Genomic DNA, 230,686 nt, shown 5'->3' with positions numbered 1-230,686 from the left:
TGCACTTTATAAAGGGGAAATGACCGGTCAGGGCAGTGACTTAACTTGGCTTGGTGAGGACCCTTCCCTCTATACCGGATTAGTAATGAAGTCGGATAAATCTAACGATGATATTCTGATCGATATGCTGAATGAGCTTAATAACGGCACCGATTATGAAAAATACATCAACGTAGAGGAATCGCTGAAGTATATCGCTCTAAATGCGGTCACGGCAAATATGGACAGTTATTTAGGTGGTAATAAACAAAATTATTACTTATATGAAGACGAAGGCGTCTTCTCGATCCTGCCGTGGGATTATAATATGGCTTTTGGCGGCATGGGCAGCGCAGACGTACTGATTGACGAGCCTACACAAGGCGCGCTGGCTGAACGTCCTCTGATTGCGAAGCTACTTGCTAACGACGAATACAAAGCGAAATATCACGAGATCGTCAGCGAAATGATTAATGGCTATCTAGCGGATGATACGTTCCAAACTAGAATGGATCAGCTGGACATGATGATTTCCAGCTATGTCAAAGCAGATCCTTCTGCTTTCTACACCTTCGAGCAATATGAAGAAGGGATTAAATCTGTTAAGACCTTCATGTCGAACATGGCTAAAAATATCCAGCAGCAGCTCGACGGAACCATCCCTTCCTCCGGTGACGGATCGGGAAGCGGTATGGGTGGTGGCATGGGCGGCGGCTTTGGTGGTGGTGCTAGGAATGGCGCTGGTGCTGGTGCTGGTGCTGGACAAGGCGCGAACGGCGCGGGTAACGGACAGACTGGCGCGGGGGCGGATCAGAGCGCGGGTGGTGCTGACGCGGGGACCGCTAAGAGTACAGGTGCTGGCGCTGCAGCTGCGAATGCCGAAATTGGGCAAGCTGCCACGGATGGGCAGGCTCCTCAGGGCGGCGCAGGCGGTGAGCCCGGTGCCATGGGCGGTCCGGCTATCCCTGATGCCGGCGCGGGTCCCGGCAGTAACACGCAAGCAACAGCTGGCGGGCAAGTTGCTCAAGGTGGTCAAACCAACACCGACGGGCAAGCCGCTCAAGGTGGATTCACTGGAGGGCCTGGCGGTGGCGGAATGGGTGGCGGTATGCCTGGTGGCATGGGTGGTAACTTTGGCGGCGGTGCTGGCGCTATGCAGCAAAAAGGCAGCACGAGTGAAGCCATCACTACTGGGATCGCGATACTTCTCTTACTGCTGACTGCAGTCTTTGTGACCTTCTATAAGCGGAAACGGCTGTAGACAAGTAAAAGTAATTCACAACAAAAAAACATAAAAGAAGCTCCCGTCGTTTATCGGCTGGGGCTTCTTTCATGTCCTAAAGATCATATTGCCAAATTTCCACAAAAAAAACCGTGAACAGTCTCAAACTTCACTCGAGACTGTTCACAGTTATAAATTCAAACTTTTCTCTTATCAAAGTATCCAACTCAGATCACGGAATCCAACGATCTCCGCTTACTCTTTCCGCCCGCGCAATATACTTATAGCCGCTATTAAAAAGGCAAGTAAAGATATCCCGACTGCGATGTAGACCATTGGATTGACACTGTTTGATTTTTCCTCATCTTTCATAATAGCATTATGCTCTTCCATGCTCATGGAATCGCTCTTCACATTGGAACCGTGAGAATGTTCATCCCCACCGGAAGCTTGTACAATTGTAGTAATGGAATGCGGATTCTCTGTTCCAGCCTCACCGGACCATTGCACCAAGCTTCCATCGGCATAGTGCTGATAAGCATCCCATGCAATGTCGCCAGCGGCATCAGGGTTCTTGGCCGTAAAGTAGAAGCGTTGGAATTGCCCTTTCTGAATGCCCTCACCATTAGCTATCCAGCTAACCTTATTCCCCTCAATGGTAACATCCCATCCGGGTGTAGCCTCATATTGTTTAAACTCGGCACCTGCTGGAACTCGTAGATCAACTTGTACAGTTGCCACGTCTTTTTCCGAAGGAACCTTTAATGTATAAGTCTCCCATGCCCCCGTACTAGATTGTGCTGGTGCCACTGTTACGTGCGCGCTAGCCACTGCTGCGAACAATAACAGTGTTGCTGCAGCTGGTGCGAATAACGTCATTATTTTGCGAGATAATCTGTTCATAGTTAGCCTCTTCTCATCAATAATTATATATCTTCGTCCTTAACTTCCTGCTATACATCTTTCGAAAAATCTCGTTTACGCGAAGCAAGCCCTTGCTCCAAGGCATAACGCGTCAGCTGCGTTCGGTTTTGGAGTTGCAGCTTTTGGAGGATGTTCTTCAAATGGTTTTTTACGGTATGCTCCGAAATCCCCAAGCTCACTGCAATCTCCTTGTTTTTTGATCCAGAAGATACACAGCTTAAAATTTCTTTCTCTCTAGCCGTCAACGACTCCCCTTCATCCGTAACAGAGGGTACGGTGAACTCCTTCAAGATTTGAAAAGCCAGCTCCCGACTAAGCGGTGCTTCTTCATTAACAATGGCCTGCAAATATTGAATCCAGGTGGAAGGTGCCAGATTCTTTAGCAAATACCCCTGTGCTCCTTGCTTTAGCGCTTCGAGGAGGTGGGAAATTTCGTCCGATACGGTAACGATAACGATTTTGACATAAGGATATTCCTGCTTGATCCGGCGAGTAGTCTCCAGCCCGTCCATTTCCGGCATCTGAATATCGATTAGGATGAGATCAGGCATCCACTGGGCTGTGAAAGCGATCGCTTCAGCACCACTCTCCACTACTCCAATGACCTCAAAACTATCATCCATGGACAAAATCTCGCACATCGCCTCACGTGCATGCGCATGGTCATCTACAACTAAAACCCGGTATCGGCTCATGGACTGACTTCCCCTTTCGTAATTTCAACCTGGGTGCCTGTGTCACCAGAAGTCAGCCTAAGCTTCCAGCCCATCCCCTCGACACGTTCCTTCATGATCTGAAGTCCGTAGCTGCCACTCACTTCAAATGGATCATACTGAAATCCTTCTCCATTGTCTGTAACAACTACCCTCCAGTTCTTCTCATCGCCAGCGCCAGTAATTGAAACCAGTCCAGCTCGTGTATGCTTACGAACATTAATGATCGCTTCGCGAATACAGGATAACAATTCTGATTTTTCCGAAGGGGAGAGCGCATCATCTTGCAGGCTCCATTCGAGAGAGGCTTCGATCATAATCTCGTTCGCCATCTGGGCTAGCTGATCTTTTACCGACTGTTCCAATGAAAAAGAACTCTGCTCTGAGACCGGAATCTTCAGATTGGCAATGGCCTGCCGCACATAACGGTTCACCTCATGGACCGTCTTTTTGATCTGATCCACATTTTCCTCACTGACCTCACCATTCTTGCGGCTTGCTTCTAGCCGGTCGATTTTGACAGATAAGAGAAATAAAGATTGCGCCATTCCATCATGCAGTTCTTTGGCAAGTCCTTCCCGAGCCTTCATTGCATCTTTAAGCGCACGTTCCTGCTCCAGCTCCCGCTGATTCCGCTCCATAAGAGAGAACAAAGGGACGAGCAACACAAGACTGACTAAAAACACCAGGACTGGCGTCAAATAGTTCCCCAAATCCATAGAAATATAAGGCATTAGAAACTGGTGACGCACAATCTCCCAGATCCCCACCATTAGCGTTGGCAATAACAGGATCATATACTTTATTTGTTTATACGTTGCCGTCCCCTCCTGCACATCTTATGCTTAACAATATCACCGTCTCATCTAAGCGACATGACTCGATCGGGCTATATAGACCCATTAATGTTACAAATTTAAGTATTTTAAAAGGTGATTGCTGACATTTATAATATCATAAGCAGGCTTTCTTATATTGTAGCAAAAAAAAGATACATCTCACGATGCACCCAATCATTTCTACTTTTACTGCGAAATCCTACCTAAAGTGGTGAAGTATAACGTCCATATTGGATATCCATTTCTTTAAACGAATCTCCCTCTTTTTTCAGAAAAAACGTATTTACTCCCTCTGAGCCCCACCAATTCAGGCCGAGTAATGGGCCCTCTGAGGTTTCAGCAGCAAAAAGGATGGAGAACATTTCAGGCATAACCTCTCCGCCATCATCCACCCGCCAGACCGAATATTCATCTCCTTGAATCACCGCTGGATAGTCCATGAAGGTAAATTCATCTTTTTCTTTCCAAACGAGACTAAATAACATATCCTGATCCAGCCTTACGAATTGAACGAGATACAGCTGTCGATCTGTAGATAAGTCTGCCAGCTTCCATATTTTCTGAATTTCACGTTTTTTCGTATCTACAATACGCTGTCGAACACTTTCCTCCACAGTAGATAAAGCTTCTTGACCCTCTAAGGATTCAATAGGCAAAAGCGCATCAACCTTAAAGTCCGTTTGATCCGTCAAATAGTAGGTTTCATCTGGGGTCGCACTTGCTTCTTCCACCGTAAAAAGATAACCCGCCAGATTTACAAAATTATGTGCCATCTCCCGGCCATTGCTGTTCTCTGTTCCATCCTGCCATTTATTAAATTTAACCTTTAACACATTCCCCTGATCACCAATAGCCTCATTTAATTGTGCCATCTCCTGATCCAGCCCTTTTTCATGCCCGGTAACTAGAATATTCCGCCCCTCTGCATCCGCAAAGCCAAAATTCGTCTTCAGCTTCTCAGTATCTAGATATGCTTCAGTCTTCTGCTTGCTTGGAGTTAGTAATGGCTCTGCGCTTGGAGGAAGAGTTGATGAAGGCAGTACAGTTTCCGCACTTTTTTCCGGTGTAGACTCAACATGATCGCCATCACTGGTCAAAGAGTTGTTGCTGGAACAACCCACCAACATAAGAACAATAAAGAAACTTGCCATAAGCTTATTCATTCTTTTTCCTCCAAACGAAGTTAGAATATTCCCATGCTCAGGTAACGTTCCCCCGCATCAGGTGCAATACATAGCACTCGCTTGCCGGCCCCGAGGCGCCGTGCTTCCTGCAATGCTGTCCATACTGCGGCTCCACCTGATGGGCCAAGCAGAATCCCTTCCTGTGCTGCCAGCATTCTCACGGTATTCAGTGCATCTTCATCCGAAACTTGAACAATTTCATCGTAGACCTTTGTATTCAGAATGACGGGTATAAAGCCCGGACTGGTTCCAACCAGCTTATGCGGTCCAGGCTTTCCACCAGATAACACTGGTGAGCCCTGCGGCTCAACAACTAGAATACGAATACCTGGAATCTGCTCACGCAACACTTCCCCAGTTCCAGTTATCGTACCACCTGTTCCCGAAGAAGCAACGAACACGTCCAGCTTCCCTTCCATTTGCTCCATAATTTCAAGAGCTGTCGTAGTGCGGTGAATGTCAGGGTTCGCTTTGTTCTCAAATTGCTGTGGAATAAAGCTATTCGCCACTTCTTTCCCCAGCTCGATTGCTTTTGCAATTGCTCCCGGCATCCGCTCCACTGCAGGAGTCAGCACAACTTCAGCGCCATAAGCCTTTAGAATATTGATTCGTTCCTTCGTCATATTGTCAGGCATGACAAGAATCGCTTTATAGCCTTTTGCAGCGGCATTCATAGCCAATCCAATGCCTGTATTTCCGCTTGTCGGCTCTATAATGGTCCCTCCGGGCTTCAGCAGCCCGGCTAGTTCTGCTTGCAGGATCAGATTATAAGCTGCTCTATCCTTTACACTGCCACTGGGATTGAAGCGTTCCAGCTTCACATATAGTTCTGCATCTTGGGGGGTGGTCAACCGATTTAGTCGCACAACCGGTGTATTCCCAATCAGCTCAGTTATATTGTTAACAACTAGTGGTGTCATATATAGCGCCTCCTTCATTACTTTACATACCCTTCATTGTAACTTGAGTGGCATCTCCTGTCGATTCTGGAGCTTGCAAGCTCCCTAAGTTAAAAACCGCCTCCCAAATTTATGGGTAGGCGGCTTCATTATAACTGACTACTGATCTACAATTTACGGATTCACGTTAATGGTAAAAGTAGATGTATTATTCTTAATATTTGTTACCGTGTTCGTAATCTTCAGATTGTTGAAGGTTGCTGAGCCTCTGGCTGGACCTTGACCAGCCTCAGCAGCTTCATTCACCCAGATACCCACTCCGGATTTACTATCAAAAGCATCGCCGCTCTTCTGCGCACCGGTAATTGTAACATTATTAAAGATGGTATCTGTTACTGGGAATTGTGGAGTGGAACCTACATAGTTGGTCTGGAACATGATTCCATGATAGGTCGGATCAATGATATCCACATCATTGACTCGGATACCTTGGAAGACCTTGGAGGCCGAGAATACCCAGATCGCCGGGAAAGTCTGTGCCCCCCAGAAATGCCCACCTGCACGAACAATAGAAATATTCTCAAAATTCGTAGTCGGTGAAGCTCCGAAGCCATTCATCGGATATCCAAAGTCTAAAGAGCTGATTGTAATTCCGGAGTAGCAAAGTGTATCCGCAATATAAATGTTACGGAAGGTATTTGCGTATCCACCATAGACAGCTACACCAGCAGCACGCCAAGTCAAGATTGAAGTGAGGTTCTCATAGATGTTATCCTTCATATCTGCACCACCGGAATCAATCGCCGAGAACAATGCAAAGCTATCATCACCTGTTGCCCGTGCTTCAATATTAGACACGAGGTTATTCGTGCTTCCATTTGTCATATTGATGCCGTCAGCGAAGGTGTTACGGATACGAGAGTTTTTAATCACCATGTTATCGGTATTGGCTCCCCAGTACATACATACCTGATGTTCAGTCCAGATGTTGTCGATCGTAATGTTCGCCACATTGGAGAAATCAAATACTTTACCAGGACCGTCGATACGAGAAGTATAGTTTCCGAAATAAGCGAAATTCGCAAAGGTAGATCCATTCGCAGTATCACTGGCTCGGAATCCTACATCGGTATTCTCTTGGTTAGTTGGAGTAATGAACTTTGTATACCAAGGACCCGCACCGATAACCTTCACTGCCTTGCCGTAGACCTGGAACTTGTTAGAGGTCTGATAGTTTCCTGGTGGCAAATATACACCTACGAGATTTCCTGTGGTGTCCATCCGCACTTTATCAAGCGCATTTTGAACATCCTGATGCGTAAAGCCTGCAGGAACAGTGTATTTAGCCGGATCTGGATTAGCAATCGGTGAAACCTGCTCCAGACTGATGAAGTCTATGGCGTATTGAGAAGTGTTAGCGGTATCCTTTTGTAAACGGATCGTACTTCCTGCCGGAATGGTACTATCAAACATAATGTTAGCTTCATCATAAATATGCCGTGGAGAACCTGCGCTTGGCGAATTTCCAGGACTTGTCTCAGAACCGTACAACCATGCATATTTAGAGGTTAAGTTAATAGCTTTGCTAAAGACACCATTAACATAGATGTTAAGCGTAGCATTTGTGCCGTCACCACTCGCTGAATCTGGAATCGAGAAACGAGTAACCAGAGTGTTCGTGCTGGCTTTTGTCGTGAATTCAACATAGCTACCTGTGGTGTTCAGAGTGACTGCTCTTCTGCCTGAAGCCTCACCTGCAGGATCGCCGATGGTCCGGTTGGCTGAAAGCTTCACGGCCCCACCGCCAATAACTCCATCCTCAGCCTCATACATGTCGTAAGGCATGTTCGCACCTCGACCGATGAACAGTGACTGCGTCTGAATATTATTAGCCCGTTTTACAGGCAGCTCATTAGCATCTACTGCAATTTCACTCTTCACAGTATATTTGCCATTTCCTGCAGTCCAATTACCAAGAGCTACAGGCGCTGTGGTCACCCCACTTGCGATCACGCCGTTATAGGAGCCTGTTAGAGTCTTAACCACCGCATTCGTAGTAGCATCTAAAACCGTCAGAGTTATGTTATGCGCACCACTCGCGGAAGCTGCTGTACCTTGATTCTTAATGGCAACTGAGAAGCTTACAGTGTTGCCGCCTGCTGGATTGCCAGGTGTCCAACTGACGGAGGAAGCAACCAGATCAGAACTGGACACTGGAGCAATAATAAGGGAAGCCGGACTAGTAAAACTATTATTCCCCTCATTTGATTCAATCACTGTATTATTCTCATCGACCTTTGCACTTAATGAGTAGGTTGCTGCATCTTTTGCGCCCAAGTTAAGAGATACGCTAGTTGATGCGCCAGCAGCTAGAGCACCTACTGGACTAGTACCTACAAGGGTAGTGCCCAAATAAAAATTCACATTAGTTGCAGCAGATGCTAGAGATCCTATATTCTTAACTGTTGCATTAAGTGTAATGGCATCCGTCTCAATTGGAGAGGTTGGAGTCCATGTAAGAGCAGTCACCGTCAAATCTGGATTCGCAGATGGTGTACCAATTACCTGAAATTCAGCAATTTGTCCAGCACTTGAACCAGAGTTGGTAGTGATCTTTAGCTGCAATTCACTAGCCGTAGCCGTGACCGGAATCGTCACTGTATTGCCGGTTGCCGGATTAAAGGTATACACGGTCGCAGGTACAAGACTCGTAAAAGCCGTTGTATTCTGATTATGCCCAAGCACTTGAATGGTCTGAGTACGTGTCGACCACGCCGATGCAGGATTCAGTTTGAGAACAACCGATGTAACATCAGCATTGCTGCCCAAATTAACAGTTAATGTGTTCGGATAACTTCCCCCTGCCCCCTCCCAATAAGTAGTTACATCACCGTCATTCGCATTCGTCTGCACAAAGGTAAAGACCGAGGACGACGCAGTTATACTTTTGTTCAAAGCCAAATTTGAACCCGTCCCAGGTGTTGGAGTTACCGTTGGTGTCGGTGTTACTGTCGGTGTTGGGGTTGGTGTTGGTGTCGGCGTTGCCGTTGGTGTTGGGGTTACTGTCGGTGTTGGCGTTGCCGTTGGTGATGGTGTTGCTGTCGGTGCTGAAGATGGAGTAAGGATCAGGTTGTCCAGATTCACGTTTCCAGTATCACCTGCATCATATTTATAAGTAATCGTATTAGCACCAGCACTCAAGGCTAACGTTTCAACCTTTGTGGACCATGTATTCCAGTTGGCCAGATTTAAAAGAGAAGATTGCTTTATTTTCGTCCCATTTACATAAATGCTTATTGTTTTTGTGCTGCCTGAAGCATTTGCATATTTTAATGCGGCATCATAGTTTCCAGCAGAGGCAACATTAACACTAAAGGCAGTCGTTGCTCCTTGTGTCAAATAGCCATCTACAAATCCGGTTCCGGTATAACCGGTATGATCTGTATTGACTTTTGCTCCACCGGATAAAGCAGCATTCTCCGCTTCATATCCTGTTGTTGGAAGTGTCGTTGTGCTGCCATAAATCTCAAATTCCGATAACTGTGCTGCTGGCCATCCTGTATTTGCCGTGAAGTTCAATTTAACATATCTAGCACTCGCAGCTGTAAAATTAATGGTCACAGTATTAGATCCGCTTGCTGGATTAAAGGTGTAATTGGCAGAGGCTGCTAAATTAGTGTAAGTAGAATCATCAGAGCTTCCCTCCACCGACAACGTTTGGGTTCTTGTTTCCCAGTTCGTCGGCAGTTTTAGAACAACCTGATTGACACTGCTTACGTCGCCTAAGTCCACTTTAATCCATTGCGGGAATGCGTTACTTACACTCTCCCAATACGTTCCTTGATTGCTGTCATTGGCATTAGTTGCTACATAAACATCGCCAAATGAGCTTGAAGTAATGCTTTTACCTTGGGCTAAATTCCCCGCAGCTAAACTCACCGAGGGGTACAACGCTAATTGACCTACAAACAATATTACAATCAAAAAATACATTACTGCCGACTTACCCGTAATTTTTTTAGAAGCTGCTATCATTAGAGAACCACCTCCCAAAGTTTTGTGAAGCTATGCAGCCAATAAGAATACGCTTTCAAAATAGTATTGTTATAGACATTCGCCTCCTAAAATGGACCTGATAGTTTTCAACGAGACTTAACAATCGCTTTATTATTAGCTGCCTGTCCTCCCGTATCCTTGACTCTGACTTCAATAAGTCACTGATCTATACCCAGAGGTTGACCACAAACTAACTAATAATGGTAATAATATAAGTTATAGGCAGGTGGACGTCGATGGCAATTTCTATGCTTAGTATGTGGGATATTACGTTCAACCAAATAAAAAAAGAAAGCTCCAGAGAGCACTGGGATTCCCCCTCAACTCTCCGAAGCTCGCCTTATATATTAAATCTAGCTACCAGCCCCTGTAGTCCATGAGCCATTAAGTTTAGTTCACTTGCAGAGGAAGCAATTTGTTCCACCGAAGCCCTTTGCTCTTGTGAGGCTGCCGACACATGTTGTGTACTCGCTGCAGTCGTTTCTGCAATTGTCGTAACACTTCGAAGCGATTCCACAATCTCTTCCGTAGCCGCTGTGATCTCTTCCACAGCTCCGGATACTTCCTGAACCTGCTCGGCTAGTGAATCTATAGATAACCGAATCTCACCAAAGGAACGTCCAGCCTGCTGAATAATCTCCGTGCCTCCCCTTACTTCACTCATACTACTCATCATGACTTTCATCGCATTATCTGCTTCACTTTGAATCCCGCTCGCCATTTCCGCAATTTGATTAGCGGATTCTGCGGATTGCTCTGCCAGCTTACGAACCTGGTCGGCAACTACAGCGAAGCCTCTCCCTTGCTTACCCGCGCGGGCTGCCTCAATTGTCGCATTTAACGCCAGCATATTTGTCTGCGAAGCAATCCCTTTTATAACTCCTACAACACTGCCAATTTCCTGTGATCGATTCACAAAGCCTTGGACTTGCTGTGACAAAGAATGTATAGATCGATTAATGGATTCCACCTGCTGCCCTGCTGCCTGAAGTGATTCATCTCCGGCAATAGCAAATGACGCAGAGCGATGCGAGGCTTCAGAAATATCCTGAACACTAGAGGCAATTTGACCGATTCCAATCGATATTTCTGAAATTGTTATTGTATTGGTCTGTAGATCATTCATCTGTTTAGCAGTTCCCGAAGCTACTTCACCCATAATATCCGATATTCGTTCTGTCGCACCTGCTGTCACTCCACTATCCGAGGTAAGATTTGTAGAGGAATTCGCGAGACTATTCGCCGATAGCTTCACTTGTTCAATCATCAAGCCCAAATTTTCTGTCATTTTATTAAAATTAAACGCCAGTTCACCAATCTCATCTTTTGACCGGACGTTTAGCTTGCGAGTAAGATCGGCATCTCCATCTGCAATCTCCTTCAGCTGTGTGTTCACATCACGAAGTGGTTTAATAATTCGTCCAGATATTAATAGTGCAAGAATTAGGGCAAGAACAACCGATAATCCGGTCACACCAAAGCTAGTAATCATAGCGTTATTACGATGGGCTTCTGCTTGACTCTGCCCGTTCTGTATTTCCTCCATGAGCATGCTCTGGAATACAATCAGAGATTCAATCATTGAATCTAAAGATAAATTGGTAAACTTCTTCTGCGCTTCCGGGAAGTTTCCGTCCTTGGCTATGGCGAAGGCTTCCTTCAAAACGATCAAATAATCATTCCATTTCCCCTTCAGCTCCGTTACACCCTTTAGTTCTTCTTCACTTAATCTAACACTCTCCAGCTCCTTGATGGCATTCTCAATCAATGGGAGCGTCTCTTCGTACTTAGAAAGATATGATTTCCGCTCAGCCTCTGTGTTGCTCATCACATAACGAGCCCCTAGCTCATCTGCCGTACGAATTTTATCCGTTAATCCCTGTACAAGCGACAGTTTGTTCCAATTGCGATTGACCTGATCCGTCAGCATCGTAGCCTTTCCTTGAAACCATGTGTTTCCTGCTATTGCCACTAGAAAGACCACAATCACAGCAGTAAATCCCAATATCATTTTTCCGCGGATATTTCTGAACATCGTTGTTCCTCATCTCTATATGTATAGTAGGTTTCTAATTGGTACTTTTATCCTACTATTGTTCCCTTAAGCTTCTCTGAAATTGAACTGAATGTTCGCTTAAAAAAACAAAAAGACCTCTACGTCCGGCCCAAGGCTGGAACTAATGGTCTTTAGAGATCTTTTTATTCGTATAAATTTCCGTTTGCCAGCTCCGCCAGCTTCCCTTCATCCAGTACGCTTAAGCGTCCACGATTTCTTGCAATAATTCCTTCATCAATAAAACGACGCACGATCCGGTTAAGATGCCGATAACTTGTACCTAACAACTCTGCTGTCTCTATAAGGCTAGAGGTCCGAATCTCCTCCACACGTCGGTCACCGTTTTTATCGGCGAATAAAGACATCAAATAGCTGGCAAATCGATTCTCGACCGGATACAACAGGTTAAGTGCGGAGGCTTGACCGAGCGTATGCAATTTGTGACTAAGTTCCCCTACGAGAAAACGTAACAAAGCTGTATTTTCCTCAAGCTCTCTCAGCAGTAATCTTCTCCCGGCAAAAAGAATTAAGCTCTCACCCACAGACTCCACTTGATTCTTGACAGGAAAGCGATGAAGCAGCTCCACATCCCCAATCACTGATATCGGATTTGTAAACCGCACCAGCATAGATTTGCCGTTCGGCAGCAGTGTCTGAATTTTGAGCTTGCCCTCAACCAATATGAACATCCCATCCAACTGATCGCCAACCAAACACAGCTTCTCTTCATCCGTATAACGTCTCAATTCCATTTTATATGTGACTAGCGGGCTAAAAATTCCGTCCAGACCGTTCTTCACTGCCAAGGCACGGACAGCTTCACGGTCATTTATCGTTTGCATGTGGTGCCCCCCTCTATTGTTTGCTCAAATAAGTGTAATTTAGAATACCCCACAAAAAAAGGACATATGTCCTTTTTAATAATATAAGAAAGTATAAGTTTCACACAATACTATATTTCTTATATTTCTCGCTTAACCGCTTACCGACCTTGTAAAGGAAGCCGAAGGCGTTTATGCTTGTAAGGAAATCCCAAAACATCTTACATCACAACAGAGTCCACACTATATCGGATCATATTCACTTTCTGATCTTGTAACCAAAATTCTAAATTCCGATGATTGATTTTATCCACATACCCGATAATATCAGCCCCTTGTTCCCCTCTTTTATAATAAGAAGAGCCATAAGCTTCAATCACATCATCTGTAGAAGACCCCACGTGAATACCTCTGGCAGTACTCATCTTCAGATCGGAATAGACGCTAATTAGAATGATTTTATCGTCACCACGCGCTGTGGCTACTGTTGTTTCGTTGTCCAAATGATAATATTGATACCGTTCAATATCGTCACGTGGTTTAGGTGCCTGGATGAGCGATTCGAGACTCTGAAGCAGCTGGATGTCTCCAAGACGTTCCTGCTCTAAATTGCTGCTGGATACATGAGAGTAATGACTTTGTCTTGGGGCATTGTATAAATAAATATGATAGATCCCATAACTTAAACCTACCGTAATAAAAATGATGATAAATAACCAGCCGTTACTAAATGGCTTTTTTCTCACTTTCCTCACACCTTCTTCTAACCTTTACTGTGCAAAATACTTCTCCAGCTCACGCTGCGCCTGATATTCCGGGAAATTAAAGGACTGCCACTTCCGCTCTCGCTGAGCACCGTCCCACCATTTGTTTTTCAAAAATTGATCTAGCATCCCGTCTTCCTTACGACTGAACTTAATCAGAGAAGGGATGACTTCCGGTGACAGACCAACCAAATAATCTGCATCCAGCTTACCACTCACCTCATAACGCTCCATATTCTTATTAGCTATAATGACATCCATACCTATATAGTTCATAACAACATAAGAGGTCAGACCTAGCACAATATAACATTTAGCCAACGGCAAACGGGGCACTACAATCCGTACAGCTGCAAGAATCAACAGCAAACCCATAAATATCATAAATGCATGAACTAGGAAACGAATCGTAGTATATCCATACGCCTCTTCATATAGGGTTAGTCTAGTATAGGCAGAATACAACATGACAGTTGAACAGCCAACTAAGATATACAGCATAATATTAATGACTTTTTGGAGCAGTCCGCCCCTCTTTCCTTCTGATCCCAATGCCAGCATTAGAATCACGAAATTAATCGCGGTCACCATAATTAACTCGAAGAATCCACTACGAGCGTAATCAGCATAGGAACTACCCTCTGGTAACATCCCTTCCCAAGCTCCAAACAAGTAAGAAAATTGGACGATTACGAACAGAACATATACCGTGTTAATAGCTATAAGAATTGTCGTCATAATTACTGGATCAACCTTAAAGGTCACAGGCGCCTGTACAGGTCCATACTCCCTTGGTTGCACATTCCAGTCATAGACCTTCGAATCTACAAAGCCCCATACTAAGCCGAACAATCCCATGCCTATCAGGAGTACCCATAACGTCCGCACAATAATTTCACCAAATGAAATTCGATCCAGCATATTTGGCAGCCATATTAGCACATGATGAAACACACCATCGGCCGAGGCCAGCAGGGTAATCACAACAAGCAGTATCGGTAAAGAGATCGCAAGTCCTGTAAACACTTTCCCCAGCACTTGCTTGCGTCCATCCTTCACCTTACTATCACTGCTACTTTTGACGTCCTTGAACACAGTACCCCAGTGGCGAAAGTTCTGGGGAAGCAAATGCTCTAGTGTATCCCAAAGTATTCTGAATTGACTCCAAGAGGGGCGTTTATCACTTAGCAAATAAGTCATATGTAATAAAATCAGCACAGGGATTACTAATAGGTTCAACCCAAAGTAGAAAAGATTATGAAACAACACATAGGTCATCGAGAGTAGAAAAATCGCTCCAAACCAGAAATAACTGAGTTTGGTCAGTTTGCGCATTTTAGACTTAGCGTAATAAAGCATATAAACATAAAACAGACAAACGAAGATAGGATAAGAAACACCTGGCAACTTTCCGTAGAACAACAACTGATGAACAATCGCCAGTAAGAAGGCAACAATTAAAGCGGCAAGTGATCGATTAAGCTTAAGCTCCGTTTCATCGGTCATGGTAAACACCCCCATATTCTTACTTTCTTATCCTTATTCTAAGTGATAAAATAAGAAAAAAAAGAGAAAGAATTTTTTAATAATTTCCTATTTTCTGAAAGGGACTTAAACCATGAAGCTGCATAGCCAATATTTAAAGCTGCACTCACAGTTTGGGGGAGTCACAGAAATCTCAGTTACGATGGATGAGCTAGCCTTGACCTTCGGATGTACACACCGCAATGCCATGCATATTGTGAATAAAATGATGCAGCTGGAATGGGTCCAATGGACGCCGAAGCGCGGACGTGGAAGTCGTTCCTTATTACAGTTCCTTGTCCCTTCCGAAGAAATTGCGCTTCAATCCATGATGCAGGCTATCAGCCGTAAAGATGTTCACAAAGCTATTGATGGCATCAAAACCCATGCCAGCTCTTCCTCGCTGCAAAATACCTTACAAGGCTGGCTGCTGACCTATTTTGGTCATCATTCCGAAATCCGTAGTGACAAACAGATTGATACCCTGCGGCTTCCCATCACCCAGCAGCTACATACCTTCGACCCGCTTCATATGAATCTATTGGCAGAGTCTTTTGTTTCCAGTCATGTCTTCGACGGATTAGTGAGACGCAGCGGGGAACGGGATAAGATTGTGCCTAGTCTAGCTCATGCCTGGGAAGTGGATGAGAGCCGTACGATTTGGACTTTTTTTCTTCGCAAAGAAGTGCTGTTCCATCATGGAAAAGTACTGACGGCAAAAGATGTAGTCTATTCCTTGGGACGGCTGATACAAACCTCAAAGCGGACACTCTATAGCTATATTTTCAAAGAAATCCAGCAAGTTACCGCACTAAACCCATCCACCGTTCAAATTACACTTAAACAGCCCAATGAGCTATTCCTCCCTTTCTTGTGTACGAGTAGAGCGGCAATTGTTCCGCGTGATTTAGAAGGAATGGACGAACCTAGCTTTGGCCGCAGACCTGTGGGGACAGGACCATTTAAGGTTGTGGACATGAATGAGGACACTTGTGTGCTGGAGGTTTTTCCTTATTATTTTCTAGGAAGAGCTCATTTAGATCGAGTCGAAATAATGTATGTTCCGTGGGATACTGCGTCCGATTCCTCAGATACTGGGTCGGCTTTTCATGTGATTCAGAATCCTTCATCCAACAATTCTTCTTCTTGGAGTCGGATTCATTCAGAGTCCTACATCCGTAAATTTGTTACCTGCAACACACAAAAAAAAGGACCGCTTAGCGACCCCCTTCTTCGGGCAAAGATCGTATCCTGTTTAAAAGAAGAGTCATCATCTGTAACGCATAAGTCAATGGAAGACTATGAGGTCACCTTGCAAATAACTACCATTCCGCAATATGCTAACGATGCTGAATGTATTGCTGCTAAACTAGAGCGTCAAGGTTATCCGTGTACGGTTGTTTCCGTGTCTCCAGAGGAGTTCAAGGGCCCAATTCGACTGGAGTCCGACCTGATTGTTTTTTCATTATTTCGTGACGAGGATGAACAGCTTCGTTTATTTGATCTATATCTCACGCTTTCCCAGCATATAGAACCGCATACTCGTGCGGATATTGAAGGCTGGCTCTATACCATTGCACGAGAACCTAACCCTGAGGCTAGATCTGAGAGCTTTAGTATGATCGAAAACCGTCTTCTTGAGGAACATCATCTGCACATCTTGTATGAAAAACCCACCCAAACTGCTTATCTCCCCTCGGTCCGAGGTGTAAGCTTCAATAGTCAGGGCTGGGTTGATCTTCGTCATTTGTGGTTCCCGCCGCTGATCTCCAGCGACAGTACTTCATGATATACGCAATGCCCAGTCGATTGCAGAATCATTGGAGCCCTTTTCCAATCAAATTGGCAGAAACCGGCTCCTTCCCGATTTCCCTTGCCCAAACGGACAACTGTCCGACATGATGAATTTCATGAGCGATCACATGGCGCATCACTTCACCCCAAGTATCTGTCACGATCCGGCCATCCGCCAGGTGATCCTCAAACATATTCTGCTCCAAACCCGCATGCCAAGAAAGTACAAAGGGCTCTACATCGGGCCGGAATTTCGCATCCAGTTCTCTTACCTGCTGCAAAGACTTGTAATGTTCGAAATCCTCCTGAAAATCCGGTTTACCTTGCAACACTTGAATCCAGCTCCACTCCACATCAACAATATGAAAGAGAGTCTTCAATATGCTGCCTACACCACCAGTACGTACCCCAAGCAACTCTTCTTCAGAAATACTCTCACACCATTCGTACCATTGTTCACGAACCATCCAGTTATATTGAAAGAATGTTTGCAGATCAAGGCCTCCTTTTAATGGGAACTTAGATATTTTCGGTATCCTTCTACCTTCTCATCTCTATACCCTAACGATTCATAAAAAATATGCGCTTCCTTACGTTTCTCTCCAGAGACTAAAATGATATAAAAGCAGTCTTTCTCCTGAGCTATTTCTTCAATGGCGAGCATCAGTTTTTTGCCCACACCTTGACGACGGGCACGCGATGAAACTACCACATTCTCAATCACCATAAACGGTTTGCAATCTCCTATTAGATCATGACAAATGATACCCATCAAAGACCCCATCAACTCCCCGTCCACAAAAGCGCCCAACAATATGTACCGACGATCTGTCTTAATTACTTTAAATACTTGTTCCATTTTATTAAGATCAGAAGGTTGATTCATCAGCTCCTGATATAAATCACCAAGTTCATGGAGAGACTCCAATTCTATTTCTTTAATAACGACCATAAATGTTCAACCTGCTTTCTTTAATTTAAGAATCTTTCTCATACATGCTCCACTATTTACGAACCTTCAGTTCAAATTCATCCTTCTGCCCATCCCACTCTACAACAACCTTAATAATCGAGTCCTCGTGTTCAAACGCCCCGCTTCCAGCTCTTTCGGACTTCAGCTCACTTTTTCTTACTCCCTCGACATCTTCTAAGGTTTTACTTCCTCCACCTGATCTTCCCTTGAAGCTATATTTAAAAGAATTAATCTTATCAAGATCCGTTTGTTCACCTTTATATTTAAGCTCAAATGTAGATTGCTGCGAGGTTTCATAATCTGGTCTCTCACCCTTTTTATCGATGAACTTCTCCGTTGCCTTTTGAACATATTCAGCCGACCATACTTTTCCTTCACCTGTAAATGTGTAATTGTGTTTATAGGTAGTTGTATTGCAGGCAGCAAGAAGAACTATGATTATTCCAGACAGCATCAGTGCGGATAGCCTCTTAATCATTATAGATCCCTCCCGATTCTGATAAAAAGCGAATAGTAACTGTTGTCCCCTTACCTTTAGAGCTATTATAATAAATTTCCCCACCATATTTTTCTACAATATTAAAGCAAATCATTAACCCTAAACCGGTTCCATTACTTTTTAATGAATAAAAGGGCGTGCCCAGCGACTTAACCTCAGCCTCGGACATCCCACTTCCTTCATCGGTGATCATGATCTCGATAAAATTATTATTTCTATTTGCTATGACTGAGACGGATTTCCCTACATCCGAGGCTTCTAGCGCATTTTTTATAATATTAATGAGTAACTGTTTAAACTCAATTTTATTAATGGAAATAAAACAATCTTCCTCTACCTTTATATCGATTTGGTTATCAGATAGCATGGCATAGGAATGAAGCAGACCCGTAACACTTTGAAGGACATCCTTCACATCCACTTTCTCTAGTCTTTGATCTCCATTTGGTTTGGATAGGGTTAGAAATTGAGAGATAATCTGTTCTACTGTGTTTAATTCATCAATCATTAAGTTGAACTTACTTTTTTTAGAATCATCAAATGAATCGTCCTCTTTGAACAATTGCAAAAAACCTCTAACCACGGTTATAGGATTTCGAATTTCATGTGCAACAGCAGCTGTTAATTGTCCAACCATCTTTAACCGCTCGGATTGCTGTAATTGTTCATAATACAGTTGCTGCTTTTTCATCCGTTTAAATGATAGATGGAAAATGAAAAATAATAATGCTTGAACAGCTATTATATTTATAATGTTGCCTATAATGTCATGATGTAAGTAACTATATAATGCACCTTTATCAATGAAGATGACATAACTAAAAGTAATTACCATCAATATTCCATTTATAATAAAGGAAAAGTAGAACAATTTTAAATCGAAAAATAGTATAGAAAGTGCAGGAATTAGGCAAATCAAAATATAGGTGGTCCAAGTTTGAGGATATAAAAAGAAAAGCGTATAGAAGTAAGCAAATCCAAAAAGAATGATGATCTTTCTAAAGGTATATGTCTCATACTTAGGATAGATCCATAAACTAATGGATAGAATCATCACGCACAAAAATTGTACAATGTATCCAAAATTAATCCCTTTCAACTCTGTTGTAGACAGTATTAATCCAGATATCATAAGGGTAATGTTTAATAACATTACAATGTAATAGATTTTTCGATTCACCTGACTGTAAAACTCTTTCATGAATTCACCACTTCTATATTAATTTAACCCTTTTTTGGATACTACCCTCTCTAGAGGCAAAATTTAAGGGCACCCACTTGGATGCCCTTTCTACATCTCATACATTATTGTAATTATATCAGCCACTTTACTAAAATGGGAATAAATACTTTTAGCCCTAATTATGATACGCCTCTCAGTTATGTGTCAATGTATAAAAAAATAGACTGCTCTCTCACTAAGCAAAGCAGTCCATTTATAGTATCGCTTTTATTCCATATCCTTATCAATATCCTTAGGGATCCGGCGGGCTACGTCCGTTGCAATAGCTGCATGGATCACTGCCAGACGCACTAACTCTACCACTTTTTCGTTAAAAATACTTGGGATTACGTATTGCTCATTAACCTCATCCGGATGAACGACTGAAGCAATCGCTTTTGCCGCGGCCAGCTTCATTTCAAGGTTCACTGTTTTTGCTCTGCAATCCAGTGCGCCACGGAAAATACCCGGAAAACACAGCACATTGTTGATCTGATTCGGATAGTCACTTCTACCTGTCGCTAACACGCGAACAAAAGGCTCGGCCAATTCTGGTTCAATCTCCGGTGTCGGATTAGCCATTGCAAACACAATGTTATCGCTGGCCATACTCTTGAGATGATCGACGGATAGAATCCCACCACGTGACACCCCAATAAAGACATCTGCTCCCTGCATAACCTCCGTCAGTCCACCTTCAATACCTTCCGGGTTAGTTGCATCAGCAAGCTTCCGCCATTCCTGATTATCATACTGAAGATCTTTTCTAAGAACACCTTCACGATCTACCGCGTAGATTTTGCGAGCTCCTGCCGCCAGAAGCATATTACAGATGGACACACCAGCCGCACCTATACCCACAACGACAATTCGAACATCTTCGATAGATTTATTTACTACTTTAAGCGCATTCAAAAGACCTGCCAAAACTACAACAGATGTACCGTGCTGATCATCATGAAATACCGGAATATCCAGCTCTTCGGCAAGCCGACGTTCAATCTCGAAACAGCGCGGAGAACTGATATCTTCTAAGTTGATTCCCCCAAATCCAGGAGATACTGCTTTAACGATATTAATGATTTCATCTGAATCTTTAGTATTTAAGCATAGTGGAAAAGCATCGATGTTCGCTAATTGCTTAAACAGCATAGCCTTACCTTCCATAACAGGCATAGCCGCTTCCGGTCCAATATCCCCTAGTCCAAGCACAGCCGTTCCGTCTGTAACGACGGCTACTGTATTCCGCTTCATCGTCAAAGAATAGGCTTTGTTCGGATCTTCGGCAATCGCCGTACACACTCGGGCAACTCCCGGTGTATACACCAGCGATAAATCCTCCCGATTTTTGATAGGCATTTTAGGTGTGATTTCAATTTTTCCGCCAAGATGAGCTAGAAAAGTTCGATCTGATACATTAATTACTTTGACTCCTGGCATCTTCGATAGTATAGACATCATTTCTCCATTCGAGGCATCTTGCACGTTTATTGTTATATCTCGAGTTGTTACATCCTTACCTGCACGAATCACGTCAATAGCAACGATATCTCCACCTGCAGTGGCAATTCCTGAAGCAACATCACCAAAAGAAGCAACCGATTTCCGAATTTCGAGCCTGACAATCATCGTTGTTGCAATAGCCATGAATTAGCCTCTCTTTCTTCAACCCTAAGATTTCAAATACACTATACTATACCATTTAAACAAACTTTCTTCCTATTGAATAGATCACCTTAGTATTTTTCTTAAGATAGTATTCCCTTCGGCACCCGGACCAAATACATCAGGGATTGTAGCGACGGGCACAAAGCCGTTTTTACCGTAAAAAGCAATCACATCATAATCTTCTGCATAGGTCAGCATAAGTAAACAGTAAGCTCCCCTGCTCTTAACAACTTCTTCTACATGCTGTAGTAAAATACCTCCTATTCCTTTTCTGCGATGATCTTTACATACTCCAATATCTAGGACTTCGGCTCTTGCTCCAAGCGCGGGAATGCCAATCGGTGCCTCCTCATGCAGAACGGCAACAATACCAAAAGCATCGTCTTGTTCATTCTCATGATAGGCATAAAACAACGCCCCCCGCTGAAAATGTGATTGTATGCGACGTCTCAGCCACTGCTCATGGTTAGGATTGTTTCTATCCAGATGGATATGTTCAACCTCAGCTAAGAGTTCCAAATACGGTTCGATCTCATGTTCACGAATTAACTTTATAATAGACATTTCAACAATTCTCCCTTAAAAACAAGTTGTATACCAGCAGTCTGAACTTAACACGTCCACTGTACAAATAACATGGATAGTTCGATTATAATGTTACAATACACAACCAAAGAGTCCTACACTACGTCTAACTTGCGTTATATCATAGACAATGACGAGTTGACTGATCAGAATAAATATTATATACATGTCTTACCTATAACGTAGTTGAAGGAGCTTACACTTATGACAGAATCATTTCAAGCATTAGTTGTCGACAAAACAGAATCATTATTCTCCGTCGCTGTTAAGCCGGTTGCCTTAGAAGAACTACCCGCAGGAGAAGTTGTAATTAAGGTTGCATACTCCAGTGTGAATTATAAAGACGGATTAGCCAGTATCCCTAACGGAAAAATTGTAAGATCATACCCTTTTATTCCAGGCATCGACTTATCCGGTACTGTGGTGTCTTCTACAGACGAGCGGTTTCATGAAGGACAGCAAGTTATCGCTACAGGGTATGGTATGGGTGTATCTCACTTTGGAGGATATAGCGAATATACACGAATTCCTGCCGCTTGGATCACCCCACTTCCGGAAGGACTTACACTAAGAGAAGCTATGATTTATGGTACAGCTGGACTAACTGCAGCCTTGTCCATTCAAGCTCTGGAAGACAATGACTTAGCACCAGACAAAGGCAAAGTACTCGTAACGGGAGCGACCGGTGGTGTGGGTGGATCGGCTATCGCTATGCTAAGCACAAAAGGCTATAGCGTAGTGGCCAGCACAGGTAATACAGAAGCTAACGAATATTTGAAAACTCTTGGCGCGGAAGAAGTCATTTCACGCGAAGAGGTTACGGGCGGATCTAGCAAACCATTAGAAAAGCAACTATGGCAAGGTGCTGTAGATTCCGTTGGCGGAAACTCACTTGCGTCGATTTTGAGTAAAATCTCCTACAGAGGTTCTGTTGCTGCAAGCGGCCTGACCGGTGGCACTTCTGTTCCAACTACCGTCCTTCCCTTTATTCTTCGGGGGGTTAACCTGCTCGGTATTGATTCCGTAGAGTGTCCTGCTGAGCTACGCGAAAAGGTGTGGACACGGATGGCGACTGATTTGAAGCCTGCACAGCTTGAGAACCTTGTAGATCGTGAAGTAACCTTGAATGAACTGCCACAAGCATTGGAAGATATTCTGCAAGGAAACACACGAGGCAGAGTGCTTGTCCGTTTATCTTAAGCCCTAACAAGAAAACCTCCCGGGAGACTTAATCTCGGGAGGTTTTCTTGTTAGGACTCTTGATTATTTGAATATTGATAATTCGGCTGTTGTTGTACATAAGGCTGTTGGCGATAGTGCTGTTCATAGCCTTGAGTGTAGTATCCTTGCATTGGGTAAGGCTGATAATTAAATGCTTGCGTCGCTGGAGGCATTTGTGAAGCTATAGGAATGGGCTGAGCTTGCATATGAGCATATGGCTGCATGTTTGGATGCATGTTAGGTTGCATATTTGGTTTCATATTTGCATGCATATTCATATTAGGAGCCATATTTGGTGCCATATTTGGTGCCATATTCGGGGCCATATTATTGACTCCCTTTACTTTATCTTCCTCACAGCAGTCGGCAGGTGGGCCGATAAAGGTGCCAGGTTTAATAGGAGCTAACGCTTCCTTTACCAATGCTTCATTCAAACAGTAAGTATGGGCCAATACATTTGCCGGAGTTTTGCTCAAAATATCCGAGCCTAAGATAACCTCAGGAATAGGTGCGTCAAAAATGGCAAGCAGATGTGTATTATCGACAGTAGCTACTTCATAATGCCACCAGCCTTGCGGCACATTCGCCACTTGACCTGGACATATTGGGAAATGAAGAAGTTCATTTGTAAACGGATTGAGTATAGACACTACTGCTGAACCGCAGATACAATAGACAAGCTCTGCCGCATTTTGATGATAATGAGGCTCCACCACATTCGATTTGCTAAGAAAAATATCAAGGAGTGAGGTATTCTCCAGTGTGTTCAACTGCTTAACCGACAGTAAATTAATGTAGTTGTTGGCATCCTTTTTAAAGAGAGTATTAGTGTTCACATCAAAAGTAAATTGTGTATTAGGGGATGTATAATCCATGTATGAAGTCACTGTTTATTCCTACCCTTCTGTTCCCGTAAATTTTTGATTTCCTAGAACAACATATGCGTTTGCCTATGCCTAGGTGCCGGAGATTCACTGACTCCAATAAAAATTCATCTTTCTCTGTCAATCGGGGCATCCTCTATAATGTTAAATTCTCACACTATACAGGAGGCAAAGTATGAAATCGATTCACATTAAAATAGTATTAGCGTTATGTATCTCTATCTTCACCATTATGGGGTTGCAGCCTTTGAATCAACACTCCACGGTTGCAGCCGCTAACCACAAATCCTCTTCTAAACAGACTCCATTAACCTTTGTTCTGATTCATGGGTCTTGGGCTACTGCAGGTTTTTGGGATGAAACAGCCGCTGAGCTTCGTAAGTTAGGGCACACCGTCTACACACCGGAATATGCAGGACATGGCGCGGATAAGAATAATAATGTAACACATGAGCAAATCACAAAGTCCGTTGTCGACTATATTAAACAAAAAGACTTGAAGGATTTTATTCTGCTCGGACATAGCTTCGGCGGATCAGTCATTCAAACAGTTTCCCAGCAAGTACCTGATCGGATCAAACGGATCGTGTTCTTTGATGCCTTCGCGCCGCTTGACGGGCAAAGTGTGGCAGATCAATTTCCTGCTGAGTCACTTAAATCCTTTGAACAGCTAAGAGACGCTTCCGGTAATAACACCATCACGCTCCCTTTCCCGCTCTTCCGGGATACCTTCGTCAACACTGCCAGTCTTGCGCAAGCACAAGCCTTTTATAAACAAGCTCCGCCTGAACCAGCTACCCCACTGTTTGAAAAGCTGGATCTCAAGAAATTCTACAGTCTCCAAATCCCTAAAAGTTATCTTTATCTGACGGAAGACACGGCTATCCCACAAGGTCCATATGGGTTTCACCCGACTCAATCCAGTCATTTGGGCGTTTTCCGCTTCATCGAGGGCAAAGGTGATCATATGACCACTGTCCGAACCGAGCCAAAAATGATGGCGGAATTGATGGTCAAGGCGGGTAGAGATTAGTCGCGTAATAGCGAAAAATGCATTCAGTCAGTAAAAAAGAGCAAGCGTACGGGAATGTTCCCTACTATGCTTGCTCTTTTTACAATTCTCCGCATGTCATTTAAGGATTCGGCTTCACTCCGGTAATCACCCAGCTATTATGATCTTTAACAAGTGAGATCGTCAGTAGCATGGATGGTTCCGGACCATTTGAAGTCGCGGAATCTATGCGCATTTCTATGACCTCTGAATTCGGGTTAATTACTGTTTCTTTAGTAACCTCGTACTTTGTAATCCACGGACTGGATACGCCCGTTACCCAATTCAGTTCAACAAACTGCGGATACATAACCTTTTTGAGTTCCTTGGAAAAGATCGAATATTGAATTGACGCATTCCGGTGCTGCAAACCGAACCCGTATAGCTCAGCCGCTTGAAACGCAGAAGGCAATATGATTCGTTTAGACTCGGGAGCTGGCAAAGGCATGGCTGAGAGCAGCTTTCCATTAGACTGAATCACCGTTCCGTTATCAGGTGCACCTATTGCGATTCCTGGCAGAAGCAATACGCCTGCGATCAGAGTAGCCGCCAATTTCTTTTTACTAATCAGAATCACCTCATAGAAAGCTTTTTCACCTCATGTGAATTGAATTCTAATTATTCCCCGTTATCGCTAACTTTTATGTAACCAAAATGCCAACAAAAAAAGCGACCGTGACAATAACGGAATCGCTTGTGAGAAATAGAAATCTATTATCGTTCTACCGATTGTTTAAGCCGTTGATCAGGCGTGAAAAAGAGTCGGTAGCTCAGTACACTTAGCAGTATACTTGTTATGGCCGCAGAGGCGGTGAATGAGAACACAATCAGAATCTGGTAGCGAACAGCGATTACCGGATCAGCGCCTGCTATAATCATCCCCGTCATCATACCTGGAAGCTGGACAAGTCCTACTGTCTTCATTCCGTCGATGGTAGGGATCATGCTGAATTTCACAGATCTTTTTCTAACTTCATGGATCGCTTGTGGAACCGTTGCACCGAGTGACAGCAGGGTCTCGATTTCACCTTTGCTCTGCTGTATTTCGTGCTTGATATGGTTAATGAACAAACCCGAGACAACCATAGCGCTACCAATGGTCATGCCACTAATGGGAATGATATATTGTGGGGTCGCCTCAATAATATGTAAGCCGAGCAGAATCCCCATCATAAGGAGCTCCATAGTAGCGATCGCAAGTCCAATTCTCCAGACTAATCCACGTAGACCTAATCCTCTTTTCGCTGCATTCCATGCGGCTACACTTATCATGAAGATTATTATCAAAATAACATAGATCATCTGATCGGTTTTAAAAATAAATTGCAATACATATCCGACCGCAAGCAATTGAATTGCCGACCTTATCGTGCCTACAATAATATCTTTTTCTAGTCCGAGCTTTTGCCATACCGAGACCAACATCGTCCCTAGCACAAACAGAAGCGTGAAACTCAGTGCAGTATAACTCATAAGAATAACGCTCCTTCTAACGGTCGAATAAATCTTTTTGCCAAGTCTTCCGCAGATTCAGCAAAAAAAGATTCACTCAAGTGTTGTTCCAGCTTACCATTCCCCATAAACCATGTAGTAGTGCTTATTCGGCTAGCCTGCTTAAGGTCATGGGTCACCCAAATCATTGAAGTCCCTTCTTCTTTATGCCACTGTTCTAGTAGATCCTCTACCCTTTGAGTGCTGTCAATGTCTAGTGATGCAGTGATTTCATCGAGCAGTAGAACAATAGGTCGTAGCAGCAATGACCGAATCAGGGATATCCGCTGCTTTTCACCGCCAGAGCAATCTGCTGCTTTTTTACTTAAATCCAATTGTTCCAACCCTAGTTGTTCCAATAACCGCTGAACTAATTTATGGTCATATGGTCTGTCATGCAGCTTGCTGACGGTTCTTAGGTTATCCTCCACACTGCCAGGCAACATAACCGCTTGTTGAGCCACAAACCCGATTTTCATTCTCCACAGCCTTGAATCCATATTTTTGAATGAAGTGCCCTTGATAAGCATATCCCCTTCATCTGGAGCATCCAGCAGAGCCATTATTCTAAGTAGTGTGCTTTTACCTTGACCCGAGGCACCGATCAGAGCGATTCGGTCCGATTCAGATATTTCAGCGGAGATGTCAGAGAATAGATATTTCAAAGCTTGTTCGCTGCTTTTCCAGTTCAATTTTGCAAGTCTTTGAATTTCAAAAATACTGCTCAATGCTTTACCTCCTATTGCCAATCGAAAAAATATCATACCATTTCGTATTATAGCATTTTAGCTGCATAAAAAAAGAGAAAGGCATCTCCCCCCATGAGACATGCCTCTCCCTTATATTAATTAATTTATTGATTAAACCGAGCTGTAACGAACACCGCAGGTGAATTCCAGTAGATCGTTACCTCATTCGTAGAATAACTAAGTTCATGATCGGCAAAGCACTGAGCGGCTGGTTTTCCTTGTAAATGTTCTACTACATATTCATCATGAAGCCCACGATCTGGCCCCCCAGATACAAGACCCGGCACAGGATCAACCACATGGTCACCAACAGATGGACGATGATGCGGATGCATCACTGGATGATCACCAAATCCGGTAACATAACTGATATCCAGTACGTTACGACCCATCAGATAGTGCAAATGATCTAGCGCACAGTCCGCAAAGCTCGAATCTCCACTAAAATATTCAGCCACTAGCAGCAGCATAGCATTGTTCATTACTAGCATATTGCTACCCCAAATATAGTCTTCCTCTTTCAAAGAGATCCTATAGCCATCCTCGCGACTCTGTTCAGATAAACGTCCAGCTTCAGCTAGAAGTCCTTCTATTAAGGAAGCATACAAAGCACGGTCTGCTAGATCTTCACCATTTAATAGATATGCAAGTGTGCCGTAGCCCCCCATATCTGCCCAGCCTAGACTGTATTTTGAAAAAGACAACTGCACCAGTTGCAGAACAGCTTGATGGTATTCTTCTTTCCCCGTCGTACGATAGAGCTCCGCAGCTGCCCAATACCGCTCATCCTTGTCGTTCCCATCTCCATATTCACCGGTGCTAATTTCTGGCGGATTTATAAACCCTGGTGCATCTGGATGTTGAACAAGCCATTTCCAAGCTAGTGTTGCGGCATCCAGACATTTCTTCGCATAGGCTGAGTCAAAGGGCTCATATATCCGCGCTGCCATGGCCATGACTCCAGCAAAATCTCCAGTGGCGGTTGCTGACACCGGTGAGAAATATAGATCTGCTGTATCAGCCTCTGGCATCACATCCAAATCTGGAAAGCTCAGCGTAGTCAGCTTATGATACACTCCACCTGTTCTATAGTCTTGCATTTTGAATAACCAATCCAGCTCCACTTTGCATTCCAGCAGTATATCTGGAGTTATCCCCCCACTTTCAGGAATCGGGATAGCGCTTACAAAAGCAGATGGATATAACTCATAGGCTAGTAATAGATCAGCGATGGCCTTGGCTCCAGGTCCGCTATATTTACCATAATCACCTGCATCATGCCAGCCTCCAGAACAATCTAGACGACGCTCCGTTTCACCATATACAATTCCCTCTGCTGTATGACATGCCTTATGCTTCCAATCTCCAGCATACTCTTCAGTCAACTCAACCCCGCAACGATAATAATAAAAGGCCTTCAACAAGCCCTGTTGAAGCTCGTGATAAGGTTTATCTGAGATTATAAATGATGCCGAAGCTATCCCCTCACCTTGCTCAATCCGGTATCTGCCCACTGCATGAACCTCAGAAAATTCACCTGTATGTACAGTTACTCCGCTTGCCTCATCAAATCTGGGAGCACCTGTCTGCCCTTCGAATACAACATTTCCATGATCAACATCAACAACCTGAAAGTCATGTCCAGCACCAGTAAACACTGCAATCTTTTCTCCACCCACCGGATATCCGATTTGATTTACAGTAATGGTTCGGAGTCTACGCTCACTCATCTTCATTCTCCTTCATATCAATTTGATGAAGCCAATGATTACAAGTCTCTCTTTCAAGTTGAGAATACTCTATTCTAGTTGTACGTGGCAATGATAACTACAATATAAAAAACCTAGAGTTAACCTGAAACGGTAACTCTAGGTGATATAATCAGATTATTTGTCTCCAAGCAGCTTAATAAAGTTAGCTGGAAGTGTGAATTGCTGATTGTGAATCACTATACGGCGAAGCTCCTCAAAGGAACTAAGATCATCATCTTCATCGTCGTCTTTGATTTCCTTAATGTCCCGATGCAGTCGCTCCATTTGCAGATCAAGTGCATGAGCGGCATCCGCTGCATTTTTCAATTCACGCGTCATACTCTCTGGTACTGACTTATTATATTTATAGAAAATTTTATGTTCGAGACTTGCCCAGAAATCCATAGCAATGGTACGAATTTGTACCTCAACGCACACTAACTCCTGACGATCTGACATAAATACAGGTACCTGAATCAGCAAATGCAAACTTTGATAACCGTTAGGCTTGGGATTCTTAATATAATCCTTCACTTCAAGAACCGTTAAGTCGTCCTGCTTCTGAAGCATTTCACTTACATGATAAATATCTGAGATAAAAGAACAGGTAATTCGTAGACCTGCAATGTCTTTAATACAATTTCTCACAGAATCTAGAGATAATTCTCCATTTTTGCGGAGCATTTTGTTCATAATACTCTCGGGAGACTTGATTCTCGATTTGGTATGTTCAATAGGACTGTAATCGTGAAGAGACTGAAACTCCTGTTTGAGGATCTCAATCTTCGTCTCCATCTCATCAAGCGCAAATTTATAAATCAACATAAATCGGGTGATCTCGTGCTTAAGCTTCTTAAATTGTTCGATTTGATTCTCGGGGGTCATTATCCATTTCTCCTCTTGTAGCTTTTCTCTATATTTATCATAGCCAATCCACTAGTGAAATTCAAATTCAGCGAGCGAATGTGAGGTTATTCAAAGTTAATTTGATTCAAATCCCATATTTCAAATGGGGTATTAGACAAGGGTTTAGTATAACAAGCCATTCGTACTTTAAAAGGCTTATCATTAATTTCAACCATTGCATCGCGAAAATAATCAGGTCTTGGTGCTACTTCAGGAGTTGTAGAAAGGACCTTTATGTTCAAAGGATGCTTCATTAGGCTTATTTCTTTCACTGCATCAGCATCGGAATTATAATTTACTTGATTTATGGTTTGGAGTCCCTGTAGTTCCGCATTTAACTGACGTTCAAAATTCCATTTGGAATGCCCAACTTCTATAGTGATCCATCCAATAATAGCTACGATTACAACTAAACATAAAATGAATAGTACATTCTTTTTTACGTTCATTCGCACACCTCCTTGAACTACACCCATATTCTACCACATCTAATGATTAGCAGAAAAAGAGCTCCCTCTCGGCAGCCCTTTCATCTGTTACAGTAACTGTTCTTTAGTTAAGCTGTTTCCACTTTTGCTCCAACGTTTGAGGGACATAGCTTTCTAATTTTTTTAATAGTTCCAAGGGTTCTTGATCTATATTTAACAAACTAAGATGCGAAGCGTTAGAAAATCCCTCGTTAATGCTATGTTGAATTAGATTCATCAGAGGATCAAAATAATTCCTGATATTTAAAACCCCTACCGGTTTCTTATGAATACCGATTTGTGACCAGCACAAAACCTCAAACAGCTCTTCATACGTCCCAAAACCGCCGGGTAAAGCAATAAAGCCATCCGCCAGCTCCCCCATTTTTGCTTTTCGTCCATGCATATCGTCCACTTCTATCAGCTGCGTTAATTCTCTATGTACCATCTCTCCATTAAACAATCCCCTAGGCATAACTCCGATCACCTCACCTCCACCGTTCAAAACAGCATTGGCGACCTCACCCATTAATCCAATTCTTGATCCCCCGTAAACTAAGCGATATTGGTTCATAGCCATGTAGTTTCCAAGTTCAACAGCTTTGACTTTATATTCCTCATGCACCCCTAAATTCGATCCTGCAAAAACACAAATTGATTTCAAATCCTCATCTCCAAACTATATATTGATAATATCCGACATCTAATATACTATATGTTGGAGAATAAATCATATAAAAGATTAAGGAGTGCTACATAATATGGAGATCAATGAAGTGCAGAAATGGATTAAAAGTTATTATGGACAAAGAGGCTGGACCGATTATGGTCCTTTTATACGGGTTGGATTTCTTATGGAAGAGACCGGTGAGGTTGCACGGGCAGTACGCTCCTATGAAATCGGAAGAGATCGCCCAGATGAATCTACCCTTCCACCAGAGCAACTGAAACACGACTTGATTGAGGAAATTGGTGATGTGCTAGGAAATATAGCCTTGTTAGCCGATTTGTATGGTATCACTTTAGAAGAGGCATTTACTGCACATAAGGAAAAATTAGTTAAACGCTTTAATTCCTAAGGAGAAGTAGAAAAAGGGCTACAATCGGCATCACCGTATTGTAACCCTTCTTTATCTAACTATTTAAGCCTCGTTAACTATTACTGCCTAATGTATGATTCGAAATAGCATTAATTATTGTTTCCCAATCATCAGGGTGAACTTCGTGACCCGTTCCTTCTAGGGTTAGTAGCGACGCATTAGGAATTTCATCGGCAAGCGCCAGACCATGCTCCAATGGAAGTACGCTGTCTTCTGTACCGTGGATAACTAAGGTAGAAACCATGGTATTTTTCGCCTTCCCCTCGTAGTCATCCACTCCTGTAAGAAGCGAATGATTAAACATGCTGAGCAAGTTGTTTGCACGTTTTATTTCCATCCTAACTTGTTTATACGCTCTTTTCTCATCGAATTTATGTTTTGATCCACAGAGTATGCTGGAACCGGAAACCAAGTAATCTGCGACCGCTTCTTCATCTGACCAATCCAGACTAGCTCCATTGGCATGAAAAGCGAGGATCCTCTCATCCATTGGAGGTAAGTTCCGGTCATTATCATCAGATTCAAAAATGCTAGATGCGATCAATGTTAAGGTTAGAACTTTTTGGGGATGACGTATAGCAAGGACTTGTGCAATCATTCCACCTAAGGACATCCCAACGATATTTGCCTGTTCTATATTATAAGCGTCAAGTAACCCAGCAGCATCATCGGCCATATCAATTACCGTATAATTAGAACTCCCAGGCTCATATACAACAGAACGTCCCACATCCCGGTTATCATACCTTATAACATATCGTCCTGTATCTGCTAATCGTTGACAAAACTCCTCATCCCAATAAACCATTGAACAAGTGGCACCCATAATTAGTAATACTGCAGGATTGCTGGGTTCTCCAAAACTATCCGAACATATATCAATACCGTTTACTTTAAATATCTTTTCGCTCATTGTTTATTCCTCATTTCATTCGAATTTGGTAATCAAAGAATGCACACTTAAATAAGACCCGTCACATTTTGAAATAAATGGATGTTGGTATCATTGAATTGTACCTCGAATTAACGCAAACGAATGAACTTGATGATCACGATAAGCACTCTCCTACTTCATATTAATGGGTTGTTAACCCAATTTCGATTATAACATAAAAAGACTATCCTCTGATTTTGAATCAGGAGATAGCCTTTCCATTTATCCAGACAAAACTATTCGTTAAATAAATACTTCCTCAACGGTCAAATTTCGCTCCTTGGATAAATCCCTAAACGTAGTTTCATCTACTTTCACTAACGGTTTAAAAATATCCAAAGGGTTGTTCATAATAATCGTACCTTGCTCTCCGTTGCTAAGCTGAACACTTTTACCTACGAAGTTCGGCAGTAAATGTCCAATCAAAGCTTGTACCGCATTTCCATTCAGCTTGCCAAATCCCAGCTCATGCACCTTGCGCAGAACGGTAATCAGCCCTTGTTTGGGTTGATTCACTCTTGCAGAGGTCATCCCAACATAGGCATTAGCAACAGCCACAATCAGTGTATACGGGTGCAGGTCCGCCTTACGAAGCATATTAGGATAACCAGTCCCATCCTCGAATTCATGATGCTGAAGCGCCACCAGAGCGGTCTTCTCGTCATTCATAGATTTAAGAATAATATCGTATCCATACGAAGTGTGACGCTTTAGTTCTTCAGTTTCCTCAGGGGTTAAGATCCCCGTCTTATTTAAGATAGATGGGTCGATCTGACTTTTTCCTATGTCGTGTAAATACCCTGCCCGGCTAATCTCGTAGCGTTCTTCTTTGGTATAACCTAACCAAGTCGCTATGTAAAATGATAGCAGTCCGACCTGTAATGAATGATTGTATGTACCAACATCTTCTCGTTCAAGCAACAGCAATAAGGAAACTACATCCTTATGTTCATCCATTTTTTCCAGCAAGGGCTGCAACGTAAGATCAACATCTGACTGCGTGAAACTGCCCTTGCTGAGTGCTTCTAGAAAAATAGATTCATAGTTTTGGATCGCTAGATCAAAGTTTCCATTAAGGCTTTGCTCCAGATTCGTTCCCTCATTATCCATCGCAATGCTGCGAGGTTCAATATCGACATAATCGATACGATGTCTCATCAGGAGGGTGATTTCTTCTTGGTAAACAATTGTCCCTTTTGGGAGCACGTGTAAACCAACACTATTAAAAGTGTCCAACATAAGACAATCGCCATGTTTGAGATCCGTGACATGAGCTTTCAAAATTCTGCACCCTTCCTATCAATAGGTATATTTTACCTTAAGGATAGCTAAATTATTCCAAAGTCACAATATGGTTAAAGTCTCATTAACACTCTCAATTAGTTCAAAAGACCCCCGCAACATCACCTAAAAAGGAATACTAAAGTCCGCTATCACTTTTCCAATCAACTGATCCTTCGCTACAAAAGGAGTAGCCCAGAGATGAGCATCATAGCTTATATTCCGGTTATCTCCGAGAAAAAAGTAATGATCCGCCGGAACCGTAACGGGTCCAAAAGTATAATTCATCCGCTCATTAAGATAGGGTTCATTGATCTCCGTTCCATTTCTGTAAAGGGCTCCATCTTTAATTTCAATGGTATCACCTGGCAACCCTATCAACCGCTTTACATATCTTTTATTCTCATCACCTGCTACCGGAGGCGTAAACACGACGATATCTCCATGATCGAGTGTCGTCATCCATAACATTTTTTCAACGATTAGACGGTCATTAATTTCAATTGTAGGAATCATAGAGCCAGTAGGAACCCTCATGGCTTCAGCAACATAAGTTCTTACAAACAAAGATAGGACCACTGCGATAGCAACACTAGGCAAATATTGTTTGATAAATTTCAACATAATTGCTCACCTCATATTCATTTTATAAACTCTTTGATTGGTGCAGAAGCTTTTTTCGCTCGTTCATATTCAGTTCATATTGTCGTCATGTAGGGTTCACCTTCATCGGATATGCTTTCTTTGGTAAGTCGATAAGATAGCCAGAATAACTGATGAGGACAGGTGAAGAGACGAGTGAAACCAGAAGAAGAGATTATTAAAAAAAGGATGAATAAACCGCTTAAAATTATACTTATTTCCTTAGGGGCTTTAGCTACTGCAATAGTGCTTTTTCTAGTGACTGTTTTTGTCGCTAATATTTTTCTCAATAAATCGGACCAAGCTAAAATAAAACCCTATGGTCAGTCTGTAAGCGTCGATGGTAAAAATATGAACGTTTTGATTCAAGGAAAGGGTGAAGAGACAGTCGTGCTCTTACCTGGTTATGGAACGGTGGCACCGGGACTTGATTTTAAGCTGTTAATAGATGAACTATCACCATTTTACAAAGTTGTTGTGATTGAGCCTTTCGGTTATGGATTAAGTGATAGAACTGAAAAAGAGCGAACCACAGAAAACATTGTGAGTGAAATTCATGAAGCTGTAAAGCAGCTTAATATTGACCGTTATATTCTAATGGCACACTCTATTTCCGGTATGTACAGTTTGAATTATGTGAACAAATATCCAAACGAAGTGAGTGCATTTGTCGGGATTGATAATAGTATTGCAACGGAAGACAGAATAGGTGTTAAAATACCAACAGGAAAATTAAAACTACTTAGAAAATCAGGCTTGGGCAGATTGTTATTTAAATCAAGTGGAAATCCCTATGCTGAATTGCCGTTTGATGATGAAACTAAAGAACAATTGAGATTGCTTACGCTTAGAAACACTTATAATTACACTAACTTAAATGAAGTGGAACATATGTCTTCTAATTATAAAGGGGCTCTAAATTCAACTTTTCCAAAGGATATTCCCCTTTTGCTCTTTGTACAAGGGGATGATACTCTCTTAAAAGATTGGATATCATTGCATGAAGAGCAAGTCAAAAATTCCGTACAAGGAAAATTGGTAAAACTTGATGCAGGACATTATCTGCACCATACCAAATCAAAAGAAATCGCCGAAAATTTTAAGACATTTATGAAAGAAATAAAATAAGTATAGATTGTATCGCTCAGATTGTCTAAACCGTTTCACCTATTCTCCATGCTGCTGCATCATGTGCAAGCTTCCTTGCATTTCATGCCGCAGCATTTTTTTTCTTATTCATACTCGTTAATATTTACGTACCCACACTTCTAAAACCGCTCAATAATGCGATTCATTTCCCCATCTACGTCCATCATAGTATTCTTAGGAATATGAATAACCAACAAACCGCCAAAGATCTGTTCACATTTCCCATCATTCTCTGTGATCCGTTGTTTAAAAGCAGAAATGGCTGCTGAATCAACAGCCTCTTTACTGAGGAGCCAAGCGTACCTTTTGAAATGAGATTTCTGTACAGTTTCCTGATAGTAATAGATCCCTAGCTCTTCTTTCACCCGTATAATATCACCCATTGTAACATTTGGATTAAAGATCGGCGTCTCTTCGATGCGGTATTTATCTTTACCGACTGGAGTAACATCAAGGATTTCAATTTCACGGCCTGCTGGATCGAAGCAAATATGTAGTCCTGACGAATCTAGCATCAGCACACCTCAATTCTATTCAAAATCTGATCTTGATGATTCTAAATAACACAAAACACAATAAATACATTAAGCTTGTAATCCCGAACAACCTGAAGATTCCCGGCGTTAATAACATATATAAACTGTATGGAAAACTCCAAATAAAGGCGAGAAGCATGAGAAGGCTTCTGTTTAAAGAGACACCTATCGCAAGTAATCCGGCAGGCAACACCAACATTACCATACTTATTATAATACTGGATTGATTCGTAACCTCAGCATACGGATTAATGAATATAAATATAAACCATAAAAAAACGGTCATCAAACTGGATACATATCCAATGAGTTTAATGATTGTTAAGTTTATGGATTGCTCCATTCCATCACCTCAATTCTTTCGCAATAATTCTCTCCAGCCATTTCCACGGGAGCAGCGTTTTGCCTAAGATCAAGATCCGGGTGCCTTTGCCGATAGGATACCGAAGCCTCGGTGACTTCATTTCAGTAATACGACCGATGAGATCTGCCACTTGCTTTGGATCAGGTGCAGTTTCAGCGGTATGCTTGGAATATCGTAGCACAGCGTCCAGACGGTCTCTATAAGGAGAATCCTCGACTTGACGAATTAGTGCCATTCCTTTTCCCCAAATCGAAGTACGGAAGGAGCCAGGTTCAATTAATACTACACGTATTCCATAAGGAGACATTTCATGACGCAGACTTTCACTGAATCCTTCTACTGCAAATTTGGAAGCTGCATATGGAGCGTACCCTGGAAACCCGGACAACCCGCTTATACTCCCCACGTTAATAATCGTACCACTTTTCTGTTCTCGCATAACTGGCAGCACAGCTTTTGTCACCGCGACTAATCCGAAAAAATTCGTCTCCATTTGCTGACGCCATTCTTCCATGGATATCTCTTCTATGAAGCCGCCTATAGCAAAGCCTGCATTATTTACCAAAACATCAATTCTTCCGAATGTTTCGTGTACTGAGGTTATAGTCGCCTGTATAGAATCACTATCGGTAACATCCATGGTCATAAAATGAAGCTGCTTCAAGAGTCCTGCTTGCTCTGCCTGCTGTTCAAGCTCGCCTTTACGACTCAAATCGCGCATGGTTGCTACAACTTTGAATCCCTGTCCTGCTAGTTTAAGGGCTGTGAGCAGTCCAAATCCACTAGAGGTTCCGGTTATTAAGGCCACTCGATCATGCATTCGATCTAGATGTGAATTCATCTTTGACTCTCCTTATGTTTCATTATTTCAAAAAGCAAACAAATGTTCTTTTTCGGATTGACTATCCATTAATTTCAAGTTATAGTAAGTGTATCATTTATATTTCTGCGGGAGAAGCACCTCGCAAGATAGGCTTTCATGCCTATCTTGGAGGTGCTTTTTTTTGCGCACATAGACTAATTAAGGAGCTGAAATGAATGTTTATTCACAATTTTAGTTATTTAAAGAGGTTTGTCCAATTAATCCTAGTAGTAGCTCTCCTCAACATCAACCTTACATTAGCTTCTGCAGGTACAGACTGGGATTCAGCCTTAGATGACATTAACGGTCTCCATGGTAATTATACCTCGCTTCAAGTAGCCCTCAAGTCCGATAGCTCAAAAATTCAAATGCTACGTAAGCAGAACAATGAAACACTGAAATCTATTCACTCTGTCATAGAGTCAACAGATAAGGTTCTGCTGAGTCGTTTATCATCTGAAGCAACGTCGGCTCAGAAGAAACATGCTCCTCTACTGGACCAATACAGCACACTCAGTAAGCAGTCTACCGCAGCCAAGAAAGCTAAGGACTTTAAGACAGCCACTCTCCTGGATCTAAGACGCAATAAGCTCAAAGCTGCGGTAACACTCGCTCGAACTGAAATTAAGGCCAAGACAGACGCTTTTGCAACTGCCCGCAAGCAAACAGCTGCCAAGATCAAGCCTATCAAAGATGCTCTGGCACCAGTCACAGCTCTGAAGAAGCAAATCACCGCCGAGAACAAGAATATCGCTGTAGCACAGAAAGTTCGTTCAGAAGCAGATAAACAATATAAATCGGCTGTAAAACAAGGGGATGCGATTAAGGCAGTATCAGAAATGAGAATATCCTATGAGCAAATGAAACGAATTCATGACATGCATCAGAATATTTACAGCTGGGAGCAGAAGATCTCCCTAGCTCTACGATCTGCAGAGTCTAAGCTTCCATAAGGATTCGCTCCCACCAGCTCATATCAGCTTCACTAACATACTAATTAGTTGGGCTGCGGGCACAATTAGGAGCTGAGCAAATATAGTACCTATAAATCGTGAACCCATCAATACCACATATATTTTTCCTAGCTGATCACGGTATTCTACATTTTCAGTGGCTTTATGGGTAATAAGACCAAGCTGTGGGTCGATAAATATGGTCAGCAGTATAGTCGCCATTCCGTTAATCAATCCTGAGGCTTGAGAAGCAGTCGTGCTATATTGAGGCATTAGATGAGCAGCATACAAAGATGATATGACCCCTACGGTGTAAAAGGCTGTAACAAAAACATTCATAACAATAAAACGTTTAGGAATCCCCAGGTATCTGAAGTTATATAGATTCACTTTTGGTTTTCTCATGTATTTTCTAGTATTTTTTAACTGCCCGATCGTTACGCTCGTAAGCAGCTTGGGAATAGAACCTTCGATTTCAAGCTTTGAGATGATTCTCCCAAACAAACCTACAAAAGTAGGGAAAATAGCAATGGCAATTAATGTCCCTAATGAAGAAGCTAACAATATAATTCTCAAGTAATTAAGAAGTGGGAAATCAGAATGTATTTTGGCATAATCTACGAATTTAGCCGTCAGTGGAGCTTGAATCATGTTTGCAGTTCTTGACACGAGAACAATAATGCCTGTCAGAGACAAAGCAATAGCTATCTTGTTCAGCTTCACCCCGGCGTATCTTACCGAATAAGATAAGGTTTCTGCTGTATGAATAATCATTGTAAGCAAGCATACTACAATCAAACTATTTACCATTTTTAGGTTCATCTCCATTGAAAGCTATTTATCTATTCGGTGCAGTTTTGGGCGAAAGTATTGATCCAGTCCGTAAGAAAGCGTAATTCCAACGGTATATCGAACAAGGTCAATCCATAGGAATCCCTTTCCGAGAATCAACCCACCGAGTATGGTAGCACGGATGCTGTTGATCCACTCTGCTTGATACAGTTGGCTAAATTCTATGCCGAAGCTAAACATCAGGCTCCACATAAAAGCGATCCACAGCTTCCGGTTCACTAGCAGTACACGAAACATAAAGTAAACCATGCTACCCCAAAGCGCATCTCCAAAATGTCTCGTTACAAACAAAGGTAGCTGTTCCGAGAATGCTCTAGAGCATAACCCCAGTACAATAACAATTAAGCAGATGCATCCATAAATAACCCTTTCTTTTAAAGCATTGACTCTCATTTCCATCCTCTATCCTGCGTCTGACTTGAAATTTATGCTTGATATAATATTAATCATCACGATATAAAACGGATAAATAATCATGGTCCCTATTATGATTAACCCCGTTACCGGAACTGGTTTATCCGCAGCTTCTGTAATTGGGAACCATGCTGCGAATAAATTAATAAACAGAACCAAATAGGGAAACCACAGGATCGTAGTGAAATATATGGATTTTTTACCGCTCAAATATTTTTTTGTCATCCAAACAAACCCTAAGTACTTCGGGGTTCCACATTCGTTCCACACTAGTGAGCTCTAATTCGTCAAATTCCAGCCTATAAATATCTGGTTTCGAAGTCTGTTCAAAGAACTCATAACCATACTTTTTATTGAAGTAATTCAGGATAATGGTCATGATATTCCCGTGGGTACCTAGTGCTATTTTGCCGCCTTTATTTTGCTGGATCAATTGCTTCATGATGGGGATCGCACGCTCTTGCGCTTCCTGAGTACTCTCACCATTTGGCATTTTATATTGTAAGTCTGTGAATGATGTCTGGATACCCTGAAGAAATTCTTGTTCACTGATCTCGATTTCAACGTTTGCGATGGCTCTTTCTCTAAGTTCCTCATACAGCTCAATTTCTTGATCCGATGCCTCAGCCAAATACTTAATCGTATCTATGGCTCGTCTATAAGGACTAGAAACAAAATGTGTGATCTCTTCCTCCGCCAACAGTTCTTTAATTCTATATGCGTCCTCATGCCCTTTATCAGATAATCCTCGTTCTCTCTCATCCCCAAGCACAAAAGGTGATACTGCGTGTCTAATCATATAAATAAAAGTCTTCATGAGTTACTCCTCTCCAGCTCATTCAAATATCGTTTTTGCCACTTCGCGGTCTTTCTTGAAAATCTCCACTGGATAGGGAATGGCCATCTCGGGCAGCTCACTCTCTTTAAAGAACTTAAATTCTTCGACTTCTCCATCCATTGCTCTCAGCGTTCCACGGATGATAGAACACTCAAATACGATGACTGTATATTCCACCTGGTCTCCATTGTTATATTCGTATCTATATTTCCCTCCACCAAAAACCCCAAGAATGGAAGTAGGATGCACCATTAATCCAGTCTCTTCATATACTTCTCTGCGCAAAGTTCTTCCCGGCCGTTCCCCTGGCTCGATAGCGCCTGCTGGCAATCCCCACAAGGACTCTTCAGGTTTTCGAATAAATAGAATTTCATCTTCTTTATTTCTTATTACTGCAGCTACGGAAGGCATCATTAATAACTCTGAACCCACTTTTCCTCGGATCTCCTGATAATACTCAGACATCGGCACGCTATTCATCCATCCTCTCACACCGTTTTGTAGAACATCATCCTATTTTCCTCCGGCTTCCCAAAAACCCACATTATGTATATATTAGACATCTCTGTGATGGAATCCTTTAGAATCAGCAATATGCTTAGCGTGGAACAAAAAAAGCTTCCGAACGGCTCAATACTTTCTGAGGTCCGGAAGCAGTTACAATGAGGTGAGACTTTGAACTTAATGTTTCCCTTTGTAGCCGGCAAGCTGTACGATCATGATGACAAGAACAAGCAATGAAATGAGCTGATCAATACTCATCTGCGTCCGCCTCCAATCCCAAATGAAGGATGGCTCTTCGGACGGCATTTCCTCTCCCAAGGACACTGCTTCGTTCCCCTTATACACACTATGTAACGTGAGTTCGATTTATTACTTTAAGAATGACTTACCCCTCCATACGAGCAAGTTCTTTCTCCACTTCATCTAGTTGATCTTCGCCGAACACTTTAAAGCCATTTTGCCGTAATAACTCCGTAGTTGTACCTTCTCCTGACATCTTCGTATCCCTAAAAGTACCATCATAAATATAAAGACTACCACAAGAAGGACTATCCTGTTTTAATATCGCTAATGTAACTTGATGTTCTGTAGCCAGCTTCAGCGTTGCTTGAGCACCTTTCATAAAAGGTTCCGTAACATCCACACCTGCACCTGTTACCACCCGCTCACCTTGCCGTTGGGCATCAGGACGAGGCGTTGATAACCCTCCGACTACCTCAGGACAAATGTGGACAAAACGCCCTTCCTCATACCACTTCAAGAAACGAGCATCGAGACACGGCACATCACCATTATCATAACGCACTTTATGTCCTAACAGACATGCGCTTACTAGAATCTTCCCTGTCATCGTAATCTCCACCAGTCCGTCTAGTATTTAATATATGGCTATATTATTTACGACACAAAACTGATATGCAAGATCGAAATGCTTGTCACTGAAATCTTTGTGCTTCATATACAAAAGAATGCTTATTATGTCCATATAGGCATCATTAATCTTGATATTGGGGGGTCTTCTCACTTCTATACCGACTCCAGCAAGTCCACAATAAATCAGCCATAAGATAGAGTCCCACGAAAGGAAAAATAATTCCCCAAACATTATAGAATAGTGAATACAAACGCTCCATAAACGGCTGAATCCCATATACACAAGCTACCGATAGCGCCCACCAATATAGGGAGAATCGAAGGCAAATATGCCCTTGCAGTTGATAAGACATCCCTGAATAATCCCACCATTGCTTTTGAAACACAGTTTTTAGCACCCAACCACTTACGTATTCAACAGCTGAAGGAACGACTAACGCAAGCAGGAGGAAAATTGGGAAAGGCAGGGTTAAGTCTCTGGCAATCAATAGAAGCAGTGGTGCAAATCCATACATTGGCTTAAAAGGGCCTTTTAGAAAGCCTTCTTTGCGAAAGCTTCCATTACTATATAAGTTATATGTACCTTCCAATACCCAGCCTAAAAAAGAGTAGATCATAAAATAAAAGAAATATTGGCCAGCCACTGCCATCGTAGAATCTCCGCTTGAAGAAAATATAGAAGTCATCATGTTTATACACCGCTCCTAGTTGTCATTATTTTCTTGAATATCCATCCGGACCTATTATGCCTTAATCCTTCAGGAGATATGCGCAACAAAAAAGACATAACCCAAAGGTTATGTCTTCATTACAAATTATAAAAAGTGAAGCGGATTCTCTATCCATCCACGCTTATGGTTTAAGCCGTTCTTCGTGATTCTGAGCCGATATTAGCGACTGATCGTCGTCTTGTTTCTTTAACGTATCCGTTGTAAGTTCACTACGTACGCCAAAGTTTGAACCATACTTTTTCTCAAAGTTGCCTACAAGAGCCTCACCACGTTTTTGCCGATATCGGCTGTTCTCATTCCGACTACGCATTTCATTTCCTCCCTGCTACAAGAATGGCTGAGATCTGTGAAATTTGCGAAAAGCTACTAAGAATTTGGAGAAAACTCTCTGATGAGGTTGTACCTGAATTCATTATACAATAATTGCTAAAATCATCTCAAGAAAAACAGACTGCCCAATAAAGGACAGCCTGTCTTCCGAATCATTTAGTCCAAATCGTTAGGAAGCGGATCAGGATGCGAGGACTCTGCAGGCTTGGCTACCCAATCGTCTGCTTCTGGCTCGATGTCCACACCATTCTCCATCTTCTTAATTTCAGCTAATGAATCGCCGTCTTTATTTTCCTTGTTGCGGATTTCCGCTTCATCTTGAGAATAATCTGACATGTGAAATCCTCCTCAGGTGCTTTGCTTTATTTGTTCCTTAGTTATAGTTACCCGATGGAGTGTTTTGCAAACATAGTTACGATGAATGAATTTAAGGGTACATGATCCAAGCTACCACCGGACCGATACATGAACCGACAATAGCACAAACGGTCATCGCTACGGAGCTCATTGAAACTGACTGTTCACCGTATTCCAGTGCCTTTGCAGTTCCAAGTGCATGAGAACCCGTTCCTAACCCGATCCCAATCCCAACTTCGCTTCGAATCTTAAACAGTTTAATAATGAGAGGACCGCCAATCGCACCTGTAAATCCGGCAATCATTACAAATACGGAGGTTAGCGAGGAGTCCCCACCTAAACCATTTGAGATTTGTATCGCCACAGGTGTTGTGATCGATTTTGGCAAAATGGACAGAACATACAATTTAGAGAATCCTAGACCAGCCGCCAAAAGCAGACCACTAAACATCCCTAATAACAGTCCTGCAATCGCTCCCCCCAGGATGGCTGGAAGATTCTCGACTAACACATTACGTTGTTTATACAATGGGTAGGCTAGCGCCACTACAGCAGGACCGAGTAACTGATTGATCCACTGACCGCCTATCATATATGTATCATACGGAATATGAAAAAATAGAAGTATTGCTACAACAAGGACTGTTGCTGTTAACGCGGGAATCAGTACAGGAAACCGAAAACGTCTATAAATTACGGACATCATCAAATAAATAGCAACATTAAGCAGGACAATTCCTGTCGCGATAAAAAACATTATAATTCCTTCCCCTTTTCGCTTAAGCTCTTGCTGCTCCAGCCCGCCTTGCTCTTTCCTTTCAAGGTTGAAAGCCATTGACTCGTATGTGCTGCTGCTGCAATTGTGAGGACGCTGCTAACGATAAGAATCAAGATTAAGAGCAAACCTCTTCCACTAAAAATATCCATATGCTTCACGATCCCAGCCGTCGCTGGAATAAAAAATAACGGAAGATAAGCTAATATTGTTGTTGCACCATCTTCAATCCACTTCACTGGTACAACCTTGAATAGCAATAAAACAAAGAGCAAAAGTAATCCGACGATACTCCCGGAAACGGGAAGATGCAGCTGCTTTTGCAGGAAGTCTCCAGCCAAGTAGAACAAATAAAGCAGGAACACTTGGATAATTATGCGAATGATTTTCATGATGCAGGATCCCTTCATTATTAAATTAACTCGATAAAGCTTAAAATGGGTCACCTCAATAAGAGTATCAGAGTTTTCATGAAAATTTCAATTACTTTTCGAATCTTGTAAGAATTAAACAAAAATAACCTGCATGATCTCCAAGACACTGGAGACTTTGCAGGTTTCATTATTTTCGTTATGCAGCTCAAAAATGAAATTCCAGCTTAGTTAAACCCACTGAACGACTTGCTCTGCGCTTTGTCTTGTTTTTCCACGTGGTTCATTCAAACGATACCCAAAGGCTACCATGCAGGAGATTCCAAAATGTTCGGCATCCATAATCCCCTCTTCGGTAAGAACTTGCTCTATCTTCGCTTTATCGAAACCTTCCATTGGGCAAGAATCGATTCCGATTAAAGCGGCTGATGTCATCATATTACCAAGGGCTATATAAGTCTGACGGCAGCTCCATTCGAACATTGCACGCTCATTCTCCATCAATCCAAAATCAACCTTCAAGAACTTATCGAACATATTACCTTTCCCTTCCATCACTTCTGGAGGTAGCTCCTGCACATGCTCCATGATCCCTTTAATATAATCTGAATCAGCAGCCATATCTTTAGGAAGACGTGAGAGAATCATTACAAAATGACTTGCGGTTGGCAATTGCTTTTGTGCTCCCCAGGCATGAGCACGTAATTTCTCACGTATTTCCGGACTTTGTACTACGACAAAACGCCAAGGCTCGAATCCGAATGAACTTGGTGACAGACGTCCTGTTTCCAGAATAAACTGAAAGTCTGACTCACTAATTTTTTTATGACTATCAAATTCTTTAGTTGCATGTCTGAACTGGTAAGCAGACAGGATTTCATTCTTGTTTAATGATAAAGTATCCATATTTAACACTCCTTTTATTTGCTTAGAATCAACGGCCCATTTGACTGTTTGCCGTTCTCATGCTTAATATTAGAATATATATCACTTCTTTAAAAGTACGCACATTAATGTTATGTAGTATACAAAATGATACTATGGGAGTTGAACGGCTATGCGTGATCGAAAAGGTGGATTCGGAGATTTCCCAGGGGGAAATAAGGAAGCTTGCCCTGTGGAATTTACGCTCGATGTTATAGGAGGAAAATGGAAGGGGATTCTCATCTATCACTTGATGGATGGAACGAAACGCTTTAACGAATTTCGCCGGATATGCCCAGGAATCACTCAACGCATGTTAACCTTGCAGCTTAGAGAGCTGGAAGAAGATGGAGTTGTTCACCGCGAGGTCTACCATCAGGTTCCCCCGAAAGTCGAATACTCGTTAACTGAATTTGGCAAGACACTGACCCCTATTATTAAACTCATGAAAGACTGGGGCGAGGTTTACAAAACAAAACAGCTTTCCGCAGAAAGCTGTCCAGAAGGTACAAATATTACGGTGTAGCTCAAAGCTGCACCTTTTATTTTTCAAAAAATGCTTCGGCCTTTTCCTTATGTTCGTTGGTTACCTGACCAGATATCGCTTTAATGCCTGCTGCAATGATCGCTGCATCATCTGTAAATCCAAGGCCGAGAATCGCATCGGGTATCGCATCAATCGGGGAGATGAAATAAGCCAACGCTCCGAAGGCAATTCCTTTTGCCCATAAAGGGGTCTTTGCGTCGACTGCGCAATAATACATCGCAATAGCATCTTTAGTAAATGGGATCTTGCCTGCGAACTTTTTAGTTTTAGTCCAAAAATTCCGCGTCACCATCTCCTCGTTCTCTTTACTGTATGGAAACTTCTCTGCTGTGAGTTCCGCAGTGATCTTATCATCATCTTTCTTCATTAGATTTTCCCTCCGCAAGGTTCATATGAAGTACATACAGTCAGTATACCCTCAGCTATTATTTATATCTTTAAGATAAACTATAGCTCGTTCTATGAAACTTACACAATATCATTTAATTTCTTTGATTTTATTCAAATCACTGCTGCATAACGCTTCAAGATTCTTAAAGATACGCTCGGCATCCCAATCCCACCACTTAAGCGCTTCTAGATGTTCGATCAATTCATCATCAAAACGTTGTCTAATTACTTTACATGGATTTCCTCCAGCTACACTATAAGCCGGGATATCTTTGACAACTGTTGAATTGGCCGCGATGACGGCTCCATTACCAATATGTACACCCGGCATAACCGTAACATTCTGCCCAATCCACACATCGTTGCCGATCACCGTATCTCCTTTTAAGGGTAAATCTGATAGTTCTGGAACCGCATGCTCCCAGCCATTAGACATGATATTAAAAGGGTAGGTCGTAACAGAATTCATTCGATGGTTCGCACCATTCATGACAAATTCAATACCTTTGGCAATCGCGCAGAATTTCCCAATAATAAGCTTGTCACCAATAAAATCATAATGATGAGTTACATGCTCCTCAAACTTTTCGGCACCGTCTATATCATCATAATACGTATAATCGCCAATCGTAATATTTTTTCTTGTAATCACATTTTTGATATAACAGATGCTTTTGATCTGTTCATTCGGATAGAGCACATTCGGATTCGGTCCATATTTCTCCATAATAACGCCTCTCTCTCTTTTTGATAAAACATAGCAGAGATCACATATCTTTTCAAATAAGTACGAATCATGAACATAAAAAGCGGCTACCGTGTGGTAACCGCCATAACAAGTACTTTATCGCTTTGATAAAACATCTACTTCGTATTGCTTCACATCACTCAGCCAACTTTCTCGGACAGGTACACCATTCGTCGCACAATAATAATCCCAAATAGCTCCGAACGGATAAGATTTCAATTCCTCTACCAGTGCAAGTCTAGTAGTATAATCCCCATCCAGTTCAATTTGCTTCAATAGCTCTATCGGTTCCAGCATCGCACGTAGCAGAGCTTTGATTGTGTTACGTGTTCCGATCACCCAAGCGGCAATGTGATTAATACTTCCGTCAAAGAAATCGAGTCCAATATGAGTTCTTTCTAGGAATTGACCTCTAACTAGTTCACGAGCAATCTCCAGCAGTTCATCATCCATAGTCACCACATGATCACTATCCCAGCGTACTGGACGGCTAACATGCAGCAACAATTGATCACCAAACAGCAGCCAAGAGGATAGTTTATTCGAGATGGTCTCGGTCGGATGGAAATGCCCAGCATCGAAGCAAACCGCTTTGCCCCGACTTAGTGCATAACCCATATAAAATTCATGCGAACCTACCACATAACTTTCTGAACCAATTCCGAACAACTTGCTTTCTACAGCATCAATGTTATATCGCTCATCGATCTCCTCGCTGAAGATCTCGTCCAGTGATTGCTGAAGTCGCACTCTCGGTGACAGACGGTCGATCGGTGTATCTTTATATCCATCTGGAACCCAGAAGTTGGTTACACAAGGCTGACCTAGTGCCTGACCGAAAGATTCGGAGATTCGGCGTGAAGCCTTGCAATGAGCAATCCAGAAGTTGCGGATTTCAGGATCCGAGTGGCTTAGTGTGAAGCCATCATTAGCTTTTTCATGAGAGAAGCAAGTGGGATTGAAATCCAATCCAAGCCCCTGCTCCTTAGCCCAGTGCACCCATCTTTCAAAATGCTTAGGCTCTAGCGCATCAAGATCTACAGTTTCTTCCGTATCGGCATAAATAGCATGTAAATTAACTTTATGACGTCCGGGGATAAGTGCTAGTGCTTGCTCCAAATCACGGCGCAGCTCCTCCGGATTTCTAGCTCGCCCCGGGTAACTGCCCGTGACCGCGATTCCGCCACTTAGTTCCTTTTCCTTATTCAGGAAGCCCTTTACATCGTCTCCTTGCCAGCAGTGCAATGAAATTTTGATTGCTGCAAGCTGCTCTAATACTTTATCTACGTCAATGCCATGCTGTGCGTAGAGCTTTTTCGCCTCATTATAGCTCGTCTGAATGTTCTTTAAGCTTTCTGTATTCTGCACCATGCTTGAGCCTCCTGAATTTTTCTTAGTGATTCCATTTAGGGGTATTTATACCCTTCTTTTGCTCGTTTTCCGCTTTTTACGCTCAATGAGAGGGATTTATACCCTTCTTTTGCTCGTTTTCCGCTATTTACGCTCAATGTGGGGGATTTATACCCCTATTTTGCTCGTTTTCCGCTTTTTGCGCTCAATGAGGGGGATTTATACCCTTCTTTTACTCGTATTTCACTTTTTGCGCTCTATGAGGGGGATTTATAACTTTCTTTTACTCGTTTTCTGCTTTTTCCGCTCAATGTGGGGGATTTATACCCTTCTTTTGCTCGTTTTCCGCTTTTTACGCTCAATGTAGGGGATTTTTGTACCTCTTTTGCTCATCCATAGCTATCTATTAATAGACATCCCATATATTCTAGGTTACTTTATTAGTTACTCTTATACGACCTGCAGTCGAGCAAACTCAGCCAATGCCGCGGTTTTTAGGGAAGAGTCCATCTCTTGTGGAATATAGATTGTTACATCAAATGAACGAAATATAATTTCTCTTGCTTCTTTAATATCTGTGACTGTACCCACGCTGATCATTTGCATAACTACATTACCTAATGCGGTGGATTCCGTTGGACCAGCGTAAATCTCCATCTCTAGTAAATCCGCCGCAATTTGGCATAGCAATCCATTATTCGCCCCTCCGCCTACGATGTGCAGCCGCTCCCACTTCTCGCCGGTCAATAGCTGAAGATCCTGAACATAGAAATAGTAAGAAAGAGCAAGACTGTCAAACACACATCTGGAGATCTCCCCTGGTGTCTTTGGTACCCACTGTCCGACTTCCGCACAATAGCTCTGTATCTCGCTGATCATGTTGGATGGATTCATGAATCGTTCATCATTGCAGTAGATGATGGATCTGAAAGGAATCTCTTGCTCTGCTAGCTCCACCAGTTCGCCGAAGCTGTATTGACCACCATATTCCTCACAAACCTTTTGGATCAGCCACATCCCCATAATGTTCTTAAGAAAACGGAACGAGCCGAAGGCGCCCCATTCGTTCGTATAGTTACGTTCCATCGCCTCGGGACATGTAATGGCTGAAGCTCGTTCCACCCCGATGAGGGACCAAGTACCACTACTGAGAAATCCCCATTTGTCGCTACTTGCAGGAACGCCTAGTACAGCTGATGCTGTATCATGTGTGGCAACTGCTATGAACTCACAATCTGGAAGATCACTCCGTGCCACCAAGTCATCAGTCAATCCGCCAATTCGTTCCCCAGGTTCCGTTAAGGGAGGAAATTGCTCTTTTGAAAGACCAAGCAGTGCCAGTAAATCAGTATCATAATCCCGAGTTTGCAGATTCAGCAGACCCGTGGTTGAAGCATTCGTGACTTCACTAATTCTTCGTCCCGTAAGCCGATAGTAGAGATAATCAGGGACTAACAGGATTGAATGTGCTGCTTCAAGATCTGCCTGATCATGCACAAACAGCTGGTATAACGTATTAATCGGGAGAACTTGTATCCCCGTCTTTCGGTAAACGCTTTCAGTTGATATATTGCGATGTAGGCTTTGTACCGCTCCATCTGTTCGGGAATCACGATAAGAAAAAACTTCATGAATTCGTGTACCCTTCTGATCTAGAAGTACGTAATCCACGGCCCAAGTATCAATTCCGACGGTACAATGCTCAATTCCTTTTGACTTCGCCTTCTGCAAACCTTTTACAATTTCAGCAAATAAATAATCGACGTCCCAATAAAGATTACCATTCTTCTCAGAGAACCCATTACTAAAACGGTGAATTTCTGTTAATGATAAGGTTCCTTCCAGTTCTTGCAAGGTTCCGCAAACGACTCTCCCACTAGAGGCTCCAATATCAATAGCAATATGATTCTGACCCTGTTTATGTGCCCCAGCATTCACTCTTAAACAACACTCCTTATCTCCTCATCAGTCTACCAGCAAGGCGAATACGATTCCAGGGCCATGCACACCTATCGTCAGATCATTCTCAATATCCGCTGAACGGCTAGGTCCAGAGATAAAGTGAATACCTGCGGGGAGACCCGATTGTCCCGCTTCATCAAAATCAATAAGCACCTCACCCAGACGAGTCTTCAGCCGCTCCAGCGGAACGATGGCAATTAATGCGGTTGGCAACAGGCTGACAGAGCGCCCTTTATCCGCAGAAGATAACACTGTAATAGAGCCTGTATAAGCAACTGCATAATCCGCGATCACAATCCCAATATCGGCTTCCGCCGCCCTAGCTTTCCATGCTTCTTGCATATCCGTATTCCAGACAGATACCTGCGTATCTACAAGTTCTTCTTCTAGACAAAGTGCCTCAAGCTCAGCTACATTTTGCCGAAGAATATAACGGGCGAGCATATCACTCGCTTTATTGACGATAAAAGCTTTAGCTTCATCCATCGTTGCCATACGAAACACATGTCCACCTGCACTTTGAAAATTCGCAGTAAATTGATCGATGCGTTCTTCTGGACTCCACTGGAATTCTTGCCAATAATCTGGAGCACCGCGAAAAGGATGTACCGGAGCCGCAGTCGTTCTTGGCCGCTTCAGGCGACGAGCGATATCGTTCATGAATGCCTGCTGTTTCTCACGAGAATCATGGTCCATACGCTCCAGCCATTCTCTGTGCGTTTCCTCAGTCATATCCGGGCTCTCCTTTCAGTTCTTCCGCCTTCCGCTTCGCTAATAAATCTTCCATCCGTTTCTGTATCGACGGGTCCATCTCGCGACTATTTTTGTCTAACTCCTCCTGCAGCTCTTTCCAGCTCTCGCGGAAGGATTCATCCGCCAGCTTCGGAGCGATCCGGTAGTTATTCCAGCCTTTCAGCGGCCCAAGCTTTGACGGAATTCCGCCGTCTCTCACAAGTAGCTTTTGTCCGATTCTGCCTACTTTCATCACACTACTGAATCGCTGGGACTTCGCCATAATCGCACCAAAACCTTTCATGCCAAGACCTTCCGCTTTGTCTCCATAACCTCTCTCTACCTTACGTCGCCGTAAATAGATAAGCATATCATGCAGAGGGATTTTGACTGGACAAGCTTCATAACACGCACCGCATAGACTCGATGCACCTGCGATATCATCCCATTGATCTACATTTTTGTTCAGCGCCGGGGTCAACACTGCTCCGATCGGTCCGCTATAAGTCCCACCATAGGCATGACCGCCAATATGACGATAGACAGGGCAGGCATTCAGACAAGCTCCACAGCGGATGCAGTTCAGTAGCTCCTGAAATTCTGGATCACCGAGCTGCTCAGATCGACCATTATCAAGGATAATAATATGCTGCTCTTCCGGCCCGTCCCCATCATCCTTTCTACGGGGTCCTGAAATACCGGACATATACACTGTTAGCTTCTGGCCAGTTGCTGAACGAGGTAATAACGTAGCCATCACCTCAAGGTCGCTCCAAGAAGGAATAATCCGCTCCATCCCCATCAAAGTGATTTGCGTCTTTGGCAAGGTGGTGACCATGCGAGCATTGCCCTCATTCTCGAATAGAACCATGGAACCTGTCTCTGCAATCGCAAAATTGCATCCCGTCATCCCAATATCCGCTTCTAGGAATTTCTCCCGCAGCTTGCGCCGTACAAATCCTGCAAGGATTGTAGTCTCAGGCAAAAGCTCCTCCCCTGCCTCCTTGGACAACAGCTCAGCAATCTGATAGCGGTTCTTATGGATGGCTGGGATAATGATATGAGACGGAGTTTCTCCGGCAAGCTGGATAATATATTCGCCAAGATCTGTCTCAATCGTCTCTACGTCAATGGATTCAAGAGCCGTATTCAAATGCAGCTCCTCAGTCACCATCGATTTTGATTTGACCACGGAAGCCGCTTGTTTTCGCTGTGCAATCTCTAAAGCAATCTTCACTGCCTCTTCACCCGTTGCCGCAAAATGAATATGCGTGCCGTTCGCTCTTGCATTGTCCGCAAATAGATTTAAGTAATAATCCAGATGAGCGATTGTATGCAGGCGAATTTGCCGCCCACGTTCGCGCCATTCTTCCCAGTGTCCATGATCGTTCGCCGCTTTCTGTTTCCCGTCACGCAGCCTTTCCGTAGTAAAGCGAACCGCCTTGCGCAAAAAGTCATTATTCAGCGCCAAGTCGGCACGCTCTTTTACCGTAGCTGGCTTCACATTAATCGATTCCGATTTAGTCTGAGCGGCATTCTGACTCATTGTCCACACACCCCCTCATACAGTAGCTCTGCTAAATGCATGACTCGGACTGGTTTGTGGCGATAACGCAAATTCCCAGCAATATTCATGAGACAGCCCATATCCAAACCCGTTAAGACTTCTGCTTCCGACTCCAGCACATGATCTGACTTCTCGGTGACCATCGCCCCGGAGATATCTGACATCTTCACGGCAAAGGTTCCACCAAACCCACAACAGTCCTCAGCAAAAGGTAATGGCACTAGCTCCATCGCCTTCACATTCTGCATAAGTAACATAGGCTCATCACGAATCCCCAGAATCCGAGTGCCATGACAGGAAGGATGATAGGTAACTTTATGCGGAAATACTGCCCCTAGATCCGTTACGCCAAGCACCTGTACCATGAACTGGCTGAACTCATAGGATTTACGCTGCAAATTCTGCGCCTTGACCAAATTAATCGGATCATCCTGAAACAGTTTCGGGTAATGATGAAGCATCCCGGTGCAAGACCCGGAAGGAGCAATGACAAAGTCACTGTCTTCGAAAGCCTGCAAAATCGTAAGTGCAGCTTGACGTGCCTCATTCCAATAGCCACTATTGTACGCAGGCTGTCCGCAGCAGGTCTGCACTTCGGGAAAATCCAGCTGCACGCCATATCTGGCAAGCAGACGTGCCATCGCTTCTCCGACCTTCGGGTACACAGCATCACTGATGCAAGTAATAAACATCGATACCTTCATGTCTTCACCTCCTGCAACACTATTTTCTACACGGTTGTTATTGCGATGTTCAGCTCCTGTAGCTGCTTTAGCTGTTCTGTGGCAGGGCTGTAATCCGTTATCACAACATCCAATTCACTAGTCGTGGCAACATGTGTGAACGCTTGAATTCCGAATTTGCTGGAGTCACAAAGTAGGATCACCTGCTCCGCGATAGAAATCATCTTTCGCTTCACCATCGCTTGCAGCTCATTCGTTTCACTGGCGCCGCGTTCGAGATGAAATCCTTTGCAGGAAAAAAACATCTTATCCACGTGATACAACTCAAGCGAACGCTCGGCTAAATGACCAACAAAGGACATCGATCTGCGGCTCAGTTGACCGCCAGTTGAGATCACATCTATTCGTTCCTTCCCACTTAACTCCGCAGCTACCCTAATAGAATTAGTCAGTACAGTTAGTGGCATATCCGGCAAATGTGAGGCCATATACCATGCAGTTGTGCTAGCATCCAGCAAAATCCGATCTCCCGGCTTTATCATCATCACTGCTTCACGAGCAATCTGCTGCTTCTCCGCTGCGTTCATAATTTCACGTTCAGCATATGGCGTCTCTGGCTGACGATCACGTAGACTGACTGCACCGCCGTGCGAGCGTAGCAGCCTCCCCGCCTTTTCCAAGCGATCAAGATCCCGGCGGATGGTCTCCTCCGTCACTTGGCATAATGTACTCAGTTCCGAGACACGAATGCTGCCACGTTCATTCACTAGTTCTACGATTCTTTCATATCTGTCTGCAATCAGCATGGCTTCCCTCCGTTATATTTATCTATATTCCATCTTCCACTTATCTAGTAAAAGCTGCCGGCACTCCACCGTCAATCGTCAGCATGCAGCCCGTAGTCTTCTCTGACTTGGATGAAGCGAAAAAGGCCACCCCTTCAGCAATATCACGTGGATAAATATTTACAAGCAGTGTTGTACGTTTACGATAATGTTCCTCCAGTTGATCCGGCTCAATCCCGTAAGCAGCAGCCCGTTCATTCCGCCAGTTCGAATTCCAAATCGCTGAGCCTTGTAGAATGGCATCCGGCAAAATTGTATTGGCGCGAATACCGAACTCTCCACCTTCAGCTGCAATACAGCGAGCCAAATGTGCTTCGAGTGCTTTGGCAGAACTGTAAGCCGATACGCTTTTTCCAGCAAATATAGAGTTCTTAGAGCCAATAAATACCATGCTACCGCCGATCTTTTGCTCCTTCATTACCTTGAAGGCTTCACGTGCAACGAGGAAATATCCAGTTCCTAGCACGGAAATGTTCAAGTTCCACTCTTTTAATGAAGTCTCATCAAAAGGACTGGAAGTCGCAAGCCCAGCATTGTTCACAATAATATCTACTCCGCCATAAAAAAGTGCTGTATCTGCATAAGCTGCGGTAACTTGCTCCTCCTGCGTTACATCCATTTTAACAGCGAACGCACGATTCTCACCGTATTTATCGTTAATCTCCTCGGCAATTTTCTGTGCGCCCTCCAGATTGAGATCTGCCAGCACAACATGCGCCCCTTCGGACACTAGACGACGAGCGGTTTCGCTCCCGATTCCTCCTGCGCCACCAGTAATGAACGCAACCTTACGCGAGAATTCTGCTTCTGCTGGTGCCAGCGATAACTTATATAATTCCAAAGGCCAATATTCCACATTGTACGATTCATTTTCACTTAGAGAGACGAAATCTCCCAATGTGGTAGCTCCGCGCATAACAGCAATCGCCCGGTGATACAAGGCACCGCTAATTTTAGAGTTGCTCCAGCTTTTGCCTGTGTTGATCATTCCCACTCCAGGAATTAGAATCACACGCGGTGCGGCTTCGAACATTACATCTCCCTCATGCTTATTGCGATCGAAGTACGCTTTGTACTGCTCTTTGTATGCGGTAATCGCTTCATTCAGCTTCGTCTTCAAACCATCAATATCACTGGCATTTGGTTCCCAATTCACAAATAGTGGCAGCATTTTGGTATGTACCAAATGATCCGGACAAGCTGCACCTACACTGGATAATTTCTCCGAGTTAACTCCACCTACAAAACGCAGCACATCCTCTGCATCATCAAAGGTCAGTATCATTTTGCGCTCATCACTGACTGCGCCTCTAATCAATGGCATTACTGCAGCTGCTACAGCCCGCCGCTCTTCTTCCGGAAGCGCTTCCGATTTGCGACCTCCGAACAGATTCTCATCTTCAATTCTATCTTGGATGTAACGCTCTGCTTCATTAATAATAGAGATCGTCTTCGCGTAACAAGCTTCCGGCGTATCCCCCCAAGTCACGAGGCCATGCTTCTCCATCAACACCAATTCTGCTTGAGGATTAGCAAGTACGCCTTCAGCGATCATTTTGGATAAAGTGAACCCAGGACGAATGTAAGGCACCCATACGAAACGATCCCCATAGATTTCCCGCGCAATATCTTTACCGTTATGAGCACAGCATAAGCTGATAATCGCATCTGGATGCGTATGATCTACATGTTTGAATGGTAAAAAAGCATGCAGCAGCGTCTCAATTGAAGCACGCGGATGCTTAGGATCAATCATACAATTCGCGAGGTAAGCCACCATTTCCTCATCAGGCATTTCCTCCCGATCAAACAAAGGCGCAATATCCTCAAGCCGCAATCCGGTAAAATTGCCTGCTTTCATCGTAGCTAGGTCAGAGCCGCTACCCTTCACCCACATGACTTCAACCTCACGACCACGGAAATCTAATTCTATAGTTTTACTAGAGGTATTCCCTCCTCCAAAATTACAGACTCTACGATCTTCACCCAACAGATTGGAGCGATAGACCAGTGCATCCAGACCTCCGTTGATGACTTTTCCCCGTGCAGAATCCCATAAACTTTGTACCATTTGTGAATACCTCCGTTTTTGAATGTTTATTTTTTTGTTTATTTTTGTTTGTTTTGATTTTAATCTATTTGTTTGTGTTTGAATAGAGCGTTTTCAACAAAATTTAAAATTTATTTCACAAGTTAGACGAATCCTCCTTGGATGAACTGAAATTCCATTGCGAAAAAACAAAAAAAGAGTTGCCAATTAGCAACTCCTTCACCCCCACTATTCAGCACCGACTCGACTCATAAACTAATCCAGTAGTTACATTTTCCATCCTCGATACCGCTAAGTATTCCTCTGTTCGCTTCAATAACCTTTCTCGAAGATACATTGTTCGGCTCACAAGTCAGCATGACCTTATCAATCCCCAGATCCGCAGTTTTTTTTAACAACTCTGCTAAAAAAATCTTGCCAAAGCCCTTTCCTCGCTCACTAGGCCTGATGCTATATCCGATGTGTCCACCTGATTTTCTTAATTGATCATTTAAGGAATGTCTTAGCTTTCCAACACCAACAGGATAAGAGTCAATCAGTAACCAATAGTTGGTTTGCGGGACATAGTTTGGTAGGAGATTATCGCCTTTTGAGAGTGCTATCCGATCTCTGATGAAATCAGGAAATTCACTGTAAGCCAAATTAAACCCATTGTTAACGAATCCATTCTCCCCAGGGCCGATCTCCATAATCATTTCAAAAATATCGCGTCCATCTGACAAACTAGCTTCCTTTAGCTCAATCAACATCATAATCCCCCCTAGAACACAAAGTTGCTTACCATATCAAAAAATTTTACTGCAAAAAAGAGCCCTCTGCATTATTTAATTGCACTTTCTACAACTAAAATTAACTTCAGCACGCCTGTCTATCGTTAAGTGTACTTTGTGCAACTAAATTCCCCCAATTAAGCTGTATCCGCTGATTTCCAGAGATATAGTTGTACAAAGTACATCTATATCACAATAACCGGAGTACATTAGCTGTTTAGTTGTATTAAATACACTTATCTGCTCCCGCCCTCTTTTTCACAGTAATGTTTCTATTTCTATCTCTTCCTTGCGAACTCTCGTAGTATACTAGTTGGAATAAGATACAGATGTTTTATTTTGGCTAAGGAGGTTTGAGATGGTAAATAGCTTTAAGAATGCCAAGGCGCAAGAACGAGTGTGGCACTCCTATGAGCAGATGATTGAGCAGTGGCCCATTCCAATTGAGGAGATTGATGTTCCAACCACATATGGACTGACGCATTGTATCCTTGCTGGTCAAAAGAATAATCCACCTTTACTACTGTTTCATGGTGTTGGTGATAACTCGGCGGTCATGTGGATCTTAAATATCGAGGAGTTATCGAAGCATTTTTATTGCATCGCGATTGATACTTTGGGCGGACCCGGAAAAAGCATCCCTAACGAGCATTTTAACAAACAGAAGTTTGAGCAAATAGAATGGATTAATGAAATAGCGATGCATTTGAGTATAGACGTCTTTCATATCGCGGGAGTGTCCAACGGCGCCTATATTGCTTTTAATTATGCGACCAAGCAACCGGACAAAGTGAACCGTGTCGTTTGTTTGGAGGGCGGGATGGTCACTGCACCGATTAAAGCCATGATCCAAACTTTAATGATGATGTTCCCGGAGATTCTGATTCCAACGGATCGCAATTTACTGAAAGTTCTGAAGAAGTTAAGCGCACCTCACTCCCCTTTATTTGACAACCATCCAGCATTAGCTGCTCATCTGATCCTTTTAATGCGCACTCATAATCAGCAAGCTATGTTTGTGCATAAGCTTCATCCATACGATAAAAACACTGCAGTCGCAGTTAGAGACAAGCTCTATTTTCTTGTTGGAGAACACGCACTAAAACAATCGAAGGATTTCATAAATATTTTAGAAGATGGAAAGTTCTATTACCAAGTCATCCCCCATGCGGGACACGGGATTAATCATGAGCAACCGGATAGAGTAAACACTGAGATCATCAATTTCCTGACAGACGATAATGATAAATCGCTTGCATCCAGATGAAAGCGCTACTATTATGTTTGTAATTACACATACCCATCCTAGATAAGGAGATGATTACCATCAGATACGGAACATTAGCGCATACATTTGGTTGTTTACCCCTCAAATCGTTGACAGCAACGCTTCAGAATTATGATATCGATTTTGTTCAACTTGCTTTATCCAAAGCTATTCAGGACATCGATACCTCCACAGGTAAATTAAGTCCAGGCCTCGCAAACTATATTGGCGAACAATTTGACAGAGCAGGTATACGCATCGGAGTGTTAGGCTGTTATATCAATCCCATTCACCCGGATCCTGTTATTCGGAGATTAGAAATAGATCGCTTTAAAGAACATCTACGGCATGCCCGCCAATTCGGCGCCCCTATGGTGGCTACGGAGACGGGCGCACTGACTACTTTCCAAGCACAAGATCCGCTCCATTACGAAGAGATCGGCTGGGATATATTAAAGGCAACTGTACAAGAGCTTGCAGAGGAAGCTGAAAAATGGGGTGTTTTTCTGGGATTGGAGGGGGTCTGCACACATACTCTTTCTACACCAGACAAGATGCGCCGCATCTTAGATGAAATTCCCTCTGGCAATATTGGGGTTGTCCTGGATCCATGCAATTTTATTGGTGACGCTGTAGATATGCAGGATCAAATTGTTGATGACGCCTTCAGGTTGTTCGGGGATCGGATCATTTTGGCGCATTTAAAAGACATCTATCAAGATGGAGAGAGAATTTACCACGGTAAGGCTGGTGGAGGGCATTTTCATACCGAAGCATTCCTGAGCAAACTCCAAAAATATAAGCCCATGATCGACCTATCTTTAGAAGATATAACGAACCTCGAGATTAATGAGACCGTTGCTTTACTGAAGAATATTGCTCATATGGAAAAATAACGCTTTTCAAAATTAGCTAAATGGTACCTTTCTATGCGAGTTGAATAAAATAAGAAACAGAACGATTGAGTAACATCGTTTGACGATTAAGCCCTAACTTGGAAGGGACGGGATTACCGATGAGATTCACATTCCCTATTCTGACCTTATCTCATGGTGGAGCTCAACGCATGCTGGTAGAACTCACCAATGGGCTAACAGCTATGGGGCATCAGGTTACTATCCTCATGCCTGTGGATGGGGTTGTTTCCTATGATGTCCGCTCCATCTTAATCCGTTCCACACATATGGAGCTTCAAGAACAGGACTATCCCTCAGGCGATGTTATTGTTTCTAATTTTCATACGACAGTCCCTACCTCTCAAGCAGCTAGCAATCAAGGAAAAGGAATTCATGTAAGATTGTCATTATGTTATGAACCCCCCTTTTTACCAGATAGTTCACTGTCGTTCCCTTCTTATCATGTCACAGAGCATCTAATTGTTTTATCGTATTGGCAGCAGGAGCTGATTCGTTTAAATCATGGGATCACAGGAAAAATCGTGCCCATTGGCATAAGCTCCTCCTTCAAGAATATGAATATCCGTTACAGTCTTCAGGAGCCTTTAAACATAACAGCTATATTAAGAAAAGCAGAACGTGGTTTCTCATGGCACCGTGAGCAAGACTATCTTATAGAGCAGCTGGATCACGTGAAAAATCAATTTCCCAATGTAAATATTAACTTTATCAGTCCGCCCGACGAGTTCAACACTTCAGAAGATCTCCAAAGAATGAAAGCTACTGGCAAATATCGATTCTTCACGCCAGCGAATGATGAAGAGCTCTGTTACCATTACAACGGTGCAGATATCTTTGTTAGTTCTAGTATTTTTGATACGGGTTCTTTGCCGGGGCTTGAAGCCATGCGGTGTGGCGCAGCACTCGTCTGTGTTTATTCAGGTGGAAATATAGAATACGCAAATCACGAGAAGAACTGCCTGCTCTCCTATCGGTACGAGAATCGGCTTGGTGAAGATGTCATCCGCCTAATCCGAGACCCAAACTTAAGAACTAAATTGGCTGCACAAGGTGAAAGATCTTCCCACAAATGGACATGGGCAAATAGTGTCAGGTTATTTGAGCAAGCGGTTAGGGACTTCTTGTTAAAAACTAGACGATCTTAAAAATAGTGAAGGCTACTCTCTCTTACGATAGTTGCCTGGCGAGACGCCATAACGTTCCCGAAATACCCTGTGGAAATAGGTGTAGCTTCCAAACCCCGTCTCCTCTGCTATTCGCTCTAAGGTATAATTGGTGTTGTCCATTAATCGAAGTGCCATAGCAAGCCGAATTTGCCCAGCATATTGCATAATAGAGTAGCCGAATTGAATTTTGAATACATGCACAGCCCTCGTTACACTAATTCCGGCATGGGCAGCTACATCCTTTAGCCTGATTTCTGATGTAGCATGCTCCTCTACATAACTCTTCATCTTAAGCCCGTGTAGCAGTGAGGCTGATGATGATGCAGGTGCTTCTTCCATTGCCCGATCTAACAGCAGACATAGCGCTTTAAACAGCGCCTCAAGTATTTCAGGGCTACCCCCATCTAGTCTTCTATTCTCCAGATCAAGCTGTTGCCATATACTTTGCAGCTTGCCATCATCCGCAATTCTAACCTTCTTCGGTCTTTCGCGCAGGTTCCACCATTGATCCACCCATTCCCCTGTACACATTACAAAATAGTCCACACTATGTCCCAGCGGACTCTTCTTTTCCCCGATTCTCAGATCATATATATCTTGAGGCTTAAATAATAACAGATCACCAGGCACCACGGTTACCATGTCCCCATCGATCAGTACTTCACACTCCCCTTCTGCTTGCAGCCTGATGATATAGGTATCCAGCCCACTGCGATATAATTGCCGAAAAGGCTGAGTATGGCAAATAAAGCCGCATAGGCTTATTTGGACACAATTAGTTTCCATTGCATTCACTCCTCTTCACTAAGTAGTCGATGACCAGATCGTTGAGGTTCTTAGCCATATTGTTTCTTCAAAGAGCAGTTAATCTCCTTCTATAATAAAGACAGAATTTATATGTACAGGAGGTTACCAACCACTATGAGTAAAATTGTTCGCGTCATTCAAACAGCAAAAGAAACTACCGACCGTCTGACAGAAAAAGACCCTCTGATCTTCCTCCCTGACACATCAGGCGTCGAATCAGAGCTCATCAATATTTATGATGATCTGGAGTATCAGGAAATGGAAGGTTTCGGTGGTGCACTTACTGAGGCTTCTGCTGTTACCATCGCTAAACTAAGTGAAGCTAAACAAAAAGAAATCATCGACGCTTATTTTGATCCTGAGCACGGAATTGGGTATACCCTTTGCCGCTCGCATATCCAGAGCTGTGACTTCTCACTGGGCAACTATGCTTATGTAGAAGAAGGCGATGCAGAGCTCCGTTCGTTCGATATTTCCAGAGATCAAGAGTCAATTATCCCCCTAATCAAAAATGCTGCAACAGCTGTTGGTGAAGATTTCCGTTTGTTCTCCTCTCCTTGGAGTCCGCCTGCTTTTATGAAAACGAACGGTCAAATGAACGGTGGTGGAGCTCTTAAGCCTGAATACCGTGAGGCTTGGGCCAACATGTTCGTAAAATATATTCAGGCTTACGCAGCTGAAGGCATCGATATTTGGGCTGTTAGTGTTCAGAATGAAGCAAAGGCTGTTCAAATCTGGGATTCTTGCCTTTATACTGCCGAAGAAGAAAAAGATTTTGTTCGTGATTACTTGGGACCAGCCTTGGAACAAGCCGGTTTGGCTCATGTAAAGGTTATGATCTGGGATCATAACAAGGAGCGCGTGTACGACCGTGCCAAGGTTGCTTTTGAAGATCAAGAAGCTTCCAAATACATTTGGGGAATTTGCTTCCACTGGTACTCCGGAGATCACTTCGAAGCCCTATCGTCCGTTCATGATCGCTTCCCAGACAAGAAGCTGTTCTTCAGCGAAGGTTGCCAAGAAGGTGGCGTTCATCTCGGCTCATGGAATACAGGCGAACGTTACGGCCATGATATCATTGGTAACCTGAATAACTGGATGTCAAGCTGGACGGACTGGAATATTGTCTTGGACGAGCAAGGGGGCCCTAACCATGTAGGTAACTACTGCGATGCTCCAATCATTGGAGATACGAAAAACGATGAAATAATATTTGAGAGCTCCTTCTATTACATCGGGCATTTCAGTAAATACATTCGCCCAGGTGCTAAACGAATTGGGCACTCTAAATATACTGATAAGCTTGAAACAACGGCTTTCCGTAACCCAGATGGCACCATTGCTGTTATCGTTATGAACCGCACGGAACAAGAGCTTCCTTTCACCCTGCGCTTCCATAACAACTTGGCTGAGAACATGATTCCGGCTCATGCCATTCAAACCCTGCTAATAAAGTAAAAAGAATAAGGAGGTTCTCTTTATGCCACTCGCATAGAGAGAACCTCCTTTGTTAAATAAGTGAAATAGGATGTTACAGCCTAGCCGTCAGTATTTCACATAATGCTCTATTCTACATTCACATAACGACTGTAAGCATCGGTACGAATTTTAACCAGCTTCTCCAGTCCCATTCCCCGCAGCTGTTTCACATAATCAGCCCAGCCCTCGTCAATTTTACCTGTAATTATAAACTGAGCACGCATTGTATTGACATAACTATCGATGTCCGTAGTCAAAGTCAGCAGCAGCTGAAACTCTTCAGCGGTATACATTACATCAGGGAAAGGTGGCGTTGTATAATCACTTCCCAGCTTATCGAGCTGCAGCTTCAGTCCATCTCCGGTTTTTGGGTTTAGAAAGATGGATTTTTCAAACACTGGACTGACATATTTCGGCCCGAAATCCCGGAGTGATTGATCCCAATACCAGGCATCAGCACTGGTACCCATCGGTGGGTCCATCAATGTATAAGAACCGTTGATATTTTTCTTAATAACGGTGTCTATCGCTCCCCAGAAATTTTGAATGCTTGCTTCATTGGTATAGAACTGGTCAGCCCAGCGGGCAGCAATCTCTGGATATTTGCAAGAAGTGGAAATTAGCAGCTCGTTACGCTCCAGATTCATTCCATACGGATTTCCTATGGTGTAGCGCTTACCATCAGGTCCTGCAATCGGAGGAATCGTGATATATTGATCACTCCATTTGCCAAACACGGCATCCGGCGTCCACTGATACGAGAATCCTACGATAGGAGCATCCGGATTAAGAAACTTGGCTGATCTCATCGTTTCATCTTGCGTGAATAACTCTTTATCAAGCAAACCTTCGACAAATAATTTATGCTCCCATTTGAGCCCTTCTTTGTACGCCTCTGAAACAGGGTAATATACCGCATTTCCGTCCTGGACGACCATAAAGTTATTGTTCAGATCCGTGATTCCGAAGGGACTGATGAGATCATTACTTACTTCGATAACAGGTATCTCATCCAGCCTTCCATTCCCATTAGGGTCACGTTCTTTAAATGCTTTTAGCACGTTGTATAAATCATCAATCGTATCGGGAATCTTCAATCCCAATTTATCCAGCCAGGTTTTGTTAATCACGGGTTGGCGTGAGCTTTTAGGACGTAAAGGTAATCTTGCAGGCAAAGAGTAGATTTTCCCATCAGGAAAAGTACTGATTTTTTTCAATTCAGGCTCTTCCTGCATGGCTGCTTTGAGGTTAGGCATATAGCTTTCGATATAGTCATCAAGCGGCCTGAATAAGCTTAAATTATTGACGATATCCGAATCTCCGAAGGTCTCACTCCCTAAAATGATATCTGGAAGTGTACCGCTTGCCAGCATAATGGACTTCCGCTCACTCCAATCATTAGCAGACATCACCTGCCATTCGATTTTGACATTCGTATTTTTTTCCAAATCCTTCAGCCATTGATTCTGGATAAAGTTATCTCCCATGCTTCCCCACCGAACCGTTAGAACCTTCAGCGTCATGGGCTTATCCACGATTGGCAAACCTTCTTTATGAAATTGACCCGGATCAGATTCAACAGAGTTTACCCCTTTATCCCCTTTACAGGCTGTAAGGCCAGCAAGCAACGTTGTCACTAGAAGAATGACGGTGATTGTTCTATTGATACTGTTTTTGGGTTGCTTTTTCATTACGGTCTTGCTCCCTCACAAATGTTAGTTGAAAAGTAGAAGAGCTTATTCCTTCACTGCGCCGATCATTACCCCTTGGTTAAAGTATTTTTGCACAAATGGGTATACACACATAATTGGAACAGTTGCTACGATAATAACCGAATACCGCATCATATTTGCGAGCCGTAACGCGATTTGTGCGGCTTCTCCGGTCCCCATACCAGACTGCATCTGATTGGTAATCAGAATATTTCGCAGGATCAGCTGCAAAGGATACATATTAGGATTTTTCAAATAAATCAAGGCATTAAAATATGAATTCCAATAACCTACAGCGATCCATAAACCTAACACTGCAATAATAGCCTTCGACAACGGTAGAACTATCTGTGCAAAATAACGGAGATTGCCACATCCATCAATTTGCGCTGCTTCCCATAAATCGCCAGGAATACTAGTCTGGAAAAAAGTTCGTGCCACTATGATATTAAAAACTCCAACTGCGAAAGGCAATACCATAACCAAGAAAGTATCATAGAGATGGAAATCACGAACCGTTAAAAAAGTAGGAATCAACCCCCCGTTAAAGAACATTGTAAATATGAAAAACAGCGAAATGTATTTCCGCCCCACAAGGTCCTTTCTTGACAACGCATAGGCAGCTGAAATATTAACTACTAAACCGATTGCAGTCCCAACCACCGTGTACAGAATGGTATTCCAATACCCGATCCAAATATTCTCATGACGAAGCAGCTCTTTATAACCATCAAAGGTAAACCCTTTAGGAAATAGCCAAACTTGACCTCCAGCAACCGCGGAAGGATCACTAAACGAAGCAATGACGATAAAATACAGCGGATAGATCAGGATGATTAGAAAAATTGCCGATATAACGTACATCACAATTTCCATTATAGTATCTGAGGAGCGATTCTTCTTTATTTTTCCTACATTTCCTTTAGTCGCTGTCTCTAAACCTCCCATTTCAATGCTCCTCCCTTCTACCACAAGCTATTTTCGCTTAATTTTTTAGAAATCTGATTGACCATGATCAATAAAATAAAATTAATGACCGTGTTGAACAGGTTGATCGCCGACGAAAAGCTATACTGACTGCTGAGCAGACCAATTTTGTAGACATAAGTAGACAGAATTTCACTTGAAGTAATGTTCAAGTCATTTTGCATTAAGTACACCTTTTCAAATCCAACCCCAAGCAGTCCCCCGACCCGCAGGATAAGCAATGTTATCGCTGTTGGCATCAGCATCGGAATATCGATGTAACGAATTTTATGCATCCGACTTGCGCCGTCTACGGTTGCAGCCTCATACAAACTAGGATCAACAGCAGAGAGAGCAGCGATAAAGATAATGCTGTCCCAGCCGACATGCTGCCACACATCCGACCAGACGTACACACTGCTGAATAATCCGGCAGAGCCCATTAGATCAGGAGCTTCTTTTCCAAAAAGACTATATACATTGCCCAGTAGTCCGGTGCTAGGTGAGAACAGAATCATCATTAAGCCCACCATAACTACGGTTGAGATAAAATGTGGCATATAGGATACCGTCTGAAAAAACCGTCTAAAACGGTTTGGTCTCATCTGGTTAACCATCAGCGCAAGTATAATCGGAATCGGAAACGTAATCAGACTGTACACACTGATGATTAGCGTATTTTTGATCGTTGCAGAAAATTGATAGGAATTAAAGAACTTCTCGAAGTATTTGAATCCGGCCCATGGACTTCCGCCTATTCCTAACGCCGGGCTATAATCCTTAAAGGCAATGAGCACCCCATACATGGGTTTATATGCGAATAATAACGTAAGGACTACTGCAGGAAAAAGCAACGTATATAAACCCCAGTTTTGTTTGATTTGTCCGAGTTTCCGACTCAAATGAATTGGATCAGATTTCATAACATCCCCTCCTTATTAAAAATAGAGAATGCTACCCCACAAATTTATGTAGGGCAGCACCTTTTTCGAAAGACGAATAGGTTATTTCACACTCATATAACGACTGTAAGCATCTGTGCGAATCTTAACTAATTTTTCAAGCCCCATTTTATTAAGCTGTTTGACATAATCATCCCAGCCTTCGTCAATTCCGCCTTTGCTAATAAATTGAGCGCGCATTGTATTCACATAACCGTCGATATCCGTGGTCAAGGTTGGCAGCTCCTCGAACTCATCGGAGGTGTACATAACGTTAGGGAAAGGTTCTGTTACATATTCACTACCCAGCTTATCCAGCTGCAGCTTCAGTCCATCTCCACTTTCAGGATTAAGAACGATTTTCTGTTCAAAGGACGGGCTCACATATTTCGGTCCGAAATCTCGAAGAGACTGATCCCAGTACCAGGCATCTGCGCTGGTTCCAGCTGGTGGATCCATCAATGTATAGGTGCTGTCATCATTCTTCTTAATTACAGTTCCAATTGCACCCCAAAAATTCTGAATGCTCGCTTCGTTCGTGTAGAACTGATCTGCCCAACGCGCAGCAACCTCTGGATACTTACTCGAAGTAGTAATCAGCAGTTCATTACGGTTAAGACTCATCCCAATTGGATTACCGATTGTATAACGCTTACCATCCGGTCCGGCAATCGGTGGAATCGTCACATATTGATCGCTCCATTTACCAAACACAGCGTCCGGGGTCCACTGATACGTAAAGCCTACGATTGGAGCATCCGGATTTTGGAACTTCGCCGATCTCATCGTATCATCCTGAGTGAATACCTCTTTATCTAATAAACCTTCCGCATACAATTTATTTTCCCATTTGAGGCCTTCTTTGAACTCCTCCGAAACAGGGAAATAGATCGCTTTTCCGTCCTTGATGATCATATTGTTGTTATTCAAGTCGGCAATTCCGAAAGGACTGATCAAGTCATTCCCAATTTCAATAAACGGAATCTCATCTTGTTTGCCATTTCCGTTTGGATCTTGTTCTTTGAAAGCTTTAAGTACGTTGTATAACTCATCAATCGTTTCAGGAGCCTTCAGGCCCAATTTATCGAGCCAAGTTTTGTTAATCACAGGCTGACGAGAGCTTTTTGGACGCGATGGAAGTCTTGTTGGCAGTGAATAGATTTTCCCGTCAGGAAAAGTGCTGATTTTTTTCAACTCAGGCGTTTCTTCCATGGCCGCTTTAAGATTTGGCATATTTTTTTCAATATAATCATCTAACGGCCGGAAAAAGCTTAGATTATTAACGATATCAGAATCTCCGAAGGTTTGATTTCCGAGGATAATGTCTGGAAGTGTACCGCTAGCCAGCAGAATGGACTTCTGTTCGGCCCAGTCATTGGAGGACATCACTTGCCATTCGATTTTGACATTTGTATTTTTCTCCAGATCCTTCAGCCATTGGTTCTGCGTAAACGTGTCTCCCATGCTTCCCCAACGTACGGTCAGCACCTTGAGTGTTACAGGCTCATTAACAATTGGCAGACCTTCTTTGTTGTAACTGCTCGTCTCACTAGTCGCAGCATTATTCCCGTCTTTTCCGCCGCAGCCAGCAATACCAAATACCATAGCCGCCGCCAGCAGACCCACAGTCCATTTCTTTGCCGTCTTTTTCTTACTGTGTTGACTCATCCTCTTAATCCCCCATTTCAATTAATCAAAGATTATCTGAATAGCTTAATCATAACGTCTTATTTTTTCGTATTCCGGACCCTTTAAGACGGTTATCCAGACCTTTGAATCCGCTTACAAAAAACACGAAATCAAAAGCCTTCGCTTGAAGGGACTTAATAACAGTATCCCGACTTCTGTATGTGCTTTCCGGACTTTGCGGTAAATCGCTAGCGAGTTCTCCTGTATTTTTCCTGCAGAGGTCTTATAATGATTTTATGAACAAAAAAACAGCGAAGCACAAAACCTACCCCATTCGTCATTATATAAAAGTCATGATGGCAGTCTCGTTCACAGTCCTCATTCTGGATTTAGCGATCAGCATTACTTCCATTTCTATCGTTAAGCAGCAGTCCACTCGAAATTTACAGGATACTGCGGCACTCTACATTAATCGTATCAATCATGATTTCGCTTACATTAATCACTATATGGGCTGGACGCTTGGGAACGATGAGAGCTTGCTTGCGATGAATACTTACGGGGTCAACAGTATCGAGTTCTTGAAGGCAAATGATAATCTGCATAAACGCTTTACCGAGCTGCAAAAAAACTACGGACATGAGTACAACTTTTTCTACTATTTGAAAAATGAGAACTACTTTTTAAATTGTGCACCGATCAGTGTGACCTATACGGATTACAGGCAGCTCAAAACGAAGATTATTTCTTATATTGATGATAAGGAGATGTATGAGAAGTTTTATTCCAAATGGACGCCAATCCTTGTTAACAACCACTACTACGTGATTAATATCGTTCCCTATTACAATCGTTATTTAATTGGACTGATCTCCGCCGATAATCTGATCCGTCCTCTACGCCAAATTAATCTGGGTGCCAATGGTTATGTTTCTCTCGTAGATGAGAATGAACAGCCTTTATCGAGTCCCATATCGAACAGCGGAAAGCTGATAACGGAAGAGGGAGGCTTCTCAAATCTTTTGCAATCGCGTACAACAATCAACAGCGCCTTCTCAGACACCACCTTTAGCACTAAAATGGTCATTAAATATGGCATATTCGAAAAAATCATCATTGCTCAGCTGCTTATAATGTTACTCTTCTTCATTGTCACTTCCACTTTATGCATCGTCCTGCTGTTTTTCAAGAAAAGAGTACTAGGCCCGATTCAAAGCTTCTCTGAGAACCTTGCTTTCATTAATGAGGCTGGGCAACCCGCAGATTTCAAAAGCAGTGAGATTATAGAGCTGGAACAAGCAAACACACAGTTTAAAGATTTAGTTGATCAAATCAAAACCTTCAAAATCGCTATGTACGAGCAGGAACTGGAGAAGCAGCGGATACAACTGGATTATATGAAGCTACAGATCAAGCCCCACTTTTTCTTAAATTGCCTGACTAGCATCTATAGCATGGCCCAAATTGAAATGTATAAAGAAATTGAGAATATGACGTTATCTACGTCGAAATATTTCCGTTATATTTTTCAAAATGGAGAGAATTTTGTCCGGCTGGAGGATGAAATTGAACATGTCCGAACCTATCTAGAGATTCAAAAGCAACGATATCAGGATGCATTTATTTACAATATTGAGCAAGAGGATCAGGCAAGCTGTGTGGAAATTCCGCCATTAGTGCTGCAAACCTTCATTGAAAATTCTATTAAATATGCGATTTCACGAGAACATGAAGTAGAGATCAGGCTTACAGTCCAGCGATTACGGATTGAAGAGGAAGACATGCTCGTTATCCAGCTCACCGACACCGGTCCCGGTTTTCCACCGCAAGTGTTAGAGAAGCTTAATCTTGGTGAGCCCTTGGATCAAAGCAACGGTATGCAGATCGGTATTATGAATACGCTTAAACGGCTGGAATATCTCTATTTAAAAAGAGCAACTATCACCTTTTCCAATTTGGAGAGCGGCGGCGCTAGTGTAATCTTATCTCTCCCGGAGCTTCCTAAATAAATCTAAATGAATGGAGAGCTAACTATGAATGTACTGCTTGTTGATGATGACTTTTATGTTATTGCTGCATTGCAAAAGAGAATAGATTGGGAATCGTTACACATTGATACTGTCTATACAGCAAATAATGTCGCTCAGGCACGTGAAATAATAGAAAAGCATTCTATTCAAATTCTAATTTCGGATATTGAAATGCCTCAGGGCAGCGGATTGGAATTACTGGCCTGGATTCGCGAAGGGAATTATAGTATTCAGACTATACTTCTTACTAATTATGCGGATTTCAACTATGCCCAGAAAGCGATTGAATTGCAAAGCTTTGAATATTTTCTTAAGCCCATCGAATTTGATAAGCTGATGCTGATTATCCACAAGGCTGTCACACAGGCAAAAGAGCAGCAAAGAAATGAAAAAGCCATTCAAGGCGGTTACTTTTGGCAAAAAAACCAGGCGAAGATTCTCGAGCATTTTTGGCGTAAGTTGGTTAGTGGAAGCACATCATTTCCGATTAAATTAGCGGACATCACCCTTGCCATTGAGGAACAGAACCTCTCCTATCAAATGAGTGACAACCTGCAGCCTTTAATCTTTAACCTATTTCCTTACAACGGCAGTATGGGAAAAGAAGAGAAGGATCTTTTTGATTTTGCTCTGCTGAACGTATTATATGAATTATTACAGAGTCCTTGCTTTACCATCGAGAGCATTCTGGAATATAAAGATTATAATTGGATCGCCATATTAAAATGGAATCAGACACCAGACACGCCCTTACTTGAAGAATTATGCTCTTCCTTTATTCAAAAGGCGATTCCTTATTTAAAATGCGACGTCTGCTGCAATATTGGTTTATACGATAAACTGAATCATGTGGGGAATGTTCTGAAACAATCGCTTCGCATGGATGAGGAAATTACGAGATGCAGAAATCAGACTTTTTTAGTGGAAGCCTATCTCTATCAAAATAAAACTGGCTATACGCCACCGGATCTTGTCTATTTGGAAGAGCTGCTGAACCAGAATCAATTCACTACTTTTCTTGAGGAAGTTACGAAATCTCTAAGGGTTATGCTTAACAATAGAACTCTGGAGACCTCTGTCCTTAGCTTGTTCCGCTTAGATATTGTTCAGCTAGTCTATTCCTTTCTCAACCTCAAAGGGATACGGTCACATAAACTATACTCCGGCAAAACTAACGATAAACTATCCTTGCACTCTCTGAACTCGATCGAGGATATGGAAGAATATCTTAAATATCTAGTGACTACAGCGATGAAATACCGTGAGTTTGCCGCACAGACCAAATCCGTCGCGGAGGAAATCAAACAATACATTCATTCGCATTACGGTGATGATCTGACACGAAATGATTTGGCCGAAATTGTCTACCTCAATCCTGATTATCTGGCAAGAATATTCAAACGAGAAACTGGTGTTTCATTAGGCAGCTACGTCATCCAAGTTAGAATCGCGGCTGCAAAGCATCTATTGGAAACCACAAATATGTCTGTTTATACTGTCGCAAACAAGGTTGGCTATAACAACTACTCCTATTTCTCTAAGCTGTTCAAACAAGAGGTTGGACTCCCTCCCAACGATTACAAAAAAGAACAACAATACAATCCAGCATATTAAAAAGAGGGTGGCTTAACGACGAAAACCCCCAGAGTCAAAATCATGACTACTGGGGGCAATTTTGTTAAGCTTGAAACGCTACATATTTGTCGCCAAGCAAATTTTTAAAATAAGTGCGGTTATATAACATGCTAGGATGGGACGGATAAAAGTTCAGCGCCGTTTCATTATGATGATTCGCTAACTCGTGTTGGCCAAGGCGATCATAACAGAGTGCCAATTGGAGATGCGGCAGCCAGGTATAAAAAATCCCATTTTTCATCCCCATCGAATCGTTATCCCTTGGCAGCTGTATCGCAAGCTCATACCAGTATGTTGCTGGGTGCAATTGACTCTTTTCCAATAGAAGGGCCCCAAGTCGGCAGCAGAACTCTGAACGTGGTTTATCGTACTGTAACGTTCTGCATAATGCTTCATATGCACCGTCTTTATCCCCCAGCCGTTCCCGGCATTCGGCAAGCCTTAAGCAAGCTTGAAAATTATCTTCTATCCAGCCCTGTCCACCCGCCAAAAACAGCTCGTAGTATTTGCAAGCCTCTTCATTTATAGCATGATCCCTTAATTCATTTGCATAATAATACTGATCCCTTGGAGAGAATGCTTCACCCTCAGCCACTCTTTTTTGGTAAATCCGCAAATTACGGTCTGTATATTCCTTATCCTTCTCATGGGTAATACAGACATCACTACTAAAGGAAGGGCCACTTACCTCTAGATACTCATGTACTGGGCCAATCCATTGAAAATTGCAGCTCCGGCGAACTAGCCGATTCCGACGCAAGCTAGCTGTGACATTCCCCGCCTCGTCAAAAGCCAAATTATACTGCATGTTCACGCTGTGAAAATGCCCTGGCAGAGTCTCCTTTAGCTTTTTAAACAGAATCTGATCCGCTTCCTTTATATAGTCATCCGCATCCAGCCACAAAATATACTCCTGAGTAGCTTTACTGAAGGCAAAATTACGTGCGGCACTAAAGTTATCGATCCATTCAAAATCGTAAATCACAGCTCCGTAGGACATTGCGATCTCTTTCGTCTTATCCGTCGAGCCTGTATCCACGATAACCACTTCATCTACAAGATTTGCAACGCTAGACAAACATTTATGCAGGCTTTTTTCTTCATTTCGTACAATCATACATAAACTAATCGTGACCATACTCACCCTCCTAAGCGTTTTGTTTAAAATTTCTTTCTATATTGATATGCAGGGTTAGTGAAATGGAATCCTACACTTGCTTTTTAGAAAGACTTAGGTGCTATTTTTTGTTATAATCAATGCAATGCGTTGTTTATAAATTCAGACATATATAAAGGGGACGTTACCATGACTCAAATTATTAAAACTCTAACTATTGCAGGCAGCGACTCCAGTGGTGGCGCAGGCATCCAAGCGGATCTAAAAACATTTGAAGAGTATGGTACCTACGGCTTTAGTGCCTTGACAACTATCGTTACAATGGACCCGGACAACGGCTGGCACCATAATGTTTATCCAATTGACGCCTCCATTGTTGCTGAGCAGCTAAAAACTATTTTCGCAGGTGGTCCAGTAAATGCCATGAAGACAGGTATGCTGGGAAGTGTTGAAATTGTGCGTGTTGCTGAGCAAGCGATCAAAGAAAATCTACAGACCAATGTAGTGATTGATCCGGTCATGGTCTGCAAGGGTGAAGATGAAGTCTTGAACCCAGACAGCGCGGAGGCTATTCGTGATTTACTGCTGCCACTTGCCACTGTGGTTACACCAAATCTGTTTGAAGCTGGCGTTCTTTCAGGTCTTGGCAAACTTTCTACCCTAGAGGATATGAAAGAAGCTGCTCGTCTGATTCATAAGCTCGGAGCAAGTAATGTCGTGGTTAAAGGCGGCAAAGCACTCGGGGGCGATCAAGCGATTGATGTCTTCTTCGACGGTGCTGAGTACACCGTATTTCAAACAGCCAAAATCGAGCCTGCTCACAATCATGGGGCTGGATGTACCTTTGCCGCTGCCATTACAGGCGGTTTAGCTAACGGTCTGTCCGTTCATGAAGCTGTAGCAAAAGCTAAAGATTTTGTCTCCGCTGCCATTCGCAATGGCTTTGCGTTCAATGAATATGTGGGTCCTGTATTTCATGGTGGCTATCGTTTAGAACGTTAGAACCCTAAGCTACAGATCCTGAAACAAAAATGGCAGTCCAGATGCTGTATTTCAGCACTGAACTGCCATTTTTTTATTGGGTGAGTATAATTACTTAAACCCTGGAAAATCAGCCAGATCGGTAAGACGGATGAAAAATACAATAATTGCTAACACGCCAAGCAGGATAATCGGAAACGTCTCTTTGAACGAATCTTTTTCGCGTATATGAACCAGAATTCCGCCGATAGCTGTAACGCCAAGTATAAGTGCGCCTGCTGCTGCCCAGCTAGGCTCCCAGTAGCCAACAACCAATACTGCCGCTGCCACAATCTCAACTAGACCCGTTACTACTCGAAACCATTGTGGTAAACGCCATTTTTTAAAGTTATCCACGTGCATTTTTGAACCCGCTACTTTTCCCGACCCTGCCATAACGAAAGCAAGTATCAACAAGCTTTGTAATACGATGGATACAATATTCATGATCATCACTCCCTAAAATAATTTGCAACTATAATAAGCACATATTAAAGTACATGAACCCACTGCTAAACAATAGATGTTACTTACGCTACTCCGCTTTGTTTATTCCCCCTTGCTATTATATGTGCTCACCTAAAGCACAATACCTACAAAATAAAATTGCAGTGCCGACTGCAACTCACTTTATTATAGTAGCTTAATAAATATTTTACCAGTACCTTTTTTATTGAAAATTAAAATATTAAGAAAAAAACTCTACCCGCTCCATCACATTAGTAATCGTATATTGGCGTAAATATTCAATGGTCCGTTGTTCTGTCTCCTGGAGAATTTTTTCAAGCTCTACATCGAGCAAAGCACTTGCTCCACAGGCCATATCCACTTCTAACTCCTCCGTCGTTGTACTAACTGCTTCATAAATCTCTCCCAGTGTAATCTCATCGGCAGATTTCAGAAGAACGTACCCGCCTTCTCTTCCACCTTTGGACTCCACGATTCCCGCAGTTGCCAAAGACTGCATCACTCTACGCATAAAGGTTGCGTGTGAATTGACTTGGCTTGCAATCATTGCACTAGATAGGATGCTCCCGCTTTTAGCCAGCCAAACGATCGAATGTACCGCTATTTTAAAACGGGGAGGTCCGATGTTCACTCCACGATTAGCTGTACTCATGCCCCATCTCCCCTTTCAACTGCAATTATATAAAGCACATTATAGAGTAAAACAAGGGATGGAGCAAACCAACAAGGGTATATTCCATAGGAATATACCCTGTAATATTTAGCGTTTCTATGATTGATTATTCAAAATTCGCAAACTTAATACTTTGCTTATGCTTACGTCTATTCTGATCATTCCACGAGAGAACGACTTCCAGTTCTTTTGCCCCACTCTTTATAAAAAATTGACTAAAGCTAACCGTCTCATTCGGTCTCATATCATAGCTAAATGGATCAGCTAAGATGATTTGTTCCTGATTAGCGTCTTGTACTGGTCGATACAACTCAAAGGTTACATCTATCGTATCTTCACTCAAATTTGTGACTAATAGCTCGTAGCTCTTATATTTTTCCGGCTGTGGCGAAGGCAGTTTACTTTTATGGAGCTCCACTGCCCATTTGGTTGTTTCACTCTTTACAGGTAGCATACTTTTAACCGCATAAATACTAGAGCCACCAGTAATCATCAAACACAGAACTAGCAGCGTCAGCACAAACCTTCTATTCAATGCTCATATCTCCTCGCTATAGGTATGCGTTTAAGATTCACGAACACTGATTTTTTATGCATTTTTCGGCAAAAAAAAGTACTCGAATCTAAATTCGAGCACTTCATACACATATTATTTAATTAAAATAGATAAAGCACTTTTAGAGCCTAAACGGAACGATAAATCATCCTTACCCTGCAATTTCACAGCTACATTCTCAGCCTTTTCACTATCGTTGAACAGAACAACCGCAATAGAGTGATCTGTATTCTTAAAAGCTACGGAACGAATCACTTCTTGATTAGTGGAAGCGTCAATACGTACAGCCTTAGGGCGAATGAATTTGCTGAAGTGTGCCAGTGCATAGTAGTCCAGTGTATACGTAAGTTCCTTAGTCTCTTGGTTGACCGTCACAATACCGCGACAAGTACTTTTACCGAATCCCGGGACAGTTGGACCGTTCTTCTCATCTAAGGCCATATTCCACAAGACAAAGGATTTACTATGGTTTCTAAGAATATCAATCCCTGTTCTCATTACATTCGAGAAAGCTTGTTCAAACGGAGGAATCCATTCGCCACCAGAACCTTCTGTAAAATGTACTTCTTTATCTGCAAAAGCCTTCAGAACCTCTGATTGTGCTGACGCATTCCCGCCATACCAGTGCCAAGCTACACCGTCTACTTCATCTTTTGCATAATCCAGCACGGTTAGTGGATAATCCGGACGATCCCAGTTGTGGTCATAGCAGAGAATTTTTGTGTTAATGTTATGTTTCACGAAGCTGGACTTCAGATAGTTTTTAATAAAATCTCTTTGCGCCTCTGGCAACATTAACATACTAGGATAGTGCTTTGGTTCAAAAAGAGGCTCGTTCTGCGGGGTTACCGCATAAGTTGGCAGACCATGCTTTTCAAATGCTTGAATGTATCGTACAAAATAATCGGCATAAGCCTGGTAATATTCTTGTTTAAGTTCACCGGCGATCATCGATCCGCTAGTCTTCATCCAGCCTGGTGCACTCCAAGGTGAAGCCATCAGCTTGATCTCAGGGTTAAGTTCCAGTGCTTGTTGTAACAAAGGGATAATATCAGCTTCATCATGTGCGATGGAGAAATGAGTTAATTCTGTATCGGTTTCCTGAGCAGGCATATCGTCATAGCTATAAATATCTCTAGCATAATCCGATGCTCCCATTGGATTTCTTAATACGGACAAGCCAATTCCATCTTGGGAATCAAAAAGCTTGCTCATGACTTCTTTTTTCTGTTCATTATTCAGGACTTGGTTAATCAAGTAGGCGGATGAATCCGTAAAGGATGCCCCAAAGCCATCCATTTCCTGAAAGGTTTGATTCTCATCGAGGTTTACAGTAGTGACCGGCTCATCTGAAGCCATTGGAGTCAATTGTTCTAGCGTTTGCTCTACGAACAATTCATTTTCCCCTGTAGATTGATAAATTTTAAGTTTTGTCATGTTGTTTCCCTCCACTTTTCTATATATTTTGCTATGTTTCTGTATGATAAGGCCCCGGTAAAGGGGCCCCATCCAGCCTTTTACTTATTTAAGACCTAATTTTTCTTTGTTGCTCTTCATTTTTTCAGTGCGAATTTCTGCGATCTTATCCCAGTTGTTATCCTTCAAGAATGATTTGTAAGCAGCCAAGGTGCTATCAAATGTTGCTTCATCCTTAGCACGAATCATACTCACAAGCGTAGTGTTCCAATTTGTATCGATTGCAGATAGGCTACGAGCTTCAGGCGTTCCTTGAGCCGGGTTGATATTTTCAAGAATAAAGTGTGGTTTCAGCTTTCCTTTACCCCACTCTTGCATTTGTTTAATAGAATCTGCGAATGCGTCATTACTTAGAGCTTTATCGCGGTCATGTCCAAAGAACATAAATTCGCCCATCCGGTAATCCTTTTTAAATTTATCGGCATTATTCAATTGAAGATCTTTGATTTCAGGTAAAAATTCAATTTTACCCGCTTCGTTAACCTTATAGGTTTCCCCTTCAATACCATAGTTCATAAGCTTTTGTCCTTCTTCACTCAATAGATAAGTGTAGATCTGAATCGCTTTGGCAGGGTCTTTAGCCTTTTTAGTGACATAGGTAATCATCCAGCCTGTAATTCCTGACTGATTCAACGTTGGCTCATGTCCAACTGTGCTTTGCGGTCCATCAATAGCGATATATTCTTTGTCTGGATTTTCTGTCATGAAGATTTGCAGGTTACCACTTTGTTGAGGTGTTCCATCGAGCATCAGCGTTGCATATTTACCGGATTTCAATTTTTCTTCAAAAGCCGTCCCGTCATCTGCAAAGCTGTCATCGCTGATGTCACCATTTCTGTAGACTTCATTTAGTGTTTTCAACCAAGTCAGATAATCCTCATCTAGGTTACGGTTGTAGAATTCACCATTTTCGGTTTCCATCGGTACGCCGATGAAATCCTGAAGAACATCTCCCAAAGAACCAGTGCCTGTGCCAATAGAGTTAAAACCAAAAGGAATCATTGCCGGGAATTGCTTTTTGATTTGCTGCATAACACTCTTGAATTCTTCAGGAGTTCCAATGGTTGGTTTTCCAATCGCTTCATAAACATCCTTACGGATGACGAATGCCGTTTTAGCAGGAATGTTACCGCTGTCAAAATCGTTTTGCGTATTAGAATAGTTAGGATAGCCATAAGTCTTACCGTCTGCTAATTGGAACCAGTTCATCGTATCTTTTGCTGCTACTTTATTGAAATAAGGATCATATTTATCCGCCAGGTCATTCAAAGGCAATGCCCAAGTTGCGGCCTTTTGTACCACTGGTGAGTTCGAATCAAAGATAGTCAACATATCCGGCATTTCGCCACCGGCAAAAATAGTATTTAACTTCGTGTCGTCCCCAGTAATGAATTTAATATTGATGTTCAGGTCCTCTTTAATCTTTTTAGTAACGAGGTCCTTACCAAAGTCTGTGTTCCACCAATCCGCATTTACATACCAAGTGAGATCCGTAGTTTCTTCTTTTTTATCAAGCTTCCAAGCTGGTGTTTCTGGGTCAATTGTATATCGCCCTTCAATGGAACTTAATTCTTTGCTGGAGTTATCAGAACTACCCTTCGATCCACAACCCGTAAATACCAATACAACAGCCATAAGCGCAGTACAAAGTTTGAGTCCTTTTTTCCCAAATGCTTTGTTCATCCCTTGTTTCCCCCTAAAAAAGTTTTGGTAGTAACGGAAGTGTAGATCTGATAGTACAAGCTACACTTCCGATGGATCATTTCGTACATAAGTGTTTGCTATAAAACCCCTCCAATCTTTCTATTCTTTCACCGCCCCCATCATCATTCCTGAAATAAAGTACCTCTGTAATATTGGATACATCACAACAATCGGCAAAGTTGTAATGACAATTGTTGCTAGTTGAACCCCTTTAGTAGTAGTTTCGATAATCGCAGATCCGCCGACATTTTGCATGGATTGCGTTTGCGACTGAACGATAATTTCATAGAGCTTCATCTGCAGCGGATAGAGTGCTTGATCGGTAATGTATAATTTGGTGGTCATAAAGTCATTCCACTGCCCAACCCCGTTAAATAACGCGATCGTAGCCATAGCCGGCATGGAAAGAGGGATAAAAATCTTCAGGAATATACGCCAGTCACCTGCACCATCGATTTTGGCTGACTCTTCAAGTGAATCCGGTACGTTTCTAAAGAAGTTCATTAGAATAACTACGTCATAATAACTGAACAAAGCCGGGATAATATAAACCCAAAAGCTGTTCAATAGACCGAGTGATTTAATCAATAAATACGTTGGAATCATACCACCTGAGAAGAACATGGTGATTACACCCATGGCAACGTATAGCTTGCGGCCACGTATGTATTTTTTACTCAAGCCATAACCGATCATCGCGCAAAAGAATACGTGGGTAATGACACCGATGAACGTTTTGGCAATGGAGACTAGAAAGGCTAATCCTATCGTCTCGTCATTAAATACTGCGCGGTAATTCTCTAAGGAGAAATCAGTAGACCAGAATATAAATCCACCTTCCGCGAGCGCCTTACCTGAGCTTAAGGAGGATATGACCACATTCCATAAAGGAACAACGATAATTACAGTACAGATACAGAGTAAAATAATATTTATAGTGTTAAAGATTCGACTGTCGAGATCTTCTTTAGCTACCGTACGATTCACAAAAATGCCTCCTTCTACAGAACTGATTGATTATCATTTAATTTGCTGGACACTTTGTTGGCACTAATCAGTAGGATCACAGAAACAATGGAGACACCTAAACCAACAGCAGTAGCATAAGAGAAGTCACCTTGCGTCATACCCATACGATACACATAAGAATTGATTACCTCTGCTTTGGCACGGTTCTGAGAATTCATCAAGACCAATGTTTGATCCAGATTGGATCCTAATAAACCGCTTACAGTCAGAATCAGATTTAAACTGATAATTGGCTTCATATTAGGTAGGGTAATATTCCAAATTTGTCTCATACGACTTGCCCCATCTATTTTGGCAGCTTCATAATAAGTAGGATCAATTTTGGACATGATGGCTAAGTATAAAATTGTTCCCCAACCTGCCTCTTTCCAAATATCCGATAACGTTGCAATCCACCAATACTTGTTCGCATCAAGCAAGATATTTACCGGTTTCGAAATGATCCCCAAATTGAGCAGGATTTCGTTAAACATACCGGAGGAAGAGAACCAAGCAATCAACATCCCGCCCAGAACGATCCAGGACAAAAAGTGTGGTAAATAAGAGATTGTTTGTACTATTTTCTTAAAGCGTCCACCGCTTAATTCATAAATCATGACGGATAGAATAATTGGAATAACAAAACCTATAGCTAATTTCAGAAAGCTGATCCCCAAGGTATTGACTACAGCATCCCAAAAATATTTGTCTGATAAAATAATTCTGAAATTATCAAGCCCCACCCATGGTGCAGAATCGAGCGTGTCTATTACGGTGTAGCTCTTAAAAGCAATCGTTAATCCGTAAATAGGAATGAAACAAAAGATAATCATAAAAATGATTCCCGGGATGACCATGGACTGAATCTCCCATTGCCTCTTATAATCAATCACAAATTCTTTGACCCTCTGTCCCATAGGTTTCTTACTGTTCATTGGATTCTTCCCGTTCACTGGCACTACGGCTAATTTATCCACGTTTTTCTTCTCCCCTCCAAATCATGATCCCCATAACAATAAAAACGTTTTTATTTCTTTTTAAAAAAAACCTCCTAAAAGCAATAAAATTATCAAGCATAAACGCCTTCAGTGTCCTTATCAGGACGATATGCGTTTAAGCGAGAAATATAAGATATAAAGTATAGGTGCAAACTTATACTTTCTTATATTTAAAAAATGATCGGATACTATCTTGTTGCCCTTCTTGAAAGCGTTAGTACCGATCAATCTTCACTTGAGTAGAACCACGTACAATTAGTTCACCTGGCAATTTCATCATTTCGCCCTGTTCCTTCTTCTGAATCATGCGAACCAGGTGATTTATGGATAGAATACCTTGTCTCGCAATTTGATTTCTTACCGTCGTTAATGGCGGTGAGAAATACTGCGCGATATCAATATCGTCAAACCCCATAACGCTTATATCCAACGGGACTTCATATCCATTCGATTTCAAAGCTTGAATACATCCAATGGCACTCAAATCATTCCCCGCTAAAAAAGCATCAGGCATTTTTTCAGGACTTAAATGAACTAGAGACTTTATAGCGTTATAGGTGCTCTCTTCCTCAAAATATCCTTGGATAATATACTCTTCGTTCGTCGGAAGCTGATATTGACGCAAGGCGGCCAAGTATCCTTCTTTCCGCTGAACACTGTCATACATCTCATCTACACCAGATATGTAAGCAATTTTCTTGTGTCCCAGACTGATTAAATATTTAGTTGCTTCGTAAGCAGATTCAAACGAATTAAAGATTACGCTTCCCATCGTTTCATTCTTAAGTGGTCGATCCAGAAACACAGCCTTGATCTTGTCTTTCACCATTGCGGCAATTTCTTCTTCATCTATTCTCAGCTCTTCGTAGATAATGACACCATCCACACGTCGGCCTAGAATATTGCTCATAATTACTTGTTTATCCTTTGTAACAAATACATTTAAACCATAACCTAACCGATCACATTCACGAGACATGGACTCCACCAGCTTATAGAAGTACGGGCCCGCTACACTTGTCGTGAAAAAACCTAGCATTTTAGTTTTTCCGTTCCTTAGGAGCTTGCCATTTAGGTTTGGAACATAATTTAATTGCTTCGCAACCTTAAGCACATGTGATTTGGTCTCCGGATTTAATACATCAACGTCATTTAGTGCGTTGGAAACTGTAGAAATGGACACTCCAGCCTCTCTAGCAACGTCTTTGATAGTTACCTTTTCCATAACGATTCAATCTTCCTTTACAAATAAAAACGTTTTTATAAATTTAAATTATCATAAAAACGTTTTCATTACAATATGTTTTTTTTATTTTTATTAATTCTCTATTTCGTATCATTCACAATATCTGATTAGCAGATTCCCCGAGATCCTGATAATTTAATCTGCAGGCAGTTCGTAGACAGTGAGCAATACTTATATGTCCCTCCATCCACACGTCTCATTTTAGAGTTAATCAGGCCTGCTTTTTGTAGCTTGGCAACATGGGTGCTAACCATCGCACTACTTATATAGAGCTCGGCAGCCAGTTCTTTAATATGCATCTCTTTTCGGTCTAGTAGTTCGATAATCCTTAACCTGACTTCACTTGCAAGTGCTTCATAGACTCGAAGCGATTCTGTATCTGTAGTTAAGTGCATTTTATTGTCTCCTATGCCTTTGAATTAGTATTTTTATGTATTCACAAATCAATTTCTTAGTTAACAATAATATTAATCATTAATTTAACATAAGCGAGATAAGTATGGATGCAGTGTAGCTACTACCTGTGATTATATTCAAGCTAAGAAAAAGAGCAAGAAGAAAATTAGAGTTCGAAGATGTATACCCACTAGAAGAACACTGGTCGTGGCTGCTGTCTCATTACATTACTAAAACATGTGAACCGTGTAAAGATGGTCTGCGTCGGCCAGCTATTAATGATATTGCACCTATCATAACCGAGAATACCCTAGAATGTGATCGTCTGTGGGTGAACAGCTATACAACCGGACATAAACGCCCCTTTGAACCTTTTTAACACTAAGGATTCAGAGGGGCGTTTTTAGTTTTTATTTATTCTAAAAATCGTTACGGATTGTTTAGGGAACTCATAAGAAAAACTGCTGCCCATCGTCGTAAAATTGGTTTGCTTAGGGGAGACAAACTCTTTATTCTCGAAGTTATTTTCATCCTCAAGCTGGTATCCCGACAGTTCATATACTTCGATGGACAAATTCTTTTCTGCCAACTCTTCTAAAATAATTTCAGCAGAAACGCTGTTCTCTTGTACATTCACTGTCTTTAGAATGATATCTCCTGTGGAATCCTCCACACTTGCTGTGTAATACAGCGGTTCGATGACCGGAAGTTTGTCCTCCGTCTCATTGATCAGCTCTCCGTTAATATAAGTACGAATATGTCTGTCTGATACTTCTAGCTTCAGATCGTATTCTACGTCTGTTTCAACTGTAAACATAGAATGTGTAAGCACAGAGTTTCTCCCGTTAATAATTGATGCCACAATGGAATCCTGATTCTGCCAGCCACCTAGTTCCCAATACAAATGATTCTGATCATCTGCTTTACCAAAATAGAACACAAACCCTTTATTCCCTGCGGTTCTAGTAGCCTTAAAATTCAAGGTATAGCTCTCCCACTCCGTCTCTCCAAGCTCTAGTGTTCGTTTGGCCGTTCCGTTCTGAGCAGGATCAGGCAGGTTTGATACTTCTTCTGACAACTCAGAATACGTCTTCACTTCTCCCGTAACATTGTTGACCAGTGTGATTTCTGAATATCGAGCAGCGGATGCATCCACACCCAAGCTAATCGCTCCTGTGATCGCTTCAGCTTTGCGTTCCTCAGGTACTGTGAAGCCGTTCGCTTTTATCTCCAGTAGCTGATCTCCCTGATGGTTCATGAATAGCTTTTGAACATAGTAGTTCGCAGTTCCGTACACTTCATGATTATTAAACCAGATTAGATCCGGCTTCCAGTTGATATAATCCACATTGCAGAGCATAGGAGCATAACATGCCAAACCAACCGCATGAGCGTTGTTCTGAAGTCCCGTCATAAAAGCCGCTTCCACTAATGCGTTATAATAGGTATTGCCCCATGAAGCATATTCACCTAAGAACACTTTCGGTTCGTCGGCCTTAAAGTCATCATAACGATGATGATTCGCCAGGAACCATTCAGGTGTACATTAATAATGCTCGTCTACAAGATCAGACTTATTCTCTTTTGCAGATGTCCAGCCCCGCTCATATTCCTTACCAGCAGAGAATGGACCGCTCGAATTAATGACCTTAATATCCGGATATTTCTCTTTAATGGCTTGATGAAAGTATGGATATCTCTCGAAAAAGGGTGCACCTACCTCTTCATTGCCGATGCCGATATACTCTAGCCCAAAAGGTTCCGGGTGACCAAGGTTCGCACGTATCCTTCCCCACTTCGATGAAATGTCCCCATTAGCAAATTCAATCAAATCCAGTGCATCCTCAACCCAGGGCATTAATTCATCCAGTGGCACCATACGTTTATGATGCGGATCGTAGCCGCCCGGAAGAACGGGAATCGGCTTAGCTCCAATATCCTCACAGAATTGAAAATATTCAAAGTATCCTAACCCAAGCGTCTGATTGTAGGACCAGTTATTCCGCCTTGCCGGCCTTTGTGCCACATCCCCAATTGTATTCTTCCATCTGTACATAGAATCTCTGTCATCTTGATTTAAGGAACCGTCATGTACCAGACAACCTCCCGGAAACCGCATGAATTTAGGCTTTAAGTCGGCGAGCAACAGTGAAATATCTTCACGCATGCCCCCAGGTCTATTCATAAAGGTCTTCTCCGGAAACAGAGAAACCATGTCCAGATATACCCTGCCGCTGCCTTTGGTAACGATTACAAGACGTGAACTAGTATCTGTAGCCTTAGACTTAATAACTGCTTCGTATCGAGTCCATTCGGAGTGATTCACAGCGATTTCCGCTTCACCATGAATGATACCATTTGTACTTTCAATGGATACGATAAGGGGTACGTCAAAGCTTGTCTCCCGACGAGCATATACCGAGAACTTATAATTCTCGCCCTCTTTTACCGGAATACCACTATTGAATCCCAGATTCATCAACCCAACGCCGTCACCTTCAGCCACAATATCAATGGCAACATAATGTGGATTACGATCATTCAAAGGCTCGTTATCCTCCACGGTGATTACGGTTTTCCCATCTCCACGTTCTACAGGCTCCCAAGCCATTAACGCATGATAATCGGCCCGATCTATCGGATCAAATTCAAAGGATCGATTCTGAACTAGCTCAGCATAAAGTCCACCATCTGCCGCATGATTTAAATCCTCAAAGAAGATTCCAAATAAATCACCTAATGCTGCACCACGCTTCTGTGTATGTATTGTCAGGTTTCCTTCTGTCTTCATTCTTTCATCACTCCCTTGTCAAATTCAGTTTAGTTTATATTTATATTACTTAGTTCACATCTATATGAATCATTATAGTGAGTTCACTTCACATTCGTCAATTCAGATGCTTCGAATGTACAACAAAAAAGCCGATATCGTATGAGAATCCATACAACATCGGCCTTTATAACACAGGTCCATTTATACCTACTCATTTATTTGGCAGTCATTTGCCCTACTAAGAACTCAACAAAATCAGTTGATTTGTTCTTATCTTCATCTTCTCCAAACACCCCAATGATCATCTTCCGTGAATGAATTGGAAGGTCTGTAGCAAATTTCGTATCTGTGATATCTACGCCTGTGATCCATTCTTCACCGTTCTCCGTATTTTTTATACGTTTCAAACGAATATCATCTAGAGGAAGTCCCGCTGATTTAACAAACGGCTCTAGATTCTTAAGTCCCTGCTGTTGTCCAATCCAATCAAAAGTAGCATCATCCAAAATAAGAATATTCGGACGATCCGCCGCCAACATCGCCATCGCGCGCTGGATATAAGTCATATCTAACGCGCCTCCACCTTCTCCACCTGTTGAGGGAAGGTATACGACTTCCGTCTTTACCCGCTTCCAAGCTGGATAACGATTGACGATCTCTTGTTTAAGCTCTTCATCCTTACCTGATGGATCTTGAGATTCATAGTTTCCTAGGAACATGATAGTTACATCCACTGGCGGGAGAGAAGCTTCATATTTTTTGGCTTGATATTGATTATAAAGAGCGTTACCTCCAAAGATTAGCACTAACAGCACAACGATAGATACAAATGTATGGACTTTGTATAGCCTAAAAAAATTCTCCGATTTACGCGCTATGCCGGAAAATGCTCCCCATTTCTCTAGCCGCTTGTCCTCTGCCTCCTGAATTTCCTGCTGATCTAAGCCGTCTAAGATCGTTTTGTAAGCCAGAAATTCTTCTTCATAGGCTGCAGCCTCAGTTTCTGAGGAATTTGATTTACGGCGTTTCAAGTGCAAATCAAACTTTTTATTCAGTTCCTCCCGGGTAATGTCTACAGGCAAGTCCAAACGTTCGTATGCCTCTTTTAACTTCTCATTCAAATTGATGACTCCTTCCTGATGCTTAACTAGATATCTTATCGAAAATTTGGTTCTATGTATTGATTTCAGGTGAACATACTAATTATGCAAGAGAATGAGCGAATTCGTGAAATAAACAACATATGAACTCAATTAAACTATATCATGGAGTGCTAGACGCTAACAAGTAAGCGTTTATCATAAGTCCAAGAGGCGACTCTATCTCTCTAGTCCAAACCATGCAGCTGTTTAAATTGCTCTGGACTCATTCCAGTCAACCGCTTAAACACTAGACAAAAGTAGCTGGCATTTTCGAAGCCCACTAACTGAGCAATTTCATACATTTTTTTATCTCGTTCATTGAACATTAGCTGTTTACTCAAGTTTATACGTTGCTTGTTGATATAGGTTACAGGTCGATCATGAATTGTTTTTTGAAAAAGCCTGCATAAATACTGTGGCGACACTGCAATAACCTCCGCAAGTTCCTTTAATGGGAGGGTCCTATGAAGGTTCCTTTCTATATGTCGCAACACCGGTTTAATTCGCTCCAATTCAAGAGCCTCGTTTAGAGGAGAAACTAGGTTGCTTTTTAAATCCAGCAGCAGCGCGTATAGTTGTTTGGATCGTTCCAGATTCGTTTCCAGTTCATTACTATCTGACAAGTTGAGCATGTCTTTTAAAGGATTTAGCCACTTATCCTCCTTCAACCTTGCAGGGCCTGATTCGCGGATTCCTGCGTACAGCAGCATTTGACCGGCTTCTCTACCATTGAATGAAATCCATGACAGCTTCCACTTACTGCTGATTGGGGCATACGAATGCGTAATATTCGGGAACAAAAAGAATACATCCCCTGAACCCACAATATATCGCTTCTCCTGAATGACAAGTTCGCCTTTGCCTTCGTGAATATGATGTATTTGATAATCTGGAAATCCGGTAGGACGTAAGGTTTCTGCCTGATGCTCCCAAAATCCAATGGTTGTAGCATACAGCGGCAGCATATTCGTATCTTCCGTTTGGCAAAAGATTATTTTACTCTCCATCTGATCACTCGTTTCATATTTTGTTATACTGGATGAAAAATCTTTTATATCTCTTACCATTACTCCAATTTATAATATGAATATAATAACATCACTATTATAAAGGAGATTTACTCATGCGAGCAAAATTTGTTTACCAGCCTCCTGCAAACGGTTATCCAGAATGGAATAATAATCCGGAAATCTTCGAACTAAATCGCTTGGATGCACATGCTTCCATGATCCCTTATAGCAATCTAACGCAAGCCCTGGTGGGAGATAAAGAAACCTCGCCATACTACAAAACGCTTAATGGTATTTGGAAGTTCTCTTTTTCCGAAACACCTGATCTACGGGTCGTGGATTTCTATAAAGCTGATTTCGATTCCAGCAATTGGGCTACGATTCCTGTACCTTCGCACTGGCAATTCCATGGGTATGATTACCCGCAATATACGAATGTCCGATATCCTTGGGCGGAATCTGAACCTGATCTCAAGCCCCCCTTTGCTCCGACAAAATATAATCCCGTAGGCTCGTACATCCGAACCTTTACTGTACCTGAATCTTGGAACGGTCAGCCTGTATACCTTAGCTTTCAGGGGGTTGAATCCGCTTTCTATGTATGGGTAAACGGAGAACGGGTCGGTTACTGTGAAGACACCTTTACACCTTCCGAGTTCGATATTACCCCTTATTTAATTGCTGGTGATAATAAACTAGCTGTCGAGGTCTATCGTTGGTGTGATGCCAGTTGGCTGGAGGATCAAGATTTTTGGCGGCTTAGCGGTATTTTTCGGGAGGTCTATCTGTACACGGCCCCTTCCGTTCATGTTGCTGATTTTTTCGTTAAAACCGAGCTAGATGAAGCTTTCGTACATGCGGATTTAAACGTAGACATCAAAGTAGAGAATTATTTTAACGAGAAACTAAACCCTTATACACTCCATATGCAGCTATACAATAAAGAGGATCAACCTCTATGGGAGTCACCAGTATCTACAGTCACTTCCATTGATCAAGAGGGCGTTCAGCATTTCAAGCTTTCTGAGCATGTAGAAGATCCTTATAAGTGGAGTGCTGAGACACCGTATCTGTATACATTGGTTCTCTCCATGATTGACGATAAAGGAAACACTACTGAAACGGTCAGCTGTAAGGTCGGATTCCGTACCTTTGAGATCAAAGACGGACTTATGAAGATCAACGGCAAAAGAATCGTACTTAAAGGCGTTAACCGGCACGAGTTCTCTTGTGACACAGGACGTGCGCTATCCAAAGACGACATGATCCGAGATATCAAACTGATGAAAACACATAATATTAATGCGGTTCGGACCTCTCACTACCCGAATCAGTCTGTTTGGTATGAGCTTTGTGATGAATACGGACTTTACGTAATCGATGAAACCAATCTGGAAACGCACGGTACTTGGCAGTATGGGCAACAAGGTATACATGAGGGAAATGTACCTGCTAGCAAACCGGAATGGCGGGCCAATGTGATTGACCGTTGCAACTCCATGATGCAAAGAGACAAGAACCATCCTTCGGTTATCATCTGGTCACTGGGGAATGAGTCCTACGGTGGTGATAATTTTATCGCCATGCATGACTATCTCAGAGAAGCTGACCCAACACGACCTGTTCATTATGAAGGGATCTTCCATTGCAGAGAATCAGAAGCAGCTAGTGATATAGAGTCGACTATGTATGCTAAACCGCACGATGTTGAAAAATATGCGCTAAGTCATCCTCAGAAGCCTTACATCATCTGCGAATACAGCCATGCTATGGGGAATTCTTGCGGTGGATTACACCTATACACCGATATGTTTGACAAGTACGATGTATTTCAAGGTGCTTTTATTTGGGATTGGGTGGATCAGGCCATCCGAACCAAAACATCCGAAGGTGTCTCATATTTAGCATATGGAGGTGACTTTGGTGAGTCGCCACATGATGGAAACTTTAGCGGAAACGGATTACTTTTTGCCGATCGTTCGGTTACTCCAAAGCTATTTAAGGTCAAAAAATGCTATCAAAATATTAAAGTAACTGCTTTAAATATCCGTGAAGGTCTCTTTCAGATTCGTAATAACTTTTTATTTACCGACATTGAACAATACGAACTTAAATGGGAAGTTGCTTTAGACGGAGTAACTGCGCAAGAAGGTTTGCTGCAAATCTCTGCTGCACCAGGAGAAATCGTTGAATGCACTATCCCTTATGAACTGATTTCACATAGAGGTGATCATGAAGCTATTCTGAATCTCTCCTTTATTCAGCGTTCAGAAACTTCTTGGGCTGATGCTGACCACGAAATCGCTTGGGAACAGTTCATTCTGTCCCCGCGTATCGTGACAAAGGCTCCAAAGACAACGGATGGAACGTTACATGTGCAGGAACATGAAGGTGCATTGACCGTACAGGGTGGGAATTTCACTCTAAACTTTAATACAACAACTGGTGAGCTAAACTCATACCATGCTGCCGGTAAAGAACATCTGCTTGAGCCCGTAAGACCTAACTTCTGGAGAGCGGTCACGGATAATGATCTTGGCAATGGATTGCCAAAGCGCTGTGCAGTGTGGAAGCAGGCTTCTAATGAGCGGAATCTGTTGAGCATGGTATATAGAACTGAAGGAAATCTCTGTTTCGTTTCCACCACTTACCTTCTGCCAACGAATCCGTATTCCACCCTTCTTGTTCAGTATGAGATTCGCCCTGACGGATCTTTAGAGATCCTGCAAGAACTGAATCCGGGTAGTAACGATCTACCAGAAATTCCTGAGTTCGGAATGATGTTCGTGCTTGCTGGAAGACTCGATACCCTTACATGGTACGGCCGCGGACCCCATGAGAATTATTGGGATAGACAGACTGGAGCACCACTTGGCCGCTATACGGGCAAAGTCAGTGACCAGTTCACCCCTTATCTTAGACCGCAGGAGTGCGGCAATAAGACGGATGTCAGATTTGCTTCGATTACAGATGGCAACGACGGATCAGGACTTTATTTTGATAGTGCAATCCCTATGGAGATTAATGCTCTGCCTTGGAAACCCGAGGAATTGGAAGCACATGATCACGTATATAAATTGCCAGTCTCGAACAAAAGCGTACTGAGAGTCAACTACAAGCAAATGGGAGTTGGGGGTGACGATAGCTGGGGTGCACCAACCCACGAAGAGTTCACTCTACCGGCTAATCGCCCATATGCATTCCGTTTCACCCTTTCTCTTCTCTAATTTCATCTATTAAAAAAGGCCGTCTCTGGTTGGTTTCTACCAAACAAGACGGCCTTGTTCTATTTATTTCAGCACTACTGTTCCTTGTCTGAATTCCGAAGGACTCAGTCCAACATTTTTTTTGAACTGTTTGGAGAAATAATAAAGATCACTAAAACCGAGATCATGGGCAATCTCACCGACAGAACGTTGCGTGCTCCTCAATAGCTCCTTGGCCTTAGTTATCTTTTTTCTGGTTATATACTGAATGGGTGGAACTCCGATTTGCTGTTTAAATAGCCGGATAAAATAGTTGGGATGCATGTACGCAATCTCTGCAAGCTCATGTATGGTGATATTACGCTCGATATGAGCGTCTATGTAAGTTAATATTTTCATTAATTTTTCGATCGAGCTTGGATTCTTAAAGGTGATTTCGTCTACATCTATGTTCATAATAAAATAAGAAAATAACTCCATTAACTTACTTTTGGCTAACAAATGAGCATACACCTTATCAGATTTCATATGACTCGTTAGGCTGCTGAATATCTCTTGGATTACATGAGGATCTACTTCTCTACATGAGTGATTTAACTCTAACATATTGAATAGATTTATATCTCCGACTTTTGCACTGAAATGGCACCAATACTTCTCAAAGGGTTGATCACTTATGCAAGAATAAGATTGCTTAGCTCCCTCAGGCATTAAAAAAAGCTGACCAGGCTTCGGATAATATTCCTGATCTCCGATCTTTAACCAACCCTCCCCCGCGCAAATAAAATAAAATTTACTATAATCAGGTGTATAGTCGAGATCTCTCCAGTCACGCCCACAAAGATTGTAATCAGCCATAAATAAATCAACCTTCAAATTGGATAAATAATTTGTAAGCAAAACATGGTTATCCATCCCTTACTCCGCCTTATCAAGTTAGTTTTGTACATCTAAAAGTTAATGTCCTACATTTTGTTTCCTACATCTAATCACTACAATGAAGGTAAGAAATAAGCCTTTGAAAGGATGAGCACAACATGATGGATAAAAGCAAGTATTTAAAAGTGATCGACGATACCATTTCAAATGGAAGATTCAAAGACGATTGGGATTCACTAAGTCAATTTCAAGTACCGACGTGGTATGAGAAAGCCAAGTTTGGCATTTTCATTCATTGGGGTCTTTATTCGATTCCGGCCTTCGCTAGTGAATGGTATTCCCGAAACATGTATATACAGGGATCAAACGAATATGAGCATCACATTGCTACTTATGGTGAACATAAAGATTTTGGCTATAAAGATTTCATCCCCTTGTTCAAGACTGAGCAGTTCAACGCTGAGGAATGGGCTAATCTCTTCAAATTATCTGGTGCCAAATACGTGATGCCTGTAGCAGAGCATCATGACGGCTTTCAAATGTATAAAAGCGAATATTCCCATTATAACACATATGAGATGGGCCCTAAACGGGATTTCATACGTGAAATGAAGACTGCTTTCGAGCAGCAAGAGTTAGAGTTTTGTGTGTCTTCCCATAGAGCAGAGCACTGGTTCTTCCTATCACATGGAAAGGAATTTGATTCCGATATTCAAGAACCGCTTGTATGCGGAGATTTCTATTGGCCATCTATGCCCGAGCCCGATCATCAAGATTTATTCGGCTCTCCGCCGAATCAAGAATTTCTGGAGGATTGGTTAATTCGCTGCTGTGAGCTGGTGGACAATTATCAGCCGAAGGTCTTTTACTTTGATTGGTGGATTCATACAGCTGCCTTCAAACCCTATCTCAAAAAGTTCGCCGCTTATTATTACAATAAGGGAGATGAATGGGGGACTCCGGTTGCAATCAATTATAAGCATGATGCATTTATGTTCGGCTCAGCTGTACCAGATATTGAAAGAGGACTTTTCTCCGAGCTTAAGCCTTATTTCTGGCAGACGGATACAGCTGTAGCCAAAAATTCATGGTGTTATACAGCGGATAATGATTATAAGTCTGCCATGGAGATCATCAGAGATTTAGTAGATATCGTAAGTAAAAACGGCAATCTCCTGCTCAATATAGGACCTAAGGCAGACGGAAGCATCCCCGCTCAGGATCGGGAGATTCTTCTTACCATTGGTGATTGGCTAAAAGTAAATGGTGAAGCGATCTATGATACGACCTACTGGCGCACCTTCGGTGAAGGCCCTACTAAGATCATCGAAGGTCAGTTTACGGATGGAACCACAAAGATTTTCACTAGTGAAGATATCCGTTTTACAGTTAAAGGAAGTTGTCTTTATGCAACCGTTCTTGTATATCCAGAGAATGGGATCGTTCATATCCAATCTCTTAAAGAAAAGTCCACCCACTTCCATGGGATAATAAAAGATATCCATATCTTAGGATTTGATGAACGGCCTACTTGGGAAAGAACAGATGAGGCATTAACCATTTATACGTCCACTGTCCACAGTGAGGCTCCGGTTGTTTTACGGATTGAGTTAGATTAAGATAAAAAAGTTTTCTCAGCAGTCCTAATGTAGTTACTCTACATTAGGACTTTTTTGAGCCACGTCAGAACAATAGGCTTGTACAAATCAAATAGCCTTAATGTGTTTTGTCCATTGAGTAAAAGGAGACTTTAATTTATGATAGTTTTCGTCGAGAATGATTATCATTATTGGTGATCGCTACATATTTTAGGGAGGCAATATTATATGAATAAGGTAAGACAACCGTTCGCCGTATTATGTGTACTCTTTCTGATGACCACATTACTACTCGCCTGCGGAAACTCAGGAGAACAACCAGCCAAGAACAATGCGTCGAACGCAGCCGGAAATAATACTTCAGCTACCACTGTACCTTCTCCAGAAACATCCGACAAGGGCACTAATGAAACTGCGGCAACTACTCGCTCCTACACGGATTACATAGGCCATACCGTAGAAATACCTGTTAACCCGAAGCGCGTGATTTATTCAGGAGAAACCTATGGTGATCTACTCGCACTTGGTGTGCAAGCGGTAGGATATCCACTTTCCATGGGTGAGGGTCAGGTTTTTGAAGATCAGCTACAAGGTGTCGAAGATGTAGGGTTCCCTATCAATCTGGAAAAGACGCTGGAACTTCAGCCTGATTTGATTATCTATGCAGGAACTGATGAAGCTGATTTCGAGCAGCTGTCCAAAATCGCACCCACGATAATATTTGATACCTTTGCCCCACTAAATGAACGGATGCTTGATATTGGTGGAATTCTTGGGAAAACGACCGAAGCAGAGGCATGGCTGGCTAAGTATAAAACGAGTGAAGATGCCATGTGGGAACAATTAAAGGCAGCGGGCATAAAAGAAGGAGAAACAGCTACGGTCTTTACTTATTATCCTGGTGACAGACTATTTGTTATGGCGACGACCGGACTTTCGCAAGTCCTTTATGGAGAGAATGGCTTCAAGCCAACCCCAGCGATTCAGAAGGTTCTCGATGAAGGCATGGGATTTCAGGAAGTATCCATGGAAGTGCTTAAAGAATATGCCGGAGATCGGATTTTCATTCTAACTCCTGTGGCCGATGAAGCCAAGCAATCCACAGCTACGCTATTAAAGAGTCCGATCTGGAAAGGTCTCCCTGCCGTCAAGAACGGATATGTCTATACACAAGATATTATGAAGACTTCAAGTGATGCAACAACAAGAGAATGGCTGCTCGGTGAACTCCCACAGCTTTTGAATATGAAATAATTTTCACCTTCATGAAGCGTTTGGCACTTAGCTGATAGAAAACTGCAAGAAGCATGTCAACAGCTGTTGATATGCTTCTTTATTTTATATACAATGAATTAATTGATAATGATTCTCACCAAATGAACGGAGGCTTCCTCTTGCTGCAAACATTACCCGTCGCTGCACCGCTCCGCTCGTTGCTGTTTCAGCTGACTGATGCGGAACTAAATATTCAACCGGCAGGCTCTTGCGCTAAGACTCTTACAACTCACTTTTATAGACTTCTAATATTCACTGGCGGAAGTGGACAGCTGATCCTTAGCGATCAAACCATAACACTGACTACAGATACATGTTATCTCCTATCTCCTGGAACTTCCTATAGCACGGACAATCAAGAGACGACTCTTTATTATTATCTCATCACTTTTACAGCAATTAATAACGCCGAGTTTCCCGAATATTATTCAGAGGAACTCCTTCCAGGTAGGCAGGAGCTAATTGTCCACCCGTTCACTAGGGTAATCCGCCTTGCTGAAGATCTGCTTATGAGCAAAAAAAATGCCGATGATGTGCATTTTTTTAAGCGCCAATTAAAATTCCAAGAATTGCTGCTCTTACTCTTTGAGCATAATTATCCTTCCGAGCAGGTGCCAAGTCCCGCGGATTCCGTGGAAAAGACCATCCAATATATGCAAGATCACTATACGGAGAGTATCACCGTGAAGCAACTGGCAGAGCTCGCAGGGATAACATTGTGGCAATATACTCCAATCTTTCAAAAGCTTACCGGAAAAAGACCGCTCGATTACCTGACCGAACTGCGCATTAACCATTCGAAGCGTTTCCTTCTGGAATCCGCTGAACCGCTGCGTGAGATTGCTCGTCTGGTTGGCTTCTCCGATGAATATTATTTTAGTCGCCGGTTTCGTCAAAAGACTGGAATTACACCCGGACAATATGCGCATCAGCAAGGTCGGAAGCTTACTGTGAAAGACTGGACTGGCCATGAGGTGAATATTCCGGAGCGTCCAAAGCGCATTGTCTACCATGGTGAGACGCTTGGCGATCTGCTCGCATTAGGTATAAAGCCTATCGGAGGAGATGAAGTCTTTGCATGGAACAGAGTCTATAAACATCGACTTAAAAAGCTCTCTAACGTTGGCTTTCCTCTGGATCCGAAGCTTACCGCTTCATTAAATCCTGACCTAATTATTATAGCTAATTCAGATGATAAGGCCTATCGAGCAGTCGTCGACATCGCCCCGACACTTACCTTTGATTCATTTGCTCCACTTGAACACCGTATGCGGACACTTGGAAGCTGGTTGGGGAAGCAGCACGAAGCAGAAGTATGGCTGGATTCATTCGCAGCAAAAAATGCTGCCATGTGGCAGCAGCTTTATATGAATACTCTTCGACCTGGAGAAACAGCTTCTGCATTGATTTATGACCATGGAAATCATCTATATGCTATGGGAATGTCCGGTTTGTCTACTGCTCTCTATGCCCCTAACGGTTTACAGCCCACAGATGAGATCAAAGCGATTCTCGATGGAGAGTTAGGATTTGCAGAGGTCGATCCAGCAAGGCTGCCTTTCTACGCCGGAGATCATATCTTTATGCTTATTCCGGAACGTCAAGACTCGCGAGTTGCTATGGAGAAACTACTAGACAGCTCACTATGGAAGAATATACCCGCTGTACGTAAGGGGCAAGCTTATCTGCTTGACGGAAGCAAATGGAACTATGGAGATGCTTTAACACGTGAAAAGCTTCTAACCCTGTTGCCTAAGCTGCTTGGAGGAGGTTAATCAATCAGCTCTTTTAATAAAAATCCTGATCATGATGCTCAGAAGACTCAAGTGAAATAGAAGTCCCACCATAAAGTATGCAAGCACAATAAAACCACTAGAAGCTTCTATAACAAAAAATAACTTAGCAGGCCAATAGGTAGGAATCCACGCCCCGATAAATTGCCATGGTGATGGAACAAAATAAGCTACGATTGGTCCTACTATAAACAGACCACCGATCTTTGATAAAGCTAATCCTTCTACCTTATTTGCAGCGAAAGAAGCTAGGAATAATGCAAAACAAGGGGCTTCAAATGCTAGTAGTATAAGGATGTATATATGCTCTAATTGGAAGCTAGATAAGCCGGAGACTATAAAAAATAGCGATGAAAGAAATGTACAGAGAAGAGATGGAAGAACTAGACGATACACCATGTACCCTCTGCGCATTAATGGTGTAACCGCGTAATAAGAGATGACATTCTCATCTCTTTCATCAAGCATTAAAAGACCTGTCATCATACCGGTTAGCATGGGAAAGGTCATGACTAAGAAAATCGCAGCAAAGCTACTATATTTATATAAATCGAAAGCATAACCGTTCGTAAGCCAATCGGCTATCATTGGAAATCCAAATCTTGAGACGACTAGAAGTGCTAAAGGAGCAAAGATGCCGACCATGAGCACTGGGTCCAAACCAGTATGCCGGATATCGCTTATAAAAAGCATACGATACTTCTTCATTTTCTTGCTCCTCCCTTACCTATGCGCATCATTACATGATTTTCGAAGGACATTTTTGCCCATACGTATATCACAACATTCCATAGCAGTAATATCGATATGGAGTAGATGTAATTGCCAAATGACATAGCCGAGGTTCCCGAACTCAACAAGCGAAGTGTTCCTTCCGTAGGAAGCCATAAAAAAAGTTTGGAGTTCCACACCTTAAAATAACCAAGCAATGGAAGTATAAAAGGCAATGCGAATACTTGTGATAGTAGAATGAAACCATTAATTGTCTGGCAACGAGCCACAACTCCAATCGACAATAGCGTCATAAAGCTTGACGTTAGAATGATTCCAGTAGAAAAGCCAAACGGGGATTGCGGAATCCCGCTTGCTATTACATGAATAACCCAAGCGGCTAACAGGGAGAGTACAGATAATGAGCCTGCTTTTGAAAGCAAATATTCCCTAACACGAATCGGAGTAACAAATAAAGGATCATGGATGCCCTGGTCTCTTTCCAGCAGCACAATCCCCCCTGCGAGAATAAGCCCCAAAGCACTCGGATCGCTAAAGGTCAATAACAACATCGTTTGTTCTCGATAATGATCAGGAATAAGATGCAGCAATACCAAATAAAACGCACAGATAATGACGTAGATCCAATAAAACCCATGCCGCCATTGAAACCGGATGTCAAAGGCAAACGCAGATCTGAATCTCATGTTAACTGCCTCCCAGTTACGTCAATAAATATTTGTTCCAAAGACGCCTCCTGCGAATGAATGGTTTCTATTGGATGTTCACGAACAAGCTTTAAGAAATATTCGTTCTCCCCTATATCATCAAGTGAGAATTCCTCATTTCTAACTTCATTATGATGGCGGTATTCTAGCCGCACTCGTTTTTTTCCATTTAGAAGCTTAAGCTCCCGAGGAGAATCAATCAACTTAATCTGACCGTCTACAATAAAAGCGACCCTGTCGCAGAGCTCCTCCGCGGCTTGCATATTATGTGTTGTAATAATTACAGTTGTCCCATTTGCCTTTTTTTCCAGGATTAAATCCTTCATTCGTTTCGCATTAACAGGGTCGAGCCCGGAAGTGGGTTCATCCAGAAATAGAATTTGTGGGTTATTTAAGAGTGCTCTACAGAAATTCAGCCGCATCTTCATCCCCTTCGATAACTGGGAGACCTTCAAATTTGCAGCTTCAGTGAGATTTACTTGCTCCAGGAGAAACCTCGGTTCCGCTGTTCTCCCTGAATACAGAGAGCGAAATAGCTGCAAATTTTCCAGCGCAGTAAACTTCGAATAGAAATTTGGAAACTCAAAAGCTACCCCTATTCGCTCAAAATACTCCGGTCCGGTATTTCTTATTTCCTTGCCCATTACGTTAACGCTGCCGAGATAATTTTTTAAGACTCCAATTAGTATTTTTTGTGTTGTGCTTTTACCCGCTCCCGAAGGACCGAGAAAACCAAACACTTCTCCTTGAGGTATGGAAAAGTTAAGTCCACTAAGGGTTGGCTCTTTTATTTTTGGGTAGGTAAAATGAAGCTCCTTCACTTCGATCATTTCATACTCCCCCAGTCATATTATCTTTCAAAGAAGTCATCCCCTCAGCCAGAACCCCTATCAAAAGCTCTATAGTTGCCTGATAGCGTTCATCACCGATCTCTTCCTTATGCAAAGACAGAAGGACTACAGAGCGAATCATGCTTACGATTAATTCCGGGTCAATCCCAACCATGATACCTTCGGCTTGCCATGATTGAATGAAAGGAATAAAAAAGTCTTTATCCTCTGTAAAATTTTGTTCCAACAACTCATTAGGTAACTTTCTTAATAGCTGCTCCATTTCGCTTCTTACGAACATCTGGCGGACGATCGGACTCTCTTCCATCATGCGGAAAGATTTCAGTAAAAATAATCTGATTTCTTCCTTATTTACAGGCACGCCTACGCTAAATGAATCGAACATTGTACTACGAATTCGTTGTTCCTCTTCAAGCAATATGTGATAGAACAATTCCTCTTTCGATCCAAAGAACATGTAAAACGAACCTTGCGCAATCCCGGCAGCTTTTGTTAATTCTTCAACACTAGTTTTTTTAATGCCATGTACTTCAAAACAGCGGCGACCTTCTGTCAACAATTTATGTTTAATCCATTCTCTTTCTTGTTCTGTGAATTTCTTAGGCATACATCTCAACTCGCTTTTATGGTTTTATGAATAATTTTATTTTATATTCACAAGTTAACCCACCAACCATATTTTGTCAATCTTTTTTCTCTGTGAGGTACAATTAGTACTTTCCTGTGCAACACCACCAAAATCCTCCCCCAAATTAGCTTGAAAAATCTATGCTATAATCATGCAGTAACACGAAATGGACTAATGGGTGGGAATACAAAAATGAAATTGGAACGTTTGATTTCTATGATCTACAAGCTGTTGAACCACGAAGTTTTATCTGCCTCCAAGCTGGCTGAAGAGTTTCAGGTTTCCCAGAGAACTATCTATAGGGATATCGATGTCATTTGTGCCGCAGGCATCCCGGTCGTATCGTATCAGGGAACTAAAGGCGGATATGGCATCATGGACGGATATAAAATGGATAAAAGCCTGCTCCGTTCTTATGATGTCACTTCTTTGATTACCGTGCTGAACAGTCTCTCTTCCGTGTTTGAAGACGAACAAGCGCAAGGAACCATTGAACGGCTGCAAACGATTGGAACAGAACAACAGACTTCTAGTCTAGCGGTGGATTTTGAAACTCGTCGTATGGATCCCGATGCACTTTCTCTTTTACGTACGGCTATTACGGAACGAAATATTGTCCGTTTTGATTACATCAATGTAAAAAACGAACGCACAACCCGTAATATGGAACCAGTAAAGCTTCATTTTAAATATAGCAACTGGTATATCTATGGTTATTGCCAGGAACGACAGGATTATCGAGAGTTCCGGCTATCCCGGATGATGAATTTGCTTCTGACACAGAATACCTTTCATTCCCAACATGAGGTACCCATAGAGGCCGGTTGTTCAAACAGGGCCGATCAGGTTGAGGAAGTCGTGATCCGGGTGGGACCTGAGGCTTTGGCAGAAGCGCTGGATCAATTTCACCAGGTAGATAAGGAATTTCATACCGATGAGAGCATGACGATGCGAATTCCTGTGTATAAACCATTGGAAGCCCGCTGGCTATGGTCAATTCTACTAAGTTTCGGCAGCGGCGCTGAAGTCCTCGAACCTCTTGCACTGCGAGGTATCTTAAAAAAGCAGCTGCAAAATACCCTAAATCTTTATGAAGAAGTATGACAGTCTGCTGTCATACTTCTTCTTTTATATTAACAACAGCTACAAAATAATCTATCACAACTCAAAAGGAGATCATACAATGACCAATCATCCAGTAGAAATGTTTAATTACCACATTTGGGCGAACCAAACGATCTTGGGAAGAATCAAGGAACTCTCTCCCTCTGTGCTAAATCAAGAAGTGAATAGCTCTTTTCCCACCATCGCTCATGCCCTTAGCCATATCTATGCGGTGGATACGATGTGGTATCTGGTTTTAACAGGCACTGGTATGCCTGAGGCTTTTCAAAAAAGCATCCCGCTAAATATGAGCATTCTAGATTCGGTTGATGAATACGCTAATCTTTTTGCCCAGCTATCTGAACAATACAAAGAATGGATACAAAACCAACCCGATTTGGAGCAGACTATTCTACTTGATAACCCATTCGCTGGAATCCGGCAAACACGCCTATCAGAAATTGTGCTGCATGCCGCCAATCACGGGACTTATCATAGAGGTAATATATCAACTATGTTACGCCAGTTAGGACACGCTTCCACCATGAATGACTATTCCCTTTTTTGGTATCAGATGCCTGCGGAAGCTATTTAATTTATGCAGATTGAAAATCTAATTACAGTGAAATCGAGAGAACATTTAAGAGCTTGGCTTCAGGAAAATTGTAAGACTGAAAAATCTTGTTGGGTACTCGTAAGTATGACGCCAAACCCAGAAACATTGCTATATTTGGATGTGGTTGAGGAATGTTTGTGCTTTGGATGGATCGATGGAGTGAAAAAGAAAGTTTCTGAAACGGAGCTGGCGCAGCGACTGTCTCCCAGAAGCAAACGAAGCTCTTGGACAGAATTAAATAAAGAACGTGTCCGCCGCCTCGATAAACTGGGGTTAATGAGTGACGAAGGAAGAAAGGTACTTCCCGATATGAATCTCGCTTCTTTTAAAGTCGATAGGGTTATAGAACAAAGGCTAAAAGAGGAACAGCAGATATATGAGAATTTCTTAGCCTTTCCCGCTCTTTATAAAAGAGTCAGGATCGACACGATACAAAGTAATAAACATCAACCAGAATTATTTAAGAGTAAATTAGATAAATTTATAACAAACACTAAAGAAAATAAAATGTATGGTCAATGGCATGATCATGGACGCCTTCTAGATTATTAAGCTGCTAGATCATTAGATTGCTTTGTAACTCTTGCAGATTGATTAAAAAGATGAGAAACCCAGTCATTCTCATGACCTTGGGTTTCTCTTTTTGTATTTAAATATGAAAAAATAGCATAATGAACGACCACCAGCTTACTTGAGCTCAGCGTTCAGCCTCTCAATCAACTCTAGCAATTGCAGCGGCTCACTAACTGTATACGTCGGACGCTCAGACTCATCTGCCGGCTCATGGGAATAACGGGGCGTCCAGCTCTGAAAAATGCTGGTGATGCCTAGCGCATTGGCCCCTTTCATGTCACGGCTAAGATTGTTGCCAATCATAACGGTACGGGAGAAATCCGCTTCAGACAAATCAAGCGCACCAATAGCTGCCTTGAACATGCGCGGGCTTGGCTTGACTGCTTTGATATTCTCGGAAATAATCATGGCGCTGAAATAATCGTTTAGTCCATGCTGCTTAAATACATTTTTGAAGGATTGCGCATCACCGTCTGCAACCAGAGCAAGCGTGTATCCTCTCTCATGCAAGGTTTGAATCGTGATATCTGCTCCCGGAATCAGATCCGCACTCCGTACGATTCCTTCTTCATCCCTAATTTCAGTCGATTCATCAACAATGGTATCTCCGCTGTCAAAAAAGATAATTAACCTTTTCTCGTCCATGTTCTCAATAACCGTCCTCTTTATTTAATGGGTGAGTTGCAATGATAGAGAGATGGATTGTAGTCATTGCATCCTCCCTTCACATAAGTTAAGCGCTTAACCTAATGTTACTATGACGACAGCAATAAATTCAATTCATTTTTCTTGGAGGTTTAGATGCTTCGTCTTCTGCCGCTCAATGCTAGGGTTGGTGAATACGCCGGAACACACAAAGAATTGCCCCGAAGCCATGAATTCTATGGCTTCGGGGCACTCTCTTTTTTCCAAATGGATATCTGATTTAAAGTGGATTAAAGCCCTCAGCCAGAATCCGTTTCAAGAACATCCCTGTATAAGATTCCTGTACTTCAGCGACCTGCTCCGGTGTGCCTTCAGCTACAAGCTTACCTCCAACTGTGCCCCCTTCAGGGCCAATGTCGATCACCCAGTCAGACTCCCGAATCAGTTCTAAGCTGTGCTCCACAACAACAACCGTATTTCCCGTATCTACCAATTTGCTCAATAAGGTATGAAGTTGCTTGATGTCTGACGGATGTAGACCTGTCGTTGGTTCATCCAGCAAATAGAGCGTATGATTTTTAGATGGCTTGCTCAGCTCTTTGGCCAGCCTGATCCGCTGTCCCTCGCCGCCTGATAAGGTTTTGACAGATTGTCCCCATTTAAGGTATCCAAGACCCACCTCACACAACGTCTCAATAATACCGGCCATTTTGGCCTCCGACTTAAGAATCGGCAAGCTTTCCTGTATAGACATGTCCAACAGATCTGAGATAGAGAAGCCATCATACTTCACCTGTAAGACCTCATCCGTAAACCGTCTTCCTTTGCAGGCGTGACACTTTACTTCTAGATCAGGCAGAAAGTTCATGTCTACGGACAATACACCAAGTCCCTGACAGGTTTCGCACCGTCCCCCCGGTGTGTTAAAAGAGAAATGCTTGGAGGTCAGTTTTCTTTTCTTCGCCTCTGGCAAAGCCGCAAATAACTGACGCAGATGTGTAAATACATCGGTATAGGTCGCTACATTAGAACGCTGCATTCTACCCATGGGTGATTGGTCAAAGATCACAATGCTCCCGACTTCACCTAAACCCGTAATCTCCTTACAGCCTGTTTGTTCATGACCATTAGAGCTTCCTTGCGCAAGGATATCAAATATAAGCGTGGACTTACCCGAACCCGAAACCCCTGTTACAGATACAAGACAACCAAGTGGAATGGAGACTTCTTGAATATCAATATTCCGGTACTGTGCCTGCCGGATAGTGATCTGCTTTCCGTTCCCTTTTCGGCGAATACGTGTGGGAACTTCGAGACGCTCTTCTCTGAGATAAGCTCCTGTAACCGAAAGCTCGCTTGCCATCAAATCTTCTAAACTACCTTCACCAACAACGATTCCACCATGCAATCCAGCACCTGGACCCATATCAATAATATGATCCGCAGCACGCATCATCTCAATATCATGTTCAATAACGAGCACAGTATTCCCAAGATCACGCAGCTCCTGAAGCACACGAATAAGGCCAACTGTATCCCGAGGATGTAGTCCCGTCGTCGGTTCATCCAGAATGTATAACACACCGGTCAACCCTGAACCCAGCAGTGATGCTAGACGCAGGCGCTGTGCTTCCCCGCCAGATAAAGAGACTGTCTGCCGGTTCATGGAAAGATAACCTAGGCCAACATCGATAATCCGCTTTAGTCTAGTAGGCATATCATGAAGGATCGGTTCAAGTAGATGTAGACCTTCGGCAGGCAGTGCCGCCTCCAGTCCTTTCGTCCACTCATATACCTCACTAAGCGACCAGTCGGATACATCTATGATCGATGCGTCAGCTACTCGAACTAGACGAACTTCTTTTTTCAGGCGAGCTCCTAGGCATTCCGGGCATTGCTGCTCATGAAAAAATCCGCCATCTTTCTCCTGCGTACCAGCCTCCCCTTCCTTCTTCTTATACCGCCGCCACAAACCGGGTATAACACCTTCAAACTTCGTCCCTTGGATTGGCTTAATATTAGGGAAATGGCGTTTAAAAGCTTCACTCTCCACACCGTAGTAGAGCAAATCACGCTGAATCTCACCGTAATCCTTCAACGGTTGATCCGGGTCAAACACAAATCCGAAATGTTTTCCCGCCGCTACTAATATCCGCATCTGTATATCCCGATGAACGCCATTCAGAGAAGCTACTCCCCCCTCTTTCATGCTAAGCTCTGGATTAAATACCGCTGCTTCATTTATAGTCGCCACAGACCCAAGTCCACCACAAGCTTCACAAGCCCCTTCCGGCTTATTGAAGGAAAAATGTGACATGCCAAGTTTCTCAAGCTCAGCTCCGCAATGCGGACAGCCCATCGACTGACCTTCCATTTCCTCGTCTTCTTCTATTAGTAGCCCCCTCGCTTCAAAAGAAGGTGGTATGCTACCATTGCAAGAAGGGCAAATCCGCTCCCCTAATCTAGAAAAAATAAACCTGACAAAGGTATAGATGTCAGTTACAGTCCCTACTGTCGAGCGTGGATTACGATTCGTAACATGCTGTCCAACGCTAATGGATGGAGACAGTCCAACAATGGACTCGACCTTTGGTTTACTGATCGTATCTGAAGTCATGCCCATGGAATCTAAATACTGTCTTTGGCATTCCCGCTGAAGTGTATCCATAGCTAACGTCGATTTTCCTGATCCCGAAGGTCCCGTCAGAACAACAAGCTTATACTTAGGAATCGTGAGCGAGACATTCTTCAGATTGTTCTCTCGTGCACCTTTAATAACAATAGCTTCTTTCACCATGATTCCCCTCTCAATTAAAGCAATCACACCTAGATATATCTCTTATCCATAACCATTTACGAATGCTGTCATACTACTTTTTTTGCAAAAGTATGCTTAATTCGATAGAATGTATTTGTAAAATAACACATTTTAAAATAACTTCATAATCAAATATCTTGATTAACGAGATATAAAGATTTTAAAAGGGGCGTTATCCTTTGTCAAGCCATGAACAAGCACAACCTACACCAGAGCAAGAACAATTTACCTTACTCATGCGTGGTCTGGGAACCCGAACGGTGGTATACCAGCAAAACGTAGCCGCCTCTCTTGGGTTATACAATAATGATTTTTTGTCTGTGGATATCCTGCGTGAAAAAGGCCCCATTACCGCTGGAGAGCTGTCCAAACTAACTGGACTTGCCACAGGTAGCGTTACTGCATTAATAGATCGTCTCGAAAAAAACGGATACGTTCGCAGACAAAATGACCCTAATGATCGCCGTAAAGTAATTATTGTCCCGTTGTATGAAAATAAAGAAGATGTCATTGACACGTACATGCCACTTCATACCGCTATGGTTAAATTGGCTGCTTCCTATACGGATGAAGAACTGGCCCTCATTTCACAATTTTTAGGCAAAGCCAGCACCGTTCTAGACGAGCAGATTGATCATATCAGTTCCCCAACGCGTAGTAAGTCTTCTTCTTGACTCAAATGCTAAAAACAACAAACCCCGCTTATTGCATATAACATGCATAAAGCGGGGTTTGTTGTTCATGTTCCGAATTTACGGACTGGAAAGACTGTATAGCAGTCAAGCACTTATGAGCGTAGGCTTAAAGCATCATTTAAAAGACGATAATCAAAGCAAGATTGTTCGGATACAGAAGATTCACTAAAAAGAAAGAGGTCGATGCGATTGCTCGCATAGGCCTCTTCTTTTTGTGAAGCATCACTTCATTATCTCACGCGATACTGCTCAAACAGCGTTGGTATAATCTCCGTTGATGCACCCGGCATTTGAGGTAGTATGTAGTGCCCATTAACAACCGTAGCCGGCTCCACAAAAATATGGCGGATCCAAGGAATGTATTCCAGCATGATCGCACCTGGTGTTGCTGCAACCAAATGCTGATGAATTTGCCCCATATCACCAACATGCGGACAAATCGGAATATCGTATGAAGCGGCTAAACCTGCAACCTGTTGCCATTCCGTAATCCCACCAACACGTGTTACATCTACTTGGCAATATTCGAGTGCCCCTTGATGGATATAATCCCGGAATGCATATTTCGTATAGACATGTTCACCTAACGCAATAGGTACATTTAATGCATCGGCCAGTTTCTTATGTCCCATGATGTCATCTGGATTTAAGGGTTCTTCTAACCAGAACAAATCAAACTCCTCTAACTTCTTCCCCCATGTCATCGCTGTATTGATATTCCACTGTTGGTTCACATCGATCATGAAGATGGTTTGATCTCCTATCGCCTTACGAACAGCTTTGCAACGATCATAGTCCTCATGTGAATCTGCTTTACCCACTTTAATTTTGACTCCAGTGAAGCCCTGCTCTACAATTTCAGTAACGTCCTTAATCAAACGTTCTTTGGACCAGTTCAACCAGCCGCCGTTTGTATTATAAGCTTTTATTTGTTTGGATTTATGTCCTCCAAGATACTGCCACAAAGGTTTATTGGAAGCCTTCGCCATAATATCCCAAAGTGCAATATCTACTGCTGCCAACGCCATATGAGTAACTCCCGCTCTACCAATCCAATGCATTTTTCCAAAACGCAGCTCATCCCAAATCTCTTTCACCATAAACGGATCTTTGCCAATTAATAAAGGAGCGTAATAACGATCAATCGTATCAACGATCATATCATCACCATGTGCACAAGTTCCTGTATACCCATACCCCACAAAACCCTCATCTGTAAAAATCCGAACGCCTGCAAGTCCCCAATGCGTAGCAACATTAATTGCATCCGTTATTGGTGGTGTAATCGGTACGTGTAAGACGAAGCTTTCTACGTTAGTAATTTTCATATTTTTCATCTCCCTAGCTTTAAATGAAATGAATACTCAATCCAAATGGAAAACCTCATCCATACTCGCCCACCATTCACCCTCTAATGCAGACTTCACAGGATACTGACAAGGATCTGTTAAACTCCACCATTCTTGTGTACGAGGATCTTCAGCCATGATGGCCAAATCAGCCGTATAGTCATCCCCTGTATATTCAAAATAACTGAACAAGTAGCCGTCTCTATAAAAAATGGAATAGTTCTTAATGTTGCATTTCCTTAATCTATCCAACACTTCTGGCCATACAGATGCATGTAACGATTTGTATTCTTCTAGCTTCTCATCCTTGACATGAATAACACTCCCATATCGAGTCATTCCGCCCCTCCCTTTCCAATAACTCATTAATAACCTAAGGCTGCTCCACCATCAACAGGGAGCGCTACACCCGTAACAAATCCGGATAAATCACTCGCTAAATACAACACGGCTCTAGCTATCTCTTCCGTTGAAGCACATCTTCCCAATGGATGCATATCGATCAAATCTTGTACTGTAGTTGCCGGATTGGGCTGTTGACCGATCCACTCTTCTAATAAAGGCGTCATTACACCTGCTGGACATATGCAATTGACACGAACTCCATCGTTCGCATAATCCAACGCTAATGCTTTAGTCATTGCAATAATTGCGCCTTTTGAAGCCGAGTATACCGGATTTTGCTTTTGGCCTACCATTCCGCTTAATGAAGCCATATTCACGATGCAGCCACGGTTTTCTCTAATCGAAGGAATGCAGAATTTAATCATCAAATAGACACTCTTCAAATTGATATCCAAGGTACGAGTCCATTCTGTTTCAGAAATATCCTCCAAGCACTTCGGCAATACAACAGCTGCGTTATTGAATAGAATGTCAATCTTGCCAAACTTATTTAGGACCCATTCTACCAATTGTTTAACCTCTAGCTCCGATGAAACATCTGTTTTCACAGCATAAGCAACAGAATCCCCACAATGAACTGAATGAATTTCCTCGACTACTCTTTTAGCTTCAGCTTCATTCCAGTCCGCAATGACCACCTTAGCACCCTCACTGGCAAATAATTTGGCAGTCGCTTCGCCAATCCCGGAGCCACCGCCTGTAACAATAACGACTTTCCCTTGTAATTGCATAGGCTACACTCCAGTTTCAATAAAATGTGATGTCTCCAATTGATAAAAGCGGATCGCATTATTGCCAAAAACATCGTCTAATTCTTGCTCTGTAAGCGCTTCAGGTAAATTGTTTAACAAAATGCTTACTGTTTGATCATAGCTTGCTGCAAGCAGGCACACTGGCCAGTCACTACCGAATATGACTCGGTTTAGTCCAAATGCATGTATGACGTGTTTGATATAAAAGTTAAAGTCAGATTCTACCCAGGTCGCCATATTTGCTTCGGTAACCATACCTGAAAGCTTGCAATACATTTGCGGATATTGCGCGACCTCCGTAACCCACTCTTGCCAAGGTGAGGATTCTTGCTGGGAAATTTGTGGCTTACCTATATGGTCAATGACCGCATGTAAATTTGGCACAAGCTTGAGCAATTTCAATACGGCTGGAAATTGTGCAGCATGGATCAATAAATCAACAGGGAATCCCATCGTCTCTAACCATTTTAAATGATGAATAACATGAGGACGTTGCAAATATTCATCAGCATCAATACTTTGAAGCATCAATCGGAGGCCAATAAAATGAGGATATTTATGCAAAAGTTCAAAGGTTTCCGCAAAATTGTCCTGCTCTAAATCCAACCAGCCCACAACACCAGCTATTGAATCATGGGTCTCGCATAAACTTAGTAGAAATTCAGTTTCTTCAACAGTAGCCGCTGCTTGAACAACAATAGTTTTCGTGATTCCATGTCGTAATAATGATTCTGTCAGGTCATCAGGCATAAAATCTCGATATAGTAATGGAACTTCTGGTGTAGGCCATCCGTAATCTCCTCGACTTAATTGCCAATAATGCTGATGCGCATCAATTCTCATGCTTTCACCTCACAAATTGAGTACATTGTCAGTCTTCCTTAACGAGCCGGTTCGTCAGCTTGCCGAGCTTCTCAATCTCAATCGTGACTATATCACCATCCTTCAGGTAAATCTGCTGATCTACCGGATAACCGAGGACGACGCCTTCTGGTGTTCCAGTCAGAATGATGTCTCCAGGAACAAGCGTCATATGTTGCGAAATATAACTTACGATCTCATCGCATTGGAAAATCATATCTGACGTATTGGAGTGCTGGCGGATTTCTCCGTTGACTGTACATTTAATCTCTAAATCATTCGGGTTTTCGATTTCATCCGCTGTAACTAGATAAGGTCCAAGAGGAGAGAATTTATCACATGACTTGCCTAACAGCCATTGCTGAGTCCTTAGCTGCAAGTCCCGTGCAGATAAATCATTTACGTTGCAATAACCAAATACGTGGTTAAGCGCGTCCTCTTTCGTAACGTACTTAGCTGATTTACCGATAACGATAACAAGCTCTGCTTCGTAATCAACTTTTTTCGTCACTCTTGGAAGGGGAATATCGTCGCCATGTCCCGTCAACGTGTTATTGAATTTATTGAACAATATCGGGAACTCAGGAATTGCTGCGTTCGTTTCCACCGCATGCTTGCGATAGTTAAGACCGACGCAGATGATTTTATTTGGATGAGTCACGCATGGACCGAGCGTCAACTTCGCTTCATCTAATAGGTATGAACAGTCTTCTCCAGCCATATCCAGTGCTTGAGTTGTGAATTGATCCAACCTCGAAGCCGCTGCCTCACCACCGTCAATGACTTCGTGAACGGTCATAGGTACGGAATATCCATGCTGTGTAGGCAAATCTATTAAAGCGCTTGCAACATCCAGTATCCCTTTTTCTGTTACGACCCCCAATTGGTAATCACCATTGTTAACGAATGTTAATAACTTCATTATTAATTCCCCTTCCTTTTATCGTTTTAATGCTATTCAGGCATTTTTCCCAAAAGTTGCGCCTCCATCAATATAGAGAGGAGAACCCATCATAAATTTTGATTCATCCGAAGCGAGAAATAAGGCGGCTTGGGCAACATCCTCAGGTAAGCCGAGCTCTTCACTAAGCTGACGCTTCTTAATTGACGCAATCGCAGTTTCCGGATTATCGTAAGAGGTTTTTAAGTAATTCTCAACGAACGGTGTTAGGATTGTACCTGGTAAAAGGGCATTTACACGAATATTGTATGCTGCGTAATCTACTTGCATGGATTTCGTCAGGGCCAATACCGCTCCTTTGGTAGCTGAATAAGAAGCTCTTCTGGCGAGCCCGATTTCTGCGACGCAAGAGGACATATTAATGATGTTGCCAGATTTTCGTTTCATCATATGAGGAAGCACATATTTGGAGGGCAAATATACCCCCCGAATATTAACCTGAATTACCCGTTCCCATGCATCCGGTTCAACTTCATGCAAAGCGCCTACTCCGCTAATCCCTGCATTGTTAAAAAGCACATCTATATGACCATATTGTTCAATGATTTGATCTACCATCTGCTCTACAGATTCAGCATGGGTCACATCCGCATGGATGAAATGACCTTTTCCTCCATCTGCATGAATATCCTTCAAAGTCTCTATACCTCTAGCTTCATCTAAATCGTTCACAATTACAGTTGCACCTTCACGAGCAAATAGCAATGCCGTGCTTCTCCCGATCCCTGAACCTGATCCCGTAATTAAGATGACTTTATTGGCTAATCTCATTAATGATTGCCTCCTTGGTATAGCGATAACCGATTCGCCAAATGACGAATTTCAGCCTCCGCAACATCCTTCTTTTTCTCCCAGATATGCTGCTGCATGGTACAGCTTACTGCTGCGATAGCCTCACCTGTTTTAGATAGGATCGGGGCTGAAACACAGCTGAACCCAACGATAACTTCCTGCTCATCGAAAGCAATCCCCTCATCACGGATGATTCGCAGTTGCTTAACCAGATCCGCCTTCGTTTTCAATGAATACTCTGTAGCGCTCGTTAATTCTTGAATCGGGTACAATGAATCCAGATCTTTATCATCAATGAACGACAGGAGCAATTTTCCAAGTGCAGTCACATGAGCAGGGAACTTCATACCGGGGCCGGATGCTAGCCTGACCATAGTCGGCGCTTCCTCCTTAGCTAGATACAACACTTTATTACCTTCAAGTCTGGCCAACTGAACTGTCTCTTGCAGACGATCTCTTGTGGCGGTAGCTTCTCGGTGAAATGATGAGATTAAATCCTGACCTTGCAAGTAGGAATCTCCCCACCTTCCCGCAGCGGAGCCAACGGCATAAGTATCGTTAGTATCTCTATTCACCCAATCAAGTACTTCCATAGTCTGCAAAATAGAGTACATAGAACTCTTATGGATACCAAGCTGATTGGATAAATCAATTAATCGATGCTTATAGGGTTCCTCTGATACAAGGCGTAGAATCCCGTCTGCTTTCTCCAAAGCAGGCACCCAATATTTTTTGTCCATGTGAGCACCTCTTTCAAACATTATACAAAACCAAGTTTTCTATACAAACTAATTTTAATTTTATTAGTTATATTTGGCAATCTTTTTTTCAAAAAAAAGACGATAGCTCCTAAGCTGATACCTAGGTTAACTATCGTCTTTATATTCATATTATCTCCGAATACCAATCGTTACAATTTCGCATGGACCGATCTGTAAGGCCGAACTACCTTTCTCTTCGCTAGAGAGTGGGTGGCTCTCCTCTTCCAGGATCGACGTCTTATAGAAATACTGCTGCGGTATCGTTGAACGGATGGTCAGGTCGGTACTCTGCTGACTCATGTTGTACCAGCGAAGCAGTAGGTCTCCAGTCTGCTCGTTCATTTTTAGAGAGGAAAATGCGAGCTCCTGACTCTCCCATTCGAATGGAGTATACACCGGAGCAATCGCTCCTTCATGTACATCAGTCTGACATACGACCCAAGGAATTTGGAATTGATAAGCTTCAGCAAAAGCACCTGAGGTTATACCATCTCCTGTGTGTGGGATGAGCTCCATACGTACAACGTGCTCTCCGAGACATTGCGCTTCTGGAGTTGGGAACAAACCCCAGTCTCCCAATTCACCCACGCTACGGAGTAGTGTAATCGCAATGGTGTTACGACCATCTCTTAACACTTCATATTCATTTAATCCAAAGTTAGCGACGGTTAGACCGGCTGTTTCATTACTGATATCAACAAAGGCCTGCTGATGCTGCGTGTTACTCGGATTCATCCATTCTGTAGCTGGCTCAATATTCCGCTCCACAACCTCAAACATCGAATCCACATGATGTGTGGCGGTGTTCAAATCTGTCGGAAATAGCGCACGAATCCGGTGATCTTTGGCTTTATTGTCTATCGTCGTTTCGATATGCAGCCCCTTCCCGCCCCGCTCCAAGCTAATTACGGTACGAAGTTTAAGAATGACTGTGTCACTACTGCGCTGCGCTTTCCGCTCCGGGTAGTACACAAGGGCACGCTGTTCCTCGTCCAGCTTATTATCTGCTGAGGCTGGAATCTCCCAGTCATGCTTAATTTCCACAGATGCTCGATAAGGTGTATTTTCCAGAACGCAAATATTCGCCTGTAGTCCCTTGGTCGTTAAAGCTTGTTCACCCTCTGGCTGTTTATACATGTATTCATTCCCGATATCACCTGTGTTCTCATACACACCAAGATCCCGGTAGGTCATGCCACTGGCTTTGTCACTTAGCGTAAATGAACCATTATCATGGATCACTACTTTGATGGTCTCATTCTCCAACACCCGATCCCCTTGAAGCAAAGATTCAGGAGCTATAGGCAACCCTGCGTTAGCACGACGAACCCACGCATATGCACGAAGACCCAGCGCCGGAACTTGCCCAGCTTCAAAGGTAAGTCTTACTCGGCGGCACATATAGGGCTGGCGGAATTTATCGTCAGGCAAATCATAACCAAACTGAAGACCCAAATCCTCCATCTGGCATGTAATGGCATTCCCTTGATCGTCTACTAATTCACGACCGTTTAAGTCAATATCTTTCATACGGCTGGCCGTTTCTTCTAGAGAGAAACCCTCTCGCAAATATAGACGTGCCGCATCAATTTCTATGCTCACTGTACCCGTGCGTCTCCACCCTGTCATATTCATGACTACTAACGGAAGCACTTCTTCACCATATGCTGCAAAACCGGACGTATCCACAGCTTCAGCGATCATGCGCTTACTATCATCAACAATGGTCTCTGCTACATGACGGCTTTTATCAAACCGGGTTACCATTTCGCGATGTACCTCATCCACGCTGCAGCCACAAATGCTGTCGTGAGGGTGATTCTGCATTAGCGTCTTCCAGGCGTAGGTGAACAGATGATGAGGGTAATCTTTGCCCAATACATGTGCGAATGAAGCGAGTGGCTCGGCCACCTTTTCAAGCAAGACTTGCCCTTCCTGATTCATCTGTTTCAAATAGACACGAGCAGATGCGGTATTCACTAACGTCCCCCATCCGTCAGTGTGCTGGCTCCGCAGTTCGCCCTTTACGGTCGACAAATTGTTGTGATCCATTACATCCTCTACAGCTTTAAGGTAATCAGGGAAGTTGGAATGGATAAACTCCATATCTGGATATAGCCGCTTCGCAGTTTCAATAGCCTCCGGCAAATCCAGTTGAGCCGGTTGATGATCGCAGCCGTTCATGAATAATAACTCGCCTGTAGAGGCAAATTTCCGAGCATCTGCTAACTTCTTCTCCCAGAACTCTTTTGCCTCTGTTTCATTCACTGGCACTTCGTTTCCGTTCGAATACCAATTCGCAAATAGAATTCCAAGCACTTTCGATCCATCCGGACCTTCCCATATCAGCTCGGAGAACGAAGATTCATATCCACCGTCCGATACTGTATTGTTGAATCCAGTCGGCTTTACACCTCTTCCAAAAAAGGCATTATTGATGCCTGATTGCTTCATTAATTGTGGAGTCTGACCCACTAGACCAAAGGTGTCCGGAAAATAACCGATCTTAGAAGGTTCACCGTAACGCTTCGAATCCTGATGACCAATCTGCATATTACGTACATTTGCCTCTCCGCTGGTAAGGAAAGCATCTTGCAGAATATACCAAGGTCCAATCAGAAGACGACCCTCCGTAATATGTTTTTGTAGACGATCTTGATTCTCGGGACGAACTTGAAGATAATCTTCCAGAATGATTGTCTGTCCGTCAAGATAAAAACTCTTAAATTCACCATCCTCATCCAATCGATCCAGCAATTCATCGACCAGTTTAATAAGGCGTACATGATGCTTTTCATATGGAAGATACCATTCCCGGTCCCAGTGAGTATGAGAAATAATATGGGCAGTCTGAGGTTTAATAGATTTATCTGAACGTTCCAATGTAAAGACCTCCTTATATGCAATACGTACTCTCTACTAAGATGCTTAATGTAGTAGATGTGGATAAGTTATATGGATTTCGACTTCCTGCTGGCGATACACGCCAAGAAGATCACCTTTATAGTCCGTAGCAAACAGGACTGAACGTTCCTGTTCCAACAAGAACGCGTAGGTTCGGCCAGTGGCTGAATCCTTCACCTCGATTTTCGCATCCTGAGCATATTCCGATACGAAGGTGAAGAGAGCCCCCGTAGCAAAGCTCAATTTTCGTCCGTAGATACCTACTAAGTCCCCTCCGCTAATCCACTCCAAGTCACACTCCACATGAGCAGCATGGAGCGCGTAGCGATACAGTGCAGAAGTAGTATCACTTCGGTCGCTCAATTCAACAGGCAGTGGACTCCATAGGAGTCGACCCTTGCCAAGCGGGATGTTTATGACTGAGTCTATAGTAGAGCTTCCGCTTCCGCCGGATTCGTGAATCATCGTTTCCTTCGATACCTCAGCAATCCTTCGGTGACCGAAGGAGACGGGGAGTTGTTGGCCTTGAAGGCTAAGCACTTCTTCACGGCGTACATTACGCAATTCACGCTTGCCAAGAATATCACTTAAGCGCTCTGAAGAACGCCAGTAAGCATCAATGTCGAGCGGGCCTGTAGCAAGCAATACCGCACCTGTCTCTTCAACGATGTGTAACAACCTTTCCATCGCCGCATCATCGAAGTTATGCGCGCTTGGCAGTATAATAAGCTTCACAGGATGGTTCTCCAAATCTTCTAGGTGGTATTCAGAAGCCCCTCTAAAAGGCATCTTTAGATCATATGAAAGAATGCGGGTAAGCTCTGTTGTAGCAGCGAAAGCCAGCTTCCGGTTAGAGAAATCATTCGAATACGGAAACACCACAGCGATCTCTTCCAGTTTCCGATCTCCAAATACGTCACGAATGCCTTCTATAAATTTCCCGAAGTCATAAGAGACATCCGCCTCTGGCTTTTCGGTTCCATCTGCTCTCAATGCTCCGATATGGGACTCATTCGCATTATCCATATAGAAGTTCGTATTCCAAATCCAGTGTATGGCCCCCGCACCAGCAGTTCCAAACGCATAGGCATATTTGCGTTCGAGTAGATTTCGCAGCTCTAGCTCCGAACGTTTGGCTCGTCCATCAGGAGTTTCTACATACATGACGCCAGTCTCTTGAATTAGGTTTGGCTTATTAGGCGTCTTGGCAAAGATGCCATCCCACACCAGATAATCATTAAACCACCAGGAATGTACATTGGTGTAATCCACCGTCTCCTCGTAGAAGAACGGTGAAGGTCGCTGAGCCCCTAGCCCTTCATCCTGCCCAACCGTAACCATCTGATCTGGACATTGCTCCTTAATGGTGTCATATAACTGCCTCACCCACCGGTTATGCATATCCATGGAGAACAAGCAATAATCAAGCCAACGCGTCCCTCTTTTAGCACTGTGCATATCCTGAACATCGAAGTTCATCTCTTTCGCTTCTGGCAGCCCTGCCGATGCAAAGTCCGGAAGCTGTGCGGGTGTCATATTCCAACGTTCCTGTAGTACTTCGATTTCCCCATGTCTATGTCGAAGCCATTCTATGAAAGCTTGTTGCTCGAAGCGATCATGACATGAACTCGGACCATCCGAGAAAATACGTGCCGGATCAAACATCGACGGTTCATTAATAAGATCCCAATCTACATTCGAAGACGCTTTATGACGAGATACAATAGAACGAATGAAACGCTTCTGAGCCTCAACACTTTGTGGGTCCAAATAAGGATTTACCCCACCCCACGTTTCCGGTGTGAAGGAGAAGAACGTGAAAGTCACCTGAAGATCATGCTTCTTCGCCGTCATGATAAAGGCATCAATCGCTCGCAGTACCTCTTCTGAAACATGACCATCGTCTTGCATCACATTACGATAAGCAGTCCAGATTCCTGTTCGGATCCAGTTAATCCCTGCCTTCCGCATTTGACCCATATCGCGATCCCATACCCCAACGTTCGGCAGAAATAGAAATTTTCGTGCCACATCACTCGTCATATAAGTCATTCCCACAACAGGTAGCGGACGCCCATCTTTTATGAAATAATCTCTTCCACTCGTTACCGGTTCACCTGCTGCCAGAAGTTCAGGGGCATGCCCCCAGAACCCTTGACGTAGAATGCGGACCTCACCATCACTGGCTTCCGCTTCGCAGACCACTTGGAACAGACCACTCCTAATTTCCAGAGGAATAGGCACCCGAACGATGTTAAGCTCAGCATTAGCCTTCATCTCTAAACAATGGGACCAATGTAAGGAGGGATCGGATTCATGCTCAACATGCATTGTAAACTTCCATTTGTCTTCATTTCGCAAAGAAGGTTTTACCCGCTCAAGCTGCTGAATCTGAAGTGTCAGAGAAGCCCGTTCTCCTGACTCATATGAAGCGTAATTTGGCTTAACCCACATTTCCGTTACACCCTTACTACAGAAACGAACCCACTCAGACATCGCGGACAGCCCTTTTTCCTTCCATAAAGAAGCCGTTGCAGCCGTATTTACGAACAGCCAGCGTGAGCCTGCAAATAAACCAATCGTATTCTCCCAAAGAACTACTGGAGCAGCAGTTTCCCGCCCCTCATGCGTAATTCCCTTCAAAAGCGGGTAAATCCGTGTGCTCATCGGACCTGCTGACCCCATTTGATGGGGTAAATCACTCGTCTTCGTCGTATGTGGCACAAGGTTCCATGTCTCTTCACTCGCTATAAAAAGAGCTTCTTGCCCCTTAAGCAGAGGAATCACATCTGATGCAAGCAAGGACTGGTTGCGAGAACAATCAACACGCAGTACCTCATGAATAGACAGCTCTTGATGATAAGAGGTCTGTTCCACTTCCACATGCCATTGTTCATTTTTCCAGCGAACGGGTTGTTTGAAGGGGGCACCTCCAATGCTGATCAGTCCACCACCTCTTTGCAAATATCCAAGAATGTCTATCCATGCCGCTTTTGGGAAATAGGGTGCATGCAGATTAATGAAACATCCACCTTCGATTTCCTTAAGCGTTGCCGAAAGCTGATTCGCATTCACGATCGTACCGAACTCACGCATGGATTTAATCGCGTCACTAGGAATCGAATTGGAAATTGGGAAATCAGAATCATAGAATATGATTACAGGTCTGCTCATAGTAGTCCTTCCTTCATCGATTTATAGACTAGTTGGGAGAACAGACTATTGGACCAGGCAAACCATTTTCTAGTGAACATATTCGGGTCATCGACATGAAATCCTTCATGCATAAAACCAGTCCCCGCATCCGTTGACTCTAGCATCGCAAGCATGTCCAGCTTCTCTTCCTTCGTGGAAGCCGTCAAACCTTGCATAGACAATGCCATATGCCAGATATAATCTTTCGGAGTATGTGGACTGCCAATCCCTTTCGCTGCTGTTCCTTCGAAGTAAAAAGGATTCTCCTTGCTCAGCGCAAATCGGCGTGTATTCTGATAAATCTCATCATCTGCTGTAACATAGCCTAGATAAGGAATCGACATGAGTCCCGGTGTTCCCGCATCATCCATCAAGCAGTAGTTGCCGTAGCCGTCGGTCTCATAGGCGTATATTGGGCCAAATTTCGGATGACGATAAATACCATACAGCTTGATTCCATGATCAATGTCCGCTTCTAATGCTTTAAGCTCTTTTAGAAATTCAAGATCACGGAATACCCATTCTGCGAATTCCTGCATATGACGTAATGCAACAACGGCGAACATATTCCCTGGGATATTGTAATGGAAGTCGCAAGCATCATCGCTTGATCGGAACCCGGACCAGACCATCCCCGTGTAATTTACAGGCATACCAAGACCGTTGCTGCGTAACGTATCTTCAGGTATTCCATTATTACGCATAAAGCGGTAAGGAGATAATTCAGCATGGCGTTGCTCTGTTCTAAATAAATTGTATATTTTGACCATTGCTGCCTTAAATCCGGCGTCGAATATATCAGTTTTCCCCGTTTCTTTCCAATAGGCATAAGCCAGACGCATAGAAAAACAGAGAGAATCGATCTCGAATTTACGTTCCCACACCCAAGGGGACATTTCCGTAATATCGCTAGTGCTCCAATGCCAGTCATTCGCTGTTTCGTTAAACGCATTGGCATACGGATCAATATGTATATACTGAATATGTCGTTTAATTAAACCGCTAATGATACGTTGAAGATCCGGATCATTCTTCGCAAATGGCACATAGTGCATAACCTGCTCCACAGAATCTCGCAACCAGGAAGCTGGGATATCACCAGTAATGATGAATGTTGTTCCATCATCCATGAGCTTAGTCGTAGTCTCAAGTGTATTCGGAAAGCAGTTCTTGAAAAGCTGCAATAGTTTAGGCCGATGAGCTAACTTCTCCTCTGCTTCGTTCAATACTTCTTGAATCGCTTGTGGAAGCGGAAGCTTCGGCATTGAGATGGTTGGCAGTCTGAATTGTTCCATATTTCCACTCCTCTTGATAAAAATGAGTATAGATAGAGAGACGGGCAGCATGGCTGCCCGTCTCCACTAATCCTATTTGCGTTACCTTTAGATTAATCGTAGGCGTTTTGTTACGTTCAAAGCTTATTTCTTTGTCTGGTTCCACTCATCAAGCTGCTTTTGAACTTCAGCAATGACTTTATCCAGTCCAGCTTCTTTAAATTTCTTGGTTGCTTTTGGCAGATATGTTTTAGGATCAACAGAACCTGTGTATAGCGCTGGCATAAATTCTTTAGTTACGTTGTTGATGGCCGCTACTTCTGTTTTTACAGGTGTAGGATCAAATGCAAAACCGAAGGTAGGGGCTTCTTTTGATGAATCATTAAACTTCTTGAAAGCATCCCATTTATCAGCAGGGTCATCAGCATGCAGATAAGTCAGTAACATATTTCCAAGCGTGAAGCCTGGCATTGCATAGCTATCTTGCATAGCTGGCAGATCTTCAATGACATTCTCGGAAATTTTCTTATAATGAGTGCCTTCGATACCATAGTTGAGCAAATTGCGTAAGTACTTATCTGTATTCAAAAGATTCAAGAACATCATAGCCCGTTCAGGATCACCTGAGGTTACGGAAATAGCGTGCATCGAACCTGCAGCGGACTGTGTATACACATAAGGCTCATGCATAGGCGAAGTTACAATTTCATAACCTGCTGAACGAGACCAACCTTTTTCTGCATAAGGCTGTGTGATTTCGCGATCGGCAAACCATTTACCTGTCTTAATGTTATCAATACCTTCAAGTGTTGCAACGTCTGGGCGTAAGTAACCTGCTGTGTAAAGTCTGCGCATCGTATCTAACGATGTTGCAAGTTCAGGTGTCTCCAGAATATTAACAACCTTGCCATCTGTGGAATCCATATAGACCCCAATAGGTAACTCATCACCTAATACATAGTCAAATGGCATGAATGGTTTAAAGCCTTTAGGAACAGCTAGCGGTGTAATATCCGCAGGCTCATTCTCTTTAATCGTTTTAAGAAGTGGCTCTAGATCATCCAATGTACGAATGTTGGAAATGTCCATGTTATATTTATCTACATATTTCTTATTGAAGCGCCATACCCATTGCTGTCCAAGCTCCTTATTTACAGGAACACCATAGATCTCACCTTTAATCTTAGTTCCTTCTAAGAAACGTGGGTCCAAAACTTCTTTCGTTTCCTTTCCATACTTATCTAGCAGATCGTTCAGACCCAAGAAGGTACCGTTAGCTGCATTACGGCGGAAATCATTTGTCCAAGAAGAGGTAAAGGCAATGTCATAAGGCTCACCAGAAGCGGTAATGACTTGCATCTTCTTATCGTAATCACCCCAATCGAACATCGTAATGTTCAACGTCGCATTAATTTTTTCTTGGGTATATTTATTAACTTCTTTTAATACAAGATCCAAATCCTTTTGAGGTCCACCAATTAAATACATCTTCAGCTCATATGGCTTTAATTCCGATGTACTCCCTGCTGAATTCCCTGCTGCCGCTGAATTGTTTGTTTCTTTAGCAGCATTTGTATTATTATTCGAACCACATCCAGCAAGAAGGCCAGAGAAAAGCATTGTTCCAGCAAGAGCGAGCGTTAAACTTTTTTTCACTTTCATTTCTATTTTCCCCCTTTAGTTTAATTAACTCTTTATTTATATCGACTCCTGTTCTAGCGATTCGAATAAATACATCTTAGTAGTGTTACTCTTTTAAAGAGCCAACAGTTAAGCCTTTTACAAAATACTTTTGGAAGAAGGGATACGCTAGTGCTATAGGCAAGGTCGCCAGTACAACCATCGCCATACGAACGGTTTCTGTCGGCAATGTCGCAGCAATCTCAAAGCTTGATCCCATCTGCATGCTGTTCTGGATAACAAACTCCATATTATTCTGAATTCGCATCAGCATCGCTTGGAGCGGTACAAGACTCGCATCATCTATATACAGCAGCGCATTAAACCAATCATTCCAATAGCCCAGCGTACAGAACAATCCAATCGTTGCAATCCCCGGTAATGAGATCGGAAGTACAATTTGCAGGAATGTCCGAAACTCCCCTGAACCGTCGATTTTGGCTGCCTCAATGAGTGCATCAGGCACTGAAGTCTGGAAGAAGGTCCGCATCACTAGGATGAAAAAGGCATTCATCGCTATTGGCAATATTAAAGCCCATATCGTGTTGTACAAATGTAAAAACTGTGTGGCCACAATATAGTTTGGAACCATTCCGCCTGAGAATAACATCGTGAAGAAGGCGAAGAAGCTGAAAAAATTACGATAGCGAAATGATCTTCGAGAAAGAACATAGGCGTAAGTTGTAATTAGAAATAAGCTAATGAGCGTACCTAGTACAGTAACAAGTAAGGTAACTCCAAAGGAACGAAATAACTGATCACCTGTGTTAAAAATAAACTGATACGCCGCCATACTAAATTTTTCTGGAATTAAGCTAAATCCATTTAAAGCGAGTACTTTCTCATCTGTAAAAGAAATGGCTATGACAAACAAGAACGGAAACACACAGGTAAAGGCGAAAACTCCAATCACAATATTGAGTACCACATTCCAAAAAGGAGTAATGGCGTTGTTGTCGACTTCTTTCGGCTTACGTTTGAATACTTCCATAACGTCAATTGACTCCTTTCTAGAATATCGCGTTTTCTTTGCTGATCTTTTTCACAATAGAATTCGTTACAATTACCATGATAAATCCAACGATCGATTGATATAGACCCGCTGCTGTACTCATCCCTAGGTTTCCTGTCGTACTCATGCTTCGATAGATATAAGTATCGATAACATTCGTTACGGAGTATAGAACACCGGAATCCCGAGGTATTTGATAGAATAGACCGAAGTCAGATCTAAAAATACCACCAATCGCTAGAATAGTTAGCGTTACCATTAAAGGTTTAAGCAAAGGAAGTGTAATAAACTTAATTTGCTGCCATTTGCTGGCCCCATCAATCATTGCCGCTTCATAGTAGGACTTGTCGATACCCGCTATAGCCGCTAAGTAAACAACACTTGAATAACCAATTGATTTCCAAATTCCCATGAAAATTAGGATATATGGCCAAAAGCGAGTATCACCATACCAGGAAACAGGATCGCCTCCGAAGTAAACAATCACTTGATTCAAGATCCCTTTATCTACACTTAGGAAGCTGAATGTAAAGAAACTAATAATAACCCAAGAAAGAAAATAAGGCATAAACATCGCCGTTTGATAAACTTTGGCCATCCGTTTGTTCACAAGTTCGTTCAAGGTGATTGCAATGCCCACCGCAAGAACTAAACCGAGAGAGATCAACGCCACGTTATACAGTATCGTATTTCTTGTAATAATATAGGCGTCCTCTGTCGAGAACAAAAAGTTGAAATTTTCAAGGCCAACCCACTTACTATTTAAAACGCTTGCAAAGAATCCGTCCCGATGAATCTTGAAATCCTTAAATGCAATAATGGTTCCGAACATCGGTAAGTAACAAAAGATTAGGAACCATATTGTCCCTGGTAATACCATAAACCACAGTACTTTATCCTTATTTAAGCTTTTGAAAAATGCAGACACTATTCCACATCCCCCTTCTCTATCCCCAAACAATCCCCGTAATACCCTTTCGATCTTATTTCCTTGCCCCTTTAACTATCTTTAATTCTGCGCTATAAAAGCGGTTTCATAAAGTTGAAAAACTCCAGAATGATATGTAAAAATTAAAGATCGCAAGAAAAAATGACCTCCGTGAGGCTTGAAATCCCTTAAGATTTGAACAAAAAAAAGGAAACATTCTCGTGACCAACGTTCGTGAACCCTCCACTTGAACGTGATACCCGGGAACATTTCCTAAATCCTACGCCTTTTCTTTTTTATACATATTTCGAAGTTCTGTTGGAGATATGCCTGCTGATTTTTTGAACTGGCGATAAAAATACGCTGGATCTAGATACCCTACTTCAGCTGCTATTTCATTGGTTAATAACGTAGTTTGAAGCAGCAGTTGTCTTGCTTTTTCAATTCGGAATTGATTCACATAATCAGAGAAGCTTCGCCCCATCTCCTTCTGAAATAGCTGTCCCAAGTAAGTAGGATGCATATTCATTCGCTGACTGAGCGTCTTCAGAGATAGTTCTTCTCTATAATGTTTGCTCACTTGATCCACCATATATCTCATATTCGGACTGAGCTCATCACTCACTAACGATAATTGGTCCAGCGTTTCATTCACACTTTCCTGCACATGATGAAGCAACTGCTCAATGGTATGGATGCGTAGCAAAGGATTAAACACAGCACTGAAATTACAGTTTTTCTCCATATTCTTAGCGATCAACATTAATTCAATCGCTACGTTGTAATTATCAATGCGTGTAATCACGCCACATCCGAACAGCTTTTGGAATGTTTCTGCGATAAATTGATTTGCCGCCTCACGCTCTCCAGATAATAATAGTTTAGTAAATGCTTCATAATCAATTTCGAGCTTTTCCTCGTGTAACACCATCTTCGATAGTTGGTCCACATCTATAATCGGGTAGCCCGGCAGCATCAGATGATCCACATATAAACTTTTCGCTTTTTTATAACTTTGTGGTACTTCTTGAAAAGTATATTCCTTACTTCCTATCGTAATCCAGACAGACTTTCCTAATTCATGCATAATCTCACATTGCACTTGTTGCAGCATGCAATACATTTCTTCTTTGTTCTCATCTTCAGCCGACTCCGCAACAATAAGAACAAGATCACCTTCCATATCTATAAATACAATAACTGTTCCGCGCTCTGCTACGGACTGCACTGCGATACGATAACATTCTTCCATAAGTTGATTAGGGTGCAGTTGACTCTCGTCCTCTTCATGTTCCGTAATAAGCCGAATCGCAGCCACCGTAAAACATGAACAGTCCAAGGAAATATTTAAGACTTTTGAACGATGCAATAGCTCCTGTCGATCTATATTTCCAGTGACCCAACGATTTAGAATATTGTTACGTAAAACTTGCTGATCCTCCTTCGCATGAAATTGTTCAACATCCTCTTGATTGAGGACCTCAACAATTTGCTCAATGGTCGATTCCAATTCTTTTATGTTAATGGGTTTAAGAATATAATTCTCAATGCCTAGACTCATTCCAGCTTTTAAATACTCAAATTGTTCATAGCCGCTTAAGATAATAAATCTCATTTTTGAATCAAAAGACTTAATTTGTTGAATGAGTTCAAGTCCCGTTAGCTTCGGCATCGTAATATCTGTAATTAATATGTCAATGGCTTCGTTATGGCTATGCAAAAATTCTAAAGCTTCTTCCCCATTACTCGCTTGCCCTGCGATTCTTAGTCCATAATCTTCCCATTCGATCACTGAACGTAATCCTTCGAGAATAAGAGGTTCATCATCCACAATAAGTATGTTGTGCATTATTTAATACTCTCCCTTACCACTGGTATATTCATGATGACTGTTGTTCCTACACCGATCTCACTAGCAATCGATAATCCATATTCAATCCCATAATAAAGCTTAATTCGCTCATTCACATTACATAGTCCAAGCGAGGAAGGTGGTGCATCCATTCGCATACTGACTTGAAGTGTTTTTTGAAGTTCCGTTAGCTTGCTGGGAATAATCCCATTTCCGTTATCTCTAATAGCAATTTGAATGCTACCGTCTGATTCAGTTACTTCAATGCGGATTAAGTTATCGGAGCGTTCGGGCCTGAATCCGTGAACAATATAATTTTCAATGACCGGCTGAATCAGCAGTTTAACGATAGAACAATTCATAGCCACTGGACTTATTCGCGACTCGATTTGAAGCTTATCTTTATGCCTAATCTGAAACAGCTCAAGATATAGATTGCAATATTCAATCTCATCAGCGATGGTAACAACCATACTTTTCTTAATCATCGTTCGGAATAACGTAGATAAAATGTAAATCATCTGACCTACATCCTTCGCACCTTGCGAAATAGCCCGCATCCTTATAGCTTCAAGCGTATTATATAAAAAATGCGGATTAATCTGCGATTGAAGAGCAACGAGTTCTGCATTTTTTTGCGTAATTTCTGAAATGTAAACTTTATTAATATACAGCTCTAGTCTTTCACACATATAGTTAAAATTGTTGGCAATAAGCTGCAATTCATCCTCCCGGTTAAGATGAATGCGCGTGCTTAAGTCGCCTTCCTGTAAGCGCTTCATAGATTTGACAATGATCTTCACTTTTTTAGAGAAACGTAAAATTATTCCGTATGTAATGGACATTGCCGCAACAATTAGTGCTGCCGTAATCCCGATAATCCAATTTCGTACTACCACCATTTCTTTATTGACCTGCGACTTCTGAATGATTCCTGCCACAATAAGACCTGAGCTATTCGTTGTATTTAAGTTAACTTTGGATAGTCCATCCAGTGCAGTCCAGTTGTCTGAATAAAGACCAGCGATATGCGGATACTGCTGTCCCATATACCTTCCTAAGGAATCATATATGACGTCACCGCTTGGTGTTAGAACCAATACTTGACCATTATTCTCTGTACCTTTCGTACCAAGCCATTTTGAAATAAGTTCAGCATCAAAATCTATAATGAGCATACCGATCGTTTTCAATGAAATCGGATCTTTAAGCTCCCTAGTCATCGTATACAAATTGTTATTGTCTTCCCTTATTTCCTTAAGTAATAATTTTTTTTCATGCGAAACCCAACCATTCTTGGGTATGGGTGATTTTTGCTCCGAAATATCTATATCTCTTTTGTAGAGCTGTCGTGTATTATTTTTATATAAATAATAAAATTCTTTCTCAGTGCTGTATAAGATAACGTCAGAGATACCACTTTTCTGATTCAAATACGTTTTGAAGTAAGTATCGAATGTATGGGGTACAAAGCTCCCAATTTCAGCAAACTGATCTAAACGATATTTAAGATAATCTCCATAATCATGTTGCAAAAAGTAGGACAAATCCTCACTTACAGAAGCATCACTATAAATTTGCTGGATGGCCAATTGAATCCCTTCGTACTGCTGATTCATATATAAACTCACGTAATCCAGTACCTCTCGATTAGCATCAACATGTTGACGCGTGATCGTCTGTTCATAGTATTTATAAACGGTAATGGAAGAGGCAATGAGCGTAATAATGATGATGGATGAATATATAGCTAAAATTTTATTAAACAGTTTTTTTCGTAAATGATTTTGATAAAATTTCTTTATATTCAACAAATTCACCTTCCTTTAAAATCTAGCCTTTAGGATTAGAAGCTTAACACCACCTTTCTTTTTGTGCAATGGGAGCGCATTCATTTTTAGATGTAAATCTTTCCTCCTTACAACCTTTTTCTTTATCATGAGTTTACATCTCGCTAAAAATCGTCTATAGTTGGTTTCTACCCCCCAAACAAACCTGTAATCACCCTATAAGTCTTATAATCCTCGTCCCCCATCAAGATAATGGAGGGCTATTACTCATGTTTCTAACCAAACGTAAACTCAACTCCCAACTAAACGAGATTTCCGAATATCGTTACCGGGATCGAATACACATTCCTTTTTTCAATTCTATGATTGACGAACAAGGTGAAATTGCAGCGGAACCACCCGTGGATGGAGAATGGTCTAAGCTACAAGTTGGCGATACCTGGAAAGGCCGCGATTTGTATTTATGGCTAACGACACAGATAGACGTACCCGCCTCTTGGACAGGACGCAGGGTACTGGGTCGATTTGATTTTGGCGAGACAGGTGCCGGAAACAATTCCGGCTTTGAATCTTTATTCTTTTACAATGGTAAACCCTATCAAGGTGTAGATTCCAATCATACAGAAGTGTTCTTGCCGGATGAAACGGTAGGTACGCAGCTTCCACTTACTTTCCGTTTATGGTCGGGACTAGAAGGTGGCGGTCCTAAAAAAGATCAAACACATGGCATTCGTATGGCAGAAATTTGTTGGCTTGACGATGCAACGGATGATTTCTACTTTACTGCACTTGCTGTAGTTGAGACGCTGAACGTACTCGATTCAAAAACACCAGAATATACACAGCTGCTAAGTACAGTAGACCGCTCGTTTCTTCTGATTGACTGGTCTCGTCCAGGTTCAGAGGTCTTCTACGATTCGATCGAGGAAGCTCGTAATTATTTGCGTGATGAAATTAATAAAATGGAAAAGTCTTCGCCAGTTACTGTTACCTGTATTGGTCATACCCATATTGATGTAGCTTGGTTATGGCAATTGAAGCATACCCGTGAGAAATGTGCGCGCTCCTTCTCGACCGTACTCCGTCTGATGGAAATGTTCCCTGACTATACTTTTTTACAGACTCAACCTCAGCTCTATGAATATATCAAAAACGATTATCCAGAAATCTACGAGAAGATTCGTGAACGTGTTGCTGAAGGACGCTGGGAAGCTGGCGGTGGCATGTGGCTCGAGGCAGATTGTAACTTGACCTCAGGTGAGTCTCTTGTCCGTCAATTGCTATATGGTACTCGCTTCTTGCGTAATGAATTTGGTGTTGAATGTGATTATTTATGGCTGCCGGACGTATTTGGCTACAGCTGGTCCTTGCCACAAATTCTAAAAAAATCAGGAATTAATACGTTTATGACCACGAAAATTAGCTGGAATCAATACAACCGCATGCCACATGATACCTTCCAATGGCGCGGTATTGATGGCACTGAAGTATTAACACACTTCATTACAACACCAGAGCCTTGGTCTGAAGAAGATTCTTGGTTCTACACCTATAATGGCCGCATCATTCCTAAGACTGTAAAAGGAATTTGGGATACGTACCGGGATAAAGAAGTGAATCGCAATTTATTACTTTCTTACGGATATGGTGATGGCGGCGGCGGGGTTAACCGCGAAATGCTCGAGATGCGCCGCAGACTCAACGATCTCCCAGGACTACCGAAGATTGAAACAGGAACAGCAGGAGATTACTTCCGTAATCTGCAAGAAACCGTTGCTAATACAGATCGTTATGTCCATGTATGGGATGGTGAGCTTTACTTAGAATATCACCGTGGCACGTACACTAGCCAAGCCTACAATAAGCGGATGAACCGCAAGCTTGAACTGCTATACCGCGAGGCGGAATGGCTAAACGCACTGCAAAGTGTGGTGTCTGAAGATTGGTCGAACTATCGTCAGACCGATTTAGACGAGGGTTGGAGAATTATTTTGCGTAACCAATTCCATGATATTATTCCTGGTTCTTCAATTCGTGAAGTGTACGAAGACAGTACGATTGAATATGCTCAAGCCGAAGCCATTGGTCAATCTGTATGGGAACAATCTACGAAGGCACTAGTGAACGGAAGTGAAGCCGGTAAATATACCATCTGGAACAATGCTTCTTGGGAATTAACTGAGCTCGTAGAAATTACTATAGAGCCTGGCATGGAAACAGGACATTGGATAAACACAGAAGGTAAACCATTACAAGCTCAGCGTGAAGGTGACCGTTGGATCATTGAAGTGTCCGACATTCCTTCTCTCGGATACACCACCATCTCCTTCGTGGCAGATGTGAATTCTGAGCCACTAAGCACTCCATTCAAGCTGAATGAATCAGGAATTTCAACGCCTCACCTTGAAATAGCGTGGAACGAGCAAGGTCAATTGTCATCCATCTATGATAAACACGAACAGCGTCAAGTATTAGCTAATGGAAGTCACGGTAATGTGTTCCAAGTGTTTGAGGATAAACCATTAGCACATGAAGCTTGGGACATTGACATCTACTATCAGCAAAAAATGCGCGAAGTGATCGACTGCACTAGCATTGAAGTCATAGAAAATGGTTCATTGCGTTGTATAGTGCAATTCACATGGAGCTATATGGATTCCACGATTAAACAGCAAATGATCTTACACGCTGGGCATCGTCGTATCGACTTCGTGACGAACGTAGACTGGCATGAGAAAAAACAGCTAATGAAAGTAGCCTTCCCTGTTGCGATACGAGCTACCGAAGCCACTTATGATATCCAGTTCGGTAATGTTAAGCGTCCAACACACTGGAACACTAGCTGGGATTACGCTAGATTCGAGACTGTGGGTCATCAGTGGGCAGATTTATCAGATCGTGGTTATGGCGTTAGCTTGCTGAATGACTGCAAATATGGCTACGACATCAAGGATAATGTGATGCGTCTATCCCTAATCAAATCGGCAACACACCCTGACCCTGATGCGGATCAAGGCGAACATTCATTCACCTACTCTATCCTGCCTCATACTGGGGATTGGCTACAAGGTGATACCGTCCGTCAAGCCTGGTCCATCAACAATCCACTGCGGAGCACCATGGGGCAAGCTGAAGTAGAAACAAAGTCCATGATTCGTCTTTCTACGAATACGGTTATGGTATCTGCCCTTAAGAAATCTGAAGATGGTCAAAAATTAGTTGTACGTGTTCACGACTATTCCGGAAGCCGCCAGCAGATTGATATGACGAGCGACTTGAACATTATTTCGTGGCAAGAGTGTAATCTAATGGAACGTCCTGGAGGTGAGGTTCACACTGAACCTGTCATTACCTTTGTACTTGAACCTTACGAAATTAGAACATTTGAAATCGAAGTGTAGAATCTAATTAAATGGAGTAACATACAAAATCGGGGTGTCCCTGTAGCCATGTATAAAAGGCTGCGAGGACACCCCGTTTTTCGATTATGATTGTTTATTTTGAATTTAAGTATACACATTGCGCAATGAGTTACCGTAGCGTATACTCCAATTAAGGGAGAGATGTATATGAGAAGAATGGGGAAAATTACGATATTCACATGCGTTGGATTATTGAGCCTTGCTTTGATTGCTATTCTTGCGATTAGCGCTTTTGTGATCAAGAGACCGGCCACCGCCACCCCCGTAATCACGGAAGTGAAGCCTTATGAGTGGAATAAAGTCAAGCTGGACGGAAATGTCATTTCAAGTGATGGATCAGAGTATTTTATCTGGAATAAAAAGGGGGAGACTAATAACTGGATCATCTTCTTTTCCGGGGGAGGGGCCAGTTGGGATGCCCAAAGCGCCGCGCACCCAATCAAGCTAATGAACTTCATTAAAGGTGGAGATACGGGCAACTATTTCCAGAACATCCCCTTCTATATGCTGACATTGCTGAGAGGCATGATGGATACGGATAACCCTGCCAATCCTTTTCATGGATGGAATGTGGTCTACCTTCCCTATTCGACGGGTGATTTCCATATCGGTAACCGTACGGCTGAATATAAAAAAGAGGACGGCAGCACCTTTACAATGCGTTATAACGGCAGCAATAATGTGCGAAGCAGCCTTGATTGGATATATGCCAACGTGGAAAAGCCCGGCAAACTGCTAATTGCAGGTGAAAGTGCTGGTGGATTCGGGTCCGCCTTCTGGGCTCCGGAGATCGCCTCTCATTACAAAGACTCCGAGATCTTCCAATATTCAGATAGTTCATTCCTGAAATCAGACAAGTGGCCAAATGTTGTGAATAAGGAATGGCAGGCAGACTTCGTTAAGAACTTTGGGTATACCCCTGAAGCGGATATCATCGGGGCAGCATTTAAAGCGAACGGTCATCTACTGCCTGCGAATGCGGTAATATTGCAATCCTACTCGGTATTTGACGAGATTCTGATCCACTTTCAGAACAACATCAATGATTACAAGGGGCCCAGAGATCAACGCATTATTAATGAATGGTCACAGGAAATGCGGCAATCTGTATCTTCTTTGGCTGCCACTTTACCTAATTATTATTACTATCTGACCGACTATGGGCTAAATGCTAAGACGGGTACAACCCCGCACACTTTTGCAACCAGAGAGACCTTCTTTCAGGCTGAACAAGATGGTGTGAAGCTTCTGAAATGGCTAGGTGATGCAGTCAACCATCAGAAACCCTATTCAGTGGGCAGCAAGTTCCTCATGACGTCGAAGCCAGCTCAGAAATAGCACAGAATTAGCGAAATACTCGCACAAGGCAGGAGAGAAAATTAATGAATTTGCGTGAAAAGCAGATGCAAATGACGAGGGAGATCATTAAGGATACAGCGCTAAGCTTGTTCTGTGCTCAAGGTATTGAGCGCACGGATATGGCTCAAATTGCAGAACAAGCCGGGGTCTCCCGGCGCACTTTGTATCATCATTATAAGGACAAAGAAGAATTAGCCGCTCAAATCTATGTCCTTAACCTGGAGCGGATGTTTGGACAGCTGCTGTTTGATTTTGATTTTGAACAGCCGGTACAATCACTGGAGAACATTCTGGATAAATATTTGGCTTTAAGAGATCATCAGGAATCACTGATCTACTATGATGCCATTTTTGGAGTTTACTACAGCACACTTTCTAAAAATCCTGCAGAACTGCCTGACTTTAAGAAGGCTATGGAAGGCTGGTATTCGCGACTTATACTGCTTGACACAATAGCAGTGGCTCCGGAGGAAAAAAATAAGTGGTTGAACATTCTGCAGAAGTCCACCCACCTGTATTTCATGTATTTACAAAAAGCCGTTATTATTACGCATCAGCGGGGCGGTGTGGTTACGGAGGAAGACCGGGCAACAGACCGACAATTCAAGGATTTCATTATGCATGGCGTACGGCATTCCCGATGATTAAAAGAGTCTTTTCGTAATAGGTTTCATTTCGGTATAATATACCAATCGGTATTCGTACGGCTCTAGTTATATGGAAGGAGCAATGGCTGAAATGGACATTGGCAAATATGAGAATCTAGTTCCGAACGTTTTTTTGTTCGTCGACCGCAGATCCTTCCCGGATTGGGAGATAACGAGGAGCAAAATTGATTTCCATGACCTTACCTTCATTGTGGAAGGGAAATCAAACTATTTTATTAATGGGGAGAAATTTACGGTTGAAGCTGGTGATATGCTCTATGCACCTTCCGGAAGTATTCGGGAAGCGCAGACTTTTAAGGAGGCACCCATGCGTTCTTTTGCGTTTAATTTCTTCTGGGAAGGGGAGGACAATCATGTGCAGCTCCCTTTTGAGACCGTAACCAAAAACTGGAGAACTAAAGAGATCCTAGCGGACATCAAAGATTTCTCGCATGTATGGATGGGCAAACAGCCTTTTTATAAAATGAAGGCCAGAGCCATTTTTCAACTCATTGTGTATCGCCTGTTAAGCATAACCCACCATCAAGAGACACCTCTGATCGATCTGAGAATCCAAAAAGTAATGACCTATATTATGGATCATTATTCGGAGGAAGTTACGATCAAGGAACTAGCTGATTTGGTTGCCTTAAATCCTGTATATCTTGGCAAGCTGTTCAAGCAAAACACCGGTTCCACCTATAAGGAATTCATAAATAAAGTACGAGTGAACAATGCTGAGATGATTCTGTCCGCAGGTGGCTTCAATGTGTCCGAAGTAGCAGCGCACTGTGGTTATCAAGATGTCGCCTACTTCAGTAATGTTTTCAAAAATATCAAGGGTTATCCTCCGTCATCTGCCTTGAAATAACGGAGGCCCCTGAACCATTCGGGGATTCAGCCCTTCAATTAGCTCTAACTATGAATTAGTGCGTCCCCCTAGTATAGAAGCTCTCCTTTGGGCCCAAATAGGAATAAGGCAGCTCCGCAGCGGACAACACAAGCTTTTGCAGGACCAGGCCTGCATCCAATCCGTAAAAGCGGAGGGTATGAATCCCCTTTGTTAACGCATGACTTGTGGTCACGGTATGAATATTATCCATAACCGCGCGGCACCACGGTTCATTATCATGATTGCCGCCCGCAAAATCCGTAGGTAAAGCATCAGTAATCACTGGCGTCTGTGCATCGAAACCTACCGCATATTTTAATCCACTGAACTGTGACAGGTTGTTTGTCGGAGCAATATACGCGGTTAAGCTGTAATCTGCATTCTGCTGTACTAAAACCTGATATTCCAGATAAGGCGCATTCTCCGGCTGTTCAAAAGATACCGTATCCGGAAACATTTTAACCGAGGATAAATAACGCCCATAGTTAGCAATGGTCTTCCAGTCCACCCCTGATTGTGCAACACGACTTGAGGTATGCTCCGCTTCAATGGACACTCTATTATGCGTCTCGATAAAGGTCATCGCTGGCACATCCTGAATGTCAGTCCAGTCCGCAGCTACATTCACCTTAACGATGCCCCCGGCACCAGAGAGTGTAATTTCACCCGTCGATATCTCGTGAACCTTTTCCCAATCTACAGAAACCTGTAAGGTCTCCCCAGCCTTGATCCACCCCGATGTTTTCTCAAGCTTGATCCAAGCTGCACTGCTACTTGCCTGATATTCAAAGCCCGCTTCTCCACCGTTGCTGATAGTAATGCAATAGTTTTCTTTTTGCAGATTTGTAAATACAGGAAGCTTTGCCGTACCCGAAATATACGCTTGCTCCGTACCTTCCACATCAATAATCATTATAGAACCTTTGTCATGAATCAAAGTGCTCACCTCTGGATATTTCCACCCCTCTGCATTCCAGTGAACATACCCGACATGAGGGGAACTCATCATTCCTTGCCATTTTCCTTCTGAAATTTCGTTATTATAAACCTGCTCCAGGTGTTTATCCCTATCGATGGCTTCATGAGTCAGGGTAGCGTAGGTATTGGCCAATACACTGCCTCGTCCAGCATATAGCTCGTTAAGTCCAGCATATATTTGCATTTTGAGCACATTGGCTGATGCAGCAGCAGGGAAATATACAAGCTGGTAGTACGCATCTTTTAATGATTCAGGAATAAGAGCATAGTATTGGTCAGCGGCATTCTCCATCCTAATCGCCTGCTTCAGCACTCTCTGTGCCTCATTGTAATGGATTGGACTGAAGGTTGACGGATAAATAATCTCCGGCTTGCGGCGGCCGTTCATTCGGGTATACTCACTCAGCAATTGCGCGATGCCCAGGCATGTCTCATGTTCCAGTGCATATCCGAACTGCTGCTCTACCCAACGATTGGTATATTCCTCAGTCCGATTAATCGCTCCAGTACCCCAAGCTTCAAAGTCATAGGCCAATTCCATAAAGTAGGAAATAGGCAATTCCATAGGCTTCAAATCCCCGACGTTCACAATCCATACATCACGGATGCCATAGTCGAATGCCATACACATTTGCTCCCAAACCTTCTCCAGCGGAATCGTGTTTAACCATTCATAGGAATGTGGACCCCCATGATAGTCAAAATGATAATACATCCCCCATCCTGCACTTCGATCGCGTTCGTGTTCCGTTGGGATTTTGCGGAGATTGCCAAAGTTATCATCTGCCAGCAGGATCGTAACCTCATTCAGGACTTCCCAGTCCTTCAAGCCTTCAACCTCAGCAGTGCCATACCAATACTTCTCCACTTCCTTGTATACGGCTAGAATTTGGGGCGAGTGCTCAAGATTATATTTCTTTAATAATTCTTTTTGCGTAAGGATGATGTCCTTCAGCAGGTCAATATTCTCCTGGTCGGAGCCCTCCAGCGCAGAATCACTTTCTCCCCGCATCCCTAATGTAATTAAATTGTCAAAATCCTGATTCCGTTTGATTCCATCTTCCCAGAAATCCGTAATAGCCTGTTTGTTTCGGGCAAAGTCCCATAAGTTACTTGTTCCATATTGGTTGTATACCTTCTGCCATTCACTGCCTGCCCGAAATAAAGGTTCATGATGGGAGGTTCCCATTATAATGCCGTATTCCTGTGCGTGCTGGGCGTTGGCGATTGGATTGTTTTTACCGTTAAGGCTGAATTCGGCACTCCACATCGCTGGCCATAAATAATTCCCCTTTAATCGAAGAATTAGTTCAAACACCTTGTCATAGAAATCTTCATTAAAATCACCAAATCTTTGAGTTACCCAAGAGCCCAAGGACGGCCAGTCGTCATTCAAAAAAATCCCTCTGTATTTAACCGAAGGTTCTTTGGAAATCATATGTAGCTGGCTATCAGGTAAGATCAAATCTGCTTTTTTCTCTGGTATAACATCTGCCCAATATTTCCACGGACTAACACCAATTTTTTCAGAGATAGAATAAATCCCGTACATCGTCCCGCGTTTATCGCTTCCCACAATGACGAGCGCCTTGTCCACTCCTGCTGTCGGTTCTTCAACTACCTGAATCCTATAACATTCCCTTTTCCCTTGGATCGCAGACACATCCAATGTCCCCTCTGCAATTAAACGATCAATAAGCTCATTACTGCCGATCGATCCAGCGATTACAACGGTTCCATCCAATGTCTTCAATTGTGTATGTATTTCAGGTTCAACCTCTGTTACCTGTTTAACATCTGCTGCAAAAGACTGAGCCACGCGGCGCAAACCGGCATAATCCTTCCCTTTGGGATCCACGTAAATCTTAGCAGCTTTGCCCTGCTTCACAAGGTTTAATTCCTGCGTAGGCATGATTATTCTCCCCTTAAGCATCCTATTTTCGTATGGCTAGGCACATTATATAAGTAAGCGATTTCAACTTCCATGTGTAAACTAGCAAGTTTTTGTAATTATTAAATGAAACTTTGTTTATTGGTTGAACAATCTAGATATTTGGTGTTACTGTTAACAGGTATTCCCTTGTAGCAGAATCATTTCTTTTGCAAGCGCATCCATAACAAGAGAACCTTATAAAGCGAGGATGATCCATATGGAAAAGAATAACGAACTCATTGCAGGCGAACAGATTGAAGGTCCGAAGGCTCCAAAGGACCCGGCTGATCGTAGAAACGGCTTTTTTGTGCTGTATGAAACAGCAATTGAAGCAACAGCAAGAGCCGAAGGCAAACCGTCACAGGAAGTTTATCTGGAAGGTAACTATCTGATCGACAAGACCAGATTTATAGGCGGTGTTACAGACGAGGCGATTCTGGAGCTTCTGGGGAGCAGCACTGGATTTCGCAAATTGGTCCATAGTATCGGAGTATCCGTGAGAAGGACTAACGCGCAGGAAGATCCAGTCACTTTTTTATTGCAGCACTGGGGCAAAACTAGTAAATATGAAACCGGCAGTTATTTACGTGTACCCTGCCCCGCCGATGGTTCAGAGGTTATTTTGAGGTTAGCAGATTGTCCGGGTTCTGAAGAAGATGATGTGCTCGGAAAATTTGCTTTTGAATTTAATCACGCAGGCGAAATGGCGATTGCGAGTGTTATTTTTTATTTGCATGACGGTTATTCTGTTCCAGAGCTAATCCTTGAACCACCAGTTGCTTTTGAATCGAATGAGTACCAAAAGATCATTACACAATCCTTGCTGCACGCTGGTAATAATAAAAGATTAAAAGCTGCCATAAATAAGGCTATAAAGGGCGAGGAAGTCACGATCGCTTATATTGGAGGTTCCATTACTCAAGGAGCCGGTGCTAAGCCGATACACACGGAATGTTATGCCTATCAGTCGTATTTAAGATTTAAAGACTTATTCGGCACAAAGGGTGGCGAGAACATCCATTTTGTGAAGGCTGGGGTCGGCGGAACACCCTCCGAGCTTGGCGTCATCCGTTATGAAAGAGATATTCTTAGAGACGGTTCCGTAACACCAGATATCGTGGTAGTGGAATTTGCGGTAAACGACGAAGGAGATGAAACGAAAGGCAATTGTTTTGAAAGCTTATGCTTAAAAATACTTTCCGCCGATCATCAGCCAGCCGTAATCCTTCTGTTCAGTGTGTTTATGAATGACTGGAACCTGCAGGATCGGCTCTCCCCCATTGGCCGCCATTATAATCTTCCTATGGTTAGTGTAAAGGATGCCGTATCCGAGCAGTTCCGCCTGAGTAAAGCTGAAGGCAACATCATCTCTAAACGGCAATTTTTCTATGATATCTATCATCCGACAAATGAGGGGCACCGGGTAATGGCTGATTGTCTCGCTTATTTATTCACCGAAACCCATAAATCACTAATGAATGAAGATGAGATCTTATTGGATCAACGACCAGTTATCGGGAATGATTTTGCAGGAACCCTCCTGCTGGATCGAAAAAACTATTTTGACGCAGGTAAGATCGAAGTAGGCGGATTTTCGGGGATCGATACCGATTTGCAGCGGGTAGAAATGGATGCTGACTCTCACGGTACTCCGGAATTCCCTCATAATTGGATGCATTCAAGAGCGTCTGGAGAAGAAAGCTTCAAGCTGACAATAACGAGTAAAAATCTCATCCTCGTATACAAGGATTCCGGCAGCAGCGAATTCGGCAAGGCGGATATCTTCGTAGACGGCAGCCTTGCAGTTACTGCTGATCCTCACGTGAACAACTGGACACATTGCAATCCGGTAATTCTATATCAAAACGAAGCTAGCAGTGAGCATCAGATAGAAATCAAAATGGTGCCCGAAGATCAGGATAAGTGTTTTACTATACTAGGCTTCGGTTATACCCTTTAATCAGTTGCACCAGTTGCAAGACAGCCCCGATGTATTCTTCATCAGGGCTGTCTTTATTGTATCGCTTGGAATTTTGTCCATTTCCCACTAATATACCGCCAAATAAACAATGCCGACTTAATCAACCAATCACAATAGACAGCAATCCACGTTGCAAACATATCCATATGAAACCAATATACTAGTGCATAACATAATGAAAAACCCGCTCAATAAGCGGGTTATCGCTGTTATATGGACAGAATTGCTCTCATTCTTGCTCTCCTTACTCCAGCTCGGTCCCTATCCCCTTTTCTCTCGCCTTGTTCACGTAATACACCGCTGTAGCGATATCAAAGACGGCCATCCCCATCGGGCAAAAGAAGATCGGTTCATCTTCGCCGAATTCAGCTAGGCTGTGGCGCAAGACAACATCGGTAATCATCTGGGTGTCAGCACGAGTGAGCCCCTGCTCCAAATGAAGCTGCTCAATATCCGTGTTCTCACGGCACACTTCATCCCAATCGTCGACGATAATGGCTTTTAACGAAGCTAACGCCTCCGGCTTATAATCACGCAGTGAAACATTCAACAGAAGACTACCTTTTTCAGGATACAGATCGATATACCGATGTTCGGATACAGTACAAGTAATAAAGATATTCGAATGCTGATAAACGTCCGCCCACGTCTCAGCCACTTCTATCCTATTTCTATAGAAAGATGAGATTCCTGATAAGTCTACTCCCTTGATATCGAAAATCCGGATACGTTCGACTCGATCCCCGTACAAAGCCGTAACCATTTGACAATGATACTGCCCAATCGGTCCCCAGCCGATAATGCCTAGATGAATCCGCTCCACTGAACGCGCCAGCAAAAAGTAACGAATCATCAGTCCGCTGATGGAAGCCGTCCTAATAATACTGGGAAGCGGAGAGTTCAAGACGGCTGAAGGCCGGCCTGTACTTGGTTCATTCAATACAATGATGCTATGCGCGCGAGGAAGATCAGCCTCAATATTATCTGGGAAGCTAGAAATCCACTTTATCCCTGCCGCGTTCACCTCTCCCCCTACGTAAGCGGGCATTGCAATAATCCGGTTTTGTGGACTCTTATACCTTAGGTAGGGCTTTATCGGCTGGACATAATCACCTGAATCGATGATACCCACAGCAGTCTCTACCGATTCCACAAGAATAGGCCAATCAACACCTACTGCCCGTATATCTCGATCATTTAAGTACAGCATACCGTCACCTCCTTATGAAACATATCGTTTCTTACATCTCAGTGAGATCATCACATTCAGCCAACAGCTCCTGACCGAATTGGTTCTGAAGCCATGAGTCAGAATATACGGTATCGAGGTAACGCTCTCCCTTATCATGCAGTATGACTGCGCAGACAGCTCCCGGAGTCAATTCTGGCTCCATCTGCTTCACGGCGGCAATGACTCCCCCGGAGGATGCGCCAGCCAGGATGGATTCGTTCTGCGCCAACATCCGGCAACCTTTTACTATATCTGAATCCGAGACATGCACGATATGGTCGATTATATCTGTTCTGCAGAAAGGTGGCACGATGCCGGCACCCAGTCCTGGGAAGCGCCGTGTACTCTTATTTCCGCCGAAAATCGCGCTTCCCTCTGCATCGACAGCCACGATCTTGGTCCGAAGTCCGTGATCTCTTGCGTATTCCGCAAGACCCCGTATGGTTCCGCATGTACTAACGCTGCAAAATAAATAATCCACTCGTTCAAGATCAGTCACGATTTCTTTCATTGTCGTATGGTAGTGGGCTAAATAATTATTTGCGTTCGCATACTGATTCGGCCAGTAGCTGCCCGGTATCTCCGCCAACAACTGCTGCACACGTTTCAGTCTAGCAGGAAGAAACTCCCCTGTTACGGGATCGGGATTGGCGACATAGTCGATTTTGGCATCCAACGCCTTCAGAATTTGCAGATTCGTTTCCGTGGTTCTAGGATCAATAACGCTGATAAAACGCATCCCCAAATACTTACAAATCATGGCCAAGCTGATCGCCATATTACCAGAGCTTGATTCAATGATGGTGGTTCCCGGGCCTATTGTTTCTTCCTTCCATGCCTCTTGGATCATCCGCAGGGCGGGACGATCTTTGGCGCTTCCCCCCGGGTTCATCAGCTCCATTTTTGCATAGACGTCAAACTCACTTTTATAGAACAAGCTCTTCAGCTTGATTAAGGGTGTATTTCCGATAGTCGACAAAATACCATCAGTGAAGTCCATCTCTGCGCGATCTTTATCTTTCTGGTAATATAGCTTTTTGTTCTTAACCTTTCCGCTGTCCATTGACTCGTCTTTGCCTACTATAATGACCTCAATATCATCCAGCAGATGGTTTCGAATCATCATGCCGATTTCCGGAATGCATTCCCTAATTTCCTCTTTGATCTTCGGGACAATGGTGTTATCCGCAGATTTACTTTTGATATAAACGGTCAGCGCGTTCTTCCTCACTTTGACCCGAATGATCGCATCTTCAAGATGTCGGTATACGACCTGTTCGATATCGTACAGGCTTATTTTCTCCCCGTGCTTCAGCTCCCGACCCACCCGTTTGACGATGGAACTAAAGCTCTGCTTCTCCACACCATCTATCATCACAGACCTAAAGTCCCTTACAACGTCATAGGTAACGAAACGAATAGCTGGCAGCATTTTGCGAACCATGGAGGTAAGAACAAGAACACTTTCATCATTACTAAGCGGACTTAGTTCTTCGCCAATCTCCTGCGCCCCGACCCCTTCCGCAAAAATCCCATCAGCAAAAATATACCTGCCAAGATCATGTGAATAATAAGCAATCGTGCCTATTTCAATAGAGCCATACGTATCAATGATGTCGCGCGGTTCAAGACCGAACAGACGGGCCATATTCCGCTGCCAACCTAATGAGGCGATTTCCCCTACCAAAATAATCTTTCGGATTCCAAAAGCCTGCGGATCTCTAGTAGCATGTACGATATGATCAAGGATGGAAGGCATTGTGTAGAGTAAGTCAGGCTTGAAGGTTTGTAGCTGTTCAATATGCTGCTCAATCGGCAATTCGAAGGGAATTGAATGATGTTCCAATCCTAACCGCTCAAAAATGGACAGCGCAGTGTTCGCCGCATGCCCAGTACCCATATCCGCCAAAGCGCTAACACATCCGCTTCCCGCAATAAGATCACCGTACAGCTTCGTTTTAATATCTATATAGTGCTTATCGTCTTCCTTAGAGTAAAGTATCGCTTTTCGACGGCCAGTGCTTGTACCCGACGTCCTATATACGGTCAAAGAAGGATCAAAAGGTTGATTATAATAATAAGTATCTAGTGTTGTCGACGTCATAAGCGGAAGCGTCTCTAAGCTAGAATTCGCTCTTTCGCCGCCGATCAGCCCCTTATACCAGGGAAATGCCTCAATTACTTCAAATAACTTATCCTGCAATTTGTCTTTGTCGAGCAGCATGATGGCCGCCTCCTGTTGACCGCTAGCTGCAGCCCATAGATAAATACCTACCATAATCATATGTAGAGTTCTTTCAGTGTGTTCTACGATTCGGTGGTTGCCCAATCAAAAGCTGAGGCATTTCCGTAATATAGCCTATGGATCTTTTGAGACGGAGGGACAAAATGATGAAGCAGATAAGTCGTATATCCAATAAGCTGACAAAGACAAGGGTGCTGGTTAGAAATCAAGAGTTAAATAAACATGTCCCGCTTACAAAAAAAATGGATAAGAACACTCTCTATGAAATGCTACAAAAATATAAGATGGTGTACATTAAGCCTTGCTGCGGATCTTTAGGACAGGGCGTGATACGGGTTGAACTTACTCGTGCACAATACAGCTATCAGTCCGGTACCCACGTACACAAATTCTCTAATTACGACACGGCATATCGGGCCCTCTTACGAGAAGCCCAAGGGAAGTCCTATTTAGTTCAAAAGGGGATCAGGCTGTTGGTGTACGATGGCCGCCCATTCGATATCCGGGTGATGGTGCAGCGAAATTCTAAAGGTGGGTGGGAAACAACAGGGGTTGCAGGACGCGTGGCGCATCCTCGCAAAGTAGTTACAAACGGGAGTCAAGGAGGAACGATTTATCCGGTTGAGGAATTATTGAAAGCCTACACAAACACAGAGAATTGTACAATATTGATCCGATCCCTGAAGCAAATTGGAGTGAAATCCGCCAGACAGCTTAGCACTGTCTATCCTGGCCTTCAGGAAATCGGTGTAGATATTGCCTTAGATCAACGTCTCAAGCCATGGATCTTGGAAGTGAATACGGCTCCCGATCCGTGCCCGTTTACTAAGCTGAAAGACACCCGTATGATTGACCGAATTGTCAGATATGCAAAAGTATACGGTCGCACATACAATCTCAAGTGCATGAAATCAAAACAAGGGATGGTGTGAAGCATAGTAGAATCCATGTGCCGCGGCGAACTGTGCATTTACAAGTACACAGCTCGCCTTTTGTACGGAGTATAGGGTCTGTGTATTCAGAGGATGGACGAAAAAAGACGAGAAATCCCCTCTTTAAATTTGATTATAAGGGACCTTTCTTTATAACGCTCAGGGGTAAGCTCTGTACTTAACTGGCTATCTTCATGAAACAATTCTTGAAGCTGTTTAGCAACTTGCTCATCATAAACAATTGCATTAACTTCGAAATTGAGTCTAAAGCTCCGGGAATCAATATTCATTGTCCCTACGGACGCTACTTCTTCATCTACCACAATCGTCTTGGCATGCAAGAAACCATTTTCATATAACAGAATTTTCGCTCCATAATTCAATAATTCACCTGCATACGCCCAAGTTGCCCAGTATACAAAAGGGTGGTCAGGTTTATTTGGAATCATAATCCGTACATCCACACCGGATAGGAGTGCAATTTTACATGCATCCATAAAACTGCTATCTGGAATGAAGTATGGCGTCTGAATATACACACTCCGTTTGGCGTTCAAGATCAGCTTAATATACATATTTTTCAGATGCTCAACTAGCGAGTTAGGACCACTAGACACAATTTGAGCGGGACTTGATCCGGCATGACCTCCAGTAGTAAAGGAAAATTGATCGAAGCTTACCTGCTCGTGTTTCCGGGCATGTTTCCAATCCAGAAGAAACCTGCCTTGAATTTGATTAACGGAACCACCCTTCATTCTAAAATGTGTATCCCGCCAATATCCAAACTTTTTATCTATCCCTAAGTATTCATTTCCCACATTAAATCCACCAATATAAGCAATTTCCCCATCGATGATACATAGTTTTCTATGATTTCGATTATTCATCCGAAAATTTATCGGTCTAAGCAGTGATGAAAAGAATACCTCTACTTCTCCACCAGCAGAAAGTAGTTCTTTAAAGAACTTAAGAGAAAGTCTCTTGGAGCCGATTTCGTCATAGAGAACCCTCACTTTTACGCCTTCTTTGGCTTTTTTAGTTAATTCATCTCTTAATTTTGTCCCTAAATCATCAGGCTGGATGATGTAATATTGAATGTTGACCTCTTTTTTGGCATTTCTAATATCATTAAATAAAGAGTCAAACTTTTGTTTACCATCGTTAAAAATAGCTATCTCGTTATCTGTTGTCATTAGCGCATTCGATGAAACAAGGTTCATATGAATTAAATCAGCATATTTCGTTAACAAAGCGTTCTGATTCTCGCGTTGATCCTTTAATGTAGCCAATTGATGATCTACAGTTGATTGTAGATATTTACTTTCTTCAGCTGAAAGGCCAAAGAAATTCTTTTTTGCTAAATTACGACCAAGAAAGAGATAAATAATAAAGCCCAAAATGGGAATGAAATAAAAAACCATAAGCCACGCCCACGTATAACCAATATCTCTCCTCTCAAAAAATAAAAAACCAGCAGAGAGCAATATGTTTATAATCATAACAAATGAAAGTATCCACGTGACCAGACTGCCGTTGTCCATAAGGAGTTCCTGCCTTTCTTATCTTTCTATAGATGTCGGTATTTCTAGTTTTGCCAAAAGTCAGTTTATTCATCGTCTGATAAATCAATACTTCTGTAAATGACTAGATAGAGTACTATAGCATAATTGTCCATCTAAGAAAACATTTGATAAAAAACTCAATAATTAAAAGATAAAATCATAAAAATCCACATAAAAACAATAGCCCTAGTGCAGCAGTTCTGCATCAGGGCTATTGTTGTGACTTTTCAATTAGTGTGAGAAATATTCAACCAACTCATTATATATTAAGAACGATTTCTCTCCCAAAATGAGTGACAATGGTTAACGTTCCCTCGGTGAACTTAACTTTCAAATCTTGCTCAGGTGAATGCTTGAGGACCTCATCAGCTTGATCAGCCTGAATATCCAAAGCCCCCTCTGAAGGACAACCATAGACGGCCGAAGCGAGCCAATGAATTCCCGGCTCAAGGGTGCTCGTCAGCATCGGCAGCACCGTTCGAGGGTGAAGCAGGTTCGTATTGGCGTTCGGCCAGACCAGCTCACCCTTCCGACAACCTAGCAAATTCTTGATTGAGCTGGTTCCCCAAGCAGTGGAGGCCATCGCACCAGCCACATCGATCTTCGATAGCATTTCATTCTCTTGGCCAAGTGCGAATCCACCCTCTGCGGTATCCAGCGACCGTCCAGTTTCGACTCGATGAATCCGAATATGCCAAGGAAGTCCGGCGACAACCCAAGTCTGAACCTCGACATTGGCCCACGGCTTCCAGACGGAACGAAGGACGTTGTCTATCATCTCAGACTCTAAATTCTGGCGTCGTACCCGGTATAAGTTGTCTCCGCGCTCGCTCAGCGCAAGCATAGCGTCGAACGCTCCTTGGGAGAGCCCCCATTCGGAGCGGGGCACGCTGAAGCCGAAGCTTGTTGAATACACGAATTTTTCGTATTTGGCCGAGGTATGGGTATGTTCATTCGTGTATAAATGTCCGCTGTTGAAGGCTGCCACATGACCGGAAACGGAATCGCGGACGATGACAAGATGGGCAGGCTTCTGAACCATGACAGCCGGAATGGCCGGTAGCGGCAGTTCCTCTTCCTTCCAGAACGGATGATCCACCCCTAGAGCCAGCGGCAAGAAAGTCTTTAACGCCCAATACGGAGATCCGGGAGCATTATAATTCTCCGCCATGACCAGATTCGGGTAAGTATATCCGATGGTCAGTACGCCATCGGCGTCAACAATCGGCTGACTGAACCACCAACGCAGATTTCGCAGCACCACACCTTTTACCACACCAGCAGAAAATCCTTCAACGTCTGCATAGGCAAAGGCGCTCCAAAATGCCGACTGGGCAAAGCGGTAAGTCAAGCTACGCCCATAAGGAAGTGCGGAGCCGTCGGGTGCGAACCAGCCGATGAATTCAGCAGCAAACAATCGAGCCCGTTCTTTGAACACACGGGAACGTTCGGGGTCTTCCTGTTCCATCAGCTTTGCGTACAGCAGTGCATAGTAATGAATAGCAAAAGGTACGTAATAATCGCTGTGACCATTAATCCCGTCGCTGTACCAGCCCTCTCCCAAATAGAAATCATCCATGCGCTTTAAATTGCTCTCCAGTTGTCCTGCGTCGTAGGGACGACCGATTTTGCGGAATCCGATATTGACTAGAACATTAAAGAACAGCCAATTGCAATCATAGCAAGGATGGGCGTTTATTTGATTCAGCCAACGGTATAATTGATCCTGCTCATTCGGAGCAAGCGGCAACCAAATCTGTTCAGGAATGGCTGCCAATGCGAAGCCGAAGACCGCCATTTCGACCAAACGCTGATCGTAGTCCTTCACCTCTCCCCAATATTCTTCATGAGAAGGATCGGTGCCATGCCGAATGCCATCCAGCACGATGTCCCAGAGTTCGCTGTCTCCACCACCAATGAGCAGGGGTACCAAACCCCACAACACCCGCGAGAAACCTTCCATTTCAGCAGTTGCTGCCGAATAGCTCGCCCCTGTTTTGCCAATTTTAAGTCGTGAGCCACCTTTGCTGTAGAACGGCCGAAGTGGATCCGTAAGCTGCTCAAGTGCGATCACCAGATCCTCACGGGTCTTTAGCGGATTATCTCCAATACGAAAAAAAGATTTCTCATTGTTCATCATAATCCCCCCTATTCCCAATAGAAGGGTCCTGCTGCTTTAAGCCGAGCCAGTGCTTCGACATAGAAAAAATCACCGTAGATAAGCGGAACATCTATATTCCGGTTCTCAGGGTAGTTACTTGTACCATGAAGCAGCAACCCTTCCTCGTCCGCATTGTCCCAACTGCCATAATTCCTGTAGAGAGATTCCACTATTCTTATAGCCCCGTTCCGGTACACATGGGACTCCGCATCATCCACCTGGTCGGCTAGCAGCAGCAATCCACTCGCTGCGCAGGAACCAGCGGAGCTATCACGTATCTCGCCGACTTCACCGGGAGCGCGAAAATCCCAATGTGGAACGTGATCATCCGGCAGTCGGGTCAAGAAGAAATGTGCTACCTGCTTGGCTGCATCCAAGTAGCTTCGCTTTCCCATATGATGATAGGCAAGCGCTAGGCCGTAAATAGCCCAAGCCGTGCCGCGTGACCAAGCCGATTCGGGCGCAAAGCCTTGCCCACCAAGCTTCTCCACCACTTCACCCGTATCCGGGTTGAATTTGACGATGTGGTACACGGAGCCGTCCGGTCGGATAAAATGCTCCAGCACAGTATCCATATGCGCCTCTGCGATATGACGATAGCGGGGATCACTTGTTGTCTCGGAAGCCCAGAACAACAGGCTGGTGTTCATGCAGCAGTCGATAATAGCAACTCCGCTGTTGTCCTCCCCTTCACTCCATGGATTCCAAGCCCGAATATAATGCCCTTTCAGATTGAAGCGGGCTGCCAGATAGTTGGCCGCCTTTAATGCCCGAATTTGCGACGCTTCGCTACCCGTCAACTTATAATTTGCCACACTGGTAAGAATCCACATGAAGCCTAAATCGTGATCCAGCTTAACGTAGCCGTCCAGTACCTCGTCGAGTCTCTCTTCGCAGCACTCTGCGATCATTTTAAGATTTTCGTCCCCACTTTCAGAATAAAACTGCCAGAGCATTCCCGGCCAGAACCCTGCTGTCCACCAGTTCGGTGCTTCAAGCAAGTATTTACCACCTTGACTCGCGTGTGGAAATTCTGCACCGATCTTTCCACTGTTACATCTTGTCTTTTCAAGTGCCTTGTTCCAAGCATCATCCAGCCAAGTTGGGTTTTCCGTTATATTCATTTCAAACACCGCCTTCTTAGAATGGTTCACTATTTCTTTCATGATTTATATAAATTGAAAGGTGAATACTAATTTCCCTTCAGAACCGGGCTGAAGAGCATGAAAGTCTAGCGTATGCCAGACCGTATCCCTGCCAAAATGATCCCGGTACTCACGTGCAGTAATCTCTGGCTCAACGATCTGAACATCATAAGTCAGTTCCACTCCGCCTACTCCAGTTCCGGGCAGCAGCACAACACCAGAACGCAGCATTTTCGGACGACGCCAGGTAACGAACCGCTCTGTCCAGCTCACTGACTTACCGTTATACTGGTACTCGTCCATTAACTCCAAGCGAGGATGCTGCCCCTTATACCAAACCATAGAGCGGATCAGGGATTGAAGCTCTTCCACTTCGTATGCCTGAGACAGCTCCAGCTTCAGTTCATCTTTTTCAACCGCAGCCGACGCGTACAGAACTGTAGCACTATGCTTCCTGCCAGCCAGTTGATACTGGCCGCCGATGATCGGAACCGAATGTCCCTGCGAGCCGTTACAATCATATTGATAACGGCCAGCCCCAAAATATTCAGCCGTATACTCTCCACAGCCGAGATCAGCTGCATAGATTTCGCCTCCACCTGACAGAATGAACTGTCCCAGATCATTATGATTATGAGGTTCAGCGTTATGCCCTCCCTTAGCCGCAAAGCCGAACGAACTTCCTCCGGACTGATAACGCGAGACAAGCCATCCCGCATCAGGAAGATAATAACTGGTGGCTCCCCAATCCTGATCCTGTTTCTCATCGCCGGTCCTTCTCCAGATGAGATTTCGAAAAGCCGGAGCCCAGCGGCTGCAGTGATCCTTAGCGTAAGGAGTGCGAAGCACAGGCGGAGGACATTCTACTTCTGGATAGGTATCAGCTAAATAATGGGACAAGCCCATATGTATGTGAATTCGAGGCTCTGAGTCAGAGAAATTGGCGACAAAATTGCCACCGATGAAGATTTTCTGTTGGAACTGAGCGATACTTCGCACTTTGTCCGTTGCAAACCAGTCTACTCTTCCCTCACTTCTAACCCGGAGAAGATCGCTGTAATACGTGAAATAGCCAAATCCGTAGTTCCAGTAACTCAGACCTTCCAGACAGGCCCCATCATCCCCGAAGCTTTCCAGATAGTAGCTCATGCTGCGCTCTGTCTTCAGCAGGATATTCGTCAGCGCAGCAGGATCATCCAACATCAATAAGGCGGCTGCCCCGATCGACCCTGCGCACACTGCTGCCCAGTTATGACGTGCAGTCTCCCATTCATAAGGACCACATTCAATAAAAGGTCGAAATATTCTCTTTTCTACTTCATGTCTGATTCGGGATCGAAGAAGCAGCGGAAGTCGTTCCCCCAGTAATAGAGAAATTTCGGCAAGGGTAAAAGCGGTCTCCGAGGAGAACAGATCAATAAACTGATCAATATTCTCTGTATTATGATCTGCAGGAAGATGGGCTGGCAGGCACCATGTGTACTCTTCGCATATAGACCATAGGATATTTTCCAGGTTCTCCAGAAGTCTGACATTATCCGGCTCAAGCAAGGTCATAAATACATATGTATTCAGCCTTCTTCTCCGTTCGAAATAGACCCGTTCATATTCTAACCTCGAACCCGTGCGCGCAAAAATTGAAAATAGCGTATCCGTCAGCTCTGATATAGGCTGGCTGTCTAATCTTTGAGCCTCCTCGCGGATTTCGCTGATATCTTCCTTTAATGTCTCGGATAATAAGGCTTGTTTCCAAAAAACATCCGACTCTCCATCAGGATAATACAAGCTCAGATTTGCTGGCTTCATTTCTTGGACAATTCCGAAAAGCTCCTGTCTGTTCATGCTTTTCCCCTCCCTTTGACCGATTAGATCAGATCCCCCTATCTACTCAAGGCATGATCTCTCATAACATCCTCTCCGGCTGCGATTCTTTGTGCTGTCCATTTCAGTTCTGTCCCTGCCCAGAAAGGATCTGAAGGAAGTAACCCCAGAGGAAGAAATACTGAAGCGCATAAATAGAGACTTCCCGTATTGATATAGCTCTCCGCAAGCTCGGGCTGGTAACCATACACCCCCGGACGTAGCCACCCGTCCTCATCCAGCGTCCCTGGAAATCCCATAGTCCGTGTGATTACAGCGGTCAAGGCGCAGCGTACCTGTGCGGGTGATAGCGCATCCTCCAGAAAATGCTGTAGCGCCGCTTGTGATAGCAGCTGAAACGCACCAAAACGGTAAACGATAGAGCGCCCGATAAACGGATACGTTCCGTCCGGCGCAATCATCCGTTCCAGAACAGTTGCGTATCTTTGTGCCCGCTCCAGAATCAATGGCCTCAATGCGGAGTATTGCTCCGAGTCCCGTTCAAAGAGTGTAATCACATCCACAAGCATCGGCTGAATGACAAAGCTATTGTAATGATCCCAGTGAAAGTCCTTGCCATCCCCGTAGATACCATCGCCTTTATACCAATCCATGAACATGTGGATCGCATAACCAACACGCATCCGGTCATATTCTGAATCGCCGAGTATATACAAAGCTGCTTCAACCATTGCGCTAAACAGCAGCCAATTGCTCCCGCTGGGTGCAGTCCGGCGCGTACGCTTCAAGGCTGTTATTAAATTACCTTTGACCCGCTCATTCAGCCGCCCGGCAAGCTGCTTCGGTGCACGCACCAACGCATGAGCGAGAAATGCCGCATCGACCAACGGTTGGCCTTCGGACTTAAAATCCATATAGTCAGGTGATGATGGATCAACAGCAGCATCGATGCATTCCAGCATCAATAGGACATAACGAGCCCTGAGCTCATCTTCTTCACCCTCCAGCCCTTCAAGCTCTAGCCATGGGGCCATTCCACAGGCCAACCTGGCGAATGCCTCCAAATGCGCAAACTTGCTCCTGTCACTATGAAACTCGGTGGGCAGCCGTTCCTTTAATTTTCTTTGCGACAAAGCGTCAAGTACTGGGTTCCCGATCTGTAGCATCGTATCCAGCCAATATTTGCGGTGTTTCGTACTATTCATACACCATCCACCCTTTCAATTGCGTCTATTCAGCAGATGCAGATCCCTACTACTCATGTTCAGACCAGCTGTATACTTGGTTTATTGCGTAATCTTCTTCTATAGTTTAGTGTTGTATTATTGCAATGTCTTTGCGATTAATGATTATTTATTGCGTTTATTGCTATTAATCTGAAAGGGGTTATCAGAATGAAACATGCCCAGTATTATCAGCCGTTCGAAGGCGACATACTGGCGGGCATCGGCAATTCACCGATCTCACCCACCAAAGATTTTCATATTCATGATCACTTTGAAATCTTCCTATTTTTAGGCGGCACGGTGAACGGATTTGTGGATCAGTACAGCTATCCGCTTCAACGTGGCAATGTGCTCTTATTCAACAATCACGAGATTCATAAAATCATTAATTTATCTCCGGAGCCTTACGAACGATTAACAATTCATTTCAAAGCTCCACTTGTATATCCCTTCTGCACCGCAACCACAAATCTGCTCGCCTGTTTCCAGAACCGTCAGCCTGGAGAGCAGAATCTCGCTCAAATGGATGAAACACTGCTTGCAGAGTACATGGCCCTTGCCTTTCGCCTGATTGCAATCTTGGAGAATCCTCAATACGGCAGTGAGGTTCTGGCTTTAACTTATCTGATCCAGATTTTGGTCCTCATTAATGAGCTATATAGCCGTACTAGTTCCACCATACCCAGTATTATTTCATCGCATATTCAATCTGCCATGCGCTATATCGATAACCATCTGCATCTGAATCTGTCGCTAGAGCAGATCGCTGGTGAATTAAACATCGATAAATATTATCTTAGTCACCTGTTCAAGCAGCAGACAGGAGGAACGATCTACCGTTACGTCCTGCTTAAAAAAATCGCTTTATCCAAACAGCTCTTGTCCGCCGGAAACTCCGTATCCGATACCTGTTATCTATCCGGCTTCAATGACTATGCCAATTTCATACGTACTTTCAAGAACATCACGGGCATTCCACCTGGAAAATACGGCAAAAAAAGCTGATCTTTCCACTTATCGACGCCTAGCAATTGTATAAACCCTTCTTTAAACTTATAAAAAAACCTGGCACCCGCTAAATGCAGCTGCCAGGTTCATGGAAGTGCGGCTTACAAATATCCCAGCAGATTGGCGATGACTTGCGCACTTTCGGCACGGGTCATCATCTCTTGTGGTGCGAATTGCATATTGCCGCGTCCTTTTATCAGCCCTGCCTGCTCAGCGAAACTTGCTGATTTCTGTGCCCAGTCGTGAATCAGGGAATAATCACTGAACGAGCCTGCGGAAACTTCATTTACCTTGCTGCCTTGTAAATATTCATAAGCTCTAACGATCATTACGGCCATTTCCTCGCGGGTAATGCTGCGGTCCGGTGCGAATGAATCCGAACTACGTCCGAGCACAATACCCGCTTCGCTTACGGCTGCAATGGATTCGGCATACCAAGCACTGGGGTCCACATCAACAAACGTTGAATGACTTCCCGCCTCTAAGCCTAGCGCTCTTGCAATCATGGTCGCGAATTGTGCTCTTGTCACTTTCCCCTGCGGATTAAATTCAGTATCGGAAATACCTTGGATAATATGTTTAGCCGCCATTATCTTAATAACATCGCTAGCCCAGCTATCCGTACTGACATCCAAGAATGTCTTGTCATATTCTAGGACTGCAAACTGGCTGAAATGCTGTATTTCCGTACTCCATTTTCCATCAGCTAGCGTTCCGCCCATAAATTCAAGAGCTCCGTTCCCGGCTATATTGTAGATGCCGAGCAAATTAGGATTGGAATCTGAATCTACTATGAAGGTAAGCGTCAGTGGCTTTTCAAAACGGGTTACCGGTACGGCAGTGCCATTCGTACTAATAACTTCCAAACTGAAGTTAATTACATCACTTGCAGCAGATAACTGAACCGAGCCGTTGACAGCTGGGTTATTCATAAGCTGTTCCACGGCAACTCTGGATGCCTTCACGGCCGAGAGTTTGATTCGTGCTCCATCCACTTGACCTCCTGCAGCTTTCTCCTGGATACTCTTTAGCGCTTCTGGGGTCAGTTGGATAGCAAATGTATTCCATACGAGACGCAGCGTGTTCACTCCGATGATATTTGACACTCCCACAGGAAGCAGTACGGAATCAGTAGCTTCTGTGAGCTGAACTGTTATTCCCCCTCCAACCGGAGCCGTGAAATCATCACTGTTAAGAATACGCATGGTCTGCGGCAGCGGTGTTGGTGTTGGCGATACCGTCGGTGCTGTGGTCGACACCGGCCCTGAGGTTACTTCAGGTACAGGTGTTGGTGTAGGATTTGCTGTGGGTTCAACTGTCGGTGTTGGTTCTACCGTTGGTGTTGAAGTCGGCGGTTGCTGTGCTTCTCCCACTGTAACTATTCTTATAACTTCAACAGCCGTATTGCCCGCGGAATCGCTCACATTATAATGATAAATGTAAGTGCCTGCTGATGAGGAATCTAGCGTCTCCGTATGATTTCTATCCTTCGTAATCGTCGCCACAATACGTTCTGTAATATCGCCATCGCGGTTATCCATTGCGGTGGCTCCGGCATCTGTATAGCTTGCGCCATTGTCCAGTTGAACAGATGGTTCACCAAGCAGTGTAATGACCGGCTTCAGTACATCTGGATCTTCCGATACGATTACTTTTCGGGTGACTTCCGCAGCCGTGTTGCCTGCGGCATCGCTGACATTGTAATGGAAGGTGTAGATATCCGCTTGCGCTGTATCTAACTCAGTCAGACCATACACTTCACTGCTGACCGTTGTATTGATGCGGTCTGTGATATCACCGTCTTGGTCGTCATACGCAGTGGCTCCTGCATCCGTATATTCAGAACCGATCTGCAGATTGACTATGGCTTCACCTATCAAGGTAATCTCCGGCTGCTTCATATCTGGCTCCGATAGCTTAATCGTTCCGCTGGCCGCAGCTTCTGCCTTCGCCTCGCCCTTGTTCAGTAATACTGTGAAGCTGAAGCTGCCGGCTGTGTCATCAGTAGCTTCCTGGAACGAAGATAGGGTGATATCCCCCATCGTAACCCCCGTATCACTGAACCCGATTAAACCGTTCATCGTTTGGAGCAGCCAGGTCCGGACTCCATCTTCGCTGTTAGCTGTTTCCTTCTGCACGCTATATGCAGCACCTTCTATAATACTTTTAGCCTCGTTTACAGCCTGCTCATTGACAATGCTGACCCTGTCCTTCGCCACTGCTAAGTAACTGATCACAGATGCCTGACTATTCGTATTGTTTATCGAATATTTCACGACGCCGCTCACCGGCAGCATAAAGTCATGAGTGATCGTGACGCCATTAGGACCTGCGAGTACACCGGTCTTGACCGTTTGGTTCACTGTCTTCCCTTCAGCATCAGTGTAGCTAAGCGTGATATCCATCGTGCGGTTGCTCATATTCCACCAGTCCCGATGGAACGATGTAATCGTGTACTTTCCTGCGCTCAAAGGGAGGGTGTAGATCAGAGGTGTATTCTTTGTATTCGAGCTGTAGACACCTGTCTGAGTTTTATCCGTGATAACCACGGCACCGCCAAGCCCTTTGAGATTATAATTTGCCCCTGTATTGATATGACCCCACACAGCGCCTGTTGATAGTTGATCCGCGGTGCTATTCAGAAGGCTGTCGCCCACGAAATTCTTGATCACCGTATAGGGTGGTGTGACGACATCCGCCGAAACACCGACATCCAAAAAGTACACGAGACCTTCTGGCACTACTTCCACATTAGCAGTGGTTTTTAGATTGCCATAAGTACCGGTTACAGCTACTCTTTCATAGGGTGTGTTGAAGCTGACCGCGTCTAAATTCCACTTCACAGACACCTGCAATTTGGATCCATCTTCTCGGGTAGCCTCCAACTTATCTGGAAGATTCGGCAGTTTCCCGACATAAGTGGCAATATCCTGAGGAGCAGCAAGCTCCCGTATATCCCCTGTTGTCAATTGGTTCTGGGCAGAGATCAGACGTCCCGCGAGTTGCACAGCTCCTTCCTGATCCAGTCTGAAATCAGCAGCATTGTCTAGTGCTTCTTGGGCGGTGTTCTGTGCGGCTGCAAAAAGCTGCCAGTCTCTATCCGAATATTCATCCAGTTTGGTAACTTCTTTCGCTGCTATTACCGCTGATTGAAGAGCAGCTGTATCCACAGCACCCTTTACTTCACCGGAAACAACGGCCACCGCGTCCACAACCAAAGTACCGCTTAATACCTTTATCTGAACGTTATGCTGTCCATATTTAAGTCCGCGAAGCGTGTACGTTTGGTAGAGTTCTTTAGAGGCCATCGTATCGGCTGACAGTGTGACAATTTCATCATCAACAGTCACTTCTAACTTAGCCGATCCATTATTCGGTCCCAGAATATCTAACCCGGTGCCTTCAAAAGAATATTCCATCGTAGCAGCTGCACCTTGACTGGTAGATAGGGAACGCTGATAAATATACATACCAGCCCCGTTTTGATGACTCCACAAACCGCCGTATTTTAATTTAGGGTTTGGTGTAGCAGCCAAATCATACATTTCAAGATTATCCAGTAATTCGGAATAGTATGGCGTATAGCCGTCAATCGTCTCGACCTTCAGATTATCGAAACGAACATGATAATATCCACTGGCTAAATCTACCCGACCAGACAATTCAGGGTTCGGATCAGTATAAGAAGCCAGTTTCACATCGTCCAAATAGGCAGTCACTTTATCGCCTGCAACCTGAATGGCAATGTTATGCCAGGCATCATGTGCGGTGTTAAATCCATCCAGCTTTACTCCACCGGAACCGCTCACTACATTGCCGCTCGCTACTGCGCTATTATTGACCAGCAGCTGCCAACCTCCGTCAAACCAGAACTTCAGTACATAAGGTGTGCCGTTTATAGTGTGAGAGCTGCCGCCTCCTTGATACCGTGCGCCAATCGCAGCATAATTGGCTCCGCCCTGCGTACTGTTCGTCTCGAACGAAACATCTACACTGGCCTTGTAATTTGTCCACCGGTTATCACCTATAGCTGTTACGGGATCTCCACCGTTCCAAGTGCCACCCAGCCCCATAATTTCCGTATCCAGCTGTTGGCGCAGAACATAGTTGTCAGAACCGTCCGGAAGATACGCTTCGAATGCACCGTTGCGGTCATGCGTATAGCGCGGTATCACACTTTTAGAGCCGCCGCGGGATTCTATATAACTTTGGGTGCCAGCATTCTGCCCACCTGCCCCGATCTTCACAACGGATTGATTGGAGTAGTCAAAATCATCGGCATACAGGATATTGTCCGCTGTATTTTGAATCTTCCCTGTGGCGTCGGTATCAAGCACGATGCGGTCGCCTTCTACAGGTAACGGTGTTTGATACGCCTCATTGTCCTTGTTCTTCAGAGTGGTCACAGTCAATGTCGAATATGGTTTGACATGAATGGTATAAACCCCACTGCCATCAACAGCGACATCCCCGAGATATTTCATATAATTGCTGTTGAAAGCTTCGCCCGCGTCTGCCGCACGAGTCTCCCATACTTCCAATGAGGGATTACCCACAAAGTTCATATTTACCGTCTGAAGCTTATAGGTTTTGGCATATTCGCTATCGTTCACGATAACGGTTGAAAAATCGCTTCTGTCAGGTGAAGCAAGCGTCATATAGCTAGGAGAACCATTGCGACCGCTAACAGGGTTAGTGCCTGTCGCACCCGTGGAGCTAGCCTTAGGAACTGCTCTCCAAATCCCTGCCGTATTATCCTCGTTCTCCCAGCCCACATTGGCGAACCAGCTGTAATGCTGCAGAGCAACAAGACCTGCATCATAATGAATCCATCCCGACCACGGATCACGTGCGCTAAGTAGTTCCTTAAACGAATATTGTCCACCTTCGTAGAAGGAGCCGATGGCCGGCTGATAAATAAAGTGCGTCCGGCGTGAATTGACGAATCCTTTAATAATCGTATTGCTCATCTCCAGTGGACTGCCAACACCGCCGATGCCGGTTCCTTCCACTGTAGGGTCCTTCACATTATTGTTGGGACGGAAGGCAGAGTTACTGAAGGTGGACTGCGCCTCACTGTTCCATACTTCAATATCATATTGTTCCGCGAGCTTTTTGAAATTGCCTGCGCTGTCGTCGTCAGTGTTATAGTGATATCCGGCGATCGGAGCCGCATCCCTTAGAGAAGCGTCGCTTACCATACTGCCGCCAAATGAACCAATCCCTACTTCATCAGAGATCACAACTTTGATCTGGTTATAGAGCGCTTGCTCTTCTGGGCTTGTAAAACCTTCGTTATCTGTTTTAACACGCTCAGCGTACTGTTTGGTCCAGGTCAAATCCGGCGTATGCTCGTTGATATGAGGATTGACGTAGTTGACCATATAGCCATACTCACGGTAAGCAGCAAGAATTGTATCTTTATACCAGATATAGATTTTATCGTTGTTGCTTGCCCAGGCCGGAGCACTCCATCGCAGGATGCTGACCTTGAGATCCGGATTCGTAGCCTTGGCGTCAGCCGCAAGCTGGAATCCGGGATGCCTAGTGACATTGGCTTCTTCATCGGCCGTACGCATAGTAGCCGGGTCCGGGCCGGTAGAGTTGTTACGGTCATTGCCCATCTCTATTTTTACATGCGTCATGATGGGATGCTCTCCACCGAACAGAATCCGCAACATTTCTGCGTAAGCTTCCGGATGCTCAGCCTTATAATCCATCAACAGGGCACTGGTGCTGTTGGCACTTAGTACGCCAAATCCCTTGAACGTTAAGCCGTTGACATTGTCCGCTTTAATATCGTTGCCGTCGAGTAGAACCTTGACCATGGAAGCTGCGTTCTGCCGAGCATCTTCGATCTCTTTTTGAATCCCGCCCTTGGCAACGGCGAACCAGCTCAAGATTGGTTTCTCACCGGAAACATAAGCATAGGTCAATGTCATAGGGCTACTAGCGTCGATATCACCGGGAATAGTGAATTCGCCGGAAATAAGCGGAGTCACATTAGTATTGAATTGTGCAAACGAGATCGTCTTTGCTGTCCCATTTGTATCCTTATATTCGATCTGAGGCTGTATTACTCGAGTGCGGCTGCCATACCAATCATGGAAACCACTACTGAGTGTATAGGTTCCAGCTTCTGGAGCCATTAATTTATATACAATATGATTGCTAGTAGGGTCGGCACGAAGTCCTACTGTCCATATGGATGGATCAGTTGCAGGATCGGTAAGTCCTCCGTCTTTGGAGTTCTTCACCTTGTTGATGGAATCATCAAATCCCCAGGCAGTCGTTCCGCTGACATATTTCTGATCTGGTGACGGGTTGAGCAATGTGCTACCGGACAGCGTTTTTACTGCTTCGTACAGTGGCGAAGAAGTAGGACCATTACCTACGGAATCGCCCCCTCTGCCGCTATCCACAAAGTAAACCAATGGATTCCTTGAAGGTGGAATAACTTCTACATTGGCAACAACCGGCCCACCATTCGCTGTACCCGTGACTGTCACTGTGTCATAAGGAACGGCAAAGGTATCTTCACCTATATTCCATTTCACAGTCGCAGACTGGCCTCCAATGTCAATGCTAGCAGGCAAAGTAGTGTCAGCAGATGTCTTCGCCCCCATAAAGGCGGCTGCGAAAATAGTATCCACCGTAGCCGCAGATACAGATGGCATATGGAGTGCCGGAAACATTCCAACTACAAGCGCAGTGGTCATCATCATTGAGAATAGCTTTTTTCTAACGGAGTGTTTTCTGCTCATTCTTTAATCCTCCTTTTGCTATAAATGGTCTCTCGGCATGTTTCATGCTTGATTTGACTTTATCGCCCAGCAAACAAAGAAAGCGCATTCATTTCATTGATAAGCTAAAAAAAACTGGCAGCATGCGAAAACTGCAACTGCCAGGTTCAAACCTGTCTAGCCTTTAATACCAGATGCTGCGACGCCTTGAACGAAGTACTTCTGAAGTGCCAAGAAAACAATCACAACCGGAATAATGGAAACCACACTTGCAGCCATTATCAGACCGTACTCGGCAGAATATTGCGAAATGAACATTCGTAGTCCAATTTGAATGGTCTTGAGTTTCGTATCCGTCAAATAAATCATCGGCCCCAAGAAGTCATTCCAAGTAGCAACAAAGGTAAAAATCGTCAAGGTGGACAAAGCCGGCTTGGATAATGGCAGCATGATTCTCGCCCAAATCCCATATTCGCTCAAGCCATCGATTCGGGCCGCCTCGCATAATTCATCTGGGACACCCTGATAGAACTGGCGCATCAGAAATACTCCGAAAGCCGAGAATGCCTGCAATAGAATGATTGCCAGATGAGTATTGTTAAGTCCCATGTAACGCATCAAGATAAATTGCGGCACCATATATGCCTGCCAAGGTATCGCGATCGTAGCGATATATCCAAGGAATAAAACATTTTTCCCTCTGAATTGCAGTTTGGAGAATGCATACGCAGCAAAACTTGAAGTCAATAGCTGCAAAATCGTTACGATAATTGATAATTTCGCCGTGTTATAAATGAAGCGGTCCAGTGGAATACGGGTCCAGATATCCACGAAATTTCCCCAGCGCGGATTCGCCGGAATCCATTGCATCGGGAATGAGAACACATCCTTGTTCAGCTTGAGCGAAGAAGACAACATCCATATATATGGAACAAGCATACAGAACACCGTAGCAAACAACAAAATATACACTAGCACCATCGTGCCGATTCTAATTCCTTTATTTGTACCCACCATATCTTTTGAATCCTCCTATTGTCCGTATTTCTTCTCGCCGCGGAACTGGACGATGGTGATGCCAAGTACCAGCAGAAACAATACAATGGCCATGGCGCTGGCATATCCGTAATCAAGCGAACGGAACGCCGTATTGTAGATTTGATAAACCATAACCCTTGTAGAATCGTTCAACTGGTTATCAGCGCCGGCAAATAGGTTGATAAAAATATCGTAGACTTTGAACGAATTGATGACTAGAATCATCAGCACAAAGAAGGATGTAGGCGCCAGTTGAGGGACCGTCACATTGCGGAATCTTCTCCAGGCGTTAGCACCATCAAGTTCAGCAGCCTCATACAATTCAGGGTTGATCCCCTGTAGACCTGCCAAGTAAATGACCATGTAATAGCCCATGTTTTTCCATACAGTGAACAGTATTACTGTGAACATCGCCCAGTGTTTATCCGCCGCCCAGCGGGGAAGATCCTCTAGTGGGATACCGGTAAGGGTATGCAAAATATTGTTGATCGGCCCCATCGTAGGGCTAAAGATAAAGTTCCATACCGCAGCAACGGCTACCAAGGATGCCACATATGGGAAAAAGAATACGGTTCTCATGAAATTGCGGGCCATGATCTTCTGATTAAGCAAAATCGCCAGCGCCAGCGCAACAATCATGGTGAACGGTACTACGCCAATAGTGTAAACAATGGTATTCCATAATGCTTTATGAAATGTTGTATCTTTAATAAGCCGGGTGAAATTGTCCAGTCCGATATATTTCATTGGATTGGCCCCATCCCATTTCACAAAAGCTAGGATAAAGGCGAAAAACATGGGTACTAGTGTAAACACGGCAAATCCGATAAAGTTCGGCGCAATGAAGCTGTACGCTACCAGGTTTTCCCGGACACCTTTTGACAAATGACGTTTAGGGATTTTTTTTGTATCCAATATGGTTTCGTTCTGCATTCTTTCTCCTCCAAACCTTTCTATAAAAGGCGGGCTTTCACCCGCCCTTAGAATTCACCAACTCTCTTCAGGTTAATTGTTCAAGAGCTGCTGTACGCGCGTATTCATATCCTTCAAGCCTTCGTCGATCGAAGCGTTTTTGGTCATAATGTTATCGTGGGCTTCGTTTAGAATTACTTCAATGTCCGCACTCTTTTCATGCATTGGCATTTCCAAATAAGTCTGAACCGTAGTCAGTGCCGCTTTGCTGTTATCATCCGTAGGGAAACCGTCAATCGAAGTAATGGAACTGATAACTTCATCGTTCTTAATCGCTGGAATGGTTCCGGTGGAAGCAATGACTTTTGCACCTTCTTCACCAGTCACAAAGTTCATGAAATCAAGTGCCGCTTCTTTATTTTTGGATTTCTGATTTACAGCCAGGGAAGTAATTGTACCCAGTGTTGTACCGGCTTCCACACCATCCGGGTGAGGATATTTCACAATTCCCCAGTTGGTTGATTGAGACTCGCCGCTCTTCACCTTTTCAATTTGAGTTGCTATAAACCAGCTGCCCATGTTCATCATCGCAACGGAATTGTTGTAGAATACACCGGAATAATGCGTGCTTGAAGTCTTTAGTGTGGCGTAATCCATAACGATACCATCTTCCTGTTCTTTCAAGATCCGTTCATAGGTTGGCTTCAGGAAATCGTAGTTTCCACCGACAACGTTGTTCTTACCGTCAAGAATACCGAACAATTGAACCGCGCTCCGCCAAGTATGATAATGGGCTCCGTATACTTTTTCAGAACCGCTGCCGGAGGTCATTTTTCTAGCAAGTTCATCATATTGGTTGAATGTCATATCATTACTTGGATACTCCACTCCCGCTTTATCAAACAAGTCCTTATTATAGTAGACAACCCAGAAATCACTCCGGAAAGGAAGCGCATACACTTCATCGTTCACTTCAATCTGTTCTACAGTACCGCCATAGACGGATGGATCAATGTTTTTGTCTCCCATGAATCCCTTGAGCGGCTCCAAGTGATTTTGTTTCACGAGGTTTGAGTATCCAGGAATATCCTTAATCGTAAGTACATCCAGATCTGCACCACCGGACAACTGTGTACTCAGCATTGTCATATAGTCAGTGGAACCAAGATCGACATATTCGATCGTTACATTCGGATGCTCAGCTTTATAGGCATCAATCAACGGCTGATAGTATGCTGTGGCTTCCCAATCCCACAATGCCCATTTCAAGGTCACAGGATCCTGTTTCGGTTCAGCGGAAGCGTTTGCAGTATTTCCCGTTTCTGGAGCAGCTGTTGCAGCACTGCCTTCGTTGTTGTTATTACCGGAACATCCGGCTAGCGCACTTAGGGAGAGTATTGTGGCAAAAGTCATGCCATAGAATCTTTTCAATTTCATATAAAAATCCCCTTTTCCTTCTGATTGTTTACACTGATCGGCTCATCCGATCTATTTCAAAGTTTAAGTCTTTCCCATCTAGAATGGCATGTATTTTCAAACTCAGTTCATTCACTTTTCTTTGTTCTTCTCTTCCTCCTTGCTTCAAACCTGTAAAATCCTATTTAAAACATGTAAATTTCTCAGCACCTCTGCCTTCCACTGTATGGAATCACAGGAATATGCTATGGTGTTAATATGGATATCGATAAACTAGTTAAGCATATTATAAATAGAAGATTAACTTTGAACATGCATTAATTGAAAGATATTTTTGAAACCGCTTTATATTTTTCTGCATTTTGTAGAGGAGTGTTCAATACGGTAAGAAAATCAACCATTAAGAGCCGCATTATTCTGATCATGACCATCTTTGCGCTACTAATCGCCGCTCTGCTATCCTTTTTCAGCTATGAATTGATTACCTATTATCAGCGTAAAACAACCATCCAGGCGACTGAGTTCAACCTGCAGCTAGTTTCCCATATTATTGAACAAGATTTGATTAATCTCTCCTCATTAGCGATGACCAATAGCACCAACTCGTCCACCAATACATTACTCACTGATTATTTTGTATCTCCAAAGGCAAGCGCCAAGGATGCTGTTAATGTATTTAACTCCATGCAGGAGGACTTTCGGATCAATCGCTCCAATAGCTATGTCCGCCGCTTGATTGTTACGGGTAACAACGGAAAGTTCCTGCAGGTGGATAATTCCGTCAGCACTTCAATTCCACTTACTGTACACAATATCGGTCAAATTCCCGGACTAAATAAAGATGCTGTGGAGCAGTGGGAACAAGTAATTAAGGACCCGCTCTCCACCACGAACGGAATTCCTTTTGTTCTACCTATTTACGGAGATGGGGCTGCCCGGATTGGAACGGTCTACTTACTCGCCAATACTTCCTTAATTACCGACAAGTTGAAGGGGTATTCCCTGCCTAAGAATTCCCGAATGCTGTTGACGCTCGGCAATCATCATTATCAGATCATTGGCGATAAAGTGACTGCAATGACTACGCCGTATGAACCTGTGGCCTATACCGATGATAAGCCTGTCGGTCCACAAACCGAGCTGTCCATGATCAAGCTGGAGGATGAAGAAAGCCAAATCGTGGTCTCTTATCCCGTGCGGAGTGGAGTGATTCTGTCGCAGACCTTATCCAATGATCAATTCGCTCCCAAAGCAAATATATGGATTCTGGTAATGCTTGGCGTTTGTTTACTAGTCATCGTCTTAAGCGGCATTATTACTTTGTACTTAACCCGTAACATCAGTCTCCCGGTAGAGAAATTAAAGAAGCGAATTGATAAGATTGCCCAGGGCAACTTCTTGCTGGACCGCAATATCGAATGGAACAGTGAACTAGGTGATGTTGGTCGAGGTATCAACCGTCTATCACAGGACATTGTTGCGCTCATGGATAGCCGGCTCGCTGACGAGAAGCAGAAACAGGAGCTAGAGTACAGGATGCTGCAAAGTCAGATCAATCCCCACTTCTTGTACAACACACTGAATTCGATCAAATGGATGGCTACGATTCAGAATGCTACCGGCATTGCAGAAATGACTACTTCACTCTCCAGACTGCTGCGAAGCATCGCCAAAGACAACCGGAGACTAATGCCACTGAATGATGAGTTAAGCCTGCTCGATGACTATTTTCTGATTCAGAAATACCGGTATGGCAGTACAGTCTCGATGGTGAAGGAAATTGAAGATGAGGAACTGCTCTCCGGCCTAATTCCCCGTTTCACATTACAACCTCTGGTTGAGAATGCTATCTTCCATGGCATCGAGCCCAAAGGTAGAGGAGATATTCTCATCACGGTGAAAAAAAGCGGCTTTGCCGATATCCTGGTCACGATTGAAGACAACGGTGTAGGCATGAAGGAAGAACAAATCTCCACCATTCTGTGTGAATCGGAGGATGGAACTAGGGGAGTTTTCGAGAACGTTGGACTCCATAGTGTAAATGAGCGTTTACGGCTAGCCTTTGGGGAGAATTACGGTCTTTCGATTGAGAGTGAAATGGGCCAGTATACTCTAATGAAAATCCTTCTACCATTTATACAAAAAGAGTAGAATGGCAAATCTAGCAAGGATGTGGTCAAATTGATTAAATTATTAATTGCCGACGACGAAGCTCTTGTCTGTATCGGCTTGCAGTCTATGCTGAAATGGGAGCAATATAATATAGAGATTGTCGGTATCGCGCACAACGGTGCTCAAGAAGAAGAGATGATTGACACTCTCCGCCCGGACATCGTAATCAGCGATATCAAAATGCCAATTAAGAGCGGTTTAGAGGTTGCCGCTTCGATACGCCAAAAATATGGTCGACTTCCGCTATTCATTATGTTGACTAGTTATGAAGAATTTCAATACGCACGCGCAGCTATAGAGGTGCAGGCCACGGATTATCTAGTAAAGCTGGAACTCACTCCGGAAGCACTGGCCGAATCCATCCGAAAGGCTATTTCCTTTCTAGAGAGTTACCAGACGATGGAAAGCTACCCAAAGCTGGTTCACCGTGGCAACCTTCAGGCGCAGCGTGATAAATTCTTCATTCGTCTGTTCAATAACCTGTTCGAGAATAAGAACCAGTATCTCCTGCAGAAAGAGGATTTGGCGTTAGAGTTTTCCGAGCCCGCCTACCTAGTCTGTACTTGCCGCATTCTGGGCCCAGACACTGTTCCTCCCCGTGGAGATAAGCTGGTTGCCTTATGCTCAAGCACTGTGCAAATGGCAAAGGACACGCTTACTTCTATACAACCCTGTTATGTAACCAGTCTTGACTTACGTAATTTCGCCGTTGCTCTACCTGTCCCCGAAGTCGATCCCCGTCACTGGATGTCTGACATTGAGAAGCAACTTACCGACATGGCATCCGTATTACATAACTATTTCAATGTAACGATTATTGGTGCCATAGGGTTTGCCGTCGAGGACCCTTATTTAATGCGGGAGAGCTACCTAGCAGCTCGAAAGGCATTGCCAGTTGCCGTGCAAGAACGGTCTTTTGTTTTCTTCGATGAGAATGAACCTCTAGAGCAGGAACATCCGTTGTTTGATTTCTCTGAATCTCGTTCGGAGATCCGCCGTGCTTTTGAAGAACTAGATACCCTTGCTTTATACACCATCATCTCCAAAATGATTGAAATCTTCAAAGACCGACCTGACTTACTGGTGCCCGCCACCGATGCTGCCTGCAATATTCTGTATATGGCCACTTCGCTTCTTGCGGATGGAGAAAACATTGTAGAGCATATCTTCGAAAATGAACCGGAAGGCTACCGGGCCATCTATCAGATGCATACAATCGAAGAGATCGCCGGCTGGTTGATTCAGTTCCGTGATGGCTGCTCGGAAATTCTCTCTACTCGAAGACAAAGCTATAAAGAACAAATCGTCAAAAATGTCCAGGAATACATCAAAAGAAATCTCGGCACTAAGCTTTCACTGAATCAAGTAGCAGATGTCTTCAATTTCAGTCCAAACTATTTGAGCCATCTGTTCTCCAAAGTCGCTAAGGTCAATTATGTAGAATATATCACGGAGACTAAAATCACTGTGGCCAAGGAAATGATGATGCGCGGTGAAGGTCGTATTTACGAAATTTCCCAAAAACTCGGTTATGAAAGTGCCTTCTATTTCAGTAAGGTCTTCAAGAAAGTGACGGGGATTTCACCCAGAGAATATATGCAACAAATTGAAGCAGGCTGATAGTGATCGCCGGCCCCTCCAAAAAGCAACAGCATTCTTTAGCAATAATAGTGACACTCCGTCCGACAACAAAAAATCTCGTTTCCAAGAAAAATGTCTAGGAAACGAGATTTTTTCGGAGTGCCCCTATTCGGCAAGCTTTCACTAGGGACAAGCACCAGTAACTATTTCATTTGAGCTTGTTCTTCTCTAGTAGGACCAATTACGCCAGGTACACGAAGACCTGCTTGACGTAAGAGGACAGTCATTTGACCACGATGATGTGTCTGGTGATCTATAAGCGATCTAAGCATTGCACCACGAGGCATTAAACCAGCAAAGGTCTGTACACTCTCAACCATTTGCTCGTCCGTTAATTTCTCAACCTCAGAAGCAATATTAGCCGCGATATTCTTATAAGATTCAACAATCACAGCCGCATGAGCCGGAACTTCCTTCGGATTGCCTACTGGAGTAAGTGTTAACCCTACCTGACCACCAAAAAACATCGGACAGGTTGCCAAGTGCCAACCTAACCATCCCAATGAGTTGTGACCTTCAACAATTACCTGATCTAATTTGTCATCGGTAAGTGATTCAAGAACGCGAATTGTTCCTGCAGAAGCGCTTGCCCATTCTCCTAGAAAATCTTGAACTGTTCTGTACATTTGAAATCCCCTTTATTGGTCGTTAAATAACGATTACTTAGTCATACCAATTAAATTATAACCTGTCACAGGGCCTGTTACAAATAATCTAAAGGATCATCATATTTTTCACTTAACTTGAGAAAAAGGGGACTTTCGGAGTATTCATGATTTTCGCATAATAAAATCTGGTCTATGGTTTGGGATGCTACATTTCTACTCGATTATATCGCAATCTGAAAGTATTTCCGGTTTATGGCGCATGCTATCCTGATTGGTTATTTTACGGATCACCTTACACGGTACACCTGCAGCAAAAGAATTTTCTGGGATGTCCTGAGTCACGACACTACCTGCACCTATTACGCATCGATCACCAATCGTAACACCTCCACATACCGTTACATTTGCTGAGAGCCAAACATCGTTACCAATGCTAACAGGCTTAGCATAGCATAAAGACGCAGCATCACCATTTTGATCAAGCATTTGTCTACGCTCGGAGGCAACGAATGGGTGAATAGGCGTAACGATGGTTACATTAGGTCCAAAATTCACATGATCACCTATCGTAACCTGTGCATCATCCTGGACTGTAAGGTTATAGTTTCCAAAAAAATGATCACCAATTTTTGTATGAACACCATAATGAAAAAAAATGGGACCCTGGATAAAACAATGCTCCCCTATGCTATCAAGTAACTGTGACAATATCGCTTCCCGCTCCTCTGTCTGATCCTCAAATGTTCGGCTATATTGACTACTCAAATTGTGGGCGAGAAGCTTTTTACGCTTTAGCTCTATGTTACCTGGATTGTATAATATCCCTTTGAATATTCGTTCTTCTTCTGTCAAATTGTTCACCTCTTTTAGTTTTTAGACAGTTAGTTCAATTTGAATGTTTTCTGGCCCTAAAATACTGCTTTCATAATATCCGTCACCTGTGGTCCGTGGTCCACTTAACGTTCTAAATCCCGCTTCTGCCAATTGCTTGGTTAGTAGATCGACTTGTTCCTTACTGCCTAAGCTGAAAGCTAAATGAGTTAAGCCCGTCCGCAAGAGATCATGAACTCCTTCTACCATATCCGGTCTGCTCATAATCTCCAATCTCGCGCCGCCCTCAAACGTGAGAAAATAGGTTCTTAATCCCGTTTTGGGATTATGGTATTGTTGATTTGACTTCGCATTAAAGAATTGACTATAAAATTGTCTGCAGCTTTCTAAATCTTGTACATACATAGCAATATGTTCAATTTTCATAAAAATCTCCTTTCCGTCACTACATGTATTAGTTTTGAACATAATTCCTCGTAATATCGTTAAGCCATTTAAATTTAAAATAACGCATTAAGGCAATCGGGGCTTTAATAACCTCGTCTAAATTGATGATAATAAATATCGTTAGAGGGGAGAGATGCCACACAAATGCACTCATGTATCCTAATGGTAATATGATGCCCCACATTACAATCGTGTCACACCAAAAGCCAAATCTAGAATCTCCTCCAGCAACAAATATTCCTCCAATCGTCGTGGAGTTTATCGATTTCGGAATACAACAATAAGCACAGACAAGAAGCATTCCACTCAAATATATTTGTGCTTGATCATCCAAATTAACAAGTAGAAACACTATAGGCTTCAGTAATAGCAAAGTAATACCTGCAACAATGCCAAACAAAATAGCATATACATTTAATATTTTCCCAGCTCTTTTAGCCATTTCAATTTCGCCATTGCCTAGATATTTACCAACAAGTACGGAGCCACCACTTGCAATACCTCCACATAATACAATGACCAGATTCTTAACGACCGAGGCAACTGAATTTGCAGCGATCATATCTGCATTAATATGTCCAATAATTGAGGATGTCACAGTTAATGCGCATCCCCAAACAATATAATTTCCTTGGACGGGTAGTGTATACCTCAAAAAATCCTTAATCAAATTACGCTGAACCATATCACGTAAAGGTAACCTAAACTTTATATTTGATTTGATAGAGTGGATGATACAGCAACTAAATTCAACGATACGTGCCAAAACTGTAGAGAAAGCAACTGCCACTATAGCCTTTTCTGAATTACCCGGATAAAGTATGAAAATACTTATTACATTCAAGAGAATGTTCAATATAAGGCACATAGAACTGATCCAGGCACTCACACGGGCATTTTCCATGCTTCTAATGACACTATAGTACATTTGGGATATTCCGCTTATCAGATAGGAGAATGAAATCACTCGCAAGAAACTCGATCCATATTGAATTAACTCGACGTCAGTTGTGAAAAACCTCATTAATTGATCCGGCATCAACAGCGATATCCCAAAAAAGATAGCGGATATAATAATAGACATCGTACATCCAATACTAAAGACTCGTTCAATTGTCATTAAATCTTTCTTTCCCCAATACTGTGCAGTCAAAATCCCTACACCTGCTGCCAATCCCATGTAAAACAGTGTTAAAACAAATGTAATTTGCCCAGCCAACGATACAGCAGACATTGTAGACTGGTTAATAAAACCTAACATGAATATATCTATTGTCACGGCTAACGATGAAATGAGGTTTTGTAAAGCAATCGGAATGACCAAATTAAGCAATTGACGATTGAAATGCTTATCTCTCATCTCAAGCGTGCTTCTTCATCCAGATCTTCCTTAGTGATCTCTTTGTCTTTGTAATAGTATTTTTGGTCGTGTTCATTAATGGTGCGCATCACCCTGCATGGATTACCAACAGCAATAGAGTTAGCCGGAATATCTTTTGTTACAACACTGCCGGCACCAATAACGGTATTTTCTCCAATTGTGACCCCTGGACAAATTGTAACATTCGCCCCGATCCAACAATTGTTCTCAATTTTCACCGGATCAGCATACATATATCCTCTGTAATCTGGATGGATTGGATGTCCTACTGTAGCAATCGTTACAGATGGACCGAACATAACATTTTTTCCGATAATAATTTTAGTGTCGTCAACAAAATTACAATTAAAATTGATGTACGTTCCATCTCCAATCTCAATGTTCGTACCATAGCAAAAGTAAAAGGGCGGCTCGATCCACACCTTCGTTTCTTTACCAAATATCTCTTGCATGAGTTGTGTACGTTTTTCTAGATTATCTGGCGCTGTTATATTAAAGGCATGCATTCTTCTTTTTGCCTGTAGTCTGTCTTCAGGCAGTCCTTCACAGTAATCAGTAAATAGTTTACCGGAGGCAATACGTTCTCTCATCGTCATATTTCTGGCTCCTTATAATATCTTTTGGATTTTGTATTATTGTCGAGCAATATCAAAATTGTATAATTTCTATGTAGTCCTATCCACCGAAATCAAATATAATTCTATTAAAATCGTATTTTGTTTGAGGGAGATGTGATTGTGAGTGCAGAGCTGGAAGTATTCTCTGATTTATCGGAAGAACTAAATTATAATCTTCCTGATTTTCCGCTATACGTACGAAAAGGAGCACTTAATCATTTCGATAAATATGCAGCAGCATGCCATTGGCACCCGGACTTGGAATTTATTTTAGTACTAGATGGGGAGATGGAGTATTTTGTAAACGGAGAAATTGTACTGATTGAACGAGGTAACGGAATATTCGTTAATAGCAAGCGTATGCATTATGGTTTCTCCACCAATAAATTGGATTGTACATTCATTGTCGTTGCTGTCCATCCTTCACTACTCGGAATAAACACACATGTAGGCAAAGTATATTGGGACGAGAAATTCGGTTCTAAAACTGAAGACTATATTATGATTACTTCGCAAAGCACGTGGGGAAAGGAAATCCTGCATTCCTTACATCGGATTTATGAAGAAATGAACAGCATTCCTTGCAACCCACTACGCCTTCTTTCACTGGCTACATCACTTTGTGCAGACGTCGGAGATCATATACAGAGGGTTCCTGGGCAGATAAATGATGACCAGTCATGGATTGCCGTTTGGAAAATGACGGGATATATTCATCATCATTTTGACCTTAGAGTAACCCTGAATGACATCGCTACCGCTGGGTCTGTTTGCAGGAGCAGATGTTGCGAGTTGTTTGGCACATACATTGGCCAAACGCCTAATACTTACCTAGTGCGATATCGTATTCAAAAGAGCTCCGAGATGCTGGTAGGAACTAATCGATCGATTAGTGAAATTGCGATGAACTGCGGATTTCAAAGTGCGAGCTATTTTTCATCAGTTTTCCGTAATGAGACTGGATTGACGCCTCAGAATTACCGAAAGAAATCTCGAACACCTTCCCATTCAAATTAGCTTATTGACGGGTGCTTCCCAAGATCATTCCGATATTTAATTTATCATTTCCCATTATTTTCTCCTCTATTTGGTTTATCAAAGCGAATGCCAAAGAAGCCAGTAATTCCAAAGTTCTTTGGGTTACTGGCTTCTTTCATTATAATTAAGATACGACGTATGATTCACCTAAAACACGCTTAATACTGTATGACCCCTCTATCATTTCCGTGGCTATAAATGACTCCATATCACTAGATTCAATATCATACAACACTTCAATTTCCTTGGAGAACAAAATGTTTCCTTCCTTGATAAGTTCAGAGAGAGGTGGAACATTTTCAGCTTTTACATCACCATTGTAAACTTGTTGAAGTCCGTCGACATAGGCTTCTAATGATCGTGCCCCCACAATTTTAACACCTTTATTTTCTTCATTCACCAAGATAATGGTTGGAAATCCACGTACACCAAGTCTGCCTGCTAACTCAAAATCCTGCTCTAACAAATCTTGTGCCGACCCAAGAGCAGCATTCGCCACTATTTCTTCGCCATTTAGCCCAATGTTGTTGACTATATCAACTAATGTTTTCTCCTCTCCAATATTCTGATTGAAGGCAAATACAGCTTCTCTTGCCTGACGCAAAAACTCATTTTCTTTACCCGGATATATATTTTGTATAACCTTGTATACTCTAGATGGCGGGTACGAAGAAAGAATCGGATTGTTTTTCCACAAAGAACCATCGATAGGCATACGTGAATGTAAACCGACTTCTCTCCAATGCTCCGCAACATCTGAAGGCTGTTGAATGCCATTGGAGACATCTGCAAAACCATGCCAGCTAGAAAGCAAACCACCCATAATCGTCTTCACGTTAAAATATTGTCCATACTGCAGAATAAAACGATTGAGTACCGGCTCAAGCGCCCAACAGTGGGAACAGATCGGATCAGTTGCATAGTAAAGTGTGATTTTGGGGGACTGTAGATTAAAGTCGATCATTTCCATTTGCTCTTCATCCCCTGGCCCACAGACACCGGTTTTAAGGTCACACATCATATTTGAATTATTCATATATAAATCACCTTTCGCTGGAGAATCAAAGAAAGTGCCCTCTTGTAGAAGTTCTTTGTATGGGAGTATTATAATACCAATACAAATTCAAACAAGTACGTTTATTTTTAATACTAAGTATCTTTAATAATACTATTGGAAAGGAGTTATGTATGAAATACGAATTTAGACTTGATCAATTATGTCCTGCAACCTTCGCATTCCATGTAATCAGCGGAAAATGGAACCTCCCGATCCTAGCCATTCTTAGTGAGAACGACAACATACGCTATAACGAGTTAAAAAGAAGACTGCATGGAATAACAGGGACTACCTTAACCAACTCACTGAGGGATCTTATAGATTATGGAATCATTCATCGGGAGCAGTATAACGAAGTGCCACCAAGAGTTGAGTATTCTCTGACTTCATCTGGAAAAGAATTAGTGCCTTTAATTGAATCCTTTGTTGAATGGGGACAAAGAAATATTGGGGTGAAGGATAAATCCTAGAATGCTTTCTCACTCCTATTCCTGAATCTCCAAATGCATATACGAAGGCGCTTCATCCCAAGGAACGCTATATCCCGCTCCCTTTGCACAGAACATAGAGCTGGAGGTGTACTCAGGATCAGCGCTGCGGTCGTATCCAATCCTTGCGATGACCTGTTCCGGGTTATGACATGGCTGATAACCGCCTAACTTCATCGAGATTGCTCCCTTGCCCTTCGTGAATGATGCAAGCTCTACTGCATAATGCATGAACGTCGCGACAGGCGCACGTCCCTGAATAAACATCGATTCACCTAGCATTTCTGGCGGGTCAAATTCACCATGGGCCAGCTGTATATCAGACATTACGCGTCCGATAAGCTCTGCATCGACTTTGATTTTGAATTGATAATAGGGTTCCAGTAGAATCTTGTTCGCTTGCTCCAATCCCTGCCGCAGTGCCCGCAGTGTCGCCTCCCGAAAGTCACCACCATGAGTGTGCTTCTGATGCGCTGCCCCGGTTAAAAGCGTTATATACAGATCGGTGACGGGAGAGCCGGTAAGAACTCCACGATGGTCCTTTTCAAGTAAATGCTGACCGACGAGATGCTGATACCCTGTGCTGAGCTGCTCCACATGGCATGTACTGCGATATGTAATTCCCTCACCACGTTTCGCAGGCGCAAGCCGGAGATGCACCTCTGCATAATGCTTAAGAGGTTCGAAATGCCCACAACCAATCACAATGTCTGCGATCGTCTCTTTGTATAATATCTCTGGCTTGGAGAACGATACCTTGAGCTGGAAACGGTCTAACACCACCTGCTGAAGTACCTCTAGCTGGATCATTCCCATCACATGAACATGAATCTCTTCCAGCTTGTCCTCCCATGTCACTTGCAGCGTAGGGTCTTCGGCTTGCAGGATCATGAAATAGCGTAGCACTTCTCTGGATGATATCCCCAAATTGAATACAACTTTGGATTTCAACGCTGACACAAGACGGGATTCTACTCGATCTGAATGATTACCTATACCCAGTCCAATGGCTGCATCAGTTAGGCCCGTAACGGCAACAAGCTGTCCCGCGGAAGCTTCATCGCATGAAGTATATTTCCCCCCATGATAGATACGAATAGAAGTGATTTTCTGGCTTAACTCCTCATGTTCTGAAGTTCTATAGCAGAGATCCTCCCGTACCCGTAATTTTCCAGCTAATATCTTCATAAAAGTCAGTCGCGTGCCTTGCAGCTCATGACGCACCTTATATACTCGTGCCTCGAATACTGCGTTTACTTCATAAGTCGATTCCATTAGTAGTTGCATCGTCTGCATCCATTCCGCAATCCACTGATCCAATAGAGCTGCTCCACTCATAACGGGAAAAACCACCCGTTCTTTAACCATTTGTTTCAGCGTAGCCAATACCTGCCCAGGATAAATGTTGTCTTCGAAATATGCCTCCATCAAGGCTTCATCTCGCTCAGCAACGGCGGTAATGACCTCTTCAGGCAGCATGCTCTGATCTAGACCTTTTGCCAAATACAACATATCCGGCGAAAATTGCTGTCTTAACGCTTTTAGCACACGCTGGACGTCAGCACCGGTACGATCTATTTTGTTAATAAATATAAAAGTGGGTATGCCATATTCCTGTAGCAATTGCCAGACCGTCTCAGTATGCCCTTCAATGCCCTCCACAGCACTTAAGATGACTACCGCATAATCCATGACCTGTAAAGCGCGCTCCATCTCAGCTGAAAAATCGACATGCCCCGGTGTGTCAATGAGCTGATACGATTGTTCGTTATATTTCATCACCGCCTGGTCAGCAAAAATCGTTATCCCCCGTGCCCGCTCCATCTCATGACTATCCAAAAAGGCATCCTGATGATCGACTCTCCCCCGAGTCTTAATTCCGGAAGCATGGTATAGGAGCTGCTCTGCGAAGGTGGTTTTGCCGGCATCAACATGTGCTAGCAGTCCGATGGTGATTGGTGATGCTTCTGACAGTTTACAATACATATTTCTACCATCCATTCAGTCAATCTGTTATATAAGAATCGTAGCCGAAATCTAGTAGCTTGTACAGAATCTCTCACCACCGACAGCATGCGGTAACGCCCGAAGATCCATATTATCCAATGACATAACCATCCTCCATGAAGGATTTAGCTACAATAATGCAAGAAAGATACTAGACAAGCTATTGAGATGATGATTATGTCCCTATTAACTTATAAAAAAACCGGTAACCCTTAACAGAAAGGATTACCGGCTCAATGAATAGTTAGTTTTTGTGGTTTTTCATTTTAAACGAGAATTCTCTGTTAGAAAATTCAATGCGATAACGTTAATATTTCTAATCTCCTTAAAACAATTAATCATCTACTCTCTAGACTCAACAGCTTTTTATCTAGAAATGCCTTTACATCTTTAGCAAGCTGAATGGATGCTTCAATTTCCAACTTAGTTGTTGAAACACTTTCAATGCTGCATCCAATTGGAATTCCCTTCTCCAGCCCGAACTCAAATAGTTCTTCAAATATTTTTTGAGATAGCTGAATTGATTTATCCAAAATGTCGTTCGAGTATTTCAACTCGTTTTCTAACCATCCCGGGATACTGATCCCCAACCATTTCATAAATTGTAATGTTTTCGCTGTGCCACATGGTGCAAGATTAAATAAAATAGGAACCATTTCAAAACCCTTATTTGTATAGTAATAATATAAATCAGACAATAAATTCTTTGATGCCTCTACATTATAAGTTGCCTGAGTGATAAAAAAGTTGCATCCATTGTTAATCTTTTCGACAACCCGTATATGCTCATCATTCTTTTTTATATGTCTTTCAGGAATGACAACTCCTCCAAAATTCAAATTACTATTTAACTGTTTGCTTAGCTTATAAGCATCTGGTAAATTCAATTTCACCTCTTGCTTACTTGATGAAGCGCCCACATACACGGAAAATCTGTCTTCACTTTCGTCAGTCTTAATCCAATCAGCGAACGAAGCTCTTGTATCATTACCGACGCACCGATAAATTATTTTCGGGACCTCCACTTGTCTTAGATATTTATCACCATAGACAGCCGGATCAATCGTTGGTAAATATGGGTAAGGTCTTTCATGATCAACTCTTTCTGCTTCCTCCTGGACGTCGTAAAGAATTAAAGCATCTAAATCAACGTTTTTAAGTCTTTCAACCTGTTTCTGTGCAATTTCTGATATCTTTTCTGGTGAATGGCTTGCCTTCGGTGGTGTCATCCCATATGTTAAAATACCAGGTTTCTTGCTCAATATTTTTTGTTTAAATGTACTCTCTGCCGCTCCCAAAATAAAAAACTCCTCTACACGTCTCTTTTAAGTTAAGGCTACCATGGCAGGCTTAATATGTATAACTTATATTTACTATATCTAGTTATATTTTAAAGCTATGATTCCCTATTGGTACTTATCGAGTAGTTCATCATGGAGGCGGAACTTCTAGATTTTAATGTTGACAACCATTTGGTCTGACTATAATATTAGAAGTCCTGCCAACCTTAAAGTTGGCGATAAGGGGACCGAAAGGTTCATTCTTATTTAAAAAGGGTGAGTATTATGAATAAAGAAGAATTAATGGAAAGCGCACGTAACACAAAGAAAGCTGCTTATGCCCCTTATTCTAAATTTCCAGTTGGAGCAGCCTTATTACTTAAAGATGGAAATGTTATTAATGGAGTAAATGTAGAAAATGTATCTTTTGGTGCTACTAACTGTGCAGAGAGAACAGCAATCTTCACAGCTATTACAAAGGGCTATACTAAAGGTGATTTTCAGGCTATAGCTGTTGCAGGTGACACAATGGATTTTCTGCCGCCATGCAGTATCTGCAGACAAGTATTATCGGAATTCTGTTTGCCCGACATGCCTGTCTATTTAACCAATGAGAAAAAAGAAATCTTAGAGCTGTGTTTAAGGGATTTATTGCCTTACGCATTCAAAAATTTAGATATGTAAAAATAATACCTACCATAGTGGAATATCAAAAACACGCGTACCTGTGTAGACAAGTACACGTGTTTTTATGTTTAAAAGCTTAGTCAGAACACAGAGTTCACAGACCAAACACACCGCGTAAATACGTTGTGACTTACCAAATCGCAATTCCGACCTTATCTTTTTCTTTAAGTACTACCTTTATCATTTCCAAAGCATTTCTTACACTAAATTCAATAAATTCTTTATCATAGTCTGTATGTAGTTCTATAGTATCTAAATTATCAAGCAAAATAAGGAATTCACTTTCCAGTTTTTCTATTCCTTCATCAAATGCAAAAATATTCGTATTCTTTAAAGAATATATTAACTCACATCCGAGTTCACTAATTAAATCATTTCCCCAGAGAGTTTTTCTGCATGATTCGAAACCAAACAAATTATTATGTGGCGCGGGTACCTGCTCCTCCAAAAAATTAGTATCTACAATTATACTTCCCTTTTGAATTACACTAATTATCAAACTCATATAGTTAAAACCTCTCAATGATTATCTATAATTTTTGATTCTTGTTTCTTTTGTTTCTTTTGTTTCTTTTGTTTCTTATAACATCATCAATAAATAAAAAAACAAGCGATCCATTGAGATAAAAGGTTAACACTTCCTCTCGATGATCGCTTGCTTTTAGTAGCTATGCATAGTCACATTTCTAGTTTTCGCTGTGAGATTCCATAATTAATTAAAATAAGCCTTTTAAAATTAGCAAAAACCCATCATTATTGTAACAGAATTATTTAGAATTACGCATAAATACAGCAAAAAAATACAATTGTAACTGAATTGAATAGAAAAATTTCCAAAGTCATTTGAATATATATTCATTAAAAAGAATAATAATCCATTCTTAGTAGTATCCTTCAATTTAAGTGAGTAGCTATATTGAGGGTAAGCCGTAGGGATAGAAATTGTATGTCCAGGTAATTCAATTTCAGGTACCACCTCGATACCACGATCTGTCTCCGGTATACTCTGTCTTGTCTCCTAGAAAGCAGACATTGTCCCGAAACGAGTAACGCAATCCACATTGGTTTGCCATTTGTCTCCATCAGCTGAGTCGAACCGTAATAGCTGCGGATTGAATGAAAAAGCTGGAACTGCTGATCCTCACTTAAGCCATCGGTATTCCAGCGCGTTCCCGTAGCTTGGCAAGCAGCTATAATATCATTGAAGCGTTCCAACGCAAAGGAAGTTGCCTCCTCAATATTTGCGAACAACTTCGTGTAATACTACTACGAATCGATCCCTGTCGTCACCAGACCACCATGATAAAATGTAACCGCAAACCGATACGTGGTCTTCAGACCAGGAGGTGGATCCATTACGACAGCACCCACACCGCCAAGACAGAATGTCCAGCTCTCCTGAAGCTCCGCTGACAGAATCCGTTCCAACGTGAATCCGATCGCCGAGCGCACATTTGGCGTCGCCATCGCAGCGTTCGGTGTCATCCGGTCCTGTCCAACGCCAGCGAGCTGGTTATCAGATGTGTCATCTAAGCGACGCATGTTAGTATATGAATCACAACCTTCGTAACCGAAGAAGGCTCGGCGCGACTTCGAACCCTTCCATATATCGGCTTATCATTAGAACATCCCCAAGAGAAATATATTCTTCCGTAAATTATTGGACGGAGGAAAATCGAGATATTGAAAAAAAGCACTTTAAAGAGAGTATTCAGCTTCTCAGTTTCCACGCACTAATTATTTACTAACATTTAAAATATATTGTTATTCATTGCAGCCATGTCTATTCAAAAACTCGAACATCCAAGCTAAACGAAACAAATTTCGGAGAGAAAATAGAAAAAGCCCTCAAAAGCATATAGTTGGGATAGGTAGCCTAGAGCTGCCTATTTTTATAACTTAAAATCAAAATTTAAGTTTAACATAGCCCTATAAAATAAAAAAAAACCACATGGGATTTCAAAGTCCATGTGGTCAATAATACAAGATCTGTAACTTTCATAGTGATAACCCTAAATCAGGTTATTGCCTTAAAGCTACTCGCAAAATTGTGAATATGAAAGTCTATTGAATTACTAGCCGTGTCTCCATCCTTAAACTTGAATTTTTTTTAACACTTCCTTAGCAGCCATATCAACTTCTAATTCCCTATCTAATGTAGTTGGGGTTTCCACAAGCTTGATTAAACTGACTTCTAGTTCAATAAGAACTCCAATAGGAAACTGAGGCAATAAATATTCTAAAACATTTAATTTCCAATCACTTTCCTCCCCTTCGAATATCCTATTGATGAAAGGAATAAGTTCCTTATCAAAATTAAGCAATAACTCCACGACATCTTCAAATATAGGAAAATTCCTATCCTTTAAATATATCGATAACCCTTCAATCAGATCTAAAAGATCATTTTTATTTAATTGCTTTAATTTTTTAATACTCTCATAATCCATTTTACTTAGAGGTAAATTCCCCATAAATGATTCCCCTCCCTTTTTGGTAAAAAATTCATTATTCCAATCAAATCAAAAACTATTTTTGAACTTGGACTGGAACTGATATTTTCATTAGTATTTCTGTTAAATAGTATGGTTTATTATTAGCATTTGTTTTTGAGTTCATCCAAAGTTGGTGTTCATATGGATCTTTTGCGGAAATAAGATAGTGTTGAGGATTCTTAGGATCTTTTACTATTAAAAAATCCTTTTCATTCTTCACTGCCTCTACCGTTGTCATAACCGCTTTATTATTATTTTCCATAATAAAAGTAAAAAAGGAGAGCCCGTTTGCATCAATTACTGGCCTTGGAGTTAACTGATACTCATTATATGAAGAAGATCTGTAAATAATTGTCCCTTCTTTAGCTCTATTTTTAGAGGCTGCGTCAACCACTAAACTTGTTGCCACAATGGTCCCCGCTACTTTGGTTAACCCCTTAATTATCGATCCAGCAGAACTGCCTGGATAAGGTAGAGAAACTTCATTTCTTTTTATGACTGCTCCAGCCAAAGCTACTTTTGATTCTTTTTCTTTGTTATAAATATTCACAAGTTCAGCAGTTGATTTATTAGGATATTTATCTTTGATTCTATCCGGTACATAAATACTATTAAGATTAGTACATCCGTTAGAATGTGAAAATCTCCCATCGGCTGATTCACAATAATTCCCTGTCGGATCAGTATATATCAAGGGATTATTATGCACATAAGTATAAAGGTTCTGACTCAGCGGATTATCAATCTCGCCTTCATACGTATCCTCATTTAAAAACCGCCCTACACTAGGATCATAATACCGTGCCCGCAGATAGTAAAGCCCTGTTTCCTCATCATAGATCTCCCCAGCGTACTTGAAGGAATTCTGTGTTTCCTCAATCTGGCTTGTGATATTCCCCCACTCGTCATAAGCGTAGAAGTTTACGATGGCTCCACTCTTATCCACGATTTGAATCACATCTCCATGACCATTGTAGAGATAGTAAAAATCTTTATTCGTTAGCCTATCTTTCTTGACCAAGAGACGGTCTCCGCGTACAAAATCTGCTATAACAGCATTGCTGCCGTTTACTTCCGAGATCACTTCCTTATTTGTATTATACCTGTATTGTTTCACATTTGTTCCATTTGTTTTCTTATACCGCATGCCACCTGCATCATAATCAAACGATGTAGTACTGCTACCTTTGGTAATGGAAATTAATGTATTGAATAAATCATATTGATAACTAGTATCAGACATATCAAATGAATCACCGGCTGTATCGATTAACGTCGACCTGTTCCCACGCAGATCATACGTATAACTCTCAGAGGACCCGTCACTTGTGACACTCTCTAAGCGATTCAATTTATCATACGTGTACGTATTTGTTTGTGTTGGTTGGTTACTTGCTGTTTGCGTCGTTGTCAGGATGTTCCCATTATCATCGTAAATATAACTAGAGGATGATAACAAGGTCGAACCTTTCTTATTCATAACGGTTGTTAAACGATTTAAATTATTGTAGGTATATTCAGTCTTTAGAATACTCCCATCTGCTAAAGGTGGATAAGTTATATACTTAATTTGTCCATTTGGATAGTAGGTGTATTTCACATTGGCCGTATCTGATTCATTCAAGGTTGATAGACCATCGGTCTGCACCTTATCCAGTCTAATTTTGTCATATTTATATCGAGTGGAAAATATATCAGTTGATCCCTCTCTGCTTACATTTAGCAGTCTAATCCGATTGCTATTATCATAATTTAATTGCAGATTCGATGAATAACTGTTGACGCCCTGTATTTGAACAGATACTACACGTTTCAAATCATCCATCAGGGAGGTCATTGAGGATGTTTTGATACTATTCGTGTATTTTACTTGGTTGTCGTACAGAATTCCATTGCTACCAATGATAGTTTTGACCTGCTGGTTATTCCCTGTTATTCCTGTTGCATTTTGTATCGTCAAACGACTTTGTTGATCGTACTGATATGTGAGCACACTTCCGTTCCGATCATTCATTCCTTCAAGTTGACCAAGATTGTTGTACTTGTAGGAGGTTACTTGGCCCGCCGGATCAGACTTTGAATCCAACGAACCAATTTCGTTGAACGTTTTGGCGCTGATGATAACCGGGGAACTGGATTCATTACTTTGCAGGGTTGTGCCGATAATTTGTCCCTGTCTATCATATTGATACTTCGAGATTTCCCCAAGAGCATTTTTCAATTCGCTTAATCGATTGAGCGCATCATACTTATATTTTGTAGTGACACCCTCTCCATTCAGATTACGCTTAGGATCGACATAACTCACCAGATTACCAGCAATGTCATAGGTATAGTGTTCAGTTGAAGGTGCACTTACATTCGGCCAATCTTTATACACCCGGTTGGTAATGAGCTGTCCCCACTGGTTATATTCTTGCTCTACATAGCTGGATTTCAGGTTATTTTGTGACGTATTGTTACGGTAACTTACAATATCACCGGCAGCCACAAAATAATGTGCCGATTGGCGGGATTTCAGCCGAGATTCTGATACAAAAAGATTCCCGTAGGCATCACGTACTTCTTTTTGTGCACCCCATGCATCATACACAACGGATATGCTATTCTCCATTGGATCCAGTTGATAAATAGCATTCCTGAGATCATCCCCGCGGTATTGGGTGGTCTGTACCTGTCCCTCGCTGACCTGCTGATCATACATCAAAAAGCCTAGTCCATCATAATATGAATTCTGATTCGATATCAGAGTTACCTTACCATTAGTTTTATCCGTATATTTTCGGTTGTAATGAACCTTTTGACTGAGCGTTCCCGAGTTCTGCGCGTCTATGTCGACGGGTGTATTGGTATTTTCATAGGAATATTCATCTGAAACACTGTAAGTCACATTGTTCAGATTCTTGAAATTTGGATACGTAACATTCGTAATCCGACCTAATTCATCATAAGTGTACGAAGTTTGGTTTCCATTTCCATCGCTTTCTGTTCGGACTAAACCGGTCGCTAAATAATAGGTCATAGTTTTTTTTACAGTTTGGATGATATTTTGCCCTGTTCCATCTTTTGATTTAAAACTACTGATCACTTCGTCCGGATACAAATAATTGGTATCTGCAGATAGATTAGTTATAGTTACAGCTTGTTTAGAATTGTTCTCCAAATTTGTGGTTTCTTGAATGCTCATAAGCTTTCCAACTACATTAACATCAGGGTTCGAATTGTTAGATGTTATCGTATTTCCGTCGATAGCCGTATAAGTATAGAGTGTTTTTATACCTTTAGCATTAGTATATAACTTCAACCGTCCATTCGAATAATAATCGTACGTCTCGGTTAACTGCTTATCGTTATTTTGATACGATGATTTCGTTTTCAGAAAATAAAAGTTGGGTTCATAAGTATAGGAAGTGGTATATTTCTCTTTGGTTGCAGTATCATTAAACTGGGCCTCGGTTAAAGGCTTCGTCTCACTCTTTATCCCCCCCCATTCATTATAACTTACTTGAGAATACTGTTGATTTGGTGAAAGGTCATTGTCACTACCATAATCAGAGGTCTGTATCTGAGTAGGCTTACTTTTGTAAGTTGGATCAAAACTTAGATTGTCAACAACGGTTCGTTCTCCATTAGAGGCTCTAGTCGTCGTTGATAGGTTTTGCCCATCCTGGTTAAATAAGTTTATAGTAAATAATCCGTTCATCGCAGATGAACTCTGAACGGTTGAGGTACTGGAGTAATTATAAGTGCTTGGCGAATCATAATTTGATGTGTAGCCAGTATAGTTGCCAGTATACGTATAACTTTTTTGATTATATCCTGGATCGGTAATGGAAGTACTAAATTGACCACTACCAGCGTTGTATTTAAATAATGTATCATTTCTTGATCTGACGCGGAATTCTTCTGTAAAGCCTGAATCTCCCAATTTACTAGAAAACTTCTCATATTGAAACCAAGTCACAGACCGAGGATATTGAATCATTTGCAGCAACGTAGAAAAATTAGTACTAGTATATGAACTCGAATACTCCTTTCGAGAATAATCAAAATTGGTATACCCATCATTTACATAATGGAAATTAACTTTTTCATTGTTATTGCTTTGAATATACTGGAATGCAGGTACATAGCCATCAAATTGGCCATTTAGCGTCAAACTCGCCCTACTTTTCATATATGTCACATGCTTTTGGTCTAGGTTATTCAGATCTTTTACTGTGACGACAATAGATTCTCCTCCAAAATTGGTTTCATCCGGTGTCTGAAGGGTGGACTGATATGCAAAGTTTACGATGCGCCCCATCGTATCGGTGATTGAAGAAATCACTTTATACGTCTGTCCATCGTAGACTGAGCGATTAGCATGCTGAAATTTAATCACGTTACCATAACGATCCGTTATCCCAAGCAAACGACCGTCCATTGCAAAATATTCACGTTTTTTATTCGCATATTCTAAATAATATGAAGAAGTTTCTTGTCCATTACTAAATTCACCTTGGTAATCACGAATCAGGCGTAGGTCCTTCCCTGAGTAGCCAACTAAATGGGTATAGCTACCCACAGCATCTGTTGCGTTCAAATCAATCTGATATACGGCTCCATCTCCACGATGATAATACATATATCCACCCTCCGCCATTTGAATCGAAGGGAACATGAATGACCACCCCATGCCCAAGTCATATCGGGAGATAAAATAGTTATACTTTTTCATATCATTCATTCCGTAATTATAATTCTTCATGTAAGGAAAAGCGTTATTAGAGTCAAACATAACCCCAATATTTAGATCCAACCCGTCTCTCCCGGGTAAGTTGATATCTGTTTTCTTCCATACCATTTTTCCAGATGCCGGATCAACGGACTCGCTAGAACCACTATGATCTGAGAATTGTGGTTTCTTAGTCTGATTAATTTGCATCTGAGTAATTAAACCATTGTAAATACTATTAATATCTTCTGAATAATTGGTCATTTGAAATGTTTTAGCAACATTTGATTGAGTGTCCATAGAATATACTGCATCCATAACCGATAAATTATAGGTGGACTCGGTAACTGAAGTTAATTCATCGGTGTGTTTCATTTGTGATTCTGTTTGAATTTCTTCGCTGCCTTTCTGTTCAAAGCTTTGAATAATTCCATCTATAGATTTCTTATTGTTCTTTTTGACTGCTCTAATTATTTCTATTTCTTCAGCGGTACTTAAACTTCTATTTTTTCTTTTCAAATTTGCTTCTATGTTTGGATTTTCATTAATTAATTCTTTTAATTCTGCCTCTTTCTCAGATTTCAGACTTTGTTCAATCTCCTCCCATGTCTGATTCAACTCTTTCTTTCGCTCTATTAAATCCCGTGGTTGGGTTAACCATTCATTTCCTAATTGGTCTGATATGTAAATATCCTCTTCTGTTGCTCCATTAAGAATAATTTCTTCCAAGTCTTTTTTTGTGTATACATATGCTATTGGTTTATATAGTCGCTTATTAAAATTTTTTAAAGTCTTTTCCTGTACATTTTTCCGCCATTCAGACTCATAAACCGCTTCGGTTACAGACGTGACTTTTATTGCTTGAGGACTGAGATCTATTCCTTTAATCATAGTAGTTACATCATCAGAAATATCGGGTATTTCCTTAGTATTTAGTGCAGGTTCTTTGGCAATCTCTGCATTCACCGATACAATATTAAAAGAGGGTACAATTATAGCAAAAATTAAAAAAATGATTAAGAATTTATTCAATGAATTTTTCACAAAGGTTCCCCTATCATATTTTATTGTTGTATAAGAATCTGTTAGTTTCAATCATATTCCTTAACTGAAGTGTCTACTTTACTTCCTCCTACTCACCATTAAAGTGTTTATTCATCAATTCCTTCAAAACTATTATCCCATTTCTGACTCTTTGACTTTAAATGATAATTGGTACATATCTTCACTTACAGTTACATTTTTTCTCTATACTCATACACAATACATTTCCAAACAAATGCCTATCATTTTTATTATTATTGATGATCTACTCACAGTATCAATTACAATGTTTTTTATGTTTATCATAATTATTAGTTTAGTATCTAAAGTATCAAGCTACTGTATTCGATTAGTATCTGTAGAAAGTAAATTCCCATTACCATCGTATACAAAGTCACGCCGATAATTAATACTCCCTTTATGAATGATAATTGCTGATAACCGATTATTAGAATCATAAATATATTCATCATTATGACTATTATCTAAAGTGATTATCTTTACTGGAAGAGTTGAGTAAGAATTTGTTAATCCATTACCCAATTGGCCAAACTCATTATTTCCCCATGTTATAACCGAATCTCTTGTAAGCGCTATACTGTGTGATTCGCCTGCGTCTATTTTCAATACATTAGACGCTTTCACTTGGATAGGGACAAGTTTTCTTTCAGTTGTACCATCTCCAAGTTGGCCCTTGTTATTTCCTCCCCAACTCCAAACAGTCCCATCTGACTTTAATGCTAAAGAATAATTCCCACCACCGCTAATAGCGATAATATCCCTTAGTAGACCTACCCCATTTCCCCCTTTTACTTGGACAGGAATACGACGTTCTACAGTAGAACCATCACCAAGTTGCCCATTATCATTCTGCCCCCAGCTCCAAACGGTCCCATCATCTTTTAATACCAAGTTAAAATTATCTCCTGAACTAATTGCTTTAATATTTGTCATTAAAGGAGCATCATTCGGTCTCATTTGCAATAAACGTGGAATATTACTACCTACGAGGGTTCCATTCCCCAGTTGACCGTGATTATTCCCCCCCCAAACATAAACATTTCCATTTGAAGAAAGTGCTATAGAATGTATCTCACCAACATCTGAAGCTATAATATTCGTAAGAGCACTCCCATTTACTCCTTTGATTTGTTCAGGAGTTGTAATAAGTTGTGTACTATCCCCTCCTACTTGCCCATATTGATTATCTCCCCATCCCCATAATGATCCGTTCGATTTAACAGCAAGAGTATGATAGTATCTACTGCTAATATTATTTACATTTGATAATCCATAAATGGAGGTTGGAGAGACAATAAAATCAGTCTGATCTCCAGCAGGACCTAAACCCAAAAAACCATAATAATTGAATCCAAAAGTCGTCACTGTACCGTCAGTTTTCAAAGCATATGTGCTATAAGTACCACCAGTAATGCCTTTATTCATCGCAACCACATCGCTGCCAGCTAACTGTATTGGTTTATTACTAGATGGAGTTATAAAGTCTCCCAACTGTCCCATTTCATTACTTCCCCATAACCATAGATCTCCATTTGCACCTATAAAACCACTCTTATCTATACCAGCATATATTTCCCCACCAACTTGTGCACCTTGAGTTAAAGATGGAACTGATCCATTAGTACTTTCACTTAAAAAAACAGTTTTCATTAAATGCTTACCATAAGTAGATTTAATTACACTAAAATCATCATATGTGGATTCAACTACCGTTAAATTTTGATATGTGGAGTTTATTACAGAATCTTGTTGATAACTCTCTTCACTAACAACTATAAATTTAAGAATGTAATTGTCTTTCAATTTTTCGCCATTTGTATTTGCAAGGGAGTACGGAGGTATATACAAGATATATTCTTTAGCGTTTTCCAAAGCAATCTGAGGGGTAATTATTAATTGATGACCTTTGATCGATTTCTTTATGTCTATCGACTTGTTACTATTAATATTCACTAAATTAATCAAATTAAAAAACTGACCTTCGCTAATACCCTGCGCAAATTCCACATTCAACGGAGAACCTTCTGATAGATCAATTGATTGTTCTTCAGGAATCAACTTCAATCCAACGAATGGCCCTTCTGATTTATTTCTACTATCTGCATTCACATAAGATATAACGCTATAAGATGCGATTAAAAGAAATAAGGCAAGCAAAAGTGCATTATATTTCTTCATATATTTTCTCTCCTATTAAATAAATTCGTTTTTACATATTGTACAATTGATACATTCAATTGTACAATATCATTTGACAACTGATTCTACTTTGCCGCGGTAAATATAGGAGAATTATCGATGGTGATACAACATCAGTAACCACTAATAGTACATATCAATAGCAGCACCGCTGAAGCTAACAGCGAACATTTTCCGTATTTATGAATCTTTGAAATCCATTAAGAATGAATATAATTAATTCCATATTCACTCTAATAACAGTAAAGCACAAAAAAAAAAATTGGACATGACAAAAAACACCTCCCCCATCCTCGTGGGATCTCTGAATTTATTTATGGCAGGTATTCTGACTTCGCAGTTTATTAAGAGTTACACCATCAACTGTTTTTAAAGTTAACAATGCAATTCTTAAGTGCGTTCACAGTGGCGGGACCGCGTTGGAATTTCACCAACATTCCCCTTTTAAGTCACATGGAAAGCTCTATGTGATCACCATAAATATTTATTTGGATAATATACCACAAAAAGAAAAAATATTCATATAATTATTTCTAATCACTTTTTTACCATTATTTTTACATGAGCATTTCGTATAATTCATATTTTGATACAGCGGCATGATCAGTCCGCAACGAAATCTCAGTGTTGTGTGAGATGAGCAATAAATGGGCAGACGGGCAGTATTTCGGTGAATCTAAAATTTTTAAGCGGCGCTTGGACTTGTTGCTTCGCGATGGCGAGTGCAGAAGTAAGTAACACAATCGCATTCAAATATTGGTCGATTGTCGCTATTTGAATCCTCCCAAACATGGAGCTGCTCAGCGGTTAAAAGGGTTTTTTTCGAGAATTGCAGCGTTCTACACTGGTTTGTTTATTGTAAAATTCCTTTTCACCTCAGCCTTCCTTATGCGGTAAACATAGCACCGGAGATTCGATTGACTGTTGTTTTGAACACCATTCCATATTTAAAGGACGAACAAGCGGTCATGCCTAAAGGACAATCTACTTGACCTGTCCGCAAACGAACAGCGGAATTTTAAACATGCCTTTTCGTGTCCCCAATTCGTCATGGGAAATCCCATTGAACAGCAGGGCGTGTCTTTGCATGGATCCTCGCTGGCAGTTCTTTTTCATTCCAGAGATTCATCGGGATAATAGCCTGTGCGTTGAGATGCCGTATCGCCACATAGTTTCATTAGGTCACATCCCGCATCCAGCATAAAGAATTTCACTTTGATTTCTTACCCACAAGCGTCTTAATCGCAGGTCCTGCATCTCCGTCGTTCACATGGGTAGGGTAACTTGAGTGCCATGGGAAGTTCACTCTTGGCATCGACGGCCAAGTGCAACTTATAGCCATACTACTTGACTTTACCCAAAATCCCTTTGTGTATCTAGGGCTTAGATTAATGCAAAATGCTCAATTCAAATAAAATCACAGTTTGAATAAAGAGAAGTCAAAAAGTAATTATATTAATATTTATGGATCATTATATGAGAACTTTCTCACATACAAAGTTTATTGGACTACCTTAGTATAAAATCCAACCATAAACAACTGAGGTGCTTGATGAAAAAGAACCACGTATTTTGGCTTGTAGGAGTAATTATGTTATGTTTAATTCTACTTTTGGCATTTACAGCATTTATGTCTAAAAGTGATGAATCCGAATTGAGGAAACTTCCATCTTTGATGGATGCTACTGGAAAAATCGAACTTAAAGTTGGTGACTTTCAGCTTTCTTCTCAGCCATCTATTGGTGATCCAAATGCTCCTATTAAAGTCATAGAGTTTGCAGATTTCAAGTGTCCTGCTTGTCGAAATTGGGATGTTGACAATGCCACTAAGTTTAAAAGTGATTTTGTAGATACAGGAAAAGTTCAATTTTATTTCATTAACTTTCCGTTTCTTGGTCCAGACTCTATAGAAGCTGCTGTAGCAGCCGAAATTATCTATAATCAAAATCCTGATAGTTTTTGGGAATTCAAAGAAAAACTATTTCAAATACAAGGGAAAGAACGAGCAATATGGGCTACGGAAAAGTTCTTACTCAAATTTGTGAAAGATAATATTAAAGAGATTGATTTTGATCTGTTTAAGAAAGATCTTCAAGAACATAAATATCTAATTGATGTAAAGAAAGATTTTAAAATCTCTGCTGCAAATGGTATCTATGGAACACCATCTTTTGTTGTAAACGGAGAAAAGATAGACTATACACAATTAACAGAATATATCCTTAACCTTCTAAAATAACTCTAATGCTTTCAGAAAGTCATTATAGTTTATTGCCCTCAAAAAACATATCTTTTGAAGATACTTAAGTGCCACTAACAGTAGTTCAGCAGCTCTGGAAGGAGGATTTTACATCGCCTCAAGGATTAAGGTATTGCCAAAGTGGGCAGGGATTACTAAATGTAGAACTGCTCCTGATCGTCCCTTCATACGATATTCAGGTTGCATGAATACCCTGATCCATTTAAAGATTGCTTTCATCGGAAATGGTAGCATGGTGTGCTAAAACAGAGTGTTTCACATTCAAGAAGGAATGCAACTATAGCTTCAAGCAAATTAAGAAAAGATCAAAGCTGTTGCAGAAACTCCGCTTAAAATCTATACTTCCAATAATCCTCATCTACTAAGCAATGCGGATAGGCGGCACGGTTAGAGCGGTATGCAAGCGCCATTCCCATCGAATTTGTATTTCTACTTATGGATCAATGGAATATTGATATAGAAAAGGCTGAACTAGTGCAAAGCTATATAGGAGCAACATATGCATTTGAAGGTATAAACTACTATGTGTAACTCGATATTATTTACAACTTGAAGGATCATCACACTCGAGAGAAGAGTCACAAGGTTGATGATATCAGAGAAACCAACAAACAAAAAGCCAAACAGTTTAAGGTGTTTATTCCCGACTAAATTTTACATTGGTCGTCACATTTGTCTGATTAGAATTAATCGCTAACCAATTGACCATTAGGACAATTGGTAGTGTTTTTTCGATTGCCGAATCTAAATTCATTATTCTATTTCCCGTAATTTCCCAGATCTATCTTCTAGGCTCCAGTTACATATAACTCCAAACCATCAAACTCGATTTTTATTCATAGACTTGCTTTCTCATTTCTAATACTACTTTATCTGGCCTATTTGCCGCTAAATTAGAGCAACAAGGGCCACGTCACTATCCTAATGTTCATGGTTATAACCAATGGACTAATCGCCCCCCCTTTCTCTGCTCTCAATAATTTAGTTCTTTCACCTTTTCAAATCCCTATGAAGATTTGATTAGGATCAAAAGAATAAATCTAGTGGCTGTAGCAAATCCACTTTTAATTCACCTAAAAAGATTAGATCGTAAATTAATGGAACTATGTCCCTAACATTTACCTTTGCAATAAAGCTCTTAGCAAGATATTCAATACTGTGGTCTTTAAAATAAACTACTTTCTTCATAATTTCATGGATATATATGTTGTAGTACTCTCTCTTTTGCTTGTGATTCATAATTAGCTGTATGTTTCTTTCACTGTCTCGGGAAGTAACTTTGGTCTCACAACAGAATAGCCCCACCCTTCCTTAATACTATAGTTCATACATGCACTATAAAATGTGGTTGTTGTTCTACAAAGATATCGCCGCCTTTTACTTGGTACAAATGAGGAGGATTTCCTTGCCTGAAAGCTAATGTATCCGGCACATACTCTTTTTTTTCAATACAAATCGAGAATTCATCACTTGGTATGGGACCCAAATAGGTTGTGGATAGTACCTAACTGTTATAGGATCCAACTCCAACAAATAATAAAACAAGCATTCCCCCCACAAAGACTCGTAGGGAATATGCCGTTCCATTTTCCGGCTTGGTATTGACCCAATAATATGAGGGGAATTTCGGCTCCCTTTATTATTGACTTTTTCGCTTTGGTGAATAAAGTTCATCCTCTTTCCTCCAAGTTTTTTCGCTCAGCCAGTCCACAGGCTATCCCTTCCCGTCATAAAAATGACATTTCTAACTCCATCTTTCATTGGCTCATAACCTCAATTATTACCAAATGAGAATCTGGTAAAACTAGTACAGTAAGATGTTTGAATAACTAAAAAAAGCCTGAACCAACAAAGGTTCAGGCGATGACAAATCATATTCATATATGGTGACAACTTAATTTACAACTGAATTCAATAGAAAAATTTTCAAACCCATTTGAATATATATTCATTTAAAAGCATAACAATCCACTCTCTGATTTATTAGTAGTATCCTTCAATTTAAGTTTATAGATTATGTTTTCAAACCTAATAATTCATAGTTAGACATATCGATAAATTGTTTGAACCACAAAATGAAAAAGCCCTATTCAAAACTTTTCTCAATGATCAAGCTGGTTTTAAATCTCACTTAGTAAAATGGTGATAAATTATTACTGCATGTCTAACTTACTTTTGTATTCAAGAGATTTGCACCTGCACATGAAGATGAACTTTAACCACTAGCTGTATGTTCGTCTTATAGTCAGCCGCTGGCACTAGCATTTCATTTTCAGAATGCATGCAAACACCATTGATGTTGCAGACAATGATTTCATCTCAAACTGCTCAACTCTGCCTAACCTAAGTTTAAATTCATTGAAGAATCAATTTTACTGAATGTTAAAGCCCAGTATTACTTGCTGCATTATCTTCAAAAACGGTGCCCTTTCTTACGTGGCTACGTAACATTTTTTCTGAGCTATATCTTGTTTGGGCCATTATAGAACGTTCACTACTTCCAGCCATCGCTGCAGATGAAACAAAACCAGACCTTAAACTATGTGCTGCGTATTTAGATTCATCACGACCAGTTTTTTTTACGTATTCCTTAACAATCAGGGCAACAGAGCGGTCAGAGAGTCTTTTCACACTTACTTGACCATGTCTATTTATTCCTAAAAATATTGGACCATTTTGGATATCAGCTACTTCAATCCATCTCTTCAGAGATTTCACCGGACATGTCATTGGGCTTTGTCCATATGGAATCCCGACAATTTCACCGTTCACTTCTTTATCAGTTTTTGAATAAGCTAGTTCAATACTGATACCTTGAGCATCAAAGGTTATATTTTCAAGGTCTAAGGACACTAACTCACTTCTCCGAAATGCCCCTTGAAAACCGATTAATAACAACGCTTTATCTCGTATCCCTTTTAAATTGTCTGGGACATGATCCAACATCAATATTAACATATCAACAAGGATTGGTATTTTACCTTTAGCTTTAGCTCTGTGTTTACTTCGAACTCCAGATAACACTTTACTTATTTTATAAGTTGTGGGATCAGCGAAGCCGTTAGCCTTATGAACTTGGGAAATGGAAGTCATTTTTCTAATAATCGTATTTGGCTTATTCCCATGCAACGCAAGGCTAGAAATGTATAAAACATAGTTTTCTTCATCTACCGGCATACATGGGTATCCAAATTTTTTGCAAAAATCTTCGAAATGCAGCCAGTCAGAAACATACGCAGCCTTTGTATTTTCAGCTTTAGAGCTTATTTGATAATTCCCAGCTTCTTCTCTGAGTTTTAACTCTTCCAGGAGAAGTGATTCATCTTTCGAAATGACGTCTGTAGAAGTTACAATTATCTTACTATTCCTCACCGAATTTAAAAAGATATCGTGGTTAGAATTCATTATCTCCTCCCCTTTCTTAATAATGGGAAACTTGAACCTCTGTCAAGAAAGTAGACACTCACGCAACGGATTTTGTAATGATGCATCCATATTTAGACTAGTTTCCATATGGTTGTACAACTGCCATCCGACGATTTTACTCGTGCATAGATCCATGATGCTGGCCAGGTACAAGCAACCTCCTCGGCTGGGATAGACGTAATGTGGGTCACTCCACGGTATGGGGTTTCAATACTTTAAAGTTTTGATTCATTGTGTTCGTTCCTGGAGCTGACGGCGCATCTCTTTCAACTCTGCTTCGAGTTCTTATACCCATCCTTACTCGCTGCCGTTCATTCTTTATCTCACGATATTGTCCCATCTACTGATGCAGTGTACTTTTTGTAGTGCTGAGTTCTTCTGCGATATCCTCAATGCTCTTCGTATGGCTCTTGAATGAACTTCACCGTCTGCTTCTTGTATTCTTCATTGATACGTTGTCGTTGTTCTCCCACGCGAACACACCTCTATTCCCCTTATATCGCCTCGTTCGATAACGGGTATCCGCTTTCTATTCTTGCTCCACTCATTACTTTTTTTCATCTTAATTTTAGCCTTCTGAGCAATTTTGATTAGAAAATATCTAGTATTTTCTTTTCTGAATGTAGCCATAACAACATAATGATTTCTGTTAAAAAACTTCTGCATCATAACAGTTCAGTAGCTTGAAAATTTTAATATTATCGAAGATTAGGTTCTATTCAGTCCGATTAAATAGTCTACCTCACTACGACATTTGGCCCCTTGAGTAAAACATCATTTTAACGTCTATCTCGTAAACAATTAGGTGTAAGAGAAGAATTCTATAGTTTTAAGGCAAGCAACCTATTTTTAATACCCGTCTAGCTTATTTTTTCGTTTTTCTTTATCAAGAGCCACCTTAAGATCGAAAACTTTTCCATCAAATGGATTAATTACCTTAGGTCTTGTTTTTAAATATAATAAAGAAAAACCATATTCAAGATCGCTTTCTTCAAGCCTATCTTTTCCAGCTCTTAAAGCGTATTTTATAGAATGGTGCAAAAGATGATTTAATGTTCTAGAAATACCTAACGTTGCGTAATATATTTTTTCTGCAAGATAAGGATCGAATATTTTAGATTTATCGGCAAATGGCAGTTGTAGATCTATACTTTTTAAAAAACCTCGAAACTCTCTTATATTTTCTTCAGAATTATATTGAAAGCCAAAAAAATCTGGTTTACAAGGAAAACGTTCATCCAATTGTCTGTTACTATTAAAAATATTTATGGCATCCTCCTTGATACCACCAAAAACTATTGGCAGATTGACATCATTAAGCAGTTGTTTTAACCAATCAGCTGCCTTTCTTATTACACGTTGAGTATCTGTATCAATCAAATGTTGCAGTTCATCAATAATTAATAATTCAACGTCTGTAGTTAGAAGATATTGTTTTAAACGAGCCGTTAATATCTTTTCAGTCCCTTGGTTGTATAATGGGTCTCCCAGTTTTTGCAACATTTTTGATGCCACGTTTTGCGGTTTTGAATTTGAATCTAATTCCAATAGAAGAACAGGCGTTGCAGTATATATAATGGTATGGGAATTGATTATTTTAGTTCTGTTTTCTTTCGGGAAATTTTTCTCGTACGTTTTGAATAATGTAGATTTTCCTGTCCCAGTATCCCCTAAGATAGCTGCTCCTTTCTTAAAATTATGACAATCTTTTATAACCTCATAGAGTTCATTGAATTTACGATGATGTACAACGATCTGATCAAGATGTTCTAATCTCAATCGTAAATCTATTTCTTCAACTGGCTTTCCACTTAAACGCGGGAAGTCCTCTTTTTTCATTTCTTAACCTCCCAGTTTAGAAACACCATAGCTTGGTAAGTCATCATCATCATTATTATTATGAGCCTTAATTTTTGCTTCTTCCGGAATTTTCAAATGTTCTATTTTATCTAGACTTACTTTATCCTTCTTAGCTGTTAACTTCGATTTATTTGATTTCATCGTTGTAATCTCTCCAACGTAAACCAACGACTCGATATTTTCAGGTTCATCTAATGTGCTCATGTCGAATGACTGCATGGCAAGTCCCTCTGTCGCAACTCTCATCTCTTCTAGAGTATTTTTATACTTATTTCGCTTATCACTAAGCTGATTTTGTTCGATTTTTTTAATATTTTTAAGTCCTTGAATTACATGTTCATCATTAAACTCACGATGATAGCGCCCTTCCGATAGACATATTACTTTTAATTGTTCGAATGGAAGAGGCAGATTTGGTTCCACATCGTAATGATTTTCCATATCATTTACTTTATTCGGATCAATGAAAACTTCTATAAAACTTTTATTATATGGATCTTCAACATAGAGTTTTCTTGTATCAGAAAAGTCAAATCTAACTAAGACTTTCGTATTTTCATCGCCATTTTGAATTAATCGATATCTCAATTCCATCAATTCATTACTGGTATACCATGTCTCTTTAATCGTTATTCCTCTGTTTTGTATTATTCTTTTTTCTCTACCGCCACACAATATTAATGTTATTTCTTTTTTACTAAATGGTAAATCTTTTGTAAGACTAGGGTCATTTTCAAATGCATTTTTCCATTTTTGATGAGGAGTCCCCCCCATACGAGTATGACTCAGATTATGTGATATAATATCCACAAAAATTATATGTGCAATGTAATAAATGGCTTGTAATGTAATGCAAGCTTTTCCTTCTGAGTCGTATTGTTTTTTTTGGTAAATGTTTGAGAAAGTTGTTCCTCTTAACGTATGCATAATATCGTTAAAGGTCTTTAGTCCTCTTTCCACTGTTCCCTTCTTATGTCCTGCTGCAACCTCTGGATAAAGTGGTTGGATGCCGAGAAAATTAAAGACTTCTTCCAAATCATATGAGTTATTCTGTGAAGCATTGTCAATTACAAGCTCTTTAGGAATTCCATAAGCAATCCATTCATTCTTGACATCTGGGTATAATTTTTTCACATAACTTTTTGGCATAATACAATGCAATAGGCATTGCTTGATAGCAAAGCTGTCTGGATGATCAAAAGTAATATAAAATCCTAGTGGTTCCCCACTAAAAACATCAATTGCATAAACAAGCCATGGTCTTTTTCTCTGCAGGTTTTTTGGGTCAACCAACTTCAAATCAATAGGTGTCCAATCCAATTCTACTCGTTCCAATGGTCTAGTTGGCTTCTCTGACATACTTTTTGAACCATCACGCTTTAAACGTGCTGCAACAGGTCCTTCTCTTGCAGCTTGCTGACGGTAATAATCACGTTTATCTTTTACAATTCTCCAAATGGTTTGAAATGATCGAATGATCTCTTTTTGATTTTCATCCCTTAGTTCATTGACATTATTTAAACTTCCCTTATACAAACGATAAATTTCTCTGTAATATGTCTCTTCACCACCATAAATCTCTTCATCCATAATTTTTTCTAAGGTACCCATAACCTCCTCTTCAGTTCTTCTTTTCTTGGGGCCTGTCTTCATATCCAAAAGATAACGAGCATCTTGATACTTTTCCCATGTTTTCTTCCAATTGTAGAAAGTTGCTTTTTTGACCTTGATTCCTTTTTGCTCTTCCAATTCTTTAAGATATTTATCAAGATTTATGGTATGATATGTCCCATTGATTACAGGTTGAAGCACTTCTAACTTCATTTTGATTTTTTTGTCTTCTTTAGAAGTAAGTTGTCCTAAATCAAGTTTAATTTTATCTACTTTATCTGTTGGATCCTTAAATATAAGCCGCTCTTCATACCAGGCTTGTTCTAACTCTTTTATTGTTACGAATTGAGTTTGCTTATACTTCTTCACCTCAACCAATAGTTCTTCATGTCCAGAACGTTTAATTAAATATTCTAAACCATCCATTAAGAACTTTGTTCCAACATTAAACTGATTTCGAGCCATCCTACACCTCCTATTAAGGATTAAGCCAAATTATTCCTTCGTCATTTAATGTCTGTGAAAACAAATCAAAACCGACTTCCCCGTTATAAATCATCTTATAGAGATTAATCATAAAAACGGATGGCTCTATTACATTACATAACTCTCTCAATTCTCCAATAGTTAGAAAATCAGACTGTAACAATACAACTTTTATATACTCCACAACTGATGGATTATTTTCATATTTTGTTTTTTCTAATAGTATTCTCAAATTTTTCTGCAAAAAGCCTGGTCTTATTTGATCCTCTGTTAGAACTAAAAATGTCCAATTTTTCAGCTTACAATATTCCTTCGCAACTACAAATTTAGCTTTATTGGTATTTTTATTCACAAACTCTTTCAATTTAACTTCAACCAAATAATATTTTAATTCCGAACTGATAATCAAATAATCAGGATAATATGTCCTTTTCTTTCCTTTATAATGATATTCTATTCCTCTAGGTTGATAATAAATTTTCAAAACGGAAGGATCAAAATTACATAACCTAACATAATCCCGCTCAAGAAGACTTTCCGCATAAATTATTTGTAAATTTTTTGTAGACCCAATTTTACTTCTATAGTTCATGCCTTTTGTGGGCCTTATTCTACGGACTGGTGTTATCACTTTTACCCTCCTTAACTTTAATAACTCTATAAATCTATTTTAGCCTTTACTCATTTTCTTCATACAGTACTGAAAGATTATTATTCATATAATTTTGTTAATAACTAATTTAGGTATTGTATATTATATATAATTCATAAATTCAGATGTTAAACATTGCTTTACATTGAATTTATCTTGAGATTTATCCATATAGTTAGCATTTCAATTAGTAAAATTATAAATTCTCTAATGATTATTTTTTCAAACTTCCTTTTTCTTTTAAAATCTCAAAAAAACTATTACATTCTTGAATCTGAGTGCAGTAGCACTTCATTAATTCTTGTAATCAATGTGGAAAAATCTATTTGCAAAAAAATTTTTCATTTTAAATTTTTATTTGAATCGTAAACTTTGAAATACATTTAAATTCAATAAATGAATCTGGTATTAAAAGATCTTCCTAAACATCGTTTATTTGTTTTTTATCAATTTTCTTTTTAAGTCATAAAGTTATTCTTCATAGTCATATAGAGTAGCGTAAAAAGCGTTGCTTAATAGTTTTGATATATACTTTAAAGTTAAGACTGTTTTTAATTCACAAATCCCACTACAAAATGAGCTATCTCAACTAGGAGATAGCTCATTTTGTGCATGCCTTTTAATTTGTTTAATTGATTGGGTTGCTCTTCTTGAGGGAAGGGGATTTTTATTCTTAAGACCACGGAATTTGTTTTTCCAGCGTCGGTCATTATACTTCAAGCATAGCAGTATAGAATACATTTATCAAAATGTACAAGGCAAATCTAACCCGTTAAGATTTGCTTAGCGTTCCATACATTCATTATATATTTATTTCAACAAGACTTTTATATCTTTTTTTCGATATAGATACATTCTGCCACCATCCACTTTTAAACCTGATACTGGTAGAATACCTTGCTTCGATAATTGAGTATAAGAAGTTTTAAGTTTTTTCTGTATTTCTTTCAAGGTTATATATGTTCTTTTGAATTTCTTAAAACTTTTTAGGGTAACTATAGCCCCAAGCCCATCTTCTTTATTGTTATCAAGTAATCCTTTTTTCATCCAAAACTTTACATGCCATTCTTGACATCTTAATAATTTGCCAACTTCTTTTATAAGCAACAGGCCTTGTTCCTTTCTTTTTAAAGATAGTGCTCTTTCATTATCTTTTATTATTCCTACCATTCTTTCAAACTCTTCGATTTGATTTTTCTGTTGTTCTTCTTCTTCCCGTACCCTTTTTTCTTTTATAGGTTTCACATATAAATGATACTCCTCTATTAGAGGTTTTAAATTACCATTTTCTCTTTGAAACTTAATGAAAGACTTGTCTAATAAAAATAAATCCGAATACTTTGTGAGATACAGATCATTAAGGAAATTTTTATAGCCTTGTGGCCATGAACTCAAAATTTGAATTACATTAAGTTGGACTTCTGCATATTCTGAAAACGAAATATATCCTCGCTTATACTTATCCTCAACGCTCAATCCAGTAGTTATTTCTCTTCTTAAAAACCGAAGTATTGTGTTTAAAGTTAATAGATCACAATCTAAAAAATCACTTTTGTTGTTAAATGTTAAATTTTCTTTGAATAAATCACATTTAGAATAGATATATTCTGAAAAGTTAACTGCTTCATTTGCAGCAAATACTGCTTCACTTTTTTTGTATCGATGTCCGCAGATACATATAAATATATTTCCCTTTCTCCAAGATAATTTTTCAGAACATACACTACAACTATCCATTAACTCAACATTATGATACGGACATACAGTCACATTACTTAGGAGCCATATTTTTCTAAAATATTCACTCTCCGATAAACAACAAGGACAAATCTTTGCCCGCACAACCTCAATATCATCTTGCAAAATATGATTTCCGTTAAATATAATATCCCGGTTTTTATATTTAAATATCATCATATTAACAATATCTACAGCTTTAATATTTGTTATATTCGTCAAAAAATTCAAATCTCTATCATTGAAATAATTCCAATCTATAAAATAACTTTTAATTTGCGGTTTCTCACTAAATAAATCTAATTTTCGATAAAGAAATTTTGGATCTACAAAATTCATTGAGGAAAATCTTAACAAATAACCACTAAAACTCTCATCATAATATGGAAGGGGCCGTAAAGGTAGCGGTTGCAGGGGTAACTTATTCATTTTTCCCTCCAAATACCTAGATTTTAATAAGGAAACAGAGTAAGTTATTTTCTATCTAATTAACTTCGTAAATTGTAGTATTTTCAAGCAACTAATACAACTTTATATTCATTCAGTTTTCAACTCATACTTTTGAATCGCCGATTGACGATTATAGTAATAAATAAACAACTATTTTTATTTTAAACACAAGAAACAAAACCTCAATTACTTAATGTTTCTACTTGTTCACGCCAAATCACTTTTACAAAATATAAAGCGAAGATTCTGATGTACGTAATAGCCAAAACAGCTATTACACGCGAAGCCTCAACACAGGATAGGTTAACTAGATTTGATAATCCCTCAGCAGACTCTTTTTCAACTCGTAGAATTATCCTTCATGTTTAATCTAACTCCATATGACGAAATGCACATATGTTACATAATATCGCTAGAGTAAAGGGCTGGTATAACTCAACCCCTCCTCATCAAACCGTATGTGAGGTTGATGTTGCGGCCTGGGTTGTTTCTCGCCCGGTCTCTGACCGGTACTTTTGTCGATGCGCTTTTACACACAGATTTCGCCATGCGCAAGCATCCTAGCTACAAGAGTGGATTAGCCCCCTCTCTTGGTTGGACTTGCAACAACTAGATAATGCGTACCTCTTGGCACACCCAAAATTAAAAAAGGACCCCTAGGGGTCCCCAAAAAAAAGTATGCTGCTGATCAAACTCCGTAACCCCGGATATAACTTTACGCCTTCAGCTGTAGACCATGATTGGGAGCCAAACTCTCTATTTGTTCGCAGCTGGCCCTTAACTTACCATTGTACTTTGTCAACTTCAGCTGTTATTGGTATTTAATCATCTCTTAACCGCTTCCGAAAAACGTTGCTTTAAAAATTCACTATTTCTGAGTCGCTTCTCTCTTTGCTCCTTTATTACCGTTTTAGCACTTTTCTGCGAGGCTGCAAAAAGCAAGGCACTTTTCGGCTGTGGACCAATAGCTTCCCTTATTACTCCATCTATAGAAACGTATACTTTAGAATCCATATTCGTTACTCCTTCAAATTTGATCTGGCTATAGCTGTTTTGTTCTGTTTTTCATACTAAATTTATTTTAGTTTTTATTTAATGCCCTTCGTATTCTTTCTATTTTCTCATGATTGAAAAGGTATCTTTTACGCCCATCCTTTAATTCAATTGTCTCATCAGGTTCTATGTCTTCATGTATTAAAAGCGACTTCAATTTTCTTTCTCCAACGTGTAGAATCTTCATAATTTCAGTAAAATAATATCCCTTAACTTTCCGTCTTTCATCTTTCAATTTTTCAGAACACTTTTCTAATTCATACTCAGAGTACAACACATCAACAAACGTTCCGTCAAGACGTCTTGTTTTTGGATAAATTAATCCTTCTTTTGTAAATCGAATTAAATCTGCAATTTTTAGGCCAAGTACGGAATACTTAATTAATGCGTCATGAAAAGAAATTCCTTGGAAATTTGGATCGTAGGAGCCAGTGCATTCTATAAGTAAGAGCTCAGCTTCATTTTTTAGTATCATCGTATGGATAGCATAAGGAGTCAGGATTTCCTTAAGATACTTCTCGTTGATCAAATGTGTAACTGAATCACGTGTAATTCCAAGTAATAAAGCAGTTTCAAATTTATTTATGTATATAGCCCTATCTTCAATTAATTTATTTAGTGATTTCTGATTAACAAAAAACCTTTGCTGCCTCCCATTTATTATTGACTTTATATCAAGTCTTCCGTGATTTTGAAGCTTAGTCATTATTGGATAACACATTCCACTCTCTTTCTTCACCTCCTCTCTCCGGATAGTTTTACGTTGTCTTAGTAAGTCTTCATTATATTTGAATACAGAAAAATCTTTGCGAATAATCCCCTCATCTAATTTTAAAATCCAGAATTGCTCATATGCATCTTTAATCACTGAGAACTCGTTCTTAATTAACCCTTCCTCATATTTGTTTTTTTGTTCATATATTGTTTTTTTATCTTTTTTCAAAAATTCATTAAGTACCCTATAATAATTAGTGGGAAAATCCTCATACATCCATACATAATTACCCCAAGAAATCAAACTCTTTTGATTATCAAAATTACCATTTCTTTTATTTGAGAAAGAGCTGATTAATAGAGGAATTTCATCAATAAAACTTTGCATTCCCTCTAATATGTGAAATGAAATTTCGGCTAAACTGAAGAACTGTGCGACTTCATTTAAACCAATCTCTTTGAAAACGGGAGCACCTTCAATCAAACTCTTATCAATTAGTATTTGTGAGTGGATATACTCATCTGATAATTCAAAATCATTTTCACTAACTTTGGTTGATAATAATTGAAAACCACAATTCCTACAAATGCCCATTTGCATCAATTCATTTAACGTTAATCCCCTACTACATTCAGGACAACAATCCCTAAGTATCGATAGATGCTGTAAGCAAGCGCAGATTGGATGAAAGCCCCATATAAATTTATGAATCCTATTCTCTTTTACACATTGAGCACAATATTTAATTTTATTTTTCAGTATGTACTTTCCGTAAATCTTTTTAGTAATATTTATTTTTACAAAGCTTCTTGAAAATAATAGGTCTGAGCTTTCATCTGTTAATTGCTCTAAGATAACCGTGTCTTTAATTTGAAATAAATTATTCTGAAGATCTCTGTTAGATGACTTTAACAGGTTAAAAATTCCCAAGCTGTTATTATAATGATTTAATAATGCTAGTCTCTCAATGTAACCGAGTAGACTTTCCTCTTCTTTGATGCGAGGTCTAAAAAGTAACTGCACCGCTTTCCCTCCTCTTCAATTTAAATTATTTCCAATAAAAAAATATCTATTCTATGTAACACAAAAAACCCTACTATTTCGTAGGGTTGAGGAAAGTCATGATTAGGCAGAACAAATTGAGAGCTCGGTTTAGATAGAAAGATCTGGTACAAAAGAAATGAAACCATAAGTAATTTTATTTTCTATATCCCCAGTCACTATATGCGCTTTCCGAAAAGAAGTGCAATGGGGCAGTTAGTTGATCTATTTTATTATGTATACTAAATCGGGATACGGCATCAGCTATTGCCTTCTGCTTAAAAGAAATATGTATACACTTTGCTGTTTGATCCTTTATTCTTTCGTACAAAGCCCGTGGCCACTTATCTTCAAGCAATGAGGGATTCAAAATAAAATCATACCCAGGATACGCAACTATAATGGGGAGATTAAATACATCTACTGCCCTCTCAATCTCAAAATTCAGCATACCCCTGTCCCAGTTTGTGTCTTTAGAAATAATCAAAAGCATATTTTTAGAACTTCGCATTCTCTCAAGGAGCCTTGCTTGTAATGTCCGAGTTAAACTAGTATCCCTTACTTGATAAGTCTTTTTATGACTATCACTGAATTTCAATTCAAAGTCCATTGAAGTATTCCATCTTTGTAACAATCCATAATACTTCATATCTCCTTTGGAAGGATCAGTCGTAGCGTTTCCATCGAATGCAACATAAGTACCATTTCTATAAGACATTAAAGAACCCCCTTTAATTTATAGAAATTGATTTTGTCTTTTCTTGAGCTATGGATAATGATGGTCACAGTAGAGGGATGAGTAAACTTTATCCTGCTGATTTTGAAAGACCACAGAAGCAACTCTAGTAGTTCTTGATCGGTAACATTATTATATTCCTTGAACCTTGTGATTCCAGATCCCATGAGTGGAAGAACGACAGATCGACCAGCATAAATGATGTCAACTTCATTCCAAAAGTTTAATAAGAGACTGATATAGTCGTTCATGTATAAGTATGCTCTATTATTGTTATCAAACCTTGAAAATGCTGTTAATAAGTACTCATCATTTTGATGAATAGTACCTAATCTATATCTCTTCTTTTTGCCTTTAACTCTAGTAGCATTTTCACTTTCATTTTTTTCTCGTAAGTATTCACTTTGTTCAATAAGCCTATCAAGTTCCTCAATATCAGGTACAATCGTGTTTAAATACAATCCATTAAGTGTGTTTTGTGAAATAATTTCATTATCGACTGTAGTATCAAAATATTCATTAAATGCAATAACTTTCAGTCCCGGCTCATTAAAAATATTACCTATCTTAACAATAACTTTTGAATTATCAACACTTAATTCAATAGAGGTCAATGTATTAGCCCTTATCCACATACCTAAATAAATTATGAACAGAATTATAATAAGAGCCAATCCAACATAAATTTTTGCTTTATTAGAAACGTCTATAATTATTGAGAAGAACGAAAAAAAGACACCGGCTGTTGACAAGATATACAAGAAATCTTTAAATAACGATGTATCAAAAAACTTAACTTTTCTTTTCACTTTGTACCCTCACTTTGAACAAATATGAAAATAGTTGTTTTACATGAAATATTCTTCAGGATATAGGTCAATAAAAAATTCGATTTTTTCCTTAAGCATAGACACAACTTTAAAAATCTCATCATCCCCCTCTACAACAAGTATTCCCTTTGAATTCCCCTTAATATCATTTAAAACATTTAATATAAAATTACCAAATTTATCCACGTCCTTATCGTCAGTTCCGTGCCTATGATTTCTAATAATTTCTATATTTGATTCTATATCTTCTATTATTTCCACAAGATAATCCGATGTGTTAGATAACCAACTGTTATACGTTGAGGATATATAAGCTTCATTTAATTTAACAGTTGAAACTAAATTGGTAACTTGAGTGCTATGCTTAAACAGCATAGGCAACACGTGCAGATGTGCAGATAATTTGACTACAGCAGTTTTGGGAGATTCCTCTAATGTAATTCCACGAGTATCAGTTGAGGGTGCAAGCATTGACATGAACTTTTCTAGCTCTTCATAAATGACAAACCTTTCATGCCCTATTAAATGTCCCCCAGGCAGAGGTTGTCCATTAAAAGAAACTAATATATCTACACTTTGTACATAATCTTTAAAGATTGATTCTTCAAAAGTAAGTCTAGAAATTTCATTGAATGTTCTCTTAAACCTTAAGAATATTTCTCTAGATATAAAATCCACTTGCTCTGAATCTACTAACAATTGGACTTTCTTATCAATATTTTTTTGGCTTATAACTCCGTCGAGCTTAGTCAAATCATAAAAAAAGAACTCTTTCAGCCGATCAGAATAATTTCTCAGGTATAAATTGCAATCGTACAAAAGTGAATTTGTCTTATATAAAGGCAGGTTATATAGGTGCGACCATACAGCAGTGAGTAACAGTACTTTATGCTTTTCCTCACGGGTAAAAAATTCACATTCATACTTTGTAAATTCAATTTTAAAACGGGTTTCCAATTCATTAATTTCCTGATACGCAGTAATTAAATTAATTAAAGACAAGCGTCCTTCATTCGTTATTTCTTTTCTCTTTATTTTGACAATAAGTAGATCATTCATTTGATTAAGGAAAGCAAGATAACTAGTACAAAATTTATTCCAGTTTGATTTAAACTTCTTTTCGTTGTTTGAGGATACAGAATATAATCGTAAATCCCCATTACTTTTATCAACTATTACATTATTTAATTTTATCCCATACTGATCGAGCGCACATTTTGGAGTCGGAAATGTATAACCTGTTAATTTCTTTCTAACATTCCTAATCGATTCTAAAGATAAACGTTCATTTAATCGTTTTTGTGATTGTTTGCTATAAATATAATCAATTCCTTTAATAATATAATTAACTGAAGAAATTATATTTTCTTTGATCTGTAAAACCTCTTGATAGACATCATCCCATGAAATCGGGGCATTTATATATTCTTCGATATTTAATAACCATCGGTTAAGCTGTGTTATCCACACCAGTGGTAAGTTTTCAATAGGAATATTTTTCTTAGTAGGAGGCAATTCAATATTGTCAATTATATTAAAACCAATCATTTCGACATTGTACCTTTGTTTCTGCGGATATAACTTTCGAATTGCATCAACAACTCTTGATATCCTTATGTTAAAATCTATATCTTCACTTTCTAGAATATTATAAATGGCGTGAACTGTTACTTCATTCGTTACCTCGCAATAAACTATACCCAGTTGCGCAAATAGAATTTTTTCTGCTAATGTTCGTAACCTATTATAGTTAAATGACCAATTTTGATAATTTAACCCCACCAAAAGATTTAAATAATCCTCTATGTTAGTTGAATTCATATATGGAAGAACGCTTTCAAGTGTCTGCTCAGGAACCTTGTGTTCCCTGATTGAAAACCAATATAGGCAGAAACCCATTGCAGTTAAATCTTCTGCTCTCATAATTGTATTAAGAGGTATAGATGAAAAAGATTCAATAATAAACAGATCTAAAAACTCATAGGACAGCTTTTTGGGGGCCAAATTAGCTTTTAAGTCCAAAAGCCTTTGGTATATTGATGGATTTCCACTTTTCCAAAAATCAAATAATATGGAAAAGTCATAATCTTCAAGATATCCTGTAACGTCAGTAATTCCAAATATTATAAAATTATCAATGAGCTCATTCCCTTTATCAATTACATTTTTATTTTTCCAATAATATGTATGCACCTCTCCCCACAACACAGCCTTTAATACACCTGCATAGACACTCCAAGAGTTATAATTTATTTTTGCAAGGGATCTAATTAATTCTAATGACATCCCATTACTTTCAAGAAACTCAACTACTAACATTAATGGAGTGTCTCTTATAATTTGGAGAGATATTTTTAATGTATCCAGGTCAGACAGTATACTGTGTTCTTTTAAAATATCAAATAATATGCTGGCTCTTAAAGCATGTAAACTCTCCAAGTATTGTTTATCTTTTGATTCTCGCAAAAAATATTCTTTCTCAAATACTGATAACATCTTACGACGCTGCGGGCAGGGGAGCTTTTCAAATATGGATGAAATGCTAACTTTTAAATTATATTTCCCTACATATGAGACAACTTCAAGAATTTGCAACCAATCATCTGCATAAGCCTCTTGTTGAATAATCCTATCAATTTGTGCCCTCAATTTCTCTCTTAAAGTCCCTTGTTGATTTAACATATATGCAAATTCCATAAAAGGTCCATCTTCACCAAAAGAATCCCAGGCTGCTTCAAATGACAAAAAATTAGCAGAAGGATATCTTGTATATATTTCTTGGGCTTCCTCTTTACATAAATGTAGCTCAATTTCGACAAAACGGTGTTTCGAGTAATCTATGATAACTCTTCGGAAATCCTCTTCCCTTATAGTAATGATTAATTTTAATAATGTTCCATGCGCTGATAGTTGTTCGCAAAGCCATAACCAAGACGTATCGTAGGGGTTAACATCTAAATGCACAGCAAGCATTGTTTGCCTATCCCTAGCCATACCTTGAAGTGCAGCCGAAATCTCAATAGCCTGATCTTCAGATAGAACTTTTTCAATGCAAATAATATCGCGCTCTAAATAATTTTCCAATAAATATCGATAAGTTATTGTTGATTTTCCTTGTCCAGACACTCCTCGAACGACAACAATATTAGATGTTTGAAATGCGATATCAATACTATCGCTCCATCTCTTCCGGGGAAAATCAAGATTGGCCCGTATATGTTGTGGCAACGCATTAATACCGGCATTATATTCGGCTTGCAATAATTCATGATCATATAAATCTTTATATTCATATATTGGGAATATAGTCTGACCAAGCTGTTTTGCCATTCCTGAAGCAGCAGAAAAATCTAATGCCATTCTATCTAATTTTTGATTCCATAGCTGCTTCGATGTATACCCTCCTGTTCTTGATAAATCGTAGATATAGTTAATAAGTACATCAAATGCTACATATGGTGCTGCCATAGTACGCACAGAGCCTTCAAGATTTTGATGAATCTTAACCAATAGCTCCTTTTCGTCTATTTGCTCCACTTTCAAGTGGCGATGTATCCATTGAATATCATCTTCATTGTACCCGTACGATAATAACTTTACTGTTATTGCTAGCTGTGAAGAGTATTCACTATCACAGAATTTTTTAATTTCCTCTCCGATGCCTCCAAATGAAACAATATTCAAAATGATGTCCTTTCTTGAAATACACCTTAATTGCAAACATCTTTGGAAGAATGAATCTTTTTCCTTAGGAGATAAATGTGACAATGCTAAATCTGCAGTCAAGTTTTTCACTTGCACAAGTTCAAGGATTTTATTATTCTTCTTTATCATTAAATCTTCAGCTTGTTCCGGGAAAAAGTCATACTCATTTTCTAATAACATCAGTCTATAAGCAATATATACTGTTTGAGATGTAAACCCCTTCCAAGCAGCACGTGTGCCTAACTCAGATTTCATATTATCCAAAAAATCGACCTCATTTCCACCTTCATCATGTAATATTATACCATATACTATAATTTATTAAGAAAGCTTAAAAAAAAAAGCAACTACTGTCTCTATAACTGTTCAACTGTGAAGAGTATGGATGTTGTTTTAGGAAAATAAAGTTTTAGACTGGAGTCATTGATCTAGCAACGTTTTTGATTTGGAGAATCGCCAGCATTTTCTAAATAAGTTTTAGACTGGTCCATTAAATGAAGCAGCGACAGAACAAGACTTGATAAATAAAGTCTGATATGCTCCCCATACGGTAGACAGGCGAAATAAAAAAAGCCTGCTACTGTGAGGGGAGCTTATTTATGTCTAGAGCGAAATATAACGCTTTAGAGAAACTCACCATCCTCGAAGAGGTATCGAATGGGGAGATTGGTTTTTTAGCAGCTGCGATGAAATATGGGATTAACAAGACGACTTTAATGAAATGGCAACGTCGATATAAGACACATGGATATGAAGGGCTAGAGCGCCGTACACATCTTCAAAGGTACAGTGCTGAACTGAAGCTCCAGGCGGTGAAAGACTATCTTGAGGAGGGCTTGTCTCAGTATCAGATCATCGATAAATACAAGATTGCTAGTACGAGGCAGCTCTTCAATTGGATTAACAAGTATAATGGTCATAGCAGCTTAACAGCCTATAAAGGGGAAGGAAAAGCTATGACAAAAGGGCGAACTACGACTTGGCAAGAACGGATCGATATCGTTCAGTATTGTCTGAGCAATCAACATGATTACCAAAAGACAGCTGGACAGTTTCAGGTCTCCTATCAGCAAGTATTGTCATATAGTGCGTGAAACTTACGTTTCTTGTTTTCCTTGGCAGCATGACATAGCTTTCTCTGGAGTTGTTGAACTTTTCCCTTTGGTGTCGTTATCCTTTTGGCATTCACTCACTCGTACCTCCTTTAAAAGCGTAAACAAAGCAGGGCTCCTTCCCTCCCTAAAATTATGTTGTCTTTAGGTTCTTAGGTACTATGTGCCCCTCGGACTCCCTTCCCACAGGCGGTACACTTCGTCTTTTGAACTTATAGAGCACCTTTTTACGGACTTCTAAAAAAAAATCTGTGTGGGGGAGGGTCTCCCCAGTTCACTGCATTATCTTTCAACCCATGCCGTTCCCTTTACGCCGGAAGGTTCTTCACTGTTGACCCAAGTTCTGTACAGCTTCCTTGGCCTTCGTCTACTGTTGCGAGACTCGGTACCTTCTTTTCCCCTTCGCAGGGCCTTTTTGACGACGCGGCAGGATTCACTTCATGTTGCGGCCTAGGTTGTTGCTCGCCCTATCTCTGATAAGTACTTTTGTCGATGCGCTTTCACACACAGATTTCGCCATGCGCAAGCATCCTAGCTACAAAGGTGGCTTGGTCCCTCCTTTGGTTGGACTTTCACCAACTAGATAATGCGTGGCTCTGGGCACGCCAACAAAAAAAAAGAAGTTTCGATTTCTCAAAACTTCGCATATCCAGAAAAAATTAATTTATTTATTCTTCTCTTTTAATTTCGCTTCTTCTCCTAATTGAACGACCTGGCTAAAAACATATTGAATTGGACGAGACATGGTATCTATGATTCCTTCTGCTATATTGATTTGACCAACATATGCTTCCAATTCAGTGAGACCATTATCCATTAATCCACAGAGCATGTCTTCTTCCGAATATGGAATAGGACACTGTATAATAAGCGAGGTTATTCGGAACATATTATTTAAAAATAAAAGTAGAGTATCCTTATATTCATCAATATGTTCTTGAGTCAAGACATCGAAATCATTAAAAATCCCCTCCATACCACGAAACAATCGTGCTAATTGGGCGTCAGGTCCAAGTGTAATCTGAGCTAATGTCATTAAATCCTCAATAAAATCTACTTCCTTCATCCCTCGCTCGATTTGAGCTGAAGGGGGAAACGTTTCAGAGAAGATAAGAAGGAATTTCTTAAGTATACCTCCAAGTGATGGCTCGCCTACAAATAAAATTTTATGGGGCCCCTCGTATATATTTGATAGAACTACCCATCGTATAATTCTACCAAGAATAATATGTTTAGCTAAAATTTGTTTTGTTGATGGTAAATAATACACCTCGACCGCATTATAGTCGGGATGGTGTTTAAAGTATGTGCTTGCCACATCTAAGCTTGAATTACCGAGGAAGGCAAACTCTTGCCAATTTCCTACTCCGTGGCGACTAAAGTCCAATACTTTATGGGATACATGCTTCGTAAAATCACTGTCAAAAAGCGCCATGCATTTTAGAATTGTATGGACGGTGGAACGAATTTCGAGGAATGGATCAATCGAATCATACAATTGTACGCTATTAAGTGGTTTTATTTCACTACTCGCATTTCTAACCATATTTTTTATATCTTTAATTTCGTCTTCTTTTAGATCTCGCCCCAGATCCTTAGAAAGTTGTTCATTTAAATATTGGCGTAATGCTGGTTTATTTGGTGCTTTGGCCGTATAAAACAAATTACCCTCCTCGTAACTAAAAAAGCTTGATGGCTTTTCCTCCGGCTGAGCTCCTGACTTAATAATGATCTCACCTTCAGTTTCAATGGTCGGAACCGATTTCTGCCGTTCACCTTTTAAAGACCATACATTCATGTGGTATTTTGTATAAGATTTGAAGGCAGTATCCACCGAAAAGCTAAAAGCAGCATTGCATTCATCACATATTAAAGCACCTGTCTTATGTTTTCCCGTCCAGCTCGAATTAAAGATATGCTCTTTCTTTAGAGCGGGAAGATGGCCTCCGCAATAAAAACAGGCTTCCCATCTCAATTGAACTGGTGTAAAAACCTCAAAATTCTTCATCGAGCAACACTCCTCTTTAAAAATTGATGCCCTAAGCGTATATTGATGCGGTTTATGCAACTATACAGATAATTTTTTCGTATAATTTATACTCCTCATTTATTTAAACAGGTAATAGATATTTCTTATTTAAAAATCTATACATTACCAGAGCAAATGTAGGGGAAATATATGTCGAAAAACCAGTTATTCTCTAAGATGCTGATGAGACCCACATATTCCCATGGACGAATTTTTTCTATACGTAGTGCATCTATTCTTCGTTGTAAACTCTTTTTGACATCTTGAATATCACCGGTTTCAGCGAAAAATAGTTTCATTTCTTGAATTTTCACATTAAATTCAGCTACAAAATCACCTTGATATAATTTATCTACTTCGAGTTTACTGAAATGATACTTTACTCGTTCAAAAAAATCATTAGACCAGCCAGGTAATCTTTCTATAAAGAACTCAAATCCAATGTGTAGATCTTCGAAAATCCTACATTTTAAAAATTCAACTACTCGCTCTATTTCCAGATCATAATAGGGGTGAATCAACATTTTTGATATATCGATACTGTAGTAGTTATCTTTAATTTGATTACATTCCACACAAATTGGAACAAGATTATTTGCCGTTACAGCAAACGTAGGAAAATGAGATTTAGGTAGATAATGATCCAATTCAATTGCATCTCTCGAAGGAAAATTACAATATGGACATTTAATTTTACCTTTAATTTGTTCATAATACTTGTAAGACGGAGAATTTTTCTTAGAAAGTCTATTGTCATAAATACTAACCATATGGCTATTATAATTATTATTTTGATTAATAAAAAAAGCCTCTTGTTGCAAAAACACAGCTACTTGTAGGAAATCATCATCATATTCCTGCGATTTCTCTAAAACTCTATCTTTATATGCAAAACCTCGAAAACAGTTACAAATTTCTTCTTGTATAACAGTAGGCTTATCAATTTTCCTCATCAGACTCTCTCTTCTTTAAAAGACTTTGAATTAGTAGTTGCCCCAAAAAGCCTACTTCATTATCGAATTTCCGATAAGTGGAATCGAAATTTCTACCTAACTTCTCTTCAATCAGTTGATAAAACCCTGTTTTAACAACCTCAAGCCCAAACACCTCTCTAGTCAAGGTATCTACGCTTGTTGCGAATGTTTGTGTTTCTATCCTATTGAAACTCATTTTCCTTCCAGTTCTGTTGATTTTATTCACACAACTCCGTGGTACTTCTTGTAAAATAATTGGTGAATGTGTTGCAATGATTGCAACTGCATTTCTCTTGATTAATAAATGCGACAAAGCTCTTATGTATGTAGAAAGTAGCGGTGGGTGCAAATGTGTTTCTGGTTCGTCTATTAATACAATAGTTTTTTCAAAAATTGACTCAGCAAGTAATGTTAAGGATAGAATAATTATCATATGACCTGAACTTAATCGTTTAAAAGATTTCTCAATTCCCGATAAAGGATCAATATCATTTTGATTGCGTTGGCGTGGGAGGGATTTACGGGATGAAAAATATTGATTAAGGATTTCTATAAATCCGTTCTCCTTAAACATGGGATCAGCATTTAAAAACGAACATGTTTCCATATATAAATCTATTTTACTTCTATTTCCTTTTATTTTTTTAAGAGTTTCTATAAATTCGACTGATAGTTCATCGATAGATTTAGTTTTAATTTTTCCGTTTTTCTGATTTTTATCAACTAAACCTATATATCTATATTTTTTCTTGAAATCATCGATTTGTTTTTGCGTTAATCCAGATTCTTCTGATTTTTCTTTATTTATTTCAATAGAAAGAGCATCATCGAAAACACTAAACGAAAGACCAATAATCCCAGCAAAACTATCCTTACGGCAATTAATGAGGAAGTCCTCACTTATAGAATACTTTTCTGATTTATCGACATCAAAATTTACACCACTGTTTTTCAGCAATGAAAACACCATATTGTGCAGTAGCCAAGTCTTTCCAACTCCATTTCTCCCAATTAATACATGAATATTACTCGGTAGTGCAGCGTCAGGAAATACATCTATTTCAATATGTTCATTCATATATTCAAATGAAAAATTATAAGGAGTTAATTCTGATCCTCCAGTCGCTATACGGTGAAATTGCTCTACATTAGAAACATGCAAATTTCTCATTAGTGAATTAAGTAAACAAGCTTCACCATAATCATAAAGTTCTTTGAATCCGCTAAAATTAAAGGATAAATCTTTCATAGAAGTTAAGTAATTAATCTTTTCTTCAGGGAAATAGTGATTAATATTTTTGTAGTAGCTTACATCCTGTCCTAACGAAAAAAAATCCTTTGGTAAATTATAAAATTCATTATCCAATGGTATTAGTTCTTGTACTGAATAGGATGCGTAATTATTTGACGAACTTCCCATCGATACTTTACTTTGCAATGATTTACAACCAATTTTAACAATACCTAATTGCTCATATTTATAGTGTGCTGTAAAAGTCGTACAAAATCCATAATCGTCCCAATACGAATACTCCAAATAAATCGTATCTTCATCCATTTCCGCAGGCAAACTACTTACTCTTATAAATTTCATATAATCCCACCCAAACCTTATAAAATAAAAAATTCATTTTATAGCTTCATTATAACAGGTAGCCACAGAGTAATCTTTTAGGATTTATGTAATTTTCATGGTCTTTATAATTTTGGGTTAAGTATGTACACATAAAATAAAAGATGAGCAAGCGCAATATATTCGCGATGCTCATCTTTTTAGGAATTGAGGTATTTGCTTATTCTGTTGTAAAGCAGATCACCGCTAATTTTGTTTATTAATTGTCACAATAAGATTTAAATCAAGTCTTTTAAATTATATTGTATAAATTTAGTTTTTTAAATACTAGATTCATTATTATCCCAAATATCTTTTGAAAAGTATTGTTCAGCACAACTTTTGACAAGTAATCTTCGAGTATTTTCATGTATATTTAACAACTGATTTAAAACAAAATCCGCTGAACATTGTCTTCGGCAACATAAAGAATTATTTTTTATAATAATCAATTTAAATCTGATTAGACCAGAATATTCTACATTTTTTTCGTTTATATTTAGTAACTGCGAATGTGGTAGAAGACATTATTAATCACATCCAATTTAGCCATTTCCAAAAACCTTCAGCCACATTCAATTGAGGACTGTAAGGAGGCAGGAAAACCAGTTTCTGTAAATCTTTCATCTCCATGAGCAGCGATATTAGCAGCTTTGCAGGGTGTATTCGCTCCATGGTGGATTCGCGAATTGTCTAAAACCATTGCGATTTTGCCTATCGGTAGTCCTGCATGACTTTTTTAAAAAAGTTTAGAAAAGTTTCTGCAGTATACTGCTCAGTTTCCTGCCTACGATCTTGCCTATTTCATAATCAACGGTTGCCAGCAATTTGACGCCACGATGTTTGCCACAAAGTTCTAATTCAACGGAAGCTTTAGCAACTGGTAGTTCATATCATTTGGAAATCCTTCTTCAATCGCTTTCTCATGTACCTCGTGAAGAGCGATTGGATAAAAGTCGGGGAATCGTTCTCTACTTTCTGCAACAAAAATTCTCCATACAAACTCACCATTCAAATATTTAACCCCATTCTCATCATAAGTAGGCAGACAGGCACTTTTGCTCTCGTTACCCGTTACTGTATATTCAAACAGATCACTTGTCATAAGTCGCGGAAATAATCATAATGCCATGTGAAATAAGAACTCGTCTTTGGATTCCAAGCGGTACAGATACGTCCCTCTAGCAGCTGTAATTTCTTATCGACGATCGCGCTACCCGATTTTTTCAACAATCGGATTTCCCCTTCTACAACGCTCAAAAATCCTTTCTCGTACAAATCATCACATCCGAATTTGCACATTAATCTGGCAATATTCTCATGATCGCGCTTTTCTTCATCCTTACAGGCAGTTCGCTTTTTTAGATGGGCTGCCCAAAGGAATTCATTCGGGAATGTCTCCCCACAAATGACGCAAGGGGCATGCGTTCGACCCGCAAGCAACGACTGACGGAGTTTGACCTGATCCTTGCGATACGTATGGGTGGATTGACCATCGAGTTCTTCATCCCAACCAAGCAGTTCAATATCTCTGGCTACATGCTTGGATGTCTTACTGCCTGAGAACTGCAGGACATCGTTCTTTATCATGTGACCCAGTATGTCAAAATTAAACTCCTTCTGGTCATTACATTGAAACTCAATTGGAGGTGTAGAGAGAGATGTCGTTTTCCCATCAATAGTTCTGCCGGTAATGTTAAGGATAAAGTGGTTGTATTTTGGGGATTGAATGGAATAGGTAATGCCATTTTCTTTAGCCGCTCGTGTACCAGTTGGACCTAACCCTAGCCATAAGTTCCCGCTAAGCTTGTAATCAGGCATGGAAAAACACTGCCGCGACTGAAGCCCATGTGTTTTCGCTTCAAAGTGGAAACTGCCACCGAAAGCAGCTACGACATCCACGCGATCACCGATCTCCACCTTGAGGGAAAATGTAGTTCCTTGAAGAAGGTCTTTCGGTTTGTTTAAGGCGGGTACTAGCGGAGCTGATGTTTGCTTAGACTCATTGCTGTGATAAACCCATTTCAGCCATTTCAATCGAGTTCCATTTAAAGTTCCAATATAGTTTTCGCCGATGTGCCTCATTAAGATGTCAGGCATTTTGGGACATTTCTTTGTCCAACCCGCGCCAGTATTGATTTTATCAACCTGGTATTCTCGTTCACCGTTGGGGTCTTCTGTATACGTCACGCTGAGCTGAATCGACCCCTTTAACCCGCGGATCGTAAACCAGCGAATTCTTCCTTTTACATCATATTGTTCAGGTATTATCACTCCGGATCGAATCTCCTCTCGCCTGTATCCCTGTCGATATATACAAAATTGCATTGTTGATACGTTTTAATTTCAGCACTATTGTTCCTACCCGTAAGTACCTTAGTGCTTTTCACACCACGAGCTTTAAGGCTTTTTTCTAGTCAAGAAATTATTAAAACGGCTACTCATATTCTTCGAGCGGCTTCTTCATACAATTCAGAAATTTCACCATAAGGTTCATCATAACAAAAAGAATAAAAACTTTGATTAGTTTCAAGGCGTTCAATCATTTTAGCGGGAGGTCTCTCTTCACCTCCATTAAACTCTTGGTTAATCTGGAGAGTTCTTCTACATACTTAATGATATACTTAATGATGCAAGACTCACGTTCACTGTGAGTTTTCATTTTAAATGAGAAGATAAAGATTCGTATGTTAGGCCACCTCTAATATTTCATTTCAAGCGAGAAAAAACGCGTTTGTGGTTTATACAGCGTTCATGCATAATATACAATCAACGTCCAAGTAACTTATTGAACTAAAACTTAGTGTTCCATATTATCTTGCACCATAAAAAAATCTAACTGTCGTAAAAAAATCTCCTAATTCCCTTCTGTGCTTGGGTTATTACTGGTGTTCGACACGTAATAAATATTGTTTATTAATTTTTCCGTCCTAAATTTATTGTTTAGGTTCATTGATTTATCTCGAGTAATGATAATTACCTTTTGCCGTGATAATGGATTAATTGCCTCATTGGCTCTACTTTGGTCAGATATGGTTGCTTTAAATAAATGACGGCCTGAAATAAAGAAAACTGGACAAACGCTTATGTAATCTGTTTTAACATATATAATAATAATGATTACGATAATAAGGAAGGTCACTGTGAAATTAATAACTGAAGCATGATCAATTGAAATTAGCGGCAGTAACAACGTCATAAGAAAAAATGAATAATCGTTAACACTTATTCGTTCATATTTTCTAATTGAGATGTCTTTGCCGATCTCTTTATCCTTTAGCTGTCTATCATAATCACTAAAAAGCCAGTTGGATACTAAACGATAAATTAATAAAGAGAAAGAAATAATCCCTAGAATGACAATCAAGTCAAACAATGTCTTATCTACTTGCCTTCCAAGCCATAGACCCCATTTTGTTTTTTTGAAATAATCATTACTATCAACGAATCTATACACCATTATAAGAAGAAGCGGGAAATAAGCTGTACTCCACAAAATTACTTGTTCTCTTTTTCTCCATAACCCCATATGTACTTCCCCTCCCAAAGACACTCACATAGCTTTTTTAGAATGTGGCTATTCATAGGCACTAGCAACCTTGAAATCTTCGGTTAGGAAAGACCTTACGATTTTATCTGCAAAAAAGTGTAAAAGCGTCTTAGGGGAAGCCCCTTCTGAGAAAACAATTTTATAATTTTCAAGATCAATATACTCAAAAAGATCCCATAATGTACCGTACTTCAACATATACTTCTCTTTCTCTACTTGCTCTGTTGGAACATTATCCTTGATATAGGCTAGTTCAGTACATCTATCTTGAAAATTCGCTTGTATAGCATTCAGTGTTTCAGGTTTTATTTGAGCAAGACTTCTTGAATAGAAAAATCTTTTGCACGACTCTTCAAAAATTGACTTATTAGACCCTTCATGATCAAAGAATGGCATTGAGATGATTTGCGTTAAGTTTTGGTTACGCAAGACGTTGATATGATCCCTGTAGTCAAAAGCATACTCAAAGTTTTTAACATTTATTATAAAAATATAGTCATCAACTATAAAGAAGTCGATGTTCCCGCCTACATCAATAATTGAATCATCTATAAACACAAATTGATTAGAATTCTTAAATACCATCTTTTTTCTTGAACTATTTTTCTTTGTACCACGGTAGTAGCAAAAGTATGCACTCTTCTCTTCAAAAGTTAATTTAACGATTTGAAAATTAGCAGTTTTTTCAGGAAACTCAGGATCAGAGTTACTAAGAGCGTCTATTAATTTTCCTTTTTTATCTATAAGGGGTTGGTTAAGAGGAAACTTTGCGATCTTATCATTAGGTGCTATCTCATGATTATAATCGCCAACAAGAAAGATCTCTGTATTTGTTTCATCTACGTGCTTAAATTCTCTCAATGTTTTAACTATATTTCCCCGGACCCATTTTTTTACCTCTGGCGCTAGAGGAATCTCTAACGATTGATATAAATAATCCGATTCACTCTGCTTTCTAACCAGATGAAACGATAGGTCTATATCAACTATCTGATCATCGCTCACAGAGCTCAATTTAAAAATCAGATTGTTTACATTATTAATATTCATTAAAATCCCCTCCACTTAACTCTTTCGACAAAAGGAAAGGTTTCCCTCCCTTTCCTGCCCAAATATGTTAAATGGAATAGATGTATGAGTGGAATATTTTGGGTATATTAAAGAAAAACGCACATCAACTTGGTCTTCTTAACAAACACCCATCAGATTTTTTGCGAACCAAGGTTGCAGGTTAATAATCACCTTGAAAAGAATAGGAGGCTAGCGGCGTGCCTGTATGGCTATTATGCTCCGCTTCGGAGCAAAGGATATCGATGAGTGTAATTTCGTTACCTTCCTTGTCTTTCCCTATCGGGTCGTGCAGTGATACATCTTTTCGTGTCTTCTTTAAAGATCTTAGGTACATCAGGATTTCGTTTTCAATACAACGGGTAGCAAAGTGGCCAGTCTAGTCCTTTGTTCAACGTTAGATCTCAATGGCGAGGTTGTGGACACGATACGATGTAAAAAAAGTGAACCAATTTTGATCGATTCCGATTCGAATTGATTTCATTTTTTGTTTTCTCCCTGTTCCGTATTGTCGATCAATGATTTGTATCCATTCAGGCAATTCATCAGAATAATATTTCATTCCACTTTTATCTGCTCCAAGAATAATTTCACCGTCAGTTTTACTGTTATCAATAACGACTAATTGATTCTATAATGTCCCTAATTTTGGTGAAATCTACATCCACTAAACATATGGCAAGGTTAGACCTGCTTAAACCATTCAAATCTCGGGTCGGATAACTTAGCGACATCCGTTCTTGAACGTATGGGAGATAATATTAATTGGTTAAATGATTGCCGTAATACGCGATTTTCAATTGTTTCACATCAAGCTTATCTTTCCACAATTCCTGTAAGAAAGGTGAACTCAAATTGACGGCACTGATATTCGAGCTCATATGGAACTCCTTTTATAGATCATCATGTTATAGATATCCGGATTTAGTGCCTGGATATCACCCAACATACGAATAACTTGTTGCTTATTTAAATAATTTGTATAATCGGAGTTCCCTTGGAAGTTTTTAAAGTTTCAATAACATTTTGATTTACGGATACGAACTGTATTGAATTCTCAATATGAGCAAAGTATTCATCCATCAAAAACGCAGTTTGGCCTAATACTTTGGAGGAGTGTGTTCTCATATCCGCTTCCATGGACGTGGAAGATTTAACATATGCAAAGTAACCTAATGTGCTTAAAGGGACGATCAGCAGAATGGAATATGACACAATCATCTTCGTAGATATGGAGCGGAATCGGTTATTCCAGCGCTCTTTATCCCATAAATTCATCTAGGCATCCGTCCTCTCGAAATAATAGTTATTGATATGTGAGCAATGTTGCTATTTCTGTCCAAAGAAACTTTCTTTTGCTACACGATTTTTTAGCAGTGTAAGTTGAGCCTTATTTATATCGTTGAATCCCTCAACAAATACTCCTAAAAATCGGCACGCTTCGATTATTATAGCATGCAATTATCCAACTATTCCCTGACAACACTCATATAATAATTGCTATAACCCCGAGTCCATGTCTCCAAGAGACAAAGTTTAGAAGGTTGTAGCTTTAACTCAATCTCATGCAGCTAGCTAAATGAAATACCACCAGTGAAGGAATTCGCTACAATAATTGCCTAGCGAAATCTGTAAGTCCTCCCTCGGTTAGTGTGAACATCTTACGGAAGTCGCGTTCAACTAAAATAAAAAGGCTTCGACCGACTATGACGGTCGAAGCCCAAAATACGAAAACATTATTCAATTAATATTGTAGCTAGTGTCCTTAAGGGAGGGGTATAGCGAAATTTAATATATCTACAGAGTATAACAAGTGAGAAATCCGAAATTTTGCTTTCAACTTTATGTTCTTTATCACCTTTTGCGCATACAAGGATTTCTTAATTTATTGGCTTAATATCACCAGTTTGCAATTCGCACAGTTCGTTCAACCTAACCACTGTATCCTTTAATGTAGTTCTCTTCCCTTTCAAGTCTAATTGAATCAATACAAAAAGACCGGATTAAGTCAAGATGAGGTTAACACTTAGTTTTAATGTGTGATTATCATCTTTTTAAAATTTATTACGATAGTTCTTTAGTAGACAATGATCTGCATATGATTAGCCTGACCATTTACTTTAAATACAGAGAATAAATGTCAAGGATGTTATTCAAACCACACAGTAATTCCTTAACTTCTGCATTTTTCTCTGAATCAACATCGTGATCTGAGTAAACGTTCATTATTGTTGGGGTTATAGAGCTTGGAGAGGTTATGAAATAATCCTCTGGAAGATCAAATATTTTATTGATCTTTATGATTTGTGTATTGTATTGTTTAGAATTAAGACCTTCACCTTTGATGATCTGATCAATGGTAGTTCGATCGATATATGTTAATTTGGATAAAGATAATTTAGAATAACCTTTCAACCGAAGAAATGACACTATGTTTTTAGCAATCGTTTCACGGTGATCAAAAAAATTAAAGCTCACGTTATCTCACCTCTTTAATAATACTGAGCCATTAAGAATAAAGTTTTAAACTCTAATTTATTTAGGTGTAGTATTGAGTTTTCAACTACTATCACACAGATAGCTTGCGTTAGTAATACCCCTTTAATTGTTTGATTTCATTCGGATCTTCAAATGACCTATGTATATCATGTTAGGATCAGAAGGATCTATTTTTCGTTGATTAGCCTTATCAATTAGATCTAATTCTTTAGCGAAATCGTAAGCATTAAGCTCGAATCCCAAGGACCTCTTCAATGGTCTGTAGTATTTAATAAGTATCTTTTTCGCTAAGATTTCCTCATACCCCAAAATTTTAAGTTCACTAATAACATCTTTAATATAGGGTTTTTCCATCATATGTTGACTTGTAGAGTTAATCATGAATGCTATCCCCTTCTTTTTTATATTAATCATAATTTGTAATGTCAATTCTTAATCATATATTATTATTTGTTATCAATAAACCCTTTAGCATTTTCTTAATCAATCACACTATATCTCTTCCATCATACTTTGTATTGTTTCTCTGTAACTCTATTCTAATCATGTATCGTTTTCTGCCGTCCTTTAAGTTAATTTCTTTATCTGGTATCAACTTTCCTAATTGTATAAGAATCCACGTCTTTCTCTCACAAATCTCAGTATTTTTAAAACTTCTGTCACGTAAAATCCCTCTCTAACTTGTCGTTCAATTCTTAGTATCCGAACACATTTTTCGAGATCTAAAATTGAAAAATACGTGTCTGTAAGTTTCCGCACCTGATCATTTGAATGTGATTTAATCTTCCCATGAATGATGAATCCAATTAATTTAACAACACTTAATCCATTCACCGAATATTTCTAAAAATAGAACAAATGATCTCCAAGTGTGCTATTCTCATAGGTAACTGCAGCTTGATTCAGCTTCACTTTTACATTGGTCACAAACCAGAACAAGATTAACAGGTGCTACAGCGAGAGAAGGAAATATTGATTTAGGTAAATAATGGTCTATACTAACTAATTGATTAGTTTTCTACTATCGCAGGATTTACAAAAGAATAGCTTTACAAATGAGAATTTCACATTCTCAAAAACTTATATCGTTAACACTTTTTGTTTAGAGAAGATAAAGGTTATTAGAATCAAATTCGTTCTAATTCAACACATCAAATTGCCTCTATATTATGACTTATGTTTTCAAAAAAAATCCTTGGATTTTCAAGGATTTTTCATAAGTAAAAATATAGTTAGAAAAAATCCCATTAAGAACCTCTCATGCAAGATTCCTCTCACCAAAAGACAAAATCAATTTATCTTGTTCTTTTTTCTCAAGACAAGAAAATTTTATATATTTGTCTTCAAATAAAGCTGTTAGAAATTCATCTTCAACATCATACAAATATTTTAAAATAATATATATGAATTCGTAAGGAAACAAAATTCCTTCTAAAGGAATACGTAGTTCAGAGGACGACATATGATTTTGTTTATGGAAGATTCCAAAATGCATGTGTACATCAGTATGTACAACATCTTTTTTACCTGTTTTATCATAATCAATTCTAATATAATTATTTGCAGTTCTGGAAATTGAAATGTGATTTTCTAAACTCAATGTATCAGACGCATAGATTTCTATATCAAGTGAAGGAATATATGACAAGCTATGTTGACTAACTTTACCATTTTCATCAAACAGATAAAAAAGGGATATAACAGATTCATCATTTATGAGAAGATGAAATTCTTGCTCCTCTAACATCTTCTTATACACTTCATGATAATTTTCAAGGGTTAATTTATTTGTCCTCTCCCCAATTTGTCGTCCCTTAACATTCCAACAATTCACAGCATTAATTATCGGAACATGTTCTTGTATTATATACAAATGCTCAATTTGTTTTTTTACAATCTGATAATCTGTCATTATTCATCACCTAATTGGCTTAACATATCCAATAATAACTTTTTAGCTAGTTCCGGATTTGTTTTGGAGATAGAACTGATATCGTTAACAACATTGCTAACTTTTCGTTCATTAACTGTCTCCTGCTCTCCATAAGTTTTTATTCTATCCAATTCTGCTTCAGTCGGATAAGTAAAATCTAAAGTAAAGTTTTTAGCTTCAACTTCTAATATTTCTTTCTCAAAAGACTTAACTTGTCCCATCCCCATTAACCAAACAGCATATCTCGCTCTAGTCATAGCAGTAAATAATTTATTCCTTGATATGCTCTTCATCATCTCTAGGGAATCAGCATTTACAATAAAAATCAAATTCGCTTCATTTCCCTTTGCTCTAAAAATTGTAGTGTACGGTATAGCGTTCTTCATTTTCATTCTTGTAGGGTTATCTTTGTTTACTAAATTAATAGATGCAGCAAGCTGTTCACTACCGGGTAGTATTAAATTTGCTGCACGAGCTTTACTATTAAAAATAGTTCTAAACTTTGTATGATTATCTGCGATTTTATACGAAAGATCAATTATTAGTATATCTTCAGGTATTACATCTTCATTTTTCATTAAATTAATAAGGATGTCTGAAAGCTCTCTATATTGTTGCTCTTCATTATAACATCCAATAGTTGTTATTATTTTCTCATTAGGTAATTTACTTTCTGACCTAGCTAAAACTACGTGTTCTCCATATGCTAAACGTCCATCAATAACGTGATATCCGATGTCACTCCATACTTCTGTATCTCTTAGAATATTAACAAATGGGATTTCATCTTTTTCAACTTCTCTATACATGCCTAGTCCTAAAGCATGTGCGGTAACAAGGATTTCTAATGGGGCTCTGTAGCTTCTAGTAAGATTGATATCAATACATTCTTGCTCGCCAAATATTTCTGATTTTTTAGGCATAGAACTCTCATCATTTAAAGATTGCAGTTCATCGTATGCATAGATCAGATTACCGGTTAACGATAAAGTTTTTCTAGCCAGTTTAAAGAACTCTATTTTAAAGTCTTGTGCTTCATCGATGAAAATATAATCATAAAAATTACTCTCAATTTTTTTATCATCTATATACTCATGTAGATCTCTACAAACATATTCAAAAGCATCTTCCCCTTTAGTTTTCGAAGCTATTGCGTCATTAAAATTTTTAGGTGTAAATCCAACTTTACTGCACACATGGGAGTAAAATCCCATTCTCCCTGCACTCCCCCAACCATGTAAAAATTCTATTTTATTCATGTTAGGATCTCCATACCGATCGTAGTCTCTATAATACTTCTTAAATAATTCAAAAATGTACTGCTTTAAAGATATTGTGAAAAATACAAACACCAAATTTTTTTCGGGATATTTATAATGTAGGTACGCCATTTTTTTCACCAACAAAATTGTTTTTCCACTTCCAGCCAAACCTCTGATTCTAAGGTTATTGTTGTCATACGCATGTATCATATTAAATTGGTCTTCATCAAATGTTCCAATATATGTATTTCTCGATTTCAATTTAGTTCCCAGACTGTCTGGACTAGTCACCTCCCGATCATCAATTTTAGATAATCCATAGGCGGTTTGTATAGCTCTATTTGCCTTCTCAATAATTGAATCATCGAAAACACTCTCACTCGCTTCATAGATATCAACAATTCCATCTGCATTATTAAGATTAATTTCCTCTATATAATTCAATTTTCTAATTAGACTGTAAAGATCGGTATCTTGTGTGAGCAGTTGAGTAACTCTGGATACATATCTATCTTGTTCTTTTTCATTTTCAAATAAAACGAAGATTCCTTTCACGCTAATAATAATTCCCTTTACGTAATCCTTATTCTGCTTTTCATCAATTACTGGATAGCCATAATAAATATTGTAAGTTATTTGTTTTTCATCTAATTTTTCAATTACTTTAGTAATACTTTTCTCAGTTCTTGTACTTAAATCAGCAAAACTCCCATATTTTCTCGAATTTTTTTCATTCATATTAACATTCCTCTCATTTCTTGCTTTACATTCACACATTAAATCCTCCAACCATTCTTACTCATGAAAAATTCACCTTTAAATCTCCCTTCGCTTCAGGTGCTATAATTTCAGGATTAAAGAATTAAGCTTTCAATATTCAGGATAGTTAACATAACATTAGCAACAGCGAATTTAAAGTTAAAAGCCACTAAAATTCCTCATTTATATAGGGAACGAAAAATCAGATTTCCGAGGAGCAAAATGAATCTCTTGCTACTTTATAAAAGTCTACTCTATTGATATCGTATCCACCAGCCCCATGAATTCTAAGTGCCTGAATAATTTTATATTCACTACCGTTTTACCATCGTTATTCAGAAAAACTATAAGGAGAATCTAAACTTAAACCAAAATTCTTAAGATTAATTATATAGTTCGCTGGAATCTGATCAATTATTTGAGTATTACCAAGTAACTCCACTTCAATTCCAACACTAGACTCATCCTCACTATCTTTATATTGCATCGGTTTTGCCATAAACCAATGTATCCCGAGCGAATTGAGTTTTTCTCCAGGCTGGGCAATTAATTATACACGCTCAGTAATTCACAATTTATGGATACTTGAACAACGTAAACATCCATATTTATTCTAATCAATAAGTTGTTTTTGAAATAAAGAATCATGCGATAAATAAATGGATTCTCTAGTCAAACTCAATATAGCAATCTCCCTTTTTTGAAGTATTATGCAAAAACTATTTAAGTTGAACTTAAGATGCTAGCTTAGAGCTTAACGTCACTGAAGTAATATTTAGCTTTCAGCGGTTGTGACCGCAGATTTTAATTATATCCGCAGACTGCTTATGTTTCATTAGCGAGCATTCCTTAGGAAAGCTTTCAGGTGGACAGTAGCTCTCCTACAGTTCTAACCCCTCCATTTTCATACCCATTATTCATGACCATAATAAGTTATTATATGGTAAATGGATTTTAAATAAAAGATGAAAATGAAATAGAAAAAATTGAATCAATATAGTATCTATACCGTTCTGGTTAGTAGAAAATAATCTTAGCGGCAACGCTAGTTTATTGCCTGCGCACGTGCCAATTCAGTGTATACCAAAACGTATGGTGAAATCCTGCAAATTCATGAGCCTGAGTGAGAAAACTAAATCATATTGAGGGAGCTTAATGAAGTTTCAGGTAGTCAAATACTTTATTTTCTTTGGACAACACCACTTCCAATTCTCTCAGTCTACAACTTTATTTGCCCAGTTCGTTACTTTATTTTTCATTTTAATACTTTTCTTTGAACAATAAGCCCAAACCTCTTATGGTTTGGGCTTATTGTTGTGTGTATTTATTGAGATAATTATCTATGCATAAATATTCAAATTCTAATTAATTATGGAATTCTAGTCCAATGAATTCTGTTACAATTCCAATTAATTATGGAATTTCACATCGCATAAAACATTTATTGGCTCTACCGTTTACCCGCAGCGACTATACCCGCAATTGCCACAAGTCTTACAGCCCTCAATATTAATCAGCGAAGCGCCGCCGCAAGATGGGCAAAGATCACGTGAAGCGCTAGTGTGGTTATGCGCACCATGACCATCATCGGTAGATGTTACTACAGGAACACTCGCTTTCAACTCCGCATTTAAAGCTTCATTGAAATCTTCTAGCTCCAAAGTTGCTGCAATTGGTGCAGGCAAATGATCATCATGAGCGTTATTCAGTACATGAGTCTCCAATGCCTTAGCTACAGCATCTGCAATGGATTCTACTCGATTCGCACCGAAGCCGATTGCACCTGATCCGCCGATACCTTTCAGATGTTTGATCAACAATTCTACCTTCTCACCATGATCTCCATAACGGAGGAACAAGGAGCAGACACGACCGAGTGCTTCTGCCATCGCAAAGACATCAGAACCTGCTTTACCTACATTCAGGAAGATTTCTGCCGGTGTACCATCTAGATCATTGATCGTAATATACGCCATACCAAAAGGTGTGTTGATTTTATAGGTTGCGCCGCGCAGAACCTGCGGACGTTTCTTGTATTGTTTATCCAGCTCTTTAGTAGGAGCTTGAGGTGCTGGGCTTGCCGCTACAACATTTGCTTCAGGAGTCGTTGCAACTTCAACTGCTGGAGCTACCTCTTCTGCTGCATCTTCCTTCTTCGAGGTTTGCAGTACTTGCACATCACGGCTACCATCACGGTAGATCGTAACCCCTTTACAGCCCAGATCGAAGGCCATTTCATATAGCTCAGCCGTCTCTTCTATTGTGAAGTCAGACGGGCAGTTGGCTGTCTTGGAAATCGAGCTATCTACCCAGCGTTGAATCGCTGCTTGCGCACGAATATGATCCTTAGCTGACAAATCCATCGAAGTCACGAAATAATCTGGCAGCTCTTCACCTGGATGAGCTTCAAGCCATTCTTGGGCGATTGGAACGAACTGCTCATCGTAGCCAAGGCGACTTTGACGGAAATATTTAAAGGCGAAATAAGGCTCAATACCTGTCGAGGTGCCAACCATTGTACCTGTGCTACCTGTAGGTGCTTGTGTTATCACTGTAACGTTACGCATGCCATGTTTACGGATCGCTTCACCAACCTCTGGATACGTTTCGAGCATATTTTTCATAAAGCCGCTCATTAAATATTTCTCTGTGTCAAAAGCTAGGAAGGATCCCTTCTCACCAGCAATCTCTGCAGAAGCAAGGTATGCTTCACGAGCCATAAAGCCGTAAAGCTTGTCCAGAAACGCCAAAGATTCCGGGCTACCGTAACGGATGTTCAATTTGATCATCAGCTCAGCAAGACCCATCGTTCCGAGACCCACACGGCGTTCGTTTTTCTGATTCGCTTCATTTTCCGGGAAATGATAAGGCGTCTTATCAATGACATTGTCCAAGAAACGTACGGAATAACGCGTCGTAGTCGCGAGATCTTCCCAGTCTACATCATGATTCTTCTCATCGTAGAATTTGGACAGGTTCACAGCAGACAAATTGCAGACTCCCCAGCCTGGCAGTCCTTGCTCCCCACATGGGTTCGTACAAATGATCGGATTAAAATACCAGCTGTTGGACATCTGATTGTAGTATTCCATGAACACAACGCCTGGCTCAGCGGATTTCCAAGCGGATTCAATAATGGTGCGCCACACATCACGCGCTTTAACGGTGCGATAATGAATAACGTTTTTGCCCGCAGCCTTCCACTTGTCTAGATCGCCATCCCATACATCGTTGTACTCTGGATCTGTTGTATCCGGAAATACGAGATCCCAATCCAGATTTTCTTTTACAGCCTTCATAAAGCTATTGCTCACACATACCGAAAGGTTCGCATTCGTAACTTGACCCATCGTTTGCTTTACGGTAATGAAGTCCTCCACATCTGGATGCCAGTCATTAATCATGAGCATAAGTGCACCACGACGGCTACCGCCTTGTTCAATTAATCCAGTGGTATAGCTAAACAGACCGCCCCAAGATACAGAACCACTGGAAGAACCATTAACACCTCTCACAATTGCCCGGCGTGGACGTAGAGAGGATAGGTTAATCCCTACACCGCCACCACGAGCCATAATTTCTGTCATTTCAGCCAACGTCTGCATAATGCCGCCACGGCTATCTTTTGGAGAAGGAATTACATAACAGTTGAACAGGGTTAGTTCTTCACTAGCGCCTGCACCAGCAGCAATTCGTCCACCCGGTACGAGCTTCCAATCATCCAGAATCGAACGGAATTTACCCGCCCATTCTTCTTGAAGCTCAGGCGTCTTCTCCACAGAAGCCATAGCTGTAGACAGACGATCCCACATTTCCTCTGGTGTTTTTTCTATATTAAGCGTCAGCTTTTCAACATCTGATTTCACAAGTTCGCCGCTGCGCGTCTTCACGGTTACGATTCTGCCGTTACGTTCTACGATCTCTCCGACTTCCTTCGTGGGAAACTTCGGATCATCTTTTGTTAGAACGAGTACAACATCGCCTACTTTAGCATTATTGCTGTCGGCATCCTTCCAAGCATAACGATCCAAAAATATTTTTTCACTTAGCCCTTCAAGGCGTTGCTTACGTTCCACTTTACCCAATAGAAAAACCTCCCGCAATGTAGTAAATATTAGTTCCAGTTCAGGTGTGGGCGTACATTTTGTGACCCACAACAAAAACTTCCTTACACTTATCTTCCGTCTTACGGGTGTATGTAGGAAGTTCATCTTGTCAATAACAAATAGCAGCTACGCACTTTAAAAAATCACATTTTCATGCTTTTGTCACAATATATTGTGTGCGTCAGCTTTTAAACTATACCACATATTGTATCGAAGGTCTTTTTCGAAAATAGAGTCAAGCAGCCGAAATATCGCAAACCTTGCCGCGTTTTCTCGCTTTTACTCTCTTTTTTAAAGGCTATCAAGAAAAATAGAAGGTTATGAATTCTCTTGTTTAAGAGCATACTACTCCTACGAATGATGATATGAAATAGCACCTGAGGAGGCTGTACCATGACGCAATTATTCCGTAATTCTCTACCTCACAAAGGTGGAAAGTCAGCGCCTATACTGCCTGTTCCTCTTTCTTTTGACCGGAATTGGCTACAGGATCTAGAACTTAAACTAGATAAAGGTGGTCCGTGGGGAGACTACCGTCTGTCCAAGCTTGCTGTGCAAGGTGAACAAACGGGTCTAGTAACCAGCTTCGATGAGCTGCAATGCATGAAGCATTTATCCGGATTATCCCCGCTTCCTCATCAGCTCGATACCGCGCATAAGGTTTTGTTTGAGATGTCGGGCCGCGCGATTCTTGCAGATGAGGTTGGACTAGGAAAGACGATTGAAGCAGGACTTGTACTCAAGGAATATCTTGTCCGCGGTCTAGTCTCTAAAGTGCTTATTCTGGTACCCGCTTCCCTCGTATTGCAGTGGGTCCGCGAGCTGAATGCCAAGTTTGGCATCTCTGCTGTTGCACAGAAAAAAGCATATTCCTGGGGGAATGCGATTGTCGTCGCATCTATGGATACCGCGAAGCGCGATCCTCATAAAGAGATGCTGCTGGAAAATGAATATGACATGTTGATTATTGATGAAGCCCATAAGCTGAAGAACAAGAAATCGACCAATTATCTATTTGTACAGCAATTACGCAAAAAATATTGCCTGCTCCTAACCGCTACTCCCGTTCAGAATGATCTGGGCGAGCTATTTAATTTGATCACTTTACTGAAACCGGGGCAACTAGGAAATCAGGGTGATTTTGCTTCGAATTTCGTCGTTGATAAACGCCAACCTAAGAATGAAGGTCAACTAAGAGACGAGCTATCGAAGGTGATGATCCGCAATCGGCGTGGCGAAGGTCCAGTTAATTTTACGAAACGAAAAGTCCGTAATATTCCGCTAGTTCTTTCACAGGAAGAGAGAGTATTATATGACGCTGTCACTTCTTTTGTTAAAGATCAGTATCAGGAATCAGGCGGCAATCTTAGCAGCATGCTTTCCTTGGTAACGCTTCAGCGTGAGGTGTGCAGCAGTAGGGATGCCGTCTTCATCACTTTAGTTAATCTGATCAAGAAGCTGCCTGCTGATTCGCCGAAACGCGATCGGATGATGGAGCTATTGCAGACACTTCGTACGGTTAAGACCAATACCAAAGCCGAAACAACACTATCTCTCATTCAAGAAATGAATGAAAAGGTCATCGTTTTTACGGAGTATCGCGCGACTCAAGAATATTTGCTTCAGTATTTCCGCGAACATGGGCTAATGTGTGTTTCTTATTCCGGCGGGATGAATCGTGGTAAAAAGGACTGGATGATGGACCTCTTCCGCGGTCGTGCTCAAGTCATGATCGCTACTGAGGCGGGTGGTGAGGGCATTAACCTGCAGTTCTGTCACCATATGATCAACTTCGATCTGCCTTGGAATCCCATGAGAGTAGAACAACGGATTGGGCGGGTGCACCGGTTAGGTCAGGAAAATGACGTGGTTATCTATAATTTGTCCACGCAGGGCACGATTGAAGAACATATTCTGCATCTGCTACACGAGAAGATCAATATGTTCGAAATGGTCATTGGCGGGCTGGATGTGATTCTGGAGCGTTTTGAGAAGAAAGAATCGCTGGAGAAAAGTTTATACAAAATCATGCTCGAATCCCGCTCCGATGAAGAGCTGCGACATGAGTTAGATCATATCGGTGAATCCCTAAGTGAGTTGACTCAGGGTATTAAAAAGGAAAGTGAGACTTCGACATGACCCTCAACTCACAGGAAGTACGTAAACATGTAATGGATTATCTGGAGGCGACAGAATGCTCCATTATTGAAGTATCGCCCATTCACGTAACTGTAAAGCTATCGCCAAGAGCTGACAGAATGCTTACAGATCGACCTTATTATTGGGGATTCGTGGAGCGTACTGGTGTTGATCCGGAGACACTCTCCTTCACTTTTGTATTTGATCCGGAAAAATACGATAGCCAGGCAGCTATAGAAGTTCCGCCAACGGTAAATCGCAGCATCGGAGCATTGAATCCGCCAATTACCGAAAACCCAGCGATGGGCGCCACAACAGATGCTGAGGCTAGCGCAGATCTATTGAATCCAACATCACCTGAATCTAATGTGGTTCATATCCCCTCCTCAAATCCAGAAGATAGCATCCTAGCCCGCTACTTCGGTATTGTACCTGCATTGCCCCGAATTGGGCCCGGTATGATAAGACGTGAAGATATCATCTATGGTAGCAAGCGCCTGCAGCAAATTTGGAGTGCGGCGCAAGATGAAGGGAAATGCCTTTACTTATTTGAAGATCCCGGTAGCAGGCAGCGGAATACACTCTTCTCTGCAGCTTATGAACCGTGGCTCGGCGTCTGCTATAAAGTGGAGATGAGCTGCGATTTGAAACGGGAAGAACTGCATTATCTTGGAATATCGCTGACAAAAGGGACCATCATTGATGACTTTAACACTAAGATAGCCTCGCGGGAGATGATCCCCCGTTTACCAGAAAACGTCCATATTCAGCCTTATGAATTAACAGTGACAGCCGCTACAGATTTATTAGAGGCTCATCTTACCTCTCATCTTGCCGAACTCGATTACACTTGGGCAGAACAGGCACGTGAGCGTCTTAGAATCGAGCTGGCTATCATTGATATTTATTACGGAGAGCTGCTGAAAGAGCCTGATGAAGAAAAACGTTTAGGCACTCAAGAGCAGTATAACCGTCGTCGACAGGAGACCATTTGGCAATATGAGCCGCAAATTGCAGTTTCTGCGATAACCTACGGACTGTTTCATCTGCGAAGCCTATAGAATGCGACCCTACTCGCTAAAAGCAGGCAAAAAAACAAGAGAACTTCCGCCTTCAAGCGCGACAGCAAGCAACAGCCTTTTTATTGCCTGTCCACTACAATAGAGTAAAGCTTAACTTTCCTGACATTTCTTAACAAAGAAAGGTGATCGACGCCATGAAAATAAGTTTGCAACGGAGGCTGAAACTTGCGGGTCAAGGATGCCTCCTCCTGCTTCTAAGCTTTGGACTGTTTGTATCCAGTTCTGGTTCCCCTTCAGCGCTCGCGCTGGCCAGAGTAAGTGTGATCCAGTCAGTCACGCAGGATGCAATTCCTGTATTGAAGATGAGTACCTTACCTTCACCCAGTACGGTCCAAGAATTCGCTAAGGCTACATTGAACAAGCTCGCTGCAGAAGCTCCATTTACAGCCTGGAAGGATGCAAGGATAGAATATTATCCCCTTGGTCCAGGTACTCATGGCTGGCTTGTAAATGTAATGAAGGGTGAAGAGCGGATCGGATACATGATCATTTCTGCCACAGATACAGGCGGATATATGCTAAGTGAATATGGAGCCGGCACTTACGGACTCCCATACAGTTTAAATGATCTGCGCCAGTTTTTGGTGCAGAAAGGTCTCATTACATCATCTTTTTCAGGAACAATAAACCTTACTGCTTTATATGCACCACTTCTACCGGTCTGGAAAATAACTATTGACGAAAAGACGGTTTACATCAATGCTTCCGTACCGCAAATTTTACCTTGGACACTGAGCAAGGCAGAAGAAGTCCTTAAAGAGCAGCCTCCAGCAACAGATGTAATTACTAATCTTAATCCTGACGTATCACCGCTATCGGCCTTCAATAGTGGAGGGTCAGATGATCCTTACGAAGATATCCTTTGGCTGACCGCTCCTAAACTAACTACAGTGAGCGGTGACAATATCGCACTTCTGATCAGACCTAAAGAAAGCATCGCTTATCAAGCTGCTGGACGAAACGACCTTGTCGGGGCACCATTTATGATTACAGGCTATCAGAGCTGGCAGCCTTCTCAAGGTCAAGCTGAGAACAATAAAATTACCGTATACGCGGCCTCAGGCCCTGAAGGAAAACGATACTTACCACTCACTGCACTACAAAATAATGGAACACTGCATAAGCTGCCCGACAGAACGACCAAAGCACTCGGATATAATCGTTAACAC

General features: G+C 41.3%; 184 protein-coding genes, 4 pseudogenes and 1 riboswitch (1 of these 189 running past the window's edge). Of the genes and pseudogenes, 42 read left to right on the top strand and 146 right to left on the bottom strand.

Annotated elements, in window-relative coordinates:
• On the top strand, positions 1 to 1,240 hold the 3' portion of the coding sequence (locus tag NST34_RS11485) for a CotH kinase family protein (RefSeq protein WP_341127816.1). The gene continues 623 nt to the left of window position 1, outside the view; the window shows 1,240 of its 1,863 coding nt (coding positions 624-1,863); its start codon lies off the left edge, out of view; its stop codon occupies positions 1,238 to 1,240.
• Positions 1,241 to 1,456: 216 nt separating this feature from the next.
• Here the strand turns inward: NST34_RS11485 and NST34_RS11480 are convergent, their stop codons facing one another.
• The 10 genes from NST34_RS11480 to NST34_RS11435 form a co-directional block, all read right to left on the bottom strand.
• Positions 1,457 to 2,104 carry a DUF1775 domain-containing protein gene (locus NST34_RS11480; RefSeq protein ID WP_052404250.1) on the bottom strand — a complete coding sequence of 216 codons (648 nt, stop codon included), beginning with the start codon at positions 2,102 to 2,104 and terminating at the stop codon, positions 1,457 to 1,459.
• A gap of 50 nt (positions 2,105 to 2,154) precedes the next feature.
• A complete protein-coding gene (locus NST34_RS11475) occupies positions 2,155 to 2,820 on the bottom strand; it encodes a response regulator (RefSeq protein ID WP_042187189.1) in 666 nt (221 codons plus the stop codon).
• Complete coding sequence (locus tag NST34_RS11470) at positions 2,817 to 3,635, bottom strand: sensor histidine kinase (RefSeq protein ID WP_042187187.1); 819 nt, start codon at positions 3,633 to 3,635, stop codon at positions 2,817 to 2,819. Before NST34_RS11470 ends, NST34_RS11475 begins: the two co-directional genes overlap by 4 nt.
• A 245-nt stretch (positions 3,636 to 3,880) precedes the next feature.
• Positions 3,881 to 4,840: a hypothetical protein gene (locus NST34_RS11465; RefSeq protein ID WP_341127815.1), complete on the bottom strand. Its 960-nt coding sequence runs from the start codon at positions 4,838 to 4,840 to the stop codon at positions 3,881 to 3,883.
• A 20-nt stretch (positions 4,841 to 4,860) separates the two neighbouring features.
• Positions 4,861 to 5,781 carry a cysteine synthase A gene (cysK, locus tag NST34_RS11460; RefSeq protein ID WP_341127814.1) on the bottom strand — a complete coding sequence of 307 codons (921 nt, stop codon included), beginning with the start codon at positions 5,779 to 5,781 and terminating at the stop codon, positions 4,861 to 4,863.
• A 153-nt stretch (positions 5,782 to 5,934) separates the two neighbouring features.
• The gene (locus tag NST34_RS11455) at positions 5,935 to 9,795 is read right to left on the bottom strand and encodes a discoidin domain-containing protein (protein WP_341127813.1); all 3,861 of its coding nucleotides are present in this window, start codon (positions 9,793 to 9,795) and stop codon (positions 5,935 to 5,937) included.
• A 361-nt stretch (positions 9,796 to 10,156) separates the two neighbouring features.
• Positions 10,157 to 11,851 (bottom strand): methyl-accepting chemotaxis protein, encoded by a 1,695-nt coding sequence (locus NST34_RS11450; RefSeq protein ID WP_341127812.1) that lies wholly within the window; start codon positions 11,849 to 11,851, stop codon positions 10,157 to 10,159.
• 164 nt (positions 11,852 to 12,015) lie between these two features.
• Positions 12,016 to 12,714 (bottom strand): Crp/Fnr family transcriptional regulator, encoded by a 699-nt coding sequence (locus NST34_RS11445; protein WP_341060467.1) that lies wholly within the window; start codon positions 12,712 to 12,714, stop codon positions 12,016 to 12,018.
• A 200-nt stretch (positions 12,715 to 12,914) separates the two neighbouring features.
• Positions 12,915 to 13,439, bottom strand: a complete 525-nt coding sequence (locus NST34_RS11440) for a hypothetical protein (RefSeq protein WP_076283012.1) — start codon at positions 13,437 to 13,439, stop codon at positions 12,915 to 12,917.
• Positions 13,440 to 13,463: 24 nt separating this feature from the next.
• Positions 13,464 to 14,963, bottom strand: coding sequence for a DUF4153 domain-containing protein (locus tag NST34_RS11435; protein ID WP_341127811.1), 1,500 nt, complete (start codon positions 14,961 to 14,963; stop codon positions 13,464 to 13,466).
• 112 nt (positions 14,964 to 15,075) lie between these two features.
• Between NST34_RS11435 and NST34_RS11430 the strand changes: the two genes are divergently transcribed.
• The gene (locus tag NST34_RS11430) at positions 15,076 to 16,770 is read left to right on the top strand and encodes an ABC transporter substrate-binding protein (protein WP_341127810.1); all 1,695 of its coding nucleotides are present in this window, start codon (positions 15,076 to 15,078) and stop codon (positions 16,768 to 16,770) included.
• A 28-nt stretch (positions 16,771 to 16,798) separates the two neighbouring features.
• On the opposite strand, the gene NST34_RS11425 is transcribed toward NST34_RS11430, so the two are convergent.
• The 6 genes from NST34_RS11425 to NST34_RS11400 form a co-directional block, all read right to left on the bottom strand.
• Positions 16,799 to 17,269, bottom strand: coding sequence for a DinB family protein (locus tag NST34_RS11425; RefSeq protein ID WP_341129533.1), 471 nt, complete (start codon positions 17,267 to 17,269; stop codon positions 16,799 to 16,801).
• 14 nt (positions 17,270 to 17,283) lie between these two features.
• A complete protein-coding gene (locus NST34_RS11420) occupies positions 17,284 to 17,727 on the bottom strand; it encodes a GNAT family N-acetyltransferase (protein WP_076298429.1) in 444 nt (147 codons plus the stop codon).
• 52 nt (positions 17,728 to 17,779) lie between these two features.
• Complete coding sequence (locus tag NST34_RS11415) at positions 17,780 to 18,226, bottom strand: hypothetical protein (RefSeq protein WP_149644093.1); 447 nt, start codon at positions 18,224 to 18,226, stop codon at positions 17,780 to 17,782.
• Positions 18,219 to 19,301, bottom strand: coding sequence for a HAMP domain-containing sensor histidine kinase (locus NST34_RS11410; protein ID WP_341129532.1), 1,083 nt, complete (start codon positions 19,299 to 19,301; stop codon positions 18,219 to 18,221). The genes NST34_RS11415 and NST34_RS11410 overlap by 8 nt, the downstream gene beginning before the upstream one ends.
• A 396-nt stretch (positions 19,302 to 19,697) precedes the next feature.
• Positions 19,698 to 21,116, bottom strand: a complete 1,419-nt coding sequence (locus tag NST34_RS11405) for an NAD-dependent malic enzyme (RefSeq protein ID WP_076298432.1) — start codon at positions 21,114 to 21,116, stop codon at positions 19,698 to 19,700.
• An 84-nt stretch (positions 21,117 to 21,200) separates the two neighbouring features.
• Positions 21,201 to 21,701, bottom strand: coding sequence for a GNAT family N-acetyltransferase (locus tag NST34_RS11400; RefSeq protein WP_076283019.1), 501 nt, complete (start codon positions 21,699 to 21,701; stop codon positions 21,201 to 21,203).
• Positions 21,702 to 21,926: 225 nt separating this feature from the next.
• Between NST34_RS11400 and NST34_RS11395 the strand changes: the two genes are divergently transcribed.
• Positions 21,927 to 22,922: an acrylyl-CoA reductase family protein gene (locus NST34_RS11395; protein WP_341125528.1), complete on the top strand. Its 996-nt coding sequence runs from the start codon at positions 21,927 to 21,929 to the stop codon at positions 22,920 to 22,922.
• A gap of 320 nt (positions 22,923 to 23,242) precedes the next feature.
• Here the strand turns inward: NST34_RS11395 and NST34_RS11390 are convergent.
• Positions 23,243 to 23,830, bottom strand: a pseudogene (locus tag NST34_RS11390) (cupin domain-containing protein); the annotation flags it as partial.
• Between the two features lie 172 nt (positions 23,831 to 24,002).
• Here NST34_RS11390 and NST34_RS11385 point away from each other — a divergent pair.
• Entirely contained in the window at positions 24,003 to 24,860 is an 858-nt protein-coding gene (locus NST34_RS11385) for an alpha/beta hydrolase (RefSeq protein ID WP_341127809.1), read from the top strand.
• A gap of 100 nt (positions 24,861 to 24,960) precedes the next feature.
• Here NST34_RS11385 and NST34_RS11380 read toward each other — a convergent pair whose 3' ends face one another.
• Entirely contained in the window at positions 24,961 to 25,455 is a 495-nt protein-coding gene (locus NST34_RS11380; protein ID WP_149644088.1) for a hypothetical protein, read from the bottom strand.
• A gap of 82 nt (positions 25,456 to 25,537) precedes the next feature.
• Between NST34_RS11380 and NST34_RS32110 the strand changes: the two are divergent.
• Positions 25,538 to 25,585: pseudogene (locus tag NST34_RS32110) on the top strand (excalibur calcium-binding domain-containing protein); the annotation flags it as partial.
• A gap of 7 nt (positions 25,586 to 25,592) precedes the next feature.
• Here NST34_RS32110 and NST34_RS11375 read toward each other — a convergent pair.
• The 6 genes from NST34_RS11375 to NST34_RS11350 form a co-directional block, all read right to left on the bottom strand.
• The gene (locus NST34_RS11375) at positions 25,593 to 26,351 is read right to left on the bottom strand and encodes an ABC transporter permease (protein WP_341127808.1); all 759 of its coding nucleotides are present in this window, start codon (positions 26,349 to 26,351) and stop codon (positions 25,593 to 25,595) included.
• Positions 26,348 to 27,097 (bottom strand): ABC transporter ATP-binding protein, encoded by a 750-nt coding sequence (locus NST34_RS11370; RefSeq protein ID WP_341127807.1) that lies wholly within the window; start codon positions 27,095 to 27,097, stop codon positions 26,348 to 26,350. Before NST34_RS11370 ends, NST34_RS11375 begins: the two co-directional genes overlap by 4 nt.
• A 125-nt stretch (positions 27,098 to 27,222) precedes the next feature.
• Complete coding sequence (locus tag NST34_RS11365; protein ID WP_341127806.1) at positions 27,223 to 28,848, bottom strand: glycoside hydrolase family 9 protein; 1,626 nt, start codon at positions 28,846 to 28,848, stop codon at positions 27,223 to 27,225.
• 156 nt (positions 28,849 to 29,004) lie between these two features.
• Entirely contained in the window at positions 29,005 to 29,754 is a 750-nt protein-coding gene (locus tag NST34_RS11360; protein WP_042187155.1) for a GTP pyrophosphokinase, read from the bottom strand.
• Positions 29,755 to 29,840: 86 nt separating this feature from the next.
• Complete coding sequence (locus tag NST34_RS11355) at positions 29,841 to 30,224, bottom strand: hypothetical protein (protein ID WP_341127805.1); 384 nt, start codon at positions 30,222 to 30,224, stop codon at positions 29,841 to 29,843.
• A gap of 103 nt (positions 30,225 to 30,327) precedes the next feature.
• Positions 30,328 to 30,906, bottom strand: coding sequence for an LOG family protein (locus tag NST34_RS11350; RefSeq protein WP_341127804.1), 579 nt, complete (start codon positions 30,904 to 30,906; stop codon positions 30,328 to 30,330).
• Positions 30,907 to 31,003: 97 nt separating this feature from the next.
• Here NST34_RS11350 and NST34_RS11345 point away from each other — a divergent pair, with 97 nt between their 5' ends.
• Complete coding sequence (locus NST34_RS11345) at positions 31,004 to 31,321, top strand: MazG-like family protein (RefSeq protein ID WP_341127803.1); 318 nt, start codon at positions 31,004 to 31,006, stop codon at positions 31,319 to 31,321.
• 73 nt (positions 31,322 to 31,394) lie between these two features.
• On the opposite strand, the gene NST34_RS11340 is transcribed toward NST34_RS11345, so the two are convergent.
• The 3 genes from NST34_RS11340 to lepB all read right to left on the bottom strand — a co-directional run bounded on the left by NST34_RS11340 (position 31,395) and on the right by lepB (position 34,181).
• Positions 31,395 to 32,255 (bottom strand): alpha/beta fold hydrolase, encoded by an 861-nt coding sequence (locus tag NST34_RS11340; protein ID WP_341127802.1) that lies wholly within the window; start codon positions 32,253 to 32,255, stop codon positions 31,395 to 31,397.
• A gap of 264 nt (positions 32,256 to 32,519) precedes the next feature.
• Positions 32,520 to 33,557, bottom strand: coding sequence for an HD-GYP domain-containing protein (locus NST34_RS11335; RefSeq protein ID WP_042187147.1), 1,038 nt, complete (start codon positions 33,555 to 33,557; stop codon positions 32,520 to 32,522).
• Positions 33,558 to 33,683: 126 nt separating this feature from the next.
• Entirely contained in the window at positions 33,684 to 34,181 is a 498-nt protein-coding gene (lepB, locus tag NST34_RS11330) for a signal peptidase I (protein WP_076283028.1), read from the bottom strand.
• A gap of 207 nt (positions 34,182 to 34,388) precedes the next feature.
• On the opposite strand from lepB, the gene NST34_RS11325 reads away from it, so the two are divergent.
• The gene (locus tag NST34_RS11325) at positions 34,389 to 35,327 is read left to right on the top strand and encodes an alpha/beta hydrolase (RefSeq protein WP_076283385.1); all 939 of its coding nucleotides are present in this window, start codon (positions 34,389 to 34,391) and stop codon (positions 35,325 to 35,327) included.
• Between the two features lie 140 nt (positions 35,328 to 35,467).
• Here NST34_RS11325 and NST34_RS11320 read toward each other — a convergent pair whose 3' ends face one another.
• A complete protein-coding gene (locus NST34_RS11320) occupies positions 35,468 to 35,863 on the bottom strand; it encodes a DUF4265 domain-containing protein (RefSeq protein WP_341127801.1) in 396 nt (131 codons plus the stop codon).
• Positions 35,864 to 36,231: 368 nt separating this feature from the next.
• Positions 36,232 to 37,089: an SDR family oxidoreductase gene (locus NST34_RS11315; RefSeq protein ID WP_341127800.1), complete on the bottom strand. Its 858-nt coding sequence runs from the start codon at positions 37,087 to 37,089 to the stop codon at positions 36,232 to 36,234.
• Positions 37,090 to 37,286: 197 nt separating this feature from the next.
• Here NST34_RS11315 and NST34_RS11310 point away from each other — a divergent pair, with 197 nt between their 5' ends.
• Entirely contained in the window at positions 37,287 to 38,063 is a 777-nt protein-coding gene (locus NST34_RS11310) for a hypothetical protein (RefSeq protein WP_341127799.1), read from the top strand.
• 18 nt (positions 38,064 to 38,081) lie between these two features.
• Here the strand turns inward: NST34_RS11310 and NST34_RS11305 are convergent, their stop codons facing one another.
• The 12 genes from NST34_RS11305 to NST34_RS11250 form a co-directional block, all read right to left on the bottom strand.
• A complete protein-coding gene (locus NST34_RS11305) occupies positions 38,082 to 38,873 on the bottom strand; it encodes a lipid II flippase Amj family protein (RefSeq protein ID WP_341127798.1) in 792 nt (263 codons plus the stop codon).
• 24 nt (positions 38,874 to 38,897) lie between these two features.
• Positions 38,898 to 39,308 carry a ribosomal maturation YjgA family protein gene (locus NST34_RS11300; RefSeq protein ID WP_081382731.1) on the bottom strand — a complete coding sequence of 137 codons (411 nt, stop codon included), beginning with the start codon at positions 39,306 to 39,308 and terminating at the stop codon, positions 38,898 to 38,900.
• A gap of 220 nt (positions 39,309 to 39,528) precedes the next feature.
• Positions 39,529 to 40,146 (bottom strand): histidine phosphatase family protein, encoded by a 618-nt coding sequence (locus NST34_RS11295; RefSeq protein ID WP_341127797.1) that lies wholly within the window; start codon positions 40,144 to 40,146, stop codon positions 39,529 to 39,531.
• Positions 40,147 to 40,164: 18 nt separating this feature from the next.
• A complete protein-coding gene (locus NST34_RS11290; RefSeq protein WP_042193681.1) occupies positions 40,165 to 40,638 on the bottom strand; it encodes an NUDIX domain-containing protein in 474 nt (157 codons plus the stop codon).
• Positions 40,639 to 40,848: 210 nt separating this feature from the next.
• Complete coding sequence (locus tag NST34_RS11285; protein WP_156113097.1) at positions 40,849 to 40,995, bottom strand: hypothetical protein; 147 nt, start codon at positions 40,993 to 40,995, stop codon at positions 40,849 to 40,851.
• A gap of 61 nt (positions 40,996 to 41,056) precedes the next feature.
• A complete protein-coding gene (locus NST34_RS11280; RefSeq protein WP_042187118.1) occupies positions 41,057 to 41,521 on the bottom strand; it encodes a DUF523 domain-containing protein in 465 nt (154 codons plus the stop codon).
• Between the two features lie 145 nt (positions 41,522 to 41,666).
• Positions 41,667 to 42,233, bottom strand: coding sequence for a putative ABC transporter permease (locus NST34_RS11275; protein WP_256721561.1), 567 nt, complete (start codon positions 42,231 to 42,233; stop codon positions 41,667 to 41,669).
• A 163-nt stretch (positions 42,234 to 42,396) separates the two neighbouring features.
• Positions 42,397 to 42,585, bottom strand: a complete 189-nt coding sequence (locus NST34_RS11270; protein ID WP_076283037.1) for a hypothetical protein — start codon at positions 42,583 to 42,585, stop codon at positions 42,397 to 42,399.
• Positions 42,586 to 42,761: 176 nt separating this feature from the next.
• Positions 42,762 to 42,941, bottom strand: coding sequence for a hypothetical protein (locus NST34_RS11265; RefSeq protein WP_042126589.1), 180 nt, complete (start codon positions 42,939 to 42,941; stop codon positions 42,762 to 42,764).
• Positions 42,942 to 43,032: 91 nt separating this feature from the next.
• On the bottom strand, positions 43,033 to 43,719 hold the full coding sequence (locus tag NST34_RS11260; RefSeq protein ID WP_076283038.1) for an LrgB family protein: 687 nt from the start codon (positions 43,717 to 43,719) through the stop codon (positions 43,033 to 43,035).
• Positions 43,719 to 44,129 (bottom strand): CidA/LrgA family holin-like protein, encoded by a 411-nt coding sequence (locus NST34_RS11255; RefSeq protein ID WP_076283039.1) that lies wholly within the window; start codon positions 44,127 to 44,129, stop codon positions 43,719 to 43,721. Before NST34_RS11255 ends, NST34_RS11260 begins: the two co-directional genes overlap by 1 nt.
• Before the next feature lie 210 nt (positions 44,130 to 44,339).
• Positions 44,340 to 45,014 carry an NAD(P)H-dependent oxidoreductase gene (locus NST34_RS11250; RefSeq protein ID WP_341127796.1) on the bottom strand — a complete coding sequence of 225 codons (675 nt, stop codon included), beginning with the start codon at positions 45,012 to 45,014 and terminating at the stop codon, positions 44,340 to 44,342.
• Positions 45,015 to 45,165: 151 nt separating this feature from the next.
• Between NST34_RS11250 and NST34_RS11245 the strand changes: the two genes are divergently transcribed.
• Entirely contained in the window at positions 45,166 to 45,558 is a 393-nt protein-coding gene (locus NST34_RS11245) for a winged helix-turn-helix transcriptional regulator (protein ID WP_060622450.1), read from the top strand.
• Positions 45,559 to 45,574: 16 nt separating this feature from the next.
• Here NST34_RS11245 and NST34_RS11240 read toward each other — a convergent pair whose 3' ends face one another.
• From NST34_RS11240 to NST34_RS11195, 10 genes are all read right to left on the bottom strand, one after another.
• On the bottom strand, positions 45,575 to 45,946 hold the full coding sequence (locus NST34_RS11240) for a YkvA family protein (protein ID WP_042187107.1): 372 nt from the start codon (positions 45,944 to 45,946) through the stop codon (positions 45,575 to 45,577).
• Positions 45,947 to 46,057: 111 nt separating this feature from the next.
• Positions 46,058 to 46,696 carry a Vat family streptogramin A O-acetyltransferase gene (locus NST34_RS11235; protein WP_076283041.1) on the bottom strand — a complete coding sequence of 213 codons (639 nt, stop codon included), beginning with the start codon at positions 46,694 to 46,696 and terminating at the stop codon, positions 46,058 to 46,060.
• 117 nt (positions 46,697 to 46,813) lie between these two features.
• Positions 46,814 to 48,088: an L-rhamnose isomerase gene (rhaA, locus tag NST34_RS11230; RefSeq protein ID WP_339802697.1), complete on the bottom strand. Its 1,275-nt coding sequence runs from the start codon at positions 48,086 to 48,088 to the stop codon at positions 46,814 to 46,816.
• A 429-nt stretch (positions 48,089 to 48,517) separates the two neighbouring features.
• Complete coding sequence (gene rhaB / locus NST34_RS11225) at positions 48,518 to 50,005, bottom strand: rhamnulokinase (protein WP_341127795.1); 1,488 nt, start codon at positions 50,003 to 50,005, stop codon at positions 48,518 to 48,520.
• A gap of 27 nt (positions 50,006 to 50,032) precedes the next feature.
• Positions 50,033 to 50,761 (bottom strand): LutC/YkgG family protein, encoded by a 729-nt coding sequence (locus NST34_RS11220; protein ID WP_341127794.1) that lies wholly within the window; start codon positions 50,759 to 50,761, stop codon positions 50,033 to 50,035.
• Positions 50,754 to 52,307, bottom strand: a complete 1,554-nt coding sequence (locus NST34_RS11215; protein WP_341127793.1) for a LutB/LldF family L-lactate oxidation iron-sulfur protein — start codon at positions 52,305 to 52,307, stop codon at positions 50,754 to 50,756. The genes NST34_RS11220 and NST34_RS11215 overlap by 8 nt, the downstream gene beginning before the upstream one ends.
• Positions 52,304 to 53,032: a (Fe-S)-binding protein gene (locus NST34_RS11210; protein WP_341127792.1), complete on the bottom strand. Its 729-nt coding sequence runs from the start codon at positions 53,030 to 53,032 to the stop codon at positions 52,304 to 52,306. The genes NST34_RS11215 and NST34_RS11210 overlap by 4 nt, the downstream gene beginning before the upstream one ends.
• Positions 53,033 to 53,058: 26 nt before the next feature.
• Positions 53,059 to 53,817 carry a DeoR/GlpR family DNA-binding transcription regulator gene (locus tag NST34_RS11205; protein ID WP_341127791.1) on the bottom strand — a complete coding sequence of 253 codons (759 nt, stop codon included), beginning with the start codon at positions 53,815 to 53,817 and terminating at the stop codon, positions 53,059 to 53,061.
• A 40-nt stretch (positions 53,818 to 53,857) separates the two neighbouring features.
• Entirely contained in the window at positions 53,858 to 55,927 is a 2,070-nt protein-coding gene (locus tag NST34_RS11200) for a bifunctional aldolase/short-chain dehydrogenase (RefSeq protein ID WP_341127790.1), read from the bottom strand.
• Positions 55,928 to 56,154: 227 nt separating this feature from the next.
• Complete coding sequence (locus NST34_RS11195) at positions 56,155 to 56,658, bottom strand: GNAT family N-acetyltransferase (RefSeq protein ID WP_341127789.1); 504 nt, start codon at positions 56,656 to 56,658, stop codon at positions 56,155 to 56,157.
• Positions 56,659 to 57,034: 376 nt separating this feature from the next.
• Here NST34_RS11195 and NST34_RS11190 point away from each other — a divergent pair, with 376 nt between their 5' ends.
• From NST34_RS11190 to NST34_RS11180, 3 genes are all read left to right on the top strand, one after another.
• The gene (locus tag NST34_RS11190; RefSeq protein ID WP_341127788.1) at positions 57,035 to 57,943 is read left to right on the top strand and encodes an alpha/beta fold hydrolase; all 909 of its coding nucleotides are present in this window, start codon (positions 57,035 to 57,037) and stop codon (positions 57,941 to 57,943) included.
• A 50-nt stretch (positions 57,944 to 57,993) separates the two neighbouring features.
• Positions 57,994 to 58,839, top strand: coding sequence for a sugar phosphate isomerase/epimerase family protein (locus NST34_RS11185; protein ID WP_341127787.1), 846 nt, complete (start codon positions 57,994 to 57,996; stop codon positions 58,837 to 58,839).
• 119 nt (positions 58,840 to 58,958) lie between these two features.
• Complete coding sequence (locus NST34_RS11180; protein ID WP_341127786.1) at positions 58,959 to 60,005, top strand: glycosyltransferase family 4 protein; 1,047 nt, start codon at positions 58,959 to 58,961, stop codon at positions 60,003 to 60,005.
• A 12-nt stretch (positions 60,006 to 60,017) separates the two neighbouring features.
• Here the strand turns inward: NST34_RS11180 and NST34_RS11175 are convergent, their stop codons facing one another.
• Positions 60,018 to 60,812: an AraC family transcriptional regulator gene (locus NST34_RS11175; RefSeq protein WP_076283051.1), complete on the bottom strand. Its 795-nt coding sequence runs from the start codon at positions 60,810 to 60,812 to the stop codon at positions 60,018 to 60,020.
• A gap of 135 nt (positions 60,813 to 60,947) precedes the next feature.
• Between NST34_RS11175 and NST34_RS11170 the strand changes: the two genes are divergently transcribed.
• Positions 60,948 to 62,291, top strand: a complete 1,344-nt coding sequence (locus NST34_RS11170) for a glycoside hydrolase family 30 protein (RefSeq protein ID WP_341127785.1) — start codon at positions 60,948 to 60,950, stop codon at positions 62,289 to 62,291.
• Between the two features lie 107 nt (positions 62,292 to 62,398).
• Here the strand turns inward: NST34_RS11170 and NST34_RS11165 are convergent, their stop codons facing one another.
• The 4 genes from NST34_RS11165 to NST34_RS11150 all read right to left on the bottom strand — a co-directional run bounded on the left by NST34_RS11165 (position 62,399) and on the right by NST34_RS11150 (position 67,599).
• The gene (locus tag NST34_RS11165) at positions 62,399 to 64,003 is read right to left on the bottom strand and encodes an extracellular solute-binding protein (RefSeq protein WP_076298460.1); all 1,605 of its coding nucleotides are present in this window, start codon (positions 64,001 to 64,003) and stop codon (positions 62,399 to 62,401) included.
• A gap of 45 nt (positions 64,004 to 64,048) precedes the next feature.
• On the bottom strand, positions 64,049 to 64,972 hold the full coding sequence (locus NST34_RS11160; protein WP_042187073.1) for a carbohydrate ABC transporter permease: 924 nt from the start codon (positions 64,970 to 64,972) through the stop codon (positions 64,049 to 64,051).
• Between the two features lie 17 nt (positions 64,973 to 64,989).
• A complete protein-coding gene (locus NST34_RS11155) occupies positions 64,990 to 65,913 on the bottom strand; it encodes an ABC transporter permease (RefSeq protein WP_042187071.1) in 924 nt (307 codons plus the stop codon).
• Positions 65,914 to 65,994: 81 nt separating this feature from the next.
• The gene (locus tag NST34_RS11150; protein WP_076283055.1) at positions 65,995 to 67,599 is read right to left on the bottom strand and encodes an extracellular solute-binding protein; all 1,605 of its coding nucleotides are present in this window, start codon (positions 67,597 to 67,599) and stop codon (positions 65,995 to 65,997) included.
• A gap of 257 nt (positions 67,600 to 67,856) precedes the next feature.
• On the opposite strand from NST34_RS11150, the gene NST34_RS11145 reads away from it, so the two are divergent.
• Positions 67,857 to 69,569, top strand: a complete 1,713-nt coding sequence (locus NST34_RS11145) for a sensor histidine kinase (protein ID WP_339270428.1) — start codon at positions 67,857 to 67,859, stop codon at positions 69,567 to 69,569.
• A gap of 24 nt (positions 69,570 to 69,593) precedes the next feature.
• Positions 69,594 to 71,204: a response regulator transcription factor gene (locus NST34_RS11140; protein ID WP_341127784.1), complete on the top strand. Its 1,611-nt coding sequence runs from the start codon at positions 69,594 to 69,596 to the stop codon at positions 71,202 to 71,204.
• A gap of 64 nt (positions 71,205 to 71,268) precedes the next feature.
• On the opposite strand, the gene NST34_RS11135 is transcribed toward NST34_RS11140, so the two are convergent.
• The gene (locus NST34_RS11135; protein ID WP_341127783.1) at positions 71,269 to 72,363 is read right to left on the bottom strand and encodes a glycosyltransferase family 2 protein; all 1,095 of its coding nucleotides are present in this window, start codon (positions 72,361 to 72,363) and stop codon (positions 71,269 to 71,271) included.
• A 168-nt stretch (positions 72,364 to 72,531) separates the two neighbouring features.
• Here NST34_RS11135 and thiD point away from each other — a divergent pair, with 168 nt between their 5' ends.
• The gene (gene thiD, locus NST34_RS11130) at positions 72,532 to 73,344 is read left to right on the top strand and encodes a bifunctional hydroxymethylpyrimidine kinase/phosphomethylpyrimidine kinase (protein WP_042187061.1); all 813 of its coding nucleotides are present in this window, start codon (positions 72,532 to 72,534) and stop codon (positions 73,342 to 73,344) included.
• A 90-nt stretch (positions 73,345 to 73,434) separates the two neighbouring features.
• Here the strand turns inward: thiD and NST34_RS11125 are convergent, their stop codons facing one another.
• The 9 genes from NST34_RS11125 to NST34_RS11085 all read right to left on the bottom strand — a co-directional run bounded on the left by NST34_RS11125 (position 73,435) and on the right by NST34_RS11085 (position 81,886).
• On the bottom strand, positions 73,435 to 73,809 hold the full coding sequence (locus tag NST34_RS11125) for a DoxX family protein (protein ID WP_341127782.1): 375 nt from the start codon (positions 73,807 to 73,809) through the stop codon (positions 73,435 to 73,437).
• 241 nt (positions 73,810 to 74,050) lie between these two features.
• Complete coding sequence (locus NST34_RS11120) at positions 74,051 to 74,482, bottom strand: RrF2 family transcriptional regulator (RefSeq protein WP_341127781.1); 432 nt, start codon at positions 74,480 to 74,482, stop codon at positions 74,051 to 74,053.
• A gap of 127 nt (positions 74,483 to 74,609) precedes the next feature.
• Entirely contained in the window at positions 74,610 to 75,038 is a 429-nt protein-coding gene (locus NST34_RS11115; RefSeq protein ID WP_076283059.1) for a hypothetical protein, read from the bottom strand.
• A 114-nt stretch (positions 75,039 to 75,152) separates the two neighbouring features.
• Positions 75,153 to 76,496 (bottom strand): glycoside hydrolase family 30 protein, encoded by a 1,344-nt coding sequence (locus NST34_RS11110; protein ID WP_076283060.1) that lies wholly within the window; start codon positions 76,494 to 76,496, stop codon positions 75,153 to 75,155.
• Between the two features lie 84 nt (positions 76,497 to 76,580).
• Positions 76,581 to 78,218, bottom strand: coding sequence for a sugar ABC transporter substrate-binding protein (locus NST34_RS11105; RefSeq protein WP_339247141.1), 1,638 nt, complete (start codon positions 78,216 to 78,218; stop codon positions 76,581 to 76,583).
• Between the two features lie 120 nt (positions 78,219 to 78,338).
• Positions 78,339 to 79,226: a carbohydrate ABC transporter permease gene (locus NST34_RS11100; RefSeq protein WP_042187049.1), complete on the bottom strand. Its 888-nt coding sequence runs from the start codon at positions 79,224 to 79,226 to the stop codon at positions 78,339 to 78,341.
• A gap of 14 nt (positions 79,227 to 79,240) precedes the next feature.
• Entirely contained in the window at positions 79,241 to 80,182 is a 942-nt protein-coding gene (locus NST34_RS11095) for an ABC transporter permease (protein WP_042193674.1), read from the bottom strand.
• A gap of 277 nt (positions 80,183 to 80,459) precedes the next feature.
• Complete coding sequence (locus tag NST34_RS11090) at positions 80,460 to 81,470, bottom strand: LacI family DNA-binding transcriptional regulator (protein ID WP_042187045.1); 1,011 nt, start codon at positions 81,468 to 81,470, stop codon at positions 80,460 to 80,462.
• A 128-nt stretch (positions 81,471 to 81,598) separates the two neighbouring features.
• The gene (locus NST34_RS11085) at positions 81,599 to 81,886 is read right to left on the bottom strand and encodes an ArsR/SmtB family transcription factor (protein ID WP_081382732.1); all 288 of its coding nucleotides are present in this window, start codon (positions 81,884 to 81,886) and stop codon (positions 81,599 to 81,601) included.
• 128 nt (positions 81,887 to 82,014) lie between these two features.
• On the opposite strand from NST34_RS11085, the gene NST34_RS11080 reads away from it, so the two are divergent.
• The gene (locus tag NST34_RS11080) at positions 82,015 to 82,266 is read left to right on the top strand and encodes a hypothetical protein (RefSeq protein WP_143763999.1); all 252 of its coding nucleotides are present in this window, start codon (positions 82,015 to 82,017) and stop codon (positions 82,264 to 82,266) included.
• Between the two features lie 24 nt (positions 82,267 to 82,290).
• Here NST34_RS11080 and NST34_RS11075 read toward each other — a convergent pair whose 3' ends face one another.
• The 4 genes from NST34_RS11075 to NST34_RS11060 form a co-directional block, all read right to left on the bottom strand.
• The gene (locus NST34_RS11075; protein WP_341127780.1) at positions 82,291 to 83,367 is read right to left on the bottom strand and encodes an alpha-L-arabinofuranosidase C-terminal domain-containing protein; all 1,077 of its coding nucleotides are present in this window, start codon (positions 83,365 to 83,367) and stop codon (positions 82,291 to 82,293) included.
• Between the two features lie 66 nt (positions 83,368 to 83,433).
• Positions 83,434 to 84,678, bottom strand: coding sequence for a carbohydrate binding domain-containing protein (locus NST34_RS11070; protein ID WP_341127779.1), 1,245 nt, complete (start codon positions 84,676 to 84,678; stop codon positions 83,434 to 83,436).
• Between the two features lie 197 nt (positions 84,679 to 84,875).
• Positions 84,876 to 85,781 (bottom strand): hypothetical protein, encoded by a 906-nt coding sequence (locus NST34_RS11065; RefSeq protein ID WP_042187039.1) that lies wholly within the window; start codon positions 85,779 to 85,781, stop codon positions 84,876 to 84,878.
• A 206-nt stretch (positions 85,782 to 85,987) separates the two neighbouring features.
• Positions 85,988 to 86,809 (bottom strand): AraC family transcriptional regulator, encoded by an 822-nt coding sequence (locus tag NST34_RS11060; RefSeq protein ID WP_341060412.1) that lies wholly within the window; start codon positions 86,807 to 86,809, stop codon positions 85,988 to 85,990.
• A 116-nt stretch (positions 86,810 to 86,925) separates the two neighbouring features.
• Here NST34_RS11060 and NST34_RS11055 point away from each other — a divergent pair, with 116 nt between their 5' ends.
• Complete coding sequence (locus NST34_RS11055; protein WP_341127778.1) at positions 86,926 to 90,039, top strand: glycoside hydrolase family 2 TIM barrel-domain containing protein; 3,114 nt, start codon at positions 86,926 to 86,928, stop codon at positions 90,037 to 90,039.
• A 63-nt stretch (positions 90,040 to 90,102) separates the two neighbouring features.
• Here the strand turns inward: NST34_RS11055 and NST34_RS11050 are convergent, their stop codons facing one another.
• Complete coding sequence (locus NST34_RS11050) at positions 90,103 to 90,933, bottom strand: AraC family transcriptional regulator (RefSeq protein ID WP_341127777.1); 831 nt, start codon at positions 90,931 to 90,933, stop codon at positions 90,103 to 90,105.
• Between the two features lie 122 nt (positions 90,934 to 91,055).
• Here NST34_RS11050 and NST34_RS11045 point away from each other — a divergent pair, with 122 nt between their 5' ends.
• The 3 genes from NST34_RS11045 (at position 91,056) to NST34_RS11035 (ending at position 95,545) form a co-directional block, all read left to right on the top strand.
• A complete protein-coding gene (locus tag NST34_RS11045) occupies positions 91,056 to 92,516 on the top strand; it encodes an alpha-L-fucosidase (protein ID WP_341127776.1) in 1,461 nt (486 codons plus the stop codon).
• A gap of 207 nt (positions 92,517 to 92,723) precedes the next feature.
• A complete protein-coding gene (locus tag NST34_RS11040) occupies positions 92,724 to 93,749 on the top strand; it encodes an ABC transporter substrate-binding protein (RefSeq protein ID WP_341127775.1) in 1,026 nt (341 codons plus the stop codon).
• A gap of 53 nt (positions 93,750 to 93,802) precedes the next feature.
• Positions 93,803 to 95,545, top strand: a complete 1,743-nt coding sequence (locus NST34_RS11035) for an AraC family transcriptional regulator (RefSeq protein WP_341127774.1) — start codon at positions 93,803 to 93,805, stop codon at positions 95,543 to 95,545.
• Here NST34_RS11035 and NST34_RS11030 read toward each other — a convergent pair whose 3' ends face one another.
• The 4 genes from NST34_RS11030 to NST34_RS11015 are packed head-to-tail and all read right to left on the bottom strand — an operon-like array spanning position 95,546 to position 98,460.
• Complete coding sequence (locus tag NST34_RS11030; protein WP_341127773.1) at positions 95,546 to 96,271, bottom strand: hypothetical protein; 726 nt, start codon at positions 96,269 to 96,271, stop codon at positions 95,546 to 95,548.
• Entirely contained in the window at positions 96,268 to 96,981 is a 714-nt protein-coding gene (locus NST34_RS11025) for a fluoroquinolone export ABC transporter permease subunit (protein ID WP_076283068.1), read from the bottom strand. The genes NST34_RS11030 and NST34_RS11025 overlap by 4 nt, the downstream gene beginning before the upstream one ends.
• Positions 96,978 to 97,832, bottom strand: coding sequence for an ABC transporter ATP-binding protein (locus NST34_RS11020; RefSeq protein ID WP_042187029.1), 855 nt, complete (start codon positions 97,830 to 97,832; stop codon positions 96,978 to 96,980). Before NST34_RS11020 ends, NST34_RS11025 begins: the two co-directional genes overlap by 4 nt.
• 1 nt (position 97,833) lies before the next feature.
• Positions 97,834 to 98,460, bottom strand: a complete 627-nt coding sequence (locus NST34_RS11015) for a TetR/AcrR family transcriptional regulator (protein ID WP_339802619.1) — start codon at positions 98,458 to 98,460, stop codon at positions 97,834 to 97,836.
• Positions 98,461 to 98,673: 213 nt separating this feature from the next.
• On the opposite strand from NST34_RS11015, the gene NST34_RS11010 reads away from it, so the two are divergent.
• From NST34_RS11010 to NST34_RS11000, 3 genes are all read left to right on the top strand, one after another.
• Positions 98,674 to 99,585, top strand: a complete 912-nt coding sequence (locus tag NST34_RS11010) for a helix-turn-helix transcriptional regulator (RefSeq protein ID WP_339270400.1) — start codon at positions 98,674 to 98,676, stop codon at positions 99,583 to 99,585.
• A gap of 79 nt (positions 99,586 to 99,664) precedes the next feature.
• Entirely contained in the window at positions 99,665 to 100,180 is a 516-nt protein-coding gene (locus NST34_RS11005) for a DinB family protein (protein WP_341127772.1), read from the top strand.
• Positions 100,181 to 100,183: 3 nt separating this feature from the next.
• Positions 100,184 to 100,753, top strand: coding sequence for a YdeI/OmpD-associated family protein (locus NST34_RS11000; RefSeq protein ID WP_341127771.1), 570 nt, complete (start codon positions 100,184 to 100,186; stop codon positions 100,751 to 100,753).
• Between the two features lie 135 nt (positions 100,754 to 100,888).
• Here NST34_RS11000 and NST34_RS10995 read toward each other — a convergent pair whose 3' ends face one another.
• Both NST34_RS10995 and uvrA read right to left on the bottom strand, forming a co-directional pair.
• A complete protein-coding gene (locus tag NST34_RS10995) occupies positions 100,889 to 101,419 on the bottom strand; it encodes an HAD family hydrolase (protein WP_076283074.1) in 531 nt (176 codons plus the stop codon).
• Positions 101,420 to 101,699: 280 nt separating this feature from the next.
• A complete protein-coding gene (uvrA, locus tag NST34_RS10990; RefSeq protein ID WP_341129531.1) occupies positions 101,700 to 104,213 on the bottom strand; it encodes an excinuclease ABC subunit UvrA in 2,514 nt (837 codons plus the stop codon).
• A gap of 260 nt (positions 104,214 to 104,473) precedes the next feature.
• Between uvrA and NST34_RS10985 the strand changes: the two genes are divergently transcribed.
• Positions 104,474 to 104,911: a MarR family transcriptional regulator gene (locus tag NST34_RS10985; RefSeq protein WP_076283391.1), complete on the top strand. Its 438-nt coding sequence runs from the start codon at positions 104,474 to 104,476 to the stop codon at positions 104,909 to 104,911.
• A gap of 251 nt (positions 104,912 to 105,162) precedes the next feature.
• On the opposite strand, the gene NST34_RS10980 is transcribed toward NST34_RS10985, so the two are convergent.
• The 15 genes from NST34_RS10980 to NST34_RS10910 all read right to left on the bottom strand — a co-directional run bounded on the left by NST34_RS10980 (position 105,163) and on the right by NST34_RS10910 (position 125,469).
• Positions 105,163 to 106,260, bottom strand: a complete 1,098-nt coding sequence (locus NST34_RS10980) for a mandelate racemase/muconate lactonizing enzyme family protein (RefSeq protein WP_076283076.1) — start codon at positions 106,258 to 106,260, stop codon at positions 105,163 to 105,165.
• Between the two features lie 36 nt (positions 106,261 to 106,296).
• Entirely contained in the window at positions 106,297 to 106,620 is a 324-nt protein-coding gene (locus NST34_RS10975) for an L-rhamnose mutarotase (RefSeq protein ID WP_341127770.1), read from the bottom strand.
• A gap of 26 nt (positions 106,621 to 106,646) precedes the next feature.
• A complete protein-coding gene (locus NST34_RS10970) occupies positions 106,647 to 107,417 on the bottom strand; it encodes an SDR family NAD(P)-dependent oxidoreductase (protein WP_341127769.1) in 771 nt (256 codons plus the stop codon).
• Between the two features lie 3 nt (positions 107,418 to 107,420).
• Positions 107,421 to 108,281, bottom strand: coding sequence for an amidohydrolase family protein (locus tag NST34_RS10965; protein ID WP_341127768.1), 861 nt, complete (start codon positions 108,279 to 108,281; stop codon positions 107,421 to 107,423).
• A 28-nt stretch (positions 108,282 to 108,309) separates the two neighbouring features.
• Positions 108,310 to 109,221 carry a fumarylacetoacetate hydrolase family protein gene (locus NST34_RS10960; RefSeq protein ID WP_341060386.1) on the bottom strand — a complete coding sequence of 304 codons (912 nt, stop codon included), beginning with the start codon at positions 109,219 to 109,221 and terminating at the stop codon, positions 108,310 to 108,312.
• A 36-nt stretch (positions 109,222 to 109,257) separates the two neighbouring features.
• Entirely contained in the window at positions 109,258 to 110,031 is a 774-nt protein-coding gene (locus tag NST34_RS10955) for an SDR family NAD(P)-dependent oxidoreductase (protein ID WP_340968825.1), read from the bottom strand.
• Complete coding sequence (locus NST34_RS10950; protein ID WP_341127767.1) at positions 110,031 to 110,792, bottom strand: IclR family transcriptional regulator; 762 nt, start codon at positions 110,790 to 110,792, stop codon at positions 110,031 to 110,033. Before NST34_RS10950 ends, NST34_RS10955 begins: the two co-directional genes overlap by 1 nt.
• Positions 110,793 to 110,942: 150 nt before the next feature.
• Positions 110,943 to 113,696 (bottom strand): alpha-mannosidase, encoded by a 2,754-nt coding sequence (locus NST34_RS10945; RefSeq protein ID WP_341127766.1) that lies wholly within the window; start codon positions 113,694 to 113,696, stop codon positions 110,943 to 110,945.
• 45 nt (positions 113,697 to 113,741) lie between these two features.
• Positions 113,742 to 116,891, bottom strand: coding sequence for a beta-galactosidase (locus tag NST34_RS10940; protein ID WP_341127765.1), 3,150 nt, complete (start codon positions 116,889 to 116,891; stop codon positions 113,742 to 113,744).
• Positions 116,888 to 118,207 carry a glycoside hydrolase family 125 protein gene (locus NST34_RS10935; RefSeq protein WP_341060378.1) on the bottom strand — a complete coding sequence of 440 codons (1,320 nt, stop codon included), beginning with the start codon at positions 118,205 to 118,207 and terminating at the stop codon, positions 116,888 to 116,890. Before NST34_RS10935 ends, NST34_RS10940 begins: the two co-directional genes overlap by 4 nt.
• A 123-nt stretch (positions 118,208 to 118,330) precedes the next feature.
• Positions 118,331 to 119,848, bottom strand: coding sequence for an ABC transporter substrate-binding protein (locus NST34_RS10930; RefSeq protein ID WP_340968822.1), 1,518 nt, complete (start codon positions 119,846 to 119,848; stop codon positions 118,331 to 118,333).
• 85 nt (positions 119,849 to 119,933) lie between these two features.
• Complete coding sequence (locus NST34_RS10925) at positions 119,934 to 120,857, bottom strand: carbohydrate ABC transporter permease (RefSeq protein WP_076283087.1); 924 nt, start codon at positions 120,855 to 120,857, stop codon at positions 119,934 to 119,936.
• Positions 120,858 to 120,876: 19 nt separating this feature from the next.
• Positions 120,877 to 121,758 (bottom strand): ABC transporter permease, encoded by an 882-nt coding sequence (locus NST34_RS10920; RefSeq protein ID WP_042193664.1) that lies wholly within the window; start codon positions 121,756 to 121,758, stop codon positions 120,877 to 120,879.
• A 328-nt stretch (positions 121,759 to 122,086) separates the two neighbouring features.
• Positions 122,087 to 123,655, bottom strand: a complete 1,569-nt coding sequence (locus NST34_RS10915; RefSeq protein ID WP_341127764.1) for a response regulator transcription factor — start codon at positions 123,653 to 123,655, stop codon at positions 122,087 to 122,089.
• Positions 123,655 to 125,469 carry a sensor histidine kinase gene (locus tag NST34_RS10910; protein WP_081382735.1) on the bottom strand — a complete coding sequence of 605 codons (1,815 nt, stop codon included), beginning with the start codon at positions 125,467 to 125,469 and terminating at the stop codon, positions 123,655 to 123,657. The genes NST34_RS10915 and NST34_RS10910 overlap by 1 nt, the downstream gene beginning before the upstream one ends.
• Positions 125,470 to 125,717: 248 nt before the next feature.
• Between NST34_RS10910 and NST34_RS10905 the strand changes: the two genes are divergently transcribed.
• The 4 genes from NST34_RS10905 (at position 125,718) to NST34_RS10890 (ending at position 131,747) form a co-directional block, all read left to right on the top strand.
• Positions 125,718 to 128,849 (top strand): alpha-mannosidase, encoded by a 3,132-nt coding sequence (locus tag NST34_RS10905; RefSeq protein WP_341127763.1) that lies wholly within the window; start codon positions 125,718 to 125,720, stop codon positions 128,847 to 128,849.
• A 168-nt stretch (positions 128,850 to 129,017) separates the two neighbouring features.
• A complete protein-coding gene (locus tag NST34_RS10900) occupies positions 129,018 to 130,208 on the top strand; it encodes a pectin acetylesterase-family hydrolase (RefSeq protein ID WP_341127762.1) in 1,191 nt (396 codons plus the stop codon).
• A 44-nt stretch (positions 130,209 to 130,252) separates the two neighbouring features.
• On the top strand, positions 130,253 to 130,873 hold the full coding sequence (locus tag NST34_RS10895) for a TetR/AcrR family transcriptional regulator (RefSeq protein WP_052404243.1): 621 nt from the start codon (positions 130,253 to 130,255) through the stop codon (positions 130,871 to 130,873).
• 94 nt (positions 130,874 to 130,967) lie between these two features.
• Positions 130,968 to 131,747, top strand: coding sequence for a helix-turn-helix domain-containing protein (locus NST34_RS10890; protein ID WP_341053829.1), 780 nt, complete (start codon positions 130,968 to 130,970; stop codon positions 131,745 to 131,747).
• 55 nt (positions 131,748 to 131,802) lie between these two features.
• On the opposite strand, the gene NST34_RS10885 is transcribed toward NST34_RS10890, so the two are convergent.
• On the bottom strand, positions 131,803 to 134,658 hold the full coding sequence (locus NST34_RS10885) for a glycosyl hydrolase 115 family protein (protein WP_341127761.1): 2,856 nt from the start codon (positions 134,656 to 134,658) through the stop codon (positions 131,803 to 131,805).
• A 238-nt stretch (positions 134,659 to 134,896) separates the two neighbouring features.
• Between NST34_RS10885 and NST34_RS10880 the strand changes: the two genes are divergently transcribed.
• On the top strand, positions 134,897 to 136,639 hold the full coding sequence (locus tag NST34_RS10880) for an SGNH/GDSL hydrolase family protein (RefSeq protein ID WP_341127760.1): 1,743 nt from the start codon (positions 134,897 to 134,899) through the stop codon (positions 136,637 to 136,639).
• Positions 136,640 to 136,904: 265 nt separating this feature from the next.
• Here the strand turns inward: NST34_RS10880 and NST34_RS10875 are convergent, their stop codons facing one another.
• Both NST34_RS10875 and sbnA read right to left on the bottom strand, forming a co-directional pair.
• On the bottom strand, positions 136,905 to 137,870 hold the full coding sequence (locus NST34_RS10875) for a 2,3-diaminopropionate biosynthesis protein SbnB (RefSeq protein ID WP_341127759.1): 966 nt from the start codon (positions 137,868 to 137,870) through the stop codon (positions 136,905 to 136,907).
• Between the two features lie 31 nt (positions 137,871 to 137,901).
• Positions 137,902 to 140,175, bottom strand: coding sequence for a 2,3-diaminopropionate biosynthesis protein SbnA (sbnA, locus tag NST34_RS10870; RefSeq protein ID WP_341127758.1), 2,274 nt, complete (start codon positions 140,173 to 140,175; stop codon positions 137,902 to 137,904).
• 104 nt (positions 140,176 to 140,279) lie between these two features.
• On the opposite strand from sbnA, the gene NST34_RS10865 reads away from it, so the two are divergent.
• A complete protein-coding gene (locus NST34_RS10865; RefSeq protein WP_341127757.1) occupies positions 140,280 to 141,068 on the top strand; it encodes a YheC/YheD family protein in 789 nt (262 codons plus the stop codon).
• Positions 141,069 to 141,154: 86 nt separating this feature from the next.
• On the opposite strand, the gene cls is transcribed toward NST34_RS10865, so the two are convergent.
• The 5 genes from cls to NST34_RS10840 form a co-directional block, all read right to left on the bottom strand.
• Positions 141,155 to 142,609 (bottom strand): cardiolipin synthase, encoded by a 1,455-nt coding sequence (cls, locus tag NST34_RS10860; RefSeq protein WP_341127756.1) that lies wholly within the window; start codon positions 142,607 to 142,609, stop codon positions 141,155 to 141,157.
• Positions 142,610 to 142,889: 280 nt separating this feature from the next.
• Positions 142,890 to 144,770 (bottom strand): DUF2264 domain-containing protein, encoded by a 1,881-nt coding sequence (locus NST34_RS10855; protein ID WP_341127755.1) that lies wholly within the window; start codon positions 144,768 to 144,770, stop codon positions 142,890 to 142,892.
• 8 nt (positions 144,771 to 144,778) lie between these two features.
• Complete coding sequence (locus NST34_RS10850; RefSeq protein ID WP_341127754.1) at positions 144,779 to 145,915, bottom strand: glycoside hydrolase family 88 protein; 1,137 nt, start codon at positions 145,913 to 145,915, stop codon at positions 144,779 to 144,781.
• Between the two features lie 45 nt (positions 145,916 to 145,960).
• On the bottom strand, positions 145,961 to 147,778 hold the full coding sequence (locus tag NST34_RS10845; RefSeq protein ID WP_341127753.1) for a heparinase II/III family protein: 1,818 nt from the start codon (positions 147,776 to 147,778) through the stop codon (positions 145,961 to 145,963).
• Between the two features lie 38 nt (positions 147,779 to 147,816).
• Positions 147,817 to 148,962, bottom strand: a complete 1,146-nt coding sequence (locus NST34_RS10840) for a DUF2264 domain-containing protein (protein WP_341127752.1) — start codon at positions 148,960 to 148,962, stop codon at positions 147,817 to 147,819.
• A gap of 189 nt (positions 148,963 to 149,151) precedes the next feature.
• Between NST34_RS10840 and NST34_RS10835 the strand changes: the two genes are divergently transcribed.
• On the top strand, positions 149,152 to 149,988 hold the full coding sequence (locus tag NST34_RS10835) for a helix-turn-helix domain-containing protein (RefSeq protein WP_081392972.1): 837 nt from the start codon (positions 149,152 to 149,154) through the stop codon (positions 149,986 to 149,988).
• Positions 149,989 to 150,092: 104 nt separating this feature from the next.
• Here the strand turns inward: NST34_RS10835 and NST34_RS10830 are convergent, their stop codons facing one another.
• The 4 genes from NST34_RS10830 to NST34_RS10815 all read right to left on the bottom strand — a co-directional run bounded on the left by NST34_RS10830 (position 150,093) and on the right by NST34_RS10815 (position 160,121).
• On the bottom strand, positions 150,093 to 156,755 hold the full coding sequence (locus NST34_RS10830) for an S-layer homology domain-containing protein (RefSeq protein WP_341127751.1): 6,663 nt from the start codon (positions 156,753 to 156,755) through the stop codon (positions 150,093 to 150,095).
• A gap of 156 nt (positions 156,756 to 156,911) precedes the next feature.
• Complete coding sequence (locus NST34_RS10825) at positions 156,912 to 157,751, bottom strand: carbohydrate ABC transporter permease (protein WP_081382739.1); 840 nt, start codon at positions 157,749 to 157,751, stop codon at positions 156,912 to 156,914.
• Positions 157,752 to 157,766: 15 nt separating this feature from the next.
• Positions 157,767 to 158,705 carry a carbohydrate ABC transporter permease gene (locus NST34_RS10820; RefSeq protein ID WP_076283100.1) on the bottom strand — a complete coding sequence of 313 codons (939 nt, stop codon included), beginning with the start codon at positions 158,703 to 158,705 and terminating at the stop codon, positions 157,767 to 157,769.
• 72 nt (positions 158,706 to 158,777) lie between these two features.
• Positions 158,778 to 160,121: an ABC transporter substrate-binding protein gene (locus tag NST34_RS10815; RefSeq protein WP_076298497.1), complete on the bottom strand. Its 1,344-nt coding sequence runs from the start codon at positions 160,119 to 160,121 to the stop codon at positions 158,778 to 158,780.
• A 351-nt stretch (positions 160,122 to 160,472) separates the two neighbouring features.
• Here NST34_RS10815 and NST34_RS10810 point away from each other — a divergent pair, with 351 nt between their 5' ends.
• Complete coding sequence (locus tag NST34_RS10810; protein WP_341127750.1) at positions 160,473 to 162,251, top strand: sensor histidine kinase; 1,779 nt, start codon at positions 160,473 to 160,475, stop codon at positions 162,249 to 162,251.
• Between the two features lie 30 nt (positions 162,252 to 162,281).
• Positions 162,282 to 163,892 (top strand): response regulator, encoded by a 1,611-nt coding sequence (locus NST34_RS10805; RefSeq protein ID WP_341127749.1) that lies wholly within the window; start codon positions 162,282 to 162,284, stop codon positions 163,890 to 163,892.
• A 164-nt stretch (positions 163,893 to 164,056) separates the two neighbouring features.
• Here NST34_RS10805 and NST34_RS10800 read toward each other — a convergent pair whose 3' ends face one another.
• The 5 genes from NST34_RS10800 to NST34_RS10780 form a co-directional block, all read right to left on the bottom strand.
• On the bottom strand, positions 164,057 to 164,539 hold the full coding sequence (locus tag NST34_RS10800) for a DinB family protein (RefSeq protein ID WP_076283104.1): 483 nt from the start codon (positions 164,537 to 164,539) through the stop codon (positions 164,057 to 164,059).
• A 195-nt stretch (positions 164,540 to 164,734) separates the two neighbouring features.
• Complete coding sequence (locus tag NST34_RS10795) at positions 164,735 to 165,382, bottom strand: sugar O-acetyltransferase (protein WP_341127748.1); 648 nt, start codon at positions 165,380 to 165,382, stop codon at positions 164,735 to 164,737.
• Positions 165,383 to 165,394: 12 nt separating this feature from the next.
• A complete protein-coding gene (locus NST34_RS10790) occupies positions 165,395 to 165,778 on the bottom strand; it encodes a VOC family protein (protein WP_076283106.1) in 384 nt (127 codons plus the stop codon).
• A 28-nt stretch (positions 165,779 to 165,806) separates the two neighbouring features.
• Positions 165,807 to 167,159: an MATE family efflux transporter gene (locus NST34_RS10785; RefSeq protein ID WP_076283107.1), complete on the bottom strand. Its 1,353-nt coding sequence runs from the start codon at positions 167,157 to 167,159 to the stop codon at positions 165,807 to 165,809.
• A complete protein-coding gene (locus tag NST34_RS10780; RefSeq protein ID WP_042186958.1) occupies positions 167,156 to 167,776 on the bottom strand; it encodes a DapH/DapD/GlmU-related protein in 621 nt (206 codons plus the stop codon). Before NST34_RS10780 ends, NST34_RS10785 begins: the two co-directional genes overlap by 4 nt.
• Positions 167,777 to 167,917: 141 nt before the next feature.
• Between NST34_RS10780 and NST34_RS10775 the strand changes: the two genes are divergently transcribed.
• Positions 167,918 to 168,814: an AraC family transcriptional regulator gene (locus NST34_RS10775; RefSeq protein ID WP_081392975.1), complete on the top strand. Its 897-nt coding sequence runs from the start codon at positions 167,918 to 167,920 to the stop codon at positions 168,812 to 168,814.
• 145 nt (positions 168,815 to 168,959) lie between these two features.
• Here NST34_RS10775 and NST34_RS10770 read toward each other — a convergent pair whose 3' ends face one another.
• The gene (locus NST34_RS10770; RefSeq protein ID WP_341127747.1) at positions 168,960 to 169,871 is read right to left on the bottom strand and encodes a DsbA family oxidoreductase; all 912 of its coding nucleotides are present in this window, start codon (positions 169,869 to 169,871) and stop codon (positions 168,960 to 168,962) included.
• A gap of 152 nt (positions 169,872 to 170,023) precedes the next feature.
• Here NST34_RS10770 and NST34_RS10765 point away from each other — a divergent pair, with 152 nt between their 5' ends.
• The gene (locus tag NST34_RS10765; RefSeq protein WP_341127746.1) at positions 170,024 to 170,362 is read left to right on the top strand and encodes a winged helix-turn-helix transcriptional regulator; all 339 of its coding nucleotides are present in this window, start codon (positions 170,024 to 170,026) and stop codon (positions 170,360 to 170,362) included.
• A 15-nt stretch (positions 170,363 to 170,377) separates the two neighbouring features.
• Here NST34_RS10765 and NST34_RS10760 read toward each other — a convergent pair whose 3' ends face one another.
• Complete coding sequence (locus tag NST34_RS10760; protein WP_341127745.1) at positions 170,378 to 172,366, bottom strand: translation factor GTPase family protein; 1,989 nt, start codon at positions 172,364 to 172,366, stop codon at positions 170,378 to 170,380.
• Positions 172,367 to 172,725: 359 nt separating this feature from the next.
• Positions 172,726 to 173,685, bottom strand: coding sequence for a methylenetetrahydrofolate reductase (locus tag NST34_RS10755; RefSeq protein ID WP_341125601.1), 960 nt, complete (start codon positions 173,683 to 173,685; stop codon positions 172,726 to 172,728).
• 267 nt (positions 173,686 to 173,952) lie between these two features.
• On the opposite strand from NST34_RS10755, the gene NST34_RS10750 reads away from it, so the two are divergent.
• Positions 173,953 to 174,351, top strand: a complete 399-nt coding sequence (locus NST34_RS10750) for a cytidine deaminase (RefSeq protein WP_339247028.1) — start codon at positions 173,953 to 173,955, stop codon at positions 174,349 to 174,351.
• Between the two features lie 133 nt (positions 174,352 to 174,484).
• On the opposite strand, the gene NST34_RS10745 is transcribed toward NST34_RS10750, so the two are convergent.
• The 6 genes and pseudogenes from NST34_RS10745 to NST34_RS10725 form a co-directional block, all read right to left on the bottom strand.
• Complete coding sequence (locus NST34_RS10745; RefSeq protein WP_339802522.1) at positions 174,485 to 174,859, bottom strand: hypothetical protein; 375 nt, start codon at positions 174,857 to 174,859, stop codon at positions 174,485 to 174,487.
• 231 nt (positions 174,860 to 175,090) lie between these two features.
• The gene (locus tag NST34_RS32105; RefSeq protein ID WP_445667657.1) at positions 175,091 to 175,330 is read right to left on the bottom strand and encodes a hypothetical protein; all 240 of its coding nucleotides are present in this window, start codon (positions 175,328 to 175,330) and stop codon (positions 175,091 to 175,093) included.
• Positions 175,249 to 175,962 (bottom strand): annotated as a pseudogene (locus NST34_RS10740) (glycoside hydrolase family 52 protein). Before NST34_RS10740 ends, NST34_RS32105 begins: the two are co-directional and overlap by 82 nt.
• Before the next feature lie 485 nt (positions 175,963 to 176,447).
• The gene (locus NST34_RS10735) at positions 176,448 to 176,828 is read right to left on the bottom strand and encodes a DUF5071 domain-containing protein (RefSeq protein WP_341127744.1); all 381 of its coding nucleotides are present in this window, start codon (positions 176,826 to 176,828) and stop codon (positions 176,448 to 176,450) included.
• Positions 176,829 to 176,883: 55 nt separating this feature from the next.
• On the bottom strand, positions 176,884 to 182,610 hold the full coding sequence (locus tag NST34_RS10730; RefSeq protein WP_341127743.1) for an RHS repeat domain-containing protein: 5,727 nt from the start codon (positions 182,608 to 182,610) through the stop codon (positions 176,884 to 176,886).
• Positions 182,611 to 182,946: 336 nt separating this feature from the next.
• A complete protein-coding gene (locus tag NST34_RS10725; protein WP_341127742.1) occupies positions 182,947 to 184,809 on the bottom strand; it encodes an RCC1 domain-containing protein in 1,863 nt (620 codons plus the stop codon).
• Positions 184,810 to 185,131: 322 nt separating this feature from the next.
• A riboswitch (cobalamin riboswitch) is annotated at positions 185,132 to 185,324 on the bottom strand.
• 1,058 nt (positions 185,325 to 186,382) lie between these two features.
• Between NST34_RS10725 and NST34_RS10720 the strand changes: the two genes are divergently transcribed.
• Complete coding sequence (locus NST34_RS10720; protein ID WP_341127741.1) at positions 186,383 to 187,069, top strand: thioredoxin domain-containing protein; 687 nt, start codon at positions 186,383 to 186,385, stop codon at positions 187,067 to 187,069.
• Positions 187,070 to 188,116: 1,047 nt separating this feature from the next.
• On the opposite strand, the gene NST34_RS10715 is transcribed toward NST34_RS10720, so the two are convergent.
• The 11 genes from NST34_RS10715 to NST34_RS10665 form a co-directional block, all read right to left on the bottom strand.
• The gene (locus NST34_RS10715) at positions 188,117 to 188,278 is read right to left on the bottom strand and encodes a hypothetical protein (protein ID WP_341127740.1); all 162 of its coding nucleotides are present in this window, start codon (positions 188,276 to 188,278) and stop codon (positions 188,117 to 188,119) included.
• Positions 188,279 to 189,472: 1,194 nt separating this feature from the next.
• Positions 189,473 to 190,495, bottom strand: a complete 1,023-nt coding sequence (locus tag NST34_RS10710) for a site-specific integrase (RefSeq protein WP_341127739.1) — start codon at positions 190,493 to 190,495, stop codon at positions 189,473 to 189,475.
• 870 nt (positions 190,496 to 191,365) lie between these two features.
• Entirely contained in the window at positions 191,366 to 192,355 is a 990-nt protein-coding gene (locus tag NST34_RS10705) for a TniB family NTP-binding protein (RefSeq protein WP_341127738.1), read from the bottom strand.
• A gap of 3 nt (positions 192,356 to 192,358) precedes the next feature.
• Positions 192,359 to 194,452 carry a Mu transposase C-terminal domain-containing protein gene (locus tag NST34_RS10700; RefSeq protein WP_341127737.1) on the bottom strand — a complete coding sequence of 698 codons (2,094 nt, stop codon included), beginning with the start codon at positions 194,450 to 194,452 and terminating at the stop codon, positions 192,359 to 192,361.
• A gap of 13 nt (positions 194,453 to 194,465) precedes the next feature.
• Positions 194,466 to 195,104 carry a TnsA endonuclease N-terminal domain-containing protein gene (locus NST34_RS10695; protein WP_341127736.1) on the bottom strand — a complete coding sequence of 213 codons (639 nt, stop codon included), beginning with the start codon at positions 195,102 to 195,104 and terminating at the stop codon, positions 194,466 to 194,468.
• A gap of 831 nt (positions 195,105 to 195,935) precedes the next feature.
• Complete coding sequence (locus NST34_RS10690) at positions 195,936 to 197,291, bottom strand: TniQ family protein (RefSeq protein ID WP_341127735.1); 1,356 nt, start codon at positions 197,289 to 197,291, stop codon at positions 195,936 to 195,938.
• An 846-nt stretch (positions 197,292 to 198,137) separates the two neighbouring features.
• Positions 198,138 to 198,326, bottom strand: coding sequence for a hypothetical protein (locus NST34_RS10685; RefSeq protein WP_341127734.1), 189 nt, complete (start codon positions 198,324 to 198,326; stop codon positions 198,138 to 198,140).
• Positions 198,327 to 198,393: 67 nt separating this feature from the next.
• Entirely contained in the window at positions 198,394 to 200,103 is a 1,710-nt protein-coding gene (locus NST34_RS10680) for a TniQ family protein (protein ID WP_341127733.1), read from the bottom strand.
• Between the two features lie 175 nt (positions 200,104 to 200,278).
• Positions 200,279 to 200,839 carry a TIR domain-containing protein gene (locus NST34_RS10675; protein ID WP_340890021.1) on the bottom strand — a complete coding sequence of 187 codons (561 nt, stop codon included), beginning with the start codon at positions 200,837 to 200,839 and terminating at the stop codon, positions 200,279 to 200,281.
• Entirely contained in the window at positions 200,839 to 201,666 is an 828-nt protein-coding gene (locus tag NST34_RS10670) for a macro domain-containing protein (RefSeq protein ID WP_341127732.1), read from the bottom strand. The genes NST34_RS10675 and NST34_RS10670 overlap by 1 nt, the downstream gene beginning before the upstream one ends.
• 39 nt (positions 201,667 to 201,705) lie before the next feature.
• Positions 201,706 to 205,656, bottom strand: coding sequence for a hypothetical protein (locus NST34_RS10665; RefSeq protein WP_341127731.1), 3,951 nt, complete (start codon positions 205,654 to 205,656; stop codon positions 201,706 to 201,708).
• Between the two features lie 335 nt (positions 205,657 to 205,991).
• Here NST34_RS10665 and NST34_RS10660 point away from each other — a divergent pair, with 335 nt between their 5' ends.
• Positions 205,992 to 206,486 (top strand): helix-turn-helix domain-containing protein, encoded by a 495-nt coding sequence (locus tag NST34_RS10660; RefSeq protein WP_341127730.1) that lies wholly within the window; start codon positions 205,992 to 205,994, stop codon positions 206,484 to 206,486.
• A gap of 682 nt (positions 206,487 to 207,168) precedes the next feature.
• On the opposite strand, the gene NST34_RS10655 is transcribed toward NST34_RS10660, so the two are convergent.
• The 17 genes and pseudogenes from NST34_RS10655 to NST34_RS10580 all read right to left on the bottom strand — a co-directional run bounded on the left by NST34_RS10655 (position 207,169) and on the right by NST34_RS10580 (position 226,275).
• Complete coding sequence (locus NST34_RS10655) at positions 207,169 to 208,512, bottom strand: HNH endonuclease (RefSeq protein WP_341127729.1); 1,344 nt, start codon at positions 208,510 to 208,512, stop codon at positions 207,169 to 207,171.
• A gap of 137 nt (positions 208,513 to 208,649) precedes the next feature.
• Positions 208,650 to 209,486, bottom strand: coding sequence for an HNH endonuclease (locus tag NST34_RS10650; protein WP_341127728.1), 837 nt, complete (start codon positions 209,484 to 209,486; stop codon positions 208,650 to 208,652).
• Positions 209,473 to 211,101, bottom strand: coding sequence for an AAA family ATPase (locus tag NST34_RS10645; RefSeq protein WP_341127727.1), 1,629 nt, complete (start codon positions 211,099 to 211,101; stop codon positions 209,473 to 209,475). The genes NST34_RS10650 and NST34_RS10645 overlap by 14 nt, the downstream gene beginning before the upstream one ends.
• 552 nt (positions 211,102 to 211,653) lie before the next feature.
• The gene (locus tag NST34_RS32100; RefSeq protein WP_445667689.1) at positions 211,654 to 211,746 is read right to left on the bottom strand and encodes a transposase; all 93 of its coding nucleotides are present in this window, start codon (positions 211,744 to 211,746) and stop codon (positions 211,654 to 211,656) included.
• A gap of 229 nt (positions 211,747 to 211,975) precedes the next feature.
• Positions 211,976 to 212,224 (bottom strand): hypothetical protein, encoded by a 249-nt coding sequence (locus NST34_RS10640; protein ID WP_341127726.1) that lies wholly within the window; start codon positions 212,222 to 212,224, stop codon positions 211,976 to 211,978.
• Complete coding sequence (locus tag NST34_RS10635; protein WP_341127725.1) at positions 212,221 to 213,393, bottom strand: hypothetical protein; 1,173 nt, start codon at positions 213,391 to 213,393, stop codon at positions 212,221 to 212,223. Before NST34_RS10635 ends, NST34_RS10640 begins: the two co-directional genes overlap by 4 nt.
• A 583-nt stretch (positions 213,394 to 213,976) precedes the next feature.
• Complete coding sequence (locus NST34_RS10630; RefSeq protein ID WP_341127724.1) at positions 213,977 to 214,648, bottom strand: hypothetical protein; 672 nt, start codon at positions 214,646 to 214,648, stop codon at positions 213,977 to 213,979.
• A gap of 48 nt (positions 214,649 to 214,696) precedes the next feature.
• Positions 214,697 to 215,719: a Kiwa anti-phage protein KwaB-like domain-containing protein gene (locus NST34_RS10625; protein ID WP_341127723.1), complete on the bottom strand. Its 1,023-nt coding sequence runs from the start codon at positions 215,717 to 215,719 to the stop codon at positions 214,697 to 214,699.
• 238 nt (positions 215,720 to 215,957) lie between these two features.
• A pseudogene (locus NST34_RS10620) lies at positions 215,958 to 216,107 on the bottom strand (RNA polymerase subunit sigma-70); the annotation flags it as partial.
• 27 nt (positions 216,108 to 216,134) lie between these two features.
• Positions 216,135 to 216,299, bottom strand: coding sequence for a hypothetical protein (locus NST34_RS10615; RefSeq protein ID WP_341127722.1), 165 nt, complete (start codon positions 216,297 to 216,299; stop codon positions 216,135 to 216,137).
• Between the two features lie 407 nt (positions 216,300 to 216,706).
• Positions 216,707 to 217,015, bottom strand: coding sequence for a hypothetical protein (locus tag NST34_RS10610; protein ID WP_341127721.1), 309 nt, complete (start codon positions 217,013 to 217,015; stop codon positions 216,707 to 216,709).
• An 837-nt stretch (positions 217,016 to 217,852) separates the two neighbouring features.
• Complete coding sequence (locus tag NST34_RS10605; protein WP_341127720.1) at positions 217,853 to 218,215, bottom strand: hypothetical protein; 363 nt, start codon at positions 218,213 to 218,215, stop codon at positions 217,853 to 217,855.
• A gap of 123 nt (positions 218,216 to 218,338) precedes the next feature.
• Complete coding sequence (locus NST34_RS10600) at positions 218,339 to 218,593, bottom strand: hypothetical protein (protein ID WP_341127719.1); 255 nt, start codon at positions 218,591 to 218,593, stop codon at positions 218,339 to 218,341.
• Between the two features lie 901 nt (positions 218,594 to 219,494).
• Entirely contained in the window at positions 219,495 to 220,148 is a 654-nt protein-coding gene (locus NST34_RS10595; RefSeq protein ID WP_341127718.1) for a DUF2290 domain-containing protein, read from the bottom strand.
• Complete coding sequence (locus NST34_RS10590) at positions 220,148 to 222,169, bottom strand: DEAD/DEAH box helicase (protein WP_341127717.1); 2,022 nt, start codon at positions 222,167 to 222,169, stop codon at positions 220,148 to 220,150. The genes NST34_RS10595 and NST34_RS10590 overlap by 1 nt, the downstream gene beginning before the upstream one ends.
• A 352-nt stretch (positions 222,170 to 222,521) precedes the next feature.
• Positions 222,522 to 222,689 (bottom strand): hypothetical protein, encoded by a 168-nt coding sequence (locus NST34_RS10585; RefSeq protein WP_341127716.1) that lies wholly within the window; start codon positions 222,687 to 222,689, stop codon positions 222,522 to 222,524.
• Between the two features lie 958 nt (positions 222,690 to 223,647).
• The gene (locus NST34_RS10580) at positions 223,648 to 226,275 is read right to left on the bottom strand and encodes an adenosylcobalamin-dependent ribonucleoside-diphosphate reductase (protein ID WP_341127715.1); all 2,628 of its coding nucleotides are present in this window, start codon (positions 226,273 to 226,275) and stop codon (positions 223,648 to 223,650) included.
• Between the two features lie 414 nt (positions 226,276 to 226,689).
• Here NST34_RS10580 and NST34_RS10575 point away from each other — a divergent pair, with 414 nt between their 5' ends.
• The 3 genes from NST34_RS10575 to NST34_RS10565 all read left to right on the top strand — a co-directional run bounded on the left by NST34_RS10575 (position 226,690) and on the right by NST34_RS10565 (position 230,683).
• Positions 226,690 to 228,435, top strand: coding sequence for a DEAD/DEAH box helicase (locus tag NST34_RS10575; RefSeq protein ID WP_076283112.1), 1,746 nt, complete (start codon positions 226,690 to 226,692; stop codon positions 228,433 to 228,435).
• A complete protein-coding gene (locus NST34_RS10570) occupies positions 228,432 to 229,496 on the top strand; it encodes a YqhG family protein (protein WP_341127714.1) in 1,065 nt (354 codons plus the stop codon). Before NST34_RS10575 ends, NST34_RS10570 begins: the two co-directional genes overlap by 4 nt.
• Before the next feature lie 155 nt (positions 229,497 to 229,651).
• Positions 229,652 to 230,683, top strand: a complete 1,032-nt coding sequence (locus NST34_RS10565; protein ID WP_341127713.1) for a hypothetical protein — start codon at positions 229,652 to 229,654, stop codon at positions 230,681 to 230,683.
• Positions 230,684 to 230,686 lie beyond the last annotated feature (3 nt).

Origin of the sequence: Paenibacillus sp. FSL H7-0714 (genome assembly GCF_038003765.1) — a bacterium.
Classification (GTDB): domain Bacteria; phylum Bacillota; class Bacilli; order Paenibacillales; family Paenibacillaceae; genus Paenibacillus_AQ.
Note: the sequence above shows the minus strand (reverse complement) of the source record. Positions and strands in the feature narration are given on the sequence as shown.

Excerpts from the sequence above, each read along its gene's own strand:
- NST34_RS11480 (WP_052404250.1), bottom strand. The coding sequence starts at position 2,104 with ATGAACAGATTATCTCGCAAAATAATGACGTTATTCGCACCAGCTGCA.
- NST34_RS11475 (WP_042187189.1), bottom strand. The coding sequence starts at position 2,820 with ATGAGCCGATACCGGGTTTTAGTTGTAGATGACCATGCGCATGCACGT.
- NST34_RS11470 (WP_042187187.1), bottom strand. The coding sequence starts at position 3,635 with ATGATCCTGTTATTGCCAACGCTAATGGTGGGGATCTGGGAGATTGTG.
- NST34_RS11465 (WP_341127815.1), bottom strand. The coding sequence starts at position 4,840 with ATGAATAAGCTTATGGCAAGTTTCTTTATTGTTCTTATGTTGGTGGGT.
- cysK (WP_341127814.1), bottom strand. The coding sequence starts at position 5,781 with ATGACACCACTAGTTGTTAACAATATAACTGAGCTGATTGGGAATACA.
- NST34_RS11455 (WP_341127813.1), bottom strand. The coding sequence starts at position 9,795 with ATGATAGCAGCTTCTAAAAAAATTACGGGTAAGTCGGCAGTAATGTAT.
- NST34_RS11450 (WP_341127812.1), bottom strand. The coding sequence starts at position 11,851 with ATGTTCAGAAATATCCGCGGAAAAATGATATTGGGATTTACTGCTGTG.
- NST34_RS11445 (WP_341060467.1), bottom strand. The coding sequence starts at position 12,714 with ATGCAAACGATAAATGACCGTGAAGCTGTCCGTGCCTTGGCAGTGAAG.
- NST34_RS11435 (WP_341127811.1), bottom strand. The coding sequence starts at position 14,963 with ATGACCGATGAAACGGAGCTTAAGCTTAATCGATCACTTGCCGCTTTA.
- NST34_RS11430 (WP_341127810.1), top strand. The coding sequence starts at position 15,076 with ATGAAGCTGCATAGCCAATATTTAAAGCTGCACTCACAGTTTGGGGGA.
- NST34_RS11420 (WP_076298429.1), bottom strand. The coding sequence starts at position 17,727 with ATGGTCGTTATTAAAGAAATAGAATTGGAGTCTCTCCATGAACTTGGT.
- NST34_RS11415 (WP_149644093.1), bottom strand. The coding sequence starts at position 18,226 with ATGATTAAGAGGCTATCCGCACTGATGCTGTCTGGAATAATCATAGTT.
- NST34_RS11410 (WP_341129532.1), bottom strand. The coding sequence starts at position 19,301 with ATGATTCTATCCATTAGTTTATGGATCTATCCTAAGTATGAGACATAT.
- NST34_RS11405 (WP_076298432.1), bottom strand. The coding sequence starts at position 21,116 with ATGGCTATTGCAACAACGATGATTGTCAGGCTCGAAATTCGGAAATCG.
- NST34_RS11400 (WP_076283019.1), bottom strand. The coding sequence starts at position 21,701 with ATGTCTATTATAAAGTTAATTCGTGAACATGAGATCGAACCGTATTTG.
- NST34_RS11395 (WP_341125528.1), top strand. The coding sequence starts at position 21,927 with ATGACAGAATCATTTCAAGCATTAGTTGTCGACAAAACAGAATCATTA.
- NST34_RS11385 (WP_341127809.1), top strand. The coding sequence starts at position 24,003 with ATGAAATCGATTCACATTAAAATAGTATTAGCGTTATGTATCTCTATC.
- NST34_RS11375 (WP_341127808.1), bottom strand. The coding sequence starts at position 26,351 with ATGAGTTATACTGCACTGAGTTTCACGCTTCTGTTTGTGCTAGGGACG.
- NST34_RS11365 (WP_341127806.1), bottom strand. The coding sequence starts at position 28,848 with ATGAGTGAGCGTAGACTCCGAACCATTACTGTAAATCAAATCGGATAT.
- NST34_RS11360 (WP_042187155.1), bottom strand. The coding sequence starts at position 29,754 with ATGACCCCCGAGAATCAAATCGAACAATTTAAGAAGCTTAAGCACGAG.
- NST34_RS11355 (WP_341127805.1), bottom strand. The coding sequence starts at position 30,224 with ATGAACGTAAAAAAGAATGTACTATTCATTTTATGTTTAGTTGTAATC.
- NST34_RS11345 (WP_341127803.1), top strand. The coding sequence starts at position 31,004 with ATGGAGATCAATGAAGTGCAGAAATGGATTAAAAGTTATTATGGACAA.
- NST34_RS11340 (WP_341127802.1), bottom strand. The coding sequence starts at position 32,255 with ATGAGCGAAAAGATATTTAAAGTAAACGGTATTGATATATGTTCGGAT.
- lepB (WP_076283028.1), bottom strand. The coding sequence starts at position 34,181 with ATGTTGAAATTTATCAAACAATATTTGCCTAGTGTTGCTATCGCAGTG.
- NST34_RS11325 (WP_076283385.1), top strand. The coding sequence starts at position 34,389 with ATGAATAAACCGCTTAAAATTATACTTATTTCCTTAGGGGCTTTAGCT.
- NST34_RS11320 (WP_341127801.1), bottom strand. The coding sequence starts at position 35,863 with ATGCTAGATTCGTCAGGACTACATATTTGCTTCGATCCAGCAGGCCGT.
- NST34_RS11315 (WP_341127800.1), bottom strand. The coding sequence starts at position 37,089 with ATGAATTCACATCTAGATCGAATGCATGATCGAGTGGCCTTAATAACC.
- NST34_RS11310 (WP_341127799.1), top strand. The coding sequence starts at position 37,287 with ATGTTTATTCACAATTTTAGTTATTTAAAGAGGTTTGTCCAATTAATC.
- NST34_RS11305 (WP_341127798.1), bottom strand. The coding sequence starts at position 38,873 with ATGGTAAATAGTTTGATTGTAGTATGCTTGCTTACAATGATTATTCAT.
- NST34_RS11300 (WP_081382731.1), bottom strand. The coding sequence starts at position 39,308 with ATGAGAGTCAATGCTTTAAAAGAAAGGGTTATTTATGGATGCATCTGC.
- NST34_RS11295 (WP_341127797.1), bottom strand. The coding sequence starts at position 40,146 with ATGAAGACTTTTATTTATATGATTAGACACGCAGTATCACCTTTTGTG.
- NST34_RS11280 (WP_042187118.1), bottom strand. The coding sequence starts at position 41,521 with ATGACAGGGAAGATTCTAGTAAGCGCATGTCTGTTAGGACATAAAGTG.
- NST34_RS11275 (WP_256721561.1), bottom strand. The coding sequence starts at position 42,233 with ATGATGACTTCTATATTTTCTTCAAGCGGAGATTCTACGATGGCAGTG.
- NST34_RS11270 (WP_076283037.1), bottom strand. The coding sequence starts at position 42,585 with ATGCGTAGTCGGAATGAGAACAGCCGATATCGGCAAAAACGTGGTGAG.
- NST34_RS11265 (WP_042126589.1), bottom strand. The coding sequence starts at position 42,941 with ATGTCAGATTATTCTCAAGATGAAGCGGAAATCCGCAACAAGGAAAAT.
- NST34_RS11260 (WP_076283038.1), bottom strand. The coding sequence starts at position 43,719 with ATGTTTTTTATCGCGACAGGAATTGTCCTGCTTAATGTTGCTATTTAT.
- NST34_RS11255 (WP_076283039.1), bottom strand. The coding sequence starts at position 44,129 with ATGAAAATCATTCGCATAATTATCCAAGTGTTCCTGCTTTATTTGTTC.
- NST34_RS11250 (WP_341127796.1), bottom strand. The coding sequence starts at position 45,014 with ATGGATACTTTATCATTAAACAAGAATGAAATCCTGTCTGCTTACCAG.
- NST34_RS11245 (WP_060622450.1), top strand. The coding sequence starts at position 45,166 with ATGCGTGATCGAAAAGGTGGATTCGGAGATTTCCCAGGGGGAAATAAG.
- NST34_RS11240 (WP_042187107.1), bottom strand. The coding sequence starts at position 45,946 with ATGAAGAAAGATGATGATAAGATCACTGCGGAACTCACAGCAGAGAAG.
- NST34_RS11235 (WP_076283041.1), bottom strand. The coding sequence starts at position 46,696 with ATGGAGAAATATGGACCGAATCCGAATGTGCTCTATCCGAATGAACAG.
- rhaA (WP_339802697.1), bottom strand. The coding sequence starts at position 48,088 with ATGGTGCAGAATACAGAAAGCTTAAAGAACATTCAGACGAGCTATAAT.
- NST34_RS11220 (WP_341127794.1), bottom strand. The coding sequence starts at position 50,761 with ATGACTGAGGAAACGCACAGAGAATGGCTGGAGCGTATGGACCATGAT.
- NST34_RS11215 (WP_341127793.1), bottom strand. The coding sequence starts at position 52,307 with ATGAGTCAGAATGCCGCTCAGACTAAATCGGAATCGATTAATGTGAAG.
- NST34_RS11210 (WP_341127792.1), bottom strand. The coding sequence starts at position 53,032 with ATGAAGGTATCGATGTTTATTACTTGCATCAGTGATGCTGTGTACCCG.
- NST34_RS11205 (WP_341127791.1), bottom strand. The coding sequence starts at position 53,817 with ATGCTGATTGCAGACAGATATGAAAGAATCGTAGAACTAGTGAATGAA.
- NST34_RS11200 (WP_341127790.1), bottom strand. The coding sequence starts at position 55,927 with ATGGTACAAAGTTTATGGGATTCTGCACGGGGAAAAGTCATCAACGGA.
- NST34_RS11195 (WP_341127789.1), bottom strand. The coding sequence starts at position 56,658 with ATGATGTTGATTGAGCTAAAGGAAGCTAGTTTGTCAGATGGACGCGAT.
- NST34_RS11190 (WP_341127788.1), top strand. The coding sequence starts at position 57,035 with ATGGTAAATAGCTTTAAGAATGCCAAGGCGCAAGAACGAGTGTGGCAC.
- NST34_RS11185 (WP_341127787.1), top strand. The coding sequence starts at position 57,994 with ATGATTACCATCAGATACGGAACATTAGCGCATACATTTGGTTGTTTA.
- NST34_RS11180 (WP_341127786.1), top strand. The coding sequence starts at position 58,959 with ATGAGATTCACATTCCCTATTCTGACCTTATCTCATGGTGGAGCTCAA.
- NST34_RS11175 (WP_076283051.1), bottom strand. The coding sequence starts at position 60,812 with ATGGAAACTAATTGTGTCCAAATAAGCCTATGCGGCTTTATTTGCCAT.
- NST34_RS11170 (WP_341127785.1), top strand. The coding sequence starts at position 60,948 with ATGAGTAAAATTGTTCGCGTCATTCAAACAGCAAAAGAAACTACCGAC.
- NST34_RS11165 (WP_076298460.1), bottom strand. The coding sequence starts at position 64,003 with ATGAAAAAGCAACCCAAAAACAGTATCAATAGAACAATCACCGTCATT.
- NST34_RS11160 (WP_042187073.1), bottom strand. The coding sequence starts at position 64,972 with ATGGGAGGTTTAGAGACAGCGACTAAAGGAAATGTAGGAAAAATAAAG.
- NST34_RS11155 (WP_042187071.1), bottom strand. The coding sequence starts at position 65,913 with ATGAAATCTGATCCAATTCATTTGAGTCGGAAACTCGGACAAATCAAA.
- NST34_RS11150 (WP_076283055.1), bottom strand. The coding sequence starts at position 67,599 with ATGAGTCAACACAGTAAGAAAAAGACGGCAAAGAAATGGACTGTGGGT.
- NST34_RS11145 (WP_339270428.1), top strand. The coding sequence starts at position 67,857 with ATGAACAAAAAAACAGCGAAGCACAAAACCTACCCCATTCGTCATTAT.
- NST34_RS11140 (WP_341127784.1), top strand. The coding sequence starts at position 69,594 with ATGAATGTACTGCTTGTTGATGATGACTTTTATGTTATTGCTGCATTG.
- NST34_RS11135 (WP_341127783.1), bottom strand. The coding sequence starts at position 72,363 with ATGGTCACGATTAGTTTATGTATGATTGTACGAAATGAAGAAAAAAGC.
- thiD (WP_042187061.1), top strand. The coding sequence starts at position 72,532 with ATGACTCAAATTATTAAAACTCTAACTATTGCAGGCAGCGACTCCAGT.
- NST34_RS11125 (WP_341127782.1), bottom strand. The coding sequence starts at position 73,809 with ATGAATATTGTATCCATCGTATTACAAAGCTTGTTGATACTTGCTTTC.
- NST34_RS11120 (WP_341127781.1), bottom strand. The coding sequence starts at position 74,482 with ATGAGTACAGCTAATCGTGGAGTGAACATCGGACCTCCCCGTTTTAAA.
- NST34_RS11110 (WP_076283060.1), bottom strand. The coding sequence starts at position 76,496 with ATGACAAAACTTAAAATTTATCAATCTACAGGGGAAAATGAATTGTTC.
- NST34_RS11105 (WP_339247141.1), bottom strand. The coding sequence starts at position 78,218 with ATGAACAAAGCATTTGGGAAAAAAGGACTCAAACTTTGTACTGCGCTT.
- NST34_RS11095 (WP_042193674.1), bottom strand. The coding sequence starts at position 80,182 with ATGAACAGTAAGAAACCTATGGGACAGAGGGTCAAAGAATTTGTGATT.
- NST34_RS11090 (WP_042187045.1), bottom strand. The coding sequence starts at position 81,470 with ATGGAAAAGGTAACTATCAAAGACGTTGCTAGAGAGGCTGGAGTGTCC.
- NST34_RS11085 (WP_081382732.1), bottom strand. The coding sequence starts at position 81,886 with ATGCACTTAACTACAGATACAGAATCGCTTCGAGTCTATGAAGCACTT.
- NST34_RS11070 (WP_341127779.1), bottom strand. The coding sequence starts at position 84,678 with ATGAAGACAGAAGGAAACCTGACAATACATACACAGAAGCGTGGTGCA.
- NST34_RS11060 (WP_341060412.1), bottom strand. The coding sequence starts at position 86,809 with ATGGAGAGTAAAATAATCTTTTGCCAAACGGAAGATACGAATATGCTG.
- NST34_RS11055 (WP_341127778.1), top strand. The coding sequence starts at position 86,926 with ATGCGAGCAAAATTTGTTTACCAGCCTCCTGCAAACGGTTATCCAGAA.
- NST34_RS11050 (WP_341127777.1), bottom strand. The coding sequence starts at position 90,933 with ATGGATAACCATGTTTTGCTTACAAATTATTTATCCAATTTGAAGGTT.
- NST34_RS11045 (WP_341127776.1), top strand. The coding sequence starts at position 91,056 with ATGATGGATAAAAGCAAGTATTTAAAAGTGATCGACGATACCATTTCA.
- NST34_RS11040 (WP_341127775.1), top strand. The coding sequence starts at position 92,724 with ATGAATAAGGTAAGACAACCGTTCGCCGTATTATGTGTACTCTTTCTG.
- NST34_RS11035 (WP_341127774.1), top strand. The coding sequence starts at position 93,803 with ATGTCAACAGCTGTTGATATGCTTCTTTATTTTATATACAATGAATTA.
- NST34_RS11030 (WP_341127773.1), bottom strand. The coding sequence starts at position 96,271 with ATGAAGAAGTATCGTATGCTTTTTATAAGCGATATCCGGCATACTGGT.
- NST34_RS11025 (WP_076283068.1), bottom strand. The coding sequence starts at position 96,981 with ATGAGATTCAGATCTGCGTTTGCCTTTGACATCCGGTTTCAATGGCGG.
- NST34_RS11020 (WP_042187029.1), bottom strand. The coding sequence starts at position 97,832 with ATGATCGAAGTGAAGGAGCTTCATTTTACCTACCCAAAAATAAAAGAG.
- NST34_RS11015 (WP_339802619.1), bottom strand. The coding sequence starts at position 98,460 with ATGCCTAAGAAATTCACAGAACAAGAAAGAGAATGGATTAAACATAAA.
- NST34_RS11010 (WP_339270400.1), top strand. The coding sequence starts at position 98,674 with ATGAAATTGGAACGTTTGATTTCTATGATCTACAAGCTGTTGAACCAC.
- NST34_RS11005 (WP_341127772.1), top strand. The coding sequence starts at position 99,665 with ATGACCAATCATCCAGTAGAAATGTTTAATTACCACATTTGGGCGAAC.
- NST34_RS11000 (WP_341127771.1), top strand. The coding sequence starts at position 100,184 with ATGCAGATTGAAAATCTAATTACAGTGAAATCGAGAGAACATTTAAGA.
- NST34_RS10995 (WP_076283074.1), bottom strand. The coding sequence starts at position 101,419 with ATGGACGAGAAAAGGTTAATTATCTTTTTTGACAGCGGAGATACCATT.
- NST34_RS10985 (WP_076283391.1), top strand. The coding sequence starts at position 104,474 with ATGCGTGGTCTGGGAACCCGAACGGTGGTATACCAGCAAAACGTAGCC.
- NST34_RS10980 (WP_076283076.1), bottom strand. The coding sequence starts at position 106,260 with ATGAAAATTACTAACGTAGAAAGCTTCGTCTTACACGTACCGATTACA.
- NST34_RS10975 (WP_341127770.1), bottom strand. The coding sequence starts at position 106,620 with ATGACTCGATATGGGAGTGTTATTCATGTCAAGGATGAGAAGCTAGAA.
- NST34_RS10970 (WP_341127769.1), bottom strand. The coding sequence starts at position 107,417 with ATGCAATTACAAGGGAAAGTCGTTATTGTTACAGGCGGTGGCTCCGGG.
- NST34_RS10965 (WP_341127768.1), bottom strand. The coding sequence starts at position 108,281 with ATGAGAATTGATGCGCATCAGCATTATTGGCAATTAAGTCGAGGAGAT.
- NST34_RS10960 (WP_341060386.1), bottom strand. The coding sequence starts at position 109,221 with ATGAAGTTATTAACATTCGTTAACAATGGTGATTACCAATTGGGGGTC.
- NST34_RS10955 (WP_340968825.1), bottom strand. The coding sequence starts at position 110,031 with ATGAGATTAGCCAATAAAGTCATCTTAATTACGGGATCAGGTTCAGGG.
- NST34_RS10950 (WP_341127767.1), bottom strand. The coding sequence starts at position 110,792 with ATGGACAAAAAATATTGGGTGCCTGCTTTGGAGAAAGCAGACGGGATT.
- NST34_RS10940 (WP_341127765.1), bottom strand. The coding sequence starts at position 116,891 with ATGAGCAGACCTGTAATCATATTCTATGATTCTGATTTCCCAATTTCC.
- NST34_RS10935 (WP_341060378.1), bottom strand. The coding sequence starts at position 118,207 with ATGGAACAATTCAGACTGCCAACCATCTCAATGCCGAAGCTTCCGCTT.
- NST34_RS10930 (WP_340968822.1), bottom strand. The coding sequence starts at position 119,848 with ATGAAAGTGAAAAAAAGTTTAACGCTCGCTCTTGCTGGAACAATGCTT.
- NST34_RS10925 (WP_076283087.1), bottom strand. The coding sequence starts at position 120,857 with ATGGAAGTATTCAAACGTAAGCCGAAAGAAGTCGACAACAACGCCATT.
- NST34_RS10920 (WP_042193664.1), bottom strand. The coding sequence starts at position 121,758 with ATGGTATTACCAGGGACAATATGGTTCCTAATCTTTTGTTACTTACCG.
- NST34_RS10915 (WP_341127764.1), bottom strand. The coding sequence starts at position 123,655 with ATGCACAACATACTTATTGTGGATGATGAACCTCTTATTCTCGAAGGA.
- NST34_RS10905 (WP_341127763.1), top strand. The coding sequence starts at position 125,718 with ATGTTTCTAACCAAACGTAAACTCAACTCCCAACTAAACGAGATTTCC.
- NST34_RS10900 (WP_341127762.1), top strand. The coding sequence starts at position 129,018 with ATGAGAAGAATGGGGAAAATTACGATATTCACATGCGTTGGATTATTG.
- NST34_RS10895 (WP_052404243.1), top strand. The coding sequence starts at position 130,253 with ATGAATTTGCGTGAAAAGCAGATGCAAATGACGAGGGAGATCATTAAG.
- NST34_RS10890 (WP_341053829.1), top strand. The coding sequence starts at position 130,968 with ATGGACATTGGCAAATATGAGAATCTAGTTCCGAACGTTTTTTTGTTC.
- NST34_RS10885 (WP_341127761.1), bottom strand. The coding sequence starts at position 134,658 with ATGCCTACGCAGGAATTAAACCTTGTGAAGCAGGGCAAAGCTGCTAAG.
- NST34_RS10880 (WP_341127760.1), top strand. The coding sequence starts at position 134,897 with ATGGAAAAGAATAACGAACTCATTGCAGGCGAACAGATTGAAGGTCCG.
- NST34_RS10875 (WP_341127759.1), bottom strand. The coding sequence starts at position 137,870 with ATGCTGTACTTAAATGATCGAGATATACGGGCAGTAGGTGTTGATTGG.
- sbnA (WP_341127758.1), bottom strand. The coding sequence starts at position 140,175 with ATGATTATGGTAGGTATTTATCTATGGGCTGCAGCTAGCGGTCAACAG.
- NST34_RS10865 (WP_341127757.1), top strand. The coding sequence starts at position 140,280 with ATGATGAAGCAGATAAGTCGTATATCCAATAAGCTGACAAAGACAAGG.
- cls (WP_341127756.1), bottom strand. The coding sequence starts at position 142,609 with ATGGACAACGGCAGTCTGGTCACGTGGATACTTTCATTTGTTATGATT.
- NST34_RS10855 (WP_341127755.1), bottom strand. The coding sequence starts at position 144,770 with ATGATGAACAATGAGAAATCTTTTTTTCGTATTGGAGATAATCCGCTA.
- NST34_RS10850 (WP_341127754.1), bottom strand. The coding sequence starts at position 145,915 with ATGAATATAACGGAAAACCCAACTTGGCTGGATGATGCTTGGAACAAG.
- NST34_RS10845 (WP_341127753.1), bottom strand. The coding sequence starts at position 147,778 with ATGAACAGACAGGAGCTTTTCGGAATTGTCCAAGAAATGAAGCCAGCA.
- NST34_RS10840 (WP_341127752.1), bottom strand. The coding sequence starts at position 148,962 with ATGAATAGTACGAAACACCGCAAATATTGGCTGGATACGATGCTACAG.
- NST34_RS10835 (WP_081392972.1), top strand. The coding sequence starts at position 149,152 with ATGAAACATGCCCAGTATTATCAGCCGTTCGAAGGCGACATACTGGCG.
- NST34_RS10830 (WP_341127751.1), bottom strand. The coding sequence starts at position 156,755 with ATGAGCAGAAAACACTCCGTTAGAAAAAAGCTATTCTCAATGATGATG.
- NST34_RS10825 (WP_081382739.1), bottom strand. The coding sequence starts at position 157,751 with ATGGTGGGTACAAATAAAGGAATTAGAATCGGCACGATGGTGCTAGTG.
- NST34_RS10820 (WP_076283100.1), bottom strand. The coding sequence starts at position 158,705 with ATGCAGAACGAAACCATATTGGATACAAAAAAAATCCCTAAACGTCAT.
- NST34_RS10815 (WP_076298497.1), bottom strand. The coding sequence starts at position 160,121 with ATGAAATTGAAAAGATTCTATGGCATGACTTTTGCCACAATACTCTCC.
- NST34_RS10800 (WP_076283104.1), bottom strand. The coding sequence starts at position 164,539 with ATGTACAGAACAGTTCAAGATTTTCTAGGAGAATGGGCAAGCGCTTCT.
- NST34_RS10790 (WP_076283106.1), bottom strand. The coding sequence starts at position 165,778 with ATGAAAATTGAACATATTGCTATGTATGTACAAGATTTAGAAAGCTGC.
- NST34_RS10785 (WP_076283107.1), bottom strand. The coding sequence starts at position 167,159 with ATGAGAGATAAGCATTTCAATCGTCAATTGCTTAATTTGGTCATTCCG.
- NST34_RS10780 (WP_042186958.1), bottom strand. The coding sequence starts at position 167,776 with ATGACGATGAGAGAACGTATTGCCTCCGGTAAACTATTTACTGATTAC.
- NST34_RS10770 (WP_341127747.1), bottom strand. The coding sequence starts at position 169,871 with ATGAATAATTCAAATATGATGTGTGACCTTAAAACCGGTGTCTGTGGG.
- NST34_RS10765 (WP_341127746.1), top strand. The coding sequence starts at position 170,024 with ATGAAATACGAATTTAGACTTGATCAATTATGTCCTGCAACCTTCGCA.
- NST34_RS10760 (WP_341127745.1), bottom strand. The coding sequence starts at position 172,366 with ATGTATTGTAAACTGTCAGAAGCATCACCAATCACCATCGGACTGCTA.
- NST34_RS10750 (WP_339247028.1), top strand. The coding sequence starts at position 173,953 with ATGAATAAAGAAGAATTAATGGAAAGCGCACGTAACACAAAGAAAGCT.
- NST34_RS10745 (WP_339802522.1), bottom strand. The coding sequence starts at position 174,859 with ATGAGTTTGATAATTAGTGTAATTCAAAAGGGAAGTATAATTGTAGAT.
- NST34_RS10735 (WP_341127744.1), bottom strand. The coding sequence starts at position 176,828 with ATGGGGAATTTACCTCTAAGTAAAATGGATTATGAGAGTATTAAAAAA.
- NST34_RS10725 (WP_341127742.1), bottom strand. The coding sequence starts at position 184,809 with ATGAAGAAATATAATGCACTTTTGCTTGCCTTATTTCTTTTAATCGCA.
- NST34_RS10720 (WP_341127741.1), top strand. The coding sequence starts at position 186,383 with ATGAAAAAGAACCACGTATTTTGGCTTGTAGGAGTAATTATGTTATGT.
- NST34_RS10715 (WP_341127740.1), bottom strand. The coding sequence starts at position 188,278 with ATGAAGAAAGTAGTTTATTTTAAAGACCACAGTATTGAATATCTTGCT.
- NST34_RS10710 (WP_341127739.1), bottom strand. The coding sequence starts at position 190,495 with ATGAATTCTAACCACGATATCTTTTTAAATTCGGTGAGGAATAGTAAG.
- NST34_RS10705 (WP_341127738.1), bottom strand. The coding sequence starts at position 192,355 with ATGAAAAAAGAGGACTTCCCGCGTTTAAGTGGAAAGCCAGTTGAAGAA.
- NST34_RS10700 (WP_341127737.1), bottom strand. The coding sequence starts at position 194,452 with ATGGCTCGAAATCAGTTTAATGTTGGAACAAAGTTCTTAATGGATGGT.
- NST34_RS10690 (WP_341127735.1), bottom strand. The coding sequence starts at position 197,291 with ATGAATAAGTTACCCCTGCAACCGCTACCTTTACGGCCCCTTCCATAT.
- NST34_RS10685 (WP_341127734.1), bottom strand. The coding sequence starts at position 198,326 with ATGGATTCTAAAGTATACGTTTCTATAGATGGAGTAATAAGGGAAGCT.
- NST34_RS10675 (WP_340890021.1), bottom strand. The coding sequence starts at position 200,839 with ATGTCTTATAGAAATGGTACTTATGTTGCATTCGATGGAAACGCTACG.
- NST34_RS10660 (WP_341127730.1), top strand. The coding sequence starts at position 205,992 with ATGTCTAGAGCGAAATATAACGCTTTAGAGAAACTCACCATCCTCGAA.
- NST34_RS10655 (WP_341127729.1), bottom strand. The coding sequence starts at position 208,512 with ATGAAGAATTTTGAGGTTTTTACACCAGTTCAATTGAGATGGGAAGCC.
- NST34_RS10650 (WP_341127728.1), bottom strand. The coding sequence starts at position 209,486 with ATGAGGAAAATTGATAAGCCTACTGTTATACAAGAAGAAATTTGTAAC.
- NST34_RS10645 (WP_341127727.1), bottom strand. The coding sequence starts at position 211,101 with ATGAAATTTATAAGAGTAAGTAGTTTGCCTGCGGAAATGGATGAAGAT.
- NST34_RS32100 (WP_445667689.1), bottom strand. The coding sequence starts at position 211,746 with ATGAAAGATTTACAGAAACTGGTTTTCCTGCCTCCTTACAGTCCTCAA.
- NST34_RS10640 (WP_341127726.1), bottom strand. The coding sequence starts at position 212,224 with ATGACAAGTGATCTGTTTGAATATACAGTAACGGGTAACGAGAGCAAA.
- NST34_RS10630 (WP_341127724.1), bottom strand. The coding sequence starts at position 214,648 with ATGGGGTTATGGAGAAAAAGAGAACAAGTAATTTTGTGGAGTACAGCT.
- NST34_RS10625 (WP_341127723.1), bottom strand. The coding sequence starts at position 215,719 with ATGAATATTAATAATGTAAACAATCTGATTTTTAAATTGAGCTCTGTG.
- NST34_RS10615 (WP_341127722.1), bottom strand. The coding sequence starts at position 216,299 with ATGAAATATTATTCTGATGAATTGCCTGAATGGATACAAATCATTGAT.
- NST34_RS10610 (WP_341127721.1), bottom strand. The coding sequence starts at position 217,015 with ATGAATTTATGGGATAAAGAGCGCTGGAATAACCGATTCCGCTCCATA.
- NST34_RS10600 (WP_341127719.1), bottom strand. The coding sequence starts at position 218,593 with ATGATGGAAAAACCCTATATTAAAGATGTTATTAGTGAACTTAAAATT.
- NST34_RS10595 (WP_341127718.1), bottom strand. The coding sequence starts at position 220,148 with ATGACAGATTATCAGATTGTAAAAAAACAAATTGAGCATTTGTATATA.
- NST34_RS10590 (WP_341127717.1), bottom strand. The coding sequence starts at position 222,169 with ATGAATGAAAAAAATTCGAGAAAATATGGGAGTTTTGCTGATTTAAGT.
- NST34_RS10585 (WP_341127716.1), bottom strand. The coding sequence starts at position 222,689 with ATGGCAAAACCGATGCAATATAAAGATAGTGAGGATGAGTCTAGTGTT.
- NST34_RS10575 (WP_076283112.1), top strand. The coding sequence starts at position 226,690 with ATGACGCAATTATTCCGTAATTCTCTACCTCACAAAGGTGGAAAGTCA.
- NST34_RS10570 (WP_341127714.1), top strand. The coding sequence starts at position 228,432 with ATGACCCTCAACTCACAGGAAGTACGTAAACATGTAATGGATTATCTG.
- NST34_RS10565 (WP_341127713.1), top strand. The coding sequence starts at position 229,652 with ATGAAAATAAGTTTGCAACGGAGGCTGAAACTTGCGGGTCAAGGATGC.